Genomic DNA, 228703 nt, shown 5'->3' with positions numbered 1-228703 from the left:
TTAGAAAGAGGTTTACAGCTGTTCCGGCAATAAACCTCGGCCTGATCAGTATGCTCAATTGATTTTTATAAGACTTCACTTCTTTATTGGGCATGGATGGCAGAAACTTATACATGATGATCAATGCGACAAGAATTATCAACCCCTGCACAACATAGCTCCACTGCCAGGTGTAAATACTTGCTATAAATGTGGTAAATGGAATCAATGTTACCTGTGCAAGGGCAATGCCGCCGATAATGATACTGGTTAGCCTCATCTGCATTTGAGCAGAAGTATCTTTTGTTGCAGCAGCAATGACCATTGAAAAAAATGCAGGGTGTAAAATCGTGGGCACTATCCGGAGTATCATCAACAACCAGAACGGGGGACTGAAAATAGAGAAAAAATTAGAAATCAAGAACAGGCCCAGCGCATACATCATGATTTTCTTTTTGTCAAATTTTGAGGCATACAAAACCATGAATGGGCCCGTAAGCGCAATCGTTAAAGCAAATATGCTCAGCAGGTAACCTGCCGTTCCAATATTTATGTGATAATATTCGGCTATCTGCGGCAAGATGCCAATCACACCAAATTCTGTACTTATAATTCCGATAACGCCCAGACATCCGATATACGCTATTCTTTTATTTATGCTTAAATTCATATTAAACTGATCAGTTTAGAAAAGGGTAAAAAAATATTACTAGTTGATTAATTTCGTGGATATCCGCACCATGGTCATGCTTTAACCATATGGATTAAATTTTCTATCATGTTATAGATGGCCTTGCGATTTTTATTTAATGAGTAGTTTTTGAATAGTGCACTCGACGAGCATGCAAAGAAGTCAGCAGTTAATTTTGTATCCAATTCACCCTTAATGCATCCTTGCTCCTGCCCGATTTTTAAGATTTCAAAGTAGATCGCTTCAATCTTTTTCTCATTATTCGCCAATAACAATCTGACGTCTTCATCAGTCAATGCGATTTCAAATGCAATTTTAACAGCCAGACATGTCCTGTCTATCTTTATGCTCTGATCTACCGCTAAATGCAATATTCTTCTTAAACTTTCAACAGCGTCAGACTGATGCCCGTTCAAAATAGCTCCATATTCTGAGACTTTAGATTTCAGGTATTTAGTTAGGCATTTAATAAGCAGCTCTTTTTTATCGCCATATGTAGGATAAATACTACTACGGTTAACTCCCATATGACGTTCCAGGTCAGTGATGGAAGTCATATGATATCCCTGCGTCCAGAAAAGCTCCAGCGCAATGTCCAGTTTTTGTTCATAATCAAATTCCTTACTTCTTCCCATAACAGCACAAAGATACATTCTAAACTGATCAGTTTAGAATGTATAACAAATTATTTTTATATCGGGACATTTAAACGCAGACTAGTCCCCGAAACCGCGCGATACCAGGTCTTCACCTGAGCGTATTCTAGCTTTTATTTCCTTTCAGGCGCTTGAGCTCTTCCTCCAGAGATTGTACATATCCATTTCTCTCTGCGAATGCAGCTTCTATTTCACTGACAGTATAACGGGGAGTAATGTGTTGCGGGCAATTCCAGCTAAAACCTTTCACCGAAAAGAGAAATATCCGTTCAGCCTTATGTTTATACGCTGCCGGATCGAGCTGATGGAATAGTTCTGGATCATCTGAAATTTCGACGATCCTGATGTCTGCGAACAATTTTAGCCTTGCCCTTTGGGGATAATCTACCATGATCAGAGACACTTTGTTATTGTCCACAGAATTTCCTACGGAGATGTATTGTCTGTTTCCACTAAAATCTACCAGTCCTAGCGTGGATTCATCCAGAATCTTAATGAAACCCTTTGGCCCGCCCCGATGTTGTATGTAAGGGTATCCTGTTTGACTCGTGCTGGCCATATAAAAGCTGTCCCTACTGCTGATGAAATTTATCTCCGTTTCAGTGAGTCCTTCTTCATGATATCCATTTTCCATTCTTTCATAGGCTGCACGGCTTCCATTCAGCTCCTGCAGTTTTTTTACCGCGTCGGTAAATGCGATGTGTTCATAATTCATATTGACACTATTGCTCAAACAGGATGATCTCCCCTTTGACATTAAGAATTGTTTACTTAGCTATTATTCTGGCCCGCCCCGGATAGGTTTATCTTTGGAACTGCATCCGGGTCGAAGTCATACTTGTCACATCGGTCCTCATACCAATCCAAGGCAAATTGTTCCTGGCTTTCCAAGTATGCCTCTATAGCTGGGACTCCCTCCACTATCTTTTCACCATCAACCAGACGACCTGTCTCCGCAGCAGCATCTTTAATAAATTCGTATTTCAAAGGAATACGATCCAGTCGCTCCTTCCAGCCGGTGATGTCCAGGCTTTCTTCCGGATAAAATATTTTGATCATGTTGTCTTTAGTAAATTGTTCAGTGTAACCAACGCTATCTGCAATTTAATTATAAATCTAAACAATCTTAATGCGGATGGGCCCTTTGATATGATTTACATCTATGGGCATTCCCTTTTGGGTGATGGTTACTATGTTTTTATGATGCAAATCAATAGCGACATCAACCACATCCTTCATGTGTTTCCGCCAGTCACCGGGGAATAGCATGCGTGCAATCTCAGAAGGGCAGGTACTTTTTTCAGTGCCCCGCTGCGCCGCAACAAATAAAATCGTCGCTGATATATCTGCGGGCAAATCACAAACTTTCTTGTTCTGTAACATACACTTCCCCTATGTGGATTTCGGTCCTTATTCAAAACAGTTGATTGTGTAAAATGTTAAGTAAAAAAAATAAGATATGAGGTTCATTAAAAACGCACTGTTAGGAATTGCACTCTACGAAGGGTTTAAATATTGGCTTAAAAATAGTGGAGGTAACCGAGCCGAAAAAGGGAATATAACCCTTGGTGGCAAACAGTTTGCTAAAACCGAAAGTCATCCTTTAGCACAAGCCAGTCACAGGCATCATCTAGACCGCCCTGAAAGCATGCCGGAGTGAGTATAGTATAGGTACCGTACCACTTAGGGCAGATCAACTACCACCGCCGTTTACTCGACAACTGACTGAACAAAGCGACCGGAAAGAAACTGTACTTTTTTGCAGAAGATGAATTCTCTGTACACCAATTATCAAAAGCGCAAACATACATCAATGTCGTTTCTAACTAGAAAGACTGCTCAGCTTTGCCTGAACAAGCATTGCATGTAATACCTCTGTAGAAAAACCATGCAGCAACAATCTAAACGCCGCCCCTGCTGTTGGCAGGGGAATCATCGGATGTTTATTGTTTAACGCTGTCAGCTTCTCCGGGCAGTCCATTATCGTACTTGCGTAGATCCCGATTACCTCATCCAATTGCAATGAATTCGTTGCTCTCCAAAAATCATTATCAGTAAGGTAAAACTGATAAACCGGGGTAAAAAGTTCTATTGCCGTACCCAGGTCTATAAAATTTGTCCAGCCATCCCTAAATTCCCCAAACGGAATCTCTCCTGTAGTAATGGCACTGAAGTCCGGTGTGTCTTTCTTCTCAATTTTCAAACCTTTTTCGGCAATGGCCTTATTCAGATTGATGATAAAATTATAGAGGTTTAGATCGTGTTCTAAAAACAAATTGTCTTTGACATCACTTACCGCTAAAGGTTTCAATGGGTTCATGGGGATGTCATCAGCGCCATCCACATTATCTTTAATAAACCTTAGCACTTCCGATCCCAGGTAAAAATGTCTGAGGATGACAAAGTTCGCCTCTGGCGTAATGAAATACTTCATTCCCCAGAAAAGGCATTTGTGCAACATCTTTGGCGCATTGATCAGGTTCGGAATAAAAATTTTAAAAAGCTGCATCAATACAATCGAAAGTCTTGCAAAGACCTTGGCGACGGGATATAAAAACTGGCGGCTTTTGGTAGAAGAATCATAAAGGAAAGCAGCCTTCGCATCAGCATTAAAAGGCACACTTTTATCAAGGTAGAGGGCATGCCAATGACTCGGATTGCGAGGCTCGTTTACCATCTCTTCAAAATATTCTCGTTTATGTAACATGACCTTGGACTTTAAAAATTATCAATTTCTTCTAATTGCATGGTATATAATTTTGCCACCACCTTGGCTGTCTTCACTATTTTTTCGGCCATCTGCTGGGTAAGCAGATCCGATTGGATGGCCTGCTCGAAACGTTCAAAATGATTGTCATTGCTGTCGCTGCTTTCATGATAGATAAAAAATGACACCTGATCTTTGTTGAGGTTCAACTGCTGCTGTATCGCCCTGCCCCATTTCCCGGAAACCCTATTGCCCAGCCCTTCGATGATGAACATTCCACCCAGTAAATCAAACGGGTCCGGCTGACTTGCCCTGTGGAACATGTAAGCACTTAAGGCTTCGCTACCCAGGTTTTTATTCCCCGTAAGGATCTCTTCTTCATTTCCTCCGCAATTGATGTAATTTTGTTCCAGGATCTGATAGTCGCGATGCTCATCAGAAGAATGCCTGATGAAGGCAGATCTGACCGGGAAATGTGACATACTCACATTAGAGGCGGCCCTGGCAATCCACTGCGAGCCGTCAATCACTTGCTGACGCAGGTTTACCAGCAAACGTTTATATTCTTCAAGCGTTAATGATCCGTTAAAAATCTTCTTCACAATGGGTACCTGTTGCAGACCTCGCTCAAAGTCAAACCATACGCCAGTCAGCTGTCTTACCAACCATTCTTGTACCGGCTTAGATTGAATTCTAATCTCTGGCGGCTTTATCGTATCAATTTCTTCTACATATCTCTTTTGCTGCTGATCATTGCTCCTTACCTTTAACATCATATAACCGGTAACAAAGCGGCCACTCTCAGGCACCATGCACAAGATGTTCTGTCCGTCTTCAAGCTTGCCGCTTTTCAAGAGTTCATCCAGCATTACAAAAATCGAAGCAGAGCCAATATTACCTACGCTATACAAGTTTGTAAACCATTTTTCAGGAGCAATTTCAGCACCACCCTTTTTCAGCAGGTCAACAATCTGAGATTTGAAATGATGAGAAGAATAGTGACATACCAGCCAGTCTATCCCTGAAGGTTCAATCTTCCCTTCATCAGTCAGCTCAAAAAACCTTTGGATGCCTAGCTTTACGATATTATCTACCAGCTGCATGTCCTGCTTCAAATTTATTGCCCCATCCACATTGGCTTCTGATATGGTATCGTAATCCAGCCAGGTTTTCTCTACGAAACCATCAGGTTCTTTGTTTGCCCCGGTATACATACATACTTCGAATGCATGCGCATAAGATTTCATATCTACCCATTCGATTTCGAGAGAAATGTTACCGGTGTTAGCGCTGTTTTGTAATAACATCGCTCCGGCGCCATCACTCAGCATCCAGCGTAGGAAATCCGTTTCCAAAGGCAGTTTTGCAGTCGCATCAGAAAAAGCATGCTGTCCGGCAAAACGTTTTGACTTAAACATCCTGCTGGGTAGCTCCGCAGCGCAGCATACTGCATTTTTTGCTGTACCTGCCTTAATTTGATTGAAGGCATTTTGAATCGCCATCATACTGGCAGCACAAACACTTTGATGAGAGGCTATACCGCATCGTCCGATCCCACTTGAAGCATGTACCATGCTGGCAAAACCCGGAATTGGCATATCGCTTTGTGTAGTCGCCGCACAAAGCAGATCAATACCATTGTAATCAGCCGTGCTGCTGTCTATACAATCTTTAACGGCAAGTGCTGCCATCTCGTAAGCCTTGTGCGTTGTATTTTGTGAACTATCCAGCGCATAGTAACGTCTTTTGATGCCATTTTTCCTGAGGAAAATATCCTTGGTACGTGAGGGAACATCGTTAATCAAACCCAGATAATCTTCCATCTGGTTATTTTCAACAGGTTCATTAGGTAAAAAAATTCCTGTGGCGTTAATGTATACTTTATTCATTTTCTGCTGTCGGTTTTAAATAGGATGTCTAGCCAAGGTAATAAAAATCCAAGGTTACCTTTTCCTTCTTTATGATGCATGCTGTGCCTGTACGAGAATTTAAGTACATGGTCTGGCTTATTTTTGCTAAAGAAATCGTAATTGCAGTGTCCCAATAGATTGATGATTAAGCTCAATACCGGGAGCGAAATAATTGCGGCGGCCTGGAAAGGATAGATCAACAATGGCAGCAGGATCACTGTGCCCAGCAGAAACGCCTCTATCCAGTGGAAACTAAAGGTAGAATATACCGTCGGTTCTTTCGAATGATGATGTACCCAATGCACCTGTTTAATCATAAAACGGGTATGCAGTAACGAATGAACCGCATAGAAATGGACTTCATTCCATAAAAACAACAATGCAACCTGAGGGACAAACCACCAGTTAAACCCGTAGCTGATCTGGAACCATCCATGAGCCAGCCCCTGTTGAATCGCGATTCCCTGCAGACTAAAAACAAATATAGACCTCATAGACTGCCAGATTTCTTTGCGTTGCTGCCCCGGTCTTACGAAATGGTTGTCTACCTGATGCAAGCCATGATATTTTTCCAGATACCGAAATAAGTACAAACCAATAAAGGTTATACCCCAGTAGAGGATATTGAAAAAGATGAACATTGCGATGAATGCATGATACCAGGTCTCAAATGTCCATCTCATTATAATCTCAAGCATGTTGTCAAGGTACAAAAAACATGCAAATGTTTACTTCTGCAGTTTTAGGCCACAAAGCTTCGTGCATGGTCAAACGATCTGTCGAGAAGATTGTTAATATGCAAATGCAATAATTTGAAAAATGCAAAACCGCAGGATCTGGCTGTCCTGGTACATGATAAACTTAAGCGAAGCAAGCGCAGCCCGGTCGTCCCAGAACTGAACGTGCTCAATGATTTATTTGACTGCCTTTTTTACACCAGTATGTGTAAAGAGGAAAGTGACTTAATTAAAGTGACCGTCACATTTATCGACCCGGGAAATCCGGATCCACATCCCCCTAGACGAAGGGTTGCAGAGCGATGGAGTTGTATCAGCTTCGACAGCCCCATTCCACTCACCACCAAGTCGCTCGTAAAGCTCTCCAAAGCTGCAGACCCTTCGAGTACTTCGCTGGCAATTTATTATGATGATAAAGGCCTATATATCTGGGGCATGATCGATCAGGCCATGCACTACCAGAACTTCCTCAATTATGAATCTGATACAGATTCCGAACAACCGGGCTTTTTCCAGGTTTCGGTTAAAGATATTGGCACCTTAAACATACTTTTTGATTATGAGTTATTGGCCACACTCAATCAAAATATCCTGGTTCAGCGCTACCTTGACGTCCTGACCATCGGCCCCGTTGCCAAAATATTGAAGAAGAATTCGGAATTTTTGAAGCGCACATTAAAACAATATTTAGCAGAGCAACATCCCAATCAGACTTTCAGCGACTGGGAAGACTTTTTAGACAACCTTTGGATACAGACCCTATCGCGGCTGTTGCTTAAAATCCAGAACTATCAACATGGTGGGGCGTTGCTTATTGCTGATGAGAGCCCTGACATCGACATTAAGTACAAGATTCATTATCAGCGGCTCATATACGCTATGATTGCATATGCACAAGCATCTATAGATACCCACGTCTTAGAAAATGAAATTTCCACTCAACTGCGGGAAGGTAAGCGACATGTCAGCAAAACCTTGTACCAACGGGAATCTATGGCACTCCTTCAGAAGGCAGGGACAGCAGATGAAATTACCGGTGCCATCAATTTTATTGCTTCTCAAACCTGCGTGGATGGTGTAGTACTCTTCAACAGGGATATGGTCAGCAACGGATTCGGTGCGGTTCTTCGCGCCAAGCGAATGCCCAGAAAAATCCATGTTTCTGCGACCGCCACGGCGACCATCAAATCACTGACTCCGGCAGACCCAAAGCACTATGGCACAAGGCACAGATCTATGATCGCCTATTGTTGGAACCACCCCACGGCACTGGGACTGGTCATTTCACAAGATGGAGAGATCAGGGCTTTTGCCAAGATAGATGATAAACTGATCATGTGGGAGAAAATCAAAACACAGCAATACATCAAAAATCAAAAACTGTGATGACTGCCAGGCGCATGAAGTATCATATCTCATTCCGATTTGTGTCAAACGGCAAATAGTTTTTATCCTCCATTTTAAATGTTTTCCTTTGCGGCCAATTTAATAGCATCCCTTATACGCAAATAGGTACCACACCTACAAATGTTACCTGACATCGCATCATTGATGTCTTCATCGGTCGGATTCTTGTTTTCCTTGAGCAAAACAGCGGCAGACATTATCTGTCCGGCCTGACAATAACCACATTGAGAGACGTCGAGTTCCAACCATGCTTTTTGCAAGGGGTGATTATTCTTTTCAGACAAGCCTTCGATCGTTACTACCTTTTTACCTTGAGCGCGACTCGCTTTCGTGACACAGGAACGAACGGCTTCACCATCCAGGTGAACAACACAGGCCCCGCACTGCGCCACTCCACATCCGAACTTAGTTCCAACAAGACCAACGTGGTCTCTTAGTATCCACAAGAGCGGGGTCTCAGGATCAGCATCAAGTTTATAGTTCTTCTTATTAATATTTAATGTAATCATGATGGGTAAAATTACGCGGTTTAAATTAGACACTTGTAGGTTCTGTTTTCGGCAAGGCAAAAGGTTGCTGATAATGCCGCTTTCCGGTGGCTTTATATAAGGCATTCGCCACTGCCCCAAATACCGGAGGAAAAGGTGGCTCACCTAATCCAGTGGGATCAATATCATTCCTGACAAATGAAACATCGACTTTTTTCGGTGCTTCATGCATTCTGATGATCCGATACTTGTGGAAATTATTCTCCTCTACCACGCCGTTTTTATGGGTCAGTCCCCCGTACAGGCTATTCCCTATGCCATCAACAACTGCGCCCTGAACCATATTTGTTGCAGCGTCAGGGTTGATCACAATCCCGCAATCAATCGCACTGAACACCCGCTCCACATACGGCTCTCCATCTTTTAAAGTCAGGTCCACCACATGCGCAGCATAAGAATTGTGACAGAAATATGCAGCTACCCCACGGCTGTATTTAGGGTCTTTAACACCACTCCAACCGGATTTCTCCCTTACCAGTTTCAATACACCGGCATATCGGTCAGCATCGTAGTCATTGTTCTTGCCAACGGGATTTTCTTTCGCCCTTTGTAAAAGCTCCAGACGAAAGTCAATTGGATCTTTTCCCATTGCTTCTGCCAGCTCATCAAGGAATGATTGCTCTGCTGCCGCATTGAAATTAGATCTCGGCGCCCTGAAAGCCCCTACTGTAATATTTGATGGAATTGCCCAGCCTTCGGCCAGATAGTTGTCGACTGCACCTGCAGGAAACCTGTTTGCATGAATGGCGTGTTCAGGAATCCCTCCCCCCTTAACATGAAAAGCAATCAACTTTTTATTTGAATCCAGGGCCGCACGGTAAGTTGCGGTATACATAGGACGATAAATTCCATATGTGGAATCATCCTCACGGCTATACATCAGCTTCACCGGAGCTTTTGCTCTTCTGGATATGAGTGCTGCTTCTATCAGATAATGACCATAGGCCCTTCTGCCAAAGCCACCTCCCATCCGGGTCATCTGGATTTCGATCTTGTCTGCCGGAAGATTCAACACTTTCATGAGCGTTGGCTCTGTCCAGCCCGGAGCCTGCAATGGCCCGACCAATAAAGCTTTTTCATCGGTTACGTGTGCAAAGAAATTCATGGGTTCCATGCAGTTATGCGCCAAAAATGGAGCATTATAGGTACGCTCAATGATTTCCGCTGCGTTCTTGAACGCTGTTTCCGGATCACCATCTTTTCTTAGCTGTTGAGCCGGTTTCTTTGCATATTCCAGCATCTTTCTATGTTGCACAGCAGTTGTTTCCAATTCTCCAGGCACCACTACCTCTGTTTTTCCACCCCGACCGGCCATTGTATCCTTAACATCACCGGCAGGGACCCATTCTACGATCAATTTCTTACGGGCGTTCATTACCTCCCAGGTCGTTTTACCGACCACCACAAGAATCTCATTGAAGGTTCTGACATCAAAGCCCCCCTGTTCAAAGCCATCACCATATAGTTCTTGCCTGAAAACATCTTTGATCCCCGGCATTTTAAGTGCTGCCGAGGCATCGAAAGATTTGAGCTTCATACCAAATGCTGGCGGATGCTGTATCATGGCAATCAGCATGCCTTCATGCTGATAATCAAGACCAAAAAGAGGCTTCCCGCTAACAAGCTTGGCTCCTTCAACATTCTTTTGTGAATTCCTCACCACGGTAAAATCCTTTACATTCTTGAGCTTTACTCCTTTCGGCACAGGTATACCTGATGCCTTTGCCGCAAAATCGCCATAAGTTGCCTTTTTACCACTTTTTTCATGATGGATCACACCAAGTTTGGTTGTCAATTCCTCAACAGGCACATTCCATGAGCCAGCAGCGGCAAGCATCAACATGTTTCTTGCAGTAGCACCCGCCTCTCTTAAAGGTTTCCAGTACATTCTCATGGAATTGCTGCCCCCGGTGAACTGAGGTCCGAGTTTGACACTGTCATGAGGCCCCATCTCCACGACAACCTTTGTCCAATCGACTTCCAATTCTTCTGCAACCATCATAGGCAGTGAAGTCATTACATTCTGCCCGAATTCAGGATTTGGGCAGACAAGCGTGATGATGTTATCTGCGGATATTTTAACGTATCCGTTGATCTCCGATAAAATCACGGCAGGAACTCCTTCATCCGTATGTGGCAAGGCAAATTTGGCCAGCCCACTGAAATGAATCATCAGGCCTCCTCCGGCAAGAAGGGACGTTTTTAGAAAGGTACGTCTGCTGTTTTGGGTTTCGTTGTTTTCCATCTCAAAAGATTTGATGATAATATGATCGGGTTATTTTTCTTCCGGTGCATAAGCGCCTGTGGTAAGCCATGTAATCCAGGCCTTTTTAAATTCTGCATGGGAAATTGGCGGTAAGGTGCGGCCTTCTCCAGGATTCCAACCAGCAAGGACAAGCCCATCATCGGCATGGGCAATCAGTTTTTTCATATCCTTGTTTCCGTTCTGCTTCGGATCCATCAACTGCTTTGCCAATTGATTTTGCGTCCTGCCCTGAAAAACCATTTTCATGTTGGCAGGAGGTAAATGCCACTCGGGATTTCCTGGGGGCGTATGCAGTCCAGGGGTATTGGTCGGTTGATGACAGTTTGAACATTTCATCGCAAAAACACCTTTACCATCTACCCCTCTTTTTGGCAACATTGAATGTATGTGGCTGTCATCTCCCTGCAAGGGGATATCGCCTGAGGGATGACAATTCATGCAACGTGGACTCATCAGTACAGAGTAAACCTGCTTGAAAGCTGCTACCGAAGCAACGCTGTCCTTGACCACCACAGGCTTGCTGTCAATGGGTTTATGGACAACAACCGTTAAAGCATCTGCCCCAAAGGCCATGAAAAACACAAATGAAGCCAATATTGTGATCACAAGCACTGATCTCAAAGCGCCATTGTATCTGTTGTTCTTTTTAGGTCTGGCAATCATATGATTTGTTTTGTTGTTAATCTAATATAGTAATCCTGATTCTGGAGAATTGCTGTCTGGGCCAGCATAGGGAATTCCTTTGAATATTGAAACCTCTCCATCATCTACTCCCTTCAAACTTCCGTAAGCGGTTTTCACCACTGGACCGCCCTGACGTGCATAACACGAAAAGGTAATGGATATGGCCAAACTGAGAAAAAGTAACTTCATACTGCTGTATTTGATTCCTAATCAAAAAAACACATTTAAACTGATCTCCATTCTGATAATAGACCGTTCAAGAGATTTTATAGATAGTCTCGGGATTTTCATAGATGACTTTCATCTATGGCGTTATAAAGCAATTATATCAGGCTTCGGAATTCATTCGGAGTATTGCCCACACGTTTTTTAAATAACCGGATAAAATGCTGTGGGTATTTAAAGCCCAGTTCATAGGCGATTTCGCTAACAGATTTATTGGATTCAAATATTTTGTCCTTGGCAACGTCGATGATTTTTTCCTGTATAAAATCCTGTGCTGTCTTACCAGTCTCCTTCTTGATGAGGTCTCCAAAATAATTTGCGGAGAAATGTAGTTCCTCGGCGCAATAGGCAACTGAAGGAAGACCGATGGAATACGGTTTTTCCGACAAGAAGTAGCTGTTGAGCAAGGCCTCAAAACTTTCCAGAACTCCTTTATTGGCTGTATCCCTGGTAATGAACTGCCTGTCATAAAAACGGTCGCAATAATTCAGCAACAGTTCTATAGTAGATGCAATCAGTTTCTTGCTATGCTTATCGATTGAATTGCGCAGCTCGGCATCGATCTTTGCAAAAAGATCCAATACCAGCTTTCGCTCATTTGAGGAAAGGTGCAAGGCCTCACTGGTATGGTAGCTGAAAAAATGATAATCGCCCAATAGTTTGCCCAGCGAGGTACCCCGGATCAGGTCAGGATGAAATACAAGCCCGTGCCCCATTGGTTGATAGACATCTACCTTATTTTCTACATCCACGGTTTGCCCGGGGGAGATAAAAACCAATGTGCCCTCCTGGTAGTCATAATACTGACGCCCGTACTTGAGGTCGCCACATTTCACATCCTTTAAAAATATACAGTAAAGCTCAAAATCCATCTTACTTCCCGAGCGCTCCTTAGCTTTCGAAAAGTCGATCACGCTGACCAACGGATGATGGGTCTCATGATTATTGAATTCGTTATACTCACTGATTGTCTTGAAGTTATATTCCTTTTCCATAGCGCTCGTGATTTGCATAAACAAACTTAATGATTTCAAAAGTGTTATGATACCTGGATTTGCCCAATAAGTAATATTGGTAGTAAAAGCAGGAATCTGTATACTTCGAAACCTCCATCTGCGGCTGATATTTGTAATCAATATTTCAGAATAAACTAATTTACATATGGAAACAGTTAAATTAAACAACGGCATCGACATGCCCATATTGGGATTTGGGGTGTTTCAGGTAACCGATCTTAAGGAATGTGAAAGAAGCGTAATTGATGCGATAGACAGTGGATATAGATTGATTGATACAGCAGAATCCTACATGAATGAAGAGGCCGTTGGAAAAGCAATAAAGGCAAGTGGCATCGACAGGGAAGAACTTTTCATCACAACTAAACTATGGATCAATTCAAATGGTTATCAGGGCGCCAAGACTGCATTTGAAAAATCCCTTAAAAAACTGCAGCTGGATTATCTTGACCTCTACCTTATCCACCAGCCTTATGGTGATGTGTATGGAGAATGGCGGGCAATGGAAGAACTCTATAAAGAAGGAAAAGTGAAGGCCATCGGCGTCAGCAATTTCCAGTCCGACAGGTTGATCGATCTGATCATCCACAACGAGATCGTGCCTGCCGTAAATCAAGTTGAAACGCATCCTTTCCATCAGCAGGCAGATGCCCACCTGTTCATGAAAGAGAACAACGTACAGATTGAATCATGGGGACCATTTGCAGAAGGCAAAAATGATATTTTCAAAAATGAGCTATTGGGCGCTATTGCTCAGAAATACAATAAATCGATTGCCCAGGTGGTCTTGCGCTGGCTTACTCAACGAGGCGTTGTGGCGATTCCAAAATCGGTACGTAAGGAACGCATGCAGGAGAACATAGACATCTTCGACTTTCAGCTAAGCACAGAAGAAATGGAAAGCATCAAAACCCTTGATTCTGGTACAAGCAGCTTCTTCGACCATAGGGATCCCGCAATGGTAAAATGGTTGGGCGAACGAACATTAAATCATTAATAACAAGTTATCATCATGAAAAAAAGAACATTAGGCACAAACGGATTAGAAGTATCAGCCCTCGGCCTGGGATGTATGGGCCTTAGCTTCGGTTACGGACCGGCCGCAGATAAAGATAAGGCGATAGAACTGATCAGGGCAGCATACGAGCAAGGAATAACATTTTTTGATACCGCAGAAGTATATGGACCATATACCAACGAGGAGCTGTTAGGCGAGGCCATTCAGCCTTTTAGAAATGAAGTGGTCATCGCTACTAAATTCGGTTTTAAAAATGCCCTGACAAGTGAAGGTCTGGATAGCCGTCCCGAAACAATCAGAGCGGTAGCCGAAGCCTCCCTTAAAAGATTGCGCACAGATCGCATCGACCTTTTCTATCAGCACCGGGTGGATCCAAATGTGCCAATAGAAGATGTGGCAGGGACTGTTAAAGATTTGATAGCCGAAGGAAAAATTAAACATTTCGGGCTTTCAGAAGCAGGAGCCCAATCTATACGTAAAGCACACGCGGTACAACCAGTAACGGCCTTACAAAGTGAATATTCGTTATGGTGGAGAGAGCCTGAACAGGAAATCCTTCCACTGCTCGAAGAACTTGGAATTGGCTTTGTCCCCTTTAGTCCACTTGGAAAAGGATTTCTTACTGGTAAGATTGATGAAACAACCAGTTTTGACAAGTCCGATTTTCGCAATACCGTTCCAAGGTTTTCAGAAGAGAACAGGAAAGCGAACCAGGTATTGGTAGATCTGCTTGCTACCATTGCCACAAAACAGAATGCAACCAATGCTCAGATCGCCCTGGCATGGCTGCTGGCACAAAAGCCATGGATAGCCCCAATACCTGGAACAACCAAGTTGAACCGTCTTCAGGAAAATATCGGCGCAGCGGAAGTGCAGCTGTCTGTAACTGATCTTCAGGAAATCGAAGCAGCGGTATCGAACATCCAGATCCAGGGACATCGCTACACGGAGCAGTCACAGAAAATGATAAATAAATAGTTCAAACTATAAATCATCGAGATATGAAAAAGTTAATGTTATTGATGGGCCTTCTGGGAGGTTTTATGACCCAAAAGTCCATGGCACAGGATAGTCCTATCTTTCCAAAAGGAGAAAAATCTCCGAATGTGCATCATACGGGCAATGTTTGGCTTACCGAGCTGAACGCCCCCGACAGCGTATTTTCCTATGGCACTTCTGTTGCAATATCCGATCCGGATGCACGCTTGAACTGGCACATTCACCCGGGTGGTCAAATTCTGATCGTAACCGAAGGTGAGGGTTATTATCAGGAAAAAGGTAAGGAAAAAAGAACCATTAAAAAGGGTGAGGTGATCAAGTGTATGCCAGGTGTAGAACACTGGCATGGTGCGACCCCAAAAACAGGCGTAACCTACATTGCCACCTCTCCTTCGGCAAAGGGAAAAACCATCTGGTTGAAAAAGGTATCTGACGAAGAGTATTATGGCAAAAAGTAATTCACTATATCTCGCTTTCATTGTTCTCTTCGCTTTTTTATCCTGTAAGCCGAATAAACAAAATGAACTGCCCCGGTCTTTGATGATCAAAGATCAGGGCAGCTTTTCTGTCGGGGGTACTAAAAAGACGGTACCCGGGGAGTTCAAAATTGGAAATGCGCTTGATTCTGCGGGTCAGACTTTTCATGGCGACCATGCCTACGTTTTCTATCAGATTCCTGATCAGCAAAGAAAATACCCGCTGGTGTTTCTCCACGGCGCCGGTCAGTCCAAGAAAACATGGGAGACCACTCCCGACGGGCGTGAGGGATTTCAGAATATATTCCTTCGCAAAGGTTACGCTGTATACCTACTTGACCAGCCGCGTCGCGGCGAAGCGGGAAAAAGTATGGCCGCAGCCACCGTCTCTCCTATTGCTGATGAACAGTTCTGGTTCAGCCAGTTCAGGATTGGCAACTATCCGGACTATTTTCCTGGCGTACAATTTCCAAAAGATCGCGCATCAGTAGAGCAATTCTACCGCCAGATGACCCCAAATACAGGTCCCTTTGACGGCAAGGTTGTTACTGGGGCCGTATCCAGCCTGTTTGATAAAATCGGCGAAGGCATATTGGTCACGCATTCCCAGGGCGGCGGCCCCGGCTGGTCAACGGCAATACAAAATAAAAATGTGAAGGGCATAGTGGCCTATGAACCATATAGTGGTTTCGTATTCCCAAAAAATGAACTGCCTAAACCAATCAAATCCTCCGGATTGTTTGGCGAACTGGCAGGTACCGAAATTCCTTTAGATGATTTTAAAAAATTGACCAGCCTGCCAATCATCATCTATTATGGTGACAACATCGCTAAAAAACCTACCTCGGAATGGAATAGTGATCATTGGCGTTCGGGTCTCGAGATGGCCAGGATCTGGGCTGCAACCATCAATAAATATGGTGGGGATGCCAAAGTGGTGCATTTTCCGGAGATGGGAATAAAGGGCAATACCCATTTTGCGTTCTCTGACCTTAACAACATCCAGATTGCGGATGTCCTATCTGCCTGGCTAAAGGAAAAAGGGCTGGATAAGTAATATTGGTTGCAATCTCCGTAATCCATATACCCCCAACGTATTAAAATTGGGGAGATTTGTGATCAAAGATATTGCTTATGAAAACAATCATGCACCCCGGGCTCCTGATCGCTACAGTGATTTGCCTGATATCAAGCTGCACAAAGGCCCAGAACTCTTCCTCCGGTACGGAGAACAATTTGACTGGAAAAAATATACTGATTGTATACCTTTCCAGAACAAATAATACCAAGGCCATAGCCGAACTTATTCAAAAAGAGGTTGGTGGAAAGATGGTATCATTGGAGCTGCAGCAGCCATACCCAGAGAACTATCAGGCAATTGTGGATCAGGTGGCAAAGGAAAATGCCGATGGTTTCCTGCCACCGTTGAAAACCAAAATTGACAGCATAGAGAACTTTGATGTAATATTTCTGGGATTTCCAACCTGGGGCATGCAGCTCCCGCCGCCCATGAAAAGTTTTCTGAGGCAATATGACCTTAAAGGTAAAACCCTTGTTCCTTTCAACACAAATGCAGGTTTTGGGATAGGAAGTACATTTCAAACGGTAAAAGAGTTGGCGCCGTCAAGCAACATCCTCGAAGGGTTTTCCATGCAGGGGGGAAAGGAAAGGGACGGCGTATATCTTGTAATCCAGGGGGAAAAAGAAAAGCAGGCTAAAGCGGAAATCATCAAATGGTTGAAAACGATTAACATAAAAAATTAAGATAGCGATGAGAATATTAAATATGAAAACTCTTGGTGTAATCCTTGGCTGTATATTGGTAGTGGTTTCTAAAATTTCCGCTCAGGAAAGCACATCGGCAAGTTCGCTGGATGCTAAACAAACTAACCTTATTGCGATTGCGGCTCAAACGGCAAAGGGTGATCTGGACGGATTGAAAACAAGTCTGAACACAGGTTTAACCGCGGGGCTTACCATCAGTGAAATCAAGGAAGCCATCGTGCACTGTTATGCCTACTGTGGATTTCCGCGTAGCATCAGGGCACTACAAACCTTCATAGTGGTATTGGAGGAACGAAAAGCAAAGGGCATCAACGATTTGCCAGGTGTTGAAGCATCTCCGGTTGACGCAGACAACACCAAATATGAGCGGGGAAAAGCTGTTCTTGAAAAACTCACAGGTGTAAAAGAGACAGATCCAAAAAAGGGTTATGCTGCATTTGCCCCTATCATGGAGAAATTTCTAAAAGAACACTTGTTTGCGGATATTTTTGAACGGGATGTATTAACTTATAAGGATCGCGAGCTGCTCACCGTATCCGTCATCGCAAGTATTGGTGATGCCGAACCCATGTTATCCTCACACCTCAATATCTGCCTCAATGTGGGACTTAGTCCGGCTCAATTAAATGAATTTCTTGAGGTGATCAAACCAATTGTCGGCAAGAAGAAATCAAAGGCAGCACAAGTCGTGCTCGCTGAAGTTTTGAACAGCAAAAAGAAAGCATAATATGAAAAATATAAAAGCAAGCTACTTATTTATAGCCCTTGCGATGACCGTAATGGCATCGCCTGCAACGTATGCGCAATCAGTGGAAATGACCAAAAATACAAACCCATATACGCTGGTATACAAGGGAGCAATCACCAGTAATCAACAAGGTAAGGTGAATATCCATCCTGTAAAATATAAGGTCAATGGAATCGATATCGCCGCCAATGTTTATACACCAGCTGATTATAGTCCATCAAAAAAATATCCGGCCGTGGTTGTAGCACATCCCAATGGTGGAATCAAAGAACAGACGGCAGGATTGTATGCACAGCATCTGGCAGAAGCGGGTTACATCACGCTAGCTTTCGATGCGGCCTATCAGGGTGCGAGTGGTGGCGAACCTCGTCATACTGATAAACCTCAATATCGTACAGAAGACATCTATGGTGCAGCCGACTACATCACCGGCTACCCAGGTGTTGATGCAAACCGTTTAGGCGTGCTCGGCATCTGTGGAGGTGGCGGTTACACGTTGAAAGCGGCCCAGTCCGACAAACGATTTAAAGCTGTTGCTACCTTGAGTATGTTTAATTCAGGAGAGGTAAGACGCAATGGCTTTCAGAATTCGCAGATCAACACCATTCAGGAACGCCTAAAAAAGGCTTCGGAGGCGCGTACGTTAGAAAAAAAAGCTGGTAAAATCGGTGGTAAGGGAGGAATAGACAAAGAAGATAAATCATTGTTCTCAGGTGTCGCGACCATAACCGACGAAGAAATTGCGAAGACCTCTACCGACCTGTATCGTGAGGGGTACGAATACTACTACAGGACTCATGCACATCCAAATTCAACGTTTTTATATACGACAAGCAGTCTGATGGACCTAATGACATGGGATGCCACCGACCAGATTGAATTGATCGATCAACCATTATTGATGATGGCAGGAAGCAAGGCAGATACAAAGTACATGACGGATGAAGCATTTGCAAAAGTTAAAAACGCTAAAACAAAGGAACTATTCGTAATTGAAGGTGCTACTCACATCCAAACCTATTGGAGGCCCGAATATGTAGGTCAGGCTGTGAATAAACTAACTGAGTTTTATAAAACCAATCTCTAATAAGGCTATGAAATGTAATTTAAAATATTTGATACTGATGTTGGCGTTCATTTCGCCAGCGTGTACCAACGTCCAAAAAAAGGATTCCAAGAGTTCAATTCTATTTCCCAAGGGAGAAAAGCATACCACCAAAAACTTCGCGGGAGACGTATGGGTGAAATCTCTCATAGATGCAGATAGCCTGAATGAAACTGCAGTTGGGAATGTTACTTTTGCCCCTGGGGCCCGAAGCAACTGGCATTCACACCCCGGAGGGCAAATCATACTTTCTATCGATGGGGTTGGATATTATCAGGAAAAAGGAAAGTCCAAGGTGATTTTGCGTAAAGGTGACGTGATCAAATGCCCTCCTAATACTCCTCACTGGCATGGCGCCAGTAAGGATACAGAATTTGTTCAGGTTGCGATAACGGGCAGGACAAATGGTGCCACAGTTTGGCTCGAAAGCGTCCCTGATAGCACCTACCTTGCGAATTAATGGCCATTGAAATGGCTTTGCCTGCCATCTTTTCCGTGGTTAGCGGTTATTTATTGATGGTTAGTTTTACGGGTCTGGAGAGCTTTGAGAAGGTAAGTGAACCCATTTTCCATTTGCCGTTTTCGTTGACATAAACCTCGGTAACCATGAATGGATTGACCACTTCATTGCCTCCTACCAGGGCTATGAGATCGATGTCATTCAGGAGGATGGCAGTGTTGCCAATGATGTTTACCGAGGCTGAATAAACCTCCGCTGTTTTGTAATGTATGCCACCTGATTTAATGACATTTAGTTCCCTTTCGGTTCCCCAGCTACCACCCATGTGAACAAACATCGCTTTCGCATCAAATAGCAGGCTAAGGGAATCCACATTTTTATCAGACATCCACAGCCATTTCTTCCTGGAAAGATCCAGTACTTGCTGTTCTGTTTTGGTAGGTGTAGTCGGGTTGGCCTTAGGGGTTTGTGCAGATGATACCTGGACAACAGCGGCAAGCATGAGGAATGCAAACAATGATTTTTTCATAGGTTATATTGAATATGTAATTGAATATCATCAAAAAAACACAATTTAAACGGATAAAAATCCCGCAATAGACCGTTTAGGCAAGTTCCTAGATGGTTTGTCTTTTTTCATCGACGACTGCCTGAATACCGTACCAGTCGATGATTTTAGCGGATTCATCTATGGTAATTCCCAAACCGTCTAGTTTTTGCGAAGCTTCAAAATTAATTACACTCTTTTGCAACATTCAACTACCCCGATATACGAACATTTTTACGATTGGAAGATCATTACATCAATAAATACAGTCATTAATGACCCGCTACCAGCAAATATTTCGGACCATTTATAGTGTTGACTTCGTCGCAGTAGCTGCACTACTTGTCGGCTGTTTCTTCCCAATGACCTGGGAATTAGAGATGCCTGCCGTGTTCTGGATGAAACAGGCTATCGAGTACCTGTTGTACGCAGCCTTTTATTTCGGCAACGTCCATTTTCTCTTTCCGAAACTGGCCAATAAGAAGTATGGCTTTCTATACTTTGTCATCTTATGCTTATTCATTTATCTCCTTCCAATATTCCTTCGCTGGATCAGAAACATCACAGATCTCTATGCGGCACTGGACAAAGTATATGCCGCTGTTGGTCAAAAGCACTATTCCAGTGACCATTGGGATACGACGATAGTTATTGCAATTTCACTGATCGTAGTGACCTTAAGTTACCTTTCTGCAGTGGCGAAGAAGATGCAGCGAAACCAGCTCGCCTACGAAACGTTAGAACGGGAAAGGGTAAGTGCTGAACTCTCCTTCTTGAAAGCCCAGATCAATCCACACTTCTTTTTTAATACGCTACATACCATCTATGCCTTGATGGATACCGATCAGCCGGCAGCGAAAAGCTCCATTTATAACCTTTCGCACATGATGCGGTATGTACTTTATGACACCAGAAATGACAGGACTTCACTGAGTAAAGAAATAGGCTTTATTGAAGACTACATTGCTTTGATGAGGGTGCGAATCGCTGACGACGTACAAATCATTGTCGACAAGCAGGTGTCAATGCCCGACATGGAGATTGTTCCCATGCTGCTGCTCCCCTTTATTGAAAATGCGTTCAAACATGGCATCAGCGCTCTGCAGCCAAGTTATATATTCATCGGAATCAGCATGACTGAAACAGGATTAAAGTTTGAAGTGCGCAATTCTCTCTTTGAAGAGCTCGGCAAACAACTTGATGACGATCAGGGCATAGGCATTGCCAATACCAGACGCCGGCTCGACCTGCTCTATCCGGGCAAGTATAACCTACAAATTGAACGTGATTCCTTCGCAAAGGAGTATAGCATCACCCTAACACTAATGAAATGACCATAAATTGTATTGCAGTAGATGACGAGCCGGCAGCACTCAACCTGGTAAGCTCCTACATTCGCCAAACGCCGTTTTTACAGCTGAATGCCAGGTTCAACAACGCTTTGGATGCCTTAAAGCACATTCATGCGAACCCTGCTTTGCAGCTGATCTTTCTGGATATCCGCATGGCCGACCTGAACGGCGTGGAGCTGGCACGCATCATTGAGCAGTCCGATAAGCGAAAGGGCCTCAGGGTTATTTTTACCACCGCCTACGACCAGTATGCGCTCGAGGGATTTCGGGTTGACGCACTGGATTACATGGTCAAGCCATTTAGCTTTGTAGACTTCTCAAAAGCCGCATCTAAAGCCTACGATTACTTCGTAATGCTTGAGGGCAATCAATACGCACCGGAACGGAATATTCCACAGGTGGATGAAGGCAAACAATATGTGTACGTAAAAATTGAGCACCAACTTGTTAAAGTAGAAATAGATGACATCCTGTATATCGAAGGACTGAAAGATTACGTAAAAATATACCTTAGAGAAACAGAGAAACCATTGCTTACGTTAACCAGCCTCAAGAAGCTTCAGGAAAAGCTACCTGCAAATCAATTCCTCCGCCTACACCGTTCGTTCATCATTTCTACATCCGCCATAAAATCGGCCACAAAAACGTCGGTATTGATCGGCGACACAACAATACACGTGAGTGAGCAGTTTAAAGAATCCTTCAATGATTTTTTAAGCAAATGGGTGCTCTGATCAGGCCGGAATCCATCTACGTGGTCATGCTATGATTAGTCGGATATTCGTAGGTCCACCACAACATTAAAATAACTGCCATATGGAAATGAGGAATATAAAAATGGAAAGACTTAATCTGATCATTCACAACTCCGCCAATACAGCGCCGAACAGAATTTTTAATTTATTCTCGACCTTACTGGAAAAACAGTTTCCTGTTGAAGATCATACGCAACCGATTGAACTTCGGTCCCCTTCGGAATTTGCCAGCCGACTAAATATCCATGTGAATCATCTAAACCGTACGCTAAAAACGATTGCTCAGAAAACGACATCGCAACTCATCAATGAGCGTATCTTGAGGGAGGCAAAATCACTGTTGAGACATACCGACTGGAGCGTAGCGACAATCTCCTTTGTTTTAGGCTTTAGTGAACTGACCAATTTCCACACTTTTTTTAAAAAACACACCAATTGGAGTCCTGTAAGGTTTCGTCATTCGTTTTCCTCTTAATTTTTCGCTAAATTATCAGTACACTTGATCTTAAATCAATCTTTATGGGTGGTGGCGCGATGTTGACCATTATCTTAATTTACACATTCCCTTTTTGCTTTATTTGCTGAAATGTCCGACCGTATTTGTCATAAATTACTTTTTCTCTTTCATAATTATGATTTGGTTGCCAATGCTGTTCTGTCCTAATCCTATCGTTTTTAATAGCAGTTTTTGAACTTAACAACGTTCCTCTTTTATAGTCTTCGGTCAAGTCGATGGGTTCAACATGAACTAAATATTTCTCCAGCATCGCTGGGATCTGACCGAAATTTTTGCAGTCATCTGCTATCGTAATCTCCTTTCGATAACTAAACCTCAAAGGAAAAATTCTGTTTAAAAACCAAGGATTTTCAGCCATCGTTTGACGAGGTGGTTGTATCAAATGGAAAATAATTTCTGCATTGTCGTCAGATTGATAGTTTGTGTAAAGTACCGCTTCAATATTCGTCCAATCAATATATAGAGTGGTATCAAACAGTGGCAATTCATATGATATTCCTTTAGGATCAAACGTGACGCTTTCCTGTTTTTCAGCCTGTTTTCTCGTAGTCTTTTCTGAATTCCTAAATCCAAATGTCAGACCGTAAAGTATCATGCCTGGCACCAGAATGAAAAGTCCTGAAACCAGGTAAGCTCCAACAATTTTTACATCCTGCATGACTAAAAAAACTGTCAAACCTAAACCTGCCATAATAAAAATGGCCAGGACTAACTTTATAACTAGAAAGGGGTTCAATTTCATATTTCGGTTTTATCAGTTAACGGTTCGCTGAGCAATGAACATCAAACACTCAGACAGATCTAAAACGCCACTTCAAAAATATGGTTACCATTTTGAAAAGAATAATTTACATTCCATAGATAGCGCTTGGAAATCTCTTTCACAATAGAAAGACCAAGACCACTCCCCGGGGTATGTGCCGAGGCCGTGCTAAATCTTCCGAAAAGCTGGTTGCGGTCGAGTTCATGCATGCCCGGATTGGAAATGACCAACACATTATCAGAGAGAGAAAGTTCGATTTCCTGTCTTGGGAAAGTATGGCGCATTGCATTCATCAGCAGGTTGGTCAACATGATCTCTAGGAGTATGGGGTTTCCCTTCACGATGTATGAAGAATCTATCTTACGGTGAATTACCTTTTCGGCGAACAATGTCGAAAGTAGATCGAGTATCTGCTGAAGAATTTCACTTAGCGCGATATCCTTGAGTTCTAAAAACTGTTGGCTTTCTATTTTAGCCAGTAACAAAAGGTTTTTATTGATTCTGGAAACCCTTGACAACGCGTTGTTGGTTTCTTCAATGATTTGAGCCTGTGCGGATGTGAGCGAACTATCCTGCATTAACAGATCAAGTTTAGATTGAACAATGGCCAGGGGAGTCTGCAGTTCATGTGAGGCGTTTTCAGTAAACTCCTTTTGCTGGCGATAAGCAGAGATATTACTATCCAGAAGTCTGCTGATACTGGAATTCAGCTCTTCGAATTCAGCAATATTACTGCGCTCAAAATCAACTGCAGTGTGACTGCTCAGGTCAAAAGCCCTGATCTTTTCCAGCGTATGATAGAAAGGCTGCCAAAGCCGATGCGAAATTCTACGGTTGAGCCATACAAATCCCCCCAACAGCAGGGCAAAAAATAGAACTGTAAGCAGCGTGATCGCACCTATAATGAAGAAAGTATCCTCACGGCCGGCTTCAGGCGTTAAAATAATATTGTGCTCATCCAATTCGTAATGCCATAGGGTACTGATAGCGAAGTAATAAACAGGAATACTGCAGGCCAGTACAATTCCCGCATATGCAGCGAAACGCTTCAGTGATTTACTTAGTAGTTTACTCATATTGCCATTTATAGCCGTTGCCATACAATGTTTTCAGGTAATTTACAGATCCTGCTTCGGTCAGTTTCTTCTTCAGGTTTTTAATATGTGCATAGATAAAATCATGATTATCGAGCATGTCTGCGAGATCCCCGGAAAGGTGTTCTGCAAGGGCACTCTTCGAAATTACCTTATTTTTGTTGCCCATAAAGAACAGCAACAAGTCAAACTCTTTTTTTGTTAATGTTACAACTGAACCTGCTACTTCCACTGTTTTCGCCAGGAGATCCACCTTGAGTTCCCCTTGCTGGATGAAGTTGGAATTGGCAAAGTTCTTCCTCCGGATCACTGAAAAGATTCTTGCGGAGAGCTCCGACAAGTGGAAGGGCTTGGCAAGGTAATCGTCTGCACCTAGCTCCAGTCCCCGGATTTTATCTTCCAGAGCGTTTTTGGCAGAAATGATGATGACCCCATCTTCTTTATTCTGAGCCTTCAGTTGATCCAGTATTTTCATTCCATTGCCGCCTGGAAGCATTAAATCGAGCAAGATACAGTCGTAGTGGTGCGTACCTATTTTTTCCCATGCCTGATGATAGTCCGTTGCAAGTTCACATAGATAACTCTGACCAGCCAGGTAACCGACCATACCTTTGGCCAGTTCAGGTTCATCTTCTATAATCAGTATTTTCATCTTTCTACAATCTTTTGATCAGGTTAAAACCCAGCTTTCCATGTTGATAGTTGGGGCTTATCAACATATCTACCGGTTTGCCTTTAAACAATTTCCGTTTAATATACGGATAAGCCAGATACGTGAGCTTTGTGGATAAAATTCCAAAGCCTGCGCCCGCAACTACATCGCTTACCCAATGGGCATTATTGTACAACCTCAATATTCCGGTTCCAGTAGCAATGGCATAGCCCCCTATGCTATACCAAACCGAACGGTCTTTATACTCCTGATGCAGAAATTCAGCTGTCATGAATGCCAACGATGTATGTCCTGAAGGGAAAGAGTGTGCATTTGCACCATTCGGGCGCAAACGATTAGACAGGCCTTTTAAGGAACCAACACTTACTGTCACCATGGCGTAGGAAGAAAGAAGCATGATACTTCTGTCTACAACACTATGTTTAGCTTTTACCCCAACCAAATCCAGGCCATAAACAGCCACAGCCGGTGCATAACGCAAATAGTTATCCATCTTAAACGCAAAGCTGGGATGGTCTTCCTGAAGTTCAGCATTGGTGGTATAATCCAGCCTCCTGATCACATTATCACCAGTCAGTGAGATCAATCCGTAACTAATGAACACGCCAGGAACAATATAGGCACTTGCTTTAGGTTTGTATTTTATTTCCCTACGAGTCGTATCCTGCCGTAGAAGACTATCTTTTTCCTGCGTAGTAACCTGTGCAATTGAATTTGAGAAAACTGCAACAAAAACAAAAAAGATCAATGTACTTTTCATCATAGGTATTTATTAAAATCTGCCACTGAACATTACGCCAAACGTATTTTGCTGATAAGTGGGCATTAAGTTATAATTTGAACCAGCCCTACCGAGAACCAGACGCTTTAATTTCGGGTAAATAAGATACGATATTTTAGTAGATAATATTCCAAAACCTGCGCCGGCAACGACATCACTTAGCCAGTGCTTATTGTTATACATCCTTAAGATCCCTGTGGCCGTTGCTACAGTATATCCCGCGTAGCCAATCCAAGGATGAGTGCTTTTATATTCCTGATTCAGGAACTCGGCTGAGGCAAATGCATTGGCAGTATGACCTGAAGGAAAGGAATTAAACGCAGAGCCATTGGGCCTCAAACGGTGTGTCCAGGATTTCAGACCACGCACAGTTCCAGCCATAATAGCCTCAGACAAAAAATATAGTCCAGTTGCATCTGCTAAATCGTGCCTCCCCTTAATACCAGCAATATGCAATCCATATACCGCCGCGGCCGGAGCAAATTGAAGGTAATCATCAGCATGTGCGGCAAAAAGCGGATGGTCTTCCTGGAGTTCGTCCCTCGTAGTCCTGTCCAGTTCACTGAACAGGTTTTTTTCACCAAGAGAAAGCAGCCCATAGCCTATGAAGGCTGCAGGAAGAATAAAAGAACTGATTTTTTGTCTTTGATTAGTTGTATCCTGTAACTGTGCCTGCACCGGACAACTAAAGTTCAAATACAACAGTACGATAAGCACGCAGGATCTTATCAACTTCATTATTTGAACAAGCTTAATCTGATAAAGAATAATGTTACTATAAAAATAACGACAGAGGAAAACAGCACGCTATAGGTCCTGTAGAATTGGTTCAGCATATTCAATTGATATATATGCAAACCTATAACTGAATTTGGTAGAAATTCTGAATTTTTGGAGTGTATGGTCAAAGCTAAATATATACTCCCCTCCTGATGTTACCTCATTTGGACGATCTACACGCTAACTATAAACAGACAGTTTGTTTTTACATAAAAAAACCTTAAACCCGCTTCCGGCTCGTAACGGTTGCTCTCCTTATAGTCCGCCCAACCTCCGGCATTCACATCTTGCAGGTAGTTAAGTGACAACTATTGAACTTTTCGTAAATCAAAAATCAACCACAGTCTCTCTTCCTGTTCAGATTCTATTACATATTGTGCTCGGTGATCAGCTCACCCACCTGTTGAACAAAACGGTTATCTAATTCATCCTGCGTAGTCCACTTCACCTGGTCGCCATCAGGCTCAGGGAATATCACGCCCACTTTATTTTCACCTTCCATGATACGATATAGTCCGTTTTCAAGTGGTTCAATTCTAAATCGATCTTCTAATAACTGTATTTCAAATGATTCCATAGCTTGACAACAACAAGCGGACAATTAGGTTTTCAGCAAATTACTACAACAAATTCGGTTGCCAGATAAATGAAGCTCCAGATTTTAGATCAACAGGATGACAAAATAATGAATACTGAATGTGGGTACCCAAGAAAACGCGATCGACCGATTACCCTCCGAATTGATTTCCGTATCCGCTACGTTTAAAGACTTCTTCGCTTGATAAATTATATATGTCTTTCCAGGAATTCGCGCCATGACTTTTAACATAGGCTTCAATTATTCGAAATCCTAGCCAATAAAACAGAGTTTTAGGGGCGTCAGGGAATAATTTGAACTTATTGTTGCTCAATAAAGGATTCTCACCTGTCTCGTCAAAATACCTCTTGACCTTTTGAAATATTTCCTTTTCATGGGCAAGATACCACTTCCACTCTACTTCAGACATATTCTCAACCGCTTCATGTTGTGGGATATTCCCATCAAAAAATACCCATGTAAAATAACAGGCAAAGCCCTCATCAATAGTTTGTGCCAATGCTGTATCGTGGTTGGGATCTTTCATTCTATTTGGTTCATAAGCCAAATGGTTGAGTTCATGTGGTATTCCCTTATTTACCGTGTAATCGAGGTCATTATTTTCGTAGTTCAATTCAAGTGCAAATTGCTCGGCATTACACCCACCAAAACCAATACCCTGGATTGGTGTAAACAGTATACTAATAACAGCTTTAGGTTTATAGCTAACCATTTTATTGAACTTCCTCAAGTTTACAGTTAGGATGGAATCTAAATTCATGGCCAACAGTTCTCTGGCCTTTTTGTCAAAGAGCGTTTTGTTTTCTGGATACAGCGTTTTATTCCATGCAATCATTCCAGTTGAAGTGTTAAACTTGGAAGCGTTATTGGCTCCGAATATCATCCCATAACAGTTATCCCATAATTGCTTGTGTTTGATGTAAACATTGTTTAAAATCATTAAGCTATCATATTTTCCAACCTGACGATGAGCTAAGATCTGGCTTTTAAATAGATTATGAATCGTTATCCCCTCAACGACAACACTATCAGACACCGTGGTCAAGCTATCTGTTAACGACAACCGTTTGGAAAGAATTGGTTTGTTTCTCAAAGAACATGAAAATAAAAATGTAGAAGTTAGGAACCCGACAAGCAGATAATTTTTTATAGATGTAAACATTAAAATAAAGGTCATTTGTTATGCCAGTGAATTTATTGGATTATAGAAGGCTACTCCTGTCTTAAGCATTTTATCGGATTGGTTTTGGCCGCTTTTATCGCTTGCATACTTACTGTTAACCAGGAGATGAACAATGCCAGGCAACCCGCTAAAACAAAATACCACAACTGCAGTTCAATTCTATAAGCGAAAGAATTAAGCCAATATTTTGTCAGCACGTAACTTATAGGTAAAGCGATCACAATGGCCAGCACTACAGGAACAGTAAAGTCTTTAGATAGTGAGTAGATGATGTTTAATTCACTTGCGCCCAATACCTTTCTAATGCCAATTTCCTTTAATTTTCGCTCCGCAGTAAACGCAGCAAGGCCAAATAACCCTAAGCACGAAATCAGGATAGCGAGTACAGCGAAATATCTTGAAAGCAGGCCCACCCTATTTTCAGCAACATATTGAGCTTGGTAATCCTGATCTAAAAACTTGTAATCCAATGTATAACCAGGATTAAAATTCTCATAAAAACGTTGAAGGGCAGCTATCGTCGATTTCTCCTTACCTTCACTAATCTTCAACATAATTCTATTGGTCTGCTCCGGGTTGAATTTAAAAAACATCGGCTGGACAACCTGATGAAGAGACTCAAAATGAAAGTCTTTAACCACTCCTATGATCTGGTAGTCTTTACCCCATAAAGTAAACACCTTTCCTATGGGATTGACTAAACGCATAGCCCTGATTCCCGCTTCATTAATGATCATTTTAGAAGTATCAGAACCGAATTTAGTAGAGAAGCTTCTTCCAGCCGCCATTTCAATTCCGAGGGTCTCCAACAAACCCACATTTACCTGTGCCCGTTGAAATTTGATCACTTCTTTTGGATCCCTTCCTTCCCAGGAAAAGTCACCAAAAGTAAAGCTTAGGTCGCCTAAAAAGCCCCTGTCTATGCTCGAGGCACTCATTACACCTGGAATCTGTTTGATCATAGTTAAGGCCTGGTCAACAGCGGTCTTTAATCTACCATCAGTTTCAAAATAGAGGACATTGTCTTTCTTAAATCCCAGATTTTTAGACTGTACATAATCTACCTGTTTATAAATCACTAAAACGGCTACGATCAGGACCACAGACAATGTAAACTGAAAAACGACCAATCCTTTGCGGGTAAAAAGCGTTGCTGCTGTCGGACTTAACTTTCCTTTTAGGGCATCAGAGGGGTTAAATCCGGAAAGGTAAATCGCAGGATAACTGCCAGAAATGAGGGCTGTAAAAACAGTAATTCCGACTAAACACAATATAAATGTCCAGTTAAAATCCAGGGTCAGCTCTTTACCAACAATGTTACTGAACCCTGGAAGTAACATTTCCACAGAAATTAAGGCGATCGACAATGACAAAAAGGTAAGCATCATGGATTCAGCCATGAACTGCATCATTAACGATTTCCTTCGGGCTCCCATTACCTTTTTGATGCCTACTTCTTTCATTCTTCTGGATGCTTTTGCAGTTGAGAGATTCATGAAATTTATACAGGCGATGACCAGAATAAACACTGCAATCAAAGTAAAGAGCCTTACATACTCAATCCGTCCGCCTGTTAACTTACCGTTTTCATAACTGTTAAATAGATAACCATCTGCAAAAGGCCGGATGAATAAAGTTCTGAAATGTTGTCCTTTTGTCAACATGAAATCTCTGATCTTCTTATTGAATGCAGTGACATCCGTTCCTTTCTTTAACACAAGAAAGGTATTGGGGCCAACATTCCCCCATTTCAGATAATTTGGCGCTGTTTGTAGAAACATCTCTTGTGTCACTAAGAAATCAAACTGATCAGATGAGGCAGAAGGCGTATCTTTGAATACTCCTGAAATCAGTGCATGATTTTCCTGCTCCATATCTCCATTTCTCCATGTAATCGCTTTGCCTAATACGTCGTTGGTTTTGAAAAGTTTAATAGCCAGCCCCTCAGAAATGACAATCTTATTCAGGCCTGAAAGCATCGAATTCACATCACCACTGACTACAGGATAGGAAAATATTTTTAAGAAATCAGGCCCGGCAAACTTACCTCTTGCTTTGACGTTATTGTTGCCTTTAATGGAAATCTTTGACTCCGCAAGCCAATAGGTTGGAGAGGACATTACAGCATCTTCTACTTCCGGGAATTCTTCTTTCAGCGCTGCTGCCAATGGAGCTGATGTTCCATCAGTGGTGTTGATAGCGGCTGCTGTCTTGTTGTTTTCCAAAACCTGGTACAGCTGCGCACCTTTTTCATGAAATTGATCCATACGGGTTTCATCAATTACCCACAAGTAAATTAGGATCGAACAAGATAGTCCTGCCGACAGACCGATTAAATTTATGAAAAATGAACTTTTATATTTTTTGAAGTTGCGGTAGAACAATAAAAAATGGTGCTGTAACATAATTATCTGCTTTAAATGCAATACCCAAAGCTGATGCCAGTAAAAAAAGCCTTCAATTTACGGTTAAACTACATTTTTTTTGATAACATGTTCATTATTGAACAGCCTTAATGTTCACATATGAACAAATACATTTTGTAAAGCTCCGTTTGATAATAATTCCAATGCCTTATTTCTACAAACTATGCAGTACTCAGATAGAAATCATATTTTTGAAATTGTCCCTACTAAATAATATGAAGTTTAAAACATTTGCAAGTATTGCATTTTTAATGCCCTTGTTAACCTTTGCACAGATGAAATTCAGATCGGTTGGCACTGCAAAACCTATCGAATTCACTTTTGGATTTCAACATAAAAAAGGTGCTTTTGTCTGGTACAAAGGGCAGAAAGAGCCCATTGCACTAAAATTAAAGACGCTAGACATAGATAGCTCTGAAAGAGAAAGCGGTCAGCCAGATTTTTACACTTATAAGTATACCGAAATGTATAAGGGTAAGGCTACTGGTGAATATGGGATTACCGAGTGGCCAAGGAATGTGGATGACATCTACTACATCCGATTTAAAGATTCAAAGAAATTTACATTTAAACTGATTCAGGATGAAGAATTTTATGACGGGAAGAGTATGGTTTTCTTAAACAATGTAAGAATTCATTACAATGCCTTTTATGATGATAATTTAACCCTAACCTATCCCAATGGGAGCAACTTGAAATACCTTTTAAACCATGTGGATAAGGGTCAGGCCAGACGGGTAGAAATTAAGGATTTCAATTTTGATGGCATCGATGATATTGCATTCGAAACAGCCGATAGTGGTAGCTTAAACCATTCATATGATGTTTTCATTTATAACCCTGGAAATAAAAAATTTAACAGAGTTAAAGAACCTAAGGATGCAGGGTGTGGACATCTGGAGAATTGATGGAGAAACTTTATCTACCAATTCAACAAATCTGGCGAATTGATATTGTTAAAGAAAGATCCTTTGTAAACCATCCCCAACAAATCCTTTGGATTGGGATAGGTACAGAATCTGATTTTCGGGAGAAAATAAGAAAGCCATGCTGAGATACAGAAATAAATGTTGAAATTTACGAAAGGGAGTAATCAACAACCATGTCGGTTTGATATTAAGTATCATATGTATAAACAACTGTTAGCATTCCAACGGGAAAGTGTGCTCAATCAAGATAAAAAGAGAATCTTCTACCAGATTGCGGTTCCAATCATGATGGCTGCTTCTGTCACCTGGCTAACCTTACATCCAATTTTTGAGGTCAGCTATCGAACGCCATTCCTGCTTTACTTTGTCATTATCTTTCTGGGTGCAATATATGGAGGAAGCTTTTCGGCAATCATAGCAACACTAAGTGCAGCCGTTTTGTCTCTCATCTTCATACTGCCGGAATACGAAACCACACCTGAATTTTTCATCATAGCCATAGGTATATTTTTTGCTGAAGGCCTTGTCATTTCCGGGCTATTTCTGTCAGTTGAACGCATCCGGCATAAGCTCGCACAGAGCGAAAAGCTGCTGCAGCAATACCGTTCCGCCGAACCCAACGCCGGGCAACTTGAGGTTCCCTTGAACGAGTTCTTACATCTTGCATCGCACGAACTCAAAACACCAGTAACATCCATAAAAGGATTCACACAAATACTTAAAAAGAAACACCAAAATCAAGAACGTCAGGAAGATCTTAACATCATTGATCGCATCGAAGGCCAATCAACAAACCTGACCACAATTATCGAAAATATTTTGGATGCCACACAAATCAGCAAAAATGCACTCCACATTAACAAAGAAAACTTTGATCTTATCAGCTGCCTTTCAGGGGTTATAACCGAAAAGCAACGCGCCAACCGCCTACATTTCATCACCACAAACTTCCCGAACGAGCTCTGGATTCATGGAGATCAAAGACGCTTGGCACAAGTATTTACAATTCTTATAGACAATGCCCTAAAGTTTACACCAGAAAAAACAGAAATCAGCATTACCATTTTGGTAGAGGATGATTATGTTCAGGTAAGGGTAAAAGACCAAGGCCCGGGAATTCCTAAAGCTCAGCAATCCGAAATTTTCGACCGCTTTACGCGGACAGCACAATCGGTATCGAAGGCACTTCCAGGAATGGGCCTAGGCCTATATGTCGCCAAGGAAATTGTCAAAAAACACCGTGGGTATCTCGGCGTAATCAGTGATGAAGGCAACGGAGCTGAATTTTGGTTCAGCCTTCCCAGACAGTCTGGTGTTGAGCAACAAGCTGACGTACTTGATTACGCTTCACAGAACTAAAACCCAATACTTCTTTTTGACAGTCAAACCATTATCAGCATGGACCCGACATCTACAACAGATCAATCCCGCAGTTTAGCCTCCCAAGATCCTGGGAAGAGGCGTATAGGTTATTCTTACTAAGCTGTTCCCTAGTCAACAAACTTTTGTATCACTACTTTTATAGCAGTACGATCTATGTTGGAAACTACGGTATCCTTGTGGACATAATCTATTTTATATTTTTCGTTGTCCAATGCGAAGCTATCGCTCTTTTGCTTATACCAAAGTTTTTTATAACGATCGCGACTTCCGTTGTAGGAAGAGTTGCTGTCAATGAGATTAAAAACAGCAAACCCAGATGACGTTGCTGATTTGTATTCAATCAAGTGGTCATTCTTATATCTGTAATAATCCGTTATGAGGTAGTTATTTCCATTCAATTTCAAATAACAATCTTTAAAATGGTTGTCGTCTTTTTCTCTTAGCTGCGCATCAATGATTATGGTGTAATAGTTCGTCTTCACGCTTCGCACCACCAAAACTATAACAATGATCAAAAGCACCAGGACTGCCAGGACAATTCCGTTATATTTATCGTTTATTTTCATATTGCAGAGGCAAATTTATGATTCTTGAGCTTCTCTTTAGGTCCGGGACTGACATCCAGCTGTAAGCGCCGTGACTAAAATAACTAGCGTAGTTAATTCCATATTATCAAAATGCCTCAGATGAAGATCAAAATAACCGGAACGTTAAGTATAACGATCAAAAAAGTGAAAATCCAGGAAAGAATACTTTTCCGTGGATCATGATTAAAAGCAAACATCTTGTAATAGTAAAATACAAATCCAATCGAAGCAATTTCCGCAAAAGCATAGATGAGCCATACGAAGTACCACCAGAGTTGATCTTTGGCGTAATACAAGATGTCAAGAGACTGATCCCAGCTAGAATAGGCATTAGCCCCATGTTGAAGATTGAAAAAAGGAACGGTGCTCTCCTTTGCAGGTAGTTGATCAACATCGTCTTTTAGTACAAAAAAACGCACCGCCTGGCCGGTACTATCTGGGTGATAACCATCATAGGATGAAGTAAACAAAGCATCGATATGCTCAGATGGGCGATCGACAATCGGCCGGTAATAACTGCGTTTGAAACTCGACTGAAAAGGATCAATCCTGAAGGAGTGCTTTCTTGATCCCTTATAGGAAGAGGCCCTGGAATACGACGCTATCGTTCCTCTTTTTTCCACCAGTTTCTGGCTAAGAAGATGTACATATAGACACACGGATCCCATCACCACTAATGGCAATACAATAGCACTCCATAAAAAGCGGTTAAGCCTTGGAAATTTACCCGCAGGACTGTAAAAAGTGCCGGCGATAGTTACCTCAGGTGGATAACCTGGCCTTTCTATTTGTTTCAGGGTGATGATGTTGCCCGTAACCTGTCTAAGTTTGCCAGATTGCGTGAGAAAATTTAGCCCCACAGGTGTATTGTAATAACTTTCGGCTGCAGTCAGACCGAAATCATTCTGCAACAATAACTGACTAAATGTAACTTGGAAAAACTGATGCTCATTTGCGACAACATCATAACGGAAATCCGTTAACTCAGAAATTGTTGTTCCCTGCAAATTTATGCTAACCGGTTTTTCCATCTGAATCTATTAACAACAACTTGCCTATTTTGTTCAAGCGTGAGAATACAATATGTTCTCACGCATAATAACAGCTTAAACTTCTTTGCTTGTTACTGAAGCAGTTGTATAGTGGACCGAACTATCATCTCATTTATTGCCACATCTGCGGGTTGTCCAATTGCAAAAGAGATCGCTTGAGCAATACTTGCAGGCTCAATGCCTATTTTGAGGCAACATCAGTCACCTTATATTTTACTTCGCTTCCGATATCTGAAAGCTCCGCTTGTAATTCTTTAACGCGGCTCTCCCTCCTTGCAGCGAGTACTAACTTTGCGCCTTTATCAGCAATTTCTTTTGCCGTAGCTGCCCCCCATTCCACTGGAGGCCCCTGTAATCATGATAACTTTGTCTTGAATATCTAGCATATAAGTTAGGGTTTGGCTACGGACTAGTTCTCGTATGCAAGGGAACTGGATAAATCCCGATAAGCTTCCGGCTGCTCTTTCAATGTGGTGGCTACCTGTTCCGCTGTTGCTACGGCATCTGCGCCCGCTAAAAAGCGCAGTGGTGGCTTTTCATTGTTTAATATCGTTACCAGTGCCTGGGCAAGTTTTGCAGGATCACCTGGTTGCTGCCCGTTTGCACCTTGCCAAAACTGCATGACCTCGGCTCTACGCTCGTTGTAATCCCCGACAGGATTGTCCGCATATTTTGTTGATTGTTCTGTGAGCAGTTCCGTCCGGAAGAATCCAGGATTGACAATGGTGGTATTTATCCCAAATGGCGATACTTCTGTTTGAAGCGCCTGCATAAATCCTTCCAAACCAAATTTGGATGCAGAGTAAGCACTGCAAAATTCTAAACTCGTAAGCCCTGCTGTAGAAGATATGGAAGTTATGTGTCCTGATCCCTGTTTACGCATAACCGGCAGAATTGCACGTGTTACAATCATAGGCCCTGTTAGACTCGTCTGCAGCTGCTTATCAATTTCTTCCTGCGTTAATTCTTCAAAGAAACCTGCGATGAAATTAGCAGCATTATTTACCAGAACATCTATTCGCCCAAACTTATCAAGAGCTGCAGTGACAGCTGCCCGCGCATCTGTGGTACTAGTTACATCAAGTTTAACAATCAATAGGCTGTCTGATTCCCCAAGCGCCTGAGCAACGTTATCTGTGTTGCGCCCGGTAGCGACTACTTTATGACCTGCTGCTAATGCTGCTTTAGTAATATCGGTTCCCATACCGCGACCTGCGCCAGTGATGAACCAAACTTTTTGTTCACTCATAATTTCCAATATTTAAGATTTTATAATCGATGACTGTATTATTAGTACAACTCATCATATAACTTGGTTTAATCTTTCAATGCCTGCCTATTTTTGTCATTACTGGAATTAGCAAGGTTTTCACTTTCATTCTATATTGATTTCTAAAATAGTGTGTTGCCTTGGTGGCATTATTAAACTTATAGGTTCTTTCGGTGATCCCTGTTGGGCACATCTTAATGCCGATACAGGGCCGAAGGATATAAGACCTGTTTTCAATAATTCTTTATCCTGACTACTAAACTGTGTAATCAATTGAACTCATATGTTCTTCGCCCATACGTTCACCGTAGATAGGAAATTTAGATAAAATAGTATCAATGTCCTGAACATCTTTTCGGGTCAGATCGAGATTTTGTGCACCTAAATTTTCCAATAAGTGGTTTTCAAAGCGAGTTCCGGGAATTGGCACAATGTTAGGACTTTTAGCCAGTAACCATGCAAGTGCTACCTGAGACGGTGTAGCATTTTTTGTCGCAGCATATTTTTTGAGCCATTCAATCAGAGGCATATTTAGCGGTAAGAACTCTTTTGAAAAGCGGGGAAATCCTGCACGGAAGTCCGCTTTCTCATCGAACTTAATTGTTGTATCATACTTTCCTGTTAAAAATCCTGAACCCACCGGCGACCAGGGCACAAAGCCAATACCCAGTTCTTCACAAGTCTTCAGTACACCATTTAATTCCACATTGCGTGTCCACATAGAATACTCAGACTGCACAGCACTAACTGGCTGAACAGCATGGGCACGACAAATCGTTTTAGGGCTTGCTTCGGATAGGCCAAAGTGCAGCACTTTCCCTTGCGCAATAAGTTCTTTGATGGTGCCAGCAACATCTTCAATTGGTACATTTGGATCAACGCGGTGTTGATAATACAAATCAATGTGGTCTGTCCGCAAGCGCTTCAATGATTCTTCCACTACCTTTTTAATTCTTTCAGGCCTGCTATCTAAACCAACAGTACCATCAATAGCAAATCCAAATTTTGTAGCAATCTTTACCTGATCACGGAAAGGTTCAAGCGCTTCGCCAACAAGTTTTTCATCTGTATATGGTCCATATACCTCTGCCGTGTCGAAAAACCGAACTCCATTTTCAAATGCTGTGCGAATAGTTTTAATAGACTGCTCGTGGTTAGCAGGTGGATTGTAATTTCCTGTCATATTCATACATCCCAGTCCGATTTCCGAAACTTCAAGATTTCCCAGTTTACGTGTTTTCATTTTATGTTCTCCTTTATAAGTTGATTTAATGATTTCATTTGCTTTGCCAGAGGAAAAAGCAGAGGTTATGGGTGCCAGTGTTACAGCGGCACCTATTATTGCTGTATTCGTTAAAAATTTACGCCGGCTTTCTAAGCTTTTACACTGATTATTTAACCTTGACTCACTTTTGTAGTTATCCATTTTTGACTGTTTTAAGTAGAATATTTATACATCATTTAGCGCCACTTTATAGACTTTAACTTCCAACACGGAACCATCCTTTGGCGGCATCGATAATGCCCCATAACTTCTCTGGTATTGAAAGTTCTGGCAACTTGGAAATGCTCAACACTTCATCAACCTTATCCCCATTTTTTGCTATTGATATCCAGTTGGGATTGATGATCAATGCTTGCCCGATAGCGACCAGGCTAAGTCCAAGGTTTAACGCCTGTTCGGCTTGTTCAGGAGTCTTTACCTGTCCGGCGGCAATGATGGGAATCCTGCCGTTAACATGTTCAATTAGATGAGATGCCAGTGTTTTTTCAATTTTTTCTCCAACTGGTCTTGATTCAATAACGTTTGTTAAGGATGCATGCAGGTAATCTATTTTTAGTTCTATAAGCTCATCTATTAAAGGATAAGTATCCTCGACCTTATAGCCTTCCTCCTGAAGTTCTTCCGGAGATATCCGATAACCCAATACAAAGGGCTTATCCGCATATTTATCAATAACCGTTTTTACTTCTCTGACTACTTCAAGGGGGAAGTTCATGCGTTTTTGGGCAGAGCCGCCCCACTGATCATTGCGTGTATTATATATGGGCGAAAAAAAGTTTTGCAGTAAGAAGCCATGTGCGCCGTGCAGCTCGACACCGTCGAACCCTGCCTCAATTGCCCTGCGAGTAGTTTTTCCAAAAGCTTCTATAACATCCAGGATTTCCTGGTGTCCCAGTGCACGAGGCATGATAGCAGTGCCGTTAACGAATGGAGCAGTCCCAATTGATACTGCACTTGCGCTTACTACATCGCCATTGTTAATCAGTTCAGCAATTGCCTTATTACCTGCATGATAGATTTGCAATATGGCAGGCGCACCACCGCTTTTTGCAACGGTGGCCAACTTTTTAAGACCTGGTAAAAACGAATCGCTGGAGGAAGCAAACTCGTGGGTAAAGCCGATCCCATTATCGGTGACCCTTGTGCACCCAGTAATTACAAGACCAGGTCCGCTGGCACGTGCGCTATAGTATTTTAACTCATCATCCGAAACTGTATAGTCTTCATTACTGGCCCAGGTAGTCATCGGGGCCATTGCAATTCTGTTTTTTACAGTTATTCCATTCTTAAATGAAAATGGTTGGAAAAGGCTTATTTCTTTTGTATTCATTGACATCGCTATTAATCTCATTAATAAACACAGCCACCTCTGGCCGCATTAGATTATGATCAATAATCATCATACAAAAGTCCGGATTACAAAAGTCAAGAAATAAAGAAAAACAAAGGAAAAAGTACAATAATCAAAGACGGCCTGTTCTTACAGATTTAGGAATGCTTCCGGTTTTTTTTTTAAAAAAATTGTTAAAATAAGTGGGGTATTCAAATCCAAGTGCATAGGCGATTTCTGCTATATTCCAGTTGGTATGTTGCAGCAAAGCTTTCGCCTCAGCGATAATCCTGTCACTTATTAATGTAGATGTTGACTTGCCAGTAATCTCTTTCACTGAACTGTTCAAATAATTTGTATGCACAGATAGCTTTCCTGCATAGTCCTGTGCTGTTCTTAATTCAAGTGGCCGATCAGTATTTTCTATCGGAAATTGGCGTTCCAGTAATTCAAGAAATACGGATGTTAGTCTGGCTGAAGCATTATTATGCTTGACGTTGCTTTCAGAAGGTTGCATTTTCAGTGCTTCATGAATGACTAGGTTCATATAATTTCTAATCAGCTCATCCTTAAACGCATATTCTGTTTCCTGCTCCTTGATCATCTCTTCAAAGAGTCCAGATAACTTCATTTTTTGCGGCTCATTAAGGCCAAAAATTGGAGTTCCACCTAATTTGAAAAGGGGTGATTGCTGCAGGCTTTCCGAACGTTCGTTTAAATTCATAAAATCTTCCGTAAAAAGACAGGTATAGCCATAATGATTTTCTGATCTTGATTCACAGGAATATGGAATGTGCGGGTTTCCAAAAAACAAAAAGGTATCCTCCGTTTCAATGCTTCTGTCAGCATAGTTGAACAGAAATTTACCAGTTGTAATATTGATTTTATAAAAGTCCTTGCGGCTGTAGCTGTATCCACTTAGACTACTATCAGTTTTGTAAACTTTAAAACCCTTAAGTTTTAGCTCTGTAGTCGAAATTGTGACGAGGGTTTCTTGCTGATCGTTCATTTTACAAAACTAAGAAAAACAAAGATACAGAGGATACGATTTCATTAAGATATAAATAGCTATTTAATTTTTGCCTACGGTATGAATTTGATAGCTTATTTAGCTTTTCCAGTATTGCCTTATGGTTTGGTTTTCTTCTAATTCCCGATCAAATTGTCAATAAAATCATTGTGGCTTTGGGAAATACAATAATGCCCAGTAAACCATAGGCACTTAATATCTTACCCGTCATAGAAATTCCAGCTAATGATTTTGCACGTAAAATTTTCTTTCTTTAATAAATTTAAGTTGGCGTTATAATTGTCTGGAAAATAAAAGCAAAAGGTAACAGATTTCTGCGCCTAATAAGATCCCCTGTGATGGCCATTAAGCGATTACAAGTTCGCGAACCTTAAAAATGAAAAACAACTAAATGACCAGATATCTCTTTTTAATATTCAGCCTGATCAGCCTGCAAAGTTGCGGACAGGCCACTAAAACTATGGATAAAAAAGCAACAGACATTCTCGGAAGCTTATACAAAAATGTCAGGAATTACGATCAGCGCATCAATTATCAGGCACTTATAGCTATTGGTGGCTGTAATTACGAGGTGTTAATAAACGACTACCCTGTTGACCGTTACTTCGGACCTGCCAACGGCTCAATGAGCGGCAGTACCCCAATTAACATCGCCATTTTAAAATCCGGAATTCAAAAATGGAAAATAAGAATCTATCCCATCAGAGAGCGGAAAGAAGTCAATGGGGCCGTAACCTTAGTTCCACAACAGGCAATTCAGCCAGGGGCCAGAGTTGAAATGACCATAGAAAAGGTTAGATTCAATGAAAGCGGCGACATAGAAAAACGATTCGGAGAAGTGGTAAAGTTCGAGGCGCCGCTGGAAAAAGATAATAACAATGGACAAAACAGATTAGGCGCAGCTGGGAAACCATACATCGAATATAACGGAACTTTTCAGGCAGATGTTCCATATACTTTGGTTGGATGGGAAAATAGCACAGACTTATCTAACATGGATCCAGCAGTTATCAAACAGCAACTTTTGACACAATATCAAAAATATCACGACTGGCTGAACAATAGAAATTTAGATCAAATCGCTGAAGCCAAACTAGCCGCTGAAACCGAGGTTGCTCAAGCTTTTTTTTATGATAAAAAAACAAACGACACTTTTACATCAGCCTTTTTAAAAAGATGGGGACAACAAGGCCTCGAAATGCAGCCTTTAGAAAACTATAAAGTGGCCATTTACGGAGATGGTAGAATTGCAACGTTAATCGATCCTGTGGACAATGGCTCTCCGCTTTGGGGAAATTATAAAACCGGTGAAAATCAGTATAAAAACAACACGTATTTGCTTTACTTCCATATTCCTACGGATAAAAAGGAACTAGAGGTCATCAGATAACTGCAACTGATGATTACCTTACCAATTGGGTTTAATTTTAGACTTTACACTTACCAAACTGAGAAAAAATGAGGTTCAGGCAAATAGGAAATAGAACATATGATGAACAATAATTACCTGCTCAGCCTAGCGATATTGGCCACTACGTCTTTTTTTGCATGTCACTCCTCACCAGATAATGGGAAGACAGGTCAGGTCTCTACCCCCACCGAAAACCAAAAGGTGAAAATTATCGAACCTGAAATAGGTTACACCCCTGACATCAGTAATGATGCGAAACATAACCTGCAAAGACTGAAAGTCCTTTATGCCACAATCGACAGCACCATTAAATCCTACCCCGATTATGATAGTGCTAAAAAGCACCTGAGCCAGCGACAGATCGAAATCTATGAAAATGAAGAAGCATACAGCAAGGAAGATCACCTCGATGTCAGCATATGGGGCTGCAGCTGGTATTGCGGTGGTGGTCCTGACAGCATTACTGCCAGTTCAATATTAGCCGCAAACAAAAAGCTCGACTACAAAGCTTCTAACGCACATGACTTTTCGTTGAGAACAGCCTGGGTAGAAGGTGCTCCTGGCAAATATGAAGACGTAGCTATCTCAAAGCTGGAATTTGACGGCATTAGCGTGCATTGATTTATCAATGTCGCTGGGTTTAACCAGAATCTGTTTTATAAAAACCTGTAAATTTATCTTTGTCAGTGGATGCCTGACCGACCCCATCTACCAACATGTGCCGGGGCAGCAAAATCATGCCACTCGCCGGAGAACTTTGCTTAAGGGGTTTGTACCAAACCTTTAACGCAGCGCCCTCTTTAGCAATTGTGACTTCGTTAATTGGATCACCTTTAATATCGCCATGTAAGTTATCGAACTCGAACTTATAAAAAAGACTGTCCTTATAAGATACATAAATCGCATAACGGAGTGTCCTTTGATTCGGAATTTTATAGCTCTTACCTTTAAAAAACGTGGTTGCCATTGTGGTCCCATCGTCCTTAAGCAGCTCAACATTCACCTTAACGTCTTTTTTGAGCACGCTATCTCCCTTCACAACGAATGCGGGCTCCTCAGTTCTACAACTCGAAAGCAGCACGACACCCACAACAACCTTTGCAAGTCTTCTAATCTTCAGGAATGTAGGTTGGAAAAAGCGAACGATCGGGTCTTTTTTCTTCATATTATACTTTTGAAAAACAGGACTAAACTAACTGGACAGTGCGATAATTGTGCCGCAAGTTGTCCATATGCTACTCGTAGCCATCACCTGGCTCCCACCCCAGGTTGAAGATCATTCTTGAGCAAGATTTCCTTTCTCAAAACAAACAACTAGGGTCTTCAAACCTAAAAGCAATAAGCTTGTTTATGAAATACCAATATTCCCGCTTAATTTAGCCCTTAGATGAATGAGAATCCCTACAAAAAAGCACGGATGACCAACTGGTTTCAACCCTCCATGCTCTTGAATGTCGCCCTTAAATCCTTAATTTCTGGCACGTTTGGTAATTATGCAGACCGGCGCGAGCTCCAGGCCGCATTAAGTAAGGATAGCGATGAGGATTCCTGTAAGCTCCGCAAACGGCTCGTTACCGACCGGCAGGAAATCTGGATCGACTTTATCTGTGATACTGGTGATGGTTTTGATTCCACCTATTCCGTGGCCAAAAAGGCTGCACAGAGACAGCTTGTTGTTCAAACTGAAGACAGGAAATCTGAACGTGTCACCACTACGCGCGGTGATATTTTAATCCTTGGCGGTGATGAAGTATACCCTTTTCCAACACTCGATAACTATACAACAAAGTTTAAAGTCCCATTTGAAGCTGCAGGAGATAAAAACGAAGTGCTCTCAGAATTGAACCGGCCCCTGCTCTTTGCCATCCCCGGAAATCATGACTGGTATGACGGACTTGGTAACTTCATGAAATTATTTTGCCAGCAACGTAGCATAGGCATCTGGCGGACCGTTCAGAAACGAAGCTATTTCGCAATTCCCCTACCCAACAATTACTGGATCTGGGCAACAGACATCCAGCTAAATTCCAATATTGATCAACCTCAGCTGGATTACTTTACCCGTATGGCCAGGGAAGAAATGCAGGACGGTGACAAGATTATTCTGGTCACTGCTGAACCTGCCTGGGTATATAAAGAAATCCGCAAAAACGACCAGTCCTTTGACCGTCTGGACTTTTTCATTTCAAGGCATATCAGAGACGAACACCAGCTAATCGGGAAAAAATTCAAACTTGCCATTAACATCACCGGCGATCTGCACCATTATTCGCGTTATTCCCAAAAAGAAAATGGTCACCAGTACATCACCTCAGGAGGAGGAGGTGCATTTCTGCACCTCACGCACAACCTGCCCCCTGTACTCGACGCCATTGCTGGAGATCGTGCACAAGAAAAAATTACCCGCAAAGCGATCTTCCCGAGCGTATCAGACTCTAAGCGACTGCTGTTGGGCAATCTCCTTTTTCCGTTCAAAAACCCGGCATTCATCAGTCTTGCCTGTTTAGTTTACGTTTATTTATTCTGGCTTTTACAAAGCCATCAGGCTATCATGAACGGCACCTTTTTTCTTAGCAGGTTTACGGACATTTCCCTTGTCGGATTTTTCGAAACCATTGGTATTTACTTTCTAGGAGCACCATCAATAGCCCTAAGCATCGGCGCATTATTTGGCGGTTTCTGGCTGTTTGTAGACCGGGTCGCAAAGAAAGCCGGGAATTTCATCATCGGATTTGTGCACGCATCGGGTCAAACGATTATGCTTTTCGCTACCATGTTCTGGCTGGCCCAGACTGAGCTGATGTCCTTTTGGGGAAGCTGGTGGGGGAACGCGATGATCGTACTGATTTTTGGTTTGGTTGGTGGAACGCTTTCATCATTCTTGATGGGTGCATACCTGTATCTCTCAAATCGCCTGCTGGCCATGCATGAAGATGAATCTTCATCAGCCCTGGCCAACCCAAATTTCAAGAACTTTACCAGAATGAGGATTCATGATCAGGGCATCGACATCTATCCTGTCGGCATCAAAAAAGTCCAGAACTGGACTGTTAGCGGTACACAAAAGCAACTTCGTGTTGACGGTGATGATTTTGAAACCATACTGATCGAACCGCCGATTCATGTACTTGACGCCGAACTTGACTGATTACTACTACCTAAATTTCCCCAATTCTCACGCTTATCAAGCAATATCAAACCTCAGCCTAAAGGTAGTTCCCACCCCTATTTCGCTGCTTCCAGTAATTGTGATCTGATTCTGACCTGCGAAATCTCTGACCAGCCGAAAACCTAAGCCTATCCCCTTTTCGTTTAAGGTTCCATAAGTCGACAGACGGCCATTGGAACCGTCCAACAGCGCATTAAAAGACTTGCTATCCATCCCGATACCATTGTCCTGAATGACAAATTCAACTGAACTTTCAAACATCGCATAACTAATTCGTATCGTACCATTCGGCGCAGTATATTTTATGGCGTTCGAAAGTAAATTTTGCAACATGATGCGCACCTGATCAGCGTCACCTTGTACAGCCGGCAGCGTCAGTCGCTCATGCTCCAGACTGATCATTTTGCGATCTGCCACCGCGGAGGCTACCATAATGATCTTGTCAACCTTTTCTACCAGATCAATTGGCACACGACGAGTCGTTATGCCTTCCAACTGATTACCGGCCCATACCAAAAGACTATCCAGCATCATTGATGCAGCGTGTGTCTGATCAGCTAACTCCGAAGCCAAGATCTGTAACTCCTGCTGAGTCAGATTGCCACTCCCAAATAAATCCAGCGTACTTTCAATCAATGCGAATGGACTCCTCAGATCATGACTTAGTATCGAGAACAAATGATCTTTATGACGGATCATTTGATTAAGACCATCATTTTGTTGAACTACCAATTTATTCTGCCGCATGGCCTTAACATTCATTCTTTTCAAAGCTCTGTTGTTGCGGTTTAGAGTCATATAGCGTCGAGCGATAAACACGGCAATTAGTATAACCAGCAATGCTCCGATCAGTACCACAATCAGGATCAGTCTATCAATCTTCCTATTTTGAAGCGTAATTTGCACCTCCTTTTTGAGCACCTCATTTTCGGCAGACTTCTCCTTAAGCAGTAACTTACTGACTAACTTATCTTTATCATGACCATAAACCTCATCATAATACGTTTTATAGGCCAATAACCTATTATAGGCTGTTTGATGATCCCCAATCGCTTTATACGCTTTATGCGCCAGTTCCAAAGCCTGAACGGCGTCCCAATTGGCCTCAGATTTTGAGGCGAGCTTAAAAGCCTGGTCAGCAAATTTACCTGCCTCAGCGTATCTCCCCTGACTGAATCTGCTTCTGGCTAACCCAGCATTAGCAAAACTATTTTCCCAGTCACTCTGAAAATCTTCTGCCTTTAAAACACTTTGAAACAGTTGCTCAGCTAGCTGAAAATGCTTTTGTTTGACATAAGTTTCGCCCAATTGGTTATTACCCATTGCCACAAGATTTTTAATTTTCTCACGCTTACTAATCACTAAAGATTTCTTTAGGTAATACACCCCCGAGTCCAGTTGGTTGAGATCAGAATGGGTCAGGCCAATATTTAAATAATTTGCAGCGAGGCGCTCCTGGTTATTTAATGCCAGATTTACTGCAGCTGCTGATCGGAAATATTGAATGGCAACCTTCGGCTGCTGCTGGGCGAGATAGATCAAGCCAATGACATTACCGGCATCAGCTACCAGCTTTTGATCCTTCCGCTGCAAAGCAGAAAGATAAACCGGCAAAGCACCCTCCAGTGATTCAGGGTAATTGCCTTTATTGTACTGCTCCTTGGCCGCAGCGATCCTGGCAGCGTCCGTACTATTGCCAAAGCTCACTTCCTGGGCTCCAGCCTGGCACACCAATCCAAAGCTCAGCCACACGACCATGCCATAAACCCTACACTTAGAAAAAATCATCCCCCTACTAATTATCTATTGCTGTTTAATAATTCACCAATATAAATATTTATCTGCGAAGGTGTTTAATCATCAGTTGATAGTATTACTGAAAAAACTTGTATTAACGTGAAAGATTGTTCTCGCTCCATTTACACAAGCCGTCGAGAATGCTAAATAGCGATTTACCTTTTTCTGTCAAACTGTATTCAACTTTTGGCGGTATAACCGGATAAGATACCCGCTTAATTGTGCCTGTTTCTTCCAGACCTTTGAGTTGTTGTGACAGCATCTTTTGGGTGATGCCGCTAATGGATTTATCCAGTTCACTAAACCTCATCGTTTCCTCTTGAAACAGCAACCATAAAATAACGGGTTTCCATTTTCCGCCAATCTGTTCCATAAACAGAGTTATCGGACATTCCTCACCACCCCAGTTTTTTTTTTCAATATTGTCCATTTTTATGTAGTTGATAATCAATATTTCAGTCGTCAAGGTAAGTACCATACCGAATGGTAAGTACTTGCCTCAAAGATAGCTAATACCTTACTTTGACCCAAATAAAAGCAATAATGAAAGAAGTATTAATTATCAATGCCCATCAAAAATATGACGGAATTAGCGAAGGCAGGCTTAATAAAACTCTTGTCCAACAAGCGAAATCTTTTTTTCGTGAACACGATATCCGGGTGTCGGAAACAATTATAGACCAAGGTTATGACGTTGATGAAGAAGTAGAAAAGCATCTGTTAACTGATCTTGTGGTCTTGCAAACACCCATCAATTGGGCTAACCTACCCTGGTCTTATAAAAAATATGCCGACGAAGTCTTCAATAAAGGATTATTTACCGGAAGCATGGCGACAAACGATGGGAGAACTCCAGGCGATCCTACTAAACACTATGGCTCAGGTGGTTTGATGACCGGCAAAGGAATGTTTATTTCAGCTACATGGAATGCCCCGCAAGAATCTTTTGATGACAACAGACAGCTGTGGATGGGAGGCGGATCGGCTGACGATGTGCTGCTTAATGTTACACTCAATTATAAGTTCTTCGGTTATGATATTCTTCCCGGTTACCACTGTTTTGATGTATTAAAAAATCCCAAACCGGAACATTATTTTGAGGGCTATCAATCATATTTGAATCATACCCTACAACAGTTAAACGCAAAAAAATAACACACATATCATGAGTACAGAAAACAATACGCCGAACATGGTGCAACCCATAACTAAAGCAACAATTGAGGCTATCCAGGCATTCTATATGGCCTGGCAAACGAATGACCTGACAATTGTTGATGCACTTTTTAGTCCAGACTGGCAGGATATACCGATGGCTCCAGGACAAAAGGCAGGACCTGAAGGCTTAAAAAACCTAATTGCCGTTTTTCAACAAACCTTCCCTGACGTAAAAATAACCCTGCAAGACATATTTGGCACTGCCGAGCGTATTGCAGTGCGGGCGGAAATGACTTTCACCCATGACAAAGAATTTATGGGCATTCCGCCTGCAAACAAAAAAGTAACAGTATCCACGCTGGAATTACATCACCTCAAAGACGGCAAGATTACGCATACCTGGCACCTTGAAGATTGGTTTGGATTATTAACACAAAGCCGTTCATCAGAAAACCTTAATCATTCCGACCATGAAATATAACTATGTTGGCAACACTGGCCTGATGGTTTCAGAACTTTGCTTTGGAACCATGACTTTTGGAGGCCAGGACGCCGGAATGTGGACCAATATTGGCCAGTTACAGCAAAAGGAAGTTAACAACATGCTGGAGGCCGTGATTGACTCTGGTATTAACTTTATAGACACTGCGGATGTTTACTCTTTTGGCCAGGCTGAGCGACTGCTGGGTCAGGGCCTGAAAGACCTGCAGGTTCAGCGTGATGAGCTCGTTATAGCTACCAAAGTACTAGGCAAGATGAAGGAAAAGCCAAATAACTCAGGACTTTCACGATACCACATCTTCAATGCTGTGGGCGATAGCCTGAAGCGCCTGCAACTGGACCACATTGACATTTTATATGTCCACGGTGTGGATTTTAAAACTTCGTTGGAAGAGATCGTCCGTTCCTTAAATGATGTAGTTGAAAGCGGAAAAGTTCGCCATATCGCCATTTGTAACTGGCCAGCCTGGATGGTAGCCAAAGCACAGGCCATAGCACATTATAATGGTTGGCATAAATTTATCGGTCTCGAGTATTTCTATTCAGCGGTAACACGTGATATTGAACATGAACTAGTCCCGATGGCCAAAGATCATGACCTTGCCATTTTCCCGTGGAGTCCACTTGCCGGAGGTTTTTTATCAGGCAAGAATACCCGACAGGGCACAGCAGAAAAAGATTCGAGGCGAACCAATTTTGATTTTCCACCGATTGATAAGAATAAAGCTTATGACCTGGTTGATGTAATGAAAACAATTGGTGACCATTATCAAGCAACTGTTGCACAGGTAGCGCTTGCCTGGGTCAGACAGCAACCCGGTGTTACCAGCACAATTATTGGTGCTAAGAATATAGAGCAGCTGCAGTTTAACGTTCGTTCAACAGATTTATGCCTAAGTACGACTGACCTTTTGAAAATTGATGAAGTCAGCCCCTTGCCCAAACAATATCCCGGCTGGATGATAGAGAACCAGGACAAAGAATCAAGCAGATAAATTCATTACCGCTATCAAATTAAAGGCTTTCCAAATTATTCCTCTTTTTGGCTAAGTCATTCAGAGAATCGGTTAATAAACGCGGTTTGCTATCACTCATCTTTGTACCTGTATCTAGTTTACCATAAGCATTTAGGCTATGAAAATCATCGTCACAGGTTCTTTAGGGAATATCAGCAAACCGCTAACCAAAGAATTAATAAAAAAAGGTCATACAGTAACCGTTATCAGCAGTAAAGCCGAGCGGAAAAAAGAAATCGAAGCTATGGGTGCCAAAGCGGCCATAGGCACAATGCAGGATATTGATTTTCTAACAAAGACATTTACCGGTGCAGACATCGCTTATTTAATGGAGGCTGGTGGTCCAGAGAATATGTTTAACAAAAGCTATGACCTCAATAAAGCCACCACGGAAATTGTAACGGCTTATAAGAAGGCGGTTGAGGCATCTGGCATAAAAAAAGTGGTGCATTTAAGTAGCGTCGGTGCCCATACCGACAAAGGCATGGGGCTGGTGGAGCTTCATCATATCGCTGAAGGTATTTTGAAGCAATTACCAAATGACGTGTCCATCAAATTTATGCGACCAGGAGGTTTTTTTTACAACTTATTGGTTAACGTCGAAATAATTAAAACACTGAGCAAAGGTCTTCTCGGGGCCATTATGGCAATTCGATATTACGGTGTGAGGGGCTTCTTACAGGGAAAAAGAGGTGTGATGGTTGCTAATTACGGAGGCGATAACATGAATATATTGGTGTCGCCAGATGATATTGCCTCAGTAATTTCCGAAGAAATGGAAAAGCCATTTGAGGGGCGATCTGTACGGTACATCGCCAGTGAAGAACTTACCTGTAATGAAGTTGCTGAGATATTAGGCGAGGCTATAGGCAAACCTTACTTAAAATGGCCAGCTATCTCCAATAAAATGCTCGCCAATACAATGCTGAAACGAGGCATGAATGAAAAGATGGTAAAAGGTATCGTAGAAATGGGGGCTGCCGCACGTGCGGGAAAGTTGTATGAAGATTATTACCAACACAGGCCGGTGTTAAGTCACACAAAACTGAAAGATTACGCCAAAGAGTTTGCATTGGAATTCAACAAAAATAATTAAAAATTGAAGTGAAACTATCACAAGCATACAGCTTACAAAAAAGCAATGATTATGCTTATGACAGCCCTATAACCCCTAAAACAAGATGTATTCTTATGAAAAAAGGCATGATTAAAGTTAGTGTGTTGTATCCAAACGGAGACGACAAGATATTTGACATGGACTATTATTGTAACGAACATGCTCCCTTGGTCGCAGGCCTACTGGGCGATGCACTAAAAGGAACCACAGTTGAAAAAGGCCTGGGTGGCGCTACTCCCGGTTCTCCTGCCATCTATATCGCCATGGGAAACATGTATTTTAACTCTATTGACGAATTTGAAAATGCGTTTGGCCCTAATGCCGAAAAAATAATAGGCGATATGCCAAACTTTACCAATAGCCACCCTATTGTACAGGTGAGTGAAGTGATGATTTAAACCCCAAAACAGAAACATGAATACAGCTATCCACCAAGTTACCCGTATCATGCTTGTCGCATTTATGATTCGTTTCAAAAGGAAAGCATATAAAACGTTGCCTCTTTTGTAATGGTATTTGCGCTATCTTTAATAGTAGCTTATGTTAGATTTTGAAGCAGTTCAATCGCGACAATAAGCTAGTAAATATTCCTATAGCTATGACAAATGCACTGCCAATCAGAATTAAAACCATCAGCCAATGCCATGAGACTATGGGTCTTCCAAAACCCGAACATCCATTAATAAGTGTAATAAATTTCAATTCCTTTATACAGAAGCCCTTTAATGAACCTGTAAGTTTTATATATGATTTCTATGCAATTTATCTGAAACGGATCACCAATGCAAAATTCAAATATGGACATCAGGCCAGTGATTTTGATGAAGGCGTTTTATTTTTTATGGCACCGAATCAACTCTTTAGTATTCAGCCCGAAAAAGGTAAAACACTTAGACCGTCCGGGTGGGGCATACTATTTCACCCGGATTTTATATGGAATACCACTTTGGCTAAAATCATAAAGCAATATGAATTCTTCGATTACTCAGTTAATGAGGCACTATACCTTTCCGGGAAGGAAGAGAAGAAAATTGTAAGCATTATTAAAAGCATCCAGCAGGAATATCAGTTCAATACTGATAAGTTCAGCCAACAAATTATTGCTTCACAAATTGAAACGTTGCTCAACTTTTCCGAAAGGTTTTATCATCGTCAGTTTATTACCCGTAAAAAGACAAATCATCAAATTCTCAGTCGTTTAGAAGACACACTCGCAAAATATTTCAACAATGATGATCTGATCGCGCAGGGATTGCCTACTGTTCAATTCATTGCAGATACATTAAATATCTCACCCAATTATTTAAGTGATGTATTAAAAGTGTTGACCGGTCAAAGTACACAACAACACATTCACAGTAAACTGATAGAAAAAGCAAAAGAAAAATTATCAGGTACCGATTTGTCGATCAGCGAAATTGCTTATGAACTTGGCTTCGAGCATCCCCAATCGTTCACCAAATTATTCAAGTCAAAAACCAACCTCTCTCCTTTGAAGTTCCGAAACTCGTTTAATTAAATGAGATATCCAACAAGTGATAACCAGATAAATCTTCACCATAGGGTCTTGCTGAATTCCACCAGCTGACAGTTCTACCCTTTTTCTTACCTTCTTTGTATGCGCCACCCGGCTGCTCAATCAGGAATGAAAATAAGAAGAGATTGTGCTCAGGGAAAGCAATTTCTTCATCCTTGATACAGGGGATCTCATTTAATTGTTTGCTGATGTATATGACCAATTCTTTTGGGTCTGAAGCAAACAAAGGCATCCCCTGAAAATGCAGCCCCTTCGCCCTGTCGTCAGCGAAAACCTCCACCAACTGATTGGCTTTATATTCCAGCGATATTCCAGCGTCCATATACACCTTCGAAACGTCATCCCGGCTATCTCCGATAACCTGCATTGCTTCAAGTACATTATTTAGATCCTCCTGACTGAAGAATTCGCTGAACTGATTAACCGTATCATGTAATAGCTGTTGCTGCTGCTCCAAATTTACGCTTTCTTCTGCCGTGATCGAACCGAGTTCGTCTCGATACGTCTCTAGTGCTGATTTATCCGTCAAAAACCTTATTGGCCCCAAGCCTTTCAGTGGCAATAGTTCCCAAAATGGCGAATGTGGTTTAATATTACTCATATCATAAAATTAAGGATTACATGAAAATGTTGTTGCTCCTTTTGCATACCCCCCGTTATTTGCCAGGAGCAATCACCAAATACAATCTATACTATAACACGTAAATATTGCCATACAGTTTTAAAATTGTGCCAATCTCTTTATCTTGGTTACATGAAACTTTCAGCTCTTGTATTCCTCCTATTATTTTTTGGTACAATGGTCGGTTCAAATGCGCAGTATTTGGATCAGATCACTAAGCAAATGCATCAGCCCTCCGATCTTAAGAAGGACATTGATCTTGTACAAAATACACTGGAAAGAGAGCATCCAAATTTATATTTATACATCAGTAAAAAAGCGCTTGAAAATAAGTTCGATAGTTTAAGAAATAGCATCGACAAACCACTTACCTCTGTTGCCCTCTATGTAAATTTACTTCACATCATCAGCAGTATAGGAGATGGCCACCTGAACCTGGAAATAGATTATTCAAAAATCACTCCCCAGGACGTTGCCTTTCTGAAAATACCCGCCCTGCAACACCCTATTTATCAATTCAGCTACTTTGTGACCGGGAAACAGCTTTTTATCATGAAGAATTTATCTGCCGATTCTACAATTGCTAAGGGTACAGAGATCATCAGCATCAATAATTTACCAGCAGGAAGGTTGATAGATAGCTTAAACGGCTATATCACCGGGGATGGTTACAGTACCACCTACAGGAAGCACCTGATGAATAATGGAGTATTTGCAGAGCGTTACCGCTTTTTGTTCCCGGAAAAAGATCCGCTAACCATGGTGATCAAATCATCAGGAAGCTCCAAAGAAATTAAAATAGCACCACGTCGGGAGAAGGGCTATGATAGTATTGGCGGCGTGAAGCCGCCTACTGCAGAATATAAAATACTTACTGCTGACAGCAATGTCGCCTATTTTAAAGTACGCTCTTTTTATAATGGAAACGACTATGTGGGCTACCAAGGTATTTTTCATGACATTGAAAGGCGGAAATTAAAGACATTGATCATCGATTTAAGAGGGAATATGGGTGGAGAGTTGATTTGGGCAGCAAGGATTTACAGTCACCTCCTCGATTCCCCCAGGTATTTCTTCAGACTGCCTGAAGAGATAAAAATGCAGAAAAAACTCTATGACGATCAGAAAATACGAAACTGGGTCGACAAATTAAGAAAGTCAGACTACGAGAAAATCCATCCGTATACCTTTACATTCAAAGGAAAAATATATGTATTAATTGACGGAGGTTCCTTTTCTTCAAGCAGCATACTCTCAGCGAATTTAAAAAACCTGAAAAATGTGACGCTTGTCGGAGAAGAAACCGGCGGCAGTAAAAATGTAGTCACGGCTGGTGTCCAGAATAGCCTCACACTACCAGTAACTCAATTGTTGCTTCGTTACGGTAATGGCCCCGCCTTTTATGGAGACCTCACCACTATAGATGGAAGAGGTGTAATGCCAGATGTTCCGATTACTTACCGGATTGAAGATTATTTAGCAGGTAAAGATTTGGAAATGGACTGGGTGTTGAAGGATGTGGCGAAAAATGGTGCACGGCCGTAACCATCTTTTAATTTTGAAACACATTTTTACACTGACAATACGATCTTACCAAATAAAGGTCTCTCCCGTTTCACCTCCTCTATTCTTTGGTGAGCTTTCTTTACATCTTCCAATGGATAAATACCATCAATTACAGGCTTTACCTGCCCAGTTTCAATCAATTCGGTAATATGATGGAGTTCATCTCTGCTTTGCCTGGTAAAAACAAAATGGTAGGTAGCATTTTTTTCCCAGGCATGGATCAAATTCTGGGGCTGGGATATATCAACCAGTGTTACAATTCTACCATAGTTAGCCAGAGCAAGGGGACTGTCGGAAAGTGTGCTGCCCCCTACGGTATCAATAATTACGTCCACGCCTTTGCCTTTGGTATGAGCCTGTATCTCTTCAATGATGTTTTTCTCATGATGGTCAATCACTACATCGGCTCCAAGATCTTGAAGTTTCTCGTGTAAAATGCTTTGTCCTGTTGTGTACACAAAAGCTCCCAGCGACTTAGCGATCTGTATTGCCAATGTTCCAACGCCACCCGCGCCTCCCAGGATGAGAATGGTTTCTCCCTTTTTCAGGTTGGCCCGGGTAGCAAGCATTTCCCATACTGTCCCTCCAATAAGGGGGACTGCAGCAGCTTCCTCAAAGCTAAGATTAGCAGGCATCCTGGACAGTGAGGTTTCGTCTGTAAGGTGGTACTCGGCGTAACTGCCCACACCACCAAAGCGTGGAGAATAATAGACTTTATCACCCGGTCGCCATTTCTTCGCTTTTTCGCCAACTTCAAAAACCTCGCCTGCAACGTCGTGCCCGGTTATAATTGGCAGATCAAACAATGAGGCATAATCTCCCCGTCTTACCTGATAGTCGAGCGGATTCACTGAGGTAGCCCTTACCTTCACCAGTACCTGGTAGGGATCTGTGATGTAAGGTGTGTCCACTTCCTTCAACTGTAGGACATCAGGCCCACCGTAATTGTTGATTAAAATTGCTTTCATGATTATATACGCTTAATTCCGAAATTGTTAGGTAAAAAATTGAACGCTTCGTTGATTAATTGGGTTAGGCTACTTGTTTTCATTCTCGATAGTTCGTTTCAGATGGTGGTAGAATCATTTCAAACCGACCCTTGCTGTGCCCTCTGTTTTTCATAATCGATCTTCCCGTAATCGCCATTAAAATAGTCACGGTAGGCATGAGCTATATCCAGTTTGGAATTCATGACGAACGGTCCCTCTGCAAAGATCGGCTCCTGATAAGAAGCGCCACCGAACAATAGAAAATCACATGCTTCCATGTTATTGTTCTTCAGCTCAATACTGCCTTCTTCCCTGTCAAACTCTACAAAATCGCCGGCATTAAAGGTTTCATCATTGATGGTTCCCGGCAGTTCGGCCAGATAGGCGGCGACTTCAATTTTAGCTGCAAAGTTGATCTCAAAACAGGCACCGGGCTCCAGATGGATGTGATACAGAAACTGTTCTGAAAAAGCGGGAATCACAGAAATCAGATCCTCGAATGCACCCGCAATTACCTTGATCCATCCCTTTCCATGCGGCAAGTCCTTGTACGGCACTTTGCTCCCTTCAACTGCAAGGTATCCCGTTTTACCAGCTTTGATTTCGGAGGGGAGGTTGATCCAGAATTGAAATGCATGTACCAGTTTGGAATCCGTCTGTGAGTCGTAATTGAGCGTCTCGTCATGGATGATCCCATTACCTGCATTCATCCATTGCAAACCACCGGAATGTACCATAGCATAGTTTCCTGCACTGTCAAAGTGTTCGTCCTCACCGTTAATGATATAGGTTAAAGTGGCGATGCCCCTGTGAGGATGTGCGCCGGTGCCTTCCTTACTGATCTGGGTCTGCATGCGTGGAACGATATGGTCAAGAAATACAAATGCCCCTACCGCGTCTGCATACCTGTTGGGCAACAAGCGGTATATTTCCAGCTCGCCGTTATCAGCCCTTTGTCCATGGGTAGAAAAACTGCTTTTCTTTTTCATAATGAATATTAATCTCGATTATCTGCTATGACCTGCAGGAATACCGAACCGGGTACCTGCTTCAAATACCAGATGCAAATAAAAGCTAAAGGCTACGTCCTGAGATACACGGGACGTAGCCTTACCGGAAATTGTTATTGTGCCGGGATAGGTGTATTTAATAATTGCTGCTCCCATGCAAAAGCAACGCCTGTAGCTCCGCAATGCTCAATCATCAAACCAGCCAGCTGGTTCGCTGTATCCACACGCGCCCAATCCCGTTGCCATTCCGATAGGACTGCAAACCAATTAATTGGCGTAATACCATGCTGTACCATACGGCGAACAGCCATATCGTGCCCTTCCAGCGAAGAAGATCCGCAGGCATCAGTTACCACAAATACATCATATCCTTCAGCTGCCGCCTGGATGGCAGGCATCGCCACGCATATCTCGGTCCATAAACCGGCAATGATCAGCTGCTTGCGGCCACTTTTTGCCACAATATCAGTAACAGCAGAGTCTTCCCAGGTATTGATCCAGGTACGGTTGATGGGTTTTTGTTCCGGAAACACATCCTGTATCTGCTTGATGATCAAACCGCCGCGTTCCTCCAGAACTGTAGTCAGAATGGTTGGCACATTGAAGATTTTTGCGGCTTTGGAAAGACCGGCAACATTGTTAATGATCATGGTAGGATCGTGACTGTTCAGGTTGGTGAACTGGAATGGCTGGTGATCGATCAGCACAACGATACTGTCCTCAGGACGCAATAGGGCCTCAAGGCCTTTTTTTTGAATGTTTGACATGATTTAAATGTTTTATAGTGAATTATTGAGTATTGTCTGCAGATCGCCCGCGGCATGTCCCAAATGAGGTATAGAAGAGGTTGCCTTATTGTTCATATTAATTTGCTTGATGTAGATAAAGCAAATGTCACCAACCTGCTAAACTGAAAAGAAGATGTTTGTAGCAAAATTACGTCGACATTTGTCTACGAAACACCTGTACAGAGAGGATTGGGCATTTTAAAAGGCACCTTATAACGATCAGAAATACAATGATTTAATTACGATTTCTGCAACAGATTTAGCAATAAAATTCATTTAGTTGTATATTAGTCCGACATCAATATTATATTAATACTTAAAAAATACACAAGGCTATATGTACGACGCCTATTTCAAATACCTGAGAAATTTTAGCCCTAAACCACTAACTGACGACGAAAAGGCATTGATCATGAAAAACTTTACGCCATTCAGATTAAGGAAAAGGCAATACTCATTACAGGCGGGGGATATATGTAAGAAATTTGCATTTATCGTAAAAGGTGCGATGCGCATGTACACCATAGATGATAAGGGTATTGAACATGTGGTAAGGCTTGGGATCGAAGATTGGTGGATGGGCGACCGGGAAAGTTTTGTAAATCTTTCGCCAAGCCGATACCATATTGATGCTTTGGAGCATTGCGACCTGCTGTATTTAACTTTAGAGGGCGCCAATGAGTTGCAGGAAAAGGTTCCGGCTTTTTGCCAAATGAAGAGCATACTTGACGAACGCAACCAAATGGCAAACCATCGACGCCTAACCTCTTCTATAAGCTCTACTGCAAAAATGCGTTATACTGAATTTGTTGAATGCTATCCCGAGCTTGCTGATCGCTTTCCCCAACACATCATCGCTTCTTATCTCGGTATCAATAAGGATACACTGAGTCGTGTCAAACGTCAGCACAATTTGAAATAACAATTTTATCCCGGTAAAAGTACGCCAACATTCGTAGACATTTGTCTACGCTCTTTTTCTACAAACATCATCTTCCCGATGCCCTCCAGTTGCTGAGATTTGCGAGGCAGTTCACACTATCGTGATGTCATACGGTAGATCTATATCTACGTTACGATACGGTCCAAAAGACTGCAACGAGAATTGAATTTTATGGAAACACATGAAATACCTGACCTTGATAAAAGCCATAATACTTGCAGGCCTTCTGATGCTGGCAAAATTTTCCAGCGCCCAAAAGTTTAAGCTGTTGCGTTTTGATGAAGATCATACAGCGTTGAAGGATAGTGCGCGGACTTTTTACAACAGGCTGAAATACCTGCCGCTGCATGACAGCGGTAGAGCCTATCTGTCTTTCGGCGGGGAGCTACGGGCTGAACTTGACCGGGCAGACCACGAAGACTGGGGCGCAAGGAATGTCGGTACAAACATTTTTTTGCTACAGCGGTACCAGCTGCATGCGGATCTGCATTTAGGCGATAAGGTCAGGATTTTCGGGCAGATGCGAAGCGGCCTGGAGAATGGGCGAAAGAACGGACCGCGGCCCATCGATGAAGACCAGCTGAACGTTCAGAATCTTTTTATAGACCTTAGCCCTTACAAAGGACCGGATGATCAGATGAGCTTACGGTTGGGACGCCAGGAATTGCAGTACGGCAGCGGCCGGCTGCTTGATGTCCGCGAGGGGCCCAACCTTCGCCTTTACTTTGACGGAGCCAAGGTCGCCTATGCTTCACCAAAATGGAACGTGGATGTTTTTGTCATGGCCGCCAGCCGTGTCAGGACCGGTGTATTCGACAATTCAATCAGCCGAAAATCGAAGCTTTGGGGAATTTACAGCGCACATGCCCTGGCTAAAATGATCAATGTGGACCTCTATTATCTGGGTATCGACCGGGCGGCGGCCGGCTTCGACGAAGGCACCGCAGCTGAATCCCGGCATACCGTCGGTACCCGGTTGTGGGCAAATGGAAAAGAGTTGATCTACAATTTTGAAATCGGTTACCAGCTGGGCAAATTTGGCGCGGCAGATATAAGCGCCTGGGGTGGTTCCATGGATATCGGCTATCGCTTCGCTGATATACAAGGGACACCGACAATAAAGCTTCGGAGCGATTTTATTTCTGGGGACGATGTTAAAGGTGATGGAAAACTGGGCACATTTAATGCCTTATACCCTAACGGCGGTTATTTCGGTATGAACCCGCAGGCCGGTCCCGCAAATCTCCTCGCTATTCATCCCAATCTGACCTGGAGCCCCGCCAGGAATGTGCTGCTCTCCTTAGAGACAGTCTTCTCCTGGCGACAGTCCCTGCGGGACGGCATTTATCGCCCTGATGGTTCGCTCAGTCTCGGTTCCTCGAATTCAGATGGTCGCTATATTGGCACGGCTTACATTACCACGGCATCCTGGCAGATCAGCAGGTTTATGAGCTACAATGCAGGTGTGCAGTATTTCAAAACCGGAAATTTTATCAATGATGTGATACCGCAGCACAAAGATGGTTTTTTTATCAGTTCGCTCTTAGCGTGTAAATTTTGATCACCCATGCACGAAAATATGGAACTATTTAAAATGAAAAACGAGAGAACTTATATGGACGAAGCGATACGCAAGGCGGAACATTTGCTGGACATTAACGATCTGAGGGTGTCAGAAAGTCCGCTTTAGCCAACGAAATTATATCACTTAATTACAATTTATGAAAAAGTCTATTGCATTACTCACAGCAGCATTCATCAGTTTAGGATCAACTGCGCAAACCAAAAATGCATCAGCAGGTGCGGACCTGATCGTTTATCATGCTAAAATCACAACCCTTACGGCAGCACAGCCAGAAGCCACTGCCCTTGCCGTAAGTGCCGGCAGAATCTATGCCGTCGGCAACGATAATGAGATCCTTGCGCTTAAAGATAGCCATACCCGCCTTATTGACGCAGACGGCAGACGCCTTATTCCCGGGCTGGAAGATGCGCACATGCATCCCCTGAATGAAAGGAATTTTACACAAAAGGTAAAATGGGACGGCGTGCCTACACTTAAGCGCGCGCTGGAAATGCTGACCGAACAAGCGGCAAGAACGCCGGAGGGACAATGGGTAAAGGTGACCGGCGCCTGGTCTCCTTACCAATTCAAAGAAAACCGCGAACCTACTATTGAAGAACTGAATCAGGCGGTGCCAGATAAACCACTTTGGATCCAATATGCTTACAACAGATTATGGCTAAACAAACCGGCCATGAAGTTTTTCGGTATCGGGACACCGAAATTCAAGGCAGAAGCCGGTACCGTCCTTTACAAAGACAATAAGGGTAATTATACCGGGATGATCGATGCCAACACGTTCGTGTTTGTCGCCCTGGATGCAATGTTACCGACCGCAACGCCGGAAGAGGAGGTCAGTTCCCTTGAATATCTCATCAGAGATTTGAACAGGTTCGGACTTACCACGGTCATTGAAAACTCCAGCGTCATTCCATACCCACAAGGCCATGCTCCCATAGTTACGCTCATTAAAGAAAACAGAATGAATATACGTTTTCCATTCGTTGACCTTGGATTCACGTATGATCCTAACAAAAGCTGGGTGGACACCGAAATAGAGCGGGTCACCAAGATCTCACCGGTTAGCCCGGGACAGAATCTAAACCCCAACATGGAGCACGGACATGAATATGAAGGTACCGGTGAGGTACTCAGCCCCGAGGTTCACGATCATGAGAATTTTGATAAGCCGGCCATTATCATCCCTAGGGAAACCATGTATAAGTATGCTGAGGAATATACCCGTAAACTCATCCAAAAGAGGATCCCCTTCCGAGTACACATGACCTATAATGAGAACCTGACTCCTTTCCTGGACGCATTTGAAGAAGTTGTTAAAACCACGCCACTTGATGGCATGCGCTGGGCTGTAGAACATGCCGAGACCATCAGTGATGAGAATATCGCAAGGATCAAAAAATTAGGCGGAGGTATTGCACTTGACAATAAAATGGCCTTGCACGGCGAGAGCTTTGCGAAGACCTACGGCCTGGAGAAAGCGCTTTACACCCCAAGATTTGGCGCCTTGAAAAAAAGTGGCATTCCTTTATCATTAACCACAGATGCCTTTCGCGTGTCTCCCGCTAACCCCTGGACAGGTATCAGCTGGGCAGTGACGGGCAAAGCCGTATCTGGTAACGTAATCTTAGCCGAGGATAACCGACTCACACGGGAAGAAGCGCTGAGACTGTATACGATCGGTGCCGCCTGGTTTGAAAATCAGGAAAATGACAAAGGACGCATTGCGCCGGGTAACCTTGCAGACTTTACGCTGTTAAGCGAGGATTACTTTTCCATACCTGATGACCGGATACAGTACCTGGAATCTGTACTGACCGTAGTAGGCGGAAGAGTCGTGTATGGTGCTGGCAAATACAGTGACATATCTCCTAAGCTCGGGGAGATTCTACCATCGTGGTCGCCGATAAAATATTTTGGTGGTTACCATTTTGCAAAATAATACAGCCCGGGCACGGTTCAATCCTGACGACTCAAAAAAGTAAAAGTTCACTTTAACAGCAGCACTTTGCAGAAATCTATTTCTAAAGCATCGAGCCAAATAAGACCGGGCTTCCAAGTGTTGGGAGCCCGGTTGACACTGGAATTGCAACAATAAGGTAAACATTTAGCTAAGCGGCGAATACGTTCTGTTAAATTCATTGTCACTTAATTAACATTTGATCATTTATTATTTGTGTAGCGTTTTCCTCGTCCCAGCGAGAATAATCGGTATACCCCTGTTTCCCACCACCATACATTGTCGACCTGTCCGGCTCAATAAGCGGTGCATTTTTCTCGAACCGCTCAGGCAGGTCAGGGTTCGCGATGTATAGCTTGCCAAAGGAGATCAGTTTGGCAATGCCTTTTTCAAGTTCAGCTTCGGCGGAAGCCTTATCATACCCTGCATTAGCAATAACTACCTGGCGAATCTTCCTGCCGAAGAGCTCGATCTCGTCTTCAGCTGCATAATGTTCAGGCGAAGGAAAATTTGGGTTGCACCTCATGATTTCCACATAGGCAAAGTCCATATCGTTCAGTTTTTCGATCAGGTAGGTATAGGTAGCGGCAGGGTCATCCAGTACCATCTCACCATAGGAATGGAAAGGAGCTATTTTAATGCCCACCTTTTCACCGCCCACCACGCGGATCAATTCCTGCATCACCTCCAGTACGAAGCGTACTTTATTGGGGATGCTGCCCCCGTAAGCATCCGTCCTTTGATTGGAACTTTCAGCTAAGAACTGGTTGGGCAGATAGCCATTGCAGGCGTGAAGGGTAACCCCGTCAAACCCTGCCGCTATCGCATTTTTTGCCGCTTGGCCATAATCCATTATGGTTTGCCTGATCTCCGCAATCGTCATTTCCTGAGGCACCTCGAAATCTTTTCTGCCCTGAGAAGTAAAATGCTGCATTCCCAGGATGGGCAAGGGAGATGGCGCAAACGGGAGCTTTCCATTCCGGTCTATAGAATGTCCCATACGGCCGGTGTGCCAAAGCTGGGCTATTATTACGCCGCCTTTATCATGTACGGCTGTAGTTACCTTCTTCCAGGCTGCTACTTGTTCATCTGTAAAAATACCAGGCGTAAGCGGACTGCCGGTAGCCTCTTCACTGATTCTGATGGCTTCGCTGAACTGCAGGCCTGCGCCTGCCCTCTGCATATAGTATTCTGTCGTCATATCACCCACCAGGCCGTTGCTGTCTGTACGGCCCCTGGTCATCGCTGCCATGACTATTCTGTTTTTTAGGCTGACACTGCCTAACTTTATTTTTTCTAAAAGCTTCATAGTGCTATTTTTCTTCTTTTCGCCGGGCCATACGCTGAGCGATGATGCTGGCAGCAATCAATTGCATGGCATGGTATAACATGAGTGGCAACAACACAATACCGGTGATGGTACTGTGCTGAAAGAGCACCTTTGACATGACCGTTCCATGTACCAGTGACTTTTTAGACCCGCAAAATAAAACCGTAATGCGATCTTCATCTGAAAAGCCAAACAAACGGCTGAGTAGTCCGACGCAAAAAAATACGGCAAAAAACAAGGCTATCATCCCTACGGCAAGTCCCATAAGTTCAAGGGCTGTAAAGCCTGCGAACAAATGTTCGGAGAACGACTTACAGAACGACGTGTAAATAATGGTAAGGATGATCGCCTGATCAAAATATTTAAGCTGTTTCTTATATTTTTCGGCAATGGCTCCAAAACGTGCGTTGAGGCTAATGCCAACGATGACAGGCAACAAAACCTGAAGAACCAACTTGATGACGATATCCGTAACATCAAAATGGCCGGTCGCAGAAGCGATGAACAGCCCGACCCATAGCGGCGTCACTACAACGCCTATCAAACTGGAAATGCTCGCATTGAAAATGGCCGCGGGAATATTGCCTTTAGCGATGGAAACCATGACCACCGAAGAGGAAACGGTGGATGGTAAAGCCGCAAGAAAAAATATACCCAACCAAAGCACTTCGAGGTCGGTCCCAAGGAACAAGGGGCGAAATGCCAGAACGACGAGCGGAAAAAACAAAAAGGTCGTCAACTGGACAATGATGTGCATTTTCCAGTTGACAAGCCCGGCTTTTAATTTCTCCACACTCAATCTTAGTCCATAAAATAAAAAGATCAGCGAAACGCCTGCATTAGCGATCTGCTCCAGCGAAACAGGTTTTTTCACCATGCCCGGCTGCGGTAAAAAATAGGCCAGCAGGATCATGGTGCCTATCATGAGCAGGAAACCGTCGAAACCTGCTTTACTTAATATTGCTAATAACTTCTTCAATGTAATTTAATATAATCCTAAACCGCATATTCTTTGCGTATGATCGCTGCGCCTGCGCTCAAAGCACTTAACTTCCCTCTTGCTACCACTCTTGACAAAGGCGCCATACCACAATTTGTAGAGGGGTAAAGATTTTCGATATCTACGAATTTAAGGGCGTTGCGCAGCGTATTGGCTACTTCTTCAGGTGTTTCGATTGTGTCCGTTGCCACGTCAATGGCGCCAACCATTACTTTTTTACCCCGAACAAGTTCCATTAGATCCAGAGGAACATTTGAGTTGTGGCATTCCAACGAAACAATGTCAATTGCAGATTTTTGAATTTTGGGAAAAATCTCTTCGTATTGACGCCATTCTGAACCCAATGTTTTTTTCCAGTCGTTATTGGCCTGTATTCCGTAACCATAGCAGATATGTACCGCAGTTTCGCACTTTAAACCTTCAATTGCCCTTTCCAGCGTTGCCATTCCCCAATCGTTTACTTCATCGAAGAAAACGTTAAATGCAGGCTCATCAAACTGGATCACATCTACCCCAGCCTCCTCCAGCTCCCTCGCCTCTTCATTGAGCGCTTTGGCAAATTCCCAAGCCAGTTTTTCCCGGCTTTTATAATGGCCATCGTACAAAGTATCTACCATGGTTAAGGGTCCCGGTAGTGCCCATTTGATCGGTTTAGTGGTTTGTTTACGCAAAAATTTGGCGTCTTCAACAAAAACTGCTTTTTGTCGGGCAACATCGCCTACAACCATCGGAACACTCGCATCATAACGGTCACGGATTCGCACCGTTTTGCGATTTTCAAAATCTACACCGCTTAGATGCTCAATAAAGGTGGTCACGAAATGTTGGCGTGTCTGCTCACCATCACAAACGATATCCAGTCCTGCCAATTCCTGTTCCTGCAGTGTAATGCGCAGCGCATCCTGTTTTCCTTCCAATAACTGGTCGGCTTCCAATTTCCATGGTGACCATAGTTTTTCGGGTGGTGCAAGCCAGGCAGGTTTGGGCAAACTTCCAACAATTGAGGTTGGCAATAATAATTTCTTCGTCATAGAATAATTTTAATGTGGCGTATGAATTAAAGTGAGAAATTGGCAGACCATTGCTCAAGGATATCCTGGTAAGGCTTGATGAAATGCTCTTCAGCATATCTGCCCTGTTCAACAGCCAAACGGCTGCGCTCTTCGCGGTCATATTCCACTCGGGTCAGTGAATAGTCTTCGTGCCTAAGACTAGGTTGATAGATTCTGCCGGCCACTGAATTTGCATTGTAAATTTCAGGGCGATAGATCTTCTGGAAAGTCTCCATCGTGCTGATCGAGCTGATCAGTCCAATGTCAGTATAATCAGAAAGCAGGTCTCCGGAATGATAAAAAGCCATCGGTGCCACAGCGTTTGGAGGCATGAAAAAACGAACTTTTAAGCCCATTTTAGCGAAGTATTCATCGGTGAGAGAATACTGATCCTGCTGGTACTCAAAACCCAGAACGGGATGCTGGTACTCCGCGCGGGTATAGGTTTTATTGCCCGATACACTCAAACAAATGATCGGCGACATTTTAAAGTGCTCTTTATAAGTTGTCGAATTCACAAAACACTTATAAAGTTTTCCATGCAGATCGCCAAAATTCTCAGGAACAGTAAAACTGGGTTTATCTTTATTGTAGTCGATCAATAAAACACTGAAATCATAATCACGCACGTAAGAAGAAAAATTATTTCCGGCAACACCTTCGATTTGCTGACCCGTCTTACGGTCAAAAATATTCGTTTTTAAAACTTCGATCATCGGCAGATCATTGATACCGTTCTTATCATCGATACGCATCGTTACGGTGAGGATTTCCAGTTCTACATGGTAACGATCGCCTTTTGGATTATCAACATGAGCTAATGCATTAAATCGATTGTTGATCATATTTAAGGCATTACATAAGTTTTGTTTGCGGTTAGCTCCTCTAGCCAGGTTTGCAAAATTGGTTGTCAGACGCGTCTGATTTGAGGGGTGATAGTTTTCATCTAAACAAGTGCTCTTTAGTGTGAACACAAATTCATTCTTGATGGTATCCTGGATATTTTCCATGTATTTCTTTAACTTTTTAAATGGTTAATGATCATTAAAAAGTTCTTGTTTATTCAGGATACGACAGGCAAAAGAAAGGATTTGAGAAGGAGAGATAGACACGAAAAGGCACAGCCACCCCCTGAGGGTTTGCACCTTTAAGCTATACAATCTGATCAATAACCTCTTTACGCGGAAGTATCGTCAATTCAGAAAAGGCAGGTATCCTGACTTGTAACGGCTTTTACCGGCCTTCCCGTGTTTCACAGTGACCATCATTGGTAAAACCTTTTGTGTTACTTACAGTTGCGCGACAGCTCGTGATTTGCACACGATTCCCTATTAATTCACCGCTAAGTAAAACCTTTCCTAATTGCTGAAAAAAGCAAAGAACCACGAGTTTTAAACTCTGCTCAAAGGTACAAAAACAGTCATAAAGGTCGATTAATGCACATAATTTCAACCAAAATTGCTTTAAATGGATAATTTATTGAATTTTTATGCGGTTTGTGCGTACTTTAGTGTCCTTTAACAGTGATTTATGCTATGGAACAATTGGATGGGATCGATCTTAAACTATTAAAAATATTGGGCGATGACTCCAGTCATACCATCAAGGAACTCGCTGCGAAAGTAAATTTGACTCCATCGCCGGTTGTGCAGCGTGTAAAACGCCTGGAAACCGGTGGTTATATCAAGAAATATATCGCGCTGCTTGACCCAGAAAAGTTTAACCAAGGCTTTATTGTGTTCTGCAATATCCGGCTTAAGCAGCATGACCGGAAAGTGGGCCACAGCTTTGTAGCAGATATTCTGAAGATCGAGGAGGTTGTAGAATGTTATAATATCTCCGGCGATTATGATTTTTTTCTGAAAGTGTATGCCAAAGACATGAAGCATTACCAGGACTTTGTTTTTAATAAATTAGGCTCCGTTGAAAGTATTGGAAGTACACATAGTACCTTCGTAATGGCCGAGATCAAAAATACACACAATATCAGTTTTTAATATCGTCGGAAGTCAGGATTAATGGGCTCCTTTTTTTGTTACCCCAATCCATAAGCGTCCGGTACAGAACACCTGTAAGCCAGTTATGAAGGTCATCGACACTGGCGCTCGCCTTTTGCCAGCTCCAGGCTCGCATTTTTAGATTAACTAAGATTACCGTCAATAACTAAGTGATTTCTATTTATCACCGAAGTGAAGACTAAATTTCCATGAAACTGAAGATAATTTTATTTTCAATTGTTCAATATTCTCTACTAAATCCTGAAAGCTGGGCGGATTCTGCTCATAAATCATTTCGCTTTTCATCTTGTTGTAATCGGCTTCCCAAGCTTTAATAAAATCAGGATGTGGCACAGGATTTAAAGTAAGCGGATTATGCTGGTTATAATCCACCCCTCCGATTTTTGCATATTCATATCGGTGAGCTACAATAGTCTCATATAAATCCTGGTTCTCCAGGGCAGACAAAACTCCATCATGTTTTGACAAATGAAAAACATCATACATATGACGGCTCAAGCGATCAACGCGGATTTTCTCAGCTGGCCGGCTAAATTCTTCATGCATTTTCAACAGCAAAAGCCGGCATTCCTGTTTGATTACTGATCGCATTAAAAATGGCCGCTTTTTCCGCGGATTCTATCTGATAAAATTGATTCATTACTACAATGCCTTTTTCATTATTTTCCGTATCCATACCGGTGCCAGGGAAATATCATGCTCCAGATCTTTCTGATCCTCTTTCCTTAACAAGTCAAGAATTTTATGCTCATCCTCTACACTTACTTTTCCGTTTCCCATTTCTTTTAAAGCCTGGATCACTAGGCGGCTGATTTTCCCCTTTGCCAGTAAGTTAGCCGGAGTTGTTTTCTTAAACGTAATTGTTCTTCGCCCGATTTTCATTTCGCGGGGAGATCCATCGGTCAGCAGCACAATTTTCATGGGGATCTGTGTGCTTAGCCCTAAAGCATTCAGCGCATAAACCCCGCTAGGAACCGTACGAATTTTATCTCTCTTAGCAATCGCATCGGCAACAGCTTCAGCCGAGGGCATAACCGCACCAAGATACTTACTTTCTTCAGGCCTGACATAAATACCCTGAGCTACACGAACAATCTGCTCTCTATCTGTAAGACGTTCTAAAGCTTTCCTGACCGCATCAGAAGAACCATATTTACTAAAATCATCAGGAAAAAACAAAGTTCCCCTTGGCTTTCTCCTGATAGCACTTTCTATCTGTTTCCCTATACTTTCCATTGCAATTCAGCTAAACTATTGTCACAAATTTAATCAACATTTGTGACAATAAAAACCTAATTACAGTCACAAATATTGACAACATTTGTGACACATTTGACATAAGCAGTAAAATCACAATAAGTAATATCTAAATCAGAAGTATGCCCAGTCTCACAACCGGCTAGCGGGCGAATCCCACATCGCCACAACCAGCATCTGAATTTTAACCTTTTCATGCCATTCTCATTGACATAACTCGTACCGGAAACACTCATGAGCATTTAATTGGGTATAGCGATTTGGTTCATCACGGGCACATAAATATCAGAGGTCAGCTGATCACTTTCAATCGATACGATCAGGCTGTATCTTACGGACTGACTTGCTAGCCCGAGTTTTTTCCTGGTTTTATACCAACCGCTGCGCGGATAAATAGCAATCACATTGCGTGTAGACAAATCCGCACCGGAAATCGTAATGAAATCTTTTTTTAAAGAACCTCTTGACCTAGCTTGTTTAAGCGACCAGATCTCTCCGGGCCGTTTTACAACCTCCTCTGTTTCCTCTTCTTCTTCAGCTTTAGAAATCCGCTTTTTGAAATCCTCCAGATCTTCTGCCGGTTTAATGATTGAAAAATCGAGTGAATGGGAATGGTATTGAAAATTGTTTTTATATATCCTTGCACCCGGATTAGGGTCAATGAAATAAGATAGAGTAATAGTTAGAGTGACATTTCTATTGGCAAGTTCCTCAAGTAAAACTTCGGCCGGCCAGGGAAGTTGGTACAAATGATAATTGTTGTAGGTGGGAGTATCGTTAGCATACTGATGATAAGGCTGAATCGTCCTTTCCATGATCAAATTAAGAGCATTTGATGCCGAATATAAAGCCCGTTCCAAGTTTGGCACTCCATAGCCAAATCTTCTTAATAAATTCCGTTTCTGGGTACTGGTCATTTCTGCCGGATCAAATCCACCGGTCATTTCGCCGGTGTATTGTGCAGAATGGATGATCAATGCCCTTATGGTTTCAGGCCATAGGTTTGGATATGCTGTCCAGATTTCAGCGGCCATTTTTGCAGTTAAAGCTGCAGCTCCACTGGTGTCCCCAAATAGCTGGAACTGCTGGTCCAGATGGCGCTTGCTCGCTGTCAACATTTGCAGCGTAGGGTGGTGAGCGATGTCAGCACCATCAGTAATCATATTTCCTCCCTCCATTACAATATCCGGTTTATTGGGCCATTGACTTTCAAATAGCAAGGAAGTTGAATTGGATGGAGCCATCGCACCACGGGCCGCCAAAATACGCCAGCCGGGTCTTTCCCTAGGATCAAACCGGTCCATGCTCGTATAACTACCTACACTTATGGCATTGTACGCCTGCGCCGGATCGTGAACAGATGTTGTATCATTCAAACTATAGTAATCTGCATGCTTTGCTGTGCTGACATTTCCGCCGCTAATGATAAAAAGCTGCTGTTCAGCAGCCAGTTCGGAATTGCCAAAACAAAGCTTATCTATGGTGGAAGACCAGGAAGAAGGCCTACCTCTAAACACAGTTGCAGCATCAGTAATGCTTAAGCAAAATACCCTTCTCCGCTGCCCGTCAATGATCACCGGAAGGTCAACAGCCATTTGCGTAATGGCCCCATATAGTTCTGGATCGTTTTCTACTCCATATTGTTTAACCTTGAAAGATTCCAAGCCATGCCTGATGACAATGCTGTTCCGGGAATCCAATGCGTCGGTAAGGTCACCATATAAAGCCAGCGCAGCCATGCCGGTCCCATGTCCTTCACTACCCCAAGTGTCATGCGTTCCCCACGCATTATTATAAGCATAAAGGCGATGATCGGGTAGAAATGGACTGATCAATGCATGATGGTGATTCACTCCACTGTCCAAAAGACAGATGAGTGTTGAATCATCATCGACTGCCACCTCGGTTCTTTGTAAAAGTTCATTGATCCAGTTATCGCGGCCGCGGATACCTTCTCTACTAAAGCAGTCCGCTGTTTCCTGAGGTTTACGGAGTTCAGCAAGGTTGTCGAGCAGCACCAGCGAACGAGAAAGCTGACGAGCTGTTGCCTTTACCAGCCGTACGGTATGCTCCCGAAAATTAATCACCGACTGTCCAAGCTGAGCACCTACCGCATTTAAATTTTGTGTGATTTGTACCAAGCGGGCTTCTTCATCAGCTGATTTACGGAACCAGACTTCCCACCATCTCACTTCATCCAAATCTGGAAAAGGATACTGCGGCGCATCTGTCCAGAATTCCTGAATGGTGGCTAGCTGGATGGCTGTTATATTGGCGATTAATTTATTGTTTTTAGGATTGGTCGCCACCACATTTCCATCTTGATCCTTTTTACTAACATCTTTCTCTGCGTTGAGATACTCATCTACAGCTTTGATAAAATGAGAAATACCACCCTCTTTCAGCATAACTAGCACCCTGTAACGTTGGTGCTCATCATTAGCAGTACTTTCTTCAACAATCTTTAAAATCTGATATTTGGGGCGGCGTGCTTCATTATGCAGGCTTGAAAAACTAAGACCGAAATCCCATTCAGAGTAGAATTCGACGTAAATGGCGTCCTCATGGATAATTCCATCCGGAAGATCTTCGGCCCGAAGTTGCTCGAACCGTTCCTGTATCTGAGACAGCTGTTCCTTAATACGGGCACCATGAATCGCCCGGTTTCTGACGGCAACGCGAAATGGAACAACAACCGTTTTTGGATAATTGTAATTAACATCCGTTGAATGCCCCTCAATTTTGAGATGCGGCAAATTAAAGATTGGAGGCATTTAGATCTTTTTTTTGTGAAGCGTTTTAGTCAATACTTCTAAAGATAGGGAATTTTCACTACTAAGTATCATATACTTAATAGCTTCCTCAGTCGCCTTAACAATATCTGAGTAGTTTAAGCCAAGGCTAGCATCCGCTAAAGTTTCAAGATTGACCTCTTGATCAAAATGATAGTTCTGGGTCAGCTTCTTTAGTATTTTTTTAATACCTTTTTTATCTGGCCGCGGGTATGTGATAATTTCATCAAACCGTCTGAAAAGTGCTTTATCCAAGGATTCAGGCAGATTTGTAGCGGCAATTATGATACTGTTGCTGTTGTCTTTTTCAATATTGATCAAAAAGCTGTTCAGTACTCGCTTCACTTCGCCCACATCCTGACCTAAATGACGATGGGATCCAATAGAATCGAATTCATCAAATAAATAAACAGCGCGCTGATTAACCATGGAGTCAAAGATCAACCTGAGTTTCACAATTGATTCACCCATGAATTTTGACATGATACCATCTAAGCGTACGATAAAAATAGGGATACCCAACTCGCCTGCGATAGCCTCCGCAGTCATCGTCTTACCACATCCGGGAGGGCCCATAAGGAGCAATTTCCTCTGTGGACTAAGGTTATATTGCCGGAGTATTTCCGCTTTCTTTTGCTCATTGATCAGTTGGTCCAGCGTTTGCTTTAACTCAAGGTCAAGTACCATGTCTTTCAACGTGGACTGGGGCTGAAAAATATCGATCAGCTCAAGTAATTCCCTTTTCGGCTGCGAAAGATGAACAGTAGCGGATTTATCAAATGCATGATGGGAACGGTTTTGTTTCGCCTTGTCAATCAGTGCCTTTAGTTCCTGCGCAATATTGACGTGCCCTTTTCGAGCCTCAGCAGCTGCAATTTGAATGGCAGACGAAAAAAAACGTTCTTCGTCGTCCTCGCCAAACGATTTAATTAGACTTTTAATTTGCTCCGCTGCCATAATCTGCTTCGAAAATATAACAATTTTATTTTAATTCCATCGTTTTCTGGAAATATTATTTTCAAATCATACACAATTGAAGCCAAACTCGCCTATAATGGCCGACACGGTGTTGGCCATTGTGGCACGTCATTTATCTTAATAAGCTGGCAGGTAGCAGATTTCCTAGGAGCGGTGGCGAAAATCAAGTGGATGAAAAAAATTTTATATTTTTCCATGAAAACGAAATGGATCGGGACTCTAATCCAACTTTTATACCAGTATACATTTCTACAATCAAAACGAACTTTAGTATTTCTGCTTTGACCAAGGTTGGCGTAAGGGGGTGAAATTATTACACCGCACAGCGTGCATCATTGGCAAAAGTTTAGACTCCTTTTAAGTTCAAAGAGCATCTTCCAAAAATAATCCAATCTGGAAATCTACAAATCCCCCTAGCTAGCAGGACTTTATCAAAAGCGCCTACCATAGCTCGTCAGTTTTTTATTAGAAGATAGTTTTCTATCTTGCGTTAGCTCTATTAATAAACCAAATATCTAAATGCCAAAATCTGATGAATTCGCTATTGTATTCGGCTATAAAATAACAGAAAGACATATTGATCGAATTGTAGCTGACTTTTTTAAAGCTTATACATCTAAAAAATATACCAAATATATTTTTGATCTATCTGAAGTTGAATGGGTTTCAAATCAGGAACTTGTCATACTAACTGGACTCATGCATTATCTGATTGAAAATGACATTCCTTTTTTCGTGCATTTTTTAGGGGTTGGAAAAATTCCGAAGGTCTCAAAACGCAAAGCCAAACAATTCGTCCAAATTTGGGATGTTTGGAAAATATATGAAATAGTACCCAATCAAAACTATGCGAAGTACTTTGACCTAGATGGCAATCAAATACAGCGTTTTAAAAAAGAATTTAAATTGTCGTCGGAAGAGTCCGAAATTTATGACAGATATGGTGTAACGCCCTTCATCACCCTCGATTTTGTTAAAGGCTATAGTGATCGTAAAATCTCAGAACTATTATCAGATATTTATCTTTTAAACGACGCGACCAATGATATCCTAAGCTTAAACAACTGTGCTCTTCCGTTTGAAAACCAAACGCTCAGCTCGATAATAACAAAGGAGTTATATGAAAATTTTCTTGACCATTTTCAAAAGTCATTTTTCAATTCCAAAAAAGAGTATGCATTTATGAGTCTTTCGTTGAAGACCAAATTCAATGAAAAATCCTTTAATAAAGGAGAAGTTCAGTCCATGCTGGATAAGAATTTCAACGATGAAATGATTGACGAGGGTAAAAACTTCTATAGGGACAAAAAGACTGGAAAGTGGAAGAACCAGTCTGTACTTCAATTGTCTTTTTTAGATTTTGGTCTAGGGATTCCTACGACACTCAATGCTCAGTATTTAAAAGCAGAAAAGACGTCTGATGAAGGAAAGTTGGTAAATGCTTCCCACGATACAAAAGTATTGAGGTATGCGTTTGAACCCAATTCATCGAAGCAGCCAATTAGTAAAAAATATCTAGAAAAAATCAACGTACCCAGAGGATTATTTGACCTGCTGACTATTGTTAGACGGTTCGAGGGGTTGTTGGTGGCCAGAAGTAACTATGGCAAAATACTATTCGATTTTTCGGATAGAAAATCTTTTGAGGAAGCTATAGAAGTGTTTGGAAACGGAGAAGAATTTTTTCCAGGAACTTTAATCAGCATATATGTCCCTGAACGCCATTCCAGTGTACAAATTGAAGGAACTGCAATTAAACAATTACTGAATGTTGACCAGTATGCATACTTCAATAAGAAAATAGAATATGTAAGCGTATTCCAAATTCAAAAACAACTACAGGGAGAGGATTTAAAAAAGAGAATCTATGACGATCTGTTTGATCTGCTATTAAATAAAATTATTTCATTTCCGGACAATACGCTGATCTATATTGATTTCGAAGGTTACCAGATAGACGAAAGGATCAGCAAGAAAATCATCTTCTTCCTAATTTCTGACTATTCGATAAATCTGTTAAAGAATGTTGTAATCATTAACCCGCCCCCATTGGAGTTTTTGATCAACATTAGAGAAGAGATCAAATACCTCAGTGAAGTCGATCGGAAATATAAGATTCATCCAACACCATTCATATATCTTAGCAATGTAGAAAGCGAGCTTACAATTTTCTGGCTAGGGGTATATTCAGACGCAGATATATCCAAGCTGAATGAATTGTTACTGGATGATCATAGCTTAAGGAAGGGAGATTTTCAATATCCGGATGATATTATTGGGCATATCAACTATTATGATAGCCAGGGCAACCTAAAATCCTTTATAAACAGAGAAGAAATTCAAAAGCAGTATGATAAGGCCAAGAAAACGTCAAACAGTAATATAGTCTCAAATTACCAAGATAGAGTAGAGAAATCTAAACAACTAGAACTAGAAAATTTGGTTGGCGAATCTACCTTAAAAATCAACGGAAGCGTGTTTCTCTGCAGCGGAAATTATTACCAATATCAGTATGTGCAGATGTCTAACATGCTCGGTGACACAAATAACTGCGAATACATTTCGAACGCTATCTTCGAAATCATTTCCTACCACATTATAAAAAATCCAGAGATAAAATTTATATGCATTTCTTCTAATAGCCAAAAGATTGTAAAATCACTGGTAGATAACAATCTTATCAAAGGAAAAAATGTCGTTGTTGTTTCGAATCATCATTCTTTTGTTTCTGAACAATCCTTTCAGGACAACATAAAGCCAGGGGATGAGTTTATTTTGATCTGCGACGTAATCTCGACCGGTTATCTCGCCAATTTCCTTGATCGGTATCTAAACGAAAAAGAAGCTAATTTATCACACGTGGCTGTAGTTGTTGATACACGCGATCCTGAATTCGAGAGTGAGAAGTACGACAAACCACAATTGGATAAAAAGCTGACTGCATTGGTGCAAAGGCCAATAAAGAAGCTTAAACGAGCTGGCCTTCGACAAAAGTTGAAGGACAGAAGTTTGAAAGTTGTTAGAATAAATCCGTATACAAACACACCTATAGAGTTGTCCGTCAAGGGTAGCCATCAAAAGGATTCAATCTTGCTCGAAAATGTGGAATTTATTGAATTGATCCCTGACGACTGTATCAAAACAGGCTACTTCAAATTTAATAACCTAATCCATCCATATTTCTTCGATTTAAAAAACCTTCTAAAAGACAGAGACAACTGTAAAGATATACTAAAAGTAATTTTCGAAAGAATTGATCAAAAATTCCTAAAAAGGCTAAATATGGTCTTTTATCCAAAGGGTTCAGCAGCAACTAATATAGACAATGACATTTTAACAGTTGACGTTTTAAAGAATAACAGCATAGACATTTACGAACTGGAACGGTTTCAGACAAATGAAGGTTGGCGCTTTCCCGATACACCTAAATTTCTAAAAACCTTGTCACACCAGAAGGTGGTCATGATTTTTGATGATGGTTCTTGTACTGGAGATTCCATCATCCAGATGATTGAAGAAATAGCTTTGTTGGATGTAAAAGAAATTTTAGTGCTATCGATAATAGGTAGATTGAGTGATCATAAAATGGAATTTTTCTCGCGACTCAATACAATGATGGGAAGCAATACAGAGGTAAAAGTAAAAACCATTTTTGCCTGTCATTGGCACATACCCACCTACCACATAGAAGAAAGCCCGGTTGTTAAGGAGAATGAGTGGCTAGATGAACTTGTAAATATTCCCAATACCCCAAACAAGATTAAAGAAGAAGCAAGAAAAATTCTGGACGAACTTTCATTAAAAACAATCGACTCTCCAAATAATAAATATCTATTGAAGAACTGGGATGACAGCAGTATCATTAAAGAGCTCATTTTAGTGAAGGATCAGGTAGGCAAAATTGCTACCTACAGGTATTTTAAAGAGTACTTTGATTTTTTTGATGACTTTATCGTGAAATATGAAACTAAAGTTGACAATCCAGAGGGATATAAGACAATTGAACTCATCTGCGCAGTTTTTCTGCATGAACCTTATCTATACGAAAAAATAAGGAGCGTCCTTCCCGATTTAGCAGAAAGGTTAGAATCGTTTATTACAACAATAATATTTGGAAATCCGAACATACCAGATTCCCCAAGAATCGCTAAGAAATCACTTTTTTATAAATGGAGTAATAAAAACTTCTTCCATTTGTTGTTTATCTTTTTCCAGGGCAAGTATTTTATAGAAATGATGACGGTGAACAGGTTTATATTCCTGATTAAAACCTACCACAGCAGTTATTCGGATTTGAATTACTTCTTTTTAAAATTGCTAAAGTTTATTCCAATTGACGTTAATCAACTGAAAGAGAAAAAACTAGGCGGGCGTATAAAAATATTGATAGAAGCTGCCATTGAAAATTCACAATTAGGGCAGGAAAAGTCCCAGCTGAAGATGTTTAGGGCATTTATATCCACACTGCCTTTTGTTGAATCCAGTTTTGACGATTTACTCACCAAAGTTAAGAGCAATTACGCAAGAATACTTGATGACGCCTCTCACAATGAATATATCTATAATGATAAGCAGATCATCAATACTCAATTAAAAGTCTTAAACAAGAAAAAAATTAATAAAGAAGATTACGAAGAGGAGATAGTGATCATTCAGAACGCATGGGATCCAATTTCAGAGTTTATAGAAGACTTGTTGAACTTTTCTAGTCGCTACCCTAATTTCTTTTTACCATATAAAGAAAAAACCTACAACAACCTGGAGAACATCACCATATCGCTTAGAGTTTTATTGGCACAATTGGGCGATTGGATTCACAACGGGAAGTTTGAAGACGTCGCTATTATTAGTTCAAAACTTGACAAGCTTTTCGATAAATTCATTATGAACAACTCCGAATATTCGAAAATATTCAATTCCATTACAACTCCAAATATCAAAGAGGACTTTGATGCGTTTTTAATACAAATCAAAGAAACAGATCAAAAAATAAATATCGAGACAAATTCACCTCCACCAGTTACTGTAGCTTTTCCTAAGGTATATTTGCACCATGTAATATTTTCCGAGTTGAAGGAAAATCTGAGACATGCAGATCTAAGTAAAAAAATAATAATCGAATGGACTGAATCTAAAGAGTTTTTAACTTTCAAAATTCAGAACTCAATTAAAAAAGGCGTGGTTCTAAAAGGCGGAGGAAAAGGCTTGATGAGACTAAATAACCTAAACGATTTCCCCATCCAGATGTTTCATAAAGCAACTGGTTCAAATGGGATTTATTCACATGAAATTAAATTTATAAAATTATGACGTCAACAGATTATGAAATATTAGGAAAGACTATTTTGTTATTTTGGGACGAAAAAAATAATTTTGATAATGCCCTAACTAAAAGGAAAATCGGCATAGATCTGTTTCAGGATGTAAAATTAATTGAAAGGCTTGAAGTATTTAAAACAACTATTAGTGATGCTGATGATGAACAGAATTTTTTATTTCTAGTTCATTTACACCATAGCGAAAACAATAAGGGATACGATACCTTTAAAAATTCTAGCATCACCAGGTACTTTCCTGGGTTAAGGTTCCATTTAATCTCTTCAGCCCCGAAAAGAGAAATCTACGAACAGGATGGTAATAGTACTTTAGACGTATATTCTTACGACAACTACCACGATAAGATTGCGAATACATTTGCACCGCAAACAAAACTGCAGATCATCACCAATTCGTCGTTATTAGTGGACAATAAACTCACTACGACAAAGCAAGGAATTTTCCTCAGCCATACCTCCAAGGACCGGGAGGTCGTCGAAAAATTTCGTGACATTATTTTGAATAGTGGGCTAAACTTCGATCTAGCAAAAATAAAATTTACTAGTGAAGAAAATCACGGAATAGCCGGAGGGATAAATATTCCAGAAGATCTCCGAACATTTTTAAAAGATGAGACGGGTCTTTTCATTCAATTTGTCAGTCCTGACTATCTAATAAGTAGGGTTTGCCTAAACGAAGAAGGAGCAGCATGGTGTTTAATGGATGAGCTCATGTTTTTGCCTATATTATTGCCTCCGGCCTCTTCGAAAGATATAGCTTGGGTAAAAGTAGTAAATAAGGGCATTAAAATTTCCAACAGAGATTCCTTATTAAATCTGTATCAGGATAGAAAAGCATTTTTTGGAGATATAAACGTAACGCATTTCAACAAAAAAGTCGAAGAATTTTTGGAATACATTGCGGCGTCAGGATATTCAAAAGCTTAGGCACCTTATGTTATCTAGGTTGCAAGGCGCATTATAAATAACCGGACCGAATGAAATACTCAGTAATAAACATCGCTTTAGCATTATCGCAATTTGTAGCATTTTATCATTTAAAATTTCTTCCTCCATGAAAAACTGGATAAAAAAACACTTTTAGCAAAACTGACCATTCAATTGAGTACAACACCGATCTCTTAATTAAAAAAGCGATGCAGGATTTCGGATCAAATATCAACAAGGAAGACTGTAAGAAATTACAGGTCGGACGGTTCAAAACCCACAAATCCCTTTGCGCTTAGAATTGCTGCAGTTTCCTTTTGATACATTTTAACAGCCTCTGGATCAGCACACCTCGTTTCTACACAGCTGCCATTTTCCATCGCGGTTGAGCCCATACAATATAGGCTGGATAGAGCATTGGGGTGATAGGTTCGCTTCAAAAGCGCAATGATGTCGAATGCAAATTCCGAAAAATGCTGTTCCCAGAATGTCAATAACAGACTGAAATAGGCATCATCTTTATATTTAAGGCATTTCGATGTTGTCCAAAAAGATAATGATGAACTATTGTTGGGCCCAGTGTCAATGTTTTCGTTTCTGAAGTATATTTTCCCGCTGTAATATTTATCGAGCGTATCAGCGCGAAGTATAATTCCCCCATAGAATCCCCTTAGCATCGTGGCTTCGACCAGCTCGTCCATTGCAGCAAAATCCTTCTCATGCTCTTTTCGGAGCTCAAAGAACACCGTGGCGCAGAAAAAATTCGCAGGGAGATGCAGCTCGCTGCGACTGTTCGGAGGATCTAGTCTAGCCAATAATGGCTTTAACTTTGACAGCTGTTCAACAGCTTCTTTGGATGACTTCTTATTAAAAGCGGATTTTACTTCGAATACCGCGTGGACATATTCCACAGGAATTGCAAGCGATTTTCCCTGCCCGGAAGAATCCGGATTTTCCTCTACCCATAGCACTGGAGATTCCAACTGATCATATATAATCACATCATAATGCACCATGTGCTCGGAACTCGAAATGCCGGGAGAAATGATATAACCAGAGGCAACGGCATATCGCTTTGGCAGGAATTCGCTCAGCCACTTTCTAAATTCGGCCTCTGCTACACGGCCGTGCCTGGTCTTTACCAGCTTGTTGTTTTCTAAGTCCCTCGCAAGATCATAAGCAGCGAGCATTCTGGTTCGTGCAGCCAGGAACTGTTTCCACCCTTGGGTTGGCATTTGTGCACGAAGTGGAGATCCATTGTTGCTCATTTTTCTATGGTGTAGGGCTTATATTTTTCATTTAATCACAACGGCTTTCTGGAATCATTGAAGCACGCATGGAAGCCCCGCTTCCCCTCCAGTTAATATTATGAAACCTTAACCAGGTTGCCATCCATTTCTACTTGAAACTGGGGCTCCAATTCCCTTATGCTTAAATTTATGAAAAACAATTTATTTTCCAGCAATTTTTTTTGTTTCCTCAGGATGATGTTTAAAATACTCCCGAGCTTTTTTGAGCCCGGTAGCAATCGCTATTCCCTTATCACCACTTTCTTTTAAGACCTCATTGGCTATTTCGACTGCTTTTTCACGTAAATACTTTGGCTGGTTTTTATAAGACGAAGGATAATCCCCTTTAGACCATGGAATAATTTCTCCTTTTTCTAACCAAACAGCAAACAGCGATTCAAACATATTGTTTATCCCTAGCCAGTGTTAAGCTGGTGTAAAGCAACATAAGGGACAGTTATTATTTCGATTTTATGGAACTTGATCTAATGGGTGCGACAGACTCCATCCTAAAAGCATAGTTGCCCGACTCCAAACCTATCAATTCCACAGTTCCGTTTTCATCAGCTTGTACATTGAAGAAACTTCCCCCCGGGTTTTTACCGCCCTTTACGATAATGCGACCAATCGGATTTCCAGGCGCCGCCGGAAGGGAAGTGTGTAATGGGTTTTCAGCTGAATGTCCTGAGCCCCTGGTACAGCGGGTTACCTTCAATACTCAAAGAATAATCTCCAGCCACTCTCACCGTAAAGATAAATTCGTCGTATTCATTAGCCACGGCAAAAATTTGATTGGCCGAACCGGTCGACCCGCCTTTAACGATGATACCCCCGATTGGTTGTCCGTCTGAGGACGGTTGAGCAGCATTCACCCGGGCTCCGAAACTGGTATTTGGTGTTTCTCTGGCAGGAGTGGTTTTCAATCCCGATTGGGCCATAAGGGCTGAACTAAGCAGCATTAATGCGATGGTTGGTAAAAAAGCTTTCATGATCTTTACGTTTAAATTGTTGTTTGTACAGAGAGATCAACCAATCCAAATTTTTGTTACCGCCGAAATTATAAAATGATTCAGCACAGATAACCTGAACTTCATCAAATTATTAGAAGTCAATGTTAAGGACTAAACAATAATAACCCCAAGCCATTCAGCAAATGACCACATAAAAAACGGGGAACAGTCATGCCGACCATTCCCCGTTATCTAAATTAACGCCCTCAACTATTGATACGCAGCTGAAAGTGCATTATTGCGGTCCGACTTAACTTTTTTTGCTTTTAATCGCAAGCCCCTCTGCCCGCAGCTGCTGAGCAAGTACTTTACCCTGCTGCATGGCATTCCTCAAACGCGTACCCGCTGCCTTATTTCCTCTCAAATAAAACTTCTCCGCATCTTTTTCAGCGTTTGCAATCAATGTTTTTAACGATTCAATTTTTTTCATAATAACTGCTTTAATATTTAAAATTGGACGCTCCTTAGTTAAAGAAAATATATTCCTTAAACCTCAGATTAAATTGACATTACACCCCCAAGCCATGTCTGCATTAGCTTTCCAGCACCTTATTCAGATCAAAACCATACTGCGGATCATGAAACTGCTCAGCTTAAAGTTCCCATTTTCCTTACCACCTTCCAAATCCAGCTTTACCCAGGCTGTATAGATTTCCCCTTTCCCTTATCCATCCAGATATTCTGCTCCAGCGGCTTGGTAAACAGCGTCGCCTGGAATCCTTGCTCACGTAATTGAATTTCCTTTATTCCATCAACGCCAAATGGCCACTGCCCGCCAGGTCTCTACCGCTTTTCAGTTCCCCGTTTTTCAGCTCGTTGAACAGCTTAATAGCATCACTGGAATGCTCAAAAGACTTATACTGGGATTTACCATCCTTTTTCGGCAGGTCAGGCGTGATCACAAAGTACTTGTGCCCTTCTTCCAATGGCTTCGCCTTATTTTACGCAGCAGTGAACTTATTGAAATGATAAAACTCCGACTACCCCGACTGCATAGAAGGGATGGAAATCTCTACCTGTCCCCTGCTCGCGGGGATGATCTCTTTCGGCACAAAAGAAGCCACGTTGTCCTTCATGTACCGTTCCATCAGCTCAATGTTTTTCTTACTGCCCCCTAAAGCAGTCATGTCTGCCTTTCGGTCTTTCAGATGTTTAAATTCATAATTCTTGGTTTAAAATTAAAATTTCTTCATTTGCTGACAGCCGGCCTTGATGCCCGTTCCACCTCACTGAGGTTTAAAAGTAAGTCACCAATGGGTACTGTTTCAGGCCAATTGCATATCTGCTGATATTCTTTAGCAAAGCCGGCGCTTCATCCTGCCCCGTGAAACAGTGGAGATCAAACCATCCCGAGATCGAGTGATCAGTATCATAAACCCATGATCCAAAAACATAGGCCTCAATAACAAATCTTGCAAGCGCTCAACCTTGCAGTATCCACTTCGCTCCTGCTCGATTTCCTCACCTCATGAGTGCATTTCAATAGCCCTCTACAATCTTCATATTTATGGTATTTGTGCGCCGTTTTACTCAGGCACACAAATACGAAATCTTCATTATCCGCTATCATTAAAAATTTAGCACCACTGGCGGCCGCCAGTGGAACTAAGCACAACGCAATTACAATCATCCTTTTCATATCAATATTTAATCAAATGATTATCAATAAAGCTATAATAATGTCCTCTGGTCACAATCAAATGATCCAGCACTTTAACATGAAGTATTTCTCCCAGTGTCACCAGATCATTGGTAAGCTTGATATCCGCTGGACTAGGCGTTACCTCACCTGAAGGATGGTTATGCGCCAAAACGATAGCGCTTGCACCACTGATGATCGCTGGCGCAAATACCATTTTTGGATCAACATACACCCCATCCAGGCCACCTGAACCTATGGTAACGATACCAAGCACCGACATTCGCTTATCGATAAGCAAAATTTTAAACTGCTCAATCAAATAGATTTTATGTCTATTCCAATCTTGTATAAAGATCTTATAAGTCTCTGCGGCATTTCCAACTTTAGGCCTGTCGCTTGCCTTCACTCTCGGATTATACATCAGTTTTATCTCCGGGATTTTATAAAATTTGTCTCCTATGTTCATCGTTTGTTAAATTTTCTTATCAATTATTCAGCTATTCAATTATTTATCTATTCAGTCGGGTTTTAAATGCTAATACCATCAGGTAAGAAGATCGGATAAGCAGCTTCCAAATCCTCCACAGACGGACAAAGTGCTTGCTGCAGCTGCACAATACTGTACAGGTCTCCTGTCGGAAAATCATCCAACTCACGGTGTTTACTCAACATGTGAATACCCTGCATCAACTGGATTAGGTCTTTCTGCAGATCGGCTACGTATTGGTGTTCGAAGCCTTCGTAGGTATCTACGGCAATGGTTACGGTGCTTTTTTTGATTTCAAACATACTTCAAGGGTTTTAAGGGTGAACAAAAAATTGGGCATAGCAATCCCTCTGGGACAAAATCCCGGGAGGTCATTATGGAATAAAATGTTAGGAAATTAAATGGCAGGATCAGCCAGGCGGATCAGGTTTGATCTGCAACACAAAAATGCCGGAACGGCAACATAATGGATGTTGGGAGATGATGGAAATAACAGATACTGGGTTCAGGGTTAAAGTAATCATTGCTTGTCAGTTTTTGAGGCGATAAAGCAATGATTCTAAAAGAGGGAAGCAAGAAATATGGTCGCTCCCCGCATGCAGAACACCCCCTCGGAGAGGTAAGAGCCGAAACCCTCTAGCAAGCCTACGGAGAACGCCCATATTTCTGCACAAATATACAGAAATCGGGCACTCTATCACCGTGCTTTGCTTGCTAAGATTTCCGAGGTCTGTCCTGCAAAGTATCGTTGATTTAAAATGCCAATTCAAATTAAATGGGTTATTCGTAACAGACATCTATCTGCCGTAATAACTTGACCACAATATCGACATTTAAGAAGCTACAGTGGTTAACTATTTTAAATTATTTTTAAATAAAAGTATTTTAAAAAGAAAAAACACTCACATTACATCTAAATAAAGCCAAAATTTCCTTTAAGCGACACAAACTAACAATTACCAACCAATATTGGCAATGGCGATAAAAACTGATTGACAGACAACCATCCACAGAGAAACCTGATCAGTTAGGTATAAAACTAAAAAGGGCTGCGTCAAAAGACAGCAGCCCCAACCTCCCTCCCAGGTTAAAAAATATGTTTTAGAAGACCGGCGCACGTTTGGACTTTTTATACAACCATATACCAAATGCAACAACTACAATACCAGCAATCAAACACCATTTCCAGGAAACGGTTTTTGTCTGGCTTTCAGTTTTTGAAGTCGCAACCGCAGTATGATTTTCATCCGATTTCACCTGCACATCACCATTCAACTTTTCCATACCTTTCATCAGTCCAGTACTCGTATTAACAGAAGAAACATTGCCTGTAATCATCACCTTTTCAGCCTCACCCGTAAATCCACCATCTTCAGTAAAGCTGAACGGGCCTTTAGGCCAGAGCATCACCTGATACTGGCGGCTTCCTGAGTCCCTGACCAAAGTGAAGTAACTCATCTCTTTCAGCCCTTCCCAACTTGAAGTCAGCTGAGTTGATTTTGAAGCTTTATCATCATTTTTATTGAGGCTTCGTTGCAGAGCAACATCCTTAAACATGTTGCAGCCAATGACTACGAATATGATCCAGTTCATCAGGCAGATCCATTTGATAAAAACTCTCATTGCCCTACCTCCTTTCCATTAGTAACCCAATCGGCATATTTCGCTATCGTTCTGATATGTCTACGCTTCAGATATACACCATTCCCCTCCCTGCTACCATCCACATTCGTGTTGCCTTCCGATCCTAGAATCCAATCGCCATCCCGACTAACGACGATTCCCACATGAGCTATCCTTTTCAATTCAGGAAAGTAAATACCAAAAACGTCTGCCGATAAAGGCATCTTCACAAGTCTGGATGCTGGCAGTAAATCCGGCGACCATGCCGATCTGGGTTTAACATAACCACCTTGTCCATAAATCCAGCTGATATAAGCAGCACACCAGGGTTCGCCACCCGTAAGCGATACATAAGCCAGGTATTCTTCTACCCGCTTACCACGATTCGTATTTCCTATCTCACGTACGCCAGTCTCCCGTTGTGCCAATTGCACAATATTGCTTCTCTTAAGATCGTTTTGATCCCTTAACAAATGGCTAGAAGGCTGAACAGGGCTGCCAACAGCAGCAATGCAAAAGAGGCTAAGTAAAACATGTATTGCTCCCATATAGAAAGTAAATTAAATTTTGAAACCATAGTGCCGATAGAAGGTAATGTAGTTGCCAGAAGAAAACGCTGCAGCAGCCACCAGCATAAGCCAATCAGCAGCAAGAATGTCATGATACTCAACAGGATCAGCAGCCATATACTTTGATCCACTGTACCGGTACTAGAGTCCATTTCCCGAAGGTAACCTGGAGCTGAAAACCAAAGCAACAGCATCAGCAAAAACAAAATCAGAGGCTCAGTACGTTTAAACAGGACAGGAAAATTTGGCGCAGGGGATTCCTCCAACCCTAATTTCTTAGTGTTCATAGTTTAAGATATTAAGTGAATAATTGATTTAGAGATTAACCCGGCAGCACCTCATAAATACTGCCGGGAAATCATTACTACGCTGTGGTAGTGGTAATTGTACCAAGGTAGACGGTCGGTGAGAACAAGGTTCCATCTTCAGAGACGAAGAATGCCCATCCATGCAATGGACCATCGGAGTACACACGCGGTGAAGCGATAGTGATCGTTCCTGAATTCCTGGTAGCCTCAACCCCAGTTCCTACAAACTCATCGTGCAGCTCACTGTAAAAAATCACCTGCAACAGATCGGTGTCAGAACTAGGTTTTCTCAAACCCTCACCAGGCTCCCAGGTGAGCAAGATTCTGTGCATTGGTGCAGTTTCCAGCTCGGCATTAAACAAAGGACTCAGTTTTTTATAAGTACTCTTTTCCGTCAAAGAAACCTGTGCGTAATCCATTTTGAAATTAGGATATACACCCGTTACCGCATTTTTCAGATGATACTGAGATGCTGCGTTCAGCGGCGTAGCGCCAGTGGTGTGATTTTGATAGCCGATCATGATGAATTCAGAAAGGCGGCCCACAAAGCCGGTTACCAATGTCCACTTCAGCTGCTGCGTCAATTGTTTCAGCGAAGAGGGTTTATTAGACGGGGTCGGTAAACCTTTCATTACCGCTGTACCCCTGAACATGGCTCCAATTACCGCTCCGACTTTGCCGGAGAATCGGCCAAGGATTCCTCCATTGTATTTTCCCATAATTAATTTATTTAGTGAAACATTCTGTTATTTCGAGTTTTCCACCTCCGGATGTTTCGAACTCGTTGAACGAATGTAGACACGGGAAATATAACTTCCTAATAGACAGGACCTAATTGCAGTGCTTTGCAGGAGTACTGCAGTATTTTGCAGAGCTGAAGGCGATATATTATTAAATTTTGCTACCTGCCATAGTTGAAAATCCAACTTGAACGTTGTTTCCACATCTTATTTTCCACGCTATAACAAATCAAACCTAACCACATGATTTGATAAATAAATTAATATGCCAAATCCAGACGATTTTTTACGTGTTTACTTTCCTCGCGTCTTAATTCTTCATTGGTATTGATCTCGTGTTCTTTCTCCTTCTGAATCACCTTAAACCAACTGATTGCAGGAAACATTCCATTCGAATGTAATTCCAGTCTAATCACAAATTCATCCTTAGGTTTGCGATGGTCATTGATGTACTGACTCAAAACTGCCGGGGTTACATCTACTTCATTGGCAAATTCTTTATCTTTCTTTTCCTGCCTGCTTACATATTCATTCAGAAAATAGCCAAAGCTTAGCTTTTCCTCGTATTGATCACTACCAATATAATCCTCTAACTGATATTTTAATTGCAACAGCTCGTCAAACATCTGCTGCACCGATGAGCGACTTTCAAAACGTTTGCGTCTGGCCTCCCAAAAACCCTCCTCTTCGTTCTTTTCCTTAGTGGTTACCATTTCATCAGAGGGAAAAACAAAAGCATCCGCAAGTTCTTCTCTGCTGAACCGGGAAAAATCTGTTCCCTGGACTTCTTTCTTCCTTTTATTGGTTTTCATAATACTCCTTAATTAGTTTTAATGAATTTTGTCCCTCCGTTATTAAGAACAATTTTGTTGATTCAAAACCGTATTTAGCGATGTAGTGTTGCTCCAACGTGGTCTTAGGTTTCAAACACACAAAGCCTCCAAATCCGGCTTTAAAAGCTTCCCTGCATGCAAATGCGATCATTTTACCTGCAATCCGTCTATATTTCTGACCTTTAACAACGTTATCTTTAGACGAGGCAAGTAACCGGATCTCTATAGCATAATCATCTGGTCTTTCCCTCAATGACAATAAACCAATTGGCTCTTCGATATCATCAATCACCAGTTTATATACCTTAAACGTCTTTTCTTCAATCCAATTGAAATCAAATCGCTGGCTCCTATCAATCTTCGCAATTTCCAAAGAGTGAACTTGAATAACCTTCGCCAAATGCTTCTCGCCAGTTTCAGTATTTACCACATACATAACTATCAAATATGCCAAAAGTTTACATAAAAAGTAAACTTTTGGCATATTTGATTTTAAAAAGTAATGCGACTGGAATGGTCACGTATTCCACGTAATTAATTCATGTCAAAAAGCTAAATCTACCTATTTACGGTTTCTGGATCACTTCCACCTTTCCTGTTAATGAGCGCTAAAATTTGCGACTTCAGGAAATAATTGTTCGCTCCGATTTTTTTCACTGTAATCAAATGTTTATCTATCCAATAGTACAATGTTCTTTCCGAACGTTGAAGTAGATGAAGTGCTTCCTGGGTGTTGAGATAGATCTCTTCAGGTTCAGCATTATGTCTCTGAATGAATCCACTGACTTCTAAGGTATGGTTTGCCAGGGCAAGCTTAATCGCTTCCAGCATTTCCAGAATTTTTTGTTGATGCATAATTATTTTAATTAAGGAATTAATGGTCCGGTATAAACACTATTCGAAACCTGCTTTCTATCATCAGAGATGAAAGCAATGTAGGTTTCCAACCGGGTAAAGGTTAAATAATTTGGTATATCTATGCTGGCTGTCTTTGTTTCCCTGCTTGATCCGGCCGTAATAAACACTGCATCCGGTATTTCAGGCAAGTAGACCAGCATCATGACCTGGTCGGACCAATGCTGCCTCCTCGCTCTCGAATCATAATCCCACTCAAAGACAACCTTTCGATTGGACAGCGTTGCCCTTGGGTTAAGCGGAGGACTCAAATCTCCTTTGGATACCAGCACGTTAGGAAAGTCCATACCAATATCAGGATAAATTCCAGTTACCGCATTCTTCCGATTATAGGCAAAAGAAACATTTTGAGGATTTCGGCGATGCAATCTGGCCTCAATTTCAAACCCTACACAAATAAATGGATATATGATATTAAGGAACGACTGAACCACTTTCATACCCATTTGGGCCACAATTTCATTTTTGGTAAAAGGCGCTTTCCTTACCCCAATACTCCTCATCACATCCTCGCCATAGAGCGGATACGTTACGGTTCGACCGACCTTTCCGGACATTTTACCTCCGCGGTTTTTTTTTGAACTAGCCATAGATTTATTATTTAGTGATAACTGATTAATTCATTTGTAAAATCACCCCCTCCGGCTCGTAGTGCTATTATTTAGCTAGGGCCACGCTTCGGACAAGGAACCAGATTAACCGGGCCTAATCGAGGCGTAAACCGGGGGTCTACCCGGGGTCCACCCGGTCAAGACCGGGCCTCAGACCTGCATTTTACCCTGTCAAGGCCGGGTAGACCCCCAGTTTACCCCAGGTAGACCCCCTGTTAATCTTAAAGCGTCTCCGGACGGTCTCCCTCTCCGCTCAAGATCTTAGCACCCTCTGCTGATCTCCTTAAATATCGCCTTCACCGCCCCCCAGTCTTTGATCATCAAGCTTATGCTGATCACCTGAATTGGTTCGTTAAACTTCAAGTTTAGATTCGACCTTTTGTTAAACACGGGGCTTTGGCAAACTGAAGTTAAAATGCCGGGATCAATCGGCGTTTTAAAGGTGATGGTTGCAAATTGTCCAAGCTCCGGAACAGTGAGCTCTGCCATGGAACCCAGGTATTTCTCAAAAGCCACTTTCAAATGTTTTTGATTGCCGTTACGCGTTTGTTGAATATGCCGTATTTCCTTCTCCAACTGCTCCATTGCATGTTTGAAGAAAGACCTTCGCTCAGAGTAGTCATCCCAATCGTCCATCATTGGCTCAGCTTCCTCTCTTAATATTCTAACCAGCTTGGATGGACCACAAACCAGCCCGAAATTATAGTACTCATGAATAAATTGACGAAGACACACATAGACAACCCGGTCGGTATCTATTGCAGGATTGAGATGGTGACCATGATAATACAATGGGTCATCATCTAAAAAAATAACCCAGAACTTGTAGACTGATGATAAGGCAAGTATCTCCTGATAACAACTTTCTGTGAGTTGGCTTGGGAAAGGCCCGTCATCATGATGTTTCACAATTACAGCTTTAATTTCAGATTGTTCACAGCATTTCTTCAGATGGTCTACACGCATTCCCTCCCTACTACCACCAGTAAATATTGGTATCCGAAGATGCTCACTCAATAAATTAGTGATCTTAGTATCGCTGGAGGATACGATGCCGACCTGATCGCCTGGTTTGGTAACATATTTCAGTACCTTCATTAAGGTTACAGATTCTGGCAAAATACACAGCTGACTAGAACGCTGAATGTATTTATGTCCTTTTAAATATCCTGATGCATATTGAAAGATGAAGTCCGAAAAAGAGATTTCCCGATCTGCCTTTGACTTCGGCAACTGTTCATTGACCACCGCAGCATAAGCATCATGCCTTAAACGCCTCACTTTACGACCCAATACCAAGGTGTTCAATGTCAATTTCTGATCATCACGATACTCAGATCGTTCATTGATGGGTAGTAGCTCTTCTTCACACTCTACCGGATCCGGCTCCTCAACCTTAGCCATTACTTCATTTATAAAATATCCAACGGAAGGAATACTGTATAAAAGCCCCAGCTTTACCAGTGAGAGGTATGATCGAGAGACGACACCTCTGTCAACACCTAAATATTTAGCCATTTTCAGAATTGACGGCAATTGCAGATCATCGGGAAAATTGCCTCTTTTGACTTCAGATCGGATTTTGACGACGATTTGCTGAGTTATGGTAAGCTTACATTTATTAGATCGATTGATCCGCCAGTTGATATTCCAGTTAAGTTTATCTTTTGATTTTATTGTCATTTTATGCTGAGCGCTGTAAGTCATACAACCAAAGCTATAAATACAAGCAATAAATTCATATTTAATTTACCCAACACATAAATTTTTATATTTCTGTCACATTTACAATCTCATATATCAAAAAAAAGCACCCAAAAAAAATAAATTGAGATATAAAGTATTAACTAACATTATTTAATAAGATACTGTCAATCAATTATTTTCGGATCGCCTGCTAAATCTATCCAGAAAACCCAACACTATTGACCAGGACGTCTTCAAACGATGCTAATATTAAGACATTTTTAACATTAAGGTTAAGTTAATTAAAAATCAGAGTGTAAAATATGAAGTAAAAATTCTAACCTGATAGAAGACATTGCCCAGAACCTCTTAAACTTCCAGGTTCTGAATACACCGAAATCGAAATTGAGGCCATAAGGCCATTGCAAAGCAACTTCAACAACCCATTGGAACAGTGAAAACCAGAATAAGAATTGGAATCATTCAGCTTCGGAAACACCTGGCCCGAGATCTCGCCTTTTATCATAACCGAAGAATGGCTTGATGTAGATCTAAGCTTTACACACCAGTCTCAGCGTTTTTATGCTTTGGACATGATTATGCAGGAAATGAAAACTGAATACATACTCGTCAATTTGATTCCGTTCCAGGAAACGAAGCAGAATTACTTTGAGTTTACTTAGCAGCCCATTGGCATAATCATTCAGTTTTCCGGTGATGAATTTCTGTTTGTAAGGCTTTGGAAGCATATCCAGATTAACGAACACGTATAATCCGCTTCCCTCGCTCCTGATCAATAAACTATGATGTTCTACTTTATTTCGCAGATGGGGATTTGTAAAAACAAAATTCGTAAAAGCCCGGTTCAATTCTTCGGCTTGAGCTGCAGAAAGGATCATATCATTTTTCATTGACTCAAAATTACTAATAATATTAGTAATTTTGAGTCAATGTCCATTCTATTGTTTTCAACTTTAGAGTTAAATAAGCTTAATGATATTTATTGTGTGAGATGAAATTGCATGCCAACACACTAAAAAATTCTCTTTTCTTATTCACAGGTCTTTTAAAGTCCTAATTCTCTGCGTTCAAACTGAAAATAACTTTACCAGCAAAGCTTAGTGCCGTTTCAACTAAATTTAATGAAGAGATACAACCGCTCCCCCTGCATCCTTACCTCTAGAGTTAACCTTAACAAACAGCGCGATAGTTAACCCTGCAAACATCATGGAGACGCCTGCTGTGACGAATACGCCAAAGATGGAGGTATAACTAAATAGTAATCCGCCCATAGCAGCCCCCGCTGCGATGGCTCCTTGTACCGATGCGACAACCATTCCTCCAGCACTTTCTGCCTGATCTGGCACAGCAGTGGACACCCATGTCGACCATGCAACTGGTACACCGCCAAAAGCCATTCCCCAGACTGCAATTAGCAATGCATGTCCAGGTACAGAAGGTGGCAACAATACCAAGAGCAAGGCTACAACTCCAACCAGAATTGGCATAAGTATTAAAGTACCTCGCAGACTGTATTCCAGAAGCCGTCCTGCTAGAAGCGTACCGGCAAAGTTAGCTGCTCCAAAGCCAAGCAACATCATCGCTATTCCATCTGCGTTAATTCCTATAGTGCTCTCTAAGAAAGGGCGGATATAAGTAAAGAGCGCATAGTGGCCCATATGCGCCAGTACGCATCCTAACATTCCAACCAGTATACCCGGACGCAGCAGTACTTTAAGCACTGTTGAAGATTTAGCCGCCTGTTGAGAAGGCAGGTTAGGCAAAGTGAACCACTGAAAAACCAGCGTCACAATGCCAATCGCCGCGGCTGCATAGAAGGCACTGCGCCACCCGAACAATCCTCCCAAATAGCTCCCCAGAGGCACAGAAATCACGGTTCCGACTGCTATGCCACTAAAAATTATCGATAAAGCGCGGGGAACAAGTTTGACAGGTACAAGACGCATTGCTACTGCTGCTGCCATTGCCCAAAAGCCCCCAAGGGCAATCCCTAGCAAAGTACGCATCAATAGCAGCACGATTATACTTGATGAAAAAGCAACAAAAAGATTAGATGCGATCATCAGAACAGAGAAACTGAGCAATACAGATCTTCTATCTAGAGTCCGTGTCAGTCCGGGTAGCAACAATCCGGAACATAACGCAGCTATTGCTGTCACTGTTACCGTTTGCCCCGCTACTGCTTCCGAAAGCCCTAATTCTGAAGCCATCGGTGTCAGCAGACTGCCGGGCAGGTACTCAGCAGTGAGTAGTCCAAAGACACCCATCGTTAGCGAGAAAACCGCCGTCCATGCGGGTGATGTTGGTTGAGTATGATCCTCCTTAAAGAGATTGTCATTTGATGGTTGAGCAACGTTACTATTTTTTTCGCATAAATTTTCACTTCCCATAAGATCATTATTTTTACGTGCAAAACTCCATCTTATGGCTGGTTTATAATTATGCCAATCAAACATATGATTATTAAATGGACGTAAGGCGGGACGTGATGGAAAATCTACGGCTTGGCAGTCGCCTCTCTACTTACCTGGTGAGGCCTTATACATAAAGCCTAGAATATTCATTTGGACAAAAAAGCGATCCTCGCCTGCTTAATGACTCCATGAGATGAAACCGGACTTTACAAAAGTAAGCCGGAGATAGTTAGGTATTTTCTTTGATCATGTCGAAATAGGTGTACAACTGGCCTTCCTATACTGTAAAGGAGTCATGTTTGTCTGCTTCTTAAAAAAAATGATAAAATTGGCCGAGTATTCAAAGCCCAGGCTATATGCAATTTCTGCAATATCCCAATTACTGAACTGTAACAACGCTTTGGCCTCGTTAGCAATTCTTTTGCCGATCCATTCCGTAGTAGTTTTGCCTGTGCTTTCTTTCAAAACCCTGTTCAGTGTATTGGTATGTACGTTGAGCTGCGAAGCGAATTCTTTAGCTGTTTTGAGTTTCAAAGTTTGATTAGGGGAATCAATAGGAAACTGTAATTCTAAAAGTTCCAGGAACATGGTAGTGATACGCTCAGCTGAATTAACCGGCTGATAAAAGGTATCAGCAGGTTGTATTTTCATTGCTTCATGCATGATGATTTGCACATAGGCTCTTAATAATTCATATTTATTTGCGTATCCCGAACGGATTTCAAGGAACATGTTTTCAAAAACACCCTTCAACAACTCAATGCTCTCGTTTGTAGGAAAAAACAAATGATTGCCTCCTATCTTAAATAAAGGTGAATGTGAAAGGCTTTCACTTTTAAGGCTTTGATTGATGAAATCCTCAGTAAACAGACAAAAATAGCCACCTCTATCAGTCGAAGTCGGCTCCCACGAATAGGGAATCAAAGGATTAAAAAAGGTAATTGATGGCTTATCAATCTTAATCACTTTATCAGCATAGCTTAATATTCCAGTACCTTTTGTGATCATGGATATTTTGTAATAATCCCTGCGGTTGGGCGGCAAAGATGTACTATCACAAGAAAATTCTTCTCTGTTATATACATTGAACTGGCCATTTTTAAGGTGCGACCATCCATGCCGGTTATGAAAATCAGTTATACTCTCCTTTTTATTCATTCAGCAAAATTATGAAATTAAAACATTTATAAACTTTTGATCATTTGCTATTCGTGCTGATGACTTTGAAAAATTACCTGGGTTAAGAAACTTCTCTGAGTCGTCGTAGATTACTTCAGAATGAATCAGTTACTTCAGCCCAACCAATTTTTTTTCCAGTTCATATTATTTTAATCTTATTATTTAACGTAAAGTATATTTTTACATTAGTCGTTGATATGAAGTAACAGAATTATGGAACATCGTGTTTCGGACAACCACGAACGCATGCTTGGTTATTTTGCATAAATTTGGCTTAGATTTTCAATAATGCATGGCAAAAAAAAACACACAAGTTTATATTCCCTGGCTTGATAAAATCAGCGACTTTTTCGATACTTTCAGGATCGGGAAGGCGGAGAATAATTTTTTCACCATTATGCGGATGGAAGATCAGGCAAAAGGTAAGTTGTTGTACATGCCACTCTTCCGTGGAAATTTTTTCCGGCTCGTCATCTGTAAAACACCAGGACTTAGGTTCCTGCTGCCCGACGAAACCGTTAGTACATCCTCAAACAGTATCTATTTTGCTTATCCGGGAAAAATAGAAAGCTGGCAACGTGTGGAAACCATATATGGTTACCTTATTTGTTTTACACCGAACTTTGTGGGAATAGATCCCCTGAAACCCACGTTTGAAAAAGACTTTCCCTTTTTCATGAACGGGGCCAATTCAATTTTGAGACTATCGCAGGATGATATGGATACGATAGGACATCTAGCCGAAACGCTGCTCAGTGAAATGAAATCGGTTCATACCGATAACTTTGAAATGATACAATCTTTGTTAAAGATGCTGCTTATTCATGTCCGTCGCCAGTACTATAAAGATAAAGAAGCAAAAACAGATTTTCAGTTAAGGCAGGCCTCCCTTATGATCAGGTTCAGGAAAGTTTTGAATACCTATGCTATCGATGCCCAGGTAAAATGGAAAGGAAAGCCAACCGTCAGAAACATTGCAGATGAACTGAACCTGACACCCAGTCATTTGAACTTCCTGGTCAAAAAATATACAGGGCACACCGCTTTATACCATATCAGTGAACAGATATTACTGGAAGCAAAAAGCTTGTTGACACATACGGATCTGCAGGTGTCTGAAATAGCCGACCTGCTGCAATTCAACGAAGCCGCTTATTTCAACCGGTTTTTCAAGAAAATGACCGGCATAACACCCACAGCCTACCGTGACGATGCACTCCAACTCATGCGGCGGCCCCTCGACAGCTGAAATCGATAAAAAGTCCAATCATTACCCGAATAGGTGTAAGCCGTACTCTTTTCACCTTCCCGACATTTGTTCCCTATAAAAAACAAAAGAATGAACGGATTAAATAAAAACGGGGGAACAGCTACACCATCATCAATGCTCCCAGTCTATATGTTATCACTGGCGACTTTCATTGTCATGTTCCAGGGCTTCATGGTCGCACCACTGCTTCCTACGTTTTCCGAACAGTTTGGTACCACGGTCCGGCATGTTAGTTTTATCGAGCCTGCTTATTTGCTCGGGTATGGATTGTTCACATTGGTGTATGCACCGCTTAGTGACCGCATTGGCCGCTTCCGGATTGTAGCTTTTTGCCTCATTATGTTTTCGTTATTTACACTGTTGACGGCTTTTGTAGACGGAATCAATCAAATGATTTTTTTAAGATTATTGACAGGCATTGGTGCTGCAGGTATTGCCCCTACAACAATTAGCTGGATCAGTGATACCTATCCTTACGAGAAGCGGGGTCACGCCCTGGGGATCTTCTTTGGAAGCATGGCAGGTGGTACCGCCTTCGGGGCTAGCACCGGTTCACTAATTACCGCGCTCATAGGCTGGCACTGGCTTTTTATAGGGGTCGCCATTATTGGGATAGTCGTATTTACCCTGATCTTGATACAGCAAAAAAACATCTTTGGAAAAACACAAACAATGACAGAAACAAAGGAGAAAATTCTGGTGTCTTTTCATAAGATATTATCAACAGGAAGGGCAAGACGCACCTATTTCTATGTATTGTTCAACGGCATGTTCCATAGCGGCATTTTTGCCTGGCTGGGTTATTTCTTCTATAAAAATTACGGGTTGAACCAGCTTCATATCGGCCTTGCTTTGTTAGGTTATGGTATTCCCGGGCTATTGTTTGGCCCATTGTTGGGCAGGCTCGCAGACCGGTACGGAAGAAACAAGATCATCCCCTTAGGGCTATTCCTGAGTGCAGTTACCGTACTACTGTTAAGCCAGAGTTTGAGCCTTGCCATTTCCTGCGTACTGGTGGCCTTGCTTTCCTTGGGATTTGATCTATCCCACCCCTTGTTTGCAGCTATTGTCACCACATTCAGTTCCAAAAAAGGCGCTGCTACGGGACTTTTCGCTTTTTTCCTCTTCTCAGGATACGGCCTTGGAAGCCTCGTGCTAAGCCTGATCGTTAATATCGGTCTGGACAGGGCATTCCAGCTATTCGGCATTGGCATTCTGGTCGCTGCAGTTTGCTCGATATTTGTTTTCAGCAAAGAGAAGTGATCATAAAAAATAAGATAACGCAATTAAACCGATAAAGTAGCCATAATTCTGTTCATCCTCGTATTCAAGAACCTTCCTTTTCAATCCCGTTACAGCAACCAAATAATTACCCGCGTCAAGCCTATATTTCTGTCCCGTATATTCAAATTCTTCTTTCCCCTCTGCCCCAGACTCAGTAAGGTATCCGGTATAATCTGCTGTAGTGCAGAAATTCCCGGGGTTCCAATTATGGAACTGCACAAGAGAAATGAACCATAATGAATTGCTGTTATCAATCTTCAAATTAAATTCACCCTCTTGTAAAACCAGCTCCCATCTATCATTAAGACTATCTAGAGCAACCTCCGTACTGACAAAAATTGAGTAAGTGTAGGCGGGAATCTGGTTAACTGGTATCAATATTCCCTCCTGTATCGCTTCATTAAGATCTTCCTTTCTCTTATTAAAGTGCGCGAGTATTTTTTTGCTCTTTATACTTTTAGATTTTAAAAACAACTCCAGGACAGTTGGAGAAAGTAAGAAAAAACCATAATCATCTGCCGATATTTTACGTTCTACTTCCATTTTGTTATGGTTTGATCACTGGTTTTTTATTACGCTGAAGTTACAGATGAGATGTTGAATTGCAGATGCTGTTCAAATGATACACGACTACAATTGCAGATCATATTTCATCATCAATCACAATCCCATATCGTGATTATGCTGTCTGAGTGGAGACTTTTGAAAACATAAAATAAAGTACTGTATTGGTTACTTTCTTCATAGTGCTGAATCGATTGCTCCGGCACAGCATCCGTCCATAAACCATCATAATAGGACTCTGGCTCATAGAAAGAGTTTTTAAAGAATTCTTCTACTGTAATATCCTTTGCTAAGCTCTTATATAAGGGTTTGGAACCATAACCTATAAATTTACAATAGTCACCATCCGCACAAGGCCAGCTCCAATCTTGCCATGTAATTAAATGCGGGGTTGTCTTCTCCAATTCAAAGCTTTTTTGTCCGGCAATCTGATGAATTTCCTCATCTGTCAAATTGGGATGTAGCTCCCGCAATTGTCCCTTTAAATTTTTGAGGTCACCATCACAAGTAAATGAATCCAGGTCATTTAACTTTCCACTGCCTAAACATTCCGGACAAATAGACCTTAATTTCTGAGTACCAAAAAACGATTCTCCGTTAAAACAAATTTTACGCTGCCTGCAAATATCACAAGTAACTTCTGTTTCCCTACACCCGACATAAAGTTCCGGACTTTCAAAATATTTAAATTTCATAATTATCTGATCTTTTAATTACACTTAACATAAATTTAACACAACCAAACATGCCGCCATACGATATATTTGGGGGCAGGAATTCATTCACATTCTTCAGTAAGATTTGTTCCGTCATCTAATCTGATCCACCAATGCCCATCACCCAAAACAAGCGTAGCAGGCCTTGTTATATCCTAGAAGTACTGTATGTCCATAGCCACAAACACCTGTAAACATCCTCCCCAGAAAGTGTTACAGGCAAAATCAATACCGAATCTTGATGCAGGTTGATCAGATATTATACCATTAATGGGTAATAAGAAATACCCCATGCAATATCACTGAGCTTTTTCGGATAATCATTCCCGTCTTCTCCAACAAAATTACGGATCGCAAGAACTCCCAATGAATACGTTTTATATGCCTCTTCGTCTGAGCACACGATCTGTTGTTCGACAACTCGTTTTTTTATATCCATCAATTGCATATATATACTTTCATTCAGTTTAATTTCGGGGTTTGCCTCAATTTCATACTGAACCTGTACCAAAGCTTCATTCAATATTTTTTTAAAATATTCCTTAGTCATTATCTTAGATAGCCTTACGTACATATATTACTGTTTTGTTTGGGAATGTTTGTTTAGAAATCCCCAAATACATAAGGATTATCCATAACCCAATTTCTACAATTAACATGCCGACCATGCCGTCTTAGAAGATCCCAGTTAACAGCAACCGGACAAATACAGATGAATTTTGGTTTGTAATTTCACATACCTTAACCAGAATGGCACATCACAAAAAGACAAGTGATTCCGGTTGATACCATTAAAATTGATATCTTGCCGATAGACAATGTATCAATTTTCATGAAAATCATTTCAGTCAGAGCGCATCCGGAATATAAAGACCGGGCCATCAAATACATACAAGATTGCTGGCCGGAAATTTCGCCTGTGATCTATGACGATTGTATAACCCATTGTATTGAAGCAACACAAGCGCTACCTCAATGGTACCTCCTTGAACTGAATGAAGAATTGATCGGATGTGCCGGACTGATCACCAATGATTTCATCAGCAGAATGGATTTGTATCCCTGGATATGCGCAATCTTTATAGATGAGAAACATCGGGGAAATGGTTACAGCTTATCACTCATTGAACAAGCGAAACAAGATACCAAGACAGCCGGGTTTAAGCACTTGAATTTATGTACCGATCATATCGGGTTTTATGAAAAATTTGGCTTTACTTATATCGGACAAGGTTATCATCCATGGGAGGAGGAATCCCGGATTTATCAGATCGAAGTTTGACTAAATAGAAATTACTCGTTACTCGCTCCGCGTTTCCATTTTCTTAACCTTATCCGGGCATTCTTGTATGGAGAAGAACTATTGAATTGTATCAACCTGCCTATCGTCCATTTGTCCAGAAATGGCCTTCCATACAACTCATGATCGTCTAGAGCTTCGACCAGATGCAAAAGCTTAGCGACAGTATCGTCAAGTTTCAACAGCAGAACATCGTAATCCAGAACCTGATAATCCTTATAAAACTTTTGAGCCAACCGTCCCAACTCATTCCATTTGTAGCCAGTCTCAGGAAAATCACAAGGCATGTCCTGAGATCTCAGATCCCACCATCTCAGGACCAGCTCCCCCCAGCCAACCAGGTAAGATACCAAATTATGTACGCTCATCACCGTCCCTTTGCCATGGCCCTCTAGATCTAAGCGCAGCGACTGATTGGGAGTGATCAATGATAACTCTGATTTCAGTAAGAAGTAAGTCCTGTTGATTTCCGCTAATAATGCTTCCTTTGTTCCTGGTATCCCCATTGAATTAAGTATTGCTCAGACAAACTTACACAATCGTACCCATCTAGTGTTTATAACTCTGCGAAGAGAAGAACTTTTACGGGTTGTCTATTTCTAAATAGCACCAGAAAAATCATTTGATTATTGGACGCAAAAAAATTTTGCCATTCATGGTCGTCCAACTGAAATAATTGTATGGCCATTCTTTTGTTTTATTACCAACAATTTTAGTTAGTTGTTGATCATCTATTGGTTCAGTATAGACTTCACGGCTCGGATAATGGTATTGGTATAACAAATGACTAGTTGTAAAAACGACAGTCCGCCTATCTGGTGACAAGGCTGCAAATTCCCCCCGGATCCTGTCTTGTCCCGGACGGGTTATTTCGTAAGCTTTACCAGTTCTTTGGTCGAAAATATAGTCATTATCTACCATTAATAAATCAGGTCCAATCTTTAACATTTCACGGTATTCCCATGTTCCGTCTCCCTCTATCACCGTAGGCCTGTCTATACTATAGACCTTTAAGCCCGTTTGCTGAGCGGTGAACACATAAAATCTGGTTCCTAGATTATATGGACCGGAAATGCGCGCAATAAAACTTGTCTTTGCTGGATTTAGATAGGTGACATCGTCGAAGTTATATTGGGAACGCTCCTGAGCAGGATAGGCTGATGATTGGGAATCATTGGGAGGTGCCACTTGCGGATTTATCCGGATAACGGAATCCTTGTATAGCACTTCATTCCACGCTACGAACTGCTTAGATCCGAATAGCCCTCCTATCCACTTTTGTTTCCCGCTTTTGATATGCCGCTGTGAAAATATCGGTTTCTGACCAGCTGGAAGATCATTTAAATTAACCGTTATATTAAAAAGCTCGGCTTTATATACTTTTTCATCCTTACAAGATGACAGCATAATCAAGCATAAACTGATGATAAGCTTACTGTGGAAATTAATACTGGTCATAATTTTACTAAGGTAACCATAGCACATGGCAATAATATTTTTCTCACGTTGCAGCTACTTTTAAGCTTGTCCATAAATGGTCATGAAGTCCATCACGCTCAAGCGCGCCAATTCAGTTGAATCAATACTTGAAGCTTTATCAATACCAAAAATTACTGGATATCGTGCCATCATACAGAATTGAACAAGTGTTCTGGCAGCTCTGCCTGCATCAGCCGAAGGTAATTTCCCAACGCTCATTTGTGTCGCTAAAAACTCTTCAAGTAACTCTTCAGTAGCTTTAGGGGCGCGCTCATAAAACAACCTTCCCACTTCAGGGAAACGCGCACTCTCACCAACAGCAAGCCGATGCAAATCAATCGATTCTCTCGAGCAAATTTCATCAATATAGTGCTTCGCAAAGTCTCTAAGAGATTGCTCTAAAGGTTTGTCCGATTTTAAGTGTGGTGCTAATTTTCCGCGAAAAGATGCCGTAGCATGCTCGATATATGCTGCAAAAAGAACTTCTTTATTAGGGAAGTAGCGCCATAAGGTTTCTTTTGAGCCACCGTAAGCTGAAGCAATTGCAGACATCGTAGTAGCACCATAACCATAGTCAAGGAATTGTTTTCCAGCTATTTCTATGATCATTTTACGACGGGCTTCTTGTTGCAATTCTTTTGACATATTTTTTATTTGTTTTCCACCGTACTATATAGTACGTTTGTTAAACCGTACCATGTGGTACGGTTTAACAATTTAATTATGAGTTTTACAACAAAGATACAATCCTACGATGGCGTAGGCAAGTTCAACGTCTATGTAGCCGAGCCCGATGGTAGACCTCGGGGCGCGATTATCGTTATCCAGGAAATTTTCGGGGTAGATACTGACATTCGCTGGCGCTGCGATCTTTTAGCCCAGAGCGGTTATTTGGCTATTGCACCCGATCTTTTCTGGCGTCTGGATCCAGGCATGGAATTAGATCCTGACATAACCTCAACCATGAAACGTTCTGTGGATGTGGTGATTCGCTTCAATACAGATAAGGGGGTACATGATGTTCAGACCACAATTAACAAAGCCCGTGAGATTGTTGGCAGTAAGGCGAAAATTGGCCTGATCGGATATTGTCTTGGTGGGCGAATGGCCGCATTTGCTTCAGCCCGTACGGATATCGATGCAGCAGTTTCCTATTATGGTGTACAAATAGAGCGCATGTTGAATGAGAAAGATGCCATCAGAAACCCACTCATGTTACATATGCCTGAGTTTGATGAACACGTTGGCAAGGAAATCCAAGACCAGATTCATGCTGCATTCGATGGCAACGAGCAAATTACAATCTACGACTATCCAGGACAACATCATGGATTCGCATGTGCTCTGGGCAAACGCAGATCGGAAGCCACGGCAAAATTAGCAGACGAACGTACCGCTCAATTTTTAGCGGAGCACATTGGTTGAGGTACGCAAAAACAAACTTATCTAAAAAGGAACAATGAAAATAATAGCTTTAGAAGAACATTTTGTACCTCCCCAGGTGCGCCAAGCCTGGGAGGCAACTGTTATCATACAAGACTTTACAGTCTCGATGAATGGTGATCAATATGCAAGACAATTGGAAGATCTGGAAGATATTCGCATTCAGGCAATGAATGATGCCGGCATTGACGTTCAGGTGTTGTCCCTGCCCTCACCTGGCGTTCAGAATTTTAAACCAGCAGATTCAATAGCAGTTGCGAGAGATTTTAACGATATCCTCACTGGCGTAATTGCAAACCGTCCAGACCGCTTCGATGGGTTTGCTACCCTTCCTGTTCCCTCACCAATTGAAGCTGCAAAAGAGTTACAACGTGCTGTGCAGGATCTTGGACTCAAAGGTGCGCTTTTAAATGGACGTGTCCATGAGCGTAATATGGATCATCGTGATTTTAATCCAATCTATGAGGCTGCAGAGGCACTACACGTACCGCTTTATATCCATCCCCAGCTCCCTCCATCGGGAGTACGCGATGCTTATTATTCTGGTATAGGTCAGATTGCCGATATCATGCTTTCCATGGGTGCCATTGGCTGGCATTACGAGACTGGCATACAGCTCCTGCGTATGGTACTTACGGGAGTATTTGACCGTTACCCCAAACTTCAAGTAATTGTAGGTCATTGGGGGGAAGTAGTCCTATTCTATCTGGATCGCATTGCACAACTAAACCATGCGGGCCTCAAACTGGAACGGCCCATCGCTGACTACTTCAAACAAAACGTCTACTACACCCCAAGCGGTATTTTCAGTCAGCACTACTTTTCCCGAACCATCGAGATTGTTGGAGTCGAACGAATGATGTTTTCCCAGGATTGGCCTTACCAGAGCTGCGGCGAAAAGGGCGCTCGTACATTTTTAGAACAAGCCTCAATATCTCAAGCTGAGCAGCAAGCTATAGCACATGGAAATTGGGAGCGGCTTGTTAGTGGCATTTGGCGTAACACAGCTACTGAGACAGGAGGTTCAGCAAGCTATGACTAGCACAGAAGAACGGCTGAAAGCATTAGAAGATGAGCATCAAATCCGTGCGCTGGCGAATTCCTTTGCCGACATCTGTATGTCTGGGAATGCGCAATATTTTGAAGCATTGTGGATAGAAGCTGGCACCTGGACCTTAGCCGAACCTCTTAATATCGAAAGTAGAGGTCATCACAATATTGCAAAGCTATTCCTTAAGCTGGCAACAGGAAAACGTTTTTTTTGTCAGAAGCTTCATTCAGGTATCATTACGATCTCGGGAGATCAGGCAACTGCACGCTGGATTTTATCGGAAAACGCAGCCAATCACGACGGATCTTCATATCAAAGCACGGCAATATATGACGATCACCTTGTTTTCGAAGGCGGAAGGTGGCTATTTGAGGCACGCCACTGCAAATTTCTCGACATATCCCATACTGGAAATAACTCTTAGTGAACCCGGCAGCTAGTAACTGCACACGAAATCATGTGCAGTTACTATTTCCATTAGAAAGGACTTTTTACATCTATAAAGAAATTGTAAGTCGACATTTTATGAGTAGTTGTCCACTACACAGATTTTATAATTAAAGCAATAAACACACAATATGAAAGAATGGAATGACTTTTATTTAGCCACAGCAGCGGCAGCAGCAACTTTGACAGGACTGATCTTTGTTGGAATTTCTATCAACCTCACACATATATTATCATTCCCACTACTGGTAATTAAAGCTTCAGTGGCTTTCTAAATCGGAACTTACTTTTAAGCGTCTCTATAAAATAGATCACATACTCGAAATTGATTTTATGGAACTCCTTAAGAAAATATAACACCTGATGACGCACACAAACACACTAACTTCAAATTCCGAAACGAATGGATCATTCCTGGCGAAATCTCCTATTAGAGTTTTTGAACACAAAAAAAGTGGATTCGGACACGTATGAGGAAATCGATTGACTGAACTTTGTGAAATAGTTAAATGAAATATCAATATGAAAATAGTTGTAACAGGTTCATTAGGAAATATCAGCAGGCCACTTGTCGTGCAACTAATTGAACAAGGACATCAAGTTACCGTAATCAGCAGTTCGGTCGCACGCAAAGCAGAAATAGAGCAGTTAGGAGCACGGGCTGCTATCGGCGAAATAGAGGACCGCAGTTTTCTGACCAAAACATTCCAAGGACATGATGCTGCCTACTGTATGATCCCACCCTTTAACTTTTTCGGGAATCAAACTCTTGATTATCAGAAACAAGCATTGGATATCAGTACGAATTATATTCAGGCAATTCAAAATGCGGGCATAAAAAAGGTAGTACATCTGAGCAGTGTCGGTGCCGAAAAGCCTGCTGGGGCAGGGGTTTTGATTTTCCACCATATTGCAGAAAGTGTTTTTAAACAACTTCCTCCGGAGGTAGCCGTTACCCACCTTCGTCCGGGATCTTTCAATTATAATTTGTATGCCTTTATGGATATGATCAAGGGCAAAGGATTTTTAGAAAGTATTATCGGGAAATTACTCTACCTTAAGCATTACGGTTTCAAAGGTCTGTTAAAAGGATATTCTGGAATTATATTGTCAAATTATGGAGCAACTGACAAAATCGCCTGGGTATCGCCTGTAGATATAGCATGTGCCATTGCAGAGGAACTTGTCAGCCAACAAGAAGGAAAGATAGTACGGTATGTCGCCAGTGAAGAACTCACATGCCAGGAAATAGCATTTATTTTGGGCAACGCTATCGGAAAGCCATACTTAAAATGGGTGCTTATCAGTGACAAGCAAATGAGCGATGCGTTTAAAAAAATAGGGGCATCAGAAAAAATCGCCAACGAATTTACTGAGATGAATGCGGCAATGCATAATGGTAGTCTGTTTGAGGATTACTTCAAAAACAGACCATCCATTTTGGGCAAAATAAAAATGAATGATTTTGCGAAAGAATTCACCCAAAAATACAATGAGCAATGAAAAATCTATTTCTAACAATTTTACTTTTAAATTTTTATACAATGTTATTTTCACAATCAAAACCCGATGATATTGTAGGTGTATGGTATAGTCCTGTAAAAGAGGGCAATGTGCAGATATTCAAAAGTGGTAAAAAATATTTGGGCAAACTGACCTATTTAAAACATTCAGTCGATAATCATGGAAAACCCATTTTAGACGTTAATAATCCTGACAAAGAAAAACGGAAAATGCCGTTGGTAGGAATTCTTTTGTTGACAGAAATTACATTTGACAATAAAAAGAACAGCTGGAAGGGAAAGCTTTATGATTATGATGGGGCAAAAGGGAATACCTATGATTCTTATCTTACCATTACCAAAAACGGCAACCTCAATATCAAAGGCTTCTGGGGACTTTCTTTTTTCGGATTAAATCCCGGACTCACTTTGGAAAAAGTTGATGTGGAATAATCTTATATTTAGATCTTGTAAATTACCCGTAATGAATCGGCAGCAGCCCTACAGAATAAAAACAATAAAGGAATACCACAAAATACTAGGTATCGGCAATCCGGAACATCCTATGATTAGTGTGGTAAACCTAGCCGAAATAACACCTTACAGAAGTGACGAAACGATCAGGGTAGTCTTTGATTTTTATATGATTTCCCTCAAAAGGGTGGAGGCCGGAGATGTACAGTACGGCTATGGGCAGCAAAAGTATGATTTCGATGATGGCATATTATTCTTTATATCCCCTAATCAAGTATTTTCGTTTAAAGCGAATGATGACTTCAAGAGCACAGGAACTATGTTGCTCATTCATCCGGACTTCCTGTGGGGAAATCCGTTAGCCAAAACCATCAGAAAATATGAGTTTTTCAACTATGCAATAAATGAAGCTCTTTTTGTTTCTGAAAAAGAACAAATTGTCCTAAAAAGTTTTGTCAAAAATATTGAGCAGGAATATCATGCACATATCGATAAATTCAGTGAGTCTATCATGATCTCTCAAATTGAATCATTCCTCAACTATTCAAATCGGTTTTATATGCGTCAGTTTCTTACCCGTAAAATATCCGGAAGTCAAATTCTGGATAAACTGGAAAAAATTCTTGACGACTATTTTAATGATGGAAATATGATCGATAAAGGATTGCCGACCGTACAGTATATTGCCGGACTTCTCAATTGTTCTCCCAACTATCTGAGTGGAATTTTGAAAACGCATACCGGTCAAAATACCCAGCAACACATTCACGAAAAGCTCATTGAAAAAGCAAAAGAAAAACTTTCGACGACTACGCTTACCATAGGCGAAATTGCTTTTGAACTGGGATTCGAGTACCCCCAGTCGTTTAGCAAATTATTTAAAAGCAAGACCGATCTTACTCCCGTTGAGTTCAGGGCCTCCTTCAATTAAATTTAATGATCAATCGCTTTATGTTCGATTTTTTAGCATTATTAAAATCAAGAAATACGTGCTTATTTTATTTTGGACTGCCATGTGTGTTCGGTGCAGGTGAAAGATCATATTAGCATAGCTAGATCCGAATTTATAGATGACCAATTTTTTCCAAAAACTTCCCCTGCTCCAGGATTGTTACTGCTCTGGAAAACCACTTCAGCTTTGAAAAACGCCAGATTTAACACACTTATCAAATCCGCTATAACCATGCTATTCATCATAGCGGGAAGCTTCAAGTTCCACAGCGATATTTTTGAACCTGCGAGATTACGTTTAATTTCAGAATCGGTGCTGCCGCTCTCCGAAATCGTACTCAGCATATGGTGGCTTTTTCTGCTGCTAATTGTTTATGATATCCTCTTTAAAAAAAAACTCAGTCTGTTTGTCGCACCAGGCATCTATTTTTTCACCTTCTTCACCGCAAACGATGCACTCTGGGCATCCCAGTTGGTATGGAACAAAAACTACCTGCTGATCGCCTCCTGCTTGGTAATATACCTGGCGGCGATATTTTGGGTTGTATACATAACCGATCGGAACTTCACCTGGCTTTTTAAGAACAAGAAAAACCCAAATCCCAGGAATGCCGCCTATGAGTGGAAGGCTTTGAACGGATGGAACAAAGCATGGCTACTGATTGGAATAGTTGGCTTATCCTTAATAACTATGTACGTGCCCTACCAGGTATTGGTGTGTACTGGTTACGTGATGGCAAAGGATAACCAGACCATAACAGCTAAGGTAACAGGCAGTGGCAGTATTCGAGGTAAATATTTCTACCACCGCTATTGGAAAATCGAATTAGACAGATCCAAAGAAAAATTCTGGGTCTATGCCGCTGCAAAAACGCAGCCAGTGGAGTCACATACCTGCTCAACCTCTCCCGATCCGCCAGCAGGTTCAACTCTTGTGCTTCAGGTTCGCAAGGGGCCTTTCGGCATTAGTTATGACCGGATATTGAAGATTACGGACGAAACCGGTAACGTAAGTTGCGAATAAAACTCCGCTAAGCTCACACATATATTATATACTGTTCGTGCATTCCAAAGTCCAGCGGCAAGCTGACAGTGTCTACCATCGGATCTTCGATTTTGTTAATATCAAAACCCCCTGAATATTTGAGAGGACTATAAACTATTAAGCAGTAAAAAACACAGAATAAAATACTTATTATCAGGTAGTTAAAGATATAAACTCATACTATCTAAGTATGTTAAAATTGGCAGCAGATTTTTTGACTGTACCCCCTTCGGCTCCAGATCGTTTATTATTAGCAACAAACTAAATCCCAGAAGGCCCAAAATTAATCTTAATCATCTATAATATATGATTATATTGGCTATATGAAACGCCTCAAACCCATTTTTATCTTCTACTGTGTTCCCATACCATGCATCTATAAATTTAGATCAAACATGTTTGTCAAATAAACTGACTTACCATTTACTCAGATCAACTTACTTATGAAAAAACTTCCTTTAATCATAATGTTAATTTTAACCTCTACATCATCAATCTTTGCCCAAGGGGAAACGAAAGCTAAATTTTCGAATACGCGGAACATGAATTATATGGTGGCTGAGTTACAAAGTCAAATTAGTGAGAAATACTTCGATATAGCCAAAGGAAAAATTTTAATTGCTAAACTTGATGAGATGTTGACGAAGCATTTATTGGATACCTCTTCTCTCAAAAATGCGGCTGCTGAAATTACTAAGATGTTAAGGGCTGAAACTAATGACAAACATTTTGATTTATTGGTTCTCGACAATAAAGAACAAGCTCAACGGAAAAAGGATGAAGCGGGAAACGTGGGTGCGGGAATTAGTGAGATTAAAATATTAAATAAACATATAGGTTATTTAAAGTGGGATTTATGTGTTGACGGTGAAAATGCTACGAATAGGATTAGGGGAGCACTTAACTATCTGGAGGGATGCTCTGCATTAATAATAGACATAACGGAAAATCCTGGTGGTGGTTCACAAAGCGGTGCATATCTTAACTCCATTCTTTATGCATCTAATGATTATCAAAAACTTTTACTAAAAAAATGCAGGACTGAATCAGATTGGCAACCCAGTGAACCAATCTATAACAATAGTGATTTTAAGAGTTTTCATAACGTGCCGCTATACATCCTTACATCACCTCAAACTGCCTCTGCCGCTGAATATTTCGCATTGACTATAAAAGAAACTAAACGCGGGAAGGTATTGGGACAAACCAGTGCTGGAGCTGGAAATCCCGGGCGCTGGAGTATTTTTGGTTTAAGCGAATCTGACAAAAGTTTTTACATGTTCATCCCAACCTGTCAAATAAAGACAAAGGATGGTCTTTCCATAGAGGGTATTGGAGTAAAACCAAACATTGAGCTGACATCTAAAGATAGAATAGCTGAAACAGTGAAATATATTCTGTCTGAAAGTGACCTATATGAAAACCACAAACATCTTTAATAAGACTCAGGTGGCGGCACGTCTGATGCTGATAAAGGCTTTTAAAGCAGGGGAAAGTGGCACATCTTTTCTGTAGACCAAAATCGTTGTCATAAGGCCCAACTCCTTTGGCAGAGGGAATGTTTTTAGCTTTCTATTGCCATAGAACGTACTTATGATTTCTTCTGGCATAACACTAAATCCGATCCCGGATTCAATGAAATTTACAACGCCTTCAATGGAGTTCATTACTGTTTTATGATATTGGGCAATACCTTTGCTTACAAGCCAGGAGTCAAGTTTAGCTCTAAATACGCAGCCTTGATCGAAAACTATTGTTTTAAGCGGATTTTTTTTAAGTAGCATATCCAGGTTTTCACAATCTGCCGGAGCAACAATTACGACCTGTTCATCCTTTATTTTAATTTGTTCCAGCTCAGGAACGTCCAGAGGAGCAGGGATAAATGCTGCATCCAGTTTATAATTCAACACATCACTGATTAAGCTGGCTCTCATCGCGGATCTAAAATCCAGGTCAACAAAAGGGAATTTAGAGGCCAGTTCATTAACAAGTTCAGGCCCTTTCAGGGTCATCATGGTTTCCAGGAATCCAATTTTAATCTGGCCCTTTACGATGTCACTTTTACCAAGCGACCTTTTTGCCTCATCCAAAATATGGTTGATTTGCTTGGCATAGCGAATAAGTTTTTCGCCTTCCGGAGTTAATTCCACCTTGCGGTTGTTTCTGGTAAAAAGCAATGCGCCAAACTCCTCTTCCAGATTTTTTATACGGGTAGTTACATTTGATTGAACTGTGAACATGGCCTCGGCAGCCTTTGTAAAACTGCCATGGTGCGCAACTGCTTCAAATAAATTAAGATCATTGGTGTTCATAAATCTTTAATTGAGATACATGTAATCATTATAAATCATTTTGAATGATTAAATATCAGGTTTACTTTTGAATAAAAAAAATGAAAAAATTAAAGATAGCCTTCACGATCATCCTGACTGGCTTATTAGGGAGCACACAAATTATGGCACAATCAACGACAGTTAAAACAAGTCCTGCTTTAGAAGTTGGGGCTGTACATCACCGCAAAGTAAATGTAAACGGACTTGGCGTATTTTATAGAGAGTCAGGTCCAGAGGGAGCACCTACCCTATTATTATTGCATGGTTACCCAACATCATCACATATGTTCCGCAATCTGATACCGATGTTAAACGAAAAATATCACGTTATAGCCCCTGATCTTCCTGGATTTGGAAATACGGATTTGCCAGACCGTACAACTTATGCCTATACTTTTGAAAATCTGGCCAAAACAATGCAAGGTTTTATAGATGAATTAGGTTTAAAAAGGTTTGCAATTTATGTATTCGACTATGGTGCGCCAACCGGATTTCGTCTGGCACTTGCGAATCCAGAGAAAATTACGGGAATTATTTCGCAGAATGGCAACGCCTATGTAGAAGGATTGAGTACGGGATGGAATCCAATTCAGAAATATTGGGAAAATAACACCCAGGAAAATAGAGATGCGCTAAGGTCTTTCTATAGCAAGGAGGGAACAGAATTCCAGTATTTTACTGGTGTTACCGATTCATCGCTTGTAGCCCCCGAAGCTTACATTTTGGATCAGCATTTTCTAGATAGACCAGAATCTGCAGAAATTCAGCTTGACCTGTTGAAAGACTATAAAACAAATGTTGATCTGTATCCATCGTTTCAAAAGTATTTTAGAACCTATAAACCAAAATTGCTTGCTGTGTGGGGAAATAAAGATCCATTTTTTCTTCCAGCCGGTGCTGAGGCCTATAAAAAAGATATTCCTAACGCAACAGTAAATTTTTATGATACTGGCCACTTTGCTTTAGAAACCCATGTAAAGGAGATAGGAAATGAAATACTGAACTTTCTCTCCACCCTTCCGAAATAATATTTTCAGCTGTAATACTGCCTGAATGTGAAGTCTTTGTACGTAGAGTTGGCAGGTTGAAAAGGATGGTCACCTGTAATTTAATCAGGGTGGTAGAGCGTCTTGAGTAATCGGAATTAAACTGATCAAAGCAAGCCCGGCATAAGCCGAGCTTTTCTAAATAACAAATAAATCAAATGAACTAATGGAAATTAAAAACCCAGTACCACCGTTTAACTACGATTCCGCGATGACGAAAGTGATGCTTGCAGAGCGCGCATGGAACAGCCGCAACCCTGAAGTAGTATGCATGGCTTATACCCTTAATACAGAATGGCGCAATCGGTCGGAATTTATCTCGGGCCGTGAAGAAGTCAAAGTATTTTTAGCAAACAAATGGGAGAAAGAACTTGACTACAAGCTTAAAAAAGAGCTTTGGGCATTTACTGACAACCGTATAGCAGTGCGCTTTGAATATGAATGGCATGACCATCAGGGGCAATGGTTCCGCAGCTTTGGGAATGAGCTTTGGGAATTTGATAAATGCGGACTAATGGAGAAACGGTTCGCAAGCATCAATGATCTGGCCATTGATGAAAAAGATAGAATTCTGTAAAATTTGCCAAAAGGCCCACCTTCATCATCAGGCGGGCTTTAAATGTTCTATTCGTTCGGTAGTTATCGTTTAGTAAAAGTCCCAGTTACCCTATGTTTGGTATTGTTGCTGTAGGTGCTTCTATAGCCCTCCAATTTCCCATCCGATAACAGCCAAAGGGTATATACATTGTTGGTTACATCCTTTTTATATGCAGCTATATTTTTAAATAACTCATAGGTCTTGTTCGGCAGAGGTAAATTAATTGAAGCTTCACTGTACTGGGTATCAGTGAATTTCAAACTAGCAACAGAAATCACTAAACTTCCTTCAGATTTCCATCCACCAGAGTAGGTATTTCCATTTAGCGGATTGTCGGTAGTTTTTTTTATCAGTTTATAGGATCTTCCCGCTACATTTTCTGTTGCTGATGTGATCATATTGTTTTCGATCTTCAGTTCATTTTTTAGTCCTGGACCATAATATAATTTCAAGACACCGTTGTCATAGCTATAGGTAAAACCATCGTCGGGAATAATCCCGAGCTCAGCAAATATGATGCACTTTCCCTGAGCTTCGAAAGTCCTCAGTTGAATATCGGTTACCCACCCACTACTATTTGCATTTCTTGTTACTAAAACATATTGTTTAATATCAAAAGGTTCTTCTGCCGGCTCCGGCGTAACGTTATCCTTTTTGCATGCCATAAAGCTTACAAGCAATAATAGAAGCGAAGTTATTCTCAATGTTTTCATATCGGTTTTTTTATTAAATAGCTATTTCATTAGCTCCTTTGGTTCTTTGACTTTGCAGGCACTGGTTTTTCATATTGATGTATTTGTATCTTGAATTGATTTGAATTGTTACAGTTGCAAATGCTCAATCAAACTTAGTAACCTTCTTGCTGGAATTTTAAGACAATGATTGAAGGAAGGACTGTAATGAGTGAAGGATATGAAAGGTTGAGCGAAGCGCATCGCTTATATTTGAACGGACATCTGAACACAATTTACCGACTTCAGCATACTTCGGAAGAAATCATATTAGCCACCTTTGTACCATTAGCAAGAACTAACATGATGGACGTAATATTAATCACCGGTGCATCCGGGGGAATTGGAGAAGCTATTGTAAACCAGCTGGCACAAAGAAAGCATAACCTGTTACTGGTTGCCCGCAATGCGCAGAAACTTAAAGAACAGTGCATAAAACTTGAAAAAGATTTTGGGATCAGTGCTGGCTTTATCGCCGCTGACCTATCAAAAATTGATATGGCTCAACAGGTATTTGATGAAACACAAAACCGCGGGTTGAATGTGACTATGCTGGTCAATAATGCCGGCATCGGTTCTGGTGGAGAGTTTTCAACCCTTAGTTTAAAATCAGAGTTGGATTTAATCCAGTTGAACGTCTCATCGCTGGTGTCGCTTACGCATCTGTTCCTACCCCAAATGCAAAAGCGGAAGAACGGTACCATTGTGAACGTCGCTTCTATGGCCGCTTTTATACCCATCCCCTACATGGCTATTTATGCTGCCAGTAAAGCATTTGTGCGGTCATTTACTCAAGCCATCACACAAGAGTGTGCTCCCTATAATATACAGGTAACACTATTTTGCCCTGGTTTGACAAAAACTAACTTCAATAGTGCGGCAGGGATTGACAATGAGATCGGCAAGGGGCTCAGTTCAGATTATCAAAATGCACCGACACAAACACCCGAAGAGGTAGCGGCTGAGGTAATGAAGGCTTTGGATAAAAACAAGCAGGTTGCAGTGTCAGGAACGATGAACCGGATGGCCGCAGCCCTTGTCGCGCTTATACCAAATCCTGTAATCACGCGAATGTTCGCCAGGTCATACCGCAAAAAGATAAAGGTTAATGCGTAAATTTGATTACCAACTCCACATGATATGAGCGATCAAATCCCCACCATCCATTTTGATACCATTTCGAAATTGCATCATGGCATCGGAATTGCAAAACCGAGGCATCCGCTTTTCAGTATCTTCCGCTTTGAAGACTTCCCTGTGTTTAAAAACGAACAAAGGGTTAGGCTGATGTCCGATTTTTACCAGATCACCTTGAAAAAAGAGTGTCCCTGCAAAATTCAGTACGGACATACCATTTTTGACTTTGATGAAGGAGTCATTTCGTGCTTTTCGCCTAAACAGATCTATATCATAGACGAGGATTTTAAACCAGCGACATCAGGATGGCAGTTATCGATTCATCCCGATTTTTTAAGAACTCATCCATTAGGACAAAAGATCAGTAAACTTGGCTTTTTCGATTACGAGATAACCGAAGCATTGATACTTTCGGACGATGAACAAAGATCTATTGAAAGCATTTTTGAACAGATAGAACGTGAATACCACTTACCGATAGACAATTTCAGCCAGGACGTGATTATTGCCCATCTTGATGTGTTGCTGTCCTATTGTAACCGATACTACAACAGGCAGTTCAATACCAGAAAAATTAATCACAGCCAAATGCTGAATAGAATCGAATACTTGCTGAATAGTTGGTTCGAAGTCAACAATGCCAGGGGATTGCCAACTGCTGCTTACCTGGCCAGAGAACTAAACTTATCATCCAAGTATTTGAGTGACTGCCTTAAACAGCTCACCGGCCAGACAACACAGCAAATCATCCATAATAAGCTAATAGAACAGGCGAAAGTCATCCTAACCACAACAGAACTTTCTATAAGTGAAATCGCGTACCAATTGGGGTTTGAATATTCGCAATCATTCAGCAATTTATTCAAAAAGAAAACCGCTCAGACACCTGTAGAATACAGAGCTACATTTAATTAGTCTTATCGGGCAAATGCTTCTGTATCGATTGATTTAGACGATTACGATAAGGTTTCAATAAGCGCTGCCTCGAACACAGCTCTATTCTTTTCGCCCCATTGCTCCAAATCTTTTATGATCGGTAACAGACTAATTCCCAGAGGGGTCAGCTGATATTCAACTTTAGGGATTTTAGTATCGAAAGACAATTTATCTACAAATCCATGTTGTACCAATTCATCCAATTGCTTGTTCATTACCCGCCTGTCCACAGCTATTTTCTTTTGCAATGCTCCTGGTCTTTTTATTTGCTCTGAAATATAGTAGATCAGCATCAGCTTCCACTTGCCATTTAAAAGTTCCTTAAATATGTGCAGGCCGCATTCAGTTCTAATAGGGATTTTCTTTTTGTACATCGCTTGGTCAATCAACTGTCATAGCAAATACGCACAACTTTGTGCGTACTTGCTATGGGGTAAGTAATGAAATAATTTTGGTTCAAATTATAAAAAGACAATGATCAAATTTACATTTTTAGTACAAAAACTACCCGGCATGAGCCTTGATGAATTTGTGGATTACCACAAAAATAAACATGCTCCCTTATTCTGTTCCATCCCTGAAACAGAACTTTATGTTAGAAAATATGTAGTTAACCACCCTATCGTTGCTGAAGGTTTTCCTAAGCCCATATACGACGCTGTCGTGGAAATCTCTTTTGACTCGTTTGAGGATTTCAACACCTTCTTCAGTTCAGAAAACTATTTAACAAAAGTTCATCCCGATGAACCGAATTTCTTTGATACCTCCAACTATATTGCGATGGCAAACAATGAAACAGTCGTTAAAGCTGGTGCATAACTAATAACTTAATCAATAATATCCATCTAACTCAAGAGTTAGATGGGTATTATTGAATCATATTGATCCATTCAGCTAAATGACCAAGGAATTGGTTAAGGGGCTGTACACCAGAAAGTACTGCTTCTTAGATCAGACGGCCCCATGGGGAATGTAGATGGTTGGGCCAGCGATATCTCAAACCAAATTGCTTTAACCGCTGTTATTTCCTAAAATTGAAAAATGAGCACAATCATCGGTATAGACAAATTGACCCAGCAGATCTCCGCAGAAGACATCAGCAAAATGAACAAGGGAGCGGAAAGACACCTAAGAGAGTCTAGCATCACTTTCACGATAAAATATGCTGATGAACATGTCATAGAGATTGAATGCAGGCAGGAAGAAAACAAATCAGGAAACTATGCGACCGAAGCTACACTGATTAAAAGGACTCAGGAGCTTTTTACGAAGTTTCTGCCTCAATCCGAGCTGGTCATCCTGCCAGTAACCTTTCGCCCGTCACCAGCCAGCGCAGTTACTCCAGCGTGGCTGGATCAAAAAATGAATGAAAAAGGAATCAGGATCAAGCAAATTGCCTTTGATACCGGAATAAACAGAGAAAGCATCTCCGACTGGGTGACAGGAAAACGTAACATGAGCCAGATCGTCAAAGCCATGTTCTATTACTACTTGTCAAACACATAATTTACTTTGGTTACAATTTGGTACCCACATCGGCTAGCATACTCTTTACACCTTTGGTTTTACGAATAATTTTTTAAATTCCCATATAGGAAAATTTTTAGTACCCGAGAATTTAGTGGGTTTATGAGAATCTTGGGGAAAAGCAAATTTCAGGCAGGATCAAACTAGTCGACTTTTGGAAACTTTAATATCTTTAAGTCCTACATCAGTGAAACTTATTAAATAATGAGGGAATAGTGATATTTTACATCTACCCTAATTATAATGCCTTCATAGATTGAATTTGCTCCCATAGCATTTAGCATCAGTGAATAGTCCAAGTAAAGCCGTGAATTGTTAACTAATCGCCTACTTATATCAGTGACCTTTGTAATGGTTTAAAAATACATGGTAATCATGTAAATCAAAAAAGATTAAGACCAGACAATATGGAAACAGATAAAAAAAACATGAAAACTACAGTTGCAATTATAGGGGCAGGTGTATCGGGGTTAACGCTCGCTACTTTCCTACAAAAATCAGGAATACCTTGCATTGTGCTAGAAAGACGTGATCGTGCATACATTGAAATGCGGCAGCGTGCCGGCGTTGTTGATGCCCGTGCGGTTCGCATGTTCGAGCAATGGGAATTGGCAGACAAGCTTCTTGCAGGCCCTGTCGCGGGCACAATAAATTACCGCCTAAACGGCTCAGATCGTATTTTCGAACTTGCCGGAGATGACGGAAGCGGGAGCCGTTTTTGTACTCAGCAAATGCTTGTAGGAAACCTGATGAGGGAACTTCTTGACAACATGAACGGTGATGTTCGCTGGAATGTTAAAGATGTCGCAATCCACAACGAAGAAGGTCAACAACCACACATAAATTATACAGATGAAACCGGCACGCATGAAATTGTCTGCGACTATATCGCCGGCTGTGATGCCGACCTTGGGGTGAGCCGGGCATCTATCCCGGATGGCATTTTAACAAAGTATACCCATGAATTCGGTTATGCCTGGTTGGCTGCGCTTGTTGAAGCACCTGTTACGGGGCATCCTATTATGGGCGTAAGTAACTACGGCTGTGTTGCGCAATTACCTCGTGGCCCTTTTAAAAGTCGTTACTATCTGCAGTGTGCATTGAGCGATAATGCCCAGGATTGGCCAGACGAAAGGGTTTGGGACGAGATCCGTCTGCGGTTGAATGATCAGACTGTTCAGAATGCGGTAATCCATGATAAGTTTTTCGTTCCATTACGATCTGTAGTTCATGCGCCAATGCAATACCACAACCTATTTCTTGTAGGTGATGCCGCACATCTTGTACCACCTACAAGTGCAAAGGGAATGAACCTTGCGCTGTACGATGTAGATATTCTTTCGCAGGCACTTGTGAATGCGGTGCGCGACCATAATACTGATGGGCTTGCAAATTACTCTGACACCGTATTGCCTCACATCTGGAACTATCAGGATTTTGCGGCATGGATGACAGATATGATGCATGATGCTGGAGATCCTAACCAAAACGGAACCTTTCGACAGATGACTGCGCGCGCGCGTCTAGATAATTTATTCAGCTCTCCAACAGCAGCAAAGCTCCATAATGAATATCAACAGGGTTTAAATTAAAATCTGTACATAGTTAGGTGGACATGTGACGTGTCCACCACTTTAAGCGCTTCATAGAAGATTTATTTATTATTTATGTCGACCTTTAATGTAATGAGTAAAACTATGAAAATACCGGTTCACCGCATGGACGATTGGTTTTCAGGCGTCTATCTAAAACCTTTTGGCATCGAGCATTCAGCCGGGCAGGGGTATAAAATCTCCCAGCCCCATCGGCACGATTTCTACTATTGTGTGCTGGTAGATAAAGGAAGCATAGAAATGGAAGTTGATTTTAAAAAAGTTCGACTCATTGATCAAACCCTTTTTCTTTCCTATCCAGGTCAGATACATCAAATTAATTCAGCACGAGCGGAACAAGGCTGGTTTTTAGCCTTTGATCCATCTATGCTAGATGAACAGCTTAAAAACATCCTGGATCAATGTTTATCAGAAATTATACTTACGCCTTTATCTCCTGAGCAATCTGCTGGCCTATGCATCTTTATTGATAACCTGTTTGCCATTTATAATGACCCACACCATATGTTTCGTCAAGCCATTACCCAATCAATGGTTACTGCGCTTATCTATCAGCTCGCCTCAATCTACCTATCCATGGAACGCTTCAACCTAATTAGACATTCCGCGAGAAGTATAGAAATTACTAAAGCATTCAAACAAGCGCTACGTAATAACCTCAAAACAATCAGAAGGCCATCTGAGTTTGCGGAAAAGATGAATGTGACAACTAGCTATCTTAATGATACTGTTAAAGCAGTTACTGGTTTTTCTGTCAGCTACTATATTCAACAGGAAATGATGCGGGAAGGGCAAAGGCTATTACACTATTCCAGCCTTTCTGTCAAGGAAATAGGTAATGCACTAGGATTTGAGGATGAAAAATATTTTAATCGCCTATTTAAAAAAGTGATTGGCATTTCACCTGGAGCATTTAGGAAAAAAGCTACTAACTAATTCCAAAAATAATATTGGCTTGTTTCTCGATAAACGGTGAAAATTCACGGTTTTGTTTATCACTAAAGATCAGAAGTAAAACAGGACAATATTTACAATTAAGGCATCTGAGCTGAGTTGCCTTAATTGTAAATAATGAACCTGACTGATCACTACTTATATAAATTTATGTAAGCTGACAATTAGTGACCTTCCTGAGCATTCCATATTTATGTCATATCAGGACTTGTTTTACTTGCTTTAGCAATAACTATATTTTCTCATTTTGTTTGAAATTAAAATGGTAAGGACATGTGTACCATGACCCTGTTTCCGGCATTAGCCCTTCCACCGGCCAGGTCCTGAGCACGAACATTCTGGTAATTGGCTCCGAACGACAAACCTTTCATAGAAACTTCCAGGCCAGCCACAGCAGATAGCGAGTAACCACCAGAAACCGCCACATCATACTTTTTATTTTCTACATCCTTATCGGCAGTTTCATAAAGTACACCAATATTTGGCGCGACAGTAAGCCGATTAGCGACCCTAAATTTGTGGTAAACCAGTACATTGGAAGTGAATTTATTACCATAGCGGTACTGATATGTATTCTCGGTGTTGATTTTGTAATTGACATTTGCATTTAATCCCAAATCATTCCACCGAATATCATAAGCTGCATTGATGGTAAAATCAGTACTTGCCGTTCCCAATTGAAAATTATTGGGTGATTCCTGCACCGCCAGTCTTTCAGATGGTTCATATTTTCCAGTAGGTAATTTAATACCGCCACCTATCCATAAAGATTGCACCAATAGCCTTTCACCTAAGGTTCCGTTGTGATCGAACAACTTATAATAGCCCATCAGTGCGATATCTCCTAAGCCATTTTTTGTTCCGGAGGCATCCTGGCTTGTCCGTTCATTGAAGTTATACGGTACAAATGCAAGTACCCTGAAACGACTACCCATATTCCATCCACCCCAAATCTCTGCACTTTGATAAGTTTCATGTGCTGTTAGTGGAGTACGTTCACCGAAGGGTCCCAAATGGGTCAGCAATGTTTTATGCTGGTAGCGAAGCCCTATAAAACGTTTATTATATTCGGGCAAAATCCCCAAATAATAGCTTCCCACACCACATCCGCAAATGTCACAGGCTTTGGTTGCAGTAAGGGTAAACAGGATCAATAACAAGGTTAAAATAGTTTTTTTCATATCTATTGTTCTGATAAGAGTTTATTATTGATGAAGTCAGTATCATTGAGCGTTGCTAAAAACGCAGTTAGCTTGACTTTATCATTTTGCGTCAATGCGATTCCAATTCTATTGCCCTGTTTTAACACAGGGTCCAAGTTTGGAGTATCCTGAACTTCCGAATGGTAATGTTCCAAGACACCAGCAAGACTTAAGAACCTGCCGTCATGCATAAATGGCGCAGTATATTGCAGGTTGCGCAGTGAAGGAACTTTAAATTTGTATTTGTCAGTCTCTTTTAAGGTAGCTGCATAGAGCCCCTGATCATTGATCGGACTAATACCAAGACCATTGTTCCGGAACGACCCATCGGTAAAAAGGGGCTCAGAATGGCAGGAAGCGCATTTTTGCTTGAATAAGGTATAACCTTCCTGTTCATCAGCGGTAAATGACATCCCGGCTTCTTTACGCATGACCTTGTCATATTTCGAATTACTACTCACACACATAAGCATGAACTGAGACAGTGCTTTCATAAACTTTGCTGTGCTGATCTCCTCTGATCCGAACGCATTTTTGAACAACCCGGTATATTTTGGAAGTGCCCTTAATTTGTTGAGTACATTCTCCAGGTTTTCGTCCATCTCCTCATGTGTGGTAATGGGTACGATGGGCTGGAGATCAAGATCATACACGCCACCTCCCCACATAAAAGCTTTGTTCCATGCGAGGTTCATGATAGGTGGAGAGTTGCGTGTGCCCAAACGATCGTCAATACCATGGCTCACATCATGACCATGTTGGGTAAAGGCAGAGGATTGGATATGGCAGGAACCGCAGGTGATGGTGTTATTGCGGGACAGGCGTGGCTCATAAAACAACGCCCGGCCCAACTCAAAACCTTCTTTAGTGATCGGGTTATTTGCAAATTTATATTCCGGGTCAGGAAAATTAACGGGTTTTACAAAGCCCAGCCAGCTTTCTATTTCTTCTTTGACCGGATGGTCTTTCTTACACGCATAAATAAAAAGTCCGAAAGCAAACAATACGATCCAGTGTTTCTTATTCATGCTCATCAATTTTCTGTATGGTCATGTTTGAACATTTGAAGGAAGTTCGCCGCAATTTTAGCAGTAAAATCATCGAACATCACATTCGGTTTGTCGGCGATTTTAAACGCATTTGTCCCATTGAACACTTTCATCACATCTACAAAAAGATGGATATTGCTTTGACGGTCTTTCCTGACTTTGGCTATTCCGGCTGTTCTTAAATCAACATTGATCACCTTAATGTTATTCAAGGTAGGCGCGCTGTAGCCACCAAAAAAGCCAATATGGTATTTGAACTGCTTCTTTCCTGTCGGGTCTCCATTCACATCATCTGATATTACATTGGAGTTGCCTTCGAATTTAAAAAAGATGTAACCACTGTTCCATCCCCAGTACATTCCGCCATCTTCATGGCCGCCCCCCGCAGCAGGATCAAGTACGCCTGTTCGTTTGTCGATAGGCATGGTACTGCGCAAACTATCTACCCCTAAAGTGAAAGTCAGGTTAGTGTAATCACCCTCTGGCACTTTTACCTTTGCAAATCTTGTGGCCTTGTCGTCTCCTTTGATGAGAAAATAACTACTATCCGGGTTTACGGTATAGGTATTGCCCTCAGCTGTCGTTACCTTGATATTGCTGATAAAATACTGAAGCCTGGAAATGGTAAAAGCTTCACCTGCCAGATTTTTATACGGGCTTCCGGTATTGTTTATGGAGAGCGTCCTTTCTCCAACGATATTATCAAACTCAACCGAAAGCGGTGCCAGGTTAGTTTCCTGAAATTCAGGTGTTACATCATTGTTTTTAGCACAGGATGTCACCATCAGTAGGATACTGATTAGGGATATCACTTTTAAAATTCTTTCTATTCTTTTCATTATTTTAAAGATTAGGATTACTAATTTTTTTATTGTTTATAAAGTCATTGTCAGTTAAGCTGGCCAGAAATGCTTTAATGGCCGCTTTTTCATTTGCATTCATAGGAATGCCCACTTGTCCGCGGTTTTGAAATAGCAGGATATCTGTACTCGGGGACAGCTGTATCCCTGACTGGTAATGATCCAAGACCTCATCTATCGTCTTAAGCCTGCCATCATGCATATAAGGAGCGGTCAGCATCACGTTTCTTAAGGACGGTGTTTTGAATTTGCCGATATCCAAGGGATCGAAACTTACGCGGAACCGACCTTGAAAAACACCCTCATGTTCCTCACTAAAAGTATCATCGATGCCATTGTTATGATAACCATTATCCGTGAAGAGTTCTCCGGTATGACAGCCTTTGCATTTGGCCGCTACCAGGTTCATTCCAAGTAGTTCAATGTCACTTAGCATTATGCCTGACTCGCCTCTTCTGTACTTGTCGTATTTTGAATTCCCGGAGATGAGTGTACGCTGAAATTGCGCCAAAACCCTAACCACATTTGCAGATTTGACATCTTCACCAAACACCAATTTAAATTGCCGCAGGTATTCGGGCACCTGTTTCAGTTCATTTTCTAAAACATACAAATCCTGGTGCATTTCATCCTCGCTGGTCAGTGGCCCGAATGCCTGTGATTCCAAATTTTTAGAACCACCGTCCCAAAACAGGCCACCTTCCGCCCATGCCAGATTAAATAAAGCAGGAGCATGTCTGTCCAGCCTTTTACCGGATTCGCCAATATTGCTCAGGGGGATACCATCTGTAAATGCCAAATCCTGACGGTGACAAGAGGCACAGGAAATTCTATTGCTGCCAGACAGCCTGACATCATAGAACAGTTTTCTGCCCAGCTCAATTCCTTCCAACGTTAGCGGATTGTCGATTTCCTCCTTTACCACGGGGAAGTTTCCCGGAACCTCCAGCCTTGCAGCACGAGGTTCCAGGGTTTTATCTTCCAATGATGCCTCTTTTTTACAAGAAGCAACCGTTGACATTAAAAGTATGAAAATGGCAATACGCAAAACGGCGCACTTACCCATCATTTGTATTAGTTTACAGAGGATACAGTAAATACTTTCGTACTGTAATTGGTCGCAACTGCCGTCATGATCGCAGCTTTTGAAGCACCAACAACCGGGTTGGCAACTACATCCACACCATCAATAGCCTTTTCGACATCAGCTTTTAATACGATCTTGCTGTCTTTTGTGGAGCTGATATGTAAGACTGACGGAAAATCCAGCACTACTGATTTGTAGTTGGAATTTAAGCCAGTTTCAATAAGCAGATTTTGCGCCGTGCCTGCTTGTGTTACTTTTCCCCCGATAGCGCTGAAAATATAGCTGGTCATCCACATCCAGGATACATTTGTCATCCCGTTTAATTGAGATAACTCTCCCGTTTGAAGGCTTAGGTTATCATTGTATTTGCTGTCCACACCAATAGAAAATTTGATCGTCTTGTAGTCATCTACTGGAACACCTTTCAATTCAATGCTTTCGCGTTTTGTAGCAGGATAAGTAAAAGCGCCATCCTGAACAGCCACACTGCCCGTTTCCTCCAATAGGAAGTAAGAACCAGGGATTTTATACTCTTCCCCTTTAGAATTGACAAGCGCAACACCGCTTACCCAATACCTGAACTTGGTAAAGTTGAAGGTTTTTGTGCCTGAAGTAAAATCTTTGTTCAATGCAAAATCTTGTGTACCGAAAGCTGCGTCAAAAGTCACCGTTGCTTTCCCTTCGGTTTCAAGTTGCGAGATCTTATCGTCATCTTTTGAGCAAGAGGTGATTAATATAATGGATACGAGTATGATAGAAAATAATCTTTTCATTTATGCAAATTTTAAATTAAGCTTAGCCTACTACATGCACTAGGCAAGTTGTACGGCCTAAAATTTATTTTGTGAGTAATTGCGCAGCGAATTACATCAAGGTAAAATTCTTCATTAACTGATTAATGAGTTCCCTGATTCTACTGCAATAAAAAACTTGTATTTAGGAAAATATTCCGGCAGGCGGTGGATGAAGAATATCGGAACTGATTTCAGGAAGCTGAAACAAATGAGGCACTGGCCTTTTCTTTTTTGAAAGAAAAGTGACAAATGAAATTTGCATAGGACTGGTTATGATAAATACATCCTGCGCACCTTTTTTTTGACTGGCCTGCTCCTGCTTCTTTTCTTTATCTTCTGCCTCTTTTAACTTCTTCATCAGGTAACACTTACCATCACAATGCATTTCTGGCTTATCCCTGTTCTCGCAAAGTGCAGCAGCTATGTATTGCTGATTAGCTTTAAATTCGGCATAAACGACAAATCGGGATAAGTTGGCACTTATCAATGCTACAAGCAAAGTTATGGCAATTAGTCGATTGATCATTTGGCCGCAAATGTAGCTCAAATAAGTAACATGTCAAAAGATCACCTGGTCAGCACTCTGGATTAAAATTTGTCGTCATTAAAAACTTACTCATAAAACTGCCACAGATGACAACATATATAAGATCTATCCCTATCCTATTCGCTTTGCTGCTGGCCAATCAATATAGCCGGGCTCAATCCGCTCCCGCAGCAGAGCATGTTAACAAGCGCTTCATAGGAACATGGGTAGACAAAAAAACGACCAGGCACCTGGAAATATCATTCGAAGATGGTTACGCCACCATCATGGATTGGACAAGCAAATTTCAAAAAAAGGAAAGCGGTGATGTCTATAAGGCTTTCCTGAAGGATGGAAAACTAGTCATGCCTGAAGACACCGAACATCACGCACCCTATAGTGAGATCCTATCACAAGACGGCAAGCTGATTTACCTGACTAAGCCTGTTGGAATAGGAGTCGGGTCAGCGTGGGATAAACAGACCTTTGTAAGATCCCGCGCCAAACCCTGATCATAAATTTTCATATTCCCCAGCTCTATCGTTATTTTACGATTAATATTTGGTAGCTTATTCCTATTATCGTAATATTGCAATATAAAGCAGTACGAGTTCCATCTTGCGTTTGGCGCCAAAGGAATAGCCTGCCGATTAAAAACTAAAAAAGATGAAAAAAGTATTAGTACTGTGCACAGGAAACAGTTGCCGAAGCCAATTGGCAGAAGGTTATTTAAGACATTTTGCAGGTGACCGTGCAGAAATTTATAGTGCCGGCATAGAAACCCATGGAGTTAATCCGAAGGCCATTCAGGTAATGGCAGATGATCACATCGACATCTCCGGACACACCTCAAACCATGTGGATGAATATGCACAAATTAACTTTGATGCGGTGATTACTGTTTGCGACAATGCAAATGAAGCCTGCCCTTTCTTTCCTGGAAAAGTGGAACGTTTCCATTATAATTTCCCTGATCCCGCAAAAGCTACCGGCAGCCCGGAAGAAGTAATCAGGGAATTCGTCAAAGTGAGGGACATGATTAAAGCTTATGCATCAGATTTTGTGAACCAGCATATTAAACCTTAGGTAATGAGTGCAAACAACTGCGCCCCAGTAGCAGAAAGAAAGAAACTTGGTTTTCTTGATCGTTACTTAACACTATGGATTTTTATTGCCATGGCCATCGGGGTAGGAATCGGCTATTTCATCCCATCATCTTCCAGCTTTATCAACTCCTTCTCTTCCGGTACCACCAACATCCCCTTAGCTATCGGTCTGATCCTGATGATGTATCCACCACTCGCCAAAGTGAAGTATGAAAAGATGGGCGAAGTATTTAAAGACACCAAGGTACTTAGCGTCTCTCTGGTCCTTAATTGGGTTATTGGCCCACTGTTGATGTTCTTTCTGTCGATCACATTTTTGAGAGATGATCCGGAATACATGGTCGGTCTCATCCTGATCGGCCTTGCCCGTTGTATTGCAATGGTAGTGGTTTGGAATGAACTGGCAGAAGGAAACCGCGAGTATGCTGCCGGGTTGATTGCACTGAACAGCATTTTCCAGGTACTGCTTTACAGTGTGTTTGCCTACGTTTTCATCACTGTATTGCCCCCATTTTTTGGTTTGAAAAGCATCGAGGTAAATATCACTATTGGAGAGATCGCTAAAAGTGTCGGCATATACCTGGGTCTACCCTTTTTACTGGGAATCATCAGCAGGTATGCCTTGATCAGTTTTAAAGGAGCAGATTGGTTCGAGAACAAGTTTGTATCATTTATTTCGCCCCTTACATTGATCGCACTGTTATTTACCATCGTCGTTATGTTCAGCCTAAAAGGTAGCCTGATCGTACAGATACCTATGGATGTGGTTCGCATTGCGATGCCCTTGGTGATCTACTTCGCCATTATGTTTGTGATCAGCTTTTTTGCCGGTAAATACTTTGGAGCGGACTATTCGAGAAGTACGTCCATTGCTTTTACTGCTACAGGTAACAACTTTGAACTCGCCATTGCAGTTGCAATCGGTATTTTTGGCATCAACTCGGGTCAGGCCTTTGCTGGTGTGATTGGCCCGCTTGTAGAAGTTCCTGCATTGATTGCACTGGTAAACCTTGCCTTCTGGTTTAGAAAGAAATATTACCCAGTTACTACCTAGAACTATTTAAATGGAGGCAGGCGATCGCTGTCCTCAGCGAAAAAGCCTTGAGGATTGATTCTCAAGGCAGATTGTATCTCATCATTTTTCAAAGAGATCTTCACCTTGTAGGTATCCCAGTCGACAGAGATGATGCATTCAGCAGCAACTACAACCCTTTCCCTGTCAGACGTTGAGGCGTCGTCTAGCAGCAGAAAAGAAATTTTCCAATCAGAGGTGTTAATGATGAAGTCCTTAGCCAAACCTACACGTCCCTGAGCGTTCCAAACTTCATACTGAGCAATGTGCTTGAAACTTCTGAGATGAGGATCAAAGTCTGGCTCACGCTCAACCTTATTTGCGAAGGCTGTAGCTCCTTTTAGCATGCCAGTTGTTGGATATCCCATTCCAGCCCTGCCAAATAATGGCCATGAGTAATAGTCAAACAGACTGGATTCCATCTGACGGGAAACTGGCATGTCAGTATCAATATTAGGGCTATGTTCGACCTGATCCTTAGTAAGATTAACCGGAAGTACATTCGAGCTGATTTTCGCCTCACTATCTACAGCGTCAGGAGATATTAATACCTTGCGTTGAAAAAGCCAGCTTCCCGTTTCCACTATGAAGTAGCGAAGTTCCCAAGTATGATCATCGAAGTAGATGTCCTTAATTTTACCAATTTCTCCATCTTTGGCATCGAGTGAGAATTCAAGAAGACGTTGGGCGTGAATCTGCATAATAATGGCTTTTAATTGAATTCCATCAACAACCGATCCATCATTTTAACACGACACGTGGCAGCTTGGCCCCTTCAAAAGAAATTTGTTAAAACGGAAACGAGGAACTGAAGTCCGGAACTGCATTTAAAGCACAATTTGGTATCTTGCAAAATGAACGAGATTTACTTAGCCGTTAAGCGTTTTTTACGCTACCGTTTTAGCCTTCATGAGGACAATGCTGACGAGATTGACACCATAGAATCGATCAGGAAGAATGTAGAATTTAAGGGCGCAAATCTCTGGACACTAATCTTTGCCATTTTTATCGCTTCAATCGGACTAAATGTAAACTCCACCGCCGTAATCATCGGTGCGATGCTCATTTCTCCGTTAATGGGGCCAATTATGGGCCTCGGCCTTGGCATTGGAATCAATGATTTTGAACTCGTAAAAAAGGCAGCCCGAAACTTAGCTATTGCCACGGTTATTAGCATCATCGCCTCTACACTTTATTTTTGGATTACACCATTGCATGATGCATCGTCGGAATTGTTAGCCCGTACCTCACCCTCCATATGGGACGTATTTATAGCCGGGTTTGGAGGGCTTGCCGGCATCATTGCAGCCACGAGGAAAGAAAAAACGAACACCATTCCGGGCGTAGCTATAGCAACCGCTTTGATGCCTCCGTTATGTACGGCAGGTTATGGGCTGGCCTCTGGAAATCTCTATTTTTTTATTGGGGCAATATATCTTTATTTTATCAATAGCATTTTCATCTGTGTGGCGACTTACTTAATAGTGCGGTACCTGAACTTTCATAAACGGGAGTTTGAAGATAAAGCTTATGAAAAACGGGTTCGCCGCTATATATTAATCCTGGTGCTGATTACGGCCGCCCCAAGTGTTTATTTAGCCTACCGGATCGTAGACCGCAGCATTTTTGAAAACAATGCACGTGATTTTATTGATAAGGAACTGCGCTATACTAATACCCAGGTCATCACAAGAAATTACAAGTATAGCCGCAACGGAAATGAAATTGACCTGCTTTTACTTGGTTACGAACTTACACCTCAACAAATTGACAGTTTGAAAAAAAAGATGCCGGCATATAAACTTAACCATACCAAACTAACTATCCGACAAGGGCTGAATGCTAAAAACGAGTTAGATTTTTCCCAGATCAAAGCCAGCATACTGGAGGCTGTATATAATAAAGACTCTACTGCCCGCAAAAGCACCACCTATCAATCGATCGACAAGCCAATCCCCGATCTTAAGAATGAGCTCAGGTCGTTATATCCTGATTTATCTGCCTATAGCATCAATCATGTTGAGGTTAAACGTCTGGATACTTCAAGAAGGGATACTGTTACGCTAGCGCTGATGAGTTTCAATAACAGTATTTCCAGCACTGAGCGTACCAGGCTTCAACGCTGGCTTAAAACACGGCTGGGATCTGACTCTCTAAAGCTATTGATTGAACAGTAGCTATAAATTTGAAATCGTAAAAATTATGAAGCTAGTTGACACTTGACTTCCCAATTCGTCTAAGTACTAAGGTGCCCATAATACCGGCAAACACCGATGCAATTAATATACCATACTTCGCCTGATCAATAAAGACGGGATTTTTGAATGCAAGCCCACTTATGAACAAAGACATCGTGAAACCTATCCCTGCGAGTAATGCTACACCAGCTACGTGCTTCCAGTTTGCTTCTTCTGGAAGACTTGCGAGTCCAAGCTTAACCATGATCCAGCAAAACAGCAAAATGCCAGCGAATTTTCCAACAATCAAACCAGCAGCCACACCGATAGAGACAGGATTTACAATTGAGGTAAAAAAATCAGCCCCGATCACTATGCCAGCGTTAGCCAAGGCAAACAGGGGCATGATCACAAATGCTACCCAGGGATGAAGCGCATGCTCAATAGTTTGAAGCGGTGTCTCAGCTGCCATGCTTAAACTTTTCACTCTCTGAATGGTAACGTTTTGTTTCGGTGTAATGAGGCTGCCCTTTTCAGGAATATCTTCCTGAAAATCGTAGGATAATTTTCGCAGATTATCCGAGTAAATCACCTCATTAATCTTGGTCACTGCCGGTATTGTGAAAGCAACTAAAACCCCTGCAATTGTCGCGTGGACACCGGAAAGCAGAAAACCGATCCATACACCGAAGCCTATAATCAGGTAAAATAAACTGTTTCTAATGCCCATGCCATTGCCTGCAATGAGCAGCAGCAGAAAACCAACACCTATGCCCAGTGCAACGAAGTTGATTTCTGCAGTATAGAAAAAGGCAATCACCAACACTGCACCCAAATCATCAGCAACAGCAAGTGCTGACAAAAACACCTTTATGGAAACAGGAATGTGCTTGCTGGCCATAGAAAGTAATGCGAGTGCAAAAGCAATATCGGTCGCCATTGGGATTCCCCAGCCATGTGAGGCTTCAGTGCCCTTGTTGATCGCAAAATAAATCAATGCAGGAACCAGCATACCGCCAAGTGCAGCTGTCATGGGTAGCGAGGCCTTTTTAAGCGAAGACAACTCCCCCTCCATAAATTCACGTTTCAATTCCAACCCAATTACGAAGAAAAACACGGCCATAAGGCCATCGTTGATCCAAATATGTAAAGGATGGGTCAACATGAAGTTATCAAATCCTATTGAAAAATTGATGTGCCAGAGATGTTCGTAAAAGTCATGATAGGCAGAATTTGCCCAAATGATGGCAACTACGACGCTGATTAGCAAAACAATTCCGCTGGTATATTCCAGATGTATAAATCGGCTTACTGGCGCCATTATTCTATCTATCGCTGATTTTTCCATAACTTTATTAAATTTCAAATATACATTTTTGAGGTAAAGGAGTCGGCTCTTTCCATGAATATTCAGAATTACAGCACGTACACCGTCAAATAGGGATGTCTCTATGCAAAAGAGAAGCAATGACATCTTAAGAAAAAAAATCTATATCATCATCTTCCGCTCAGATACGCCTGCGGGGAAACTATTTGATATGGTTTTGCTGGTAATGATTTTGTTGAGTATTCTTTCTGTTTTCCTAGAGAGTGTGGCCAGCTTCAGATCATTGCAGTACCAACCGGAATCGTATCAGTTGAAATGGCGAGAGCGACTGACGAGGCTAAGCGCACATGCCCAGAGTGTCATTTTCCCATCCACAGCACCAAGGATAATTTTTGTGCACATTGTGGAAAGTCGCTAAGCCCATAGTTCAATCCAGCTGTTCAACCATCAGACCTCTAAACTATACTGCAATATCGTCTAAGTAGGTCTCGGGTCCCAATCGGCTTCACACAAATCTCACAAAGCTCAGCAATTTTAGCTCCATTAAATACAGCGTTTTTGAATGTAGTCATTCCAACTATTGGAACCTGTAAATGCGAAGCATCTGCGCGAAAGAAGTCGACAACTTTAATCCAATCATAATTATTGTAGGGAAGATCAATAAGAATCAGATCATATTTCCTATCATCTGTTAATTCTTTCAGACTAGAAACCGAATCCACAATAACACAGAGATTCTTCAATGAATAGTTTAATATAAAACGGGAGACAGTATCTGGATCAATTATTAAAATGGGGGTTAACCTGTATCTGGAATGAGGATCTGTCATTTATATTTGGTACTAATAGGATCACGGATTTAATATCCGAGACCGTTAGTAGGATGTCATTTAATGGCTGTCCGGCAATCTAGTCATTACTTTTAGATAATGCAAAAGATAGTAAATAGAGCAAAAATGTCACCCTCGCATAGGAGCGTATTTCTAAGTGGCAAAGTGGAACATTTAAGTGCAGTCTGCCCTACTCTTCTCTTTTAGTTGAATGACTGTCTGAATCCCAAAGGGGAAAGGTTGGTCTTCAGCTTAAAAAGTTTGCTGAACGACTGTGAATGTTCAAAGCCCAATGCGTATGCAATTTCCGAAACAGAGAGATCTGTCGTTGATAATTTTTCTTTGGCTCTTTCTATGATTGCATGCTGAATATATTGTTGTGTGCTTAGTCCGGTCAATGAAGTCAACATGTCACTCAAATAACGCTGCGACAGTTTTAACTCGGTGCTGATGTATTTTACGGAGGGCAAGCCATATTTCAAACTAATGTTTTCTTCAAAGTAGGTATTTAGGAGTTTGTCCAAAGAAGTGATGATATCATGATTGACCGCCTTCCTCGTAATAAATTGTCTGTTGTAAAAACGATTGCTGTAATTCAATAACAATTCTATTTGCGACACCAGAACGTCCTGGCTGAAACCGTCAATGTTGTTGGCCAGTTCATTAGCTATTGAAGCAAATAAATTGGCTATAATTTCTTTTTCTTTCGCTGATAAAAATAAGGCTTCCGAGACATCATAGGCAAAAAAGCCATATTGATTGATTGTTTTCCCTAATGGATGATTCCGTATAAAATCCGGGTGAAAATACAGCGCAATCCCCTCATAGCTTTCGATGTCTTCTGGTGGAAAAACAATTTGTTTTGGCTTCAAAAATGCCAGTCCGCCTTCTTCAAAATCATAATAACCTTGTCCGTATTTTATTTGCCCGGCAAATGTAGGCTTAAAGGAAATTTTGTAAAAATCAAGACTTGTTTTTTGCCCTTTCGGGAACATTTCAATAGACACATTATGGTAATCTACCAATGCAATCAAGGGGTGCAATGGTGCAGGAAGTCCCAATAACCGGACAAGCTGCGATATACTTTCAATGTGATTGATGTTAGATTGTCGTTGCATTTTTCGTTTACGAATTTAATCAATTTTGTTTGACGGAAACAAAGGTGGCGAAGCCACCTTTGCGCTTAATTGTTTCAATCTTTTGATTTTATCTATCTATTTGTTTTTCTAAAAATTCGGGATAACGATCGCCAACAAGCTCAATATCATTTACCGTAGTGTTGATTTTTGCAAGTTCATCTGCTGTCAATACCACCGTTGTACTGGCGATGTTCTCCTCCAGACGGTGCAGCTTGGTAGTGCCAGGGATCGGGGCGATCCATGGCTTTTGAGCCAAAAGCCACGCCAATGCCAATTGTCCGGTGGTAATACTTTTTTGTTCGGCAATCTCAGAAAGTGCGTCCACCAAAACCATATTGGCTTTTATATTTTCTTCACTGAAACGAGGAATAATGTTTCTACGGTCGACATCCTCTAATTTTTTGTTGATGATACCTGTGAGGAAGCCTTTGCCTAAAGGACTGAACGGAACGAAACCAATTCCCAGCTCTTCTAAAGTTGGTATGATTTCATTTTCTGGCTCACGCCAAAACAAAGAGTATTCGCTTTGTAATGCGCTGACAGGCTGAACGGAGTGTGCTTTTCGAATGGTTTTAGCACTTGCTTCCGACAAACCGAAATATTTTACCTTGCCCTCTTTTATCAGCTCTTGTACCGTTCCTGCAACATCTTCTATCGGGACGTTAGGGTCAACCCTGTGCTGATAAAGCAGATCAATGTAATCTGTTCTTAACCTTTTTAGCGATGCTTCGACCACTGCTCTTATCGTTTCGGGCCTACTGTCCAAACCTACTGCCGGGCTCGCATCTTTACAGCCAAATTTTGTAGCGATGACTACATCTTTTCTATAAGGTTGTAGTGCCTCGCCAACGATTTCTTCGTTGGTATAGGGTCCGTAAGCCTCTGCAGTATCAAAAAATGTAACACCTTGCTCAACTGCGTTCCGTAATAGGGTGATCGCGTCTTTTTTTTCCAGTCCTTTTCCGTCCAAAAAGTTCAAACCCATACAGCCAAAGCCCAATGCGGAAACCTCTAATCCGCTATTCCCTAATTTTCTTCTTTGCATAATTCTCTTTTTAGTTGTTTCTAATACTGATTAAATTTCTAGTACAAAACTCTTGATTGTTATGATGCAAGAAGTAATCGGGTTGGTATTTGTTGTAGTCAGATTTTCAGACGTTTAATTTCAATTATAACAGTTAGCGATCACTTTTTTTTCGGAGAAAAAATAATACAGTTAATATCACTAAATAAGGCATACAAAATAGGATTCCAGGCCAGGGTTCATCCCACATAGCCAGCAACAAAAGAAGCACAAAAACAATAGGTAACAAAAAGAAGCTTATAGCACTCCAAATAACGCTGGACCTAACTCGTTCATTAAGATTAAACAGAATAGGTAAGCTTCCCAACGCAAGGTAAAGGTTAACTCCAACAGCAATGCCATAAGGAAGGTTCTTAAAGTCTGAATCACTGTCCCCTATATATTTAAGCGACGACAAAATAAATACTCCTATCAAACTAATGATAGAAGATACAAGAAAACAAATAAAAATTAATCTAAAATATCTCATGGTTATAGCAAAGCATTAGTTGTACAAACGAACCAACAATAGCAATGTTTGAATAATTTTAAATGTATCGCAAAGTTTCAGACAGAAATGCGGTTACTAACCGATCAATTTTTTATGGCTTGTGCCCCAACTTTCTAATTCACTGATAACTGACTTCAATGCGTATCCAATTTCTGTCAGTTCATATTCAACACGTGGCGGAACTTCTGCATGAACAGTCCGGGTGATTATTTTATGCTCTTCGAGCTTACGCAGTTGCAAGGTCAGCATCCTTTCAGTAATGCCAGGTAATTTTTTCTTTAGTTCTCCAAATCTAAGTTTACCACTCAATAACCACGAACATATTACCAATGTCCATTGCCCGCCGATGACATTTGCGGCATATGCCTCCGGACATTCCTCGCTAAGTGCCAGCTTATTTGAGAAGTTGGTTGATGATTGCTTGATCTCACTCATTACTTACATTATTTATAGTACCTAACAATTGGCAGGCAATATACAAAAGTATATATGCAACCCTAACTTTGTCTTAAATATATAAATCATTGAAACAGGAGAACTTTAACAATTGTGATGCATACTAATCTTAGTGATTTCACACTTAAAATGAATTGCAAAATGTAAAGTTCTATCATCTAAAATTTTTAATATGGAAACACAGAAAAAACGAATCTTAATTGTGGGCGGTTATGGAATGGTTGGAAGTAACATCGCACGACTAATCAGAAAAGCTGATCAGCGTATTGAACTTATTCTTGCAGGGAGAAATCCGCAAAACGGAATGTCATTAGCCAAGGAACTAAATCATACAGAAACAGCCCACATCAATCTCGAAGAAGGCTTCGATCTAAGTAAATTTAAGAAAATTGACCTCATTATATCAGCGGTGGATGATCACAGTAATATCTTAAGAGAGACTGCCATCTTAAATGGCATTGCATGTATTGCTGTAAGCGAATTGGCGGAGCAGATTTCTCCCACAGCATTTCTGAGCCTTCACAAAAAGATCCTTGCCCCTGTTGTATACGCAGGTCATTGGCAAGCAGGAATATTGACCCTTATGGTCAAACAACAAGCGAGTAAATTCAGTGAAATAGACACTATCGAACTTGCAGGATTATATGATCCAAAGGATAGCGTAGGGCCGCTAGTTGCAAACGAAGTTAGTGGTTTTGTTGGTGAGGCGCTGATTCGCAAGGGCGGAAACTGGCTATCAGTACAAGCAAAAGAAAACCCGAGAACTATTGCATTGCACAATCAGTCATCAGTAATAGGTTACCCACTCAGCACGCTGGATGTTCCGAGTATAGCTGCTTTTACAGGCGCGAAAAACATCCGGTTCGACTTCATTACAGGTGAATCTATAGGTACTACCAAAGGCCTGGATGCTTCCCATGACTTATACATTACTATTGAGGGCACCCTACTATCAGGCGAAAAAAGAAAACTCAGCACGATCGTATCCGGACCAAAAGGAAATTCCCACCTTACAGCTGTGGGCGTATATTTAATCACAGAAAAGATCTTGGGCCTTAATGGACAATCTGAACAAAAGGCCGGTGGTTTGTATCTACCGGAAACGATCATCTCAACTGATCACATCAACAACCGATTAGAAGAATTTGGAATCGAAATAATTGAAGAAACCCTGGAAAGTTTATAGCAGCCAATCAGGAATCAAAGGAAACCAGATTCAACCATTACTGAATCAATTAACATTCAAAATCAAATAAAAATGAAAAACGCAACGATATTACACGAAGCAAACGAATTCGTTAAAAAGGGGGACTATGAAAGTTTTCTGGCCTATTGTACACAGGATACCAAATGGGTCTTTGTAGGCGACCGCATCCTCGAGGGTAGAAATAAGGTACGACAGTATATGAAAGAATTTTATGTGGAACCTCCCGTATTTACCGTGGAAAAGACCATTGAAGATGGTAGCCATGTAACCGTGACAGGCGAAATCTCCCTGAAGACTGCAAATGGAACTACTAACCATTATGATTATTGTGACATCTGGCGTTTTGACAATGGAAAAATTGCAGAATTGAAAGCTTTTGTCATAGAAAAGAAACCTTGACAAATGAAACCGAAAATGTCAATTGAGCCTGGTATGTACACTTTCCTTGGTCCATGCTGCTATGTATGCTAACAATGGGCAAAGACTTTCCCCGTATTCGGTGAGTGCATACTCTACTTTCCGTGGCAGCTCATTGTACTGCTTCCGGCTAATCAGGCCATCAGCCTCAAGTTCCTTTAGTTGTTCGGTTAATACTTTTCTTGATATGGAGGGTACCCGAACACTAATTTCACCAAAACGCCTGGCATGCTTGGAAAGCACATGCAAAATAACCACTTTCCAACGTCCTCCGATCAGCGCTATCGTGTCCATAGCGGGACAGTGAGCAGGATTTAAGTTATTTTCCATTGTTACCTTAAGGTTACCACTTTTTATGTTGTTAAAACCGAAATCGCGTATTTATAGCGTGTATTTCGGTTTCTTTGCCTGACAAAAGTAATTGATTATTTATCTTAAAACAAAAACTATGATCTTAGTAACAGGTGCAACTGGAAATTTAGGCAAAGCCACCATTAATTCTTTATTGAATAAAGGCATACCCGCAAACAACATTGCGGCATTGGTAAGAGATGAATCTAAATCGGCAGAACTTAAATCAAAAGGCATCCAGGTGCGGATTGGCGACTATGAGCATTTTGAGTCTTTAAAAAGTGCCTTCGACGATGTAGAGAAGCTATTGTTGATCTCTTCTTCGGCGGAAATAGCCCAAAGGTTTGAGCAACATAAAAACGTAATTAATGCTGCTAAGGAATCTGGCGTTCATCATATCATTTATACTAGTTTTGACATGAAAGACCTGCGTCGAAGTATCATGGGCGGAGATGTTCAATACCATGCAGATACAAGTGATTATCTGAAACAGATCGCTTTGCCTTATACTTTGATGGATAATACAATGTATGCTGACATGATTCCTATCATTTCTGGAAATCATATATTGGATGAAGGTATTTCCATTCCTGCGGGAAATGGTAAAACTCCTTTTTTACCAATAACAGAAATGGCTGAAGCAATAGCAGTTGTACTGACGACTACTGGGCACGAAACCAAAGAATATGTCATCGCTGCCGAGACCGCTGTCTCCTTCGCGGAGATTGCTGACCTTATATCAGAAATCACCGGGACAACGATAGCTTACAAACAAACTGACGTAACGTCATATATTGCGCAGCTTGTACAACAAGGGGCTTCTGAAGATGATGCAGCGTATATATCAAGGTTCGCTGGAGCGATAGCTGGAGGAGAATTCGACACCAATAAAAGTGATGTCAGACAATTATTAGGCAGAAGTCCTATATCTTTAAAAGACTTTTTAAGCGGTATATATGGTAAGTAATTTAGAAAAGCTTCCATTATGAAATTGACATCGGGCGGTATTTATGGTAATAATGAATAAAAAAACTAAAATAGCAATTTGGCTAGTAACAATTCTAGAGGCAATCTTTCTCATAAGGGCATGGGCCATTTATTCTTTTTATAACAACGATGAACTTTACGGAGACGGTGTCCACGATACTAATAGATACGATAAAGAATTTACATCTACAATTCTACTATCTCTACTAATAACGATTCTCCTATGTTTGGCAAGTGTTTTGGTTTTTAGGCAAAAAAAAGCTACTTGAATATTGATGTGAGGGTAAAACAATTTGTAGAAATGCAGGTTTGATTGCCCGAACCTACATTCTTTTTTTAGTAAGTATTGATAAAGAGTTCCCGCAGGCGTCGATCCCACTTAGCTTGCTCTTTCTTCCAAACTCCATGCCTTGTGCCCTCATCATATTCATCATGTAGCCTGCTTATTTTTTTTAATTGCTTCAAATATTCTTCATGAATTTCTTTCCTAAAGTTTTTAGACCATGTTCCGCCGGATATAATTTTTTCAAGTTTGTTGGCGCAAATAAACCCAATCACCAAATGACCCCGTTCATGATTCAATACATATTCAATCTCTTCGCTTGGAACCCTATCCAAATCAAAAAAATTTCCGGCCCTGTCAGGCTCTACTTTGGTTATAAATTTTACTTTAAACTCCTCGGTATTCAACTGTTGCAAAGAATCGAGCCGATAAAGAATTTTGACACCCATATACGCTCTATATGGTGATTCCTTCTTAACCTCCCCTTTAAAAAAGTCCAAAGTTACAAATGGGATATCTCGTTCCCGAAGATGTTGGGCGAAACACTGTGCCGATATCATTAATATTCCAGGGACAGTTGTAAAAAAAAACTTCAACCTCATTGATAACACTAATTCATAATAACTAAGATAAAACAATATTTTTTATAATGCCAAAGCAAGCCTCTTCGCCATAAAATCTACTCACAAACTCTAAGGCCGAGTTTGACAAAGCTAATCTATGGCTTTGATGTTTGCTCAACCTGATCAGTTCATTTAAAAATGTAGTTTCATCGTCAGCAATAATAAAACAAGGTTTTTCATTTCTACGTAGTCCTTTTGCACCGTGGCTCGTAGTTAACAATGGTCGTGAATTAGCGAGAGCTTCTATATTTTTTATCTTTAACCCTGCCCCAAACCTAATAGGGTTAACAACGATATCAATCTCTTCATAAAGAGCATTAGTATCTGTAACATATCCCCTCAGAACAACTTTTTCAGGCAAATCTATGGTTGCTAATCGATGACAAATATTACCAAAAATTAATAGCTCAGGTTTATCCTTGTCTTTCCATTGAGACCAAACATTTGAAAAAAACCAAAGGATGGCGTCGACATTTGGTTCATAATCGCTAGCCACAAAACCTACTTTCTTGACACTTTCTCTAGTTTCTCTTTCCATTACAAGTGGAGGGTGTGGAACAAGAACCATATTTTTTTTATTCATCATCTTCCCAGCAGCTTCGCAATCATGAGGAGTAATAAACATGACATGATCATACAGACTAAAGATCTTGAACTCCTGTTCCGAACTGAGATTAAACATAAAATTGCCAAACCCAAACTCGTTGAAACTTTTGTTACTATCACTAATGATATCATGAGTGTCCAGGATTGTCAAAGTATCGTCTGGAATTGCTTTAAGAAAATATGATAAATGAATGTATTCTATTATACACGCTTTGTAATGCTCATTACTCAAGAGTCTGTTTACTGCATGGATATTTCTGTTTTTGTCATAACTGTCGGTGTTTTCCAGATGAATGATGTGAATACGTTCGTCAAGATTTTTTACGTGGAACAGATGAGACTTATGTCCCAAGAATACAATTGTCACATGGCTTATTCTTGAGAGATAAGATACCAGGGCATTTACTCTCACTTTATTACCTGCATCTTGATGCCAAAAAGGTAAATCTGTGATTAATAAAATCTTAGTCATTGATATATAGCCGTTTATAATCTATCACCCGTCGAAAGAAGTCAATCAACCCATCCACGTGGGTTTGAAATGAGAAAGTTGAACGAAAGTTAACGCTATTATCACCTATAAAATCCATATATTTTATGTCCCTTAACTTTTCACCGAGTTCTGAATACGTGTTGAAAGATAGTCCGACATTTAATTTTTTTACCAGAGCATCAGTAGCCACCGTATGCATTGAATTATCCCTGTGGATCATGGGAATTCCCGCCACAGCCATTGTCGAGATCCTTGCCGGATAATTAAGATCAGACCACTCTGCACGATGTAAGTCTCCGAAATTAGAGCTGTTAAACAAGTGAAGCCAACCTGCGTCGTATTTCGACAGTTCTTCCGACCATGATTTCGGGTGGCAATGAGGGTGCAGATGAATATAACCAGGGGCCTTTTTTTGCGCATCTATAGCCCATCTGGCATATCCACCTCTGATATAATCACCATAAAGATGCAAATGAATTTTCTGTCTATACATAAGCTCAATATCATGCATGCCTATACCAAAAGGCCTACCTACAACAACAGTGTGTACCGACTTATCATTTTGAGAAAGTTTTTGTGAGGAGATTTTGCCGAAATATTCTGCATGTGGCAAATCTCCATCAAGTACATAGGTCAATGCTTCAGTAGGATGTATCTTGGTTCTAAACCATTCACGACTCTCATCATTAATGTAAATTTGCCCATGAGCATACTCATATAATTTCATCAATAAATTCCAAGTGCCTAACTGCCGACAATAAAATGGGCTCTCTTTGAAATGCCAAACAAAAGGAATATGTCTTAATTCAGTGACAACACTATAGACAAATGGCACAGCAGAGTGATTAAGTAAACCGTAAATAAGATCTGGCTTGATCTTCTCGACTTCACCTTGCCAATTGTCTTTAGAAAGATCTGTTATATCTCCAAATGGCAGAGGACCAATAGTGTTGTAAAATGCAGGCTCGTTCATCCACAACCCATATAGCTTATGCCCCTTTTCCTCTAAAGCTAAAATGCGATCTGCATTGTAAGCCAGCTCTCCCACAATTAAAATTACAAGGCCATTTCTTACCTCAATATTTGAATTTCCAACATTAACATAGTCGGAAAATTCGTCAATAAGAGTTCCTGTTAGCGATTGAAATTTGATACGCTCCTTAACATTATAATGACTTTTATAATGGTGTATGCCACCGAAACCATTAAGCTCATTTATAATTCGATGTCTTTGCTTAGGATGTGAAACCCACTCGCAGGAGATCTTTCCGGTGCCATCGAACCTACCCAATTCCATCAATTTTTTCCAATACATCCCGTGAAGGTCGTCAGTAACAATTTCCTTGCGCTCAACCCATTCTGCTTCGGATCGGCGATGCATTACCTGTACCAATTGAAAAGGCAGCCCTGGTATATTACCTTCAGTTGAATATCCACCACTAGAAGATGACGTATCGAGGTATCCGTACTTCATGCCACTATAGGTAGCGATTATCGTATGGTCGGAATTCAATTTAGAAACCATGCTCTCCAAGTGATTTTCAAAATATATATCGTCTGAAGGCAAATAGGCTATATAATCGCCCGAAGCTTTAGATAAACACACATTTAATGAGTGGCCTAAGCCCTTATTTTCGGCATTGGCTAGAAACAAAATCTCGCCACGATTTGCAAGAAATGGGGCCAGTTTATCCTTCAAATCATCAGTTGAACCGTCATTCAAAATAATTAATTCCCAATTCGTATAACTCTGCTGAATCAAACTATTTATCGCTGAAGTAACAAATGAACTGGAATTATATATTGGCATCAGAACAGAGACCTTTTGTTTTTGAACGCGCCTATCCATTAGTATCTTCCTTTGCCAAAAAATTGTTTTCTATCAGATATGCTTTTAGTACCAAATAATCTTTAACATAAAATTGCGAGATTTTAAAAGTAATATTTTCAAATCTAACTATCATGATCTCATTATCGGTGCTACTTCTTGTGAATAATCTCTTTATCTCAATCGAATGGGCGCCCCTAACCACCATTTTAGTCGTAAAAAAATTAGATATCTCAATAATATTTTCATCTACAATTTTTATGGCAAGCCATTTTCTCGCTACTTCTTCCCAAATGATAAATGTCGATAGTATTAAAAATACTATCGACAACAAAACTTTCATTGGTGAGAAAGCGAAAATAAAATGTCCCATGCTCGATTTTCCAGTCACGCTCAACATGATCGGCAGTGAAATACACCCTGCAAGAAGTAACAGTACCAATATTACTCGATAATAGATCAGCCGAAATTTGAGTTGTTGAATTTTCATACTATGGTTGGTTGCTCATCTCATATAACGTAATTCCGATACTTATGCCGTTGGCAATTAAACCGACAGGTCCGGGAACAAAACTTAATCCACCTAAAAGGGCTTTACCCGCATCGTAAACATCCTGACTAGTGATGTTACCATCACTGATAGCAATAACAGCTTTAACACCATTATAGATAGCGCCGACAGCTACTACCTTACTCAGTCCGGTTTTTCCAATTGACTCCATCATACCAGTTATTGGTTGTCCGCCAGTACTGGTGATCAATTGGTTAATCGCAGCATGCTGAAGGGTTTGAAGTGAATTGGCCAGACTAGTGCTTGTAGCGATCTTGTCTGCCATGTCATCATATTTCGAATCCATCCAGGCAGCCGCTAACTCGTAAAAACTCGGTGTTGTTCCACCGCCCGTATAACCGCCGCCTGTATAACCTCCACCGGTATATCCACCACTACCGCCGCCGGTACCTGGAGTTGGCCACCAGATTGGAGGATACCCACCGCCCCCGGTTCCACCTCCCGAGTAGCTTCCGTAATTGCCACCTCCATAAATCGGCACTTCCGGTAAATAGATCTCATAATCATATCCTCCATAGTCTCCGTATCCTCCAGACCCTCCATCGCCATACCCACCATCATAACCACCTTTAAGTCCACGTGAATACTCAATGTCGAGAAGCTCCATCTCTTCCCCTAACTGTTCTAAATTAAGCTTTAACTTTTTCATACTTTGGTTTTAAACTATTTGTTAATAATTGGTTTTCAAAAACTTTCAAAACAACTTTTAAAGCAATAAGCGTAAAATGGGTACTATTCAAATCCAAATGCTCTTTCACGATTCCGCAGGTATCCAGAAATATACCTGTGAAATTGTTGTTATCATTGTCCCATTTTTCAAATGTCTCAATCCAAGGATGCAAATCTTCTAAGTCTTCTGCACAGGACCGGTTTTTGATATTTTTATACCAGAGATTAAGTTGTCGTTTATTTGCTGTATAAACATTGTTCGATTTCAATTCTATTAGTGAGGTTCTACCTTGCCCGATTGCATCAATAATTGTGTTTAAATTGGCAATGACTTCATATTGCGACTTATTAGTAAATAGAATCATTGCCGTCAAAAGCTGCAGTTGAATAAACAGTACAAATTTGTTCTCAGTAGTCAGTTTTTTATTACTGAAAAATTTGATAATAATCTTTGATAGCGCAACTCTTATTCCCGATAACACCTCGCGTGGTATATTTTCCGTGAACCCGGGGTAATCCTCATACACTCCAAAAAAAATATTATTGTTTGGGAAATCAATAAATAAGGAGTTTAGTGGAAAAATCAATTTGACATCGGGTGATGGCTTTTTTACCATAAATTTTTTTACACTTTCACTGAAGGTAGATACATACCCATCCTGCAAAATTGGCGAACTGATACGAACGTGGTAACCCTGATCACAAGAAAAATGAATGAATGCATCATTAAACAATTCAGGAAATAGGTTGCTAATCTTATTTAAATAACCAATCAACTTATGGCTATCCTCCCTGGAATAGAATATTGATATCCGCTGAAAATCGAATTGAATATTTTTCATGTCATAATGTATATGTTACGTATTTACCTTTACCATATCCCCCATCATTTACTTTAAACCTTTTATTCATTAAATTTTCATCCATAATATTTCTATTGCTTATTTGATTGTAAAAGAACAATGTAACCTCCAACAATCCTGGATTTGTGATTTTATAAAAAAGGTGCTGCTCCTTAGTTTGGTAAACATCATTTTTAAATCTTTTAATTATTGTATTGTTATTGGAAAAGTTCAGATACAAGGATTTTGAAGATTCTGTCCACGTTCCTTCAATCCATTTGTGCTCTTGGATAGAAAATTTGAAATGCTTATTTAAAGGCAAAGGATTACGGCATCGTTCAATCGCAGCCTTAATATGATTATTAATAATATGGGCCCTGGAATATGTTCCGTTTTTAAAACGCAAAATAAGTTCGGAACAGTACGGATTTTCGTATCGAATCAAAACGTCATAATGACTTTTCCCACCGGGAAAGTTAGTCATCCGAGTGGCGTTGGAATGCTTTACTGCACTTAAAAAGTGTTTTGATATCTGCAATTTCCTAAGACCCAATCCCTCCAGTCTGTTTGCCAAATCAAAATCATCAAAACCATAGTGTTTCATTCGTTCGTCGTAGCCATTTACATTCTGAAAATCTTCTCTACGCACACATATTCGTCCCAAGACATCATTATTAACGTGTTTGATATTATGAGTCGTTAAAAAAATGGCTCCATTAAAATGAAACATACGTTGAACATAAGCCGCAAAGCCTTTACCCGTGAAGTTATCAGCATCAATATTACAGAGGATATCGCCAGATGCAAGGTTAAATGCCATGTTCCGGGAATGTGACATATTGTAATGTAAAGGATCGTTTGTGCGAAATATCTTAACTCTACCTGATTCGATTTCAGTTCTGAAGTTTCTATATAACGGGTTGAATATTTCCTGTGATGAATTATAATCCAGAATGATGAACTCCAAATCATCATAGTCAATATTATCAATAATATTTTGTGATAATGTTTGTAGCAGATGAGGCAGTCTATCCATTACTGTCGTACAAAAAGAAATCTTGCAAGGTTTCATGAGAGGTTAATTAAATGAAAGCTTAAAGTATATTTTTTTTTGTAATTATAAGTAAATTCAATAATTTCACAAAATAAAAAATAAAAAATCTTATGATTACGCTCCAACGCTTTCCCGTTGACCGGCAATTCGACATGATGGATTGTGGTCCTGCTTGTTTAAAAAGCATTGCAAAATATTATGGAAAATTTTACTCCTTACAATTTCTTCGAGATAAATGCGGAATATCAAAAGAAGGGGTGTCTTTTCTTGATTTAAGTTTTGCAGCTGAAAGCATTGGACTTAAAACACTTTGTTTTAAAGCTACCTTCGAAGACTTAAGATTGAAGGTTCCTCTACCGTGTGTTATACATTGGGCCGATAGTCATTTTGTGGTAGTTCACAAAATCAAGGGAAATAGAGTATACATATCGGATCCTGCGAAAGGATTAGTTACATATTCAAGTCGTGAATTTCAAGACTGCTGGATAAAAAAAAATGAGAATATTGAAAAAGGAGTGATCCTGGCAGTTGAACCTCAGGCAGACTTCATACTGCGTCAGGAAAGTGAGAGATTGAATCGCAAAAAAACATTCGAAAATATTATCTCATACTTTAGACCCTACAGTAAGAATTTCTTGAACCTTTTTTTGGTAATGCTAATCGTAACAGTTATGCAGGGATTGCTACCTTTCATTTCCAAAGCAGTAATTGATATAGGAATCCAGCGCCACGATGTTGATTTTATAAATATAGTTCTGATTGCAAATATCGCGATCATTCTAAGTATTACGCTATCTAATGCTGTCAGGGACTGGATTTTAATTCATATCACATCAAGAATCAACATAGCGTTAATTTCAGACTATCTGATGAAATTAATGAAACTGCCAATAACCTTCTTTGAATCAAAAATGACAGGTGATATTTTGCAACGAGCAAATGATCACGAGCGAATAAGAAGTTTCATTATGAATAATTCAATAAATCTCATTTTCTCGAGTTTGACTTTTGTTGTTTTCGCCGTAGTACTTTGGATATATAATCCTACGATTTTCTGGCTTTTCACAGGAGGCAGCTTGCTCTATTCAGTCTGGGTATTGGGATTTATGAGCATCCGAAAAAAGCTCGACTGGAATTATTTCGAATTGGTGTCAAGAAATCAGAGCTATTGGGTTGAAACAATAGAAGGAATGCAGGATATAAAGATTAATAACTATGAAAAAGCGAAAAGGTGGAAGTGGGAAAATATACAAGCTCGGTTGTATAAAGTAAATTTACGGAATCTGCGCATAAACAATCTGCAAAATTTAGGAGCTCAATTTATCGATAGCGTTAAAAACCTTGTCATTACTTTTTATTGTGCAAAAGCCGTAATTAATGGTGAGATTACTTTTGGAGTAATGATATCAACCCAATTCATTATTGGTATGCTAAGCGGTCCCATCCAGCAATTCGTACAATTTATAATTTCTGCCCAATTCGCTCATCTCAGTTTTCTTAGGCTAAATGAAATTCATGAGCTTGACGAAGAAGAGGACTTATCAGGAGATAACAACTTTGAATTACCAACCAGCAAAGACCTTAACCTAAAACAGGTTTTTTTTCAATATACGCAAACAGCACCCGTGGTAATAAAAGGTATAAATCTGACCATTCCAGAAGGCAAGGTTACTGCTATTGTAGGTGACAGTGGTAGTGGGAAATCTACCCTCTTGAAGTTACTACTCCGTCTTTACAAGCCATCTTTTGGTGAGATACAGCTCGGAGATATGAATGTGAACAATATAAGTCTCAGACAATGGAGAGATAAAATTGGTGTGGTCATGCAAGATGGGAAGATCTTCAATGATACTATCTTAAATAACATTGTGCTGGATGCCGAAAAAATTGATTATGAGATGTTGCGTCATGCGGTTGATACAGCAAATATTTCAAAGGAAATAGAGCAATTGCCGCTTGGCTACAAAACTGTAATGGGTGAGATGGGAAGAGGATTAAGTGGCGGGCAAAAACAGCGCGTGCTTATTGCAAGAGCATTATACAAAAATCCAGACTTTTTGTTTTTCGACGAAGCCACCAATTCTCTTGATACAATTAACGAGCAGAAAATAATCTCCGCCCTAGAGAATGTGTTTAAAGGCAGGACTGTAATTGTGGTGGCGCACCGACTTAGTACCATACGCAAAGCTGACCAAATAGTTGTCATGAAAGATGGAAATGTAATTGAAATTGGCAATCATGAACATTTGATGCGCCTAAAGGGAAGATATTATCAACTTGTTTCCTCCCAAACGGACATTATTTCGACTGTGGAGAGTGGTATAGAAAATCTGGAGACATCCCAAAGCAAAGAGGAAATTACAAACAATCTTGCTGAAACATTGAAAGATGTCATAAATACAAATGCATTTAAAATATAAACCATGCCAAATATAGATTTAAAAAATGCGGAACGTACTGAGGAAGTACAAGAGATAATTGGCAGAATGCCAAACAGATTTGGAATCAAGATCACCATTTTCGTAGTTCTTATAATGATTATTTTTTGTTCTTTCGGGTGGATCATTAAGTATCCTGACGTGGTCACGGGAGAAATAGTTATAAATGCAGAGAGCTCACCCATTAAACTTGTAGCAAACTCTTCCGGAAGAATTAACCTCCTAAATTCAAAGGATATGATGGATGTACAGCCTGGATCCTACATAGCTGTGATCCAGAACTCGGCAAATTATTCAGATGTGTTAACAATTAAATCTATCTTAGTTAATTTTAAGGGCGATGGGTCAAACAATGAACAAATTTTAAAAATACTACCTAGAAATGTCTCGTTAGGCGAACTCAACATTAAATATTTCACCTTCGTGAATTCCTTATCACAGTTCGTAGAATACCGTGTTGATAATAGCTATAATAAACAAAATAAGATTCTTCAAAAGTTATTGGATGAATATCGCAGAATTCTAGATATTTCAAAAACTCGATCAGACATGAGCGGACAAAATTTATCTATTATGAATAAGCTTCACAATATCGATACAGGATTGTTAAGTAAAAAAGTTTTATCACAATTAGAGAAGGACAGATCTCAGATAAACCTGATAGCTGCCCAAGAAGGACATCAAAATATGTTAAAAGATGTTTCGTTGACTACGGCACAATTGCAACAAACTCAAAGTCAGCTGGAGCAAAACATCTTGCAGCAGAGACAGAAGGAATCCCAGTTGACATTAGATCTTTTAACGTCATTTGCAGAACTGGAGGACAACATCAAAGCTTGGGAGCACAAATATGTTTTCAAAGCTCCTATGACTGGGAAGCTTCAATTTTTAAAGTTCTGGAACACCGATCAGTTTATTCAAAATGGCGAAAGTGCATTTACCGTCGTTCCGTCAAAAAATCACATTATCGGACAAATGACATTACTTGCATCTGGTGCAGGCAAAGTTAAAAAAGGTCAGGAAGTGATTATCAAACTGGACAATTACCCATACATGGAGTATGGCAGCATCAAGGGTCGAGTGTCGTCGATTTCGCTGACGACAAACCCTATTTCAACTAAAGAAGGCATGAAAGACACCTATCTAGTGTCTGTTGATTTACCTGACAGACTAAAAACTAATTATGGATCCGAGTTAGATTTTAGATTTGAAATTAAGGGAACAGGTGATATTGTAGCAAATCAGCGTAAGTTAATAGAAAGGCTATTTGACAATTTACGCTATAAAGTTAACGAATAAGCTAATGTACACATATGATTACGTCATCATCGGGTCGGGCCTGTTCGGAGCAGTATTCGCTCATGAGATGAATAAGGTAGGAAGAAAATGCATAGTTATTGAAAAACGAAACCATATAGGTGGGAATATTTACACCCATAAAACCGAAGGGATAAATATTCATAAATATGGCGCTCACATTTTTCATACTGATGATAAAGCGGTATGGGATTACGTCTCACAGTTTACATCATTCAATAACTTCATAAATTCCCCTCTCGCTAATTACAACGGCAAACTTTTCAATTTACCGTTTAATATGAATACTTTCTATCAACTATGGGGTACCATAACGCCAGCGGAGGCAAAGTACAAAATAGCCCAGGAAACCAAAGCTTACAGGCTTGCCCAACCTAAAAACCTAGAAGAACACGCGCTAGCAAGCGTAGGTCTTGAAATATATCTAAAGTTTATAAAGGCATATACTGAAAAACAATGGGGTATGAGTCCTACCCGTTTACCAGCTTCTATATTAAAGCGTATACCAATACGTTTTACCTACGATAATAATTATTTTAAACACAGATATCAAGGTATCCCCGTGGGTGGTTATACTTCCATAATCTCGAAATTGCTCGATGGAATCGAAACCAAATTGAATACAGACTTTCACGCTAGCCCGGATGAATTTAGGTCGTTAGGTAGAAAACTGATTTTTTCGGGAAAAATAGATGAATATTACAATTACAGATTTGGTGCGCTGGATTATCGAAGTCTTCGTTTCGAAGAAGAAACTCTTGACATCGAAAACTTTCAAGGGAATGCTGTGGTAAATTATACCGGAGACAACCACCAATTTACGCGCATCTACGAACACAAACATTTTGAATTTGGGACGCAGGGGAAAACAGTCATAACAAGAGAATACCCCATCAAATACACCCGTGATGTAGAGCCCTACTACCCTATAAATGACGTCCTAAACAATGACACTTATAACAGATATAAAAAACTGGCCCAAACAGACGGGAAAGTTATCTTCGGGGGTAGATTGGGGGATTACAAGTATTACGACATGCACCAGGTAATCGGTTCCGCCCTAAGTAAGTCAAAAAAAGAGATTCTTGCAACAAAACATATATATGAAAAATGAAATCGTCGTTGTCATCGCTTGGCATGATGAATCCGATCCAGAAAAAATCGCCTGCTTCTTAGAAAATAAAAGGTCTTTTGAACTTCATAATCCAAGTACCAAAATCTACGTTGCAAAAAATCCATTTCTTGAAAATGATGTGGCATGGCTATCCTCTGATCTTTCCATTTTTACATGGTATAGATTAAACCGGTCGTCTATATCGTCAAAAAGATTTCTTTTAATTGAGTGGGATTGCTGGTGCGATGTGTCTTTGGAATCATATTTTTCTTTTGCCTGGGACCAAGATATCGTTGGACCATGTGTAAAATATCCTGAGCGAGATGACTGGTATTGGTTCAGTAAAATCAATGATTTACCGGCTCCTATTCGAATGTATGCAACAGGGATAGTTCCATTTTGCGGTATTTTAGTTTCAGAAATGGCAATGAACATGATCTGTGATGAGATTCTTAAAGCTGAATATGCTGGATTAAATAGCGAATTAAGGTTCGCAACGATAGCTACGGCACTGGGATTAGATCCTGTTCCGAATCCCGTTGCCTCTCGCAGTTTAACATGGCGAAAAAACATTCCGTTTGATCATAAATACCGTGGTCTCCATCACCCTAGAAAGCGACTAATAGAAAGTAGATTGATGGAGGAAATTTCCAGTTTAGAGACCTTAGACAAGGATAGCTTTCCAAGGATCATACATCAGACTTGGCCTACTAAAGACCTTCCATCATATTTTGTTACATTATCCAATACATGGAAAGACAGCCATCCCGAATGGAAATATGTTCTATGGACGGATGATATGAATAAAGAATTTATCAGTAAATTTTACCCGGAGTTTCTGGATCAGTATAACTCTTATCAAGTGGAAATAGAAAGAGTCGATGCCGTGCGCTATTTTATACTAATGCATTTCGGGGGCGTTTTTATCGATATGGACTTTGAATGCTTGAAAAACATAGATGATCTTATACAGGACGCGGAATGTTTTTTTTCAGTCGAACCTGATGCGCATTGCGAAAAATTTAATAAGCAGAAAATCTTGTGCAATGCCTTTATGGGCTGTAAACCCGGGAATATCTTTTTTAAGAGTCTTTGTCAATCCTTAGAGTTTACCTGGAATTATAAAAAATCTATAGAGGTCACATTAGAGAATGCAGGTCCTTTTGCATTGACTAAAATATATGATGCCTATATTCATAAAAGCACCATCAAAATAATTGAATCTGAAAAAGTTTATCCTCTTACCGCTAAAGAGGCACGAATGGCAATTAAGGGCGAAATTTCTGAAGACTTACAAATGAAAGTTGAAAAAGCATATGCCGTACATTATTTTTTAGGAACCTGGTACACTCAAGAAAAATATTTGATAAAATAACAGTTTAATTGGAATTCATCCATCAAGGAGAGCCAGACGTGAAAGGTGAGTTTCGGCATTAAATAATTTACTGAACGATGTAATATTCACCGCTAGTCGGGAGATGCAAATCTTACTAAGATCAAGAACTTCAGTCCCTATTTAATATAAACCTACACCTCTAGTAATTGCGGTAACTGCAACAATAGGGATAAAAACCCATCACTTTAAATTTGAATTATCCAAAACCAAGTTATTACTAGCACTGTTACACAATAGCACCTAAATCATGCTATGAAAACAAGTTTTTACGTCGTTGGAATAGGCGCTTCTGCTGGCGGCCTGCTTCCTTTATATGAATTTTTTGACCACATTCCGAGCGATATTAATGCAGCATTTGTGGTAACTACCCATCTGGACCGGGACAGGTTTAGTATACTGGCAGAATTGCTTTCTACGCATAGCGGGCTCCACGTTGCACGAGTGGAACAGGATGTAGAAATACAGCCAGGAAACATCTACGTACTCACAGAAAATACTTCTATAACCACAGATAATGGATGGATTAAGGTGGTGACCCGCGATCAAAACATTATTAATTCTTCGGTAGACATCTTCTTCAAATCCCTGGCTACAGACTTCAAGGAAAAGGCGATAGGAATCGTACTTTCTGGAGGTGGGGAGGACGGCCTTGCCGGCGCGTTGAAAATGAATGAATTCGGTGGAATTGTAATGGCGCAAACCCTGATCACAGCTAAAGCCCATGGGATGCCGGGAGCAATTATCGATCGCGATCACCCCATTGAAGTATTAAGTCCTGATAAACTTGCTGAAAAGATTGTGGAACTATGCGGTGTTATTGTCCAATAAGTACGTATTAGTAAGCTGATAACCTTTAGGTAATGACTATTAAATTGTAACTATATATCCTCTAATTTTGCTGACAACAAAAAATAGGATGTATAATTAATTTAAAAATCATGTCATTAGAAACCTTAAAAATCAAAGAAGAACTTAGAGACTTAATAGACGCGTATGCTTATTTAAGTGATGAAAAAAAAATCTCCGAAGTAATGGGACTGTTTACGCCTGATGTCACCTACAAAGTTTACATGGGAGACTTTCTGGCGGCAAATGTCTCGGGAACAGAAAACATGGAAAAGGAATTTCTCGGCCACGCCTCCCTCGTAAAAACCTATTTTACGATGAATGGACAGCATACGGTAAAAATAAATGGAGATACCGCTAAGGGTGTTTCGTTTTCCCAGATTAAGATGATCAGGGAATCAGGAGACGGTGACGTACTAACTGATTATAGTGTTAAATATGACGACAAGTATGTATTGAGGGATGAGCAATGGTTGATAAAAGAGCGGATCGCTTACTTCATCATTGTGGAGGAACGGGCACTTAAGCGTTAATATTCGGTCATCAAAAAAAGGCAGGTGAATCGTTGATCGATCATACCTGCCTTTTGATTCTTTATAAATTTGAAGATCTTTCACTCCTGATCTTTTCACGATGCTGCATGCCCCATTCTGTCATTGCCCCAACCACCTTTTCAAGGGTATGGCTATAGGGATGCAATTGATATTCGATAGTGACCGGATATCCTGCAGTAACCGTTCTTACGATAAAGCCATTCATTTCCAGCTCCTTCAATTCACTCGACAACACTCTGGCTGAAATCCCGGTTACTTGTTTCTGCAGATCAGTAAACCTGTTGTTCCCTCTTGCCATCGCAATGATGATCATCAGCTTCCATTTGCCACCAATGGCATATAGCGCATCTGATACCGCGTTAAGCACTTTCGTACAATCTTCAGTGAAAGCTTTGTTTGCTGGTTGCCCCTCTGTATGTTCCATATAATGATGCGGATATGATCTGATCACCTTTTGCCAACAGGTAATAAATTGTTAGCAAAGATAAACCAATTTTAACAATGGACGATACAAAGATCAAAGTGCATCAGCTTGCCGGATATTATTCGTAGAATGAAACCTGTCCCGTTTCCACGTCATAGAGCGCACCAATAATTTTGATAGTGCCTTGCTCTTCCAATTCCGCGATGATAGGGCTCTCACGTCTGATGCGGTCGATGGTAAGCGTGACGTGAATATCAATTACCTTATTCACAAATTCCACATTTGTTCCCGTGCGGTTGTCAGTGACGGATTTTTCTTTTGCAATTGCTGGCTGGATCTTGTTGAGCAACGTAGTTAGATTACCGAGTTCAACATGGTTACAGGCACCAACAATAGCTCCACATTTGGTATGACCAAGGACGACAATAATTTTTGTTCCGACGACCTTGGTGCCAAATTCCATGCTTCCTAAAATGTCTTCGTTTAGTATATTTCCGGCGATACGGATACTGAATACATCGCCCAGCCCCTGGTCAAATATCAGCTCTGCAGAAGTCCGGCTATCAATACAGCTTAAAATCGTTGCAAAAGGAAACTGTCCTGCCGAGGTTTCATTTACCTGTTGCAGGAGGTTTCGGTTGGCTTTCAAGTTATTGACAAACCTCTGGTTACCTTCCTTTAAAATTTCCAGGGCGGTATCAGGATTTAAGTTGTTTTGTGTTTCTTTTGAATGTGTACGCATATTTTCTTGATATGATGATGGTCACTAAAACTACAAAAAAACGGCCAAAGTAGTTTTATGAAGTTTAAGTGCTTTCCTCATTTTTTAGATGCGCTCTTCGTTCTTTATGCCCTTCAGCAGGGCGTAAATTGCCATTGCATGACCGTGTCCCAGGTCAAAATCATCTTTCAACCATTTGGTAATGTCGCCAGCTTTAGCGGTTAAAACTCCGTTATCGGTAAATCCTTTATCCGCAGCTAAAGCCCTGAAATCAGCAGGTGTTTTACCGGTTTTTTCGTTAATTGTTTTTAAGTATCCTTGAAACGACATCAGCAATTAATTTTAAACAAAATTAGGCATAAACCTGATTCCGTGAGCAATAAAATGCGACAAAACGGATAGGCAGATGCGACAATATTAAACTACGGAAATCCCGTAAATTAGACGATGAGCTGTCGAATTTTAACCTCCAGTTCGTTCATGTCGAAGGGTTTATCGATGTAATCATCTGCTCCTGCATTTTCGGCAATGGATCTCCCTTCAGAACTTGCAGAGTACATGATCACCGGCAACTTATTGAACTGCACATCGGCTTTGATATTTTTCAATACCTGGTCGCCGGATAATAAAGGCATCCAGATATCCAGCAGCAAAAGATCAGGTTTTTCTTGTTGTAGTCCTTGTAAGACATTCAGACTATTGGCCTGCGTGATTACGTCAAAGCCATATTCATCCATAATCATTTCCATCATCTCTAAAATCCCTGCATCATCGTCACAGATCATGATCTTTTTAGGCATGGTCAACCTCCCTTCCATCCTGGTCTACCGGCAGCGTAAATGAAAACACGGACCCTTTGCCCAGTTCACTTTCCACCCAAAAAGAGCCATTATGATTTTTGATGATCTGATCACAGATATACAGTCCGATGCCCATCCCAGGGAAATTTTTCTGGATTGCCCCAACCCTATAAAACCGCTCGAAAATTTTCTTGCGCTCATCCTCTTTAATCCCCATTCCGAAATCTTTGACAGATACCTTGATAAAATTACTCACCCTGGACACGTAGACTTCCACTTCATCAGCATCGGGAGCATACTTGATCCCATTGCTGATCAGGTTGGTCAATACCTGGGTTAAGTGCGACTCATCACCAAAATATTGGGTCCCAGCCTTGCCTTTCAAGCTAATCTGATATTTGGGTGTCGCCGTTTGAATCCCCTCAACCGCTTCAGCTACCATTTTATCAAAGTCAAAAAGATCTTTATGTAGTTCTATATTTCCAGACTGGATCCGCGACACGTCCAGCAGCTCAGTGAGCAACTGGTTTAACCGCTCTACATACATTTCGGTCTTGCCCACTACAGATCTGAATTTATCCGAAGCCTGCTCTGGCATCAGACGTTGCATCATCTGCACATAGCCCACAACGGTGGTCAATGGTGTTTTCAGCTCATGACTGGCGATAGAAAGAAAATCATCTTTTCGCTGTTCAATATTTCGACGTTCAGTAATGTCTTCAATGGCCAGCAGGATCCTGTCTTTGAACTTTCCTTCCAGCTCCACACGATGCGCATTCAGCAACATCAGTTTACGGCCAATGTGAGGGAACTCATGCTCCACTTCGTAATCCAATACCGGGTTGTTGGTTGGAAGAATATCCTCCATCATTTTCTTCAGCTCCGGGATGTTCCATTGCCCGTTCCCCAGTTCATAAAGTAATCTGCCCTTGGTCTCGTTAATGCTTACTTTAAAAGTGCTCAGGAAGTGGTTATTTACGCTCAACACTTTATACTCTTTATCCATCACAATCAGACTCTCGCGAATGGTCTCCACGATGCTCGACAGGTATTCTTCACTTTCCCGGAGCATATTTGTACGGTCAATCACCGTTTGCTCTGTTTCCCGATAATTCTGCTCCAGATCCTGCTCTGCCTTCACGCGCGCTGAGACATCATTTTGTATTCCAATAAAGTTTGTGACTTCACCACTTTCGTTCTTTACTGCCGAAAGATAAAGTTCGTTATGGAACAGCACTCCGGTTTTGGTGTAATTTCGGACCTGTACTACGCAATTTTCGCCCGCGTCAATTGCAGCTCTGATGTCAAAACGAGCTTGCTGACTACGGTCACTGCTCTGCAGAAACCTGCAATTGCGGCCAATGATCTCGTCCCGGCTATAACCAGACAACTGTTCAAAAGCAGGATTGCAGTAGATGATTGGATTATCCGGCAATAAGTTGTCGGTGATTACAACCCCGGTATTCGCAGCTTCCAGCACCTTGACCAGCAAAGCAGGATCCGGATTGTTGTGTTTAATGGCAAAGGACATAAAGAAATTTTGAATAATAAACCCAAATACAATAGGTTTTGTTTAAGACAAAAATCAAAATGCTGTACAAAGAATACACATCTTATCTCCATCGCCTGATCATCCCACCTATATATTTCAATTACTTCGCCTAAATACGAAATAGAAAATCTATTGGATTTCCATACACTAAATGTCTCTAAATTCCTTGCTTCTTAAAGTGAATCAATCATATTCCTGTTTTTTCAAAACAGATCGTGTAAAACATTGTTGGCTAGAAAACTATAACTGAACTTTTGATAGACCAATATAAAGCTGATGCAGAATCTAGGAGAAGGGGCTATTAGTGCCCATGCTGAAAATCAACAAGTACTTAACCTGCTTCCCATCCCAATTGCAATATTGAGTGGCATGGAGCACCACATTACATTCGCGAATGATGCCATGTTCGAATTCTGGCGTAGGGACAGATCAGAAGAAACCATTGGAAGACCTGTACAGGTAGCTTTTCCAGAGCTCGATTCCAATTATTTAAGGCAACTCGGACAAGTCATGCAAACTGGGATTACCTCAAAAAATGAAGAAGTTCTGCTAACGTTAAATGACCGGCATGGCCAGCCCTATTCTATCTACATCGACTATACCTATCAGCCGATATTGGATGTGGATTCAAAAGTAACAGGCGTGCTGGTTACCGCCCAGGACATCAGTCATAAAGTTTCGGCTAAAAAAGCCTTACAGGAAGCTTCCGCACAGCTGGAGAATGCGAATTGCGCGTTGAAAGCAAGTAATGAGGAATGTATGATGGCGATAGAAACGGCAAAGCTCGGCACCTGGAAACTTAAATTGGTAAGTCAGGAAATCGAAGCGACGGAACGCGCAGTAGAAATCTGCGGATTGAAGGGGAAAGTAAGTTCATTCAGCGAATTTATAGCTTTAGTTGATCCGGATTACCAGAAAGAAGTTGAAGTGGCTTTCCAGGAATCCGCTGAAAACCAGACCAGCCTTGAGCTGGAATTCCCGTTTTTCGCTACGGGCAATACGCCCGAACGCTGGATCAGGCTGAGTGGCAAACCATCCCAGGGAAGCCAGAACAGCGACAGCACGCTAAGCGGTACGATACTCGACATCACCGATCAGAAGATGGAGGTCATCCGCAAAAACCAGTTCATCGGAATGGTCAGTCACGAGCTGAAAACTCCGCTTACCTCACTCACCGGAATGATCCAGTTGATCGGCAGAAAGGTAAATGCTGAAGCGGATGTCCAGTTGCAAAACATTTTGGAGAAGTCACTGCACCAGGTGAGCAAGATGACACACATGATCAACAGCTTTGTCAACATCTCGCGGCTGGAATCCGGAAAGTTTGAATTGCAACAGACAGAATTTGATATGGAAGAACTTATTGCAGAGTATCTTAGCGAAGCGCAACTCACCTCCCCGCAGCATCAATTCATCCAGCATGACTGTCAGACGGTTAACCTTACTGCTGATCGGCTCAAGATAGGCGCCGTGCTGGCCAATATGGTAAGCAACGCTGTTAAATATTCTCCGCAGGGCAGTCCCATTACCATTTCCTGCAGGAAGCTTGCCGGTCATTTAGAGGTTGCCGTTAAAGATCATGGATGTGGCATCGCAGAAAGCGACAGGAAGCGTGTGTTCGAACGGTTTAGTCACATCCACAATGCGCATGTGATGAACGCTTCCGGTTTTGGCATTGGTCTTTACCTGTGTGCTGAAATCATCAGGCACCACCAGGGAGAAATATGGGTTGACAATAACCCGGACGCAGGATGCACCTTTTATTTCAAGTTGCCTGTGAATACGTGATTTGTCCACCTAATACCGCCTTTAGTCAGTTTTAACGACATTAAATAGACCTACTTTTGTAGTTGAGATATAAATGACCTATGGCTAAAGATGATATAAGATTATTGGCACTTTCCGGGAAAGTAAATGAGGTCGTGATATCGCCGATGACGACATCTTATGCCCACTCTGAAAACGATCCCGATACTTCACGTGCGCACCGTCATGATTACCATTTATTGTTTTTATTAACCGGAGGTTCGGTAGAGATGTATGTGGATGGACAGTTGATTTCGATGGAAAAGTCATCCCTGTTACTCATCAGTCCGTCTCAGGTGCATCACTTCGTAGGGATGAAAGATATATCAGGTTGGGTAATGGCTTTAGACGGCAAAATACTTGACTCTAAAACCAATTCTGTTATCCAGGAGTCTGCAACAAAGATCTCTTTTTTCAAACTCAGCAAGGCTGACCTTGATTTTTTTGGAAATTGCCTGTCCAACGTTTACCATACGATCGAAAAAACAGAACCAGAATTATTTGCTACACAGTTGGTCCGTGCCCTGGCCAATGCTGTTTTCTATAAGATAGCCGACTTACATTGGTCGATCAACAGCGCTGTGGATGAGCGCTATACCCTAAGGCCTGTCCAGATCGTTCAGCAGTTTAAAGCATTGGTAAAAAAACACTTTATCGATTTAAAAAAGCCTTCTGCTTATGCTGCAAAGCTGAACATATCTGTCGCTTATCTAAACGATACGGTTAAAGCAATCACCGGATTCCCTGCTACGTATTTCCTGCAACAGGAGATCATCGGGGAAGCCCAGCGCCAATTGTTATATACATCGAAAAGTGTAAAGGAAGTGGCCTGCGTTCTGGGGTATGATGACTGGAAATACTTCACGCGCCTGTTTTCCAAGATTGCCGGGATGTCTCCAACAACATTCAGAAAAGCAAACTACCTGATTCCTTCAAATTTTGAAAAGATAGTCAAGATTTTCAAGACGGATGTGAATAGCAGTGCAGATTCAACAAAACTGATCAAATACCTTTCGAAAACATTTCCAGACTATAACATCAATTTTGACCTTGATGATCCGGATAAGATCCTTCGAATTGAAGGCCTACGACTTGATTCCCGGAAAATAATTACAGCTATGGACGCGCGGGCATTCCGCTGTGAAGAGATTTGCGATTAAACGATCAGCTCATTTACCAAATTATGAAAAGCAAAAAAATCCTTATTTCGGGTGCCAGCATAACTGGTCCTACCCTAGCTTACTGGCTGAACCGGTACGGCTTTGAAGTGATTGTAGTGGAGAAGTCAGCAGAATTGCGATTAGGAGGCCAGAATATTGACGTCAAAGGACCGGCGAAGGCAGTGGCACAAAAAATGGGCATTGTAGAAGAGATCCGTTCACTAAATACTACCGAAGCAGGAATAAAGTTTGTAGACGCATCAGACCGGATGCTGGCAGAATTCCCTAAAGGAGATTCGATGAGCATGACCCAGGAACTGGAGATCCTTCGTGGTGACCTGGTAAAAACACTATACAACCATACAAAAGATGATGTTTCCTATCGCTTTGGCGACCACATTACCAGTCTGGCCCAAACCGGGGATGTGGTAAATGTAGGTTTTGCATCTGGCAAAAAGGAACGTTTTGACCTGGTCATCTCAACGGAAGGGATCGGCTCGAACACTCGTAAGCTGGCGATCGACAGCCAGGTTAAATTTAAATACCTGGGTTTGCACACGGCTTATCTGACCATTCCTAAAACCGCGACAGATGGCCAATGGGCACGTTGGCACAATGCACCATCGGGCATCGTTTTTATGTTGCGCCCTGACAATTATGGCGAAACGAGGGCCTCTGTAACTTTTCTTGCAGATGAAGACCAGTACAGAGACCTGAACATAGAGGAGCAGAAGAAAGCTTTGATCCAACGTATTACAGGTGCAGGCTGGCAATCGGACCGTATCATCGAGGGCATCGGTCAGACGAAGGATCTATATTTCGACAGAGTTAGCCAGGTTAAGGCTTCCAGCTGGAGTGCGGGCAGGGTTGCCATTGCGGGTGATGCCGCATGGTGTGCCACACCAATTGCTGGGAAGGGAACAGACCTCGCCATGGCGGGTGCTTACATTCTTGCTGGAGAACTGTTTAAAGCCGATCACCATGAGCAGGCATTCGAAGCTTATGAAAAAAAGATGAGGGCTTATGTTGAGGCTTGTCAGAAATTACCACCGGGCATCCCCGGACTAGTCTACCCTACCTCGAAGTTTGGCGTAGCGGTTTTGAATCAGCTGGTGTCTGCCGTTGGAAGTAAACCAGTAAAATGGCTGATCGGCTTGTTTACAGGTAGCAGTAAATCGGCAAAAGATGAAATAGAGCTCCCGGACTACATGAAACAAAAAGCGTCAGACTAAGTTAAAGTATTGTAAATAAGCGCATAGTTACAAAATCAGGCACAGTAATTGTTTTTTATCTAAACCTATCATGAAAACAAAATTGTTCACCGAAAAATTACCTGAAGTTCTGGACTATGCATTAGCCATAGTGATCAGCTCCGTACCTGGATTTGCTGAAGCCGATACCTCTACAAAGCAGCTTTACCAATCCATTACCAAGGAACTGCTTGCCCAGGAATTGAAATCTAAAGGTGAATTTGCACGCAGAAACCTGCGTGTACTTAAAGGGAAGCGCAAAAGACTAAAAGCCACCGCGTAGCATTAATTTTTTTTTATTCTATTGTGTAAAATATAGATGGTGACGACATATATCACCACTATGGCTAAAGGAATGACCACAAATCTATTCCCTGGAAGAAGGTACCAAAGCAGCAATATTGCAACCGTACGAACAAGCGTATGAAATATTCCCACCCAATGGTCAATAATCCAGCTTAATGGAAGCCACATCAACCCGGTTAATATGCCAACAGTTAGAGGTAGCGAGGTATAATTTTCAATAAAAAATGGAATGGCGATGGAATACACCAATATTGCTTGTACCACGGTATAAAAAAATAGCTTGTCAAAGGTGTTCTTAGGTTTATTTTTATCGAGAAAATTTTCGCCTGTCAGTTTGGAGATTCCCATACCTAAGTACACAATTGAACCTGTTGCGACAAACAATACCCAAACAGTAATTTCTTCTGAAAGAAATAATCCTGACATAAGCACAATGAGCCAGGCTATCAATCCTGCTATTGGCGTAGCCAGAAGTTTGCTTTGCTTGAACTCACTTTTTTGTTCTTCAAGTGTCCTGACCTGATGTTCCATACTTTTATAAAATGCTATGAAGATTAAGCAATAACCTAAACTAAGTTAATAAAAAGCTGGAATATTGGGCAAGTATGCGATAGCGACAATCTTCCAATCCCCACAATTATCTCTGATAAATAAACACAATAAATAACATATGTAAAAGTACTTTGAATTACAAAGTTGATTCTTATATTTGTCTAAAATCCAACAACATGACAACATTTATTCAAGGAATAGAACCAAAAAAAACACTTGTCTCCAATCATGTTGGAAGACGCATGCTGGTTTGTGCCATCATCGGCCTGGTACTTATCGGGTATTTTATCATTAGCGCGGGTGAAGGAAACCCCGGCTGGAGCAAATACTGGCGTATAAAGCCTTTAGTCTTAACTCCAGTTCTGTGCGCAATAACAGGGCTATGTTACGACATCACTGGACGACTTCGTGAAATTCCAGGATGGAAAGGCAAATTATTTTTTGCACTTAGTGTCATTGGTTTGATAGCTGGCTTTTGGATGAGTATGATACTGGGACTCAATGGAACAATGTGGGATTGATAACTAAGCCCCTTCAAGCTAACAATTTGATAAATTACGGCCAATAAAGTCTTCCTACAACTTATAATTCAATGTAACTATGACCTGGCGAAGGGGCTTGACGTCGAATAGATTAAATTGCCAGGGGTTCAGATCGGGTTGTAATTTTTCAAGGGCTTTGTTGATGTCTTCCATGATGAAAGTATTTACCCCCTTATTGATGTCTGCGCTCCCTTGTAACTGGTAGGATGTGAGGTCCTCAGATACCTGTATTACTTCATTACGCCGGCTCCTTCTTCTGTAATCATTGATGAAGGTATTTCTCATGATCGTGAAAAGCCAACCTCTTAGATTTGTACCGCTTTTATAAAGATCGCGGTACCGAATTGCTTTGATGATTGTGTCCTGGACAAGATCATTCGCATCTTCCACATCCTTGGTAAATTTCATTGCGAATTGCTCCAGGCAAGCTTGGTGGTTACAAATTTGATTGTCTAACGTGATATTTTCCATAGGTAGATGTATTTAAATATTTTTCATTAGGTATGAAAATATCACAAGTCTTATACCAAAAACAGCATTTGATTACATATGAGCGCTTTTAGGAATTATTTTATATTATTTTGTAATTATTAGACTGCCGCTTTCATTAAACTTCGACGGCGCATGATCTTTTCGATCAGTATTTTCAGTTTATTCTTGTAGTCATCGCGCAGCCATTCTGTATAGTTTTTAGTCACATTTCCTAGACACTTTGCATATTGTTTCACCCTCCAATCAATTTCCCGGTCCAGCTCTGCGGTAAGCGCAAGTGCTTCCGGGATCTCGTTACTGTTGTCTGCACACATCAGTGCATGTTGGCGAATAGAATCCCTGATGACCAATTTTGGCTTAAGGCCCTTTGCTATAGCGTCCTGATGAGCGCCTTGAATGTCAAATGCAATTTCCATGCTGTTCGGAAATTTTGCACGCATATCGGCTGGCAGCTGATGGGCTTCATAACTCGTTTTGGTATGTAAACTTTCATGATAGATTTCCGGATAGGCAAAAACATGCTGCCAGTCTATTGGCGCATGCCACTCACCAAAACGGTCGATGTTATTGCCCAGATCAATCACTGTAAAAGTTTTCTTCTGCGGCAGGCTGCGCGAGCCGCGACCGATCATCTGGTGGTAAAGCGTCAATGAGGTTGTAGCACGGTTCAGTATTACCGTTTGTATCGTCGGTTCATCAAAACCAGTCGTAAGAATGGAAACAGATGTCAGGATTGCCCCTTTTGTTTTTTTTAGCCAGAGGAGGATTTCTTTCCTTTCATCAGGAGGCGTCTGGTTGTCCAGATGTCGGATTGGATAGCCCAGGTTGGTAAACACCTCCAGTACTTTCCGGGAGGTAAAAATACCGTTGTTGAATATTAAGGTTCTTTTATTTTTTGAATGTTGCTCATAAGCATGTACCAGCAGATCCAGCATCAACTGGCTACTGTACAATTCGTCGGAGCTACCCACAGTAAAATCGCCTTGCTGCCCTGTCTTCAAGGTATTCAGCTCCACGTCGTAACGCCAGGTTTTTGGCTTTGCCAGGAAACCCTGTTCGATTAGCGAATCGATGCCTGCACCGATGATCAGTTCGTCATAATTCCTGTTCATGGGGAGATTGATGTCTGAACTGAAAGGTGTGGCCGTAACGCCGATGATATCGGCATTTTTGAATTTGCCAAGCAACTTATGAAAGGAATTGTGATGTGCTTCGTCCACAATGATCAATCCTACGCGATCCACATCGATCAGGCCGTCTTTAATCCTGTTCTTCAAGGTTTCTACCATGGCCACGTAACATGGGCGGTCATCATTCCTGCTGAACTTCTTAAAGCTGCTGTCGATGATTTTATTTCGTATGCCCGTCATTTTTAACGCGGCAGATGTCTGCCTGCACAGTTCGGTACGGTGCGTAAGGACAATTACCTTTTTCCGATATTTTTCTATGAAACGTTTAGCGATTTCAGAAAATACAACAGTTTTTCCGCCACCAGTGGGCAGTTGGTAAAGTAGCCGGTGTGATCCCTGCTGCTCCAGTTTTTCGAAGATCGTGACAATGTCCTTCTCCTGATAATAATACAACTTTCTAATTTTCTGCCGCTCTTGCATACCCATGTGACGTTTTGCATATGACACCGGAAATACAGTTTTTGTTTTACGTATGATAGCTTTCCGTATTTTTACTTCCACTGGGATTATCAGTATTGCTAAACGTATGTTGCCAGTTTTTGTCCGGACAAAGATTCGATTAACTCCTTGGGAGGAGACCGCTTCAGAAATGTCAAAGACCCAAAAGTTGAGCAGATTGAAAGTCTGACAATTGCAATATCTGTTTGCATTAGCTTTTAGTAATATACCTTTTAGTATATTTACAAAATAATCAGAAGAAGATCATGTTGACAAAAGCAGAGAAGACCAAACAATTTATATTGGATACCGCTGTTCCCCTGTATAATGAAAAGGGAATTTCCGGGGTGAGCATTGATGATGTGCTGGCTGCTACAAAACTGACAAAGGGTTGTCTGTATGGACACTTCGAAAACAAGGATGACCTCTCAGATCAGGTAATTGAACTTGCCTTGAAAACGCTGACAAACAAGGTGCGTCTGGCTGTTTCTAAAGGTAAATCGGCAAAAGGAAAAATCTTTGCCTTTATGGACTTCTATAAAGACCCGCTCCACCCCTACATTCCAGGTGGATGCCCGATATTTAATACTGCTGTGGAGGCAGATGACAATTATCCTGAGATGAAGCAAAAAGTGGCGAAGGTATTCAGAGCCGGTCAGGAAGAGCTGAGGGGCCTGCTACTGGAGGGAATTGCGAACGGAGAATTTTCATCTGCCCTTGATCCTACTGTCTTTGCCTTTAAGATGGTCGCTGCAATAGAGGGTGGCATTGTCATGTGCAGAACAATGGGCACAGGAAAACCGATGTTAAGTTTAATCAAGAATCTAAAGGAAGAACTAGAGCGATACACGGATTAATTTTTTTACCACAAAATAGACTAAAAGGTATATTAAATACAAAAAAAGACAAATATGAAAACAACAGGAAACACCGTATTTATCAGTGGAGGAAGCGCTGGAATTGGTTTTGCAATTGCCGAGAAATTAAACGAGGCAGGCAATAAAGTGATCATCAATGGACGTAGCGAGGAACGCCTGCAAAAAGCACTCAAAGAGCTGAATGGCAGCTTCGGGATTCAGGGCGACCTTTCAATAGCATCTGAAAGAGTTCGCATTGCAAAAGAACTGCAATCAAAATATCCGGAATTAAACATGATTATCAACAATGCCGGAGCTGCTTTTATGAATGACCTGAGTGACAATGGTAATAATGTTGCCGAAAAAGCTTACCAGGAGATGAACACCAATTACATTAGCGTAATAGATTTTAGTGCGCTACTTTTACCGCAGCTACTGAAACAGGAAGATGCGGCGATTGTCAACATCTCTTCAATCGCGGCTTACAGAGGAAATAAATATCTGCCTACTTACTCCGCAAGTAAAGCCGCCCTTCACAGCTACACCCAGGGTTTAAGAGATACGTTTGCTGACAACACAAAGCTAAATGTATATGAGGTCTATCCACCGCTGGTCAATACGGAGTTCTCCGCAGAAATTGGAGGGGCAAATGGAATTCCAGCATCAGAAGTCGCTGATGAACTATTTGCAGCTTTGGAAATCAATCAATTTGAGGTTCCGGTAGGTGACACCAAAGCGATCCATGCTTTGGTTAATCCCATTATCGAAAATGCGACGCATTAATCACTTGACATTCACCATTCATGTTGGGGATACCAAACGCTTATACTACGTTAACCGTTTTTTTCCTCCACTCGCCTTCAAACTAGTAAATCCAAGAAGAAATCACGCATCCTTGCTCAAAAAAAATTAGACCTAGAATATGAAAGCATATATCATCAAAAAGTATAGTAAAAACGGGCACTTAGAACTCGTCGATGTGCCGGTACCGGAACTTAAACCTGAAGACATTCTTGTAGAGGTTCATGCAGCAGCTGTAAATCTTCTGGACGCCAAAATAATGACTGGGGAGTTCAAATTGATTCTGCCCTATAAAATGCCGTTGATTTTAGGCCATGATGTTGCAGGAATCGTTACACAGGTTGGAAAAAATGTGACGAGGTTTAATGTTGGGGATGAGATTTATGCCCGTCCGGCAGATTTCAGGATTGGTACCTTTGCTGAATATATCGCTATCAACGAGCATGACGCTGCGCTAAAACCTTCCAATCTGTCTATGGAAGCTGCCGCCTCGATACCCCTGGTTTCATTAACTGCCTGGCAGGCCCTTGTTGAGGTTGGTGTATTACAAAAAGGTCAAAAGGTATTCATTCAGGCAGGGTCAGGGGGTGTTGGTACCATTGCAATCCAATTGGCAAAATATCTAGGCGCAACAGTTGCCACAACGGCCAGTGAAAATAGCTTTGATGCATTAAAAGACCTTGGCGCAGATGTCCTCATAGACTATAAAAAGCAAGATTTTGAAAATATTCTGCAGGACTATGATCTTGTCCTGAACAGCCAGGATAATAAAACCCTTGAAAAATCACTGCAAATCATAAAACCTGGCGGAAAAGCCATCTCCATCTCTGGTCCTCCAACACCTGTTTTCGCTAAAGAAGCTGGTGCCCCCTGGTTTGTAAAAATGATCCTCTCTTTGATCAGTTCTGGTATCAGGAAAAAGGCGAAAAAGAAAGCTATTGACTATTCATTCTTATTTATGAAAGCAAATGGCAATCAGTTGAGTAAGATCACTGAATTGATTGAACAGGGACACCTAAAACCTGTTATCGATAAAATATTTCCCTTTGAACAAACGAACCAGGCGCTATTACATATTAAGACTGGCCGCGCGAAGGGTAAAGTAATCATCAAGGTCAGATAATTTAATTACCTGAATTGAAATATAGCATGGCCGGCATATCGCCGGCCATACTAGTTCATTATTTTTCAAAGTAGATGGCTACCGCAGGCATCCATGCGAAAACCATAGGTTTTAAATCGTCACTCTTCAAAAAATTATACGGCTTGAGGTTGTGCTTTTGCAAAAATCCAATTGAGTTGTTTAATACATCTTCCACAGTGCATCTGAAAGCAAAACGCCTGGTGCAGACCTGATCTTTTGGTTTTTCCCAGAGACCAAGCATCGCGCTCTTATCCGCCCCTACCCAGAAGAAAGCGATTCTTCGTGCTTCTTCATAATAGCAGAGCTTTAAACCCATTACATGTTGATAAAAATCAATTGATCTTTCCAGATTTTCAACGTCAATGTGTGTTTCAAATAGTCCTTTTATCATAGAATCAAAATAACTGTTAATGCATCATCGCAACAAATCACATTCGTCTTTCAGTACAACGCTGTTAAACCCATTCAATATAACTATCGGGGAACCATTTAATTTCTGATGGTCCTCTGCATCTGCTATAATTTCTACTCTCAACAATTAATAAATCAATCCTCTTTGCAGAAGACACAAATCACTTGACAAATTGAATTATTAAATGCAACTTTGATGCGAATTGAAAAAACAACATAAAAATATCATATACCGCTGCTATCAACTTGGATCAATCCTGTTGTTAATGATATTTCTTTCGATTTCTGTTATTCAGGCCATCCATAGCCATGAACAGACCGTCCAGACTGAGCAGTCGACGGCAGACCAGGATGCCACAACAGATATGGATCATTGTAAAATCTGTGACTACATCATTCACAAACAAAGCAAACATCTGTTCCTGGAAGCTTCGCAACTTCTGGCCGCTCCGTTACCTGAGCCGATCAGTTTTTGTACGCATTACTTCCTTGGCAACTACAAATTCACACTTCAGGATTTCACCAACAAAGGTCCGCCTGCTTTACTTGCTTAAGTAAATACTTCGTTTTCGCATGATCTCCTTTTTGCTGTCCTGCAGGCAGCAAGAAACTTGATGTGCCCGATTTTCATGTCTGCATGTCTCCGGTAAACAGCATACGCTAACCGCGTATTTATTTACCGAGGGCTTCCTGCGACCAAAAATCCGATGTCCATCCCTTTTTAACGGTCAAGTACCACTAATACCAAATAACAACACAACACATTTAAATCATGAAAAAAAGAAGTACCATTTTTGCGTTTTTAATCCTTGCCGCTGCATTTACTGCTTGCCAGAAAGACAACGAAGTCGGTCCTCAAGTGGCCATGCCGACGATAAGCAATCTTGAAGTTGGGTTAAACAACAATGAAATTGGAGTCATTGGGAGAGATTTCCATTTTAATGCTGATGTACTGGCAGCCACTAAAATAGAAAACGTGCAGATCAGGATCCTGCCACGTGCGGGGGAAAATTATTCAAAAGCATGGAGTCACGAGATTACCTGGGACAGTTACAAAGATGTAAAGAACACGACCATTCACAAACATTTTGATATCCCGACAGATGCAGTTGAAGGTAAGTACGACTTCCTCATCATCGTGAACGACCAGAATGGCAGCAAGCTGGAAATCAAAAAAAGCATCACCATTTACACTGCCGAAAATGTTCCGGTCAGTCCTACCGCCAGCATCTTCACGGTGTTTAAAAACGATGAGCGTTTCTATCGCAATGGAAAATTCATCACAGAAGGATCATCGATCAAAAATGGCGATAAGTTTACTGCTCAGGTGACCATTTCGAATGTGAAGGGTGATGGCAAAATGTACCTCCTGCTGATCAATAAAAAATTAAACCACCGCCCGGAATCCATTGATAAAATTGATTTCAGCAAGGTGATCGTTTATGACGCGTTTGAGCACAAAGGATGGTCTAACTCAGATTTCTTCTCGAATTACACCTTCGACGCAGCTACCAATACGCCCATCCGAAACCTCCCATCATTTAGCATTGGGGCAACTACAGACAACAACCTGCCGCAGGCAAGTCCTATAAATGGATCAAAAACATGGGAATCAGGGAACTACTATTTTGGGGTAGTGTATCTCAATACCACTTACAACATCGGCTTCTTCCAATACATAGAAGTACCGGTTGTCATCAACTAAACGCGCTGGCCATCAAAATAGCCAGAACAATAACATTCAAAATCTTTAATTATCTATTTATCATTTTATCTTATGTACATTAAAACAAACTTCAAAAAACTAGCACTCCTTTCATTAATGGCGGTTGCATTTACAGCATGTAAAAAGGACCGGGATCCTATTGCCCCTGAACCTGAGGATGATCATTCAAAGGAGTACAAATACGTCCGCGTGCTGGTGAGTGATGAACTGAGCACTCAATTAAACCTATTGGATCCATTTTTAGGAACCACTACTGCTTTCACGGGCAAGTATCCCCTGGCAAATTTATATGGAACTGCTTCTGGCCGTTACGCTGCTGTTCTTTATTCCAGCCAGAATCTGGTAGAGGTTTTTGATAGCGGACTGCTTTCGCACGATGACCATGTGGATGTAGATGGTCAGCCTCAATGGGCGAGCATCACTGCAACGGGCATCAAACCAACACATTTTAAAAGTAAAAATACAGAATCGCTGATCTTTAATGACGGCGACGGCACCCTGAGTGTCGGAAATGATGCGGATTTTAAAACTCCCGGAGCTAAATTTAGTGTGGTAAATGCAGGTTTGCTTCCACATCACGGCGCGATGGCCCAGTTTGACAACGGCACTTACGCAGTTACGGTTGCAGCATCTGCAGGAGCTTCACCGAATAGGGTACAGATCATCAATAAATCTGGAAGCATAGCCCATGCATCTAATTTAGAAATAGGCGCTATCCATGGAAACGCGAGCAACGGAACCGTTGCTGTATTTGGTGGTTTCAGCTCTTCCGCAGCAACTGCCGGTGGTGTGCTTGTCGTTAATGCCTCTGGGGAACAACGCCTGATCCCAAATCCGGAAGGTTTTGGCGCATTCCGTCTGGCTAGTATTTATTATGCAGAAGCCTCCAGGAAATTTATCGGTTATGTGGCCACTAAAGGGGCATACATGATTGACATCGCTGGTAATAAAATTACACCAATTTATGCGGGTAATGACGCTTTTCAATGTAAAGTAGACCGTGCCGGAGACAATCTACTGGTATTAACGCTCGATGGAAAGTTGAGAATTTATAACTTACTCACCGGAGCTTTGAAAAAAGAAGGTGACATCCTTTCGATAGTCAACTCAAGCGATACCTACAAACCAGTATTGGAAGCAACTGAAAAATTTGCTTACGTAGCCGTTCCTTCTTCAGGCGAAGTACATCAGATTGACCTGCAGGATTTCAGCAAAGTGATTAAACATAAAGTTTCTTCACGTCCGGTAAGGCTTACTTTATTTGGATTTGAGAGTAGTGAGGGGCATAACGACTAGGTCGGTAGCCAACCATAACGGTATGAAATAAGAATATTTCACGCGATGTGAGCTATCAAAAAAGAAGGTCAGAATCAGCATTCTGGCCTTTTTCTTTACAGCTATTTATGGGCAACTATCGAAATCAATTTTAAATAGAATGTGCCATGTGCTCAATAAACTATCAATATGGAATTAATATTATAGAAACTTATAAAAAATATTTAAAGGGATTTATTTTTTGGTTTGTATAACTGCCGACCGATTTTGTTCTACAAATAAGTCACAATTTATTGCATTGTTGGCAACTGAATAAAAAAAGTGGTCCCAACTCCGACCTGACTTTTAAACCAAATCTTTCCACCATGCATTCTGATGATTTTTTTAGAAATCGAGAGGCCTAGGCCATATGGGACTTCTCCGCCTGTGCCTACACGCTTAGCTGGAGAAAACACTTCAAATATTCGCTCACTGTCTGTATCTGCAATACCGATTCCGTTATCGGCGATTGCAATCTGAACACCATCTTCTTGCGAAACAACATCAATTTTTATCTCAGAATGAGGATGACTGAATTTAATGGCATTGACAAGTATATTGTTAAATGCGCGCCATAATTTTTGGTAATTAAGGTTGATCAATATGGGTTGAGGCGGTTTTTTGTATACCAACCTTTGCTGCTTTTCAGCAGCTCTAACCGATAGCAGATCGATACAATCCGTCAAAACCTCTTCAACGTTAAGCAGTTCTGTTTCAAGCGCCTGTTCTTCTTCAGTAAGTCCGGAATCCAGCAAATCTTTAATCATATGCAACGAGTTCGAAGCAGTATTTTTAATGAGACCCAGCATTTGTTTTATGTCATCTGGAAAATCTGTGTAATCGGTTAACAATAGATCCATCAGCCCGGTTATTCCTGCCAAAGGACTTCTTAGATCGTGTGCCATAATTCGGGTCATTCTGAGCTGATTTTTATTGTTATTTGCGATTTCTTCATTTAGCAAACGTGCTTGCTTCCATCGCTCCCGATAACTCCTCATTTTAACTATAAAAAAGATATTCGTACTTATGAATACAACAATGGCAACAACAGCTAATACTAAATAAGGCTGTGTGATAATGAAGGTACCTGGCTCATCATAGTTTACCCGGAGCGAATTGCACCCTGAAGACACCAGACATGGTGATATGACGATTACCAATTTAAATATTTTAAACGCGTACTTTGCAATACTTTCCATCAGCTTCAATGTGCAATTTGTATAAAGTCTTAAGTTTATCTTGATGCAGTAAGCACACCAATAGGCAATTATGGGTGCATGCTTACAAAAGACATACCACACAGATTAAAATTCCCGCGGACTCCATTAACCAAAAAGCAACTATGCAGCAACAAATAAAGATGGTTAAACACCTATTTAGTCTGCAAGCTACGACAGTATTTTTAGCACCTTGGTAAGAAGAACACTTGAAGAGTGATGCATGTATTTCATGTGGCCGAGTTTAAGTTCGGGTCATAAAAATGATGTAGAAATACCAAAAGATGATTGGAATCTTTAGCATTGGTTTCGTCAAGAAAAAAAGCTCCCGGATCGAACTGCGCATTGTAATTTGCGTTGCGGTCGAAACGGGCAAAGCCCATCGTCCATTCGCCAAAATAACGCTTCTTTTGTAATCCCTCACTAAGGATGGTGATTCCAAAATGTCGCAAATCCTGCTCAATCAAATTATAAAGACGTTTAACATCAGCCTCGCGTCCTTCCAACACCTGTATAAACCTACCGGCGCATGGATCAGAGGTAAGAGATTCCAGGTACAAAAGCATACCAGTAATGTGCTGTCTGATGTTATTGATTCTGGATTGTTCCAATAGTTGAACGAGTTCGCTTTCAGGAAGAACCACCCCCGTTTTACTGGAATAAAGGAGATAATAGGTAGGCTCAGACATATAGGATTTCTAATATTCCAAGAATAAGAAATTTTCCAAGATCTCGACCTATTCTGTGATGACTTTTTTATATTTTTATGAAGATTGATTCTGTATCCTAGCAAAATCCAATTTTTACCCACTTATTTAAATAATTAACCCGTATACAAAATTCATCAGAAGAGCAACTATTTTGGAACAATCTTGTTATGACCAAGCATCAATGCAAACTTCGAAATGATGGAAAAAGTGATACAGATATTGTTAATAGAGGATGATCTCATTAATAGATTCATATTTAGAAAAATTGCCGCTCAAATCAATATACCTACTCATATCGTTGAATGTTACAATGGGCAATCTGCTATGGATTATTTAAATTCCTGCAAAGATGTTCAGGAAAAGATACCTGATATTTTATTTGTTGACTTAAACATGCCTTTAATGAATGGCTGGGAATTCATCGCCGAATTACCTAAGCTCGGAATCTCGAAGCCAATCCTACAATACATCCTTACATCTTCAATCTCTCCTGATGATATGGACAGATACGACTCAATAATCCCAAAATTAGAAGAATACCTTGTAAAACCAATTAGCAAGCAAAAGCTGGCTAGCATCATTGATCTCGTAAATTTCTCTTTATAACCCGACTATACATCGTCCGTTAATCGATACTATAAGTGTTGTAACAAGACCTAAGACGACCAATAAGAAAACCTTGCGATCGCAAAACTGCCGAAGATGTGTTCAAAATTGACATTATCAAATCATGTTGCTCTAATTAAAAACAATTTGGCCAAAATTTGTATTGCAAGTGTTCATAGGATAGGATTACAATCATTTAAATAGGATAATATTATGGCGAGCAATGACTTGATATGGGTAAGTTAGATCCGCATACCGTTTTTGATCTTGAGTACTTTTTTCAAGTTACTCCTGATTTACTGTGTGTCGCTGGATTTGACGGATATTTCAGAAAGATAAACCCTGCCGTATCAAATACTTTAGGATACACTGAAGAAGAACTATTCTCATCGCCAATTAGCTCATTTATCCATCCCGATGATCAGCATACGACGGGTCAGAAGCGACTTGAGCTAATCGGAGGACAGTCGCTGTTGAATTTTGAAAACCGGTACATTACAAAAGATGGTGCGATTGTTTGGCTGTCATGGACATCAGTACCAATTTTAAGGGATAAAATCGTCTTTGCAATTGCAAAGAACATTTCTCACAGAAAGCGATTAGAGGAAAATAACCGGATCTCCTATCTCATGCAAATGATAAACGATGACCATAAGCGGAGGTTTAAAAACGAAACCAAATTAAGTATCAAGGGCAAGCTATCACCAGCTTCAGGAATTACCGAACAAAACACAGTCGAACATACACACTCAGATCAATTGTGGCTCAACAGTTTTGAAGCAATCGTACGAAGAAATGCGGGAAGGGAGGATTTGAATTTGACTTTTATCAGTGGTGAATTGGCTTTAAGCCAAAGGCAATTATTTAGACGTGTTGATCAGATATTGGGCATTACACCGAATAAACTAGTACGAATTATTCGTTTGAAGTTAGCATGGGAAGCCATTGCATCTGGCAAATACCGAACGATTAAAGAAATTTCAAGTATTGCAGGTTACAATTCCCGGAGTCATTTCAGTAAGTTATTTAAAGATGTTTACGGAATTGACGTTTCTGAATTGCTGTAACAAAAAGATAAAACGAGTTAGCTGTAATCGAATTTAAAATTACACCAAATATATGACGAAAAAGATTCTGGTTATTGATGATGATGAAGACATTCTTTCTATTTTAGATATCCTTTTTGTTGAAGAAGGATATGAAGCAATTTTATATAATACAGGGACGACTACGGAGCAGATAAAAATTCTTCATCCAGACCTGATTTTACTTGATGTAAGAATTAACGGGTTTGAAAAAACGGGGGTCCAAATTTGCGCTGAAATCAAAAATCAGCTGGAATTAAATGATATCCCTGTATTGCTTGTATCTGCAGAAATGAATGTAGATGGTCTGGCCAGAAGTTGTGGTGCTAACGGTTATATCAATAAACCCTTCGACATAGACAAACTTCTTTCCAAAGTGAAAGAATTCATATTTTAGCAGATCAAAAATCAGCTATGAACGAACTATCCGATAAGCCGAATTCCTGGAAGAAAATAAATCTGGGGTCAGAAAAGCTCAAAACATTCTTTATCAAACATCTCGACCGTATATATGGCGCCAAATTGCACTTGGTGTCAAAGCTACCTGATCTGGTTGAAGAGGCCGAGTTTTCTGAATTAAAAAGCGCTATTAGAGAAACCGTTGAAGCTGTCGAAAAACAGATTGCCCGAATGGAAGTGATCTACTCACTGCTTGATGCCGAGGTATCTGACGGAAGCATTCATGGGCTGACAGGAATGATTCAGGATGCCTTCGAAGCTATTCATGAACAAAGAGGAGAACCGGAATTGCGTGATCTTTCCATAATTTTTTATCTTCAAAATATTGAAAGCGTAGAGATGGCATCCTTTCAAATTTTACAAATGGCAGCAGTAAAGCTAAAAAACAAACACATTAGCCAATTGTTAAAAGAGAACTATGACGAAGCTAAAGCAGACAGGACTCTTTTGCTGCTGATTTCTTCGAAATATATCACCAATTAGTCTTTACAACACTGACGGTATTCGGAGTAAAAATATCATGTAGAATCCCTTACATGCTACAACTTCTCTTCAGATTTTAATCGGATATTTATATCATGAAGTTGCTAATCATAGAAGATGAGGAAAGCCTGAGAAGGAGTATATTACAATACCTGACTGCAGAGGGCAATATTTGTGATATTGCTACCAGTTTTGATGAGGGGATAGAGAAAATCAGTCTATACGATTACGACTGTATTCTTCTGGACCTTGGATTACCCGACGGAGAAGGTTTGGAACTACTCCGACACCTTAAAAAACTAAAAAAATCAGATGGTGTATTGATTATATCTGCGAGAGATTCCATAGATCAGCGTATAGAAGGACTGAGTCTTGGAGCTGATGACTACCTGGTAAAACCTTTTCATCTTTCGGAACTCTATGCAAGAATTACGGCCATTGTGCGCAGGAGAAGTTTTAATGGAAACGATCAGGTAGTATTCAATGAAATCGAAATTGACACGACCGCTAAAGAGGTTAAAATAAATGGAATCCTAATTAACCTGACTAAAAAGGAGTTTGATATACTACTTTATTTTGTCACTAATAAATCAAAAGTTGTTTCAAAATCGGCTGCTGCCGTACACATTTGGGGCGAAGACGCCGATATGGCAGATAGTTTTGATTTCATATACACGCACATTAAAAATATCAGAAAAAAGCTTACCGACGCGGGTTGCAAAGATTATTTTCAATCGGTGTACGGTGTTGGTTATAAATTCCAATAACGATGAAATTACTGGCCCGATATAACCGGATATTAATATTGGTGAGTATAGTTGGCTTGCTGTGTATTGGACTTCTTTTTTATGGCAATCTGAGCTTTTATTTAAATAAGCAGATTGATAACAATCTGATTGAAGAGCTCATGGAAGTTCAGGATTTTGCGCATGCAAGAAATATCGCACCTGCACCTGAACAGTATCAGGATTTGGTAATTACCTATAAAAGAGCGAATCATTTTGATACGACGAAAAAATTCGCTGACACCATTTTCTATAATCCAAAAAAGCACATCGTTGAGCCAGCCAGATATCTTAAAACGGGAATAAGTATCAATGGGTTGCATTATCAGGTATCGATCTTCACATCAAAAGTGGAACGGGAGGAACAAATCAAAAGCATTTTTATTTCTATCATTTCCCCAGTATTGCTACTGGTATTTGTATTACTGCTGATTAACCGTTTTATGATCCGTAAACTATGGCATCCGTTCAGGCTGACCCTGGAGAACTTCAAAACTTTCAACTTGGATCAGGACAAACCATTCGAGATCATCGACAGTCCTGTTCATGAATTTAGAGAACTGAACCAGGCTATTCTGGACATTTCGCTACGAATCCGCTCGGATTTTCGCGAGGTCAAGTTGTTTACTGAAAATGCCTCTCATGAAATGATGACTCCTCTTGCCATCATCAATTCCAAACTGGATACGATGTTGCAGTCGGATCGTCTTGGTAAAGAAGAAAGTGAAACACTAGCCGACTTATATAAGGCGACCTCCAGGCTAACTAAATTGAACCAAAGTTTGCTTTTGCTCGTTAAAATTGATAACAACCTCATTAACAACCAGGAAGATATTGATATTTCTGCCTTGATTGTAGAAAGGCTTTTCTATTTTCAGGAACTGGTCCAAAATAGAAATTTGAGTGTGATCACCACGCTGAACCCGGTAACGCTAAAAACAAATGGTCATTTAATGGAAATACTGCTCAACAATCTGTTAAGCAATGCTATCCGGCACAACTATGAAAGGGGAAATATAGAGATAAACCTTTCAACAGATGGCATTACCATTAAAAATACCGGAGGTGTTCAGCCCCTGGATGAGGATAGAATCTTCGAGCGTTTTTATAAAGATGGCAGTTCGGAAGGGACAGGTCTTGGCCTTTCAATCCTGAAGCAGATATGCAGCCGTCAGCACTACGGATTGAAATACACCTATACAAAAAATCTGCATTGCTTTCATATTAGTTTTCAATCAAGTTAGACAACAATGAATTAGTGCGTTAACAACTTTTAACATACAACTTCATAATCTCTCCAGAATTGACAGCGAACTTGTTGTCATCAGAGTCAACCGAAAGATGTAGATCATCCATCGGAGCTTCGATAAGTTAAATGCTGAAGATTATGAAACTATTATTGGGTTCTCTACTCTACCTATTTCTCTCCCCCATTATCTGGATGGAAAATTTTAATGAAGCAAAAAAACAGGCTGTTGAATTGCACAGACCAATACTGATCAACTTTTCCGGTTCAGACTGGTGCGGTCCCTGCATTAGACTCCGGAAGGAAATCCTGGAGACTGAAGCATTTGAAAAATATGCTGCAGAACACCTGATACTCGTTCGTGCAGATTTTCCCAGACAGAAAAAAAACCGGCTGTCTGATGAGCAGATCAAACTCAACGAAGAACTGGCCGAACAATTCAATCCTGATGGAAAGTTTCCTCTAACCGTACTGACGGATGAAAATGGAAAGGTGATCAGGACCTGGGATGGCTTCCCTAACGAAGGCACAGAGGCTTTCACCAAGCAGATATCAAATTCGTTATCAAAACATTAACAAAGTGTTAGGATCTGGATCTTACCGGGAAATTGTGAAGCTGATGGGCAATCGTTTTGAGTTTAGCGCCGTCGGTGATGATAAATCTTTAGCTAAAAGGTCCATTGTCGAAGCGATAAACGAAGTGAACCGCATAGAAGCGCTTTTAACCACTTTCAGAGAAACTAGTCAGGTTAACGAAGTCAACCGGTTTGCTGGAATCAGGCCTGTAAAAGTCGATGGGGAGGTAATTGATTTGGTCCTGCGATCGCTTAAAATTTCATTGATTACTCAGGGCGCGTTTGACATTACCTATGGATCGATCGATAAGCGTCTGTGGAATTTTGATGTAAACATGACCCGCTTGCCGGACAGTAAAACTGCCTTAAAGGCAGTAAAGTTAATCAACTATGAAAACGTAATTGTAAATGTAGAAGAATCGACAATAATGCTGAAGCACAAAGGCATGCGGATTGGATTTGGTGGAATAGGGAAAGGCTATGCGGCAGATCGTGCTAGAAGTATAATGATTGCTATGGGTATCCAAAGTGGTATTGTTAACGCCGCGGGCGATTTGGTGACCTGGGGTACACAACCAGGCGGGCAGCCATGGACAATCGGCATCGCTGATCCCAACCAGCAGCAACATGCCTTTTCTACATTAAGCATCAGCAATATGGCAATAGCAACTTCAGGCAATTACGAGAAATACGCAACAATAGACGGAAAGAGGTATTCGCATACGATTGACCCAAAAACTGGCTTACCGGTGTCAGGCATTAAGAGTGTCAGCGTCCTTTGCCCCAGTGCTGAACTTGCGGATGCATTGGCAACTCCGATTTTAGTGATGGGTGTAAAAGTAGGTCTGGATCTGATTAATCAATTGAATAACGTGGCATGCGTAGTAATCGATGATGATAACAGGATGTATGCTTCAAAAAATATTAACCTAAAATACTGATATGAAATCTTCGAAAAGTATAGGTGTCACAACAGGCACAGCATTTTTGCTTTTGAGTTTACTAACTGCCTGCAGCACCGTTAAGCCCTATCAAAAAAATAAATTAAATGATTCGGAAATGGCTTTGTCAGCCAGAAAAGTGCAGAAGTTTGAGCAGAGCTTCCAACTGTACAGAGAGGGGGCTTCGGGTGCTAACGGAGGTAAAAGTGGTGGTGGTTGCGGATGTAATTAATCGGAAGTAAATTATGAAAAAGGTCTATCTGCATGTGATCATGCTTTTCCTGGGTGTCTTAAATGCTCATGGACAAATTAAAGTCAAACACAATCCATCCGATACAGGTTCTTATCAAAGTCGTAAGCTGAAGATTGATGAAATGAACCTTGTTTCTGCATATTATAACCAGAGTGGCAACAATTCTGCTGTGACGGGTGGTATAGGTACTGAAAAGCTGAGTGACCTGGCCAATACGTTCGACCTCCAGTTGTCCAAATTCAATAAAAAAGGCAAGAAGAATACTTTTCTTTTTGAGCTGGGAATAGACCATTACAGCTCTGCTTCTTCGGATAAAATAGATCCAAACACCATTTCCTCAGCTTCGGGTGCAGATACCAGAATTTACCCGTCTTTGAACTGGACACAATCCAATGAATCCACCGGAAATTCTTTTGGATTTACTGGATCGTATTCTGGCGAATATGACTACCAATCTATCGGTGCGGGATTCAGCCTTACCCGCTTATCAGCAAACAAAAACACTCAGTTTGACTTCAAGCTTCAGGCATTTTTAGATAAATGGACTGTGATTTTACCAATTGAACTGAGAGCAGGCAATGGAGAGGGGCCTAAAAGTGAAGGCACTAGTCCGCGGAACAGTTTCAGTTCTTCTTTTTCACTTTCGCAGGTCATCAATCAAAAATTACAGGCGGTCATTGTGGTGGAACCATCGTTTCAGAAAGGTCTTCTTGCGACCAAATATCAGCGCGACTACTTTACTGACGGTTCACTCCTTGCAGAGACGCTTCCTGGAAAAAGATTTAAATTACCGCTCGCGGCGCGTTTAAATTACTTCGCAACAGATCACATACTGTTGCGGGCATTTTACAGATACTACATGGACAACTGGGGAATCAGGGCTCATACTGCAGAGCTGGAGATCCCTGTGAAGTTGAGTTCTTTTATTTCCATTAGTCCCTTTTACAGATACAACAAACAGACAGGTACTCGCTATTTTGCCGGATACGGACAGCACAGTCCCGGTAGCACTTATTTTACCAGTGATTATGACCTGTCTACGCTGAACAGCAATTTTTATGGTACAGGAATCAGGATATCGCCGCCTAAGGGAGTTTTCGGCCTGCAACGCATCAGCATGCTGGAGTTAAGATACGGACATTACAGTAGATCGACCGGACTCGCATCTAACATCATTTCGCTAAACATTAAAATAAAATAAAACGGATGATTACCTGGTACAGATGTAAATCCGGAGATAACAAATCCTATCTTATACTAGAGAAATCTAAAAAACGATTTGCCAATCACATTTCAAAACAGGTAGCGTATGGAACTTGAAGAACATTATACCAACAGAAGCGGGTGGCTGCGGGCCGCTGTATTAGGGGCCAACGATGGTATTCTATCTACTGCCAGTCTTGCCATAGGCGTTGCAGCGGCGAGCACTACGCGAGAGCCAATTGTACTTGCTGCATTGGCGGGCCTTGTGGCCGGCGCCTTATCTATGGCAGCTGGAGAATATGTATCGGTAAGTTCTCAATCTGACATTGAAGTGGCGGATTTGAAGAGGGAGCAGAAAGAACTGGAAACTATACCGGAAATTGAGCTGAAAGAACTAGCCAAACTATATCAGCAAAGAGGACTTGACGAAAACCTTGCCTTACAGGTCGCCGTACAGCTCAGCGCTCACGATGCCCTGGGTGCACATGCGAAAGATGAGCTGGGCATCAACGAGATTACCCAAGCCAGACCTATGCAGGCTGCCATGGCGTCCGCTGCTTCGTTTATAGCCGGAGGGATGCTCCCCATGTTGGTATCTATCTTTGCGCCCCTTCACCTGATGATCGTATATCAATACGGATTTTCAATAGTATTCTTAGCTGTATCGGCTATCGTGGCGGCCAGGGCCGGAGGTTCCAAGATCAAAACAGCAGTTATCCGAATCTGCTTCTGGGGCACCATCGCAATGTTGCTTACTGCTCTAGTTGGTTATTTATTTGGGGTGAAAAACATATAATATACCGCCAGAACTTTTGGATGTGTTGTAGAGAAGTTTTTGAGAAACTGAAATACCAACAAATCTATTTTTTCGGGAACTGGAAAATGATGCCTCCTTTAAAGGCATAGTTAAAGTAATGGAAACCAATACTCCTAAGAGGTGTTATGAGTAAAAAACATTCGGTATACCGAATCAATAATTTACTTATGCTATGGGAAAAATAACGAATCTTATTGCCGGTCTCGCTGGCGCGGCAGCACTCAACATCTTACATGAGTCATTAAAGAATAAACGCAGTACTCCACGTATAGATTTCCTTGGTGAACAGGCCCTACAAAAAACAGTAAGATACTTTGGTGGCAACATTACAGATACAGATGATTTGTATAAAGCCACGTTGGCTGGGGATTTGATTTCAAACACGATATACTACAGCTGGATTGCATCTGCAAAAAGAAAAAATCTGTGGACTAAAGCGGTGGCCATGGGACTGCTGGCGGGAGTTGGAGCAATTACACTACCTGAACAAATGGGTCTTAATCCAAAGTCTGTAGCAAAAACCAATGAGATTAAGGCAATGACAGTTGGTTACTACGTTTTCGGAGCGCTGGTGACTGCATTAGTAAGTTCAGCATTTAAACGAAAGTAGCTATGTCAGAGCAATCCACACCTGCGCCACGCGATGGCGCCAACAACAGTGTATGGGACATCAATTCAGCACCCAGGTTAAATGTCACAGCCAACACTATCCACGAACCATATGATACCATTATTGTGGGTGCCGGAATTACGGGTGTGACGACAGCATTAATGCTGCAACGTGCTGGTCAACGATGTCTATTGATCGAAGCCTCAAAAGTCGGATTTGGCACGACTGGTGGAACTAGTGCTCACCTCAATACCTTCTTTGATGCAACCTATCCGGAGATCGAGAGCGACTTTGGCGAGGAGGCCTCTAATTTGGTTGCGGAATCTGGAAAAGAGTCGATGGCAATGATTAAACATTTTATTGACGAATATGCCATTGATTGCGACTTTGAGTACAAAGAAGGGTTTTTATATTCAGAAACTGAAAAGGAAACGAGACAATTGCTGGAGATACTGGAAGCCTCCAGGAAGGCGGGGATTGAAGTGATCGAGTCCAGAGAAAACGACGTTCCACTCGTTTTTGATAAGGCTGTTCGCTTCGCCGACCAGGGCCAGTTTCACCCTTTAAAATATATCAGGGCACTGTTAAATGAGTACCTGAAACTAAACGGGACATTGCTGGAAAATACCTTTGTACGAGAAGCAGTATATGTGCATGACCTTCATGAACTGGATGCCGGAAATTTGAAAGTCAGAGGAAAGCACCTTGTGTATGCAACTCATATCCCTCCTGGGATTAACATCATGAACTTTACCTGTGCACCTTACAGGAGTTATGTCATGGCGATAGCACTAAAGGATGATGACTATCCTAAGGGGCTTAGCTATGATTGCCAGGAACCCTATCATTACTTCCGTAGTCATGTTATTGATGGGCAGAAATACCTGATCCTCGGAGGCGAAGACCATAAAACCGGTCACGGTGATCCTGAACAAGCTTTCCGGAATCTCGAAGAATATGCCCGTCAGCATTTCAGGATTACATCCATCCCATATCGTTGGTCGTCGCAATATTACGTACCGGTTGACGGGTTACCATACATTGGTGAATTGCCGTTATCCGCATCAGGGACATATATGGCAACTGGGTTTAATGGCAATGGAATGATGTTCGGCACGTTGTCGGCAAAAATCATTAGCGACCAGATTTTAGGAATAAAAAATAAATATGCTGAACTCTTTAGCCCATCGCGGATAAAACCAATCGCAGGCTTCAGCGAGTTTGTAAAAGAAAATGCAGATGTTGCATGGCACTTTATGGCTGATCGGTTCTCTTCGGATGACCTCAACTCTTTAGCCGACCTACCTCCGGGCGAAGGGAAAGTTGTAGAAGTAAAAGGGGAAAAGCTGGCTGCCTATAAAGATGAAAATGGAACGGTAACGGCCCTGAGTCCGACATGCACCCACGCGGGATGTACAGTTAAGTTTAATCCTTCTGAAAAAAGCTGGGATTGCCCCTGCCACGGAGGTCGTTTCGACATAAAAGGAAAGGTAATTACCGGTCCTCCTCGTACGGATCTGGCACAAGTTGACCTTAAGAATACCCTGTCCTCATGATCGTAAACTATACCGAATCTGGTTGGCAGATCATCACCCAGCGATCCCATGGCCTTCTTGCAGCCCAGATTTGCGGACATTGGGCAAAAGATAACCAACCCTCACGCTGGGTAGATACGCTAATTGCAACGGCAGAACAGCACATTCAGTTCGTACACGGCACAGATCATAAGTCGGCAAACTTTATTGACCAGCTAAAAGGTAAAAGAGAAATCCTGGTTGAAATTTGCGAACACCACCAAAGAGAGGTAGGCCGGAGTTACAGCCTGCTCGAATTCTGTGATGCATTTTCATTGTTGATTTGTCAGGGTCTCATCCAGCCGGAGCAGCGAAAGATCGAAATCAGCAACGGTCCGGACGGCATCGCTTATGAGATGCATAGTGAGGGTGACCGTCTCATTGTATCTCCCTGGCCATTCGAGGTAAATTCCTTTACAGCGACCTATGAGTCACGGACATTGACAGCCCTTACGTATTCCAATACAGCGGATTTCCGCCGGGCAATCGAATCAGCTAAAACGGTAACACATATGGTCAATATTGCAAAGGCGTAATGACCAGAAGCAAAATACCTCCGGCTTCTTGCCGGAGGTATTCATTTACTTGTCGACAGGTTTTTGTTGCTCGTAAATCTGGTGTGCAACGACGCTGTCGGGCGTCAGGTTACCCATTCCAATCTGGACTTTGTTTTTGAAACCGGAAATTACCTTATCTTTTCCAGCCATCAATGCTTCGTAACCATCCCTGGCCACATCAGCCGGATCAGCCATTGCCTCTTTATCCTGTACAGCCTTGCTGTCCAACATGTCAGCTTTATTAAAAAAGTCGGTATCCGTCACACCGGGCATCAATGCAGTCACGGTTATCGCTGTGTCACGCAGCTCCTCTCGTATCGCCTCGGTAAAAGAAAGCACGAATGCTTTTGTACCGTGATAAACCGCCTGCCATGGACCTGGGGTTTTACTGGCGATTGAAGCAGTATTCAGGATCTTTCCTGAGTTTCTTGCCGTCATTTCTTTTAAGAACAGTTTGCACAACACCACCAGTGAGGAAATGTTCAGGTTGATGATATCCAGTTCTCTGTCGATATCCGTTTCTTCAAACTCTCCATAAACACCCTGACCGGCGTTGTTGACAAGTACATCAATCCGAATGCCTTGAGCCTGAAGATCAGCATAAAGCGCAAAAGCCTGTTCCGGGTCGAAAAGATCTTTTGCAATAGGAATGACACGAACGCCGTTTGCTTTCAGTTCAGTTGCTTTTATATCGAGCTGATTTTGATCGCGTGCTACAATTACCAGGTTATAAGCATCTGCAGCAAATAATTTGGCAAGTTCGAAACCAATACCACTGGTCGCCCCCGTAATCAACGCATATTTATTGATATTTTCCATGATCTAATGTTTTTAACTATTTTTTTGAATTATGGTTTGAGTACTACCTTTACACAATCATCTTGTTTTTCGTCGAAGATTTTGTAAGCGTGAGCTACTTCACTTAATGGCATGGTGTGGGTGATGATGTCATCCAATACGACCTTTTCTTCTTTTACCAAATCAATCAGGGTATCAATATAATTTAGTACCGGCGCTTGTCCTTGTTTGATGGTCAGTCCCTTATCAAAGATTCTGAACAATGGAAAATTATCATATGGACTTCCGTAAACGCCCAATATGGATACTGTACCGCTACGGCGAACGGCTTCGAAGCAAAGATCCAGCACCTTCATACTCCCCTTTTCAAAATTGACGGTCGCTTTTAATTTATCGATAAAGTTGCGTTCAGGCTCAAATCCTACCGCATCAATGCATACATCAGCTCCCCTGCCGGCAGTCATCTCGCGTATGGCTTCCACGACATCCACTTTGTGCGGGTTCAGGGTATCTACTTTGTTCACGGCCTTTGCTTTCTCCAGACGGTAATCCAAAGGGTCAATGGCAATCACCCTGCTCGCGCCGTGCAGCCATGCTGCTTTTTGTGCCATCAGTCCTACCGGACCTGATCCAAATATCGCCACGACCTCACCGCCTTTCATCTGCGCCCAGTCGACACCAGACCATCCGGTAGGAAAAATATCTGTCAGGAACAGTGCCTGCTCATCAGTAATGTTTTCAGGAATGATCCGCGGGCTTACATCCGCATATGGGACGCGTACATACTCGGCTTGTCCCCCGGAATAACCGCCATAAAGGTCAGTATATCCAAATAAGGCCGCGCCCTTTTGATCCATCATGTCGCCATTGGGCCCGTAATGTTTATAATTGGAATTCTCGCAACTTGGAGAAGCGCCATGGTTACAGAAAAAGCAAGAACCGCAGGCGATAGGGAAAGGAACAATTACGCGATCTCCCTTTTTGAGATTTTTAACCTCTGCGCCGACTTCCTCGACAATGCCCATAAACTCATGCCCCATCACCATATCTGTTGTTTGTGGCACTGCCCCGCTCAGGATGTGCAGGTCTGAACCACAGATAGCGGTAGAGGTTACTTTTAAGATGATGTCTGTCGCCAGTTCGATCCTCGGATCGGCCACGGTAGTGTAGCTGATGTCGCCAGGTTTGTGAAATACTGCTGCTTTCATAATGATGTTTTTATAGATATTAAATCAACACCGCAAAAAACGATCTGTTTAGAAAAACTTAGCGTATCCGGAAATGTAACGAAAATGAGCAGACCATGCGATATTTCCCTAAGACATCACATGTTATTGTCAGGATTTGAAGGAGGAATGAGCCATCCAGGTAGTTTTATCAACTATACCTGGATGGTTCTCATTAAAACACGGATTGGTCTGGTGCATTAAAGCTGTCAACACTAAGCTTTACCGTTTTGTCTTTCAGCGCGAACCCTGGGATTTCTATGCGGACAACTTTCTGCTCGCCTGGCAACAGGTTGAAAAAGTTGTCGGTATAAAATGCAGGTTGTATACTTTCAGCATTCTGATCAGACAACTTCAGCTGTGTGAAGAAAGAAAGCGAATTCCCCGTATTGGTAACGGTCGCAGTGATGATTATTTTATCATCCAGCAATTGTTGTTTACGCTCCAGCTTTAGCGTTGCAGGAGCAAGATTGTTGAGCTCCTGAAAGCCAGAAACTGCAGGCCCGGTCATTGTCCAGGCCCCTTTATACACATCCTTTGAACGCCAGTAGAAGGCGTCTGCAACCTGATTTCCTTTTTCATCCTGTAACGTAAGTTTGATGAAATGTACAGAGGAGATGTCTTCAGGAAATACCAATTTCAGTGCGTCCTTCACCAGGCCATCTTCCGGAATGTCTATTTTCTTTTCCAGACTAAGCAATACCTTGCTGTGGATGTCATAAACCGCAGCAGTCAGCTGATAATCTTTAAAAGAACGTCGGTAATCGTTATAAACAGAAATGGTATTCTTGAGGTAATCAAACTGGGGATGCAAAGGAGCAAGTCCGTTCTGAGAGTAATAAAGTCCGGCTGTAGGCTCCAGAAACCAGTCATAAAATCTGGCTGAAGTTTGGGGCAGCGGACTGTTATGATACCAGAACAGCAGACCTGAAGCAAAACGGTCGCCATACCCAAATTTATTATAGTTCCACACTTCCCAGATCGAGCGGAAGTTCATCGCACCTACCATCTGTGCCTTCCTGGCATAGTCGGCCAGACTGGAAGGTTTACCAAATTGTTCCACAGCCTCCCGGTATTTGGTCGTGACCTGATGAAAACCACCCCCATCCATGTAATTCCAGACCGTGTCATTTGCCGGCCAGAGGTCCTTAGCAGGCATCAGTTTCATCAGGGATGACAATATCGGAGCGATGGGTGTACCATATTCCGGATTAAAACCATCTACCCTGCTCCCCCTTTTAGAAGCCGTATTCTCAAAATACTGCATTGGGTTCTCATATTTATAAGGACTGCCGTCGTGTATCCCACAGCATTCCGACTGCGTCTGGTAACCTTTCTGCGGATCCAGGCGATGGATGAGTGCGGCTGCTCCCGGAAGTTCGGTAGATTCGTTCGCCGACACGTAATAGGCTGAGGAAGCGTGATTGCGCACCCTTTTCACCGTATTTTCCATATTTTTAAAGTAAAGTGCCGTATCTGTCGGGAACCTTGTATCGCCGGTGATCCAGAACTCTGTCCATACCATGATCCCCATCTCATCACAAAGACGGTAGAAATAGTCGGACTCCGCGATCCCTCCGCCCCATAACCTCAACAGATTGATTCCGGCCTGCCTGGTATACCTCAACTCAGCATAAGTTCTGTGCTCAGTATTTCTGAGCATTGCTTCCGGCACCCAGTTCGATCCCCTTATAAATACAGGATGACCGTTAACGAGAAACCTCCGCGACTGGTCGGGGGTGTTCTGATCGGAACTGATTTCCCTGACGCCGAATTTCGTTGAAATCTGGTGACTGGCGGCACCGGCGACTGCGAACTTCAAATTCAGGGAATATAGATTTTGTTGTCCTTTATTTAAAGGCCACCATAATTTCGGACGAACAAAATGAAGCTGCCTAAAATCCGAAGGATCAAAGGTGACGATTTTCCTCTCGTTGGCTTTCAGTGATACTATTTTCTGGAGATGTACACCAACCTCCGGTATGTCTGCAGAAAGCGTTCCCTTTTGCATTTTGCCGCTGGCATTGTAAACCTCCACACTAATTGTTTCCTGTGACGCCGTAGTATCCGGCAGGTTCATTTTGGTTTGCACAAAGGGGTGTTCCAGAATAACTTCACCGGTGGCGTAGAGCTCAACATCCTTCCAGATACCCGTATTTCTGTCCCTGATGCCGTCAGGTGCAGTAAAGTCCCATCCGACAGACATCAGCATGGTTACGTTTTTACCAATCTGTCCATCACCCCCATTCCCATTCTCTCCGATGGCCCCTGCCCGCACTTTCCCCGCCTTGTTGCTGGATCCGGGCACATCAACAGGATCAACCTTTACGGCAAGTACGTTCTTTTCTGTCCTGCTGGCCAAGGCCGTAATGTCAAATGCTTCCGCATTAAACATCCCCGCCATTTTACCGATCGGTTTCCCATTTAACCAAATGTCACAACGATAGTTGATCCCATGAAATTTCAACCAGATTTTCTTGCCTTTAAAAGTGTTTGGAACGCGAAATTCAGTCCTGTACCAGTACTTGTAGAAGTCGGGTCCGGCCTGCTCCATATCAGGGATCAGTTTGCGCTCCTTCCTGTTGTTGTCTCCATAGTAAGGCTCGGGATAAACATGATTAGCAACAAGACTGGTCAGCACCGTACCTGGTACTGTTGCCGGCATCCAGCCTGTGGTGTCATATCCAACAGCAGACATGACCTTTTCTGTCGTGTTTACCTCGCTGGCTTTCCTGAATTTCCAGGGACTACCGCTCTGAGGAGTGTCGTTAGAGCGGAGGAATACCGAGTAAGGCGAAGAGGGGTTACTGAGTGCGGGCTTTTGCGCATGGGCGTAGCCATTGTAAAAATATGCTCCAATAAGGGCAATCAAATATTTTACTTTCATATAATTAAATCAAGGATCAGCTATTCATTAAGTAGCGTCAGTTGCTGCTTTTGTTTCAATAATAATTCTTTTAACAGTTCATATTTGACTTCGTGAACCGGGATACGGCCGTCAATTGCAAGGGATGCCGCTGTGGCTGCAGATTCCCCGAGGATCATAAACACTGGCTCCATACGCACAGAACCATAGGCAATGTGAGAGGCAGACAAACAGACCGGCACCAGCAGATTTTTACATTCTTCTTTTCCCGGTACCAGAGCCTCATAGGAAATACCGTAGGGACGTGGGGCCTTTACACCGATATCCCCTTCGTTCTGCACATATCCCTCGGCAGTAACGTATCGTTGTACATTGTGGGAATCCAGCGCGTAGGATCCCATCCCCACAGGATGAGGAACTGTCTTTTTTCCCAGCACGTCACTTTCAGTGACTACATAACCGCCAACCATACGCCTGGCTTCCCTGATATAAAGCTGATAAGGCCAGCCTTCATTATCCCGGAATTCGTCTTTAGATAATCCCCATTGCTGAAGCTTCTTTTGGAGGTCGGAGGGTACAGACGCATCATTTGCCATAAAATACATCAGTCCTTTTTGATAATCTTCATGCGCTTTGACGATTTCTCTTCTACGCTCATAAGACGCTTCGGGGTAATCGTAATTCATCCCTATAAAATCAGTGCTGAAAGGACCATGGTTATTGACATCCGTTTTGCGGTTTGGAATGGCGTCGTACTTATTGAAGAGATCTCTCCAGCCCTGCCGGAATACCCTCGTCAGCAGCTCGTAATGTTCAGGCTGGTAGTTGTCAGGTTTGGAAAATGCAATCCTGTTGTCTGGCTTATCCGTAAGGCACATCCGGTAACAGTAGGCCTGCAGTTTTGCGTCAGCCGTTCCGTTCTCAGGAGGAAGATCGCCGGAAATACCGGCAAGCAACCCACTGCTTTTATCACCGGCAATGCGGTAAGGATCTACGGCCGCCTTAAAATGGTGATCATGCTGAAACACACCTTTCTGAACACCGTTCCACTGCTCTCCATATTGGCTGTTTGCCTCACGGCCAATGTGGTAGCTTACTTTGGCTGCTGCCATAAGGTCTCCTTCATACGTTGCATCAATAAAAACCTTGGCGCTGAACTTCTTGCCACTCAAGGTAGACATGGATTTGATGTTCCCGTCTTTCATAATCAGCCCATTTTTCCTGTCCAGCCATTCATTACGGTACACTACCAGTTTGTTTTCTCTTACAAAATCTTCCATAATGCGTTCCGCTACATGAGGTTCGAAGATCCACATGGTGCGGTCGGCACCGTCAATGGCCGGTGTTCCCTGGCCCTTGTTGCCGTATTCAGACCGCTTCTGCCATACCCAGGCACTATCGCGACTGTAGTGGAGGTACACACGATGGTAAAACTCACGCGCCAGTCCGCCGATTACTGATTTGTTGCCGGTATCTGTAAAGCCGAGCCCCGAGGAAGACATGCCCCCCAGATGAAGATCCGGAGAGACCACAATGACCTTCTTTCCCATCTTCGAAGCTTGTACAGCAGCGGTAATGGCTGCCGGGGTACCGCCATAAATGATGATGTCTGCCGTATAATTTTTCTGTCCTGTATTTGCTGGGCTCCCCTGCCAGAATAGTGTAAGCAGGAGAAAGGTCAGTAATGTTCCAATTCTGATCATAAGGCTTTCTGGTTTAATAACTTGTTGAGGAATGCGGGATAACTGTTACGGTCGATGGACCCATCTCCGTGTGTGATGCTGTCTCCAAAACATACGATGTTGCTTGTTGGCAGCTGATAGTCAACAATATAGTCATACACGCTGAGGCCGATAAAGCGGTAGCCATTTGCTGTCGGGTGGATGCCATCCGTTTTATTTGAATTCGCTTCATTTTGGATCAGGGAGTCCTGATCTGTCCCCACTTTGCCGATGGCCAGGAACCGCAGCTCCATGTCCAGCAATGCCGCTTTATATTTCGCTGCGACCTCCCGGATTACTTTGTTTACTTGACTACGCCGTACTGTTACCCCCTCTGGCTGATAAAAAGCAGCAGGGTGCCGCGTCAGTAAATAGGGTTCATAAGCAGGAAGGATCGTCATCATCAGCAGTTTACTCCCTGATTTTCTGATTTTCTTTGCCAGCGTCTCCAGGTTGGTTTTATATTGTTCGAGTGGGACATGTTTTACGCTGTTCATGTCGTTTGTGCCCACCATCAATATCGTTAATGCCGGATCATGCATCAGACAGTCCTTATCGATTCTTTTCAGCAGGTCGACGGTATTGTTACCTCCAATTCCGGCATTGATGACCTGATCATTGTTGCGCTCACTTGCAGCAGCAGCAGTTCGTTGATGATCATCATTTCCTGAATGAGAAGTAATGGCAAGTAAAGGACTGGTAACAACAGCCGAAGCTATCGTTACCAATCCATTTTTAACAAGTTGCCTTCTGTTCATATTCATTTGTTTAGGTCAGCGATCTGTTAGTTGGTCAGCGTGTAGGTAAATATCTTATAATTGCGGTCGGTGCCCAGGCCGATCTGCGTATCGTTGCTGGCAGTGACGAGCGCAATGACGATCGTTTTGTTTCCTGTCAGCGGCGCATTGATCACCGGTATTTGAATATCAGCATACCACTTTCCTGCGGGGATAACAACACTTAGCGGACTTGGTCGGGTATAGTTTGTTCCCGCTACTGCAGTACCGGCTAACGTATAGGTAACCGTTACATCGTTATCTTTTAAGGTATTCACGTACACCCGGGCAGTCGCCGGACTTACAGAAACCTTGCCTGACACTGAGGACGGCAAGGTGGTGGCTGCAGCAGTGCCTGTTCCGGTAACCGCGGTAGAAGTGACGTAAACAATATCAGGTATTGGCTGATAATCCTCGTCCTCTTTACAGCCAGCAATCAGCAGAAAGGCCATAATTGCGATGAAAAGTGATTGTATATTTTTTAATGAGCTCATGATTGTGATGTTAATAGCCTTCGTTTTGAACTAAGTTTCTGTTTCTGGTAATTTCTCCCGCCGGCAGCGGCCATCTGAGCCAGTTGGCATCAGTATTTCCGGTTACAGCGGCATACCTGCCGGTGCGTACCAGGTCATAATACCTTTTGCCTTCATAAGCCAGCTCTCTGAACCTTTCAGTTTCAATTTCCAGACGGAGTTCTGCCTGAGTAGTCGCTGTAGTATTGCCAATGCCTGCCCTTGTTCTGATTTGATTCAACAGTTTTTTTGCATCATCGAACTGCCCAAGTTCGTTTAAGGCTTCAGCTCTGAATAAAATGATTTCTGCAAGTCGGTAGATGATGAAGTTGGCGTCCATGTACAGGACATTACCGACGGTTGTTCCGGGATATTTTGCAATATAGGTAATATTAGGATCACGGAAAGGCGCAGGTGTGGTGCCCGTATTTTTATAGGTTGCCGATGCCCTGTTGTCGTTTGCAGGCAAAGCAGCCAAAAGCGCCGCAGAAGGCTGGTAACGCAAGTTACCGGCGGTAATTGTTCCGCCGAGCGGCAGAAATAAATCGGTCAGGCCATTGTTGTTGCCCTCCTGGTAGGAATAGTTGAATTGCAGTTCCAGGATGGATTCCGTCGCATTTTTGGCGGTAAACACACTGCCAAAACTTGCACCCGCAACAAGGGAATATCTTGCCGGACTGTTGATCACCAGTTCCGCAGCATCAGCAGCTTCCCTGTACTTCTTTTGCCATAGATAAAGATCAGCCATGAGGCTACGGATCGCAGCTTTTGTGGTCTTCCCTTTATTTTCCAGTGTATTGCCAAATGGAAGGTCCGGAACCAGCGGCTCCGCTGTTTTGAGGTCGGACTCAATCTGGGCAAATATCGCGGCGCGGTTACTTGTCGCGGGATAAAAGTCTGCAGACAGGTTTTCATAAGGTGCGAGTATCAGCGGCGCATTTTCAAAAGTCCGCGCCAGGTAAAAGTAAAATAAGGCACGTAAGAAGTAAGCTTCGCCCATAATCCGGTCCCTGCGACCATCAAGTGCCGCATCATTGATGCCAGGGACATTTTTGATGACGCTGTTACAGCGGTTGATACCACCATAGAGCGCACTCCAACTCGCATATCCGCTATTAGAGGAAACGTTGCCGCTGGCAACCTGCAGGTCTGTAGAGCCAGAGCGGTCCGTCGCAGCCAGCAGGTCGGCCCTACCGTCGCCCCATAACTCCATGTTAGTCGGACTGCTTTGCAGGGCATCGTAACAGCCATTGATGGCATTGTCGGCATCAGATGCCGTTTTGTAGAAATTCTGGGGAGTGATAATGCTGCCCGGTATCTGCTCAGTCACCTTTTTACAGGAGATGGACGCCATACAAAAAACGAGGAGCAAAAGTATATTGTTAATTTTCATTTCATTTGAGTTTAGAATCCAACACTTGCGCCGAAGGTCACTGCCCGATATTGCGGATAAGTGCCCTGATCGATACCAATTTGAGTAACCTGGGAGTTAAAAGAACTGGCCTCAGGGTCATAACCGGTGTAATTGGTTATGGTAAATAAGTTTTGTGCGCTGACATATACCCTGCAGGTTTTCATGCTCGCTTTTGCGATCAGTGATTTCGGCAACTGATAGCCAAGGGTGACCGTTTTTGCGCGAAGGTAAGACCCGTCTTCGAGCCACCTGTTAGAAAACCTCCGGTTGCCCGCAGGATCGGCGTAATTTACTTTAGGAATATCGGTCACATCCCCTTCATTCCTCCACCTGTTGAGCAATGATTTGGCGCCCACAAATCCTGTAGCCGATTCCGCGGCATAACGTGTTCCGTTCAGGATGTCATTACCGTAGCTGAAGGTCATGAGGATATTCAGATCAAAACTTTTGTATTTCAGGTTATTGGTAAACCCTCCGGTAAACTTAGGCTGTGCGTTCCCGATGATGGAGCGGTCTTCATTGTCGATCACGCCATTGTTATTGAGGTCTTGAAAGATGAGGTCGCCACCTTTGAAAAGGTAGTTGTTGGTGCCTACGCTGGCATTCCTGATCTGAGCGGTATTGTCGGTAGAATTACTGTACACACCTGAATGCCTCCATCCGAAGAAACTGCCAATCGGCTGTCCTACCTCAAGAATACTATAAGATACCAGCGAGCCCGACAAGCCCTGACCTGAGCCGTTGATGATGTTACCATCATCGCCGTACAGCTTTGTCACCTTATTTCTATTAAAGGAAATGTTAAAATTACTGCTCCAGCTTAGGGCATCAGTTTCGATGTTAATGGTATTTAGGCCGAACTCCAGGCCCTTATTTTGTGTAGAACCGATGTTGCGCAATACTGAGCCAAAACCGGAACTATTTGGCAGCGGCACATTCAGCAATAAATTCGATGTGTTTTTAACGTAAGCATCCACATTCAGTGTCACCCTGGAGTTCCATAGTGAAAGATCGAGACCAGCATTGTACTGTAGTGTAGTTTCCCAGGTAAGGTCCGGGTTTGGCAGAATGTTTAAGTAAATACCGCTTTGGCCCAGGTATCCCGCACCTGTGGTATACTGTCCTTGTGCAGTATAATCACCAATCGTCTGGTTGCCGGTTTTACCCAGACTTCCCCTGATTTTAAAATCGTTGACGATACCGGTTTTATCCCAGAACTCCTCATTTGAGATTCTCCAGGCAGCAGAAAGTGCCGGAAACACGGCATACTTCTGGTTTTCGCCAAATCGTGAGGACCCATCGCGCCTTGCGGTAGCCTCCAGCAGATATTTATCAGCATAAGCGTAACCAATCCTGGCAAATGCTGATGAAAGCCCATACGATGAGTTGCTGGAAGAGGCGGTTGTGGGAAGCCCCGCCGCATTGAGTGTAGAAATGTTATTGGAAGCAAATTGTGTTCCCGCAGCATTAATGGCAAAAGAACTACGCTGCTGCTGACTGTAACCCAATACCCCGGAAAGGTTGTGCTTTCCGAGCTGTTTGCTGTAGTTGAGTGTGTTCTCGTTGATCCATCCATCTACACGGGAAGAAAAAGCCTGTCCGCTGGCCACCCCATTCCTCATGGCGTCAGAAGGCTGAAAATACTGATCCACCACAGAAGCATAGTTTAAACCTACTGTAGACCTGATGTTTAATCCCGAAAGGATATCATACTGGCCGTAAAGGTTGCCAATTAGCGAAGAAACTTCATTTTGATACTTGATCTTGCTGGCAAAAGCCACCGGATTGATAAAACCGGAGACGTCATTATTGAAGTAGGACCCATCAGCATTATAAATCGGCATGGAGGGAGACTTCTTCAACGCTACCTGTAGCACTGAAAGCGCGCCGTCTTCTGTTGGAACACGGTTATTGGTATATCTGGAAAGAGAGAAGTTTGTACCAAACTTCAGTTTTTCTGTGGCATCATAATCAAGATTGATCCTTCCTGTACCTCTTTTATAACCTGAGGCGATGATGATGCCATCCTGATCGAGGTAACTTCCACTTAGTGCAAAGCGAAGTTTGTTCTCCCCTCCTCTTACTGAAAACTCGTAGTTGGAGATCGGTGCCGTACGGAACAATGCGTCCTGCCAGTTGGTATTGTAGGTGGTGCCATCCGGTGCAGGAAGTAAAAACCCATATACAGACGTCACTCCATCGGCGAGCGCATTTGCCCGGCCCTCCTGGATCAGGTCGATGGACTGCTGGTTGTCCATCAGTTTAATTCTTGAACCTTTATTGTCTTTTTGGAAACCGGTGTAATAGTTGAAGTTATAAGACGTTATTCCCTTTTTACCATGTTTCGTGGTGATGAGCACCACCCCATTTGCTGCACGGGAACCATAAATTGCCAGCGCACCGGCATCTTTAAGGATCTCCATAGATTCAATGTCATCAGAACTGATTGCAGAAAGCGCTGAAGTCTGACTGCCTGAGAGGGAGATGCTGTTCAGTGATCCGGACTCTACTGGTATTCCATCCACAATATATAAGGGGTCATTCCCGGCATTTATTGAAGTGGTACCACGGATCCTTACAGTGACTGCACTTCCAGGAGCTCCGGAGTTCTGCACCACCTGCACGCCTGAGGCACGTCCCTGGATCAGCGACTGTGGCGTGGCGACAGGGAGATTTTCGAGGTCTTTCCCTTTAATGGAGGAAACCGCCGATATCAGGTCTTTTCGTTTTTGTGTTCCATACCCTACCACTACCACCTCGGTCAGGTCTTCCTGTTTTTCAATCATCTGGACGTTGACCACCTGTTTGCCGGCAACAAGTATTTCCTGACTCGCAAAGCCGATATAAGAAAAAATCAGGGAACCGCGGTTGGGTACTTTGATGGTGTATTGTCCCTCCCCGTTCGTTGTGGTAGCGATGTTACCTTCTTTATATTTGATACCGATTCCCGGTAGCGCAGCCCCCTTGATATCTGTAACTTTCCCTGTGATGACCTTCAGGGTATCTGCGGACTGTACCTGGCTTGTACTTTCCGGTTTGGCAGCAAAAATCACGATGGTCTGCGCCTTAATGTCATAACTCAGTGCCCTGTCGCGCAGCAAATACCGGAGTACATCATCCAGTGAAGACTGACTAAAGGATACCGACACTTTCCGTTCAGCATCGAATTTTTCGGAAGGCCAGAAGACGTTGTAACCAGTTTGTTTTTTGATTTCCTTAAATACCTGACTGACAGTTGTACCATTTCTGATATAAGTGATCTTCTGCGCTTTCACAAAGGCGCTGGCGTTCAGAAAGAAAACTGTCATTAAGATTGTGGTTAACTTCATAACACGAATTAATTGACCCGGCACGACGGCGAAACACCGGTGCCTGATAAGCTCATAAAAAGTCATATATTTGGTTTGTTTTAATTGATAAAAATTGTTCACGCAGTAATTATGAGATTGAAACAGATCCAGGAGTGTTAGCGCACTTCTGGATAATTTTTCATCATCATATGATTTGTAGAGACTATTTCATGACGATGATCCTCCTTCCTTCAATTTTAAAATGTACCAACCGGGTTAATTCCAGGACACCAAGCACTTCAGAAGCATCCTTGAAACGGGAGACCGTCCCGCTAAATAAATGATGTTTAACCTCCTCATCTCTGTATACCACTTCGATGTCGTACCACCTGGACAACTGTTTCATGATGTCTTCAAGTTTACTTTTGTTATAGGTAAAACTGCCATTTTTCCAGGCTACCACCTCTTCGACATCAACAGCATTGACCTTCAATTGGTCAGCATGCAGCTGGGATTGCTGCCCGGGTTTAAGTAAGGCAGTGTTTCCGTTGGTTGTGGACGACACCTTAACCAGCCCTTCCAGCAGGGTAGTCTGTATAGCTTCCTGATCGGTATAGGAATTGATATTAAAATGCGTTCCCAGTACCTGAACTTCCTGACTGCCTGATGTTACGATAAACGGCAGGTGTTTATCTTTTGCCACCTCAAAATAGGCTTCACCTTTAAGAGTAACCTTTCGCACACTACCCTTAAAGGAAACAGGATAAGTAAATGACGACATGGCGTTTAGCCATACCTTGGTTCCGTCGGGCATGTTTAACTGAAACTGACCACCCCGTGGCGTTTCAATAGTATTGAATGCCAGTTTTTGATTTGCGGGTTGTTCTTTAATCTTATAGATGAGCTGCCCGTCGGCAGCCTTGATGACCTGCACACCGCCCTGACTCGCAATTACACCCTCTGCACTGCCATCAAGTGAAACTTTGGTACCATTTGAAAGGGTTAGTATTGCTTTATTTCCTCCGGGAGCAATTTTATTGATAGCCAGGGAATTGGGTTTTATAGAGTTATCGTTTGTTGCTGATTTACGCGTATAAAAGAATAAACCAGCAGAGACGCAAATAAAAATAACCGCTGCCGCAGCGATTCTTTGCCAGTAATGGCCTGACTTTTTCTGCTCCTTGCCGGACAATTCCAGAATTGTGCTGTACATGGAATTCCATTCTTCCTCAGAATGAGACTGCTCTGAGCCTGTTGCGATCCAGATTTCCTTCAGTTCACGATGGACGTCTGCGTCATCAGGCCGGTCGTTAATGAGCTGAAAAAGTTCTCTCAGCTCCTCTTTTGAACATTTATTTTCAGCATAAAGATTCAATAACAAAGACGTTCTGTTCTGGATGTCCATAAGTTTAGTTGATACCTGGTTATTGTAAAGACGGAATAAAATAGAGATAGGCCTAATGCAAATGAAATTATTCTTTCATGAACAGGAATAGGAGAATGACGAGCTCCATGCTGGATTTCATATGCTCGCGCACAAAACGCAGTGCATCGATCATATGGTTTTTCACGGTGCTTTTCGACAGGCTCAAATGAGTTGCAATCTGGTCGTGGGTCAAATGCTGCTCCCTGCTCATCCTGAATACCACCTGCCGCTGTGGCGACAACTTACTGATGGCATGGTCAAGATGCTGCTGTAGTTCTTCAAAAAGAATTTTCCCATCCGTACGGCTATCACTCTCTGCATTGATTTCATTCCAGATTAACTCCTCCAACACCCTGTCTTTAGCGGCCATCCGCAGAAAATCGTAAGCCTTATTGCGGGCGACCTGAAAGATGAAAGAAGGAAAGTTATTGATTTCGTTTAGGATTTCACGACTTTGCCATAACTTGACAAAAACATCAGTTACCATTTCCTCAGATGATTCCCTTGATTTGGAAATTTTAAAAAGATAGTTAAAAATCTGGCTTCTATACCTCCTGAAAAGACGCTCAAAGGCCTCGTCCTCTCCCAGACTAATACGAAGCAGCAAATCTTTATCAGTTTCTTCCATTTCTATATTTGGTTAGCTGGGTGCTTTCACTAAGCATGAAAGTACGAAGCTATCAAAACTAATAATTCCTGTTTATTCTGCAAGCGTACCGGAAACAATAAAAGAACATCATTTTTTTAAATGGTGTAATAAACAGCACTAAAATATAGCGTTCATTAATTGTTACGGACGACCATTACTCGTGTTCATAACTAAATATCGATACAGCCCGCGATGGAAAAAAACGAATAAAATGCGTGATAGCCGTATCCTGCCCATCAAAATTTATAAAGTGTTCCAAATACAGTTTTGTTAAATGTTTTAGTTGTAAATTTGAACAAAAAAACAACATCATTGGAAAAGGAATCGTATCAGGAACTTGAGCAACGGATTGCGGCATATGAAATCCGTGTGAAAGATCTGGAAGTTGTTAATGAGGAGTTGTCTGACTTTATTGAAAACGCTGCGCTTCCGCTACATTGGGTAAATGGAGAGGGCATCATTACCTGGGCGAACCAGGCTGAGCTCAGTGCCCTGGGTTACCTGAAAGAAGAATATATTGGGCAGCCTATCAGTAAATTTCATGCTGATCAGGACATCATAGCCGATATCCTGAGTAGACTTACGAAGTATGAGACCCTTCACAACTACCGCGCACGGTTGGTATGTAAAGACGGTACCATAAAACACGTACTCATTAGTTCCAACGTACTCGAGAAAGAAGGAAAATTCATTCATACCCGCTGTTTCACGAGGGATATTACGCCGCTGGTACTGGAAGAACAACGCAAAAATGATTTCGTTTCTATGGTGAGCCATGAGCTTAAAACACCATTGACGTCTATATTATCCTATGTGCAGGTCATGTTATCCCGGACCAGCAAAACCAGCGATGCCTTCATCTCCCAAGCACTGAGCAGAACAGAAAAACAGGCCAAGAGCATGACCAGAATGATCAACGACTTCCTTAACATGTCCAGACTTGAGCAAGCGAAAGTGCAGCTCGACATAGCTCCCTTTGACCTGAATGAGTTGCTGCACGAAGTAGCGGAGGAAATAGAGCTCACCAATCATACACACCATATTCAATATGCACATGCTGGTGAAATCTCTATCTCAGCGGACCGGGCGAAATTGAGTCAGGTGCTGGATAACCTCATCAATAACGCCATCAAATATTCACCGGAGCACAGCACCATCACCGTAGGATTTGAGCAAGTCGGCACCGACGTGAAGATTTATGTTCGGGACCAGGGAATTGGCATCAGCGAAGCTGACCAGAAACGACTTTTCGAAAGGTTCTACCGGGTGGAAAGTAAGGCCACCAAACACGCTACCGGTTTTGGCATCGGGCTTTATCTGGTGGCTGAAATTCTGCGCTATCACCATTCAAAAATAGAAGTCGTAAGTAGCCCTGGCGAAGGCTCTACCTTTTTCTTCCTGATGCCAATTGAGTAGCAACTACTCTTCTTATGACTTAAATGATGCCATATCAATCACAAATCGCGACCTGATCAAGAGAGAGGCCGGCAAATCCACGCAGGAATACATCCAGTCTAAAATCATGGATACAGGAATATGAATTCACATTGACGGGCTCCGTCCTCACAGTCCCATAAGCGCTGACTACGAACCTTCTCTACTTTTGATTGGTAATTAAAAACACCTATCAAATGTATTGTCTTATGAAGTTTATTTGTTACGCACTTGTCGCCGCTTGCTGGTCTACTCCAGCAGCTTTCTCCCAAACTCCAAATCCCTTACCTGCAAGGATAAAGGCCATGGTAGAAGAAAAAGACCCCACCAGGAATGTGGCCGCCATGCAGGACGCCATCCACGAGTTAAAACGTTGTCACCAATCTCATTTGGTAACTAAGGCACACATCATCAGCATCCTTAACGAAGACTCTTGCTACCTGATGATGCAGCATTCAGATAAAAAAGTCCCTATATCGAAACAAAAGAAAGGACTTATCAAATCTTTACTTAGTATTTGATTTAAGCTGAAAACAGTGTTTGCTTGACCTTGTATAATAGAAAGCCTGCAATCGCACCAATACCCGCATAAAACAAAAGCTTGGTCGGACTGACATTTCCGACCAGCTCATGTACGGTCGGATTGACCGATGAGACCTCCGCATTGCCAACTGCTGTATCAAAAAGCGCGAATAAGAGTCCAGCTAGGGCACCGATGATGATAAAGTACATGCTTCTCATGACTCAAAGATAAGTGAATCGTGGCAGTCCAGTTTACATCAATCTCATTAAAAAGGTGTTGAAGTTAACCTGCTTTAAGTGTCAAAAATTCAATCAGGTGTTGCTCGAGAAGTTCAGTGTTGTAAGTTCCTTCAGTGGTATGGTCAGTGATGTCAAGGCTATCCTCTCCTACCGTGATGGTATACGCGTTTCCCTCAATAACTTCAGGAAAACTGATGTTCACAATATCTGAGACATGCGCAAACTCGACGGCCAGGTTACTTCCCAGCTGTTCGTTAATATAAGCGGGGAAGTCGGTTTTTAGAAGATCAAATAAACTATCGGGACTTAACGGTTGTACATTGTTGATGGCTATCATATGTTTTCCTATAGGCTTTCAATAATGGTGCCCCGAATCTCAAATCATCCAGCAGCGACCGCAAACAGATCATCTTCAGCTTTTAGGCAAATAGTGTACGATTTAAACGAATTATACAAAGGAACAGGTCAAACGTTATCAATATCTTTAAGTGGTGTATGGCTTGCACCTGGTGTCTCTTTGATCACCGTCAGTTCACCATAATTGGCGGCAATCCTTCCGGTAAAACAAATGGCGGGGATGAAATTAAGCAGGTTGTAACTATTGATCAGATTAAAATCACCAGACGTTTGCCGCCATCAATATCCTGCTGCCATACATTTTCAATATCCTTTAGGGGAACGTTTACGGTGGCTAATTTCAGCTTACCTTCGGCTGCCAGCTGGAACATCTGAGGAAGGATCTCTGTAATTAACAACTTCAGTTCTACGCGACTCCAGCTGCCCATACCGGACCCTGAAATCTGGATGTCTGTACCACGCAAAATTGAAGAGGACAAGGTGATCGTGTCGCCAGTCATCCCACCAACGGAAACATAACGCGTACGTTTAGAAAACCCACCATTTCCTTTCAAGGCAGTTAAGATCAGTTCCGCACTGCGTCCCCATAGGTAATCAATAACCACATCAATTGGATTTTGATGGTGTATGCGCCTAATCTCATCCATAAATACATCTTCATCCTGATTGAGGAATAAGATTTCGTCGGCACCAAGCGATAAGAGCTCGGCTAATGCCTGCTGGTTTCTGCCTGTTGCGATTACTTTTTTCGCCCCGTAATGTTTGGCAATCTGGATGGCTATTTTTCCGGTTACACCTGTGGCACCATTTATCAAAACCGTTTCGCCTTTTTGCAAATTTGCCCTGAAACGCAATGCCAGCGCCGAGCCCATGACGGCATTTGGTAGTGCTGCCGCGATAGCATCATCAATACCCTCCGGCAAATTTACCATCTGGTCTTTCCTGACAATGGCTTTCTCGGCAATCATACCACTGACACCAATAGCGTATACCCTGGTACCATCGGCCAATAGACCTACACCATCACCTCCCACCACTTTGGGCTTCCATTCTTCATTTTGCGTGGAATAGTGTTTTCCAACGGCCCGCATTTTATCGAGATTTTTGACAGCTGATGCGCTTACTGCAATCAACACCTCATCTTCGTGATGTAATTCCGGCACTGCAAAATCCACTACATATCTTGGCATTTCGCCTTTTTCAAATACTACTGCTGCTTTCATGTTTTTAATTTTTTAACAAAGCTACAGCTGGAGGTATTTGGGTGACGATAACATTTGTTATCAAATTATCGCTTTGACAATTTGCTTTTTATACGGCTCAGATGAACACTGGATATTCCCATGTAAGATGCGATATAGTGTTGAGGCACCCGCCTGATCACTTCCGGTCTTTCAGCCAGTAATCTGAGGTAGCGTTCCTGCGGGCTGTCCTTGATCGCAGAGAAAAAGTATTTCATATAATCGAAGGTACGTTCGAAGATCTTATCAATAAACAGGTCTCTCAGGCGGGGTATGTCCTTGATTTCCTCTATGACCCTGAGTGCGTCCTCCTGATGTATCCACCACAATACACTGGGCTCAATGGTCTCAATGGTAGTCAGGCCTGGAATGTTCTTTTTGAAACTTTCAATGGAACCCACCGCCTCCTGTTCGAAGAAAAACTGACAAGTAACATCTTTTCCGTCGTTGTTAAACCACTCCCGAATACAACCCTTTTCTATAAAGAACATTCTTTTTGAGATTTCACCTTCATTTAGGAGCGTAGTTTTAGCTGGAACTTCAATTCGGTTGAAACATTTAGCATATGCGTCAAACTTCGACGCCTCTAGCTGAAACCTATTTCTGAATTGTTCGATCATTGATTTTATGTCTTATAAAAAATCGAAAAGCCTATTGCCCGACTGCAACACTAATCCTGTCCTGTTTCTCAGCAGTCTCTTTGCCCCACTGTGCAATGTTCATTAGTAAAGGAATCAGCGTTTTACCAAAATCAGTGAGTTCGTATTCTACTTTTAATGGCGGCTTGTCGGTATGCACAGTTCGAATAATCAAACCATCCTCTTCCAGTTCTTTCAATTGCAGGCTGATGGTTCGCTCTGTGACCATCGGCAACTCCTTGCGCAATTCATTATATCGTTTTTTTTCAATCAGGTGAATGAGGATTACCGCTTTCCATTTACCACCTATATATCTCATTGTCAGACTAGTGCTGCATGGATATTCTTTATCGTCTATACAATACATCTGTTACTATCATTATTGACCGTTATTGCAAAGCTACTTCACTATAATTAGTTTTGCAACTATAAAAAATATAGTACACTAAAATTAGCAATAACATGAACTTTTCAACCCTGGCAGCGAGCCGTTATACCACAAAGAGCTACGACTCCGATAAAAAGATTCCAATGGAGACCATTCTTCAACTAAAGGAGATTTTGAGACTTAGCCCATCATCCATCAACAGTCAACCCTGGCAGTTTACCTTTGTTTCTAATGAAACTTTAAAAGGTAAACTGGCGGGTGTCTCCTATTTTAACGAACAGAAAATTACCGAGGCCAGTCATCTTGTGGTATTCAGTGCGATAGATAACATTCCATTATTTGAAAGAAGGATTCAGGAAACGCTACCAGAGGGTTCTGTGGGATATTACAACCAATTTGTTAAACCAGGTTCGGCGTCAGAGATCAAATCCTGGTTACAGCATCAGGTCTACCTTTCCCTAGGGTTCTTCCTCGCAGCATGCGCGAGTCTGGAGATCGACAGTACACCTATGGAAGGTATTCAAAATGAAAAATATAAGGAAATATTGAACCTCGAGCATTACCAGCCTTTGTTCGCTGTGGCTATAGGTTATAGAAATCCGGAAGATAACAATCAGCCCTCCATCAAAGCGAAGTCGCGGTTATCTTACGAACAGACCTTTGAGATCATTTAACCTGAATTCCGCAATGCATTTCAGGTGTATTGGAGATTAAAACCTTCCCGGCAATGGCTTTTAGTTATTGCCGGGAAGGTCGTGTTAGCTATAGAATCGACAGTGTGTTCAGTTTACCATTGCCTGTCGGGGTAGAAGAATAAACGGGAACGATTCAGAAGCCCTTGCTGATGAGCAAAAAAGAAAGGCAGTACCAGCCCGGTCTCTCCGCTGAGTGGAAAGCTCATACTCGATGCCGAAATTTTACTCATGGCCTCATTATCCTGAAACGCCCATTGATCTACGGTGCCGGTTTTTGTAAAAAAGATGCTGGAGATACCCAGCGAACTTTTGTCGCCAAAATCTGCAGGAGCGATATAATCGATGTAAATCCATCCTTTAGCTTTAACATTTTTGGCCAGGTAATAACGGTATTCTTGTCCGGTGACATTGTTCATTCTGTATAGAAATATGTCAAACGGCATATCGCTATCTGCATACTGTACATAAAAGCCAAGTTTATTCGTACTGGCGTCTGCGGTTGGAGGGTTAATTTCCAGTTCCTTCCCATCCACGTAAATAAAATTAAAAAATGCTTTAGTACCAGTATTTGGAATTGGCTTGCTGAAAACGACCTTTTTACTTTCCACCTCGCTGAGCGTCAGCATCCGTTGCTTTTCTCCGAAAAAAGAATAAGCGATACTGGTGCCGATAATCGATGATGGGTTCAAAAGGTATTTACCATTCGAAATACCAGCACCGAACCCTGTCGTATCTATGGTCATCTCTAGGGTATTTACCCCTCCATTGTAGCCATTGACTACCACCTGAAGGGCCCTTTCGGAATCCAGTTTTTCCTTATTACAGCTCGTCAACATCAGGATGACCAGCATGAATAGGGCTGGTAGCTTCGCATAACTGTTTATTGTTTTCATTATCCTATTGTTTATAGTTCTAAATTCTTTGTAAATCTGATGCTGTTGCCCACTGTGCTCTCACTAAATATATATAGTTTAGAGGAGGCCACCGATGCTGCTGGTTTAGGTGCCGTTGAAGATGTGACGTGCCAGGTGTATCCAGTACCTTCGGTGTAAAACTCGTTCGTACCTGCCTTATAAATATAAACCAGGAACAAAACCGAAGTATTTTGCCCATTATATGGCTGGCTGGCGGTGGAGAATGTGGACAGCGTTACCGGATCAGCAAATTCATTTGGTTTCACGTTTTTAATCCTGGTGATCTCTTCGAAAACCTTGGGCGTGAAATAATATTTGCCGAGGACAATATCCACGGGCTCAGTGTACCCGGTGACCGTTGGTTTAAACATATAGGTGATCTTGATCTTGTCGGCTTCGACGGCCGGTATCTCCGGCATATCTCCCACCTTGCCATCCATGTACATGAATCGGATCGTAGCAGCGCCCTCACTCTTATTTAGTTCCTTTTCCAGCACCAGCTTACCCGTGCCTTTCTCCTTTATAGAAATCTTAACACTGTTGCGTCCATCCGGAAAAATATAAGCTTCACTAAGGTTAAAGGAACCTGTAGGCAGATCAAAATTAAATTTAAAAGTATCTATTTTTACTTCTAGCGCTTCTGTTCCCCCGTTATAGCCTTTAATGGTAACGGGCAGCATATCGCCTTTGTATAGGAAGTCATCTTCACCTTTGTTGCAGGCAGCGACCAGCATTAGGAAAGTGAAGGTAAGCAGTATGTGAATTGTGTTGGTAATATTTTTCATTTCTGTTTTTTTAAATGTGGAGATTAGAAGGAATAGGAAACTGACATACTGAAGGCAGCACCGACCTTACGGGTAAAGGTGTCCTTATCGCCCACACGTGTTCTGGTCTTTCCATCTTCGGAAGTTTCGTAATAACCATCATCATATTTCTTCGAAAAACCAGATTTCCATTCGTATATATCTGCCCAGTCAGAAACGCCAGTTGCACTGATGACCGACATTGACATGCCTTTCCATTTGTCCAATAGTTTGTAGGTATCGTTACTGTTGATATAAAAGCGATAAGGGTTATTCATCAGGTTGCTCATGTTCAGCTTCGCATGTAGCTTTTTACTTTTCAAGAAACGGTAACTCAGCTGGGCATCCAACTGGTTTCGCGGGCGCTCATATTCAACGATATCAGGCGTCAGTCCGGTGGTAAAGGTTTTATATCCCATGTGGTTAAAGGCGACATTCGCGCCCAGTCGATTTCCGTCGTACTGTATACCAAGGTTGTACAACACAGGAACCTGCCCATACAAGGGACGTTTTTCTTTCAGCAATAGTTTCGTACGGTATTCGTAGCTTTTTTCATACTTGTCGTTGGCCATGCTCTTACCTTCAAAGGTACTCGCCTGCACTTCTGAGCTTTGCAGGGTTAGGTTACCACTCAGGTAAATATCATCCAGGAATCTCCAGTTCTGTTTGATAAAACCCAGACTCTTGCGCAAATCCAGCTCCCAGCCATTTACTTTTGCCCATTCAGAGTTCTGCGTGTTTACATATACGCGCATACTTGCATCAAGCTGCGTTCGGTAAAGCTCCACCGGTTTATCAAAATATTTATGGAAGTAGCCAACAGAGATGACTTCTCCCGGCTTGGGATACCATTCCAGGCGAAGGTCGTAATGATCTATCGTGGTAGAAAGCACCCCTTCATTTCTGCGAAACGCACCAATTGCAGGGTCCTGACGAACCATCCTGGAGTTCTCAATCAGTGCAGGCCTGACGACCGACTGTGAATAGGCCGCCCGGACATTCAGATCCTTTAGAGGGCTGAGCGTCAGACTTGCAGAGGGCAGATAACGCCAGGTTTTTTCGTCATTTTCCGGATCGGCATAAGGGCCAACGATCCTACCTGTTTCAGGATCCACAAACCGTAGCTGCTCACCCTGCCTGATGAGTTCGGTAACGGCCAGGTCATTTACGCCATTTTTCAAACGCTCGTATTTATAATATTCTGCACGTAATCCCCACACCAGTCGAATCCAATTGGCAAAATGAGTGTCCATCATACCAAAAACAGCCTGATTGGTATTCCTTCCCTGATAACCATTTTGGGAGAAAGAGGCAGGATAGTAAAAAAGGTCCTTTAGCGGGTCATTGAACTCCAGAAACTGTCCCCACTGCTGTACCGGCACGAAGGCATATATGCCACCCTGACCAACGGTACTGATGGGCAGCAGTGTCCAGTCGTAAGTACCCTCGCGACGCAGGAACTGATACCCGGACTTGAAGGTTTGTTTTTGTCCCAATACCTTAAAACCATAACTCAGCGCAGCTTCAGCTATCTTATTGGTTTCTTTGTAGAGGTATTGCGCTCTGTTGAACGTTCCTCCACCTGGATTGTTAAAGGCACTCGGCAGCACATTATAGACAGAACCGTTAAGGGTCTTTGTCGGCGCCAGCCAGGCTTCCACCGCATCCTTTTCCAGATTGGTCAGTTTGTTTCTGGAAACATTCCAGTCAAAACGGAAGTCACCGAACGTATGCTCCCCATTGATCCGCGTCTGGAACAGATCGATGAACTTGGGCCTGTCGAACTCACGGATTGCAGGAAGATCTTTTCCAAAACCGATGTCATTACCAAAGCCGACAATACGGGAAAACTGGTTATTGAACACACGTGAGTAAAAATTGCGGGCAGTAATCTTATGGTTTTTTGAGTTCCAGCCCAGGTTGAACAAGGCACCCCAGCTGGTATTGAAGTTGTACTGGTTGGCGAAGGTAGGATCTATCTCGGCACCAGTCTCAGTGTCGTAACGTGTATTTCCCAGCTTCTCCCACACGCCACGACCGAAATGAGAAATGTTATCATTCGACTGTTCATTGCGATAGCTCAATGAACCTACAAAGCCAAGGCGGCTATGCGCCAGCTGATAGCTGCGTCCAAGGCTGAACTGGTAGTTTTGTCCGGGTAATGCTTTATAAGTCCTGGTCCCCATACGTTCCAGTCCACCTATTCTCCTGTTCTGCTCGGCAATCATGGCAGGTGTTATTCGAACCTCACCTGCTGCAGGGATCGCATCAGGCTTTGTAGGTTCATAGTTTCTCTGGTTGAAGATCAGCAGTTCTTTTGGGAAGTGGTTTCGGCTTCCGTCGTCAAATCCAAGATAGTCGTTCTTGCCACGGCCATATCCCAGAAAATCTTTGCCTGTGCTGCCATCGATATACTTACTACCAAAGCTGAAGGTGGTAAAATTATTGTCAGGCACTGCTAGTGTACTGATCTGCACCAGTCCTCCGCCGAAACCAAAGCTCATATCAGGAGTTGAAGTTTTGGAGACTACTACGTTGTCGATCAGGTTGCTGGGTATGATGTCAAATTCAAAATCGCGCACCTGAACATCGGTACTTGGCAAAGTCGCCCCATCCATCATGGCCAGGTTGTAACGCTCTGCGATACCGCGGATCACCACGCGCCGGTTATCAGTGGTGCTGATACCGGAGATCCTTTTTAACGTTTCTCCAACATTTTTATCGGGCAGGGTGGAAATCTGTTCGGCTGAAATCCCGTTAGAGATGCCCGCCTCATTCTTTTGCCGCGTATACAAAGCGGCAATGCTTTCTTTTTTATAGCTTCCGGTGACCATCACCTGGTTAAGCGTGTTGGTGCTCGAATTGAGCACGATATCAAGTGGGGTCAGCTGTCCGCTCCTGACGATGACATCGGTGATGCGTTTCGTCTGATAGGAAACATAGCTGACTTCAAATGTGTAGGTTCCAGGAGCCAGGCTTAGGCTGTAGCTGCCATCCACACTGCTCTGGATGGTCTTATCCTCCTTCAGCACTTTTATGCCCGCACCGGGGAGTGCTCCGCCACGTTCGTCGATGACCTTACCTGCGACACGTCCGACCTGTTGTTGCGGCAAATGAACTGCTACGGCCGGTTTAGACTCCTGGTCGCTGATATCGGCCTTGTCTGAAGCGGTAATCACTACCACATTCTTTTTGATGATATATGTGTACGGTGTACCCTTAAAACAGGCATCAAGAACCTGTTCCACCGTGGCAGCGTTCACCTTAATGCTGACAGGTTTTGCGCTGTTGAACAGACTCATGTCATAAAGGAAATCGTAATGGGTTTGCTTTCTGATTTCCTCTAAAACGGAATGGATACTGCATTGCTGCCTGTTCATGGAAACCCGCTGTGCATAACCCGCCGCACGGACTTGAAGCAGCAAACAGGTTAATAATATCATGGTGATCTTCATAACACGCATGCATTGATAAAAATTCATATTTTTGTTAATGTTAAATGAGTTGATGCTATTGTCGTTACAAGGTATTTAACGAGCTTTAACAGTATGGCCAGGGGTGTTCCACCACCTCTGGCTTTTGTTCAGGCCCGTTCAGATAGGGTATTAATCTGTCACGATGAGCCTCCTTTCCTTTACCGTTATTTTTGCCAGTTTTGTTAATTGGATCATATCTATAATTGTCGAGAGTGGCTGATTTCGGGAGATCATACCATTTAAGCGCAGTTTGCCCAGTTGCTCAGGGCAATCCACCTGCACATCGTACCATCTGGAAACCCGACGGAGGGCACTTTCCAATGTTTCACCACGGAAGATGAAATCGCCATTCTTCCAGGCCATCTCCTGCTCCATATCGGCCTTTTTAACCTCAATTTTGCCTGCAAGTACTGCGAGCTGTCCAGGTCGCAGCATTGCTGAATGGCCATTCCGGGAAAGTACTTTTACACTCCCCTCCAGCAGCGTGGTCTTAACCACGGGTTCATCCTGGTAGGCGCTGACGTTGAAGTGTGTACCGAGGACCTGCACCTGTTGTTTTTCTGTGTCTACGTAAAAAGGAACCCTAATGCCGCTGCCAGGTAGTATAACTTTGGCCACTTCAAAGTAAACCTCTCCTGTCATTCTTACCCTCCTTTCGCCGCTTTTAAACTTTAAGGGGTAACTCAATGAGGATGCTGCATTCAGCCATGCTTTTGTTCCATCCGGGAGAATGACCCGATATTGTCCACCCTTCGGAGTTACAATTTTATTGAATGCATGAGATGTCGCCAATGCTTCTTTATCCGTATCATAGACAATTTCTCCATCATCAGTCTTTTTAACAGGAATTCCATCCTGTAGTGCAAGCCTGCCCCTGGGTTGATCCGACAGGGAAACCACTGAGCCATCGGCCAATGTTAATGCCGCCTGCGCTCTACCGGGAAGAATATCCTCTCCTTGACTTGCCAGGTCATTGCTCGTATTGATGGTATATTTATAAAGCAATAACGAAGTTCCAAGCATGATCAACAGGGTGGCTGCGACTTTCATCCATACTGGAAAGTGGAATACTGGCCGGCCCAAAGAACCAGGGCTCGCTAAAGGCGGAAGCTGAACAAGCGGACTTTGGCGCTTATAAAAGCGCTGTTTAAATTCCACAACATCGGCATCGTTGATTCCTGGTAAAGATTCGTCCCGATCAACGAGCCAGGCTGCTTTCATACAGTCTGCAACATACTCCGCATCCAGATCCATGGACAGGTAGAGTTCTACCAGACTGGTTTCGTGCGGCGGGCATTCTCCGCGGAAGTATCGGATCAAGGTATTTTCTGATGGTCGCTCCATTCTCCTTTATTTATTAAGGGGCAACATGATACCCCGTTATTATAAAGAATGCGGAAAACGTATTTTATAATGAGGTAAAAAATGCAAATTCACAATTTGTTAACATTGACGGCATTTCATTAATATACAGATAACACAGTCATCAAATATTTCGCATTACGGGCATCATACTTAAGGTTGCACAGCAGCCAGCAGGCATGACCATGTCAAGTAAATCCCAATATAAAATTGCTTAAAGGAAAAGGGTGCTGCTAACGAGTATACCAACAAGTGCTTCAGGATACTCTTTCATTTCCTGGCGTAGTATCTTTAAAGCGGTATTTATATGGCTATTGGCAGTATGAACGGACATGCCCATTTTTTCGGCTATGGCATCGCGGCTCAGATCCTGTTCACGCAGGGCAAGAAAAACCTCCCTTTGCCTAGGACTGAGCTTGTTCAGTGCCACCTGGTATCTGGATTGGAGTTCGTTGAGCGTTAATTCAGGATGAGCGACTTCGCCAAGTTCCGCCAGTGGCACATCTGAAATATCCTCGAAACTGACCACTCTTTTTCGTGCCAGACCGACGATCTCCTGCCGGAGTATCCCGAAAAGATAACCATCAAACTGACGGACTTCGGACAGCCGGTGCCTGTGCTGCCAGATTTTTAATAAGGCATTCATCACCAACTCTTCTGCATCCTCTCGGGAAGACACCATTTTGCGGCATGCATATAACAATCTGCGGTAGTAGAAATCCAGAATCTGGCCAAAGGCAGCTTCATTGCCCGACAGCCATAACTGGATGTAATACTCAATCGTTTGTTTCGCCATTGCGCTGTATGATAACACTGCGAAATTAGCCATTGCAAAATTAGATTACTGGTTATCTTTTTATTAAAATATCATTAAGTATATTTACGTTACTCATTACTTTTTATGCTCATCAACGCTTTACTCATGATCAATTGTCGTCCCCATTCTCCTTGTATTGAAGCAGCTTATTCTGTCTGTCAAAAATCGCTCCTTCTCGCATTGCTGATTAACCATCTACATCAATAAAAAAACCATGAAGAAATTATTATTGTCATTGATCCTGGCAATCGGGATGCTCTCGACCCCTTCTTTTTCGCATGAACACCATGCAATACAAAACGTTCACAAAAAAGATAAAATCGTTTACATCACAAGAACAGGAGCAAAATACCATGAATCGTCCTGCCGCTATCTAAGACAGAGTAAAATCCAGACAACAAAAAAAGAAGCCATCTCCAATGGATATGATGCCTGCAAAGTATGTAAGCCTTGACTCAAGTCCGTTAAAATGATGTTTGCCTAGGATGCTGCGATATAAGTTTTACAGAAACACGCGGACCAATTGCTCCCACTCCTGTTCTAAAGAAATCTGGGGACGTGTTTGCTGTGCCTTACTGTACCAGTAATCGGCATTCCAGATGTCGCCTTCCTTACGGTGCAGGTAAGCATGCACATGTGCTGATGATCGGTCATCCAGATGGTCTACCTCATCATGAGCCTTCTGCCAATCTCCCTTACCATCATACCAAAGCGCCTTTAGCTGTACAGAGAGGCCTTGATCGGGATTTTCATTTTGTAGAGATTTCTTAAATACAGAGGTGTCTTTCATAATATTCGGTATGGGTCAGACAAAGATAAAGATTTCTTCAGGCCATTAACGCAGAGCAGAGATTTCAGGCATCCGAATCACGCTCAATTCGTAAATGGAAGGTGCTGCAGTTGCTTTGAGCACTCTGAATCTTAACCTACTTGTTTTGTAATCCTGTGCAAACCTGACGACCTTACAATCTCCTATGGGATCATCACCAAGATAGATCGTCATCCATTCACCATGCTGGAGAATATCAATGCTGTATTTCTGTATGCGTGGTATTCTAATCTGTGAAAATCCATCAGGCAAATTTTTAGTATCCTGATATTCAAATATACTGATTTTATTAAAGGGCTCCTGAGGATTCAGATCGATCTCCAGGCTGGCAATAGTATCCTTAGCTGCCCATCTGCTGTCCATATTACCATCGTTCACGGACTTGCCGTCAAAGCTTCCGTTTTTATCTTCCCAGACACTGCTCGCTGTCACTGGCTTGTTCAAAGATATGAACTGTCCATTTTTTGGCAAGGGCCTGTTGGACGACAAGTTCAACCGTTTACCCAGCGCGATAGCCGTATTGGCTACATATTCCCGTATTCTACCCGTCTGATCCGGCGGCACGTTCATTACCAGGCAGTTGCCGTTATCCGTAGACCAGTAAAACAATTCTTCCAGCTCATCCAGATCTCTCGTAGGCAAGGGTTGTGTTTTCTCAAACCAGTTCCAGTTTTTGCTGATGCAGATGGTGTGTTCAAAAGGTAGATAGTAAGATTTGCCTTCATGCAGGTACTGCTTCTTATCGAATCGGGTAATGATCTTGGGATCCCACAGTCGAAAGTCAGATGGAAAATACTGGAAGAAATATTTATTGTCCACGGTCATATTTCCCGGCTGCGTATAGTCGCGCTTTCCTTCCTCGTTTACGATGGTATGGTTCACGCTGACCGCGCAGGCAGGGTTGAACTTTTTCACCAGACCATAGATCTGGTCGATGCCCCATGCTGAGGGCTCGCGGTCCCAGCCGCCATCGAGCCACAACTCGGCAATGCTACCATAATTTGTGAACAACTCGGTCAGCTGATTCTTCATGTAATCGATATATTTCTGCGGATCCTTATCTTTATAAGCAGGCTCATACCTGTCCCACAGTGAATAATAAACTGCAAACTGAATTCCATATTTCTTACAAGCCTCGGATACTGCCTTAACCACATCCGTTTTCACCGGAGATGAGGCAACATCGTAGGTGGTGTACTTACTGTCCCATAAACAAAATCCATCGTGATGTTTCGTCACCAACAGTACGTAACGAAATCCTGCTTCTTTTGCTGTTTGTACCCACTGATCGGGGTCCAGGTTTGTTGGGTTATAACTTGATAAGGGTAAGGTTCCGTCCGACCATTCTATGTTGTTAAACGTGTTGATCCCAAAATGGATGAACATGCCATATCCCCTTTTAATCATCTCCCGTTGCGCAGGATTTGGTTTGGTAGCCGGTGCAATCAGTTGTGCAAAACCGGAATTAATGGCCAGGGCCACCAGGAATAGAGTATATGTGATTTTTTTCATATCAGACAGTGCAAAATATTGACCAACACAACAGCTGCTCAAAGGTTGATGAGGTAGATGTCAAATTTAAATACAACAGCGATCTGAAAGAATAGCTTATACCTCAAAATCCATGGACTATTGTATTCCCTTAAATATATCCGCTACCCGCCGTTTTGCTCAACCTGGAAAAGGTAAGACTGGAAAATATGGTGAAGATTGCAAGGGTGATAAAGGTATAGTGGAACGACTGGGACACGCCCATTCCGACTGCATCCGACCCATAAAATGAAAGCACAAGGCTGGACACGGAGACACCAAAGCTTACCGACAACTGCTGCATGATGACCAGCATGGTATTGCCCCCGCTGGCGGAATTTTCATCCAGGTCGGACAAAGTGACCGTATTCATGGCGGACATCTGAATGGAGGTAAAAAATCCGTAAAACACCATCAGCAGAATATAATACCCAATCGGAGTATCCTTATCAACGAAGCCTAAGATAATCAGTACCACACCCAACAAGATGGTATTACTAATTAATACATTCCTGTACCCCAACGCCTTGATAATCCGCACCACAAAAGGCTTGATGGCCACATTCGCCAGTGCCGATGGCAGCAAAAGCAGACCAGCGACTGATGCCGAGTAGCCAAAGCCCGTTTGTAACATGAGGGGTAACAGTAAAGGAAGGCCACCAATACCCAGCCTTGTAATCAGGCTTCCGGACAGGCCTATCTTTAAGGTATCAATATTTAGCAAACGGAGGTCGATGATCGGCTTTTCTGTCCTCTTATAATGGATGTAATAAGCCACAGACAGTATTCCTGCCAGTAGCAGCAAGCCCAGTATCATGACCCAGTGGCTTAAACCAGCACTGACCATCTCCAGTACCATGGTGATCACAATGAGCGCAAGACTGAAGTAAGCCAGGCCCCGGAAATCAAAGCGGCCCACAGCATGTTTGAAATTCGGCATCACGCGATAAGCCAGGGAGATGCCGATGAAACCGATGGGCACGTTTACTAAAAAGATCCAGTGCCAGGAGAAATATTCGGAAAGAAAGCCACCAAGGCTGGGGCCAACCACCATCCCCAACAAGCCAAATATGGTAATGAAGTTCATTGTTTTGAGAAGCTCACTCCGGGGGTACTGGTATAAAATGGCCAGTCTCGCAATGGGCACCATCATCGAGGCCCCAATTGCCTGAACTACGCGCGACAGGTTGAAGGTCATCAGACTTCCGGAGAGGGCACATAACAAAGAGCCTGTTACAAATAGTCCAACCGCTATCATAAACATGGTCCTGGTGCCGAACTTATCTGAAAGCCATCCTGAAAGCGGAATGAATAAGGCCAGCGTGAGTGCGTATGTAACAATAACGGAGTGCATTTCTGTTGCTGAAATTTCCATATCCCGTGCGATGGAAGGAAGTGAGGTATTTAAGATGGTACCATCCAAAGATTGTATGAACATGGCAATTGCTGTGACCCATGGTAAAAGGTTTGTTGCGGTAGCTTCTTTTTTATCTTGTATCGTATCCTGCATTGATATTCTTAATATTCGGTTTGATTTGCATAAGCTTTATATGACAAACAACTTTTAACTTTGTTTGTTGAATACATACCAATAACAGCCTACACTAACCACCTTATAACGACCATTGATTCTATGGAACAACCAAAGATCAGCAGGCGTTTCTTCGTGTCCATCTCTGCGATGGCCGGGGCATTCGCGTTCATTCCTGCCAGCGTTAAATCAGCCTACATCAGTGCCAAAAATCTGTTTATTCCGCAGAAGAGGGCACTTCCATTGTCAGTAAGCATCAATAAGAAGCTTTACAAATTACAACAAGATACACGAACGACCTTGCTGGACCTGCTGAGGGAGGAACTTCAGCTGACCGGAAGTAAGAAGGGCTGCGACCACGGTCAGTGCGGCGCCTGTACGGTTCACGTGGACGGCGAACGGGTGCTGAGCTGTCTGACACTGGCCGCAATGGTGCAAGGCAAGGAAGTCACCACAATTGAAGGTCTGGCAAATGGGGACGAGCTGCATCCCATGCAAAAAGCCTTTGTGGAGTGCGATGGTTTTCAGTGCGGCTACTGTACACCAGGCCAGATCATGTCTGCTGTTGCGTGTGTAAAAGAAGGTCACACCGGCTCGGTAGAAGAAATTAAAGAGTTCATGAGCGGCAACTTATGTCGTTGCGGGGCTTATAACGGAATTGTTAAATCTATTCAACAAGTTGCGCAATGAAACCATTCGACCTTTTAAGACCATCGTCTATCGCAAAAGCGATCTCTGCGAAACAATCGCAAGTCCAATTTTTAGCAGGAGGAACGAATTTAGTCGACCTGATGAAAAAGCACATCGCTACACCTGATGCATTATTGGATGTAACTCCCATTTTATCCAGCCAGATCACGGGCAGCACTGAAACCCTCCTGATTGGTGCAGCAGTTAAAAACAGCAGTGCTGCAATGGACAAACTGGTGCTGTCCTCCTATCCTTTGATTGCTAAAGCAATACTTGCGGGTGCTTCCCCGCAAATCAGGAATATGGCATCCACAGCGGGAAACTTATTGCAACGCACCCGATGCCCCTATTTTTATGATACGACCTTGCCTTGTAACAAACGCAATCCTGGCGAAGGCTGTGGCATGCGTGAAGGAGAAAGCAGAATGGGCGCCATTATTGGCCATAGCGAACACTGTGTAGCTGTACATCCCTCAGATCTTTGTATTGCATTAGCGGCCCTGGATGCCGAAGTGCTTTATACGATTGCCGGAGAAAAGAAACCAATGGTGATCCCATTTAAAGACTTCCACCGGTTGCCGGGCGATGCCCCCGAAAAAGACAACAACCTGCCTCAAAATGCACTGATCACAGGTGTCCGCATCCCCAAAAATCCATTCTCAAAAAACTACGCGTATGTTAAACTTCGCGACCGTGATTCTTATGCTTTTGCACTGGTATCGGTAGCCGCAGCACTGCACCTGCAGGGCGACAGGATTGTGGAAGCCAGGCTTGCATCTGGTGGTGTGGCACATAAACCATGGCGATGGTATCAGGCGGAAAACTTCCTGAAAGGGAAAATTCCTTCTGCCGAAGTGTTTGCCGAAGCTGCAGCACTCGCGGCCGATGAAACGAACCCACTGGTGGGCAATGCTTTTAAGAAACTGATGTTGAAAGGGGCGATAGAAGTTGCCCTGCAAAATTGTTTAACCGCTTAATCTGAACTGATGAATTTTTTTAAAACCAAAACCAGTTCCCCAAAAGTAGAAGGCCGTGTGGAGGGTGTTTTCAAAGTAACCGGCACGGGTAAATATTCCGCAGAATATCACCTCGACGGTATGACTTACGCTGTGATTGTGGGCAGTACTGTTCCGGCAGGCCGAATCGAGAGCATTCAGCTTGATCAGGCGAAACAAGTGGAGGGTGTCCTGGATATTCTTACCCATCAAAACAGGCCACAGATACCAGCTTTTGCTACAAAGGAAAAACTAGATAAATCCGGATACAGTTTACCGGTGCTACATACAGATCAGATTTATTTTAAAGGTCAGCCCATCGCATTGGTAGTGGCTACCACATTAGAAGACGCCATGTATGCAGCGTCACTTGTAACGGCCACTTATCGAAAAACGACGGCAAATGTGGATTTTGATGGCAGTCATAAAGGTGTTGATGCGGAACCTTTCGGCAAGGAAAGAGGCACCATGGCCGCCTGGGCCAGCGCTCCCCATGTTGCGGAGGCAGAATACACGATCAGGCATGAAGTACATAACCCTATGGAAATGCATGCCACGATCGCCACCTGGCATGCGCCGGGAAAGCTTAAACTGTACGATAAAACACAGGGGGTAAATAGCGTCCAGCAGACTGTATCACGGCTATGGGAAATGCCCAAAGAAAATGTGGAGGTGATCTCCGAATTTATGGGTGGAGGCTTCGGATCGGGATTAAAAGTCTGGCCGAATGTGCCCCTGGCCATTATGGCTTCCAGTCAGCTGAAACGGCCGGTTAAGCTGGTGCTGACCAGGCCACAGATGTTTACGCTTGTGGGTTACAGGCCACAATCATGGCAGAAAGTTCGGATTGGTGCCGACAAGTCAGGCAAGTTTACAGGCATATGGCACCAGGCCAAACATGCAACAGCGATTTATGACAATTTTAATGAGGGCATTGTGCGCATCTCCAGGATGTTGTATGATGTAAAAAATATAAAAACAGAGTTCGCTACCGTACCGCTAAACCTGAGTGCCCCTACCTGGATGAGAGGGCCCGGAGATTGTACCGGCGCTTTCGCCCTGGAGAGCGCGGTGGACGAATTGAGTTACGTATTGAAGATGGATCCCGTTCAACTGAGGCTGCAGAACCTTGCGCTCCGCATCGATCCGGATACCGGAAAACCCTGGTCGACAAACTACATGGGCGAATGTGTGACCAAAGGTGCGGAAATGATTGGATGGGGTGATCGCAAAGCCTTACCTGGCACGGTAAAAGACGGTGACTGGCAGATTGGCTATGGAATGGCTGTGGGTATGTGGTTTGCAGGACGGCAAAAAGCGAGTGCGGCAATCCGCCTGGACAAAGATGGAGTGATCACCGTAGAAACCGCCATGACCGACATTGGAACAGGTACAGGAACGGCCATGCAGAACATTGCTCATGAATACCTGGGTATCCCCAAAGAAAAGATCAAAGTTAAACTGGGCCAGTCTACCCTACCTCCCGCACCTAGTCAGGGGGGCAGTACAGGACTCTCTTCATTAAGTGGAGCAGTAACCGCTGCATGCGAAGCGTTCAAGTCCAAGATGGACGCCTATGCCAGCACCGCCGGAGAACAATCAAGCCCCGCCAACTATTCCCTGATCATGCAGAAAAATAAACTGACGGAGGTGTTGGCTGAAGCTTCATCCGGACCGGGCGAGGAACAAAAGAAATATGCGTTCTGCTCCGGTGCCGCACACTTCTGCAAAGTGAAGGTCCATAGTAAAACCGGTAAGGTAAAAGTAGAAAAAATGGCCAGCGTAGTTGATGCGGGCCACATTGTGAACCAGCAGGCCGCAGCAAACCAGGTGTCGGGTGCTGCAGTTGGAGGTATCGGGATGGCTTTGAGTGAAGAACAGCTAACCGACAACCGGTATGGATGTCTGGTTGGGAACGACCTTGCGGGATATCATTTTGCGGTCAATGCGGATGCACCAATAATTGATGTGGACTTCATCCATAAAACTGATGTGAACATTAATCCCACAGGATCCAAAGGTGTTGGAGAGGTAGGGATCATTGGTACCGCTGCAGCCATAGCAAACGCCATTTACAATGCCACAGGAAAACGGTTGCGGGATCTGCCGATTACACCGGACAAGGTTTTACTCTCCTGATTATTTAAGCATCTTGTTATCGTTTTAAATTAAGATTATGTGACAAATAGCCTTTAGATTAAATGTCTACAAGGCTATTTGTCATTAATACTGCCTACGATATGTTGTATTTTATCTTCTAACTCACGCACCGCCCTTCTCAACATAGACCACTCTTCAAGATCATCATTCCTTCCGTCCAGTTCAATGAGCTGCATCAACGCCATAATAGAGGCTACAGGCTTGCGAAATTCATGGGACTGAATAAAGGCAATTTCTTTCAGCTTTTCGTCCTGTAACCTGACTGTCTCCGCATGCTTGACCTTCGAATTTATATCAGCAACATTTATGGACACCCCGATGATGGTGCCATCCGTGTGTAATGCAGGCTCAAACTTAACCAGTCGCCAATAATCCTTACCACCCTGTCTCAGGTTTCTTTCATCATATACCGCTGTGCCTTTCAAGGCCTTGGCATAGTCTCTGTAAAAATCGTGTAGGTGCTCAGCCTTGATGTAATCTATCATTGACCTGCCTTTCTCCATTTCTAAGCCATAAGTACGCCTCACGTGGTTATCCCAGGTCCTGTTGAAAGAGAGTATCTCGAAATTTCTTCCCAGTAGCAGGTGCTGATCAATGGAGCTTTCGAAGAAAGAACGGCGCTCTATCTCCAGCTCTTTGTTATCTCTATCCAGATTTTTCATTATTTTCAATGCGTCATCAAAGGCGAGCAATTGGATAATTTGTCTGGCTAAAGCCTTCAACATGAATTCCTGATCAGCCACCACCGTAAGGGGATTATAATGCATTACACAAAGGCTACCTGAAACAACATCATTCGCGCTCATCAGGGGCACTCCAGCATAAAAACTATGGTTCGGATCAGCTGCAACAAAAGGGAAATCCTTGTACCTGAGGTCTGACTGGGCATCAGTAATGATGATGGTATCTCGCTGATTGATCACATGGTCACAGAAAGGGTATCTCGGAACCTCCCCTGTGAGATTGAACGCATACTGAAATAAGACCGTTCCTGTACCTGGGCGGATTACCCTCATAATTGCTGCCGAGGCACCGCACATTCTGGCCGTCAGCTCTACCATCTCACTCAGTTCTTTTTCAAGATTAAATTCCGTGTTAAGAAATTCATCCAGGAACTGATTTTGCTCCTGCTCACTTAAAGTATATAACATCTTCTCATCACCCATCTACATCAATGAAGCCCCGGATCAATATACGGATAAACTTAACCTACAGATTGTTATCATCATGAATGTTTCAACTCATAAGTGCTTCAATCATTTAAACGAAAGAAGGATAATAATAATGACGTAGGAGTAGTTTAGATTGACATACAATTCGTTAAAAAACATTATTCCGCCTAAAAACAATTGAGTATCTTTTCCCGTTTTTTCGAAGAACCCAGCAGCTGAAATTTATGATCCGACCGTCCGATAATGCCAAAATAGATGAAAATGCAATCACTTCCAGTGAAGCCCGTTTAAGGGCTTTGGTCGCGGCGTCTTCTGATGTAATTTACAGCATGAGTGCCGACTGGAGCGAGATGCGGGAGCTGGATGGCCGTGGAATTTTATCGGACACTGACAAGCCAATAACGGACTGGATGTCCAAATATATTCCCGAACAGGAACGTGGACGCGTACAGGCAGCGATTGATGAAGCCATTTCCTTGAAGAAGGTCTTTCAGGTGGAGCATAGAGTCTTTCGCGCCGATGCAAGCTGGGGATGGACCTTGTCGCGTGCCATTCCCATCTTTAATGAGCATGGAGCTATCACAGAATGGTTTGGTACTGCTGCCGACATAACGGAGCGTAAGCGGGCAGAACAGGAACTGAGAGATGCTAAGGAACAATCAGAACACCAAAAAAGAGTATATGAAACGATCACAGGCAGCACGCCCGATCTGATCTACGTATTTGACCTTGACTATCGCTTTACGTATGCCAACAGTGCGCTGCTCACCATGTGGGGCAAAACATGGGAGACTGCTATAGGCAGGAACCTTCTGGAAAACGGGTATGAGCCCTGGCATGCGGAGATGCATGAACGGGAGATTGACGAGATTAAGCTCACCAAACAACCCATCCGCGGGGAGGTTTCATTTCCCCACGCCATTCTGGGGAAACGTGTCTATGACTATATCCTCATACCAGTATTGGATGAATATGGTCAGGTAGAAGCTGTTGCCGGGACCACCCGTGATGTGACTGAGCGAAAACAGTGGGAAGAATCATTGGCGCAAAGTTCAGAACAACTACAGGCGATGAATGAGGAGTTGGCTGCCACGAATGAAGAACAGGCTGCATCGAATGAAGAGCTGGCAGCGACCATTGAAGAACTGGCTATGGTAAATCAGCAACTACAAACCGCACATCACAAAATTGAAGGGGCAGAAGAAAGCCTCCGCATGGCCATTGATGCCGGCAGATTGGGTACTTTTTATATCGGCTCGTCAGACCAGCTGTTTGTTACCTCAGCCAGACTGAAAGAATTTTTTGGTTTTCTACCTAAGGAAGAAGTTTCATCTGAGGCTGCCCTCAACCAGATTCACCCGGATTACCGGCAGGAAGTATTCGATATGGTGAAATCTGCCTTTGCCAGAAGAAGCCGGTTAGATATTGAATGTCCCATCATTGGTCATCATGACGGCAAAACCCGCTGGGTGCGTGCTATTGGGGAGATGCAGCATAGAGACGGTAACGACTACTTTACGGGTGTACTTCACGAGATCACGGAAAAGAAACAGGATGAGATCCGTAAAAACGACTTCATAGGGATGGTAAGCCACGAGTTGAAAACGCCTCTGACTTCCATGAAAGGTTATATTCAGGTATTATTGATGAAACTTAGACAGCAGGATGATGGTTTTGTGATTGGTGCATTGGAGAAAGCAAATGCGCAGGTTGCGAAGATGACGAATATGATCAATGGCTTTTTGAATGTCTCCAGGCTGGAGTCTGGTAAGATCCACATCGACTTGAAAGAATTTGACCTTGCCCTGCTCATTAAGGAGGCTGAGGAAGAGTCGCTGGCCACCATAACAAGCCATACCGTTGTATTCGAACCGGTAGAAACAACGTTAGTCAACGCCGATCGCGATAAGATTGGCCAGGTAATTCATAATCTGATCAGCAATGCCGTTAAATACTCTCCTCCAGGCAGCACCATCAACGTGGCATGTATTTCGGACCTGAATAAGGCAAATGTCCATGTAAAAGATCAGGGTATGGGCATCAAGCCGGATGACCTGTCGAAGATTTTTGACCGTTATTATCGTGTGGAGGGCAATCAGACATCATCCGTTTCCGGGTTTGGGATCGGACTATACCTGTGTTCGGAAATCATTGACCGGCATCATGGAAAGATATGGGCAGAGAGCGAGGTCGACAAAGGATCAACGTTCAGCTTTAGTCTGCCCTTATCCCAGGTATGAGCCTGACAGGCTTTACCGTTTATTGATCCAATTGCCCATAATTTTAAGGGCATCCCTAGAAAATTCAGCTTTGATGGCAGCCTAATTTCACAACCAGAATCAATTGCGCTGGTGATCGGCAGTATGGATACAACAAAGTCCGATCTGGAAACATACCACTCGCGCGCAGACCAGATCTTTGTAGGGTACAATTTAAACAACAGTATCCTATGCAAAAGACAATTTTCATTACCGGAGCATCAGCAGGTTTAGGAAAGGCAACCGCCAGATTATTTCAGTCCAAAGGCTGGAATGTGATCGCCACAATGCGAAATCCGGAAAAAGAGACAGCACTCAACCTACTCGAAAATGTGACCCTCCTGCCCCTTGATGTGACCGACTCGGAACAGATTAAATCTATTGTCGCGAAGGCAAGTGATTTACAATCCGTGGATGTTGTTTTCAACAATGCCGGATATGGCCTCATGGGCGCGCTTGAGGCGCTTAGCGATGAGCAGATCTCAAAGCAGATCAACACAAACTTGCTTGGCGTAATACGGGTTACGCAAGCCTTCATTCCTCATTTCAGGGCAAAGAAAAACGGTTTATTTATCAGTACTACTTCCATAGGAGGGCTTTTTGGATTTCCGCTACATTCCATTTATCACGCCACTAAGTTTGCCATCGAGGGCTGGTCGGAAGGCATGTCTTTTGAACTTGGTTTGCATGACATCGGCATCAAAACAATTGCTCCAGGAGGCATTGCGACCGATTTTATCGGGCGGTCGCTCGACCGGAGCTCGCATTCCGATTATCTGGATATAGAGACCAGGTTGTTCTCCGCCATAGACGGGATGATGGCAGCAGCAGCGAGCGCCGAACAAATTGCAGAGATCGTTTATGAAGCTGCAACAGATGGAAAAGACCAGATTCGTTATGTCGCAGGTGCAGATGCCAATGCCATGTATGCGCGACGCCTGGAAATAGGGAACGAGGATTTCAGAAAAGAAATCAGAACGCAGATCTTAGGGTAATCCTTATCAACAGATCAACAAATAAAAAGGTAACTTAGGGAAACGCAACAGCCCTGTCGTAAATTTCTGAAAAGAATCCAATATGAAAATCATCAATTCCATATCCGAAAAACACCGTTTGATATCCTTACCAGAACCATTGCATCCACTGGTAAGTGTCATTCGCATCTCGGATATGCGTTTTACAGACAGTTCCATCTGGGCACATTTTTGTGTAAACTTTTATTGTATCTCGCTCAAACGTAATATTGCAGGAAAAACCAAATATGGTCAGCAGTACTACGACTACGACAAGGGGGTAATGACCTTCATCGCCCCTAAACAAGTGATGTCGCTTGATCCAGATCAGATGGACATCCTCAGCCCTGCCTCCGGATATGCCTTATTTATCCACCCAGACTTCCTCTACAAACATCCGCTTGCTACAAAGATCAAAAGTTATGGGTTCTTTTCTTATACGGTAAACGAAGCGTTGCACCTTTCGGAAAAAGAAGAGGAAAACATTGCTGAGATTTTTCTGAAGATTGATAGAGAATACCAGCACATTGACCGGCATACCCAGGACATCATTCTTTCTCAAATTGATTTATTACTGAATTACAGCAACAGGTTTTACGAACGTCAGTTCATTACAAGAAAAGCCGCCAATCACGACCTGCTCAGCAAAATGGAAATCCTCTTAAATGATTATTTTGAACAGGGCGACAACCTCAAAAAAGGACCTCCATCTGTTGAACTGCTGGCCAGTCAACTGAACCTGTCGACGCATTATCTAAGTGATCTACTGCGCTCATTGACTGGAAAGAGTGCCCAGCAGCACATTCAGGAAAAACTGATGCAGAAGGCGAAAGAATATCTCTCAGGAACCAACCTGACCGTTGCAGAGATTGCTTATCAATTGGGTTTTGAGTATCCTCAATCGTTCAACAAACTATTCAAAAAGAAAATGAATATTTCCCCACTGGAGTTCCGGCAAACCTTTAACTAACAAAAGGAAGGTTTACACCTTCCTTTTGTTAATCTCTTACTACAACGGATAAAAGAACATTTCCATTTAATAATAGGAAGTATTCAGGTTGATGTTTGCTTTTTCTGCAATTTCAATAGGTGCGTAATCAGAGAGTACCAGGGCTTCTCCTTTTTTAACACAGACGTCATGTTCAAAATGAACAGATGGTAATCCATCCACTGTTCTTACTGCCCAACCGTCACGATCGAAGTACACGTCCTTTTTACCAAGGTTGATCATCGGCTCGATGGCCATCACCAGGTTTTCTTTTAAGAGCATGCCTTTTCCCCGATGTCCATAGTTTGGCACCTGCGGATCTTCATGCATGTCTTTCCCAAGACCGTGGCCTACGAAATCGCGGACTACACCAAATCCTTGCTGCTCATTATGAAACTGGATGGCATAACCGATGTCGCCCAGCCTTTTCCCCACAACCGCCTGTTTAATACCTTCAAACAAAGAGTCCTTTGTGGTTTTCACCAGATGAAGAATCTCTTTTGATACCTCTCCGATAATAAAGGTATAGGCGTGATCGCCGTGGAAGCCATTTTTTATGGTACCTACATCGACCGAAATGATATCTCCGTCCCTCAACTCCTGTTCGCCAGGAAGGCCGTGGACCACCACGTCATTAATCGACGTAATAATGTGATTCGGAAAGCCATTATAATTGTGAAATGACGGTACTGCCCCATGATCAAGAATGTACTCATTTGCAATTCTGTCAATTTCTATTGTTTTCATTCCAGGCTTCAAAACTTTCGCAAGCTCTGCCAGGGTAGCACTCACCAATAGGGCGCTGATCTGCATCAGCTCGACTTCTTCATTGCTTTTATATATGATCATGCGGCAAAATTACATGAATTTATGTTTTAGGACAAACATATTGAGTTAAACATGACAGAATACTGAGGTATTTAAAGCTCAAAAAGACATTTATTTCTTCATCACTTCCTCAGTTTCTGTATCAAAAATCAGCAGGCCCTCATTCCTGTCATCCATCTGGCTGACGAGGTCGCCACTCCTTGTCCAAATGCTGCTTTTTCCCACGCTCCGGAAGTCGTCGCAATCGCCCAGGCTATTGGCCATCAGCACCGGCATCGCATATTTCTTTGCTATTGCCGGGTAGTGCTCCATTCCTAAATTTACTCCAGCTTCTGATTTTGCTACACTGCTCAGGTAAACATCAGCGCCAAGCTTATGAGCTTTTCGAGAATGCGAAGGCTGCAGACTTTCGTAACATATTGCCGGCACGACTTTTAACCCATTGATATTGAGAACCACCTGCTCCGTACCTTTTTTAAAGTAGGGCTTCTCATCTAAATGAAGCTGCTGTTTTGAATAAACCGTCCTGCCTGTATGGGGTTGAAATACGATCATACTGATGCGGATCCCTCTTTGAACCTGCAACGGCATCCCTACACCAATCGTTATTTTCTTTGCATTGCTGAGTTTCTGAAATTCGTCAAACCTGATGTCATAGGGATGGGTGGCCAGCTCTTTCGCCAGCCGGGGTTCATAACCGGTCAGAGAGAGTTCAGGAAAAAAAACTGAGCCCGCTCCAGACGCGGCGGCAAGGGTAACAAAGCTGATGTGCTTTTCAATGTTTGCAGAAATCCGTCCTGCAATAGGATTAATCTGGGCGATGCTTATTTTCATTTTACAAATACTTCATTTTACAAATATCCTATATTACAAACACCACGGAATTGAGGAACAGGGGATTTACTAAACCCTGAAATTCTGTGTGTACAATGTTGGTAAGGGATCAGATTGCCAGACTTCCCTGGTATCTATGTCCATTATTGTCAAGCGCCCTGCATGTCCTGCACCCGTATCCAGGTTCCTGATGTTAAATGCAGATAAAGGCTGATCAGTTCCATTTTTTGTTGTGGGCGTATGGCCGATATAGATCTCATGAAAGGTAGTCACCATTTCAAAGAGACCAGTATGCAAAGGAGCTTCAGAACGCTCGAGTGCCTCCTGCCATAAACTCCGGTCCCAATAATAATTTGCAGGATCCTGATCCAGAAAAGGTAGCTTGCGGTCAAACCCGGCATGTACGAAGCACCGTTGATGACGATCAATATAATATAACTGCTGACTACCAAAAAAAAGCTGATGAGTTTTAGGGACATCTGCTGGCAAAAGCGTTGCAGTCAGAACACTTTCAGTGTCAATATACCTACCCTGTTTTCCAGCATGCTCCAGATAGGAGATCATAGTGCCTTTGCCGCCATGGCTCCACCCGGAAGGATGATTACCCGTCCGGAGGAAATCATTAAACCAGTCGTCGTGATTACCTTTAATGCAAATGCGGTTTTTAATGTTCAGCAGCTGTTCGACACATTCAAAAGACTCGGGAAAACCATCCACGACGTCACCAAGCTGTATCAGCAGATCACGTTCCTGATCAAAGCCTGAACGGTTGAGACATTGCTCCATCGCCCGATGGGCACCGTGGATATCGCCCATGACCAGTGTCCGTCCCATCAGTCGAAGACAGACATAGACATCCTGATGATGTCGTCAAAAATTGCCCGGTCATTACTTGTTTTTCCAGTCACCCGGATTCCTTTTACAGTATTAAATGTGAAGCGCGCCATTGCCCGGGGATCCTGTTTGCTGGCAATCTCACCACTTTCCTGTCCCCTTTTGATGACTTCGAAAAAAGCTTCTTCTATCTGCTGGTCACTTTCACAGATCATTGAACTCACGGTCTGGTCGTGCGCCGCCACCTCCACTTCCGAATTGATCAGAAAACACCCTTTATTATTTTGGTCATGCAGCAATTGAGCAATGATAAACTCCAGCATGTTGCGAATTGCAACTTTAGAAGAGGTGCTACTACCCATGATCTCATTTACTTTAGCTGATGCCGAGCAGCGATAATTTTCCAGTGCCTTTACAAAAAGCGCGTGTTTATCACCATAGGTATCATACAGACTGGATCTGCTGATCCCCAATCCTTCCACGAGGTCCTGCATAGAAGTCCCATTGTATCCCTTCAGCCAGAAAAGCTCAACAGCCTTCTTCAGCACTTCGTTTTCATCAAAATCTTTTGTCCTTGCCATAACTGCGAATAGCTTTGCCTGTATCTGGCAAAGCTATTCAATTTATTACTTTATTTTAAGAATCCCAAGCGCTTATCTCACTCCGCCGCCAGCCAGTAAGGTTTCACCAGTAAGCCATGCTGAATCTTCGGATGCCAGGAAAACCGCAATAGAAGCGATATCCTTAGGCTGTCCAATCCTTCCGAGTGGTGTTGTGCGTACAGCTTCCACCTGGAAATCACTACCAATAATACCGGCAGTATGTGTTCCTTCAGTCTCTATCATCCCAGGATTAATGGAATTTACACGGATATTCTTAGGTGCGAGTTCTTTAGAAAGCACGTGGGTAATCGAATCAACAGCTCCTTTTGTAGCGGTATAAATTGAACTGCCAACCGGCGCAATGCTACTGACTACAGACCCGATGTTGATGATGCTACCACCATTGTCATTGAAATTTTTTAATGCCACCTGCGTGCTCAGCAATAATCCGAGGACATTCGTATTGAACTGGTTATGAAAATCATCCGCAGTGATTTCTTCAATTGCCCCAAACTTATATACCCCTGCGTTATTCACCAGGATGTCAACCGCTCCCAATGACTGTTTAGTTTCTTCAAACAGACGGTTTAGGTCGTCCAGACTGGTAACGCTACCCTGAAGGGCCAGTGCCTTACCACCATTGTTTACAATTTCTGCTACCACTTCGTCCGCACCTGCTTTTGAAGACGCGTAATTTACAACTACCGAAGCTCCTGCTGCTGCAAGACTTTTAGCAATACCTGCACCTATTCCTTTTGAAGCTCCTGTAACTACAGCCACTTTATTTTCTAAATTTTTCATGTTAATGACGACTATTTTTTATTCTGGAATAATCGTTCCGCTAATGTAAAGTGATTTACGGAACAATCGTTCCTAAATAAAATAATGTTAGGAATGGATGACAATCTGTTGCTTTTTTAAGCGAGTATGTTTAACTGAGAAGTCGTCACTTATGTGTACCTGGGAACTTAAATAAGCTATATTTGAGCAAAATAGACGAATACGACCACTAGAGATTGAAATAGAGAAATATGTTGATTAGAAAGAGCACTGCAGTTGATATAGACGAGATTTTTAAACGTTATGATGAGGCCATCAGCTATCAGATGACCATGACCAACAAAGGATGGCGAGGTTTTGAAAAGCATAGGGTGTTAACAGAGATTGAAGAAGGCAGACATTTCATTATTGAAGAAGCAAATGACATGGCCTGCACTTTTCTCATCACCTTCAGTGATCCTGTAATCTGGAAGGGGCTGGATGAACAGCCTGCTATCTATCTCCACAGAATTGCTACGAACCCAAAATACCGTGGAAATTCGTATGTAGAGAAAATTGTGGCCTGGGCGAAGGATTATGCAAAATCATTGAACATCAACTTCATCAGACTGGATACCATGAGCGGCAACGACAGGATCAATGCCCATTATGAGCGCTGTGGTTTTACCTACAAGGGCATCAATCATATTGAATGGACAGCGGACCTGCCCGAGCATTATAAGGAAGGTGCATTTAGCTTGTTTGAAATTGAACTCAGCTAAACATCCAGTATCACGATTTCAGAGAAACTCCTTATTGACAATTCCTGAAGGCGCTTTCTGCCAGACAATTGATATGATTGAGGTCATAAACTACTCCTGGAGGAGCGGCTAACTTTGTTCCATAATCAAAAATAGAACATTATGGAAACGATAGGAATATTAAAAAAGGAAGAAACCATTGGCGAAATTGTAACATCTGACTTCAGAAAAGCACAGGTATTCAAAAGTTTTGGTATTGATTTCTGCTGTGGGGGAAAGAAAACTGTTGCAGAAGTCTGCGAAAAAAAAGGCATCAATCCTGATACGGTCATAAATGCGTTAAACCAGCTGAATGCACAGGATAGCACGACTGAAAATGAACATTCCAAATGGAACATTGCATTTCTTGCGGAATATATCGTCAATACACATCACGAATATGTGAAAGAAAATATTCCTTTCATGACTGAGCTGGCGGAAAAGGTGGCACGGGTACACGGTGCTGAACACCCCGAACTGGTCAAAGTTGCAGAGCTGTTCGGGATTGTCGCCAATGAACTGATTTCACATCTGATGAAGGAAGAGCGAATGCTCTTTCCTTTTATCAAGGAACTCCATGCTGCTCAGATCAATGGGACACAGATCCCTCCAACTGTTTTCGGAGATGTTTCGAACCCCATCCAGATGATGGAATCTGAGCATGAACAAGCGGGGGATATCCTGCGTAGCATACGTGAAATCACCAATAACTTTGCCTTACCACAGGAAGCATGCAATTCCTATACAATCCTCTTTAAGAAACTGGAGGAATTTGAAAATGATCTGCACAGACATGTGCACCTGGAAAACAACATTTTGTTTCCTAAAACTCTTGCGGTAAAAAAAGAATTGGAATCGGCATAAGACTGAATTGAACTTGAAGATATTAAAAACCAATGTGAGATTTCCACATTGGTTTTTAATATTTATTGACCAAAAAAGTTCCGGTACCGCTTTGACCGAAGACTGAAACGGACAAATACGCTGCTGAAACGGATATTTTGGGTTTTCTGGTTAGTTGTTTAAAAACTATCTTTAACCCATCATGACCAGGCGCTTAAGTTATACATCCAGAGCAAGGCAGTTCAATGCCAGACATCCCCTATTTTCGCAGATCCTCGCACAGGTTGTTTTCTGGACCGGGGTAAACATCTTGCTGGCATCGATCATCTATCTACAGACCATTTCTGTAAACCTGCAGCATGGCATCGCTACTGAGGAAATGAAACTAAGCGTTGTGGGGCTCATATGTCTTTTCATGGCACTATTTTACGGCACGACACAAGGTTTACTGGATTACAGCCTCGAAAAATACTTTTTTAGAAAGGTGTCACTGGGAAGGATCATCGTGATAAAAACCGTCATTTCACTGATCCTGCTGATCATGTTGTTTGCCCTGGTACATTATGTGCTTGCCGCGACATTCATCGCGCCATTATTTCCACGCGACTATCAGAGTTTTACTGAAGAAAACTGGAGTTATCTTTTTTACCAGTTTACGATCTTCTATTTTTTTATGACCATCGTCTTGAGCTTCATCCTGGAGGTCAATAAAAAGTTTGGGCCAGGAGTTTTGCTACCCATCCTGCTGGGCAAATACAGAAGCCCCAGAACGGAAGAACGGATTTTCCTGTTTATGGATTTACGGTCATCGACCAGCATTGCCGAAGCACTTGGTCATTTGCATTATAGTGGTTTCATCAGGGATAGCTTCCTTGACATCAACCAGCTGCTGAATAATTACAGCGCAGAAATCTACCAATATGTTGGTGATGAAATCGTACTCAGCTGGCAGGTCGGTGAAGGCATTAAAGACCTTGCCTGCGTCAATTTTTTCTTTGCCTGCGAAGAAAGGTTCAGGGAACGGGAGGATTACTACCTTTCCACTTATGGGCAGGTCCCTAACTTCAAGGCAGGGCTACATATGGGGCCGGTGACCGCCGTAGAGATTGGCAAAGTTAAGGTAGATATTGCCTATCACGGAGACACCATCAATGTAGCCGCCAGGATCCAAAGCAAATGTAATGAGTACCAGAAAAAGTTCCTTACCTCCGACCATTTTCTGGAGCAGAGTGGTGCCGACAGGCATTTCAAGACCCACTCCTTAGGGCAAATCCAGTTAAAGGGCAAGGCAAACTCCATCGGCATTTCCAGCATCGAACGTTGAGTATGCCTTGCTATCCTCTATAGTTAGCCATTTATATTGGGCTGATTCAACCCATAGACTCCCTATACTAGGAGCCTTTGGATTGATCTATTTTACATTCAAAATGATAAACTCCTGAACCAATTTCAGCATTTGCGCTGTCTTTTCCATTGCCGGAGATTTTTCCAGGCAGCGTCACTGTTGCCGTCGTATTTGCGGGAATCTGCACATCAAGTTTAAAAGTACCATTTTCTATTTTCCATGAGGAGCTCACAATCCCATAAGGAGTATCCAATTGTCCTGAAACGCTGGTTACCTTCCCTCCCGGTTTTGGGGAGATGTTGATCTTTTTATATCCTGGTGAAGCTGCATCGGAGCTGATCCCTGCCATGTTCCTGTACATCCAGTCGCCAATGGCCCCATACGCATAG

The 228703-nt window shown here is 42.1% G+C and carries 236 protein-coding genes and 1 riboswitch (2 of these 237 only partly in view); of the genes, 102 read left to right on the top strand and 134 right to left on the bottom strand.

What is annotated here, in order from left to right; translation table 11 throughout:
* The 8 genes from PBAL39_RS06035 to PBAL39_RS05995 all read right to left on the bottom strand — a co-directional run.
* On the bottom strand, nt 1–649 hold the 5' portion of the coding sequence (locus PBAL39_RS06035; RefSeq protein ID WP_008239374.1) for an MFS transporter. Its footprint begins 530 nt before the window's first position; only the first 649 of its 1179 coding nucleotides appear in the window; it begins with the start codon at nt 647–649; the stop codon falls past the left edge of the window.
* Between the two features lie 74 nt (nt 650–723).
* On the bottom strand, nt 724–1305 hold the full coding sequence (locus PBAL39_RS24550; RefSeq protein WP_157273915.1) for a TetR/AcrR family transcriptional regulator: 582 nt from the start codon (nt 1303–1305) through the stop codon (nt 724–726).
* A gap of 127 nt (nt 1306–1432) precedes the next feature.
* Nucleotides 1433–2083 carry a pyridoxamine 5'-phosphate oxidase family protein gene (locus tag PBAL39_RS06025; protein ID WP_198139774.1) on the bottom strand — a complete coding sequence of 217 codons (651 nt, stop codon included), beginning with the start codon at nt 2081–2083 and terminating at the stop codon, nt 1433–1435.
* A gap of 14 nt (nt 2084–2097) precedes the next feature.
* Nucleotides 2098–2385 (bottom strand): hypothetical protein, encoded by a 288-nt coding sequence (locus PBAL39_RS06020; protein WP_008239368.1) that lies wholly within the window; start codon nt 2383–2385, stop codon nt 2098–2100.
* A 57-nt stretch (nt 2386–2442) separates the two neighbouring features.
* A complete protein-coding gene (locus tag PBAL39_RS06015; protein ID WP_008239366.1) occupies nt 2443–2709 on the bottom strand; it encodes a DUF3253 domain-containing protein in 267 nt (88 codons plus the stop codon).
* Nucleotides 2710–3148: 439 nt separating this feature from the next.
* Nucleotides 3149–4033 carry a hypothetical protein gene (locus PBAL39_RS06005; protein WP_008239363.1) on the bottom strand — a complete coding sequence of 295 codons (885 nt, stop codon included), beginning with the start codon at nt 4031–4033 and terminating at the stop codon, nt 3149–3151.
* Between the two features lie 11 nt (nt 4034–4044).
* Nucleotides 4045–5922 carry a beta-ketoacyl-ACP synthase III gene (locus tag PBAL39_RS06000; protein WP_008239362.1) on the bottom strand — a complete coding sequence of 626 codons (1878 nt, stop codon included), beginning with the start codon at nt 5920–5922 and terminating at the stop codon, nt 4045–4047.
* On the bottom strand, nt 5919–6641 hold the full coding sequence (locus PBAL39_RS05995) for a sterol desaturase family protein (protein ID WP_083801709.1): 723 nt from the start codon (nt 6639–6641) through the stop codon (nt 5919–5921). Before PBAL39_RS05995 ends, PBAL39_RS06000 begins: the two co-directional genes overlap by 4 nt.
* Nucleotides 6642–6755: 114 nt before the next feature.
* On the opposite strand from PBAL39_RS05995, the gene PBAL39_RS05990 reads away from it, so the two are divergent.
* Nucleotides 6756–8066: a putative sensor domain DACNV-containing protein gene (locus PBAL39_RS05990; RefSeq protein WP_008239360.1), complete on the top strand. Its 1311-nt coding sequence runs from the start codon at nt 6756–6758 to the stop codon at nt 8064–8066.
* 74 nt (nt 8067–8140) lie between these two features.
* Here the strand turns inward: PBAL39_RS05990 and PBAL39_RS05985 are convergent, their stop codons facing one another.
* The 5 genes from PBAL39_RS05985 to PBAL39_RS05965 all read right to left on the bottom strand — a co-directional run bounded on the left by PBAL39_RS05985 (nt 8141) and on the right by PBAL39_RS05965 (nt 12805).
* On the bottom strand, nt 8141–8596 hold the full coding sequence (locus PBAL39_RS05985; RefSeq protein WP_008239359.1) for a (2Fe-2S)-binding protein: 456 nt from the start codon (nt 8594–8596) through the stop codon (nt 8141–8143).
* Nucleotides 8597–8621: 25 nt separating this feature from the next.
* Nucleotides 8622–10880 (bottom strand): xanthine dehydrogenase family protein molybdopterin-binding subunit, encoded by a 2259-nt coding sequence (locus PBAL39_RS05980; protein ID WP_008239358.1) that lies wholly within the window; start codon nt 10878–10880, stop codon nt 8622–8624.
* Between the two features lie 30 nt (nt 10881–10910).
* Entirely contained in the window at nt 10911–11564 is a 654-nt protein-coding gene (locus PBAL39_RS05975) for a hypothetical protein (protein WP_008239357.1), read from the bottom strand.
* 21 nt (nt 11565–11585) lie between these two features.
* Nucleotides 11586–11774, bottom strand: a complete 189-nt coding sequence (locus PBAL39_RS05970; protein ID WP_008239356.1) for a hypothetical protein — start codon at nt 11772–11774, stop codon at nt 11586–11588.
* 134 nt (nt 11775–11908) lie between these two features.
* A complete protein-coding gene (locus PBAL39_RS05965) occupies nt 11909–12805 on the bottom strand; it encodes an AraC family transcriptional regulator (protein ID WP_008239355.1) in 897 nt (298 codons plus the stop codon).
* A gap of 166 nt (nt 12806–12971) precedes the next feature.
* Between PBAL39_RS05965 and PBAL39_RS05960 the strand changes: the two genes are divergently transcribed.
* The 8 genes from PBAL39_RS05960 to PBAL39_RS05925 all read left to right on the top strand — a co-directional run bounded on the left by PBAL39_RS05960 (nt 12972) and on the right by PBAL39_RS05925 (nt 19417).
* Nucleotides 12972–13823 (top strand): aldo/keto reductase, encoded by an 852-nt coding sequence (locus tag PBAL39_RS05960; RefSeq protein ID WP_008239353.1) that lies wholly within the window; start codon nt 12972–12974, stop codon nt 13821–13823.
* A 15-nt stretch (nt 13824–13838) separates the two neighbouring features.
* Nucleotides 13839–14822: an aldo/keto reductase gene (locus tag PBAL39_RS05955; RefSeq protein WP_008239352.1), complete on the top strand. Its 984-nt coding sequence runs from the start codon at nt 13839–13841 to the stop codon at nt 14820–14822.
* A gap of 23 nt (nt 14823–14845) precedes the next feature.
* Nucleotides 14846–15301 (top strand): cupin domain-containing protein, encoded by a 456-nt coding sequence (locus PBAL39_RS05950; protein WP_008239351.1) that lies wholly within the window; start codon nt 14846–14848, stop codon nt 15299–15301.
* Nucleotides 15288–16376, top strand: a complete 1089-nt coding sequence (locus tag PBAL39_RS05945) for an alpha/beta fold hydrolase (protein ID WP_008239350.1) — start codon at nt 15288–15290, stop codon at nt 16374–16376. The genes PBAL39_RS05950 and PBAL39_RS05945 overlap by 14 nt, the downstream gene beginning before the upstream one ends.
* Before the next feature lie 77 nt (nt 16377–16453).
* Complete coding sequence (locus PBAL39_RS05940) at nt 16454–17083, top strand: flavodoxin (protein WP_008239349.1); 630 nt, start codon at nt 16454–16456, stop codon at nt 17081–17083.
* Between the two features lie 7 nt (nt 17084–17090).
* Nucleotides 17091–17831, top strand: coding sequence for a carboxymuconolactone decarboxylase family protein (locus PBAL39_RS05935; protein WP_157273913.1), 741 nt, complete (start codon nt 17091–17093; stop codon nt 17829–17831).
* A 1-nt stretch (nt 17832) separates the two neighbouring features.
* Complete coding sequence (locus PBAL39_RS05930) at nt 17833–18939, top strand: alpha/beta hydrolase (RefSeq protein WP_008239347.1); 1107 nt, start codon at nt 17833–17835, stop codon at nt 18937–18939.
* Between the two features lie 37 nt (nt 18940–18976).
* Nucleotides 18977–19417 (top strand): cupin domain-containing protein, encoded by a 441-nt coding sequence (locus PBAL39_RS05925; protein ID WP_232282903.1) that lies wholly within the window; start codon nt 18977–18979, stop codon nt 19415–19417.
* A gap of 46 nt (nt 19418–19463) precedes the next feature.
* Here PBAL39_RS05925 and PBAL39_RS05920 read toward each other — a convergent pair whose 3' ends face one another.
* Both PBAL39_RS05920 and PBAL39_RS25255 read right to left on the bottom strand, forming a co-directional pair.
* Nucleotides 19464–19946, bottom strand: coding sequence for a nuclear transport factor 2 family protein (locus tag PBAL39_RS05920; RefSeq protein ID WP_008239345.1), 483 nt, complete (start codon nt 19944–19946; stop codon nt 19464–19466).
* A gap of 88 nt (nt 19947–20034) precedes the next feature.
* Nucleotides 20035–20172: a hypothetical protein gene (locus PBAL39_RS25255; RefSeq protein ID WP_008239343.1), complete on the bottom strand. Its 138-nt coding sequence runs from the start codon at nt 20170–20172 to the stop codon at nt 20035–20037.
* A 67-nt stretch (nt 20173–20239) separates the two neighbouring features.
* Between PBAL39_RS25255 and PBAL39_RS05915 the strand changes: the two genes are divergently transcribed.
* The 3 genes from PBAL39_RS05915 to PBAL39_RS05905 all read left to right on the top strand — a co-directional run bounded on the left by PBAL39_RS05915 (nt 20240) and on the right by PBAL39_RS05905 (nt 22546).
* Nucleotides 20240–21298: a sensor histidine kinase gene (locus PBAL39_RS05915; RefSeq protein WP_083801708.1), complete on the top strand. Its 1059-nt coding sequence runs from the start codon at nt 20240–20242 to the stop codon at nt 21296–21298.
* The gene (locus PBAL39_RS05910) at nt 21295–22050 is read left to right on the top strand and encodes a LytTR family DNA-binding domain-containing protein (RefSeq protein WP_008239338.1); all 756 of its coding nucleotides are present in this window, start codon (nt 21295–21297) and stop codon (nt 22048–22050) included. The genes PBAL39_RS05915 and PBAL39_RS05910 overlap by 4 nt, the downstream gene beginning before the upstream one ends.
* Nucleotides 22051–22153: 103 nt before the next feature.
* Nucleotides 22154–22546 (top strand): AraC family transcriptional regulator, encoded by a 393-nt coding sequence (locus PBAL39_RS05905; RefSeq protein WP_050784315.1) that lies wholly within the window; start codon nt 22154–22156, stop codon nt 22544–22546.
* Nucleotides 22547–22625: 79 nt separating this feature from the next.
* On the opposite strand, the gene PBAL39_RS05900 is transcribed toward PBAL39_RS05905, so the two are convergent.
* The 8 genes from PBAL39_RS05900 to PBAL39_RS05865 form a co-directional block, all read right to left on the bottom strand.
* Entirely contained in the window at nt 22626–23330 is a 705-nt protein-coding gene (locus tag PBAL39_RS05900) for a hypothetical protein (protein WP_008239335.1), read from the bottom strand.
* A gap of 59 nt (nt 23331–23389) precedes the next feature.
* Nucleotides 23390–24427, bottom strand: coding sequence for a HAMP domain-containing sensor histidine kinase (locus tag PBAL39_RS05895; RefSeq protein WP_008239332.1), 1038 nt, complete (start codon nt 24425–24427; stop codon nt 23390–23392).
* A complete protein-coding gene (locus PBAL39_RS05890; RefSeq protein WP_008239330.1) occupies nt 24420–25097 on the bottom strand; it encodes a response regulator transcription factor in 678 nt (225 codons plus the stop codon). The genes PBAL39_RS05895 and PBAL39_RS05890 overlap by 8 nt, the downstream gene beginning before the upstream one ends.
* Nucleotides 25098–25101: 4 nt before the next feature.
* Nucleotides 25102–25881, bottom strand: coding sequence for a phosphatase PAP2 family protein (locus tag PBAL39_RS05885; RefSeq protein ID WP_008239329.1), 780 nt, complete (start codon nt 25879–25881; stop codon nt 25102–25104).
* Between the two features lie 9 nt (nt 25882–25890).
* A complete protein-coding gene (locus tag PBAL39_RS05880) occupies nt 25891–26637 on the bottom strand; it encodes a phosphatase PAP2 family protein (protein WP_008239328.1) in 747 nt (248 codons plus the stop codon).
* Nucleotides 26638–27046: 409 nt separating this feature from the next.
* Nucleotides 27047–27181 (bottom strand): hypothetical protein, encoded by a 135-nt coding sequence (locus PBAL39_RS25785; protein WP_255348731.1) that lies wholly within the window; start codon nt 27179–27181, stop codon nt 27047–27049.
* A 226-nt stretch (nt 27182–27407) separates the two neighbouring features.
* Complete coding sequence (locus PBAL39_RS05870; RefSeq protein WP_198139772.1) at nt 27408–28454, bottom strand: DUF2268 domain-containing putative Zn-dependent protease; 1047 nt, start codon at nt 28452–28454, stop codon at nt 27408–27410.
* 35 nt (nt 28455–28489) lie between these two features.
* Complete coding sequence (locus tag PBAL39_RS05865; RefSeq protein WP_008239306.1) at nt 28490–30865, bottom strand: ABC transporter permease; 2376 nt, start codon at nt 30863–30865, stop codon at nt 28490–28492.
* A 236-nt stretch (nt 30866–31101) separates the two neighbouring features.
* On the opposite strand from PBAL39_RS05865, the gene PBAL39_RS05860 reads away from it, so the two are divergent.
* Nucleotides 31102–31794 carry a hypothetical protein gene (locus PBAL39_RS05860; protein ID WP_008239302.1) on the top strand — a complete coding sequence of 231 codons (693 nt, stop codon included), beginning with the start codon at nt 31102–31104 and terminating at the stop codon, nt 31792–31794.
* A 219-nt stretch (nt 31795–32013) separates the two neighbouring features.
* A complete protein-coding gene (locus PBAL39_RS05855; protein WP_008239298.1) occupies nt 32014–33174 on the top strand; it encodes an ATP-binding protein in 1161 nt (386 codons plus the stop codon).
* A gap of 131 nt (nt 33175–33305) precedes the next feature.
* Here the strand turns inward: PBAL39_RS05855 and PBAL39_RS05850 are convergent, their stop codons facing one another.
* The 7 genes from PBAL39_RS05850 to PBAL39_RS05825 form a co-directional block, all read right to left on the bottom strand.
* The gene (locus PBAL39_RS05850) at nt 33306–33764 is read right to left on the bottom strand and encodes a hypothetical protein (RefSeq protein WP_008239297.1); all 459 of its coding nucleotides are present in this window, start codon (nt 33762–33764) and stop codon (nt 33306–33308) included.
* 116 nt (nt 33765–33880) lie between these two features.
* A complete protein-coding gene (locus tag PBAL39_RS05845; RefSeq protein ID WP_008239291.1) occupies nt 33881–34816 on the bottom strand; it encodes a hypothetical protein in 936 nt (311 codons plus the stop codon).
* Between the two features lie 202 nt (nt 34817–35018).
* The gene (locus tag PBAL39_RS25250) at nt 35019–35177 is read right to left on the bottom strand and encodes an SDR family NAD(P)-dependent oxidoreductase (protein ID WP_008239289.1); all 159 of its coding nucleotides are present in this window, start codon (nt 35175–35177) and stop codon (nt 35019–35021) included.
* A gap of 69 nt (nt 35178–35246) precedes the next feature.
* Nucleotides 35247–36086 (bottom strand): SDR family oxidoreductase, encoded by an 840-nt coding sequence (locus PBAL39_RS05840; RefSeq protein ID WP_008239287.1) that lies wholly within the window; start codon nt 36084–36086, stop codon nt 35247–35249.
* A 277-nt stretch (nt 36087–36363) separates the two neighbouring features.
* Nucleotides 36364–37533, bottom strand: a complete 1170-nt coding sequence (locus PBAL39_RS05835) for an aldo/keto reductase (protein ID WP_008239286.1) — start codon at nt 37531–37533, stop codon at nt 36364–36366.
* A gap of 55 nt (nt 37534–37588) precedes the next feature.
* Nucleotides 37589–38722, bottom strand: coding sequence for an NADH-dependent flavin oxidoreductase (locus tag PBAL39_RS05830; RefSeq protein WP_008239285.1), 1134 nt, complete (start codon nt 38720–38722; stop codon nt 37589–37591).
* A gap of 133 nt (nt 38723–38855) precedes the next feature.
* On the bottom strand, nt 38856–39731 hold the full coding sequence (locus PBAL39_RS05825; protein ID WP_008239284.1) for an AraC family transcriptional regulator: 876 nt from the start codon (nt 39729–39731) through the stop codon (nt 38856–38858).
* A 481-nt stretch (nt 39732–40212) separates the two neighbouring features.
* On the opposite strand from PBAL39_RS05825, the gene PBAL39_RS05820 reads away from it, so the two are divergent.
* Both PBAL39_RS05820 and PBAL39_RS05815 read left to right on the top strand, forming a co-directional pair.
* On the top strand, nt 40213–41142 hold the full coding sequence (locus PBAL39_RS05820) for a hypothetical protein (protein WP_039866183.1): 930 nt from the start codon (nt 40213–40215) through the stop codon (nt 41140–41142).
* Nucleotides 41143–41241: 99 nt separating this feature from the next.
* Nucleotides 41242–41784, top strand: coding sequence for a hypothetical protein (locus PBAL39_RS05815; RefSeq protein WP_008239282.1), 543 nt, complete (start codon nt 41242–41244; stop codon nt 41782–41784).
* A gap of 19 nt (nt 41785–41803) precedes the next feature.
* Here PBAL39_RS05815 and PBAL39_RS05810 read toward each other — a convergent pair whose 3' ends face one another.
* Complete coding sequence (locus tag PBAL39_RS05810) at nt 41804–42328, bottom strand: hypothetical protein (protein ID WP_008239281.1); 525 nt, start codon at nt 42326–42328, stop codon at nt 41804–41806.
* Between the two features lie 222 nt (nt 42329–42550).
* Between PBAL39_RS05810 and PBAL39_RS05805 the strand changes: the two genes are divergently transcribed.
* Nucleotides 42551–44311: an MFS transporter gene (locus PBAL39_RS05805; protein ID WP_008239280.1), complete on the top strand. Its 1761-nt coding sequence runs from the start codon at nt 42551–42553 to the stop codon at nt 44309–44311.
* A gap of 36 nt (nt 44312–44347) precedes the next feature.
* On the opposite strand, the gene PBAL39_RS05800 is transcribed toward PBAL39_RS05805, so the two are convergent.
* Nucleotides 44348–46120: a HAMP domain-containing sensor histidine kinase gene (locus PBAL39_RS05800; protein WP_083801705.1), complete on the bottom strand. Its 1773-nt coding sequence runs from the start codon at nt 46118–46120 to the stop codon at nt 44348–44350.
* Nucleotides 46121–46223: 103 nt separating this feature from the next.
* Nucleotides 46224–46559 carry a helix-turn-helix domain-containing protein gene (locus tag PBAL39_RS05795; RefSeq protein ID WP_050784321.1) on the bottom strand — a complete coding sequence of 112 codons (336 nt, stop codon included), beginning with the start codon at nt 46557–46559 and terminating at the stop codon, nt 46224–46226.
* Between the two features lie 113 nt (nt 46560–46672).
* Here PBAL39_RS05795 and PBAL39_RS05790 point away from each other — a divergent pair, with 113 nt between their 5' ends.
* From PBAL39_RS05790 to PBAL39_RS05765, 6 genes are all read left to right on the top strand, one after another.
* On the top strand, nt 46673–47284 hold the full coding sequence (locus PBAL39_RS05790; RefSeq protein WP_008239277.1) for an NAD(P)H-dependent oxidoreductase: 612 nt from the start codon (nt 46673–46675) through the stop codon (nt 47282–47284).
* A 10-nt stretch (nt 47285–47294) separates the two neighbouring features.
* A complete protein-coding gene (locus PBAL39_RS05785; RefSeq protein WP_008239276.1) occupies nt 47295–47768 on the top strand; it encodes an ester cyclase in 474 nt (157 codons plus the stop codon).
* Nucleotides 47758–48783, top strand: coding sequence for an aldo/keto reductase (locus PBAL39_RS05780; protein ID WP_008239275.1), 1026 nt, complete (start codon nt 47758–47760; stop codon nt 48781–48783). The genes PBAL39_RS05785 and PBAL39_RS05780 overlap by 11 nt, the downstream gene beginning before the upstream one ends.
* 139 nt (nt 48784–48922) lie before the next feature.
* Nucleotides 48923–49900 carry an NAD(P)H-binding protein gene (locus tag PBAL39_RS05775; RefSeq protein ID WP_008239274.1) on the top strand — a complete coding sequence of 326 codons (978 nt, stop codon included), beginning with the start codon at nt 48923–48925 and terminating at the stop codon, nt 49898–49900.
* A 107-nt stretch (nt 49901–50007) separates the two neighbouring features.
* A complete protein-coding gene (locus PBAL39_RS05770) occupies nt 50008–50319 on the top strand; it encodes an EthD family reductase (protein ID WP_039866181.1) in 312 nt (103 codons plus the stop codon).
* Nucleotides 50320–50519: 200 nt separating this feature from the next.
* Nucleotides 50520–51440 carry an AraC family transcriptional regulator gene (locus tag PBAL39_RS05765; protein ID WP_008239272.1) on the top strand — a complete coding sequence of 307 codons (921 nt, stop codon included), beginning with the start codon at nt 50520–50522 and terminating at the stop codon, nt 51438–51440.
* Here the strand turns inward: PBAL39_RS05765 and PBAL39_RS05760 are convergent.
* Nucleotides 51433–52059: a hypothetical protein gene (locus PBAL39_RS05760; protein ID WP_008239271.1), complete on the bottom strand. Its 627-nt coding sequence runs from the start codon at nt 52057–52059 to the stop codon at nt 51433–51435. The genes PBAL39_RS05765 and PBAL39_RS05760 overlap by 8 nt on opposite strands.
* A gap of 153 nt (nt 52060–52212) precedes the next feature.
* Here PBAL39_RS05760 and PBAL39_RS05755 point away from each other — a divergent pair, with 153 nt between their 5' ends.
* Nucleotides 52213–53625 carry a S41 family peptidase gene (locus PBAL39_RS05755; protein WP_008239270.1) on the top strand — a complete coding sequence of 471 codons (1413 nt, stop codon included), beginning with the start codon at nt 52213–52215 and terminating at the stop codon, nt 53623–53625.
* A 26-nt stretch (nt 53626–53651) separates the two neighbouring features.
* Here the strand turns inward: PBAL39_RS05755 and PBAL39_RS05750 are convergent, their stop codons facing one another.
* The 3 genes from PBAL39_RS05750 to PBAL39_RS05740 form a co-directional block, all read right to left on the bottom strand.
* Entirely contained in the window at nt 53652–54614 is a 963-nt protein-coding gene (locus PBAL39_RS05750) for a zinc-binding dehydrogenase (RefSeq protein ID WP_008239269.1), read from the bottom strand.
* Nucleotides 54615–54733: 119 nt separating this feature from the next.
* Complete coding sequence (locus PBAL39_RS05745) at nt 54734–55624, bottom strand: pirin family protein (protein ID WP_008239268.1); 891 nt, start codon at nt 55622–55624, stop codon at nt 54734–54736.
* Between the two features lie 134 nt (nt 55625–55758).
* Complete coding sequence (locus PBAL39_RS05740) at nt 55759–56412, bottom strand: hydrolase (protein WP_008239267.1); 654 nt, start codon at nt 56410–56412, stop codon at nt 55759–55761.
* A 358-nt stretch (nt 56413–56770) separates the two neighbouring features.
* Here PBAL39_RS05740 and PBAL39_RS05735 point away from each other — a divergent pair, with 358 nt between their 5' ends.
* From PBAL39_RS05735 to PBAL39_RS05725, 3 genes are all read left to right on the top strand, one after another.
* A complete protein-coding gene (locus PBAL39_RS05735; protein ID WP_008239266.1) occupies nt 56771–57355 on the top strand; it encodes a Crp/Fnr family transcriptional regulator in 585 nt (194 codons plus the stop codon).
* A 202-nt stretch (nt 57356–57557) separates the two neighbouring features.
* Nucleotides 57558–58937 carry an alginate export family protein gene (locus tag PBAL39_RS05730; RefSeq protein ID WP_008239265.1) on the top strand — a complete coding sequence of 460 codons (1380 nt, stop codon included), beginning with the start codon at nt 57558–57560 and terminating at the stop codon, nt 58935–58937.
* 160 nt (nt 58938–59097) lie between these two features.
* Complete coding sequence (locus PBAL39_RS05725; RefSeq protein ID WP_008239263.1) at nt 59098–60900, top strand: amidohydrolase; 1803 nt, start codon at nt 59098–59100, stop codon at nt 60898–60900.
* Nucleotides 60901–61102: 202 nt separating this feature from the next.
* Here PBAL39_RS05725 and PBAL39_RS05720 read toward each other — a convergent pair whose 3' ends face one another.
* Genes PBAL39_RS05720 through PBAL39_RS05705 form a run of 4 tightly spaced genes read right to left on the bottom strand, consistent with a single transcriptional unit; the run spans nt 61103 to nt 65310 of the window.
* Nucleotides 61103–62227: an alkene reductase gene (locus tag PBAL39_RS05720; RefSeq protein ID WP_008239262.1), complete on the bottom strand. Its 1125-nt coding sequence runs from the start codon at nt 62225–62227 to the stop codon at nt 61103–61105.
* Between the two features lie 4 nt (nt 62228–62231).
* Nucleotides 62232–63227 carry a bile acid:sodium symporter family protein gene (locus PBAL39_RS05715; protein WP_008239261.1) on the bottom strand — a complete coding sequence of 332 codons (996 nt, stop codon included), beginning with the start codon at nt 63225–63227 and terminating at the stop codon, nt 62232–62234.
* 17 nt (nt 63228–63244) lie between these two features.
* Entirely contained in the window at nt 63245–64279 is a 1035-nt protein-coding gene (locus tag PBAL39_RS05710; protein WP_008239260.1) for a methionine synthase, read from the bottom strand.
* 26 nt (nt 64280–64305) lie between these two features.
* Complete coding sequence (locus PBAL39_RS05705) at nt 64306–65310, bottom strand: DUF1852 domain-containing protein (protein ID WP_008239256.1); 1005 nt, start codon at nt 65308–65310, stop codon at nt 64306–64308.
* A gap of 178 nt (nt 65311–65488) precedes the next feature.
* Nucleotides 65489–65672, bottom strand: a riboswitch (cobalamin riboswitch).
* A 163-nt stretch (nt 65673–65835) separates the two neighbouring features.
* Between PBAL39_RS05705 and PBAL39_RS05700 the strand changes: the two genes are divergently transcribed.
* Entirely contained in the window at nt 65836–66297 is a 462-nt protein-coding gene (locus tag PBAL39_RS05700) for an Lrp/AsnC family transcriptional regulator (RefSeq protein ID WP_008239254.1), read from the top strand.
* 177 nt (nt 66298–66474) lie between these two features.
* Here PBAL39_RS05700 and PBAL39_RS05695 read toward each other — a convergent pair whose 3' ends face one another.
* The 4 genes from PBAL39_RS05695 to PBAL39_RS05680 all read right to left on the bottom strand — a co-directional run bounded on the left by PBAL39_RS05695 (nt 66475) and on the right by PBAL39_RS05680 (nt 71324).
* The gene (locus PBAL39_RS05695) at nt 66475–66864 is read right to left on the bottom strand and encodes a nucleotidyl transferase AbiEii/AbiGii toxin family protein (protein WP_008239243.1); all 390 of its coding nucleotides are present in this window, start codon (nt 66862–66864) and stop codon (nt 66475–66477) included.
* A 96-nt stretch (nt 66865–66960) separates the two neighbouring features.
* Complete coding sequence (locus tag PBAL39_RS05690) at nt 66961–67554, bottom strand: DUF6088 family protein (RefSeq protein WP_008239238.1); 594 nt, start codon at nt 67552–67554, stop codon at nt 66961–66963.
* 263 nt (nt 67555–67817) lie between these two features.
* Nucleotides 67818–70349, bottom strand: coding sequence for a S8 family peptidase (locus PBAL39_RS05685; protein WP_008239237.1), 2532 nt, complete (start codon nt 70347–70349; stop codon nt 67818–67820).
* On the bottom strand, nt 70350–71324 hold the full coding sequence (locus PBAL39_RS05680; protein ID WP_008239236.1) for an AAA family ATPase: 975 nt from the start codon (nt 71322–71324) through the stop codon (nt 70350–70352).
* A gap of 540 nt (nt 71325–71864) precedes the next feature.
* Here PBAL39_RS05680 and PBAL39_RS05675 point away from each other — a divergent pair.
* Together PBAL39_RS05675 and PBAL39_RS05670 are read left to right on the top strand one after the other, a co-directional pair.
* Nucleotides 71865–76655: a hypothetical protein gene (locus PBAL39_RS05675; RefSeq protein WP_008239235.1), complete on the top strand. Its 4791-nt coding sequence runs from the start codon at nt 71865–71867 to the stop codon at nt 76653–76655.
* Nucleotides 76652–77608, top strand: a complete 957-nt coding sequence (locus tag PBAL39_RS05670; RefSeq protein WP_008239234.1) for a toll/interleukin-1 receptor domain-containing protein — start codon at nt 76652–76654, stop codon at nt 77606–77608. The genes PBAL39_RS05675 and PBAL39_RS05670 overlap by 4 nt, the downstream gene beginning before the upstream one ends.
* Nucleotides 77609–77862: 254 nt before the next feature.
* Here the strand turns inward: PBAL39_RS05670 and PBAL39_RS05665 are convergent, their stop codons facing one another.
* The 20 genes from PBAL39_RS05665 to PBAL39_RS05570 form a co-directional block, all read right to left on the bottom strand.
* Nucleotides 77863–78876, bottom strand: coding sequence for a DUF6602 domain-containing protein (locus PBAL39_RS05665; RefSeq protein ID WP_008239233.1), 1014 nt, complete (start codon nt 78874–78876; stop codon nt 77863–77865).
* A gap of 183 nt (nt 78877–79059) precedes the next feature.
* Nucleotides 79060–79302 (bottom strand): hypothetical protein, encoded by a 243-nt coding sequence (locus tag PBAL39_RS05660; RefSeq protein WP_008239232.1) that lies wholly within the window; start codon nt 79300–79302, stop codon nt 79060–79062.
* A gap of 266 nt (nt 79303–79568) precedes the next feature.
* Nucleotides 79569–79856 carry a hypothetical protein gene (locus tag PBAL39_RS05655; protein WP_157273912.1) on the bottom strand — a complete coding sequence of 96 codons (288 nt, stop codon included), beginning with the start codon at nt 79854–79856 and terminating at the stop codon, nt 79569–79571.
* A 301-nt stretch (nt 79857–80157) separates the two neighbouring features.
* Complete coding sequence (locus PBAL39_RS05650) at nt 80158–80337, bottom strand: hypothetical protein (protein WP_008239229.1); 180 nt, start codon at nt 80335–80337, stop codon at nt 80158–80160.
* A gap of 313 nt (nt 80338–80650) precedes the next feature.
* Nucleotides 80651–80833, bottom strand: coding sequence for a hypothetical protein (locus tag PBAL39_RS05645; protein ID WP_008239225.1), 183 nt, complete (start codon nt 80831–80833; stop codon nt 80651–80653).
* Nucleotides 80834–80887: 54 nt separating this feature from the next.
* The gene (locus PBAL39_RS25245; RefSeq protein ID WP_008239223.1) at nt 80888–81034 is read right to left on the bottom strand and encodes a hypothetical protein; all 147 of its coding nucleotides are present in this window, start codon (nt 81032–81034) and stop codon (nt 80888–80890) included.
* 513 nt (nt 81035–81547) lie between these two features.
* Entirely contained in the window at nt 81548–82015 is a 468-nt protein-coding gene (locus PBAL39_RS05635; RefSeq protein WP_008239220.1) for a JAB domain-containing protein, read from the bottom strand.
* A gap of 62 nt (nt 82016–82077) precedes the next feature.
* Nucleotides 82078–82338 (bottom strand): hypothetical protein, encoded by a 261-nt coding sequence (locus PBAL39_RS05630; protein WP_008239219.1) that lies wholly within the window; start codon nt 82336–82338, stop codon nt 82078–82080.
* A 799-nt stretch (nt 82339–83137) separates the two neighbouring features.
* On the bottom strand, nt 83138–83629 hold the full coding sequence (locus PBAL39_RS05625; RefSeq protein ID WP_232282902.1) for a hypothetical protein: 492 nt from the start codon (nt 83627–83629) through the stop codon (nt 83138–83140).
* A 26-nt stretch (nt 83630–83655) separates the two neighbouring features.
* The gene (locus tag PBAL39_RS05620) at nt 83656–84132 is read right to left on the bottom strand and encodes a peptidoglycan-binding protein (protein ID WP_008239217.1); all 477 of its coding nucleotides are present in this window, start codon (nt 84130–84132) and stop codon (nt 83656–83658) included.
* Complete coding sequence (locus tag PBAL39_RS05615) at nt 84126–84515, bottom strand: hypothetical protein (protein WP_008239216.1); 390 nt, start codon at nt 84513–84515, stop codon at nt 84126–84128. The genes PBAL39_RS05620 and PBAL39_RS05615 overlap by 7 nt, the downstream gene beginning before the upstream one ends.
* Nucleotides 84516–84592: 77 nt before the next feature.
* Nucleotides 84593–85255, bottom strand: a complete 663-nt coding sequence (locus tag PBAL39_RS24545; protein WP_008239215.1) for a DUF6266 family protein — start codon at nt 85253–85255, stop codon at nt 84593–84595.
* 281 nt (nt 85256–85536) lie between these two features.
* On the bottom strand, nt 85537–86088 hold the full coding sequence (locus tag PBAL39_RS05605; protein WP_008239214.1) for a helix-turn-helix transcriptional regulator: 552 nt from the start codon (nt 86086–86088) through the stop codon (nt 85537–85539).
* Nucleotides 86075–86593 carry a hypothetical protein gene (locus tag PBAL39_RS05600; RefSeq protein WP_008239213.1) on the bottom strand — a complete coding sequence of 173 codons (519 nt, stop codon included), beginning with the start codon at nt 86591–86593 and terminating at the stop codon, nt 86075–86077. The genes PBAL39_RS05605 and PBAL39_RS05600 overlap by 14 nt, the downstream gene beginning before the upstream one ends.
* A gap of 74 nt (nt 86594–86667) precedes the next feature.
* Nucleotides 86668–86964 carry a helix-turn-helix domain-containing protein gene (locus PBAL39_RS05595; protein ID WP_008239205.1) on the bottom strand — a complete coding sequence of 99 codons (297 nt, stop codon included), beginning with the start codon at nt 86962–86964 and terminating at the stop codon, nt 86668–86670.
* Nucleotides 86965–86975: 11 nt separating this feature from the next.
* Nucleotides 86976–87614 (bottom strand): DUF6266 family protein, encoded by a 639-nt coding sequence (locus tag PBAL39_RS05590; protein ID WP_008239204.1) that lies wholly within the window; start codon nt 87612–87614, stop codon nt 86976–86978.
* Nucleotides 87615–87896: 282 nt separating this feature from the next.
* Nucleotides 87897–89342, bottom strand: coding sequence for a GntR family transcriptional regulator (locus tag PBAL39_RS05585; RefSeq protein WP_008239202.1), 1446 nt, complete (start codon nt 89340–89342; stop codon nt 87897–87899).
* A 530-nt stretch (nt 89343–89872) separates the two neighbouring features.
* On the bottom strand, nt 89873–90232 hold the full coding sequence (locus tag PBAL39_RS05580; RefSeq protein WP_008239200.1) for a hypothetical protein: 360 nt from the start codon (nt 90230–90232) through the stop codon (nt 89873–89875).
* Nucleotides 90233–90460: 228 nt separating this feature from the next.
* A complete protein-coding gene (locus tag PBAL39_RS05575; RefSeq protein ID WP_008239198.1) occupies nt 90461–91798 on the bottom strand; it encodes an MFS transporter in 1338 nt (445 codons plus the stop codon).
* Between the two features lie 204 nt (nt 91799–92002).
* Nucleotides 92003–92914, bottom strand: a complete 912-nt coding sequence (locus tag PBAL39_RS05570) for an AraC family transcriptional regulator (protein WP_008239196.1) — start codon at nt 92912–92914, stop codon at nt 92003–92005.
* Nucleotides 92915–93227: 313 nt separating this feature from the next.
* On the opposite strand from PBAL39_RS05570, the gene PBAL39_RS05565 reads away from it, so the two are divergent.
* Both PBAL39_RS05565 and PBAL39_RS05560 read left to right on the top strand, forming a co-directional pair.
* On the top strand, nt 93228–94184 hold the full coding sequence (locus PBAL39_RS05565) for an AraC family transcriptional regulator (protein WP_008239193.1): 957 nt from the start codon (nt 93228–93230) through the stop codon (nt 94182–94184).
* A gap of 90 nt (nt 94185–94274) precedes the next feature.
* Nucleotides 94275–95468, top strand: a complete 1194-nt coding sequence (locus PBAL39_RS05560) for an MFS transporter (protein WP_050784314.1) — start codon at nt 94275–94277, stop codon at nt 95466–95468.
* Here the strand turns inward: PBAL39_RS05560 and PBAL39_RS05555 are convergent, their stop codons facing one another.
* From PBAL39_RS05555 to PBAL39_RS05545, 3 genes are all read right to left on the bottom strand, one after another.
* Nucleotides 95469–96032, bottom strand: a complete 564-nt coding sequence (locus PBAL39_RS05555) for a hypothetical protein (RefSeq protein ID WP_008239190.1) — start codon at nt 96030–96032, stop codon at nt 95469–95471.
* Between the two features lie 113 nt (nt 96033–96145).
* A complete protein-coding gene (locus tag PBAL39_RS05550; RefSeq protein WP_008239187.1) occupies nt 96146–96748 on the bottom strand; it encodes a CbrC family protein in 603 nt (200 codons plus the stop codon).
* 280 nt (nt 96749–97028) lie between these two features.
* Entirely contained in the window at nt 97029–97319 is a 291-nt protein-coding gene (locus tag PBAL39_RS05545) for a hypothetical protein (protein WP_157273911.1), read from the bottom strand.
* A 282-nt stretch (nt 97320–97601) separates the two neighbouring features.
* Between PBAL39_RS05545 and PBAL39_RS05540 the strand changes: the two genes are divergently transcribed.
* The gene (locus PBAL39_RS05540; RefSeq protein WP_039866116.1) at nt 97602–98051 is read left to right on the top strand and encodes a GNAT family N-acetyltransferase; all 450 of its coding nucleotides are present in this window, start codon (nt 97602–97604) and stop codon (nt 98049–98051) included.
* 11 nt (nt 98052–98062) lie between these two features.
* Here the strand turns inward: PBAL39_RS05540 and PBAL39_RS05535 are convergent, their stop codons facing one another.
* From PBAL39_RS05535 to PBAL39_RS05525, 3 genes are all read right to left on the bottom strand, one after another.
* Nucleotides 98063–98575 (bottom strand): ClbS/DfsB family four-helix bundle protein, encoded by a 513-nt coding sequence (locus tag PBAL39_RS05535; protein WP_008239181.1) that lies wholly within the window; start codon nt 98573–98575, stop codon nt 98063–98065.
* Between the two features lie 112 nt (nt 98576–98687).
* On the bottom strand, nt 98688–99527 hold the full coding sequence (locus PBAL39_RS05530; RefSeq protein WP_039866114.1) for a hypothetical protein: 840 nt from the start codon (nt 99525–99527) through the stop codon (nt 98688–98690).
* Between the two features lie 60 nt (nt 99528–99587).
* Nucleotides 99588–100193 carry a TetR/AcrR family transcriptional regulator gene (locus PBAL39_RS05525; RefSeq protein WP_008239177.1) on the bottom strand — a complete coding sequence of 202 codons (606 nt, stop codon included), beginning with the start codon at nt 100191–100193 and terminating at the stop codon, nt 99588–99590.
* Between the two features lie 78 nt (nt 100194–100271).
* Between PBAL39_RS05525 and PBAL39_RS05520 the strand changes: the two genes are divergently transcribed.
* From PBAL39_RS05520 to PBAL39_RS05485, 9 genes are all read left to right on the top strand, one after another.
* Complete coding sequence (locus PBAL39_RS05520; protein WP_008239174.1) at nt 100272–100973, top strand: dienelactone hydrolase family protein; 702 nt, start codon at nt 100272–100274, stop codon at nt 100971–100973.
* Nucleotides 100974–101007: 34 nt separating this feature from the next.
* Nucleotides 101008–102033, top strand: a complete 1026-nt coding sequence (locus PBAL39_RS05515) for an amidohydrolase family protein (RefSeq protein WP_008239173.1) — start codon at nt 101008–101010, stop codon at nt 102031–102033.
* Nucleotides 102026–102466, top strand: a complete 441-nt coding sequence (locus tag PBAL39_RS05510; protein ID WP_008239172.1) for a nuclear transport factor 2 family protein — start codon at nt 102026–102028, stop codon at nt 102464–102466. The genes PBAL39_RS05515 and PBAL39_RS05510 overlap by 8 nt, the downstream gene beginning before the upstream one ends.
* A 154-nt stretch (nt 102467–102620) precedes the next feature.
* Nucleotides 102621–102764, top strand: a complete 144-nt coding sequence (locus tag PBAL39_RS25240; RefSeq protein ID WP_008239170.1) for a hypothetical protein — start codon at nt 102621–102623, stop codon at nt 102762–102764.
* A 247-nt stretch (nt 102765–103011) separates the two neighbouring features.
* Nucleotides 103012–103992 (top strand): NAD(P)H-binding protein, encoded by a 981-nt coding sequence (locus PBAL39_RS05505; protein ID WP_008239169.1) that lies wholly within the window; start codon nt 103012–103014, stop codon nt 103990–103992.
* Nucleotides 103989–104444, top strand: a complete 456-nt coding sequence (locus tag PBAL39_RS05500; protein WP_050784313.1) for a DUF2147 domain-containing protein — start codon at nt 103989–103991, stop codon at nt 104442–104444. The genes PBAL39_RS05505 and PBAL39_RS05500 overlap by 4 nt, the downstream gene beginning before the upstream one ends.
* Nucleotides 104445–104475: 31 nt before the next feature.
* Nucleotides 104476–105396: an AraC family transcriptional regulator gene (locus tag PBAL39_RS05495; protein WP_008239158.1), complete on the top strand. Its 921-nt coding sequence runs from the start codon at nt 104476–104478 to the stop codon at nt 105394–105396.
* Nucleotides 105397–105648: 252 nt separating this feature from the next.
* A complete protein-coding gene (locus PBAL39_RS05490) occupies nt 105649–106440 on the top strand; it encodes a hypothetical protein (RefSeq protein ID WP_008239154.1) in 792 nt (263 codons plus the stop codon).
* Between the two features lie 464 nt (nt 106441–106904).
* Entirely contained in the window at nt 106905–107900 is a 996-nt protein-coding gene (locus tag PBAL39_RS05485) for a S41 family peptidase (RefSeq protein WP_083801702.1), read from the top strand.
* Between the two features lie 6 nt (nt 107901–107906).
* Here the strand turns inward: PBAL39_RS05485 and PBAL39_RS05480 are convergent, their stop codons facing one another.
* Nucleotides 107907–108773, bottom strand: coding sequence for a LysR family transcriptional regulator (locus PBAL39_RS05480; protein ID WP_008239150.1), 867 nt, complete (start codon nt 108771–108773; stop codon nt 107907–107909).
* Between the two features lie 80 nt (nt 108774–108853).
* Between PBAL39_RS05480 and PBAL39_RS05475 the strand changes: the two genes are divergently transcribed.
* Nucleotides 108854–109822 (top strand): alpha/beta fold hydrolase, encoded by a 969-nt coding sequence (locus PBAL39_RS05475; protein ID WP_008239142.1) that lies wholly within the window; start codon nt 108854–108856, stop codon nt 109820–109822.
* A 184-nt stretch (nt 109823–110006) separates the two neighbouring features.
* Entirely contained in the window at nt 110007–110417 is a 411-nt protein-coding gene (locus PBAL39_RS05470; RefSeq protein WP_008239140.1) for a nuclear transport factor 2 family protein, read from the top strand.
* Nucleotides 110418–110479: 62 nt separating this feature from the next.
* Here the strand turns inward: PBAL39_RS05470 and PBAL39_RS05465 are convergent, their stop codons facing one another.
* Entirely contained in the window at nt 110480–111151 is a 672-nt protein-coding gene (locus PBAL39_RS05465) for a hypothetical protein (protein WP_157273910.1), read from the bottom strand.
* Nucleotides 111152–111316: 165 nt separating this feature from the next.
* Between PBAL39_RS05465 and PBAL39_RS05460 the strand changes: the two genes are divergently transcribed.
* The gene (locus tag PBAL39_RS05460; protein WP_008239135.1) at nt 111317–112285 is read left to right on the top strand and encodes an SDR family oxidoreductase; all 969 of its coding nucleotides are present in this window, start codon (nt 111317–111319) and stop codon (nt 112283–112285) included.
* A 24-nt stretch (nt 112286–112309) separates the two neighbouring features.
* Nucleotides 112310–113221 (top strand): AraC family transcriptional regulator, encoded by a 912-nt coding sequence (locus PBAL39_RS05455; RefSeq protein WP_008239134.1) that lies wholly within the window; start codon nt 112310–112312, stop codon nt 113219–113221.
* A gap of 41 nt (nt 113222–113262) precedes the next feature.
* On the opposite strand, the gene PBAL39_RS05450 is transcribed toward PBAL39_RS05455, so the two are convergent.
* Nucleotides 113263–113616 (bottom strand): helix-turn-helix domain-containing protein, encoded by a 354-nt coding sequence (locus PBAL39_RS05450; protein ID WP_008239133.1) that lies wholly within the window; start codon nt 113614–113616, stop codon nt 113263–113265.
* Between the two features lie 100 nt (nt 113617–113716).
* Between PBAL39_RS05450 and PBAL39_RS05445 the strand changes: the two genes are divergently transcribed.
* The 4 genes from PBAL39_RS05445 (at nt 113717) to PBAL39_RS05430 (ending at nt 117318) form a co-directional block, all read left to right on the top strand.
* Nucleotides 113717–114061, top strand: coding sequence for an EthD domain-containing protein (locus PBAL39_RS05445; RefSeq protein WP_008239132.1), 345 nt, complete (start codon nt 113717–113719; stop codon nt 114059–114061).
* A gap of 222 nt (nt 114062–114283) precedes the next feature.
* Entirely contained in the window at nt 114284–114748 is a 465-nt protein-coding gene (locus PBAL39_RS05440; protein WP_008239131.1) for a helix-turn-helix transcriptional regulator, read from the top strand.
* Nucleotides 114749–115176: 428 nt separating this feature from the next.
* On the top strand, nt 115177–116361 hold the full coding sequence (locus PBAL39_RS05435; protein ID WP_008239130.1) for a 4-hydroxybenzoate 3-monooxygenase: 1185 nt from the start codon (nt 115177–115179) through the stop codon (nt 116359–116361).
* 105 nt (nt 116362–116466) lie between these two features.
* Nucleotides 116467–117318 (top strand): AraC family transcriptional regulator, encoded by an 852-nt coding sequence (locus tag PBAL39_RS05430; protein ID WP_232282901.1) that lies wholly within the window; start codon nt 116467–116469, stop codon nt 117316–117318.
* Between the two features lie 275 nt (nt 117319–117593).
* Here PBAL39_RS05430 and PBAL39_RS05425 read toward each other — a convergent pair whose 3' ends face one another.
* The 6 genes from PBAL39_RS05425 to PBAL39_RS05400 all read right to left on the bottom strand — a co-directional run bounded on the left by PBAL39_RS05425 (nt 117594) and on the right by PBAL39_RS05400 (nt 122854).
* Nucleotides 117594–118517 (bottom strand): transporter, encoded by a 924-nt coding sequence (locus PBAL39_RS05425; RefSeq protein ID WP_008239128.1) that lies wholly within the window; start codon nt 118515–118517, stop codon nt 117594–117596.
* A 2-nt stretch (nt 118518–118519) separates the two neighbouring features.
* Entirely contained in the window at nt 118520–119572 is a 1053-nt protein-coding gene (locus tag PBAL39_RS05420; protein ID WP_008239127.1) for a cytochrome-c peroxidase, read from the bottom strand.
* A complete protein-coding gene (locus PBAL39_RS05415) occupies nt 119572–120426 on the bottom strand; it encodes an MbnP family protein (protein WP_008239126.1) in 855 nt (284 codons plus the stop codon). The genes PBAL39_RS05420 and PBAL39_RS05415 overlap by 1 nt, the downstream gene beginning before the upstream one ends.
* 4 nt (nt 120427–120430) lie before the next feature.
* Nucleotides 120431–121432, bottom strand: coding sequence for a cytochrome-c peroxidase (locus tag PBAL39_RS05410; protein WP_232282900.1), 1002 nt, complete (start codon nt 121430–121432; stop codon nt 120431–120433).
* A gap of 89 nt (nt 121433–121521) precedes the next feature.
* Nucleotides 121522–122307, bottom strand: coding sequence for an MbnP family protein (locus PBAL39_RS05405; RefSeq protein ID WP_008239121.1), 786 nt, complete (start codon nt 122305–122307; stop codon nt 121522–121524).
* A 163-nt stretch (nt 122308–122470) separates the two neighbouring features.
* Nucleotides 122471–122854: a hypothetical protein gene (locus tag PBAL39_RS05400; protein WP_008239120.1), complete on the bottom strand. Its 384-nt coding sequence runs from the start codon at nt 122852–122854 to the stop codon at nt 122471–122473.
* A gap of 107 nt (nt 122855–122961) precedes the next feature.
* Between PBAL39_RS05400 and PBAL39_RS24540 the strand changes: the two genes are divergently transcribed.
* The 3 genes from PBAL39_RS24540 to arsB all read left to right on the top strand — a co-directional run bounded on the left by PBAL39_RS24540 (nt 122962) and on the right by arsB (nt 125014).
* Nucleotides 122962–123366 carry a hypothetical protein gene (locus PBAL39_RS24540; RefSeq protein WP_008239118.1) on the top strand — a complete coding sequence of 135 codons (405 nt, stop codon included), beginning with the start codon at nt 122962–122964 and terminating at the stop codon, nt 123364–123366.
* A gap of 154 nt (nt 123367–123520) precedes the next feature.
* A complete protein-coding gene (locus PBAL39_RS05390) occupies nt 123521–123940 on the top strand; it encodes an arsenate reductase ArsC (RefSeq protein ID WP_039866109.1) in 420 nt (139 codons plus the stop codon).
* A 3-nt stretch (nt 123941–123943) separates the two neighbouring features.
* Complete coding sequence (arsB, locus tag PBAL39_RS05385; protein WP_008239113.1) at nt 123944–125014, top strand: ACR3 family arsenite efflux transporter; 1071 nt, start codon at nt 123944–123946, stop codon at nt 125012–125014.
* A 2-nt stretch (nt 125015–125016) separates the two neighbouring features.
* Here the strand turns inward: arsB and PBAL39_RS24535 are convergent, their stop codons facing one another.
* Nucleotides 125017–125733, bottom strand: a complete 717-nt coding sequence (locus PBAL39_RS24535; RefSeq protein WP_008239111.1) for a PRC-barrel domain-containing protein — start codon at nt 125731–125733, stop codon at nt 125017–125019.
* A 153-nt stretch (nt 125734–125886) separates the two neighbouring features.
* On the opposite strand from PBAL39_RS24535, the gene PBAL39_RS05375 reads away from it, so the two are divergent.
* On the top strand, nt 125887–127209 hold the full coding sequence (locus PBAL39_RS05375; RefSeq protein ID WP_008239099.1) for a TIGR00341 family protein: 1323 nt from the start codon (nt 125887–125889) through the stop codon (nt 127207–127209).
* 31 nt (nt 127210–127240) lie between these two features.
* Here the strand turns inward: PBAL39_RS05375 and nhaA are convergent, their stop codons facing one another.
* Complete coding sequence (gene nhaA / locus PBAL39_RS05370) at nt 127241–128557, bottom strand: Na+/H+ antiporter NhaA (RefSeq protein WP_039866108.1); 1317 nt, start codon at nt 128555–128557, stop codon at nt 127241–127243.
* Between the two features lie 103 nt (nt 128558–128660).
* Here nhaA and PBAL39_RS25545 point away from each other — a divergent pair, with 103 nt between their 5' ends.
* Nucleotides 128661–128954 carry a hypothetical protein gene (locus tag PBAL39_RS25545; RefSeq protein WP_008239097.1) on the top strand — a complete coding sequence of 98 codons (294 nt, stop codon included), beginning with the start codon at nt 128661–128663 and terminating at the stop codon, nt 128952–128954.
* A 615-nt stretch (nt 128955–129569) separates the two neighbouring features.
* Here PBAL39_RS25545 and PBAL39_RS05355 read toward each other — a convergent pair.
* The 3 genes from PBAL39_RS05355 to PBAL39_RS05340 all read right to left on the bottom strand — a co-directional run bounded on the left by PBAL39_RS05355 (nt 129570) and on the right by PBAL39_RS05340 (nt 132514).
* Nucleotides 129570–130484 carry an AraC family transcriptional regulator gene (locus tag PBAL39_RS05355; RefSeq protein ID WP_008239095.1) on the bottom strand — a complete coding sequence of 305 codons (915 nt, stop codon included), beginning with the start codon at nt 130482–130484 and terminating at the stop codon, nt 129570–129572.
* Nucleotides 130485–130572: 88 nt separating this feature from the next.
* Nucleotides 130573–131550: an aldo/keto reductase gene (locus PBAL39_RS05350; RefSeq protein ID WP_008239094.1), complete on the bottom strand. Its 978-nt coding sequence runs from the start codon at nt 131548–131550 to the stop codon at nt 130573–130575.
* Nucleotides 131551–132154: 604 nt separating this feature from the next.
* Nucleotides 132155–132514, bottom strand: coding sequence for a helix-turn-helix domain-containing protein (locus tag PBAL39_RS05340; RefSeq protein WP_008239085.1), 360 nt, complete (start codon nt 132512–132514; stop codon nt 132155–132157).
* Nucleotides 132515–132668: 154 nt separating this feature from the next.
* Between PBAL39_RS05340 and PBAL39_RS05335 the strand changes: the two genes are divergently transcribed.
* The gene (locus PBAL39_RS05335) at nt 132669–133721 is read left to right on the top strand and encodes a hypothetical protein (protein WP_369750718.1); all 1053 of its coding nucleotides are present in this window, start codon (nt 132669–132671) and stop codon (nt 133719–133721) included.
* Nucleotides 133722–133793: 72 nt separating this feature from the next.
* Nucleotides 133794–134141 (top strand): nuclear transport factor 2 family protein, encoded by a 348-nt coding sequence (locus PBAL39_RS05330; RefSeq protein ID WP_008239081.1) that lies wholly within the window; start codon nt 133794–133796, stop codon nt 134139–134141.
* Between the two features lie 18 nt (nt 134142–134159).
* Here the strand turns inward: PBAL39_RS05330 and PBAL39_RS05325 are convergent, their stop codons facing one another.
* Nucleotides 134160–134453, bottom strand: a complete 294-nt coding sequence (locus tag PBAL39_RS05325; protein WP_232282899.1) for a helix-turn-helix domain-containing protein — start codon at nt 134451–134453, stop codon at nt 134160–134162.
* Nucleotides 134454–134607: 154 nt separating this feature from the next.
* Here PBAL39_RS05325 and PBAL39_RS05320 point away from each other — a divergent pair, with 154 nt between their 5' ends.
* Entirely contained in the window at nt 134608–135477 is an 870-nt protein-coding gene (locus PBAL39_RS05320; protein ID WP_008239077.1) for an SDR family oxidoreductase, read from the top strand.
* Between the two features lie 356 nt (nt 135478–135833).
* On the opposite strand, the gene PBAL39_RS05310 is transcribed toward PBAL39_RS05320, so the two are convergent.
* The 7 genes from PBAL39_RS05310 to PBAL39_RS05280 form a co-directional block, all read right to left on the bottom strand.
* Complete coding sequence (locus PBAL39_RS05310) at nt 135834–136229, bottom strand: hypothetical protein (protein ID WP_157273909.1); 396 nt, start codon at nt 136227–136229, stop codon at nt 135834–135836.
* Nucleotides 136230–136404: 175 nt separating this feature from the next.
* Complete coding sequence (locus PBAL39_RS05305; RefSeq protein ID WP_008239073.1) at nt 136405–137481, bottom strand: glycosyltransferase; 1077 nt, start codon at nt 137479–137481, stop codon at nt 136405–136407.
* Nucleotides 137474–139351 carry a glycosyltransferase family A protein gene (locus PBAL39_RS05300; RefSeq protein ID WP_008239072.1) on the bottom strand — a complete coding sequence of 626 codons (1878 nt, stop codon included), beginning with the start codon at nt 139349–139351 and terminating at the stop codon, nt 137474–137476. Before PBAL39_RS05300 ends, PBAL39_RS05305 begins: the two co-directional genes overlap by 8 nt.
* Nucleotides 139344–139820 carry a hypothetical protein gene (locus tag PBAL39_RS05295; protein ID WP_008239071.1) on the bottom strand — a complete coding sequence of 159 codons (477 nt, stop codon included), beginning with the start codon at nt 139818–139820 and terminating at the stop codon, nt 139344–139346. The genes PBAL39_RS05300 and PBAL39_RS05295 overlap by 8 nt, the downstream gene beginning before the upstream one ends.
* Before the next feature lies 1 nt (nt 139821).
* A complete protein-coding gene (locus tag PBAL39_RS25540; RefSeq protein ID WP_008239070.1) occupies nt 139822–140550 on the bottom strand; it encodes a hypothetical protein in 729 nt (242 codons plus the stop codon).
* A complete protein-coding gene (locus tag PBAL39_RS05285; protein ID WP_008239069.1) occupies nt 140531–141412 on the bottom strand; it encodes a hypothetical protein in 882 nt (293 codons plus the stop codon). The genes PBAL39_RS25540 and PBAL39_RS05285 overlap by 20 nt, the downstream gene beginning before the upstream one ends.
* 1 nt (nt 141413) lies before the next feature.
* Entirely contained in the window at nt 141414–142484 is a 1071-nt protein-coding gene (locus PBAL39_RS05280; protein ID WP_083801700.1) for a glycosyltransferase family 2 protein, read from the bottom strand.
* Nucleotides 142485–142576: 92 nt separating this feature from the next.
* On the opposite strand from PBAL39_RS05280, the gene PBAL39_RS05275 reads away from it, so the two are divergent.
* From PBAL39_RS05275 to PBAL39_RS05250, 6 genes are all read left to right on the top strand, one after another.
* Nucleotides 142577–144886: a peptidase domain-containing ABC transporter gene (locus tag PBAL39_RS05275; RefSeq protein ID WP_008239067.1), complete on the top strand. Its 2310-nt coding sequence runs from the start codon at nt 142577–142579 to the stop codon at nt 144884–144886.
* A 3-nt stretch (nt 144887–144889) separates the two neighbouring features.
* On the top strand, nt 144890–146203 hold the full coding sequence (locus PBAL39_RS05270) for an HlyD family efflux transporter periplasmic adaptor subunit (RefSeq protein ID WP_008239066.1): 1314 nt from the start codon (nt 144890–144892) through the stop codon (nt 146201–146203).
* Nucleotides 146204–146207: 4 nt separating this feature from the next.
* Nucleotides 146208–147335: a UDP-galactopyranose mutase gene (gene glf / locus PBAL39_RS05265; RefSeq protein ID WP_008239065.1), complete on the top strand. Its 1128-nt coding sequence runs from the start codon at nt 146208–146210 to the stop codon at nt 147333–147335.
* Nucleotides 147325–148710, top strand: coding sequence for a glycosyltransferase family 32 protein (locus tag PBAL39_RS24525; RefSeq protein ID WP_008239064.1), 1386 nt, complete (start codon nt 147325–147327; stop codon nt 148708–148710). The genes glf and PBAL39_RS24525 overlap by 11 nt, the downstream gene beginning before the upstream one ends.
* 273 nt (nt 148711–148983) lie before the next feature.
* A complete protein-coding gene (locus PBAL39_RS05255) occupies nt 148984–149559 on the top strand; it encodes a chemotaxis protein CheB (protein ID WP_008239062.1) in 576 nt (191 codons plus the stop codon).
* A 110-nt stretch (nt 149560–149669) separates the two neighbouring features.
* Nucleotides 149670–150110, top strand: a complete 441-nt coding sequence (locus PBAL39_RS05250) for a nuclear transport factor 2 family protein (protein ID WP_008239060.1) — start codon at nt 149670–149672, stop codon at nt 150108–150110.
* Nucleotides 150111–150171: 61 nt separating this feature from the next.
* Here PBAL39_RS05250 and PBAL39_RS05245 read toward each other — a convergent pair whose 3' ends face one another.
* The 5 genes from PBAL39_RS05245 to PBAL39_RS05225 all read right to left on the bottom strand — a co-directional run bounded on the left by PBAL39_RS05245 (nt 150172) and on the right by PBAL39_RS05225 (nt 153607).
* On the bottom strand, nt 150172–150555 hold the full coding sequence (locus PBAL39_RS05245) for a helix-turn-helix domain-containing protein (protein WP_008239058.1): 384 nt from the start codon (nt 150553–150555) through the stop codon (nt 150172–150174).
* 118 nt (nt 150556–150673) lie between these two features.
* Entirely contained in the window at nt 150674–151297 is a 624-nt protein-coding gene (locus PBAL39_RS05240; protein ID WP_008239056.1) for a carbonic anhydrase family protein, read from the bottom strand.
* Nucleotides 151298–151381: 84 nt separating this feature from the next.
* Nucleotides 151382–151606: a DUF4287 domain-containing protein gene (locus PBAL39_RS05235; RefSeq protein ID WP_008239048.1), complete on the bottom strand. Its 225-nt coding sequence runs from the start codon at nt 151604–151606 to the stop codon at nt 151382–151384.
* A 110-nt stretch (nt 151607–151716) separates the two neighbouring features.
* The gene (locus tag PBAL39_RS05230) at nt 151717–152076 is read right to left on the bottom strand and encodes a response regulator transcription factor (RefSeq protein ID WP_008239046.1); all 360 of its coding nucleotides are present in this window, start codon (nt 152074–152076) and stop codon (nt 151717–151719) included.
* The gene (locus PBAL39_RS05225) at nt 152069–153607 is read right to left on the bottom strand and encodes a PAS domain-containing sensor histidine kinase (RefSeq protein ID WP_008239045.1); all 1539 of its coding nucleotides are present in this window, start codon (nt 153605–153607) and stop codon (nt 152069–152071) included. The genes PBAL39_RS05230 and PBAL39_RS05225 overlap by 8 nt, the downstream gene beginning before the upstream one ends.
* A gap of 297 nt (nt 153608–153904) precedes the next feature.
* On the opposite strand from PBAL39_RS05225, the gene PBAL39_RS05220 reads away from it, so the two are divergent.
* The 4 genes from PBAL39_RS05220 (at nt 153905) to PBAL39_RS05205 (ending at nt 158127) form a co-directional block, all read left to right on the top strand.
* Nucleotides 153905–155416 (top strand): PAS domain-containing sensor histidine kinase, encoded by a 1512-nt coding sequence (locus tag PBAL39_RS05220; protein WP_008239044.1) that lies wholly within the window; start codon nt 153905–153907, stop codon nt 155414–155416.
* An 80-nt stretch (nt 155417–155496) separates the two neighbouring features.
* Nucleotides 155497–156594 (top strand): AraC family transcriptional regulator, encoded by a 1098-nt coding sequence (locus PBAL39_RS05215; RefSeq protein ID WP_008239043.1) that lies wholly within the window; start codon nt 155497–155499, stop codon nt 156592–156594.
* Between the two features lie 23 nt (nt 156595–156617).
* Nucleotides 156618–157826 (top strand): FAD-dependent monooxygenase, encoded by a 1209-nt coding sequence (locus tag PBAL39_RS05210; RefSeq protein ID WP_008239041.1) that lies wholly within the window; start codon nt 156618–156620, stop codon nt 157824–157826.
* A gap of 70 nt (nt 157827–157896) precedes the next feature.
* Nucleotides 157897–158127: a hypothetical protein gene (locus tag PBAL39_RS05205; RefSeq protein WP_008239040.1), complete on the top strand. Its 231-nt coding sequence runs from the start codon at nt 157897–157899 to the stop codon at nt 158125–158127.
* Between the two features lie 2 nt (nt 158128–158129).
* On the opposite strand, the gene PBAL39_RS05200 is transcribed toward PBAL39_RS05205, so the two are convergent.
* Nucleotides 158130–158681: a hypothetical protein gene (locus PBAL39_RS05200; protein ID WP_008239038.1), complete on the bottom strand. Its 552-nt coding sequence runs from the start codon at nt 158679–158681 to the stop codon at nt 158130–158132.
* Nucleotides 158682–158878: 197 nt separating this feature from the next.
* Here PBAL39_RS05200 and PBAL39_RS05195 point away from each other — a divergent pair, with 197 nt between their 5' ends.
* Nucleotides 158879–159223, top strand: a complete 345-nt coding sequence (locus PBAL39_RS05195; protein ID WP_008239036.1) for a hypothetical protein — start codon at nt 158879–158881, stop codon at nt 159221–159223.
* A gap of 54 nt (nt 159224–159277) precedes the next feature.
* Here PBAL39_RS05195 and PBAL39_RS05190 read toward each other — a convergent pair whose 3' ends face one another.
* Both PBAL39_RS05190 and PBAL39_RS05185 read right to left on the bottom strand, forming a co-directional pair.
* Complete coding sequence (locus PBAL39_RS05190) at nt 159278–159715, bottom strand: sigma-70 family RNA polymerase sigma factor (RefSeq protein ID WP_008239035.1); 438 nt, start codon at nt 159713–159715, stop codon at nt 159278–159280.
* A 119-nt stretch (nt 159716–159834) separates the two neighbouring features.
* Nucleotides 159835–161373: a DEAD/DEAH box helicase gene (locus PBAL39_RS05185; RefSeq protein WP_232282898.1), complete on the bottom strand. Its 1539-nt coding sequence runs from the start codon at nt 161371–161373 to the stop codon at nt 159835–159837.
* A gap of 257 nt (nt 161374–161630) precedes the next feature.
* Here PBAL39_RS05185 and PBAL39_RS05180 point away from each other — a divergent pair, with 257 nt between their 5' ends.
* The 3 genes from PBAL39_RS05180 to PBAL39_RS05170 all read left to right on the top strand — a co-directional run bounded on the left by PBAL39_RS05180 (nt 161631) and on the right by PBAL39_RS05170 (nt 164145).
* Nucleotides 161631–162221, top strand: a complete 591-nt coding sequence (locus tag PBAL39_RS05180; RefSeq protein WP_008239033.1) for a TetR/AcrR family transcriptional regulator — start codon at nt 161631–161633, stop codon at nt 162219–162221.
* A gap of 54 nt (nt 162222–162275) precedes the next feature.
* Nucleotides 162276–163004, top strand: coding sequence for an SDR family oxidoreductase (locus PBAL39_RS05175; RefSeq protein ID WP_008239032.1), 729 nt, complete (start codon nt 162276–162278; stop codon nt 163002–163004).
* 139 nt (nt 163005–163143) lie between these two features.
* Nucleotides 163144–164145, top strand: coding sequence for an NADP-dependent oxidoreductase (locus PBAL39_RS05170; protein WP_008239031.1), 1002 nt, complete (start codon nt 163144–163146; stop codon nt 164143–164145).
* Nucleotides 164146–164203: 58 nt separating this feature from the next.
* On the opposite strand, the gene PBAL39_RS05165 is transcribed toward PBAL39_RS05170, so the two are convergent.
* Nucleotides 164204–164557 carry a VOC family protein gene (locus PBAL39_RS05165; RefSeq protein ID WP_008239030.1) on the bottom strand — a complete coding sequence of 118 codons (354 nt, stop codon included), beginning with the start codon at nt 164555–164557 and terminating at the stop codon, nt 164204–164206.
* A 286-nt stretch (nt 164558–164843) separates the two neighbouring features.
* Here PBAL39_RS05165 and PBAL39_RS05160 point away from each other — a divergent pair, with 286 nt between their 5' ends.
* From PBAL39_RS05160 to PBAL39_RS05150, 3 genes are all read left to right on the top strand, one after another.
* Nucleotides 164844–165131, top strand: a complete 288-nt coding sequence (locus PBAL39_RS05160) for a hypothetical protein (protein ID WP_008239027.1) — start codon at nt 164844–164846, stop codon at nt 165129–165131.
* Between the two features lie 218 nt (nt 165132–165349).
* Nucleotides 165350–166282 carry a DUF4625 domain-containing protein gene (locus PBAL39_RS05155; RefSeq protein WP_008239026.1) on the top strand — a complete coding sequence of 311 codons (933 nt, stop codon included), beginning with the start codon at nt 165350–165352 and terminating at the stop codon, nt 166280–166282.
* 72 nt (nt 166283–166354) lie between these two features.
* Nucleotides 166355–167599 (top strand): hypothetical protein, encoded by a 1245-nt coding sequence (locus tag PBAL39_RS05150; protein WP_008239025.1) that lies wholly within the window; start codon nt 166355–166357, stop codon nt 167597–167599.
* 269 nt (nt 167600–167868) lie between these two features.
* On the opposite strand, the gene PBAL39_RS05145 is transcribed toward PBAL39_RS05150, so the two are convergent.
* On the bottom strand, nt 167869–168816 hold the full coding sequence (locus PBAL39_RS05145) for a sensor histidine kinase KdpD (protein ID WP_008239023.1): 948 nt from the start codon (nt 168814–168816) through the stop codon (nt 167869–167871).
* A gap of 248 nt (nt 168817–169064) precedes the next feature.
* Nucleotides 169065–169523 (bottom strand): BLUF domain-containing protein, encoded by a 459-nt coding sequence (locus tag PBAL39_RS05140; RefSeq protein ID WP_008239021.1) that lies wholly within the window; start codon nt 169521–169523, stop codon nt 169065–169067.
* A gap of 219 nt (nt 169524–169742) precedes the next feature.
* Here PBAL39_RS05140 and PBAL39_RS05135 point away from each other — a divergent pair, with 219 nt between their 5' ends.
* The 14 genes from PBAL39_RS05135 to PBAL39_RS05070 all read left to right on the top strand — a co-directional run bounded on the left by PBAL39_RS05135 (nt 169743) and on the right by PBAL39_RS05070 (nt 180717).
* Nucleotides 169743–170150 carry a response regulator gene (locus PBAL39_RS05135; protein ID WP_157273908.1) on the top strand — a complete coding sequence of 136 codons (408 nt, stop codon included), beginning with the start codon at nt 169743–169745 and terminating at the stop codon, nt 170148–170150.
* A 233-nt stretch (nt 170151–170383) separates the two neighbouring features.
* Nucleotides 170384–171217, top strand: a complete 834-nt coding sequence (locus PBAL39_RS05130; protein ID WP_008239018.1) for a PAS domain S-box protein — start codon at nt 170384–170386, stop codon at nt 171215–171217.
* Nucleotides 171218–171269: 52 nt separating this feature from the next.
* Nucleotides 171270–171632 carry a response regulator transcription factor gene (locus PBAL39_RS05125; protein WP_008239017.1) on the top strand — a complete coding sequence of 121 codons (363 nt, stop codon included), beginning with the start codon at nt 171270–171272 and terminating at the stop codon, nt 171630–171632.
* A gap of 17 nt (nt 171633–171649) precedes the next feature.
* Nucleotides 171650–172177: a DUF892 family protein gene (locus PBAL39_RS05120; RefSeq protein WP_008239016.1), complete on the top strand. Its 528-nt coding sequence runs from the start codon at nt 171650–171652 to the stop codon at nt 172175–172177.
* Between the two features lie 95 nt (nt 172178–172272).
* Nucleotides 172273–172944: a response regulator transcription factor gene (locus PBAL39_RS05115; RefSeq protein ID WP_008239014.1), complete on the top strand. Its 672-nt coding sequence runs from the start codon at nt 172273–172275 to the stop codon at nt 172942–172944.
* Nucleotides 172945–172946: 2 nt separating this feature from the next.
* The gene (locus tag PBAL39_RS05110) at nt 172947–174206 is read left to right on the top strand and encodes a HAMP domain-containing sensor histidine kinase (RefSeq protein WP_232282897.1); all 1260 of its coding nucleotides are present in this window, start codon (nt 172947–172949) and stop codon (nt 174204–174206) included.
* A gap of 143 nt (nt 174207–174349) precedes the next feature.
* Nucleotides 174350–174784 (top strand): thioredoxin family protein, encoded by a 435-nt coding sequence (locus PBAL39_RS05105; protein ID WP_039866160.1) that lies wholly within the window; start codon nt 174350–174352, stop codon nt 174782–174784.
* 4 nt (nt 174785–174788) lie between these two features.
* Entirely contained in the window at nt 174789–175724 is a 936-nt protein-coding gene (locus PBAL39_RS05100; RefSeq protein WP_039866103.1) for an FAD:protein FMN transferase, read from the top strand.
* A 1-nt stretch (nt 175725) separates the two neighbouring features.
* A complete protein-coding gene (locus tag PBAL39_RS05095; RefSeq protein WP_008239007.1) occupies nt 175726–175956 on the top strand; it encodes a DUF4266 domain-containing protein in 231 nt (76 codons plus the stop codon).
* A gap of 13 nt (nt 175957–175969) precedes the next feature.
* Nucleotides 175970–177178 (top strand): DUF3570 domain-containing protein, encoded by a 1209-nt coding sequence (locus PBAL39_RS05090; RefSeq protein WP_008239005.1) that lies wholly within the window; start codon nt 175970–175972, stop codon nt 177176–177178.
* A gap of 108 nt (nt 177179–177286) precedes the next feature.
* Nucleotides 177287–177976: a VIT family protein gene (locus PBAL39_RS05085; protein WP_008239003.1), complete on the top strand. Its 690-nt coding sequence runs from the start codon at nt 177287–177289 to the stop codon at nt 177974–177976.
* A gap of 193 nt (nt 177977–178169) precedes the next feature.
* Nucleotides 178170–178607 carry a hypothetical protein gene (locus tag PBAL39_RS05080; RefSeq protein ID WP_008239000.1) on the top strand — a complete coding sequence of 146 codons (438 nt, stop codon included), beginning with the start codon at nt 178170–178172 and terminating at the stop codon, nt 178605–178607.
* A 2-nt stretch (nt 178608–178609) separates the two neighbouring features.
* Nucleotides 178610–180163 carry an FAD-dependent oxidoreductase gene (locus PBAL39_RS25680; protein ID WP_008238998.1) on the top strand — a complete coding sequence of 518 codons (1554 nt, stop codon included), beginning with the start codon at nt 178610–178612 and terminating at the stop codon, nt 180161–180163.
* The gene (locus tag PBAL39_RS05070) at nt 180160–180717 is read left to right on the top strand and encodes a DUF3891 family protein (protein ID WP_008238996.1); all 558 of its coding nucleotides are present in this window, start codon (nt 180160–180162) and stop codon (nt 180715–180717) included. Before PBAL39_RS25680 ends, PBAL39_RS05070 begins: the two co-directional genes overlap by 4 nt.
* Nucleotides 180718–180762: 45 nt before the next feature.
* On the opposite strand, the gene PBAL39_RS05065 is transcribed toward PBAL39_RS05070, so the two are convergent.
* The 10 genes from PBAL39_RS05065 to PBAL39_RS05020 all read right to left on the bottom strand — a co-directional run bounded on the left by PBAL39_RS05065 (nt 180763) and on the right by PBAL39_RS05020 (nt 195395).
* Complete coding sequence (locus PBAL39_RS05065; protein WP_008238994.1) at nt 180763–181557, bottom strand: SDR family oxidoreductase; 795 nt, start codon at nt 181555–181557, stop codon at nt 180763–180765.
* Between the two features lie 29 nt (nt 181558–181586).
* Nucleotides 181587–182744: a zinc-dependent alcohol dehydrogenase gene (locus PBAL39_RS05060; protein WP_008238992.1), complete on the bottom strand. Its 1158-nt coding sequence runs from the start codon at nt 182742–182744 to the stop codon at nt 181587–181589.
* A 193-nt stretch (nt 182745–182937) separates the two neighbouring features.
* Complete coding sequence (locus tag PBAL39_RS05055) at nt 182938–185649, bottom strand: sugar-binding domain-containing protein (RefSeq protein ID WP_008238990.1); 2712 nt, start codon at nt 185647–185649, stop codon at nt 182938–182940.
* A 20-nt stretch (nt 185650–185669) separates the two neighbouring features.
* Entirely contained in the window at nt 185670–187331 is a 1662-nt protein-coding gene (locus PBAL39_RS05050; protein ID WP_008238989.1) for an FAD-dependent oxidoreductase, read from the bottom strand.
* Nucleotides 187328–188107 (bottom strand): GDSL-type esterase/lipase family protein, encoded by a 780-nt coding sequence (locus tag PBAL39_RS05045; protein WP_157273906.1) that lies wholly within the window; start codon nt 188105–188107, stop codon nt 187328–187330. Before PBAL39_RS05045 ends, PBAL39_RS05050 begins: the two co-directional genes overlap by 4 nt.
* A 26-nt stretch (nt 188108–188133) precedes the next feature.
* Nucleotides 188134–188619: a hypothetical protein gene (locus PBAL39_RS05040; RefSeq protein ID WP_157273905.1), complete on the bottom strand. Its 486-nt coding sequence runs from the start codon at nt 188617–188619 to the stop codon at nt 188134–188136.
* A 10-nt stretch (nt 188620–188629) separates the two neighbouring features.
* A complete protein-coding gene (locus PBAL39_RS05035) occupies nt 188630–190030 on the bottom strand; it encodes a RagB/SusD family nutrient uptake outer membrane protein (RefSeq protein ID WP_083801699.1) in 1401 nt (466 codons plus the stop codon).
* A gap of 11 nt (nt 190031–190041) precedes the next feature.
* Nucleotides 190042–193359 (bottom strand): TonB-dependent receptor, encoded by a 3318-nt coding sequence (locus PBAL39_RS05030; protein ID WP_008238983.1) that lies wholly within the window; start codon nt 193357–193359, stop codon nt 190042–190044.
* A gap of 205 nt (nt 193360–193564) precedes the next feature.
* Entirely contained in the window at nt 193565–194746 is a 1182-nt protein-coding gene (locus PBAL39_RS05025; RefSeq protein ID WP_008238982.1) for a FecR family protein, read from the bottom strand.
* A 67-nt stretch (nt 194747–194813) separates the two neighbouring features.
* Nucleotides 194814–195395 carry an RNA polymerase sigma-70 factor gene (locus tag PBAL39_RS05020; protein WP_008238981.1) on the bottom strand — a complete coding sequence of 194 codons (582 nt, stop codon included), beginning with the start codon at nt 195393–195395 and terminating at the stop codon, nt 194814–194816.
* Between the two features lie 333 nt (nt 195396–195728).
* Here PBAL39_RS05020 and PBAL39_RS24520 point away from each other — a divergent pair, with 333 nt between their 5' ends.
* Together PBAL39_RS24520 and PBAL39_RS05010 are read left to right on the top strand one after the other, a co-directional pair.
* Entirely contained in the window at nt 195729–196832 is a 1104-nt protein-coding gene (locus PBAL39_RS24520) for an ATP-binding protein (protein WP_198139770.1), read from the top strand.
* A gap of 227 nt (nt 196833–197059) precedes the next feature.
* Nucleotides 197060–197371: a LytTR family transcriptional regulator DNA-binding domain-containing protein gene (locus PBAL39_RS05010; RefSeq protein WP_198139769.1), complete on the top strand. Its 312-nt coding sequence runs from the start codon at nt 197060–197062 to the stop codon at nt 197369–197371.
* Between the two features lies 1 nt (nt 197372).
* Here the strand turns inward: PBAL39_RS05010 and PBAL39_RS05005 are convergent, their stop codons facing one another.
* From PBAL39_RS05005 to PBAL39_RS04985, 5 genes are all read right to left on the bottom strand, one after another.
* Nucleotides 197373–197591 (bottom strand): hypothetical protein, encoded by a 219-nt coding sequence (locus tag PBAL39_RS05005; RefSeq protein WP_157273904.1) that lies wholly within the window; start codon nt 197589–197591, stop codon nt 197373–197375.
* 64 nt (nt 197592–197655) lie between these two features.
* The gene (locus tag PBAL39_RS05000) at nt 197656–197949 is read right to left on the bottom strand and encodes a hypothetical protein (protein WP_008238969.1); all 294 of its coding nucleotides are present in this window, start codon (nt 197947–197949) and stop codon (nt 197656–197658) included.
* A gap of 268 nt (nt 197950–198217) precedes the next feature.
* Nucleotides 198218–199192: a zinc-binding alcohol dehydrogenase family protein gene (locus tag PBAL39_RS04995; RefSeq protein WP_008238968.1), complete on the bottom strand. Its 975-nt coding sequence runs from the start codon at nt 199190–199192 to the stop codon at nt 198218–198220.
* A gap of 65 nt (nt 199193–199257) precedes the next feature.
* A complete protein-coding gene (locus tag PBAL39_RS04990) occupies nt 199258–199701 on the bottom strand; it encodes a Crp/Fnr family transcriptional regulator (RefSeq protein ID WP_232282896.1) in 444 nt (147 codons plus the stop codon).
* Nucleotides 199702–199861: 160 nt separating this feature from the next.
* On the bottom strand, nt 199862–200167 hold the full coding sequence (locus PBAL39_RS04985; protein WP_008238965.1) for a helix-turn-helix domain-containing protein: 306 nt from the start codon (nt 200165–200167) through the stop codon (nt 199862–199864).
* Between the two features lie 143 nt (nt 200168–200310).
* Between PBAL39_RS04985 and PBAL39_RS04980 the strand changes: the two genes are divergently transcribed.
* Nucleotides 200311–200910, top strand: coding sequence for a nitroreductase family protein (locus tag PBAL39_RS04980; RefSeq protein ID WP_008238963.1), 600 nt, complete (start codon nt 200311–200313; stop codon nt 200908–200910).
* 113 nt (nt 200911–201023) lie between these two features.
* Here PBAL39_RS04980 and PBAL39_RS04975 read toward each other — a convergent pair whose 3' ends face one another.
* The 5 genes from PBAL39_RS04975 to PBAL39_RS24515 form a co-directional block, all read right to left on the bottom strand.
* Entirely contained in the window at nt 201024–201824 is an 801-nt protein-coding gene (locus tag PBAL39_RS04975) for a hypothetical protein (RefSeq protein ID WP_008238961.1), read from the bottom strand.
* A gap of 11 nt (nt 201825–201835) precedes the next feature.
* Nucleotides 201836–202630 (bottom strand): hypothetical protein, encoded by a 795-nt coding sequence (locus PBAL39_RS04970; protein ID WP_008238958.1) that lies wholly within the window; start codon nt 202628–202630, stop codon nt 201836–201838.
* Between the two features lie 23 nt (nt 202631–202653).
* A complete protein-coding gene (locus tag PBAL39_RS04965; protein WP_232282895.1) occupies nt 202654–206091 on the bottom strand; it encodes a TonB-dependent receptor domain-containing protein in 3438 nt (1145 codons plus the stop codon).
* 162 nt (nt 206092–206253) lie between these two features.
* Nucleotides 206254–207468 carry a FecR family protein gene (locus tag PBAL39_RS04960; protein ID WP_008238955.1) on the bottom strand — a complete coding sequence of 405 codons (1215 nt, stop codon included), beginning with the start codon at nt 207466–207468 and terminating at the stop codon, nt 206254–206256.
* Between the two features lie 232 nt (nt 207469–207700).
* A complete protein-coding gene (locus PBAL39_RS24515; protein ID WP_083801696.1) occupies nt 207701–208315 on the bottom strand; it encodes an RNA polymerase sigma factor in 615 nt (204 codons plus the stop codon).
* A gap of 202 nt (nt 208316–208517) precedes the next feature.
* Here PBAL39_RS24515 and PBAL39_RS04950 point away from each other — a divergent pair, with 202 nt between their 5' ends.
* The gene (locus tag PBAL39_RS04950) at nt 208518–208757 is read left to right on the top strand and encodes a hypothetical protein (RefSeq protein ID WP_008238951.1); all 240 of its coding nucleotides are present in this window, start codon (nt 208518–208520) and stop codon (nt 208755–208757) included.
* Nucleotides 208758–208805: 48 nt separating this feature from the next.
* On the opposite strand, the gene PBAL39_RS04945 is transcribed toward PBAL39_RS04950, so the two are convergent.
* From PBAL39_RS04945 to PBAL39_RS04935, 3 genes are all read right to left on the bottom strand, one after another.
* Complete coding sequence (locus tag PBAL39_RS04945; RefSeq protein WP_008238950.1) at nt 208806–209093, bottom strand: hypothetical protein; 288 nt, start codon at nt 209091–209093, stop codon at nt 208806–208808.
* Nucleotides 209094–209138: 45 nt separating this feature from the next.
* Entirely contained in the window at nt 209139–210644 is a 1506-nt protein-coding gene (locus tag PBAL39_RS04940; protein WP_008238947.1) for a crotonobetainyl-CoA--carnitine CoA-transferase, read from the bottom strand.
* A gap of 130 nt (nt 210645–210774) precedes the next feature.
* Complete coding sequence (locus PBAL39_RS04935; protein ID WP_008238946.1) at nt 210775–212172, bottom strand: MFS transporter; 1398 nt, start codon at nt 212170–212172, stop codon at nt 210775–210777.
* A 123-nt stretch (nt 212173–212295) separates the two neighbouring features.
* Between PBAL39_RS04935 and PBAL39_RS04930 the strand changes: the two genes are divergently transcribed.
* From PBAL39_RS04930 to PBAL39_RS04920, 3 genes are read left to right on the top strand one after another with little or no spacing between them, the layout of a single operon-like run.
* Nucleotides 212296–212883 (top strand): (2Fe-2S)-binding protein, encoded by a 588-nt coding sequence (locus tag PBAL39_RS04930; protein ID WP_008238944.1) that lies wholly within the window; start codon nt 212296–212298, stop codon nt 212881–212883.
* Nucleotides 212880–213860 carry a xanthine dehydrogenase family protein subunit M gene (locus PBAL39_RS04925; RefSeq protein WP_008238942.1) on the top strand — a complete coding sequence of 327 codons (981 nt, stop codon included), beginning with the start codon at nt 212880–212882 and terminating at the stop codon, nt 213858–213860. The genes PBAL39_RS04930 and PBAL39_RS04925 overlap by 4 nt, the downstream gene beginning before the upstream one ends.
* A 9-nt stretch (nt 213861–213869) precedes the next feature.
* A complete protein-coding gene (locus PBAL39_RS04920) occupies nt 213870–216017 on the top strand; it encodes a xanthine dehydrogenase family protein molybdopterin-binding subunit (RefSeq protein ID WP_008238940.1) in 2148 nt (715 codons plus the stop codon).
* Nucleotides 216018–216091: 74 nt separating this feature from the next.
* Here the strand turns inward: PBAL39_RS04920 and PBAL39_RS04915 are convergent, their stop codons facing one another.
* A complete protein-coding gene (locus PBAL39_RS04915; protein ID WP_008238937.1) occupies nt 216092–217204 on the bottom strand; it encodes a GAF domain-containing protein in 1113 nt (370 codons plus the stop codon).
* A 230-nt stretch (nt 217205–217434) separates the two neighbouring features.
* Between PBAL39_RS04915 and PBAL39_RS04910 the strand changes: the two genes are divergently transcribed.
* The 3 genes from PBAL39_RS04910 to PBAL39_RS04900 all read left to right on the top strand — a co-directional run bounded on the left by PBAL39_RS04910 (nt 217435) and on the right by PBAL39_RS04900 (nt 221451).
* Nucleotides 217435–219450, top strand: coding sequence for a PAS domain S-box protein (locus tag PBAL39_RS04910; protein ID WP_008238936.1), 2016 nt, complete (start codon nt 217435–217437; stop codon nt 219448–219450).
* 209 nt (nt 219451–219659) lie between these two features.
* On the top strand, nt 219660–220463 hold the full coding sequence (locus PBAL39_RS04905) for an SDR family oxidoreductase (RefSeq protein ID WP_008238933.1): 804 nt from the start codon (nt 219660–219662) through the stop codon (nt 220461–220463).
* A gap of 82 nt (nt 220464–220545) precedes the next feature.
* On the top strand, nt 220546–221451 hold the full coding sequence (locus PBAL39_RS04900; protein ID WP_008238932.1) for an AraC family transcriptional regulator: 906 nt from the start codon (nt 220546–220548) through the stop codon (nt 221449–221451).
* A gap of 66 nt (nt 221452–221517) precedes the next feature.
* Here PBAL39_RS04900 and map read toward each other — a convergent pair whose 3' ends face one another.
* The 5 genes from map to PBAL39_RS04875 form a co-directional block, all read right to left on the bottom strand.
* Nucleotides 221518–222318, bottom strand: a complete 801-nt coding sequence (gene map, locus PBAL39_RS04895) for a type I methionyl aminopeptidase (protein WP_008238931.1) — start codon at nt 222316–222318, stop codon at nt 221518–221520.
* Between the two features lie 90 nt (nt 222319–222408).
* Complete coding sequence (locus PBAL39_RS04890) at nt 222409–223131, bottom strand: carbon-nitrogen hydrolase family protein (protein WP_008238928.1); 723 nt, start codon at nt 223129–223131, stop codon at nt 222409–222411.
* A gap of 69 nt (nt 223132–223200) precedes the next feature.
* Nucleotides 223201–223965: a metallophosphoesterase gene (locus PBAL39_RS04885; RefSeq protein ID WP_008238926.1), complete on the bottom strand. Its 765-nt coding sequence runs from the start codon at nt 223963–223965 to the stop codon at nt 223201–223203.
* On the bottom strand, nt 223965–224546 hold the full coding sequence (locus PBAL39_RS04880) for a TetR/AcrR family transcriptional regulator (RefSeq protein ID WP_008238925.1): 582 nt from the start codon (nt 224544–224546) through the stop codon (nt 223965–223967). The genes PBAL39_RS04885 and PBAL39_RS04880 overlap by 1 nt, the downstream gene beginning before the upstream one ends.
* A 72-nt stretch (nt 224547–224618) precedes the next feature.
* A complete protein-coding gene (locus PBAL39_RS04875) occupies nt 224619–225368 on the bottom strand; it encodes an SDR family NAD(P)-dependent oxidoreductase (RefSeq protein WP_008238923.1) in 750 nt (249 codons plus the stop codon).
* Nucleotides 225369–225598: 230 nt separating this feature from the next.
* On the opposite strand from PBAL39_RS04875, the gene PBAL39_RS04870 reads away from it, so the two are divergent.
* The 3 genes from PBAL39_RS04870 to PBAL39_RS04860 all read left to right on the top strand — a co-directional run bounded on the left by PBAL39_RS04870 (nt 225599) and on the right by PBAL39_RS04860 (nt 228293).
* Nucleotides 225599–226108, top strand: a complete 510-nt coding sequence (locus tag PBAL39_RS04870; RefSeq protein ID WP_008238922.1) for a GNAT family N-acetyltransferase — start codon at nt 225599–225601, stop codon at nt 226106–226108.
* 141 nt (nt 226109–226249) lie between these two features.
* Nucleotides 226250–226990, top strand: a complete 741-nt coding sequence (gene ric, locus PBAL39_RS04865; RefSeq protein WP_008238921.1) for an iron-sulfur cluster repair di-iron protein — start codon at nt 226250–226252, stop codon at nt 226988–226990.
* Nucleotides 226991–227171: 181 nt separating this feature from the next.
* Nucleotides 227172–228293 (top strand): adenylate/guanylate cyclase domain-containing protein, encoded by a 1122-nt coding sequence (locus PBAL39_RS04860; protein WP_008238920.1) that lies wholly within the window; start codon nt 227172–227174, stop codon nt 228291–228293.
* 67 nt (nt 228294–228360) lie between these two features.
* Here the strand turns inward: PBAL39_RS04860 and PBAL39_RS04855 are convergent, their stop codons facing one another.
* A protein-coding gene (locus tag PBAL39_RS04855) for a glycoside hydrolase family 78 protein (protein ID WP_008238918.1) crosses the window boundary here: on the bottom strand, nt 228361–228703 show its 3' end. It continues 2348 nt past the right edge of the window; the window shows 343 of its 2691 coding nt (coding positions 2349–2691); its start codon lies beyond the right edge, outside the window; the stop codon is at nt 228361–228363.

This window comes from Pedobacter sp. BAL39 (genome assembly GCF_000170795.1).
Taxonomy (GTDB): domain Bacteria; phylum Bacteroidota; class Bacteroidia; order Sphingobacteriales; family Sphingobacteriaceae; genus Pedobacter.
This window is presented reverse-complemented; position numbering and strand designations above follow the sequence as displayed.

What these genes read in the sequence shown, in the direction of transcription:
- PBAL39_RS24550 (WP_157273915.1), bottom strand. Translation starts at nt 1,305, where the DNA reads ATGGGAAGAAGTAAGGAATTTGATTATGAACAAAAACTGGACATTGCG.
- PBAL39_RS06025 (WP_198139774.1), bottom strand. Translation starts at nt 2,083, where the DNA reads ATGTCAAAGGGGAGATCATCCTGTTTGAGCAATAGTGTCAATATGAAT.
- PBAL39_RS06020 (WP_008239368.1), bottom strand. Translation starts at nt 2,385, where the DNA reads ATGATCAAAATATTTTATCCGGAAGAAAGCCTGGACATCACCGGCTGG.
- PBAL39_RS06015 (WP_008239366.1), bottom strand. Translation starts at nt 2,709, where the DNA reads ATGTTACAGAACAAGAAAGTTTGTGATTTGCCCGCAGATATATCAGCG.
- PBAL39_RS06005 (WP_008239363.1), bottom strand. Translation starts at nt 4,033, where the DNA reads ATGTTACATAAACGAGAATATTTTGAAGAGATGGTAAACGAGCCTCGC.
- PBAL39_RS06000 (WP_008239362.1), bottom strand. Translation starts at nt 5,922, where the DNA reads ATGAATAAAGTATACATTAACGCCACAGGAATTTTTTTACCTAATGAA.
- PBAL39_RS05995 (WP_083801709.1), bottom strand. Translation starts at nt 6,641, where the DNA reads ATGCTTGAGATTATAATGAGATGGACATTTGAGACCTGGTATCATGCA.
- PBAL39_RS05985 (WP_008239359.1), bottom strand. Translation starts at nt 8,596, where the DNA reads ATGATTACATTAAATATTAATAAGAAGAACTATAAACTTGATGCTGAT.
- PBAL39_RS05980 (WP_008239358.1), bottom strand. Translation starts at nt 10,880, where the DNA reads ATGGAAAACAACGAAACCCAAAACAGCAGACGTACCTTTCTAAAAACG.
- PBAL39_RS05975 (WP_008239357.1), bottom strand. Translation starts at nt 11,564, where the DNA reads ATGATTGCCAGACCTAAAAAGAACAACAGATACAATGGCGCTTTGAGA.
- PBAL39_RS05970 (WP_008239356.1), bottom strand. Translation starts at nt 11,774, where the DNA reads ATGAAGTTACTTTTTCTCAGTTTGGCCATATCCATTACCTTTTCGTGT.
- PBAL39_RS05965 (WP_008239355.1), bottom strand. Translation starts at nt 12,805, where the DNA reads ATGGAAAAGGAATATAACTTCAAGACAATCAGTGAGTATAACGAATTC.
- PBAL39_RS05960 (WP_008239353.1), top strand. Translation starts at nt 12,972, where the DNA reads ATGGAAACAGTTAAATTAAACAACGGCATCGACATGCCCATATTGGGA.
- PBAL39_RS05955 (WP_008239352.1), top strand. Translation starts at nt 13,839, where the DNA reads ATGAAAAAAAGAACATTAGGCACAAACGGATTAGAAGTATCAGCCCTC.
- PBAL39_RS05950 (WP_008239351.1), top strand. Translation starts at nt 14,846, where the DNA reads ATGAAAAAGTTAATGTTATTGATGGGCCTTCTGGGAGGTTTTATGACC.
- PBAL39_RS05945 (WP_008239350.1), top strand. Translation starts at nt 15,288, where the DNA reads ATGGCAAAAAGTAATTCACTATATCTCGCTTTCATTGTTCTCTTCGCT.
- PBAL39_RS05940 (WP_008239349.1), top strand. Translation starts at nt 16,454, where the DNA reads ATGAAAACAATCATGCACCCCGGGCTCCTGATCGCTACAGTGATTTGC.
- PBAL39_RS05935 (WP_157273913.1), top strand. Translation starts at nt 17,091, where the DNA reads ATGAGAATATTAAATATGAAAACTCTTGGTGTAATCCTTGGCTGTATA.
- PBAL39_RS05930 (WP_008239347.1), top strand. Translation starts at nt 17,833, where the DNA reads ATGAAAAATATAAAAGCAAGCTACTTATTTATAGCCCTTGCGATGACC.
- PBAL39_RS05925 (WP_232282903.1), top strand. Translation starts at nt 18,977, where the DNA reads ATGTTGGCGTTCATTTCGCCAGCGTGTACCAACGTCCAAAAAAAGGAT.
- PBAL39_RS05920 (WP_008239345.1), bottom strand. Translation starts at nt 19,946, where the DNA reads ATGAAAAAATCATTGTTTGCATTCCTCATGCTTGCCGCTGTTGTCCAG.
- PBAL39_RS25255 (WP_008239343.1), bottom strand. Translation starts at nt 20,172, where the DNA reads ATGTTGCAAAAGAGTGTAATTAATTTTGAAGCTTCGCAAAAACTAGAC.
- PBAL39_RS05915 (WP_083801708.1), top strand. Translation starts at nt 20,240, where the DNA reads ATGACCCGCTACCAGCAAATATTTCGGACCATTTATAGTGTTGACTTC.
- PBAL39_RS05910 (WP_008239338.1), top strand. Translation starts at nt 21,295, where the DNA reads ATGACCATAAATTGTATTGCAGTAGATGACGAGCCGGCAGCACTCAAC.
- PBAL39_RS05905 (WP_050784315.1), top strand. Translation starts at nt 22,154, where the DNA reads ATGGAAAGACTTAATCTGATCATTCACAACTCCGCCAATACAGCGCCG.
- PBAL39_RS05900 (WP_008239335.1), bottom strand. Translation starts at nt 23,330, where the DNA reads ATGAAATTGAACCCCTTTCTAGTTATAAAGTTAGTCCTGGCCATTTTT.
- PBAL39_RS05895 (WP_008239332.1), bottom strand. Translation starts at nt 24,427, where the DNA reads ATGAGTAAACTACTAAGTAAATCACTGAAGCGTTTCGCTGCATATGCG.
- PBAL39_RS05890 (WP_008239330.1), bottom strand. Translation starts at nt 25,097, where the DNA reads ATGAAAATACTGATTATAGAAGATGAACCTGAACTGGCCAAAGGTATG.
- PBAL39_RS05885 (WP_008239329.1), bottom strand. Translation starts at nt 25,881, where the DNA reads ATGATGAAAAGTACATTGATCTTTTTTGTTTTTGTTGCAGTTTTCTCA.
- PBAL39_RS05880 (WP_008239328.1), bottom strand. Translation starts at nt 26,637, where the DNA reads ATGAAGTTGATAAGATCCTGCGTGCTTATCGTACTGTTGTATTTGAAC.
- PBAL39_RS25785 (WP_255348731.1), bottom strand. Translation starts at nt 27,181, where the DNA reads ATGGAAGGTGAAAATAAAGTGGGCGTGATATTCCCTGAGCCTGATGGC.
- PBAL39_RS05870 (WP_198139772.1), bottom strand. Translation starts at nt 28,454, where the DNA reads ATGACCTTTATTTTAATGTTTACATCTATAAAAAATTATCTGCTTGTC.
- PBAL39_RS05865 (WP_008239306.1), bottom strand. Translation starts at nt 30,865, where the DNA reads ATGTTACAGCACCATTTTTTATTGTTCTACCGCAACTTCAAAAAATAT.
- PBAL39_RS05860 (WP_008239302.1), top strand. Translation starts at nt 31,102, where the DNA reads ATGAAGTTTAAAACATTTGCAAGTATTGCATTTTTAATGCCCTTGTTA.
- PBAL39_RS05855 (WP_008239298.1), top strand. Translation starts at nt 32,014, where the DNA reads ATGTATAAACAACTGTTAGCATTCCAACGGGAAAGTGTGCTCAATCAA.
- PBAL39_RS05850 (WP_008239297.1), bottom strand. Translation starts at nt 33,764, where the DNA reads ATGAAAATAAACGATAAATATAACGGAATTGTCCTGGCAGTCCTGGTG.
- PBAL39_RS05845 (WP_008239291.1), bottom strand. Translation starts at nt 34,816, where the DNA reads ATGGAAAAACCGGTTAGCATAAATTTGCAGGGAACAACAATTTCTGAG.
- PBAL39_RS05840 (WP_008239287.1), bottom strand. Translation starts at nt 36,086, where the DNA reads ATGAGTGAACAAAAAGTTTGGTTCATCACTGGCGCAGGTCGCGGTATG.
- PBAL39_RS05835 (WP_008239286.1), bottom strand. Translation starts at nt 37,533, where the DNA reads ATGGATAACTACAAAAGTGAGTCAAGGTTAAATAATCAGTGTAAAAGC.
- PBAL39_RS05830 (WP_008239285.1), bottom strand. Translation starts at nt 38,722, where the DNA reads ATGAATACAAAAGAAATAAGCCTTTTCCAACCATTTTCATTTAAGAAT.
- PBAL39_RS05825 (WP_008239284.1), bottom strand. Translation starts at nt 39,731, where the DNA reads ATGAACGATCAGCAAGAAACCCTCGTCACAATTTCGACTACAGAGCTA.
- PBAL39_RS05820 (WP_039866183.1), top strand. Translation starts at nt 40,213, where the DNA reads ATGGATAAAAAAGCAACAGACATTCTCGGAAGCTTATACAAAAATGTC.
- PBAL39_RS05815 (WP_008239282.1), top strand. Translation starts at nt 41,242, where the DNA reads ATGATGAACAATAATTACCTGCTCAGCCTAGCGATATTGGCCACTACG.
- PBAL39_RS05810 (WP_008239281.1), bottom strand. Translation starts at nt 42,328, where the DNA reads ATGAAGAAAAAAGACCCGATCGTTCGCTTTTTCCAACCTACATTCCTG.
- PBAL39_RS05805 (WP_008239280.1), top strand. Translation starts at nt 42,551, where the DNA reads ATGAATGAGAATCCCTACAAAAAAGCACGGATGACCAACTGGTTTCAA.
- PBAL39_RS05800 (WP_083801705.1), bottom strand. Translation starts at nt 46,120, where the DNA reads ATGATTTTTTCTAAGTGTAGGGTTTATGGCATGGTCGTGTGGCTGAGC.
- PBAL39_RS05795 (WP_050784321.1), bottom strand. Translation starts at nt 46,559, where the DNA reads ATGGACAATATTGAAAAAAAAAACTGGGGTGGTGAGGAATGTCCGATA.
- PBAL39_RS05790 (WP_008239277.1), top strand. Translation starts at nt 46,673, where the DNA reads ATGAAAGAAGTATTAATTATCAATGCCCATCAAAAATATGACGGAATT.
- PBAL39_RS05785 (WP_008239276.1), top strand. Translation starts at nt 47,295, where the DNA reads ATGAGTACAGAAAACAATACGCCGAACATGGTGCAACCCATAACTAAA.
- PBAL39_RS05780 (WP_008239275.1), top strand. Translation starts at nt 47,758, where the DNA reads ATGAAATATAACTATGTTGGCAACACTGGCCTGATGGTTTCAGAACTT.
- PBAL39_RS05775 (WP_008239274.1), top strand. Translation starts at nt 48,923, where the DNA reads ATGAAAATCATCGTCACAGGTTCTTTAGGGAATATCAGCAAACCGCTA.
- PBAL39_RS05770 (WP_039866181.1), top strand. Translation starts at nt 50,008, where the DNA reads ATGATTAAAGTTAGTGTGTTGTATCCAAACGGAGACGACAAGATATTT.
- PBAL39_RS05765 (WP_008239272.1), top strand. Translation starts at nt 50,520, where the DNA reads ATGACAAATGCACTGCCAATCAGAATTAAAACCATCAGCCAATGCCAT.
- PBAL39_RS05760 (WP_008239271.1), bottom strand. Translation starts at nt 52,059, where the DNA reads ATGAGTAATATTAAACCACATTCGCCATTTTGGGAACTATTGCCACTG.
- PBAL39_RS05755 (WP_008239270.1), top strand. Translation starts at nt 52,213, where the DNA reads ATGAAACTTTCAGCTCTTGTATTCCTCCTATTATTTTTTGGTACAATG.
- PBAL39_RS05750 (WP_008239269.1), bottom strand. Translation starts at nt 54,614, where the DNA reads ATGAAAGCAATTTTAATCAACAATTACGGTGGGCCTGATGTCCTACAG.
- PBAL39_RS05745 (WP_008239268.1), bottom strand. Translation starts at nt 55,624, where the DNA reads ATGAAAAAGAAAAGCAGTTTTTCTACCCATGGACAAAGGGCTGATAAC.
- PBAL39_RS05740 (WP_008239267.1), bottom strand. Translation starts at nt 56,412, where the DNA reads ATGTCAAACATTCAAAAAAAAGGCCTTGAGGCCCTATTGCGTCCTGAG.
- PBAL39_RS05735 (WP_008239266.1), top strand. Translation starts at nt 56,771, where the DNA reads ATGTACGACGCCTATTTCAAATACCTGAGAAATTTTAGCCCTAAACCA.
- PBAL39_RS05730 (WP_008239265.1), top strand. Translation starts at nt 57,558, where the DNA reads ATGAAATACCTGACCTTGATAAAAGCCATAATACTTGCAGGCCTTCTG.
- PBAL39_RS05725 (WP_008239263.1), top strand. Translation starts at nt 59,098, where the DNA reads ATGAAAAAGTCTATTGCATTACTCACAGCAGCATTCATCAGTTTAGGA.
- PBAL39_RS05720 (WP_008239262.1), bottom strand. Translation starts at nt 62,227, where the DNA reads ATGAAGCTTTTAGAAAAAATAAAGTTAGGCAGTGTCAGCCTAAAAAAC.
- PBAL39_RS05710 (WP_008239260.1), bottom strand. Translation starts at nt 64,279, where the DNA reads ATGACGAAGAAATTATTATTGCCAACCTCAATTGTTGGAAGTTTGCCC.
- PBAL39_RS05705 (WP_008239256.1), bottom strand. Translation starts at nt 65,310, where the DNA reads ATGGAAAATATCCAGGATACCATCAAGAATGAATTTGTGTTCACACTA.
- PBAL39_RS05700 (WP_008239254.1), top strand. Translation starts at nt 65,836, where the DNA reads ATGGAACAATTGGATGGGATCGATCTTAAACTATTAAAAATATTGGGC.
- PBAL39_RS05695 (WP_008239243.1), bottom strand. Translation starts at nt 66,864, where the DNA reads ATGCATGAAGAATTTAGCCGGCCAGCTGAGAAAATCCGCGTTGATCGC.
- PBAL39_RS05690 (WP_008239238.1), bottom strand. Translation starts at nt 67,554, where the DNA reads ATGGAAAGTATAGGGAAACAGATAGAAAGTGCTATCAGGAGAAAGCCA.
- PBAL39_RS05685 (WP_008239237.1), bottom strand. Translation starts at nt 70,349, where the DNA reads ATGCCTCCAATCTTTAATTTGCCGCATCTCAAAATTGAGGGGCATTCA.
- PBAL39_RS05680 (WP_008239236.1), bottom strand. Translation starts at nt 71,324, where the DNA reads ATGGCAGCGGAGCAAATTAAAAGTCTAATTAAATCGTTTGGCGAGGAC.
- PBAL39_RS05675 (WP_008239235.1), top strand. Translation starts at nt 71,865, where the DNA reads ATGCCAAAATCTGATGAATTCGCTATTGTATTCGGCTATAAAATAACA.
- PBAL39_RS05670 (WP_008239234.1), top strand. Translation starts at nt 76,652, where the DNA reads ATGACGTCAACAGATTATGAAATATTAGGAAAGACTATTTTGTTATTT.
- PBAL39_RS05665 (WP_008239233.1), bottom strand. Translation starts at nt 78,876, where the DNA reads ATGAGCAACAATGGATCTCCACTTCGTGCACAAATGCCAACCCAAGGG.
- PBAL39_RS05660 (WP_008239232.1), bottom strand. Translation starts at nt 79,302, where the DNA reads ATGTTTGAATCGCTGTTTGCTGTTTGGTTAGAAAAAGGAGAAATTATT.
- PBAL39_RS05655 (WP_157273912.1), bottom strand. Translation starts at nt 79,856, where the DNA reads ATGCTGCTTAGTTCAGCCCTTATGGCCCAATCGGGATTGAAAACCACT.
- PBAL39_RS05650 (WP_008239229.1), bottom strand. Translation starts at nt 80,337, where the DNA reads ATGAAAAAAATTGAATCGTTAAAAACATTGATTGCAAACGCTGAAAAA.
- PBAL39_RS25245 (WP_008239223.1), bottom strand. Translation starts at nt 81,034, where the DNA reads ATGACTGCTTTAGGGGGCAGTAAGAAAAACATTGAGCTGATGGAACGG.
- PBAL39_RS05635 (WP_008239220.1), bottom strand. Translation starts at nt 82,015, where the DNA reads ATGAACATAGGAGACAAATTTTATAAAATCCCGGAGATAAAACTGATG.
- PBAL39_RS05630 (WP_008239219.1), bottom strand. Translation starts at nt 82,338, where the DNA reads ATGTTTGAAATCAAAAAAAGCACCGTAACCATTGCCGTAGATACCTAC.
- PBAL39_RS05625 (WP_232282902.1), bottom strand. Translation starts at nt 83,629, where the DNA reads ATGAACTGGATCATATTCGTAGTCATTGGCTGCAACATGTTTAAGGAT.
- PBAL39_RS05615 (WP_008239216.1), bottom strand. Translation starts at nt 84,515, where the DNA reads ATGAACACTAAGAAATTAGGGTTGGAGGAATCCCCTGCGCCAAATTTT.
- PBAL39_RS24545 (WP_008239215.1), bottom strand. Translation starts at nt 85,255, where the DNA reads ATGGGAAAATACAATGGAGGAATCCTTGGCCGATTCTCCGGCAAAGTC.
- PBAL39_RS05605 (WP_008239214.1), bottom strand. Translation starts at nt 86,088, where the DNA reads ATGAAAACCAATAAAAGGAAGAAAGAAGTCCAGGGAACAGATTTTTCC.
- PBAL39_RS05600 (WP_008239213.1), bottom strand. Translation starts at nt 86,593, where the DNA reads ATGCCAAAAGTTTACTTTTTATGTAAACTTTTGGCATATTTGATAGTT.
- PBAL39_RS05595 (WP_008239205.1), bottom strand. Translation starts at nt 86,964, where the DNA reads ATGCATCAACAAAAAATTCTGGAAATGCTGGAAGCGATTAAGCTTGCC.
- PBAL39_RS05590 (WP_008239204.1), bottom strand. Translation starts at nt 87,614, where the DNA reads ATGGCTAGTTCAAAAAAAAACCGCGGAGGTAAAATGTCCGGAAAGGTC.
- PBAL39_RS05585 (WP_008239202.1), bottom strand. Translation starts at nt 89,342, where the DNA reads ATGACTTACAGCGCTCAGCATAAAATGACAATAAAATCAAAAGATAAA.
- PBAL39_RS05580 (WP_008239200.1), bottom strand. Translation starts at nt 90,232, where the DNA reads ATGAAAAATGATATGATCCTTTCTGCAGCTCAAGCCGAAGAATTGAAC.
- PBAL39_RS05575 (WP_008239198.1), bottom strand. Translation starts at nt 91,798, where the DNA reads ATGTTTGATTGGCATAATTATAAACCAGCCATAAGATGGAGTTTTGCA.
- PBAL39_RS05570 (WP_008239196.1), bottom strand. Translation starts at nt 92,914, where the DNA reads ATGAATAAAAAGGAGAGTATAACTGATTTTCATAACCGGCATGGATGG.
- PBAL39_RS05565 (WP_008239193.1), top strand. Translation starts at nt 93,228, where the DNA reads ATGGCAAAAAAAAACACACAAGTTTATATTCCCTGGCTTGATAAAATC.
- PBAL39_RS05560 (WP_050784314.1), top strand. Translation starts at nt 94,275, where the DNA reads ATGAACGGATTAAATAAAAACGGGGGAACAGCTACACCATCATCAATG.
- PBAL39_RS05555 (WP_008239190.1), bottom strand. Translation starts at nt 96,032, where the DNA reads ATGGAAGTAGAACGTAAAATATCGGCAGATGATTATGGTTTTTTCTTA.
- PBAL39_RS05550 (WP_008239187.1), bottom strand. Translation starts at nt 96,748, where the DNA reads ATGAAATTTAAATATTTTGAAAGTCCGGAACTTTATGTCGGGTGTAGG.
- PBAL39_RS05545 (WP_157273911.1), bottom strand. Translation starts at nt 97,319, where the DNA reads ATGACTAAGGAATATTTTAAAAAAATATTGAATGAAGCTTTGGTACAG.
- PBAL39_RS05540 (WP_039866116.1), top strand. Translation starts at nt 97,602, where the DNA reads ATGAAAATCATTTCAGTCAGAGCGCATCCGGAATATAAAGACCGGGCC.
- PBAL39_RS05535 (WP_008239181.1), bottom strand. Translation starts at nt 98,575, where the DNA reads ATGGGGATACCAGGAACAAAGGAAGCATTATTAGCGGAAATCAACAGG.
- PBAL39_RS05530 (WP_039866114.1), bottom strand. Translation starts at nt 99,527, where the DNA reads ATGACCAGTATTAATTTCCACAGTAAGCTTATCATCAGTTTATGCTTG.
- PBAL39_RS05525 (WP_008239177.1), bottom strand. Translation starts at nt 100,193, where the DNA reads ATGTCAAAAGAATTGCAACAAGAAGCCCGTCGTAAAATGATCATAGAA.
- PBAL39_RS05520 (WP_008239174.1), top strand. Translation starts at nt 100,272, where the DNA reads ATGAGTTTTACAACAAAGATACAATCCTACGATGGCGTAGGCAAGTTC.
- PBAL39_RS05515 (WP_008239173.1), top strand. Translation starts at nt 101,008, where the DNA reads ATGAAAATAATAGCTTTAGAAGAACATTTTGTACCTCCCCAGGTGCGC.
- PBAL39_RS05510 (WP_008239172.1), top strand. Translation starts at nt 102,026, where the DNA reads ATGACTAGCACAGAAGAACGGCTGAAAGCATTAGAAGATGAGCATCAA.
- PBAL39_RS25240 (WP_008239170.1), top strand. Translation starts at nt 102,621, where the DNA reads ATGAAAGAATGGAATGACTTTTATTTAGCCACAGCAGCGGCAGCAGCA.
- PBAL39_RS05505 (WP_008239169.1), top strand. Translation starts at nt 103,012, where the DNA reads ATGAAAATAGTTGTAACAGGTTCATTAGGAAATATCAGCAGGCCACTT.
- PBAL39_RS05500 (WP_050784313.1), top strand. Translation starts at nt 103,989, where the DNA reads ATGAAAAATCTATTTCTAACAATTTTACTTTTAAATTTTTATACAATG.
- PBAL39_RS05495 (WP_008239158.1), top strand. Translation starts at nt 104,476, where the DNA reads ATGAATCGGCAGCAGCCCTACAGAATAAAAACAATAAAGGAATACCAC.
- PBAL39_RS05490 (WP_008239154.1), top strand. Translation starts at nt 105,649, where the DNA reads ATGCTATTCATCATAGCGGGAAGCTTCAAGTTCCACAGCGATATTTTT.
- PBAL39_RS05485 (WP_083801702.1), top strand. Translation starts at nt 106,905, where the DNA reads ATGAAAAAACTTCCTTTAATCATAATGTTAATTTTAACCTCTACATCA.
- PBAL39_RS05480 (WP_008239150.1), bottom strand. Translation starts at nt 108,773, where the DNA reads ATGAACACCAATGATCTTAATTTATTTGAAGCAGTTGCGCACCATGGC.
- PBAL39_RS05475 (WP_008239142.1), top strand. Translation starts at nt 108,854, where the DNA reads ATGAAAAAATTAAAGATAGCCTTCACGATCATCCTGACTGGCTTATTA.
- PBAL39_RS05470 (WP_008239140.1), top strand. Translation starts at nt 110,007, where the DNA reads ATGGAAATTAAAAACCCAGTACCACCGTTTAACTACGATTCCGCGATG.
- PBAL39_RS05465 (WP_157273910.1), bottom strand. Translation starts at nt 111,151, where the DNA reads ATGAAAACATTGAGAATAACTTCGCTTCTATTATTGCTTGTAAGCTTT.
- PBAL39_RS05460 (WP_008239135.1), top strand. Translation starts at nt 111,317, where the DNA reads ATGATTGAAGGAAGGACTGTAATGAGTGAAGGATATGAAAGGTTGAGC.
- PBAL39_RS05455 (WP_008239134.1), top strand. Translation starts at nt 112,310, where the DNA reads ATGAGCGATCAAATCCCCACCATCCATTTTGATACCATTTCGAAATTG.
- PBAL39_RS05450 (WP_008239133.1), bottom strand. Translation starts at nt 113,616, where the DNA reads ATGTACAAAAAGAAAATCCCTATTAGAACTGAATGCGGCCTGCACATA.
- PBAL39_RS05445 (WP_008239132.1), top strand. Translation starts at nt 113,717, where the DNA reads ATGATCAAATTTACATTTTTAGTACAAAAACTACCCGGCATGAGCCTT.
- PBAL39_RS05440 (WP_008239131.1), top strand. Translation starts at nt 114,284, where the DNA reads ATGAGCACAATCATCGGTATAGACAAATTGACCCAGCAGATCTCCGCA.
- PBAL39_RS05435 (WP_008239130.1), top strand. Translation starts at nt 115,177, where the DNA reads ATGGAAACAGATAAAAAAAACATGAAAACTACAGTTGCAATTATAGGG.
- PBAL39_RS05430 (WP_232282901.1), top strand. Translation starts at nt 116,467, where the DNA reads ATGAAAATACCGGTTCACCGCATGGACGATTGGTTTTCAGGCGTCTAT.
- PBAL39_RS05425 (WP_008239128.1), bottom strand. Translation starts at nt 118,517, where the DNA reads ATGAAAAAAACTATTTTAACCTTGTTATTGATCCTGTTTACCCTTACT.
- PBAL39_RS05420 (WP_008239127.1), bottom strand. Translation starts at nt 119,572, where the DNA reads ATGAGCATGAATAAGAAACACTGGATCGTATTGTTTGCTTTCGGACTT.
- PBAL39_RS05415 (WP_008239126.1), bottom strand. Translation starts at nt 120,426, where the DNA reads ATGAAAAGAATAGAAAGAATTTTAAAAGTGATATCCCTAATCAGTATC.
- PBAL39_RS05405 (WP_008239121.1), bottom strand. Translation starts at nt 122,307, where the DNA reads ATGAAAAGATTATTTTCTATCATACTCGTATCCATTATATTAATCACC.
- PBAL39_RS05400 (WP_008239120.1), bottom strand. Translation starts at nt 122,854, where the DNA reads ATGATCAATCGACTAATTGCCATAACTTTGCTTGTAGCATTGATAAGT.
- PBAL39_RS24540 (WP_008239118.1), top strand. Translation starts at nt 122,962, where the DNA reads ATGACAACATATATAAGATCTATCCCTATCCTATTCGCTTTGCTGCTG.
- PBAL39_RS05390 (WP_039866109.1), top strand. Translation starts at nt 123,521, where the DNA reads ATGAAAAAAGTATTAGTACTGTGCACAGGAAACAGTTGCCGAAGCCAA.
- arsB (WP_008239113.1), top strand. Translation starts at nt 123,944, where the DNA reads ATGAGTGCAAACAACTGCGCCCCAGTAGCAGAAAGAAAGAAACTTGGT.
- PBAL39_RS24535 (WP_008239111.1), bottom strand. Translation starts at nt 125,733, where the DNA reads ATGCAGATTCACGCCCAACGTCTTCTTGAATTCTCACTCGATGCCAAA.
- PBAL39_RS05375 (WP_008239099.1), top strand. Translation starts at nt 125,887, where the DNA reads ATGAACGAGATTTACTTAGCCGTTAAGCGTTTTTTACGCTACCGTTTT.
- nhaA (WP_039866108.1), bottom strand. Translation starts at nt 128,557, where the DNA reads ATGGAAAAATCAGCGATAGATAGAATAATGGCGCCAGTAAGCCGATTT.
- PBAL39_RS25545 (WP_008239097.1), top strand. Translation starts at nt 128,661, where the DNA reads ATGCAAAAGAGAAGCAATGACATCTTAAGAAAAAAAATCTATATCATC.
- PBAL39_RS05355 (WP_008239095.1), bottom strand. Translation starts at nt 130,484, where the DNA reads ATGCAACGACAATCTAACATCAATCACATTGAAAGTATATCGCAGCTT.
- PBAL39_RS05350 (WP_008239094.1), bottom strand. Translation starts at nt 131,550, where the DNA reads ATGCAAAGAAGAAAATTAGGGAATAGCGGATTAGAGGTTTCCGCATTG.
- PBAL39_RS05340 (WP_008239085.1), bottom strand. Translation starts at nt 132,514, where the DNA reads ATGAGTGAGATCAAGCAATCATCAACCAACTTCTCAAATAAGCTGGCA.
- PBAL39_RS05330 (WP_008239081.1), top strand. Translation starts at nt 133,794, where the DNA reads ATGAAAAACGCAACGATATTACACGAAGCAAACGAATTCGTTAAAAAG.
- PBAL39_RS05325 (WP_232282899.1), bottom strand. Translation starts at nt 134,453, where the DNA reads ATGGACACGATAGCGCTGATCGGAGGACGTTGGAAAGTGGTTATTTTG.
- PBAL39_RS05320 (WP_008239077.1), top strand. Translation starts at nt 134,608, where the DNA reads ATGATCTTAGTAACAGGTGCAACTGGAAATTTAGGCAAAGCCACCATT.
- PBAL39_RS05310 (WP_157273909.1), bottom strand. Translation starts at nt 136,229, where the DNA reads ATGGGTGTCAAAATTCTTTATCGGCTCGATTCTTTGCAACAGTTGAAT.
- PBAL39_RS05305 (WP_008239073.1), bottom strand. Translation starts at nt 137,481, where the DNA reads ATGACTAAGATTTTATTAATCACAGATTTACCTTTTTGGCATCAAGAT.
- PBAL39_RS05300 (WP_008239072.1), bottom strand. Translation starts at nt 139,351, where the DNA reads ATGGATAGGCGCGTTCAAAAACAAAAGGTCTCTGTTCTGATGCCAATA.
- PBAL39_RS05295 (WP_008239071.1), bottom strand. Translation starts at nt 139,820, where the DNA reads ATGAAAATTCAACAACTCAAATTTCGGCTGATCTATTATCGAGTAATA.
- PBAL39_RS25540 (WP_008239070.1), bottom strand. Translation starts at nt 140,550, where the DNA reads ATGAAAAAGTTAAAGCTTAATTTAGAACAGTTAGGGGAAGAGATGGAG.
- PBAL39_RS05285 (WP_008239069.1), bottom strand. Translation starts at nt 141,412, where the DNA reads ATGAAAAATATTCAATTCGATTTTCAGCGGATATCAATATTCTATTCC.
- PBAL39_RS05280 (WP_083801700.1), bottom strand. Translation starts at nt 142,484, where the DNA reads ATGAAACCTTGCAAGATTTCTTTTTGTACGACAGTAATGGATAGACTG.
- PBAL39_RS05275 (WP_008239067.1), top strand. Translation starts at nt 142,577, where the DNA reads ATGATTACGCTCCAACGCTTTCCCGTTGACCGGCAATTCGACATGATG.
- PBAL39_RS05270 (WP_008239066.1), top strand. Translation starts at nt 144,890, where the DNA reads ATGCCAAATATAGATTTAAAAAATGCGGAACGTACTGAGGAAGTACAA.
- glf (WP_008239065.1), top strand. Translation starts at nt 146,208, where the DNA reads ATGTACACATATGATTACGTCATCATCGGGTCGGGCCTGTTCGGAGCA.
- PBAL39_RS24525 (WP_008239064.1), top strand. Translation starts at nt 147,325, where the DNA reads ATGAAAAATGAAATCGTCGTTGTCATCGCTTGGCATGATGAATCCGAT.
- PBAL39_RS05255 (WP_008239062.1), top strand. Translation starts at nt 148,984, where the DNA reads ATGAAAACAAGTTTTTACGTCGTTGGAATAGGCGCTTCTGCTGGCGGC.
- PBAL39_RS05250 (WP_008239060.1), top strand. Translation starts at nt 149,670, where the DNA reads ATGTCATTAGAAACCTTAAAAATCAAAGAAGAACTTAGAGACTTAATA.
- PBAL39_RS05245 (WP_008239058.1), bottom strand. Translation starts at nt 150,555, where the DNA reads ATGGAACATACAGAGGGGCAACCAGCAAACAAAGCTTTCACTGAAGAT.
- PBAL39_RS05240 (WP_008239056.1), bottom strand. Translation starts at nt 151,297, where the DNA reads ATGCGTACACATTCAAAAGAAACACAAAACAACTTAAATCCTGATACC.
- PBAL39_RS05235 (WP_008239048.1), bottom strand. Translation starts at nt 151,606, where the DNA reads ATGTCGTTTCAAGGATACTTAAAAACAATTAACGAAAAAACCGGTAAA.
- PBAL39_RS05230 (WP_008239046.1), bottom strand. Translation starts at nt 152,076, where the DNA reads ATGCCTAAAAAGATCATGATCTGTGACGATGATGCAGGGATTTTAGAG.
- PBAL39_RS05225 (WP_008239045.1), bottom strand. Translation starts at nt 153,607, where the DNA reads ATGTCCTTTGCCATTAAACACAACAATCCGGATCCTGCTTTGCTGGTC.
- PBAL39_RS05220 (WP_008239044.1), top strand. Translation starts at nt 153,905, where the DNA reads ATGCAGAATCTAGGAGAAGGGGCTATTAGTGCCCATGCTGAAAATCAA.
- PBAL39_RS05215 (WP_008239043.1), top strand. Translation starts at nt 155,497, where the DNA reads ATGGCTAAAGATGATATAAGATTATTGGCACTTTCCGGGAAAGTAAAT.
- PBAL39_RS05210 (WP_008239041.1), top strand. Translation starts at nt 156,618, where the DNA reads ATGAAAAGCAAAAAAATCCTTATTTCGGGTGCCAGCATAACTGGTCCT.
- PBAL39_RS05205 (WP_008239040.1), top strand. Translation starts at nt 157,897, where the DNA reads ATGAAAACAAAATTGTTCACCGAAAAATTACCTGAAGTTCTGGACTAT.
- PBAL39_RS05200 (WP_008239038.1), bottom strand. Translation starts at nt 158,681, where the DNA reads ATGGAACATCAGGTCAGGACACTTGAAGAACAAAAAAGTGAGTTCAAG.
- PBAL39_RS05195 (WP_008239036.1), top strand. Translation starts at nt 158,879, where the DNA reads ATGACAACATTTATTCAAGGAATAGAACCAAAAAAAACACTTGTCTCC.
- PBAL39_RS05190 (WP_008239035.1), bottom strand. Translation starts at nt 159,715, where the DNA reads ATGGAAAATATCACGTTAGACAATCAAATTTGTAACCACCAAGCTTGC.
- PBAL39_RS05180 (WP_008239033.1), top strand. Translation starts at nt 161,631, where the DNA reads ATGTTGACAAAAGCAGAGAAGACCAAACAATTTATATTGGATACCGCT.
- PBAL39_RS05175 (WP_008239032.1), top strand. Translation starts at nt 162,276, where the DNA reads ATGAAAACAACAGGAAACACCGTATTTATCAGTGGAGGAAGCGCTGGA.
- PBAL39_RS05170 (WP_008239031.1), top strand. Translation starts at nt 163,144, where the DNA reads ATGAAAGCATATATCATCAAAAAGTATAGTAAAAACGGGCACTTAGAA.
- PBAL39_RS05165 (WP_008239030.1), bottom strand. Translation starts at nt 164,557, where the DNA reads ATGATAAAAGGACTATTTGAAACACACATTGACGTTGAAAATCTGGAA.
- PBAL39_RS05160 (WP_008239027.1), top strand. Translation starts at nt 164,844, where the DNA reads ATGATATTTCTTTCGATTTCTGTTATTCAGGCCATCCATAGCCATGAA.
- PBAL39_RS05155 (WP_008239026.1), top strand. Translation starts at nt 165,350, where the DNA reads ATGAAAAAAAGAAGTACCATTTTTGCGTTTTTAATCCTTGCCGCTGCA.
- PBAL39_RS05150 (WP_008239025.1), top strand. Translation starts at nt 166,355, where the DNA reads ATGTACATTAAAACAAACTTCAAAAAACTAGCACTCCTTTCATTAATG.
- PBAL39_RS05145 (WP_008239023.1), bottom strand. Translation starts at nt 168,816, where the DNA reads ATGGAAAGTATTGCAAAGTACGCGTTTAAAATATTTAAATTGGTAATC.
- PBAL39_RS05140 (WP_008239021.1), bottom strand. Translation starts at nt 169,523, where the DNA reads ATGTCTGAGCCTACCTATTATCTCCTTTATTCCAGTAAAACGGGGGTG.
- PBAL39_RS05135 (WP_157273908.1), top strand. Translation starts at nt 169,743, where the DNA reads ATGGAAAAAGTGATACAGATATTGTTAATAGAGGATGATCTCATTAAT.
- PBAL39_RS05130 (WP_008239018.1), top strand. Translation starts at nt 170,384, where the DNA reads ATGGGTAAGTTAGATCCGCATACCGTTTTTGATCTTGAGTACTTTTTT.
- PBAL39_RS05125 (WP_008239017.1), top strand. Translation starts at nt 171,270, where the DNA reads ATGACGAAAAAGATTCTGGTTATTGATGATGATGAAGACATTCTTTCT.
- PBAL39_RS05120 (WP_008239016.1), top strand. Translation starts at nt 171,650, where the DNA reads ATGAACGAACTATCCGATAAGCCGAATTCCTGGAAGAAAATAAATCTG.
- PBAL39_RS05115 (WP_008239014.1), top strand. Translation starts at nt 172,273, where the DNA reads ATGAAGTTGCTAATCATAGAAGATGAGGAAAGCCTGAGAAGGAGTATA.
- PBAL39_RS05110 (WP_232282897.1), top strand. Translation starts at nt 172,947, where the DNA reads ATGAAATTACTGGCCCGATATAACCGGATATTAATATTGGTGAGTATA.
- PBAL39_RS05105 (WP_039866160.1), top strand. Translation starts at nt 174,350, where the DNA reads ATGAAACTATTATTGGGTTCTCTACTCTACCTATTTCTCTCCCCCATT.
- PBAL39_RS05095 (WP_008239007.1), top strand. Translation starts at nt 175,726, where the DNA reads ATGAAATCTTCGAAAAGTATAGGTGTCACAACAGGCACAGCATTTTTG.
- PBAL39_RS05090 (WP_008239005.1), top strand. Translation starts at nt 175,970, where the DNA reads ATGAAAAAGGTCTATCTGCATGTGATCATGCTTTTCCTGGGTGTCTTA.
- PBAL39_RS05085 (WP_008239003.1), top strand. Translation starts at nt 177,287, where the DNA reads ATGGAACTTGAAGAACATTATACCAACAGAAGCGGGTGGCTGCGGGCC.
- PBAL39_RS05080 (WP_008239000.1), top strand. Translation starts at nt 178,170, where the DNA reads ATGGGAAAAATAACGAATCTTATTGCCGGTCTCGCTGGCGCGGCAGCA.
- PBAL39_RS25680 (WP_008238998.1), top strand. Translation starts at nt 178,610, where the DNA reads ATGTCAGAGCAATCCACACCTGCGCCACGCGATGGCGCCAACAACAGT.
- PBAL39_RS05070 (WP_008238996.1), top strand. Translation starts at nt 180,160, where the DNA reads ATGATCGTAAACTATACCGAATCTGGTTGGCAGATCATCACCCAGCGA.
- PBAL39_RS05065 (WP_008238994.1), bottom strand. Translation starts at nt 181,557, where the DNA reads ATGGAAAATATCAATAAATATGCGTTGATTACGGGGGCGACCAGTGGT.
- PBAL39_RS05060 (WP_008238992.1), bottom strand. Translation starts at nt 182,744, where the DNA reads ATGAAAGCAGCAGTATTTCACAAACCTGGCGACATCAGCTACACTACC.
- PBAL39_RS05055 (WP_008238990.1), bottom strand. Translation starts at nt 185,649, where the DNA reads ATGAAAGTAAAATATTTGATTGCCCTTATTGGAGCATATTTTTACAAT.
- PBAL39_RS05050 (WP_008238989.1), bottom strand. Translation starts at nt 187,331, where the DNA reads ATGATCAGAATTGGAACATTACTGACCTTTCTCCTGCTTACACTATTC.
- PBAL39_RS05045 (WP_157273906.1), bottom strand. Translation starts at nt 188,107, where the DNA reads ATGAACAGAAGGCAACTTGTTAAAAATGGATTGGTAACGATAGCTTCG.
- PBAL39_RS05040 (WP_157273905.1), bottom strand. Translation starts at nt 188,619, where the DNA reads ATGAGCTCATTAAAAAATATACAATCACTTTTCATCGCAATTATGGCC.
- PBAL39_RS05035 (WP_083801699.1), bottom strand. Translation starts at nt 190,030, where the DNA reads ATGAAAATTAACAATATACTTTTGCTCCTCGTTTTTTGTATGGCGTCC.
- PBAL39_RS05030 (WP_008238983.1), bottom strand. Translation starts at nt 193,359, where the DNA reads ATGACAGTTTTCTTTCTGAACGCCAGCGCCTTTGTGAAAGCGCAGAAG.
- PBAL39_RS05025 (WP_008238982.1), bottom strand. Translation starts at nt 194,746, where the DNA reads ATGGACATCCAGAACAGAACGTCTTTGTTATTGAATCTTTATGCTGAA.
- PBAL39_RS05020 (WP_008238981.1), bottom strand. Translation starts at nt 195,395, where the DNA reads ATGGAAGAAACTGATAAAGATTTGCTGCTTCGTATTAGTCTGGGAGAG.
- PBAL39_RS05010 (WP_198139769.1), top strand. Translation starts at nt 197,060, where the DNA reads ATGAAGTTTATTTGTTACGCACTTGTCGCCGCTTGCTGGTCTACTCCA.
- PBAL39_RS05005 (WP_157273904.1), bottom strand. Translation starts at nt 197,591, where the DNA reads ATGAGAAGCATGTACTTTATCATCATCGGTGCCCTAGCTGGACTCTTA.
- PBAL39_RS05000 (WP_008238969.1), bottom strand. Translation starts at nt 197,949, where the DNA reads ATGATAGCCATCAACAATGTACAACCGTTAAGTCCCGATAGTTTATTT.
- PBAL39_RS04995 (WP_008238968.1), bottom strand. Translation starts at nt 199,192, where the DNA reads ATGAAAGCAGCAGTAGTATTTGAAAAAGGCGAAATGCCAAGATATGTA.
- PBAL39_RS04990 (WP_232282896.1), bottom strand. Translation starts at nt 199,701, where the DNA reads ATGTTCTTTATAGAAAAGGGTTGTATTCGGGAGTGGTTTAACAACGAC.
- PBAL39_RS04985 (WP_008238965.1), bottom strand. Translation starts at nt 200,167, where the DNA reads ATGAGATATATAGGTGGTAAATGGAAAGCGGTAATCCTCATTCACCTG.
- PBAL39_RS04980 (WP_008238963.1), top strand. Translation starts at nt 200,311, where the DNA reads ATGAACTTTTCAACCCTGGCAGCGAGCCGTTATACCACAAAGAGCTAC.
- PBAL39_RS04975 (WP_008238961.1), bottom strand. Translation starts at nt 201,824, where the DNA reads ATGAAAACAATAAACAGTTATGCGAAGCTACCAGCCCTATTCATGCTG.
- PBAL39_RS04970 (WP_008238958.1), bottom strand. Translation starts at nt 202,630, where the DNA reads ATGAAAAATATTACCAACACAATTCACATACTGCTTACCTTCACTTTC.
- PBAL39_RS04965 (WP_232282895.1), bottom strand. Translation starts at nt 206,091, where the DNA reads ATGATATTATTAACCTGTTTGCTGCTTCAAGTCCGTGCGGCGGGTTAT.
- PBAL39_RS04960 (WP_008238955.1), bottom strand. Translation starts at nt 207,468, where the DNA reads ATGGAGCGACCATCAGAAAATACCTTGATCCGATACTTCCGCGGAGAA.
- PBAL39_RS24515 (WP_083801696.1), bottom strand. Translation starts at nt 208,315, where the DNA reads ATGGCTAATTTCGCAGTGTTATCATACAGCGCAATGGCGAAACAAACG.
- PBAL39_RS04950 (WP_008238951.1), top strand. Translation starts at nt 208,518, where the DNA reads ATGAAGAAATTATTATTGTCATTGATCCTGGCAATCGGGATGCTCTCG.
- PBAL39_RS04945 (WP_008238950.1), bottom strand. Translation starts at nt 209,093, where the DNA reads ATGAAAGACACCTCTGTATTTAAGAAATCTCTACAAAATGAAAATCCC.
- PBAL39_RS04940 (WP_008238947.1), bottom strand. Translation starts at nt 210,644, where the DNA reads ATGAAAAAAATCACATATACTCTATTCCTGGTGGCCCTGGCCATTAAT.
- PBAL39_RS04935 (WP_008238946.1), bottom strand. Translation starts at nt 212,172, where the DNA reads ATGCAGGATACGATACAAGATAAAAAAGAAGCTACCGCAACAAACCTT.
- PBAL39_RS04930 (WP_008238944.1), top strand. Translation starts at nt 212,296, where the DNA reads ATGGAACAACCAAAGATCAGCAGGCGTTTCTTCGTGTCCATCTCTGCG.
- PBAL39_RS04925 (WP_008238942.1), top strand. Translation starts at nt 212,880, where the DNA reads ATGAAACCATTCGACCTTTTAAGACCATCGTCTATCGCAAAAGCGATC.
- PBAL39_RS04920 (WP_008238940.1), top strand. Translation starts at nt 213,870, where the DNA reads ATGAATTTTTTTAAAACCAAAACCAGTTCCCCAAAAGTAGAAGGCCGT.
- PBAL39_RS04915 (WP_008238937.1), bottom strand. Translation starts at nt 217,204, where the DNA reads ATGGGTGATGAGAAGATGTTATATACTTTAAGTGAGCAGGAGCAAAAT.
- PBAL39_RS04910 (WP_008238936.1), top strand. Translation starts at nt 217,435, where the DNA reads ATGATCCGACCGTCCGATAATGCCAAAATAGATGAAAATGCAATCACT.
- PBAL39_RS04905 (WP_008238933.1), top strand. Translation starts at nt 219,660, where the DNA reads ATGCAAAAGACAATTTTCATTACCGGAGCATCAGCAGGTTTAGGAAAG.
- PBAL39_RS04900 (WP_008238932.1), top strand. Translation starts at nt 220,546, where the DNA reads ATGAAAATCATCAATTCCATATCCGAAAAACACCGTTTGATATCCTTA.
- map (WP_008238931.1), bottom strand. Translation starts at nt 222,318, where the DNA reads ATGATCATATATAAAAGCAATGAAGAAGTCGAGCTGATGCAGATCAGC.
- PBAL39_RS04890 (WP_008238928.1), bottom strand. Translation starts at nt 223,131, where the DNA reads ATGAAAATAAGCATCGCCCAGATTAATCCTATTGCAGGACGGATTTCT.
- PBAL39_RS04885 (WP_008238926.1), bottom strand. Translation starts at nt 223,965, where the DNA reads ATGGGACGGACACTGGTCATGGGCGATATCCACGGTGCCCATCGGGCG.
- PBAL39_RS04880 (WP_008238925.1), bottom strand. Translation starts at nt 224,546, where the DNA reads ATGGCAAGGACAAAAGATTTTGATGAAAACGAAGTGCTGAAGAAGGCT.
- PBAL39_RS04875 (WP_008238923.1), bottom strand. Translation starts at nt 225,368, where the DNA reads ATGAAAAATTTAGAAAATAAAGTGGCTGTAGTTACAGGAGCTTCAAAA.
- PBAL39_RS04870 (WP_008238922.1), top strand. Translation starts at nt 225,599, where the DNA reads ATGTTGATTAGAAAGAGCACTGCAGTTGATATAGACGAGATTTTTAAA.
- ric (WP_008238921.1), top strand. Translation starts at nt 226,250, where the DNA reads ATGGAAACGATAGGAATATTAAAAAAGGAAGAAACCATTGGCGAAATT.
- PBAL39_RS04860 (WP_008238920.1), top strand. Translation starts at nt 227,172, where the DNA reads ATGACCAGGCGCTTAAGTTATACATCCAGAGCAAGGCAGTTCAATGCC.